We start from the raw sequence: 230686 nt of genomic DNA, 5'->3' as shown, positions 1-230686 counted from the left end.
TTACTCCTCCCCTGCCCCGAAACTACTGGCGGGGTATGTTTTCGAGACAATCCGGTTCCATTCGGGGTGGTGCTTGATGTAAGCAACCACAAATGGGCATATCGGTACAATGTACAGGTTGTTACGCTCGGCGTATTCGAGCGTGCCCAGCACCAGCCGGGAGCCAATGCCTTTTCCCTCCAGTTCGGGGTGTACTTCGGTGTGGGTGAGGGCCATCGTCTCATCGTCGACCATCTGGTATTCCACTACAGACAGGTGGCCGTCGGTGTCCAATTCGAACCGATGGCGATGGGTATTCTGCTTCACAACAGTCGATGCTTCATTCATGATGAAAGAGTTTTTTGCTTCAAAACGGCATTTTTACAAACTTTACGCAACAGAAAACAGCACAACCCAATGGCTACTATCGCGCTTACGATCAACGGCAAAAAGCATTCGCTCAACGTCGACCCTCAAATGCCCCTCCTTTGGGCAATTCGCGACGTAGTGGGCCTCAAAGGTACGAAGTTTGGTTGCGGCATGGCCCAGTGTGGTTCCTGCACGGTTCACCTCAACGGCGCACCGATTCGGTCGTGTGTGACGCCCGTGTCGGCGGTTGCCAATAAGAAAATAACCACTATTGAGGGCATTGGCACCGAAACCAATCTGCACCCGGTACAGCAAGCCTGGATCGACGAGCAGGTACCTCAGTGCGGCTACTGCCAGTCGGGCCAGATTATGACCGCCGTGGCTTTGCTCAACAGCAAACCGAAACCAACCGATGCCGACATCGACGCGGCCATGCAGGGCAACCTCTGCCGCTGCGGCACCTATGCCCGGATTCGGAAAGCCATTCACCGGGCGGCAGAGTCGTCGGACAAACCGACAGCCACCACGGGCAAATAAGGCATGCGTTTGCAGACATGGCTTTGGAGGCATAACGCGGCAGGCAACACCCCGGCCCAAACCCGGCTACGTTGCCTGTTTGTGTGGCTGTCTCTGTTGCCCCTGTCGGGTTTGGCCCAGAAAAAAGTAGAAGACCAGATTCGGCAACTCACCAAACAGCGTTTCGACGCGCAGGTCCGGCGCGACACCGTTTTTCTGGAAAAAGTACTGGCTACCGATCTGGTTTATCACCATCCCGACGGTGTTTCGGAGTCGAAACGAGACTTTATTCACAATGTCGCATTGCCACGCGTTCGGTACACCGCTATCGAGGTCGAAGACGCTACCGTACGCGTGTACCGTACCACTGCTGTAGCCACAGGCAAAGCGCGTCTGATTCAGCTTCAGAATAGCCAGCCAACGCCGGTTTATGTTCTCTACACCGATGTGTACGTGAAAGGCCGCTGGCTCTGGCAGTTGGTCAGCTCGTCGCTCATACCCGTGCCGACACCCTAACCCGCTCCGTTATTCAGCGGGCGTATCTGTATTTTTTGGGGCCTGCTCAGCCCCTTCGGCTTCGGTCGGGCTCATATAAGGCGCCTGCTCGTCGGCCCCCTCGGCGGTAGCCTGTTCGCCCTGTGCCATAAGTTGCACCACGCCCTGATTATCATCGTCGGCGGGGTTGTATAGGTTGTCCTGATTTGTTTCCATACCCACACAACACGTTTACTCAATAAGGGTTTGCCCAATATGAGCGAACGCCATTTTTGGTTATCTTGCCCAACCGTTTTGGAACCGTAACCCGCCAAACGACCGTATGAAACGAATTGCTTTACTAACCCTCCTTTGCTGTAGTACCGTCGTTTTAGGGCGTCAGCCCATGACTCCCCGTACGGCATCATGGTCGAAACTATACGATCAGCTTCGGTTATCGAAAGTGGGCCTATCCCGGGTTGCGTTTGAGTATGCGATGGTCGGTTTGCTCAATATGGAGACCCGCCCCACGGTTATTTCGATTGCCGACATGAGCCAGCCCTCGACCAATAAACGGCTGTACGTGCTTGATCTGGCTAAGCAAAAGTTATTGTTTAACACCTACGTAGCCCACGGACGCAACTCCGGCGACCGCCTGCCCCGGCAGTTTTCCAACGAGATTTCGTCGAACCAGTCGAGCCTTGGCTTTTACAAAACGATGGGGTCCTATCACGGTAAACATGGCCTGTCGCTCAAACTGAAAGGGCTGGAACCGGGCATTAACAGCAACGCCTTCGAGCGGACTATTGTATTTCACGGGGCCGACTACGTGAGCGAAGACACCATTCGGCACACCGGTCGGCTCGGCTGGAGTCAGGGTTGCCCCGCTGTACCCAACCACATGAGTACGCCCATTATCAAAGTGATTGAGGGCGGTTCGTGCCTGTTCATTTTCTCTCCCGACCCCCGCTACCTACGACAGTCCAGCTTTTTGAGGGGGTAAAAATACCTTAGACACATACGCTAAAACAGGCTTATAGAGCTTGTAAAGCGGATTCTGGTTAATAGAAAAGTACTCCAACGCACCTATACTCTTAGGATCAGTTACCCGTGAGCAAAACGAGTGGACTTTTTGTTGTACTATTGTAGAAAGCATTTCCCAGCAACGATAACAGAGCCATGAAGACCCTGACTGTCAGCGACAAAGATTTCATTCGGGCTAAACAGTTACTGGCCCAGAACGGTATTCCGACCGAACCAGAGGAGGATAAGCCCATTCCTTTTTTACGAAAGAGTAAAGCCGAACCCGGTGAATCACCAGCCGCTTTCGGAGGCATATGGGCTAACGACGAACGAACATTAGCTACTATTCGGGCAAAAGCATGGCCAAAGCGAAGCTAATTCTGTGTGATTCTAACGTTCTGTTCGACTACTTCCGGGGTATCCCAATAATGCTACAGGAACTAGATGAGTTGGGATTTGATCGCCTTTGCATTAGTGTTATTTCAGAAGCCGAAATGTATGTGGGCATGAAGCGCAGCGAGATGCGTAAAACAACCGAAACAATCAACCGATTTAATATCATTGGTCTGGATTCGGAAATTTCGCGACACCTATCAAACCTTACCTGAGAACACTACCTAAAACGCCCTGGCATTGCTGATATGATTATTGCCGCCACGGCCCTGACTTATCCAGTGGAATTATTCACCTTCAACAAAAAAGATTTTGATTTTGTAGAGGGCATCAAGTTTTATCGACCTAAGTACAAGCATTCGTACGGTTCCAATGTCGACTGACTTTGGCGTTTTCTTTCAACTTCACCTTCCTAAACCATAAGCCCAAACACAAAGCCCCGACACGCATGACGTATCGGGGCTTCGGCTTTTAAATGGTATACCAATCGGCGAACCGAGTGTTTAAACAAACAGCTATCGTCCGGTCATCCGGCGCTCATCGACCGGTTCTGGAAACTCCGTACCAGGAAATAAACCCCCAGTAACACAGCCGGAATACTCAGAATTTGTCCCATGTTCAAGAACAGGGTATCTTCAAAAGCTACCTGATTTTCTTTCACGTATTCGTACAGGAACCGGAGTGTAAACACCCAAATCAGGAAAATACCCAGCATGCTGCCGCGTGGGGTTTTCTCTTTACGCTGGTTCCAGAACCAGAGCAGGAAGAAAAACAGGACAAAACACGACAGCGACTCGTATAACTGAGCCGGATGGCGCGGTACTTTAAACGGCTCAGTAAGGCCCCGGTAGTCGGCGTTCATAAAAATAAAACCCCAGGGCAGGTCGGTTTGGCGGCCAATAATCTCGGAGTTCATCAGGTTACCCAACCGGATAAACGCTCCGCCGAGGGCCACTGTGATTACAATCCGGTCGGTAACCCACAAAAACGTTTGCCCTGTTTTGTGACTCCCCTCCCGGCGCGAATACAACCATAGCGCCAGCAGGATACCGATGGTGGCCCCGTGGCTTGCCAAACCGGCAAAGGGCGGCATAAACACCTGAAAAGGGTTTTGCATAAAGGCTTCGGGCTCGTAAAAGATAAAATGCCCCAGCCGGGCCCCCAACACAGTCGAAATCACCATGTAGATGAGCAGGGTATCGGTGTCTTCTTCCGGTTTTCCTTCTTTTTTGTAGATGTAGGTCATGATTTGCATCCCGATGAGAAAACCCAGCGCGAACAGCAAACCATACCAGCGAATGGAGAGGGGACCAATTGAAAAAATTTCGGGATCAACATCCCAGACAATGTATTTGTGCATAACGGATTGTTTTCGGGGCCGTTGTGGTTTTGAGAACGGGCAAAGATAGCCGAAATGCGTTTTTTGTTTCGGGTTTCTGGTTCCAACTTTCGGCTTACCCGTATTTTAGTGAGTTTAGGGGCTCGGTTGTTCCAAAAACCGGCTCGGAATCAAATGTATATTGTACAGTGCAGAACGAACCAGTAATAATCTGCCAGTCGACAGGCTCGATCATTACCCATTGTACAGTATTCATTGTTCATTCACGTATGAAATCTGTTGTCATCGCTTTCGTCCGACTATACCAGGGGGCTATCTCGCCTTTCCTGCCTAATGCCTGCCGGTACACACCTACCTGCTCGCAATATATGATTGAGGCTGTTCAGAAGCACGGAGCCCTGCGGGGTGGCTGGATGGGCCTCAAGCGCATCAGTCGATGCCATCCCTGGGGCGGACATGGTTACGACCCCGTTCCGTGAGTCAACTCGTTTCACGCTGACATTTTGACAACCCGGCCCCGTTGTGCCCGAAATTTGCAGCTTCCCCTCTGGCAGCGTTTAGGCTTCAGCATGGCCGATGATGCTACTTGTATCATCCAAAACCTGCCCCATCAAATTCGATTACCCTACAGAAAACCTAAAGAGAAAAACTACCGACACGTATGATTAACATAACCCCCGACAACAAACTAAAGCGCCTGCTCGTGGTAGGCGACCGCGTCCTGATTCAGCCCAAAGACCCCAGCGACCGCACCGCCAGCGGACTCTACCTCCCCCCCACCGTGACCGAAAAAGAACAGGTGCAAACCGGCTACGTAATCAAGGTAGGACCGGGTTATCCGATTCCGTCGCCGGTGGATGATGAGCCGTGGAAAGAAACCGAAGAGAAAGTGAAATATATGCCCCTACAGGCGCAGGAGGGCGATACGGCCATCTACCTGCAACGTAACGCCATCGATCTGGAGTATCAGGGGCAGAAATACGTGATTGTGCCCCAGTCGTCGATTCTGCTGCTTGAGCGGTCTGAAGATTTATAGAGAAACGTCTTCGGCAGTTCATTGGTGGTCAATGAACTGCCGAAGACGCAAAATAAGCCATACAACAATCCTCCGCCCGGTTGGTTATGACTCCAACAATCACTCAACGGATATGGAAAGTATTGGCAACCTACACAAGTCGCTCAAGGCGACGCTCGACGAAAAGAAAAACAACCGGCGCGTGTTGCTCCTCTACGGCCGCGACGACGCCCAGCATTATATCATCGATCAGCAGGAGCAACTCCACGCGGCCGATGCCCAATTGAGCCAACACGATCTGGATGTGGTGGTACTCATTGCCTCTACCACCGTTGAGCCCGACCGCTGGTATCTGATGCATACCGAAGGCTTCAACCTGATTCCGTCCGAAGATTTCATCGGCTGGCTCATCGACAAAGATGGCTCCGTGAAGCACCGGTTTACCCAGCCTCTCTCCCCCGACGAACTGACAAAACACATTTGATTGACAATGAGCCTGTTTAAAAAACCATAGGCTCAAAAGAGGCACGAAGTCCCAATAAGGCATACCAGCAACCTCAGGCAGGGGATGCTACAGTCTTATTGGGACTTCGTGCTTTAAAAACGAGCCTGTTCCGTAATGCCTTTCCACGTATCGGTACGGAATGGCACCGCCGGAAAGCCCTCCCGATTGTACAGATTCACGTCTTTGTTATCATCGGCCCAGCCATAGCGCACGGCTACGGGCGTGGCTACGTCGGGCGATGTAATCACCACACTATCGCCAGTAATGCGAGCCTGTGCATAATGGAATTTACCATCGGCCCCGGCCACTTCGAAGCCGGTGAGGTAGCCGTATTTGTCGCGGGCCACCAAGCCCGTACCCACGTACCGAAACTTCACCACGGCCTCCCGACCCGATACACTCAACTGCTCAACCATAGGCCCGCGCGACGCGTCGGAGCCGCCACCCTCGGTTGGGTACGCTACGCGCAGCGCTTCGGCAGCTAAGCGCAACCCCACGGTTTTCTTGTCTTTGGGATGAATGTCTTTCGACTCGCCCACGTCGGAGGCAACGGCCATACCCGTATTGGGGAGCCGGAGAGTCATGGTTTGGGCCTCGCGGAGTTCGGCCCAGGTGCTACCAGCCTGGCTATCGCCATTTTTCGCACTAAAACTGGCCAGCTGTACGAACAAAAACGGAAAGGCGCCCGCACTCGGCACCTGGCGGTTCCACTGCCGGCGCCAGTCTTCGATCAGGAGTGGAAACGCCGTTCGGTACTGATACGCCCGGCCCGCGTTCGACTCTCCCTGGTACCAGATTACCCCCTGCATAGCCATCGGAATAAGGGGGGGCAACATGGCGTTGTACAATAGCGTACCGTACAGGTTCGGTTTGTTCTGGATAGACCGGATGGTGTCGTTGGGGGCCGGAATCCGGGCCGCAGCTTTTTGTAATTCGGGGTCCGATTCGAGGGCTTCGCGGCTTGTCCAGGTTTCCGAATGGGTGCCACCCCACGAGGTGTGTACCAGACCAACCGGCACGTTCAGCCGCTGCATGAGGGCAACGGCAAACTGATAACCTACGGCCGTAAACCCACCCACTGTAGCCGGGCTGCATACCTGCCACGCACCTTCGACATCCGTTTGCGGAGCCAAAGCTGTTGCCCGACGCACGGCAAAATGACGAATACGCGGGTGGTTCGCCTGGGCGATTTCTTCGGTCGCGTTGGCCGAGCCACTCACTTTCATTTCCATGTTCGACTGCCCTGAGCAGATCCAGACTTCGCCCACCAGCACGTCAGACAGGGAGGTTGTGCCCGACTTGGCCTGCACATTCAGAACAAAAGGACCACCGGCTTCCATCGGGTCGAGGTCAACACGCCAACGGCCATCTTTACCGGCTTTCACCGATTTGGATTGCCCGTTGAAAAGGACCGTCAGCCGTTCACCAGCATCGGCCCAGCCCCAAACCGGAACGGGTTTCCGGCGCTGCAACACCATGTGGTCGGCAAAGAATTTGGGCAAACGAACGGCCGCCGACAGGGGCAAACCGTACAGAAGAGAGAGGAGAACAAGTAGAAGGGGGCGCATAGAGTAACGTACGTTTCTACCAGAAGGCCCAAAACGGCCGAATCTACGACGCCCCCGAACGGCAATTATTTTTTACCACCGGGCAAAGTTGGGCGCACCTCTACTTTGCTAGGCAGGGTACGCGGGTGCATTTTCAGCAGATCGTACACGATATGACCGATGTCTTCGGGCTGAATTTTCCAGGCGTCGGCATCGGTGGGCGTGTGATTGTCGAAATACGTGGCAACCGAGCCGGGCATGATCGTCGATACTTTGATGCCTTCTTTACGCAGATCGAGCATGATAGCCTGCGTGAAACCCACGAGCCCAAACTTACTGGCATTGTAGGCCGACCCTTTCTCGAAAAAGTTGGTGCCCGCCAGGCTGGCAATCGAAATAAAATACCCTTCGGTTTGCTTGAGGGCTTCGAGTGAGGCTTTGGCCGTGTTGAAAACACCCGTCAGGTTAATGTCGATGGTTTCGTGCCACTGCTCAGGTGTCAGCTCCTGAATAGGTGCAAAATGGCCCACACCCGCGTTGGCAATCACGTAATCGAGCCGGCCCCACTGCTGCACAATTGCATCAACGGCCCGCTGCTGCGATGCCAGATCGCGCACATCGGCCGCTAAACCCAGTGCGTATCCTTCTTTAATGGTGTTGAGTTGAGCCGCAGCTTTGTCGGCAGCCTCCTGCGACCGGCTCGTAATGGCCACTTTGATTCCCTGCTGAATGAGCACTTCGGCTACCCCGTAGCCAATTCCTTTTGAGCCGCCGGTGATGTAGGCGGTTTTAATCTGGTCTGCCATGGAAATGGTTTGTCGTTTTTGGTGTATCGTTTTTCGTTTTTGCCCTGCATGAAGGCAGCAGTGCCCATGCGTATGCGATTGCATAAGCCTATTGACTCTGTATGCTAACCCACAGCAGCAACTGAAAGTTTAGCTACTAAGGCTTGGCCAGATCACGCAAATCGCGGTAGATGATGTTGTTTTTCCAGAAAAGGCCGGTTACCATTGGCACGTGCTTTCTGCCGGGAATCACCCGATATTGGCTCTGTACCCCCAGTTTCTGGAGCGTCTGATGAAACTCTTCGGTGCCTTTGATGATGCTCGGGTAGGTGCGTCCACCCGTGTACAGAAGCATAGGCGGAGCCCCGGCCTGTACCTGATACTGGGGCGAAACAGCCTGCCAGCCCGCTGGCTCTTTGCCAAACGGAATAAGGAACTTCCGGTCGTCGGGGTACTCCATCTTTTGCAGGTAGTCGTACATATTGATCCCGGCCGGGTCGTTCAGAATAGCCCCTTTCACCAACCCGGTGGGTAAGCCGTTGCGCGTGAACACCGTTGGTCCAGAAGCCAGTAACGCAGCCAGGCCGCCACCGGCTGAGTGCCCCATTACGTAAATCCGCGACGGGTCGCCCCCATAGGCGCTAATCTGACTGGCTACCCAGCCTACGGCCCGGGCACAATCGTCGGCCATGGCGGGTACCTCCACCGCAGGGGCCAGCCGGTAGTTGATAATTACAGCCACAAACCCCTGTTTAGCCAGGCGTCGGCCAATAAACCAGTATATTTTTTTGCTGCCGCTATTCCAGCTACCGCCGTGAATAAACACCACTACCGGGCGCGGAGTAGCCGACTTCCGGCGGGGTTGGTACACATCGAGCAGGTGCCGCTCGGGGTCGAAACCGGCGGTATTGGGGGCCAGATACGGAATATCGCGGGTGCGTTTGCTCGGGCGGGCCCAGCCGGTTGCGGTTGTTACAATTAGAAGAACAAAAACGGTCAGTACAACGGGCAGAGTGCCCATACAGCGAGTCGGTAACATGCGATTTGAATGGCAGAAATCGGCGGGCCGGGTGGCCTTTCAGGTATATATACCACCAACCCGGCGCGAAGGTTTCAACACCCCGATTCCAATTTACACCCCATGCAGGTCGAAGTCGGCCGAGTCGACAAAGTCGACCCAGCGGCCCATCTTTTTCTGGATGACCCGGAAATGGTGCTCGTCGTCGGGCGTGATGAGCGAGATCGCCTGCCCGCGGGCATCGGCCCGGCCGGTGCGCCCAATCCGGTGCACATAGTCTTTGGGCGAGCGGGGCAACTCAAAATTGACTACGTGCGGTAGGTCTTCAATATCGATACCCCGCGAGAGCAGGTCGGTTGCTACCAGCACCTGCAAACTGCCGGTTTTGAACTGATTGAGCACCCCAGTACGCCCACCCTGACTTTTCTGGCTGTGCATGGCAGCCGCCCGAATCCCGTTTTTATTCAGCTTGACCACCAGATTATCGGCCGTTCGGACCGACGACACAAACACCAGCACCTGCTTCATACCCTCTTTTTTGATGAGGTAGCGCAACAAGGGGCCTTTACGCTCGTCGCTCACCCGGTAGGCCACCTGTTCAATCTGACTCAGGTCGCGCTCCTCTTCTTCAACCTCCACCCAAAGCGGGTCGCGCAGGAGGTGTTCGCGCAGGGTTTGCACATCGCCCCCCAGCGTTGCCGAAAACAACAGCGTTTGCCGTTTGCGGGGCAGCATCCGAAACAGGTCGGTCATCTCGTCGGCAAAACCGAGGTCGAGCATTTTATCGGCTTCATCGAGCACCAGCGTCGACACGGCCGACAAACCCACGGCGTTCTGACTGATGAGGTCGAGCAAACGGCCGGGCGTTGCCACCACCACATCGGTACCACCGAGAGCCATCATTTGGGGGTTGATAGACACGCCCCCGAACACAGCTACCGTTTTAACCCGCCGGGGCAGGTCGCGCCCAAGGGTCTGAAACACCTCGGCCACCTGCACGGCCAGCTCACGGGTGGGCACCAGCACGAGCGTTCGGACGGAGCGGCCCGTAGCGGGAGGCTGCGTTTGCAAGCGTTGCAAAATGGGAAGCACAAAGCTCGCCGTTTTGCCCGATCCGGTGCGGGCCAGACCCATAATATCGCGCCCTTTCAGAATAGCCGGAATGGCCTGCTCCTGAATGGGGTACGGTTTCTGATAGCCCTGATCAGCTACGTTTTTAAGCAGCTGTTTCGACAGCCCTAACGAGGAAAATGACATAGAAAACAAATCACAGCGCACCCGAAACGGCCCGCCGTAAGACACGTGTGTTACTTTTTACCACTGCGTTTGATGGGCCGGCCGTACTTTTTCCGTTTCTCAGCCTCATAATCCCGCCGGACGTTTACTTTTTTATTCTTGTCGATCTTCTCCTGAAACGCCGACTCCGACTCCCGAATGCGGGCCACCTTGGGCTCCAGCGTTTTCATGCGGATGTTGGGTTGCTCATGATCAGCCAGTTCGTCTACCACCACGAGGTCGTCGGGGAGGGGCAACATCGGAATAGGCTGTTTCATAAACGCTTCGATGGCGGTTTGCAGGGGCTCGTCGGCGGGCCGGATAAACGACAGGGCCGTACCCCGGCGGTCGGCGCGACCGGTGCGGCCAATCCGGTGAATGTAGTTTTCGGGTTCGTCGGGCAAATCGAAATTAACCACGTGCGACACCTCGGCCACGTCGATACCCCGCGCCACAATATCGGTGGCAATCAGCAACCGATACCGGCCATCTTTAAACCGCTCTACGGCCTCGAACCGGTGCGTTTGGGCCTTGTTGCCGTGAATAAGGCCTACCTGATCGGGCAGCGAAGGAGCCAGTTCGTCGTACAGTTCATCGGCCAGCTCTTTAGTAGCGGCAAACACCAGCACCTTGCTCATGTCGGCATGGCGGTTGAGCAGCAACCGAAGCAGGTTTACTTTGGTATAAAAATTCGGAACGGCGTAGCCCTGTTGCTCAATGGTTTCGAGCGGGGTGCCTACCGGTGCGGCCTCTACCCGTACCGGGTCGTTGAAAAACGTATCCATCAGGGCTTCGACCTCGGGCGTGAGGGTAGCCGAAAACAGCAGATTTTGCCGTTTGGGGGGCAACAGATCGAGAATAGCCGTCAGCTGCGCCCGGAATCCCAGATTGAGCATTTCATCGAACTCATCAATCACCAACCGCTTGAGGGCTTTGGTCTTGAGCACCCCACTCGCCAGCAAATCGACTAATCGGCCGGGCGTGGCCACCACCACATCGGCCCCGGCCTGCACCTGAGCGGCCTGCGGCTTGAGGTTCACCCCGCCGTATACCCCCACTGTGAGCACATTCATGTAGGCCGTCAGGGCTGTGATGGTCTCGACCACCTGCACCACCAGCTCACGCGTAGGCACCAGAATGACAATCTGGGGCGTTTTGGCCGGTGAAAACTGGTGCTGACGTAGGCAAGGCAGCAAATACGCCACTGTTTTGCCGGTACCGGTCTGAGCAATGCCGCACACATCGCGGCCCGACATAGCCACGGGCAGCACCTTCTGCTGAATCGTTGTCGGGTGCGAATAACCGAGGTCGGCCAGGGCGTTGAGCAGGGGTTTGTTCAGATTCAGTTCGTCGAACGTCATAGTTGTGTTGTTGGAGCGAGTTTGCAAAGGTACGGCATTAACGAGTGCGGCCCGCACTCGTTCGCTCTTTCACTTTAGCTACCTTTGGGGTATGACGAATGAACGACAAGGGCAAGTGCTGGCCAATTTGGGCATTGCAGCACTCAACCCCATGCAGGAAGCCGCCGGGCAGGCCATCGGGAACGATTCGGATACGGTGCTTATAGCCCCGACGGGTTCGGGCAAGACGGTCGCCTTTCTGCTACCCGTGCTGCGGCTACTCAGGCCCGACCAAACGGGCGTACAATGCCTGGTGCTGGCTCCCTCGCGTGAGCTGGCGCTCCAGATTGAGCAGGTCTGGAAAACGATGGGCACCGGCTTCAAAGTAAATACCTGCTACGGCGGGCATTCGGTCGAAACCGAAATCAAAAACCTGAGCAACCCACCCGCCCTGCTCATTGGCACACCCGGCCGCATTGCCGACCATATCGACCGGGGCTCGTTTGACGCGGGTCGTGTGCAGGTGCTGGTACTCGATGAGTTCGACAAATCGCTCGAACTGGGCTTTCACGATCAGATGGCCTTTATTGTCGGGCAGTTGAGTGGGCTCCGCAAACAGGTGCTCGTTTCGGCCACGCACGGCATTCAGATTCCGGGCTTTGTTCGCCTGAAAAACCCGCAAACAGTCATTCACAAGGCCCCCGAAACGGCCGCGCCCGCCCTGACCACCGAGGTGGTGTATGCCCCCGACAAAGACAAAATCGACACGCTCTTTCGGTTGCTTTGTACCCTCAACTCCGAACCCGCCATTATTTTCCTGAATCACCGCGAAGCCGCCGAACGCACCCGCGACCTGCTGGCCGAACGCGGTATTCTGACAACCGTTTACCACGGGGGCATGGAACAACCCGACCGCGAACGGGCCCTGATCCGGTTTCGGAACGGCAGTGTGCGCTACTTAATTACCACCGATTTGGCGGCTCGGGGTCTCGATATTCCCGAAATGAAGTACGTGATTCACTACCACCTGCCCCTCAAAGAACACGAGTTTGTGCATCGTAACGGCCGCACCGCCCGGTTGCATACGTCGGGCGCGCCCACGTCGGGCACGGTCTATGTGATTTTGCATACCGACGAGCCCCGGCCCGATTTTCTGCCCCGGTCGCTGCCCGAGTTTACCCTGCCTCAACAGGCTTCGCTGCCCAAGCCCCCCGAGTTCCAGACGGTGTACATCAGCGGAGGACGTAAAAACAAGCTCAACAAGGTGGATATCGTAGGCTTTTTCTCCCAAAAAGGCGGTCTGGAAAAAGGCGACCTGGGCCGTATCGACGTGCAGGATTTTATCTCATTTGCGGCCGTGCGGGCCGATAAAGTCCGGGGTTTGCTGGGACGAATAGGTCAGGAAAAGATGAAAGGCAAAAAATACAAAATCGAGGTAGCCCGTTGAGTATTCCACCCGTAAACAAACCAATCATGCAAAATTTAGAACCAACGCCCGTAACGGGGCCTGTTACCAACGAGCAACGGTCCTATGCACTCGATGCCCTCCGTAGCACTGCCGAAGCCCTGCACCAATCGGTTGCGGGCCTGACCGATGCTCAGCTGAACTACAAACCAGCCGACAACCGCTGGTCTATTGCCGAAAACCTCGAACACATTGCTCTGGTCGAAGCCGGACTTTTTGCCGGTATTCAGAAAGGCATGACGTACCCCGCCAACCCCGATAAACGGGCCGATGTCCGGCTAATCGACGTAGATGTGATTAAGGCCGTTCGGAGCCGGACGGTCTCGTTTCCGGCCCCCGACCCGTTTGTCCCGACCGGGCGTTTTGGGGATTCGGCCGGGTCGTTGGCGGCCTTCGATGCCGGGCGGGCCCAAACGGTCGCGTTTGTCGAGACGGTTGCCACCGACCTTCGTCAGCATTACATCCGGCACATTGCCCTCGGCTGGCTCGATTGCTACCAGGGCGTACTTACCATTGCCGCCCACGGCGAGCGGCACCGCAAACAAATTGAAGAAATCAAAGCCAGTGCGGGTTTTCCGGCTTAGCTTATGACCCAGCCACAATCAAATGAATAATGTACAGTTTCAGTACCGGACATTCGGACTTCAGACACTGGACGTTAGACTTAACGTGAATTATGGATAGTTGCTGACGCGTAGGCCTTCGACAGGCTCAACCGCACGCGGTCCGGGCTGACCACACATTTGCGAGCTGCCCGTCAGCCTGAGCCTGTCGAAGGCCTACGCGTCAGCAACTATCTGTTTAACAGCTGATTGATACGCATCTTACCCTTAACTCACCTTAGACTTACTACCTTTATACAGGGAGGTCCAACATCTAATGTCCAGTATTGAAACGTACAGTGTAGAATGAAATTAATACCCTGATAATCAACAGGATAAGCCATTCTTCTTTTACATTATTCATTGTCACTTCCCTTATGACCGAGTCATTACCCATTCTGTACCAGACCGAAACGCTCGTTGCCGTCAACAAACCGCACGGGCTGCTCGTACACCGGTCGCCCATTGCGAGCGATGTGAGTGAGTTTGCAGTGCAGATTCTACGCGATCAACTGGGGCAGCGTGTGTACCCCGTTCACCGGCTCGACCGCAAAACGGGCGGGGTACTTCTGTTTGCCCTGACCGAAGCCATGAACTCGGCTATGCAGGTGCAGTTTGCCGAGGGGCAGGTCGATAAAACGTACCTCGCCATTGTGCGCGGTTACACCCCCGACACCCAAACGATTGACTACCCCCTCCGTCGCGACGATGACAACGGTCGGCCGGGGCCGTTGCAGGAGGCCGTTACGCACCTGCGCACACTTCGGCGCACCGAGATTCCGTTGGCCCACGGTAAGCACACCACCTCGCGTTACTCACTCGTTGAGCTGACGCCCACCACGGGCCGTATGCACCAGCTGCGAAAGCACATGGCGCACATTATGCACCCGATCATCGGCGACCGGCCCCACGGCTGCAACAAGCAGAACAAGCTGTTTCTGGAGCAATTCGGCATGAATACCATGCTGTTACATGCCAGCCGGATTGAGTTTCGGCACCCCGATACGGGTGAATCTGTTGCGATTGAAGCCCCCATTCAGGCGGAGTTTGCCCGTATGCTTCAAACCCTGTTTGAGGGCACGATCTGAGCCGTTTTTGAATAAACCTCAGCCCATACAAACCCTGCTGACATAGGGCTGTCACCACCCTCCGCGACCTTTGTAAGGTAAAACAAACCCCAAAGATTATGTCGCACGTAGATGCTTTGATGAAGGAAATGCAGCAGGAAGCTCAGACCACCCGCAAGATGCTGGAGCGGATTCCGAACGATAAGCTGGATTGGCAACCCCACCCCAAAAGCATGACCATGCGGAATCTGGCCACCCACATTGCCGAGTTGCCAGCCTGGGTACAGTTGGCCGTGCATACCGACGAGCTTGACTTCGAGACGTCGCCCTACCAGCCCGCCACCGTCAATAGCACCGCCGATTTACTGGCCTTGCACGAAAAATCACTGGCCGAGGGTCTCGCCAGCCTCGAAACGGTGACCGAGGAGCAACTCCAGCCCATCTGGACGCTGCGTTCGGGCGACACCATTTTGAGTCAAACCACCAAAGGCGAGATGATTCGGATGTCGTTTTCGCAGATTGTGCACCACCGGGCGCAGTTGGGTGTTAATCTACGCCTGCTCGATATTCCGATTCCCGGCAGCTACGGCCCCAGTGCCGACGAGCCCATGTTTTAAACCCGTTTGTTGTGGCTGGAGCGGGGTGGTCTGCTACTACCGCTCCAGCTTTTTAAGCTCCTGCTGAATGTAGGATTTGGGAAGCCAATTAGTGCCCATCATAACCCCTTCGATATTGCGGGTTTGGCCAATATCGGTCAGAGGGTTGCCACTCAGCAAAACCAGGTCCGACACAAAACCAGCTTTCACCATCCCCGAATCCGCTTTTTTGAGGTATTTAGCCACGTTTACCGTACCCGTCCGCAAGGTCTGGTAAGGGGTCAGTCCCGCATCGACCAGGTATTTCATTTCGTGATGAATCGAGAAGCCGGGCACATTGAACACCTGCGGAGCATCGGAGCCGAGCAACAGCGGCACGTTGTTTTTCTGGCATTCGAGCAGGAGTTGCCGACGAATCTGAATCAGTTTTTCAGCGTTTTCTTTCCGAAAGTTGGGGTCGCTCAGGTATTTGTTTTTAGCGTTGACCCACCCCTGAATTTCCTGCGGCTTCATGTACTTCATTTCCGGGGCACTCGTGTACGCCGACACTGGCAATGGCGACTGCCACCGCTCGGCCAAAGCCTGCGTAGGTACCACATGAATCTGCCGGTCGCTCAGGGCTTTAATTAGTTTCGGAATCAGGCGCGGGTCGGCGCGGTGGGCAATCCAGGCCCCAAACAGGCCGGTTTCGGGCTCGGCGAGGGTATCGCTGCCGGGCGTAATGGCCTCAATGAAACCGTCGAGGTGGTCGATGGAAGAGTAGTCGGCTTCGATAGCCCGCCATACGCCCACATTGAACGACACATGCCCCACAAACGGAATCCCGACCTCTTTGGCGGTGCGGGCAATGGCCGGAAACGTTTCTTTGGTCAGGCCGGGGTGGAGTTTCAGAAAATCGTACCCGGCGGCTTTTTGCTCGCGTACCATTTGGGCACCACGGGCGGCCGTTTTCACCGACTGACCGTTGAACGACGGCCCTGTTGCGTAAAAATGAGGCCCCAGAATCTCGCCCGCCTTGATTTTGCTCCGTAGTTCGAGGTGCCGCGAGTGGCCCAGCATCCCGCGAATGGTAGTGATGCCGTTGGCCAGGTACAGCGTGAGCACCTCTTTCATCGGTTCGATATCATCGATGGGCGGCACATGCGCGTGCATCTCGGCCCAGCCGGGCATGAGGTATTTGCCTTTTCCGTCGATAATCAGGGCATCTTTGGCAAACCGAACGCTACCTTCGCGCCCCATCGCCGAAATGCGGCCATTGCGCACAACCACCGTCTGGTTTTCGAGTACACGTTCGGCGTCCATCGGAATCACAGCCACCGACCGAAACACCACCTCCCGGTCCCGGTTGCTCATCAGGCCCTGCGCCCGCACCGATACGGTCAGCGCCATCAGTAGTATACATACAAGGCTTCGCATACGCTGTTTGATTATTAGTTTGACGATTTTGGGTTGGTGCCTGTTGCAACCGGTTTCAACGGTGTAAGCTATCCAATCAGGCCATCTACTACACCCCTCCGCTCCAACTGGTAAAAGCCCCTTACTGGTACAGGTGCTGACGCACAGCATTAGACCCTTATCCGGCCACCGGAGCACCCTAACTTACCTTATTTAAAGTATTGGCATTTATACAATTTGTATAAACAGGAATAAACACCTTACTTTATCAAAAATGGGAATAGGTTGCTAAGTAAACCTACGCTAAAGTAAACTGTATTTACCAAAAAGATACAACTTTACCCCGAAAGGCTCCAATTTGATAATAAATGACCTCTATTGAGGCCTAATTGAGCCAAGTTGACTTATCAAACTGTTTCCGTAGTACCTTTGCGCACCCTACCCCAATAAAAGATTACCCAGTTAGAACACAAAGGCAGCAAAGAATCGGGCAGGTCATTTTTGTATGGCTCAATGCTCAACATTTGGTCTGTACTTAGGTTCTACCACTAATCGACATTTGTAAGCGTTTCAGAATAACCAATCGCAGTATGAATGAATGGGAAAGAGCAACACCATCGGTGATAACTAAACCTACCGAACAGCTTGCGCTTTATGATCGCTACGGTTCAATAGCTTACGGCGTTATTCTCCAGATATTACCCCAGGCCCCTCAGGCACAGGAGGTAATGCTCGACTTATTTACATCGACCGACCTACTGAAGGTACCGAATCCGACCGGAAACATGGCCCTTACCATTATTCGGTTGGCGCGGGCCAAAGCGCTGGAAGCCAAGTCTCGTCTGGGTGTACCACTCCCGTCAACGGTTGACCCCGATACGGCTAAAGCCAATTTACCCGATACCGTTTTCAACCTTTCGTTTCGTCAGGGGTACTCTATCGAGGCTATTGCCGAGAAGCTACAGCTTACCAAAGCTGAGGTTCTCAAGGCTATTCACGACTACTCAATCGCTTTCCGTCAGGCTTAACTGTATTCACAACATTGAAAACGAGCGAATATCAAACGAGTGGCATTCTGGAAGCTTACCTGCTAGATCTGGTCTCGGAAACCGACCGGCGGGATGTTGAGCAAATGATCAGTACCCACCCTGAGCTACAACAGTACGTGGTTCAACTGTCGGGGCAATTGGCTGCTCAGTTTGGGCAGGGACTTGTGCCGCCCCCGCCGAGCCTGCGGGAGCAGATCGCCCTCCGCACCGAGCCGCAAGCCGTAAAACCTTACGAAGGCCCCTACGAGCGACGTAGCAACCAACAAACAAACGACGCCCACAAAGACAAGTCTGATTACGTAGATGTGCAGGTGAGCAACACTCACATTCAGGTGCATAAATACTGGCGGCCGGCCTTTATCGCCGTATTTATCCTGTCGAAAATCTTTCTGGTTTTTGGTCTGTACTACTATTTCAAAGCCCAGTCGCAGGCCGACGAAATTCAGCGACTTAATCAACAGATGCAGCAGACACCTGTAACAGCACCTAGGTAAATAACTGATTAAGAGCAGCTAAGTTTTTCATTCCGGTTTATAAACATGAGTTATCCCGAATGTTAGGTTAGGGGTAGATGCCTTACTCGAACGCCCCGTCAGGGGCCCAATATTGGTAGAAAAGACGTCTCCTCAGAACACCAGAGCCCCGAAGGGGCGTAACTTGTTTAAGGTTACGCCCCTTCGGGGCTCTGGTCTTGGGTCCATGCTCGGGTTGGCTACCAATGTTAGGCCCCTACGGGGCATCAAAACGAGCGTTGAGCCAAAAACACCAAGACTTTAAAATTCGGGATGACTTATGTTTATGGCATTCACTCAGGGAACCCAACCCGCTTATGTTGCCTTTCCGGTATGTATGAACGACGACAAGGCCGCCCACGGCAACCCGGAAATTTTGCTCGAATTACTGAACTATCAGATGCCTTTTGGCAAGTACAAAGGCCTGCGTTTGCGTGAGTTACCCGTATCATACCTGGAGTGGTTTGCTCAGAAAGGGTTTCCGGCCGGTAAGCTTGGCATGCTTCTGCAAACCCTGTATGAGATTCGGCTTAACGGCCTCGATTACCTCCTCGACGAGCTACAAAAAAGACGGTAAACCCACAGGGCTTACCGTCTCGCACTCGGCTTCACTAAATAATGGGGTTGTTTATCGTGGGCCGCGCGAACCGCCCCGGTTTCCGGAGCCTTCGGCGGGTGCGGGCTGGGCTGGTTCGCCACCCCGGTTGCGTTGTTCAAAGCCACCCATCCGCTGCGGCTGCTCACCGGTAGCTGTGCGCCCACCATCGGGTTGACCGCTCTCCTGGTTGGGGCGGTTGTACTCGGGCCGGGCGGGCGCGGGTTGTCCGGCGTCGGGGCGGTTATAGCCGGGGGCCTCATACCGGGGCCGGTTTTCGGGCACTCCCCCACCCGGCTGGTTATTACGCCAGTTATCACGGTTTCGGTTATCGTCGCGCCGGGGACTCCCTTCACCGGTTTGCGGTTGCGGAGCTGGTTCTGGGCGTTGTGCCCGCTCCCAGGCCCGTTGGGGCGACTCTATCCGGTCAATTTTATCGGGCGTTGGGGGCTCGTAACGATTGCGATTTTGCCCTCCTGGCATCGTCTCACCCCGTGGGCCCGACTGCCGATTGTCGTAGTTGGGTCGGTTATATTCGGGGCGGTTAGTGCGCGGGTCAGGGGTGTATGTACCGCGTGAGTACTCGCGCCGGTCGTCGTTCCGGTTTCCATCCGAGCGCCAGTTGCGGTTACGGTCCATATCAGGGCGGTACATCCCCAGCGAGTTCTGTCGAATCACGTCACGGCCGGGTCGGCCCCCGTGTTCAAGCCGGTACACGGGTACATTCCGGCGGGTTACGTACTCAATTTCTTCGCGACGAGGGCCAAAGTTGTACGAGCGGTTATTCACCCGATACACGTTGTTGATGATGGTTGTGCTCTGGTACACATTGACCACGCGGGGCCGGGGCACGCAGTAGCTATACAGCCGCGGACTGGTAATGTACATTTGGGGAACAAACGTCCACCAGTTCGGCGGAATGTTGACATTCACGTTGATATTGAGACCAGGGCCCAGCGGAGCCCAGCCGTAATAGCCGCCCCCCGAACGCCAGCTAACCCAAGCGGGTGCCCATTCGTAGCCGGGCACCCATGCCCAGCGCTGGTACCGGTCGAGAAACCAGCGGCCGTAATGAAACGGGGCCCACCCCCAGGCGTAGTTTGATACCCAGGTGTTGCCGTACTCGGTCATAACCCAGTAGCCATTGCTGACGTAGGGCTGAAAACCCCGGTCGACATCGGGAATCCAGACAGTGCCGTACTCCGGCGTGTTGACCCACTGCCCGTAGGGGGCCAGGTCATCGTAGAAGCCATCGTTTGGGCCATACGGGTCGTCGTACGGCCGGTTGTAATACCCCGGACGGCCGTACCCCGGCTGATCGTAATCGGGACGACCGTAGCCAGGTTGACCGTAGCCAGGTTGACCGTACCCCGGTTGGCCGTACCCCGGTTGGGCAAAGGCGGTGGCGATTCCCACCAGGTTGAGCGCAACGCCAACCAACGCTATCCAGAATGTTCCTGCTCGTTTCATCACCTTGTTGTTGTGGGACATTTATTTCTTAGAGTGATGAGCGTAGTAAACGTTTAATCGGCTGATAAAAAATAAGATACTGCCGCTACGGAGCCGGAATTGATACCCAAAACAACGCCGGGCTGTAGTCTGACGACCACAGCCCGGCGTTGTTTCTAACCAGACGTATACTACACAGGGTTACCGATCTTCATCCGGACAGGGTCCCAGGTAACAATCTTCTTCTGGAAGTAGCTGATGTTGCCGCACTGCGTGGGGCCACACGCCCGAAGACCAAACGTGGCGTCTTCGATGTTGGGCTTGTTGCTGCGAACCGAATCGAAGAAGTTCACGAAGTGCTCATACCGGTCGCCTTTGTAGTCTTTGGGCACCATGTACTTAAACTCTTTCGGACCTTCCATTTCGGGGCGGTTTGGGTACATTTTGTTGTACTCCGCCACAAACAGCTCCTTCTGGTCTTTCGGGAAGTTATCGACCGACATACCCGGTGCTTTCGGGAATTTGTTCTTACGCACGGTCAGGCTGTCCCAACCGATAGAAAGGTCGCCTTCGGTACCTACTAGACGCACCAGATAGTTGCCGCCACCACCATCAACAAAGTTGGAACGCGTGGTCAGGTTGAACTCCGGGTGTTCGGCCGTCTTCGGGTAGTCGTAGATACTTAACTGAATATCAGGCACATCTCGCCCATCTTTCCAGTAGCGCGTTCCTCCGCTTGAGTACACCCGCGTGGGCCCGAGCGAGCCCGTGATGGTGTGCAGGGTGGTGAGCAGGTGTACGTACAAATCACCGGCGATACCCGTGCCGTAGTCCTGATAATTGCGCCACCGGAAAAACCGGAGCGGGTCCCACGGGCGCTTGGGCGCACTGCCGAGGTAGGTGTCCCAATCGACGGTTTGGGGCGATGCATCGGGCGGAATAGAATACTGCCAGGCACCGAGCGCGCTGTGCCGGTCGTACTGCGCTTCGACAAAAACCAACTCGCCAATGTCGCCCGCTTTCAGGAGTTCCTTTGCTTTGGAGACGATGATCGACGAGGCAAACTGGCTACCGACCTGAAAAATCTTGCCGGTTTCTTTCGCCACTTTAATCAGGGTATGGCCGTCCTCAACCTTTTGCACCATCGGCTTTTCGCAGTACACGTGCTTGCCTTTGCGCATAGCGTCGGTCGATATTTTCTCGTGCCAGTGGTCGGTAGTGGCGTTGATAACCACGTCGATATCCGAGCGGTCGATCAGCTCGCGGTAGTCGCGGGTGGTGGTCAGGCCAGTGCCCCAAAGCTCCTTGGCCCGGCGCAACCGACCATCGTACAGGTCGCAGGCAGCTACCATCTCTACCCCGTCGACCATCAAGGCCGTTTGGGTATCACCAATGCCCATGCCACCCGTTCCGATGAGAGCGAGTCGCATTTTGCTGTTGGCCGCCGTGCTGGCGTGGTTTTTCACCAGATTCAGGTACTGCGTGGTAGGTGCCGCATTGGCGCCGGTGAGCGCTGCGGGTACGGCAGCCGCGCCCACACCGAGGGTTTTCAGAAACGAACGGCGGGTAGCTTCGCCACGGGCATTCGTGGATAGGTTGTTCGGATTGGTCGACTGCTTATCGCTGTTTTCCATCAGTTGACTTGGTTTTTTCAATAAGATAAAGGCGGGGTTGCTCAGAAACTCACCACTTTTTCAAAGATAGCCGTTGCGGGCCAAATCACGCAACCCGACCTTATTTACTCATTTAGGCGTAAATCACCCTACCAGCTATACGTGTATTTTACACAGTTGAATCGCTCCGTTTCTCATTTCAGATAGGTATGGCTGGTCAGGCACTAAGGCCAAATCCAACTTTACGCTGTTCACTAACTGGTATATATCATGATTACTTTTTTGTCAACGGCACGCTCAGCCCACTATACACAACGCCCTATTCTGCTCATTGGCACCCGCCTGCTCATTGGCCTCACGGCTTTCGGCATTGCGTCGGTGGCGTGCATGGCTTTCGCCAACCCGCAGGATGTGATGAGCTTGGTTGGCGTACACTTACCCAATCCCGACGCCTACAGTTCTATCCGGGGCGTGTATGGCGGGGCCGGGCTGACCATTGCACTCTGGCTCGTATATCTGGCCGCCCGGCAACCCCGGCAAGGGCTGGTTTTTGTAGCTATTTTGTGTGGCCTATACGCCCTGTCGCGGTTGATTACCCAACTAACCGAAGGACCTTTGGGCGATTTTGGCTACCAATGGATGCTGATTGAAGGCACGCTGTGCGGATTAGCGTTGTTGCTACTGGCCCTCACCCGTCGGCATGTCTGAGAATGACTCTTAGTACGGGGCCTGCTGGCGTTGACCGTCGACCACCCCCTGCCCCCTCCTTGAACTAAGGAGGGGGTGGCTTACCAGACCAGCCATGAATGTTTAGATGCACCACTATGCTGGGCACCTAAGTGAATGTACTATGAATAATGCACAATGGCCAATAGATTACTCTGCTGATTATCAGCTTATTCGTTAGCTATTCTGTACTGTACATTTTGTCCTAGCACTTATAAGCCAAATCATTAATTATTGATCAAGGAGTTATCTCCGTTCATCTCTTTGGGCTAAGGGAAAGCAAAGAGCTTGTAGCCCCGCTACAGGACTACATTAAACAGCTACCGGCGTCAGTAACGGCAGCGTCACGCTAAAACGGTTGTCGGTTTCTTCGACGGTTACACCCTCCCGGCTCAGCATCTGGTACTTGGCAATCAGCGTCGATAAGCCATCCCGGTCCATTGCTACAGTACGGGCACGGTGCTGGCGGTTGTTGACCACCCGCACACCCCCATCGGCCCCTACCTCTACCCGAACCACGAGCGGGCTACCCGGCAACATGGCATTGTGCCGGATGGCGTTGTCGATAAGCGTTTGCAGGCTCAGGGCGGGCAACTGACTGTCGGTTTTCGAGGGACATTCGGGCACGATAATACGCAGGTTTCGACCATACCGGGTATGCAGCAGTTCGGCATACGTTCGGATAAAATCGAGTTCGGCGGAGAGTGGAACCACAGGTTGCGAGCCAGCCTGCAACATGTACCGGTACACCCGAGCGAGATGGTCGACAAACTGTTCGGCCTGCCGGGGGTCTTCGCCAATCAGGGCCGATACTGAGCTGAGGCTGTTGAACAGAAAATGCGGGTTTACCTGTCCCTTTAAGGCATCGAGTTTATGTTGAAGGGCCGCCTGCTGGAGCCGTTCGGTTTCGGTTTGGTTGAGTCGCCACTGCTCAAACGAGTAAAACAGCCCCAGCGCCGTACAGAGTAAGACGTCGAACAAAGCTCCGAGCCACCAGATAGGCCGTATCGTATCCAGATCGAACTGCACCCCGGTCATAGGCACAAGGCTGTACACCCACACATCGAAAACAGCCAAAACGGCCGTTAGAGCCCCTACGGCCAGCAACATACTGAGCAAGCGTAACCGGGTTTGGCCCAGGCACGGATAGCGGGTAATGATCCGCCGGATCACCAGTGTCAGCGTAACCACCGAAAACCAGTAGAGGATGAAAATGAGGCCCGTTCCGACGGCAAACGTACGGGCATCGTCCAGATAACGAGGACCGATCATCAACCAGTTACCGACCGGAAACAGCACCGGCATCATGGCCAGGTGATACCACCATTCATAGGTCGAAAAGAATTGGGGGCGTTTCACAACACAAAGGGCAGAGGAAGGAGATTGAATAGTCGAATATAAGCCCGCCCAGCCCACATCTACTCTACGGGCTGAATTGGTTGCTCAAAATTCGGTGCGAATTGAAACAAATAGGCCATGAATTGTACCAATGGCCTAAAGAACCTTTTGAACGGTTAATGCCCTTTTAATTCCTTCACATATTGGCCCTTAGTACACCTAACCCGGCGTAGTGGCACCCGACCGACAGTTCAGGATGGCCTTCTCTCAGTTCGGGCGCTCCGGGTCGCAATTCAGGCGCGACCCCATTCCAAATGAGGGCCCTCAACGCCCAATTTTGGGGTGTCGGCACAACCGCTGGCACGTACCTCATTCAAACCAACAGTAAACAACAACCATGCAACGTCCTTCCCTTTTCGCCACCCTGTTGGCTCTTTCGGTCGCTACGCTGAGTAGCTGTAAAAAAGAACCCGATGTAGCCCCTACCCCCACCTCGCTCACGGCCCGCGCCGGGGCCGATCAGGCCGTACTCCCCGAGCAAGCCGTATCCCTCGACGGCTCAGCCTCTACCGGCTCGGGCACACTCGCTTACCAGTGGACGGTGGTTCGTAAGCCACAGCGCAGCACCCTCACGCTCGGAGGAGCCTCCACGCCTAAAGCCACGTTTACGCCCGACATTGTGGGTGAATACGAACTCGAACTGACCGTTTCGAGCGGGGCAGCCAAGAGTCAGGATCGGGTGGTGGTCCGGGCCGAACAAACCGGGCCGATTACTCTCAGCAACGAGGTAAAAACCCAAACCCGGCTGAAAGATCGTTTGATTGACCCGGCCCAACCCGACTACATTGTGTCGCGCGATCTGGCTATTTCGGCCGAGCTGAGCATCGACCCCGGCGTAACGGTCGCCTTTGAACGCAACACGGCGATACAGCTCAAATATGAGGGAACGCTGATTGCCGAGGGCACCGCCGATAGCCAAATCCGGTTTACGGGGGTAAAACCCGAGAAAGGATTCTGGGCTGGTATTGCCAATTACTCACCCAGCACAGCCAACAAGCTGGCGTTTGTTCAGATTCAGTATGCCGGAAGCCGGGGGCTTCTCAGCTCGACCAAAGCGGGTCTTTCCCTATTTGGCCCCAACAAGGCCCTCATGACCCTGGCCGACTGCCAACTAAATGATACCGACGGGTACGGCCTGTACGTGCAGGAGGGGTCGGTACTGCGCAATTTTGCCCGCAACAGCTTCCGTAACAATGCCGAAGCGGGCGTTATTATTGATGCCTACAACGCGGCCCTGCTCGACGCGGCCTCGAGCTTTACCGGCGGTAACACCCGCAATGTGGTGGAAGTGCTGGCGTCGGCAATCCGGGGCAATGCCGACCTGACCTGGGTCGCTTTGGCCGACAAAACGCCGTACCGATTACTGGGAAATCTGGCAGTAGAAGCCGGCTGGACGCTGAAACCGGGCGTCACGGTTGAACTGTCCCGCGATGCGATCATCAACGTAAACCGCGACGGGTATATTTCGGCCAAAGGCACCGCCGACCAACGCATAACCTTTACGGGCTCGGCAACAGGCTCGGGACACTGGAAAGGCATTATGATTTACTCAGTGAGCAACCTGAACACCCTCGAACAGGTCGACATTAGCGGGGCTGGTAGTTCAGTGATGGCCTCAGGCAAGCGGGCCGCCGTGGGGGTATTTGGTGCCGGAGCCAAACTGACGATTAAAAACTGCCGCATCACCAACAGCGGAGGGTACGGCATTGCCCACACACCCAACGCCGAGATCAACAGCGATGCCGGTACGCTCAACACCTTCAGCGGCAATGCGCAGGGCAACGTGGCCCAGTTTTAACGGCTTGACTCGGGGTTCATAAGTAGTCAAGCAGAATTAAACTGAAGTATTTGGAATAGATGCTTTTGTCATCCCGACACAGGAGGGATCTTTCTAATTGACTGACTGTAAGATCCCTCCTGCGTCGGGATGACAAACCAAAGTTTAAACTAATTCTGCTTGACTACTTAAGTAGTCAGACAGAATTAAATGTAAAATGAAGAGTGTAAAACGTACAATGAGATGGCTGATTATCGGCAGGTAACACAATTATTCATTATACATTTTACATGGTTCATTCGCTTATAACCGGCGAGGTTGCCTCTACCGTTGAAATGGTAGAGGCAACCTCGCCGGTTATAAGCGAAACGTCAATTGGCCTGCTATCGGCCAAAATCGAGGGTATGATTCAGGTTGAGCCGGAAACCGTTATTGATTTCAAATACCGGGCGGTCCGAAACCGGGTCGGGGTCAGCGTGTTGAAGCACCTGATTGAGGAAGTTCAGCTCAATTTGCAGGGCATCAGAAACCTGGTAACCTAATCCGGCCGACAGCCGGTTCTGGTTGAAGATATTTTGCCCCACGTTTCGGCCAAAGCCGATAAACACCTCATCGAAAAAGTTGAGGTAAAACTCCCGATTGTCGAGCGTTGAACCCCGCAGAGGCAGATCGGCGGCTATCTGGTAGCGCATCCGGTTCTGAAACTCCCAGCCCGTAATCCGGCGCGGATTGGGGTCGGTTTGGCCCGCCAGCCAGCGTTGTTCTAACCGGAATCGGTGCGTCAGGTTTAGCCGTCCGTAGGTTTCGTCGAGCGACACATCGGCGTGAAGCCGGTGTTCTGGATAGGGTACGCCCCGGTCGGCCTGCGGATACTGCCCAAACGGAAACGTAACGAAATACGTGTACCCTCCGCCAAACGTGACCCGGTCAGAGGCCTTGTACGATGCCCCCAGCCGGGCGAGCGATTGCTGCCACGTCCGAACCAAATCGATCCGGCGGAATTGGTATTCGGTCCGCAGGCTCCATTTAGGGTTGAGTTTATAGGCACCGTTGTACACATACCAGCCAATAGATTGATGGTCGAGCAGGCGCTGACTATAGCCAGGCTGCCCAAACAGCAACCCGGCAGCCAGCAAAAACACATACCGGCAGGCGTTAAAAAAAGTCATACAGACAAACGGGTTGAAACAATACCCGCCAGTTTATAGACTCATTTTAGGGGTCAGGTGTTTGGTTATCCCACCCATCGTAGGCAACGTTTTTACAATTCATCCGCTTTTTTGAGCAGTTCATTCATTCTGTTTGTCAATTCAGAACGGGTTGGCACGGGTACCTACCTCGGGCCGGGTACCTTTGAAAAAGGGGCTGTTTGACCCCTCCGGAACGCCATGCCTCGTTTGCTCACCCGTCTGGTTCGACTGTACACCCAACTCCGGCAGGATAATCTACGGCGCTACATTTACCTGTTTCTGCTGCCGTGGTTCGTTCCGATTGTGACGTACCTTATTTTCGGGGAGGTTATTTTGTCGGGCTGGGGGGCATTTCTGAGCAGCAACGCCCTCATTCTGGTTCTGTCGGTGATGGCAAACACAGCCGATACGTACCTGCTCAAACGGGTTATTCGGGCCTACCCAGAGGCCGATCAAAGCGTTCAGCGGGTGGTGTTACTGACGCTGGCCTTCAGCCTTATCAACATCAGCCTGGCCGAATTGACTCTGCGCGGCCTCGATGCTACCCGGTTTCTGGCCTTTCGCTACGACCCCGAAACCAACATCTGGGTGTATAGCTTCGTGTTTGTATCGAGCATTGTAGCCTCGGGGCTCATTGAAAGTGCCTACGCGTTTATGCAGTGGCAAACCAATCAGCTCGACCGGCAGAATCTGGAGCAGGAACACCTGAAACTGGCCCTGAGCACGCTCAAATCGCGCATTAACCCCCATTTTCTGTTCAACAGCCTCAACTCGGTGTCGGCCCTAATTGCCGACGAGCCTCAGCAGGCCGAAGAATTTGTCGACGAACTGTCCAAAGTTTACCGGTACATGCTTCAGGCCAACAAAACGCCCCTGGTAGCTGTTGAGGCAGAACTCCGGTTTATCGGGTCGTATGTGCAGCTGCTCCATGTGCGCTATGGCAAAGCGCTTCGGGTCGATTTGCCCACCCAAACCGGCCCGGCTGATGCTGGGCTCCCTCCCCTGACGCTGCAACTCCTGATCGACGATATTATTCAGCATAATACGCTCATGGCGTCGCGGCCGTTACAGATACACATTGAGTTTGCCGATACAGACCGGCTCTGCATCCGACACAACTGCCAGCCCCGTACCGTTCGGGTCGATACGCAGTTGCCGGGCTTTGCCGATGTCCTGAAACAGTACGAATCGGTGGGTGGGGCTGTTCCGCAACGCGAGGTCGACCCGGCGGAGTGCCGAATTTACCTGCCACTCCTACCCATTTCTACAGGCTTTTATCCCAACCCAGTCACTAAAACCAGCAGTTGAGTCATGCATCCCGTGTGAGGCCCAACTGGCCTTCGTAATTTGCCATTGATCAGAGCCCAATAAACTCCGCTCCCGAAATTAGCGCGTATGCCGTCGTTTGTAACCTCGTTGACCCGTACCTGGCGGTACCGACCCACCAAGCAGCTTAAGTGGCAGTTGCTACTGGTGTTCCCGTGGTTCATTCCGCTCATTACGTACCTGCTGCTGGGCCCGCGCTACCTGCATCACCTGCCTACGTTTTTGGGGGCTACGCTACTCAACGCCCTGATTGGGCTTGGTTGCCAGATGATTCTGGACCTGATTACCCAGCGTATTGCCCGGCGCTACGCCGAACTCGGTCAAACCGGCCAACGGCTGGGATTACTCCTGCTCGCGTTTATGACAATTACCCCGGCCGTGATTCTGCTGGCCTTGTGGGCCTACGACCACTGGCACCTCTTTGGGTACTCCACGCAGCCCGGCAGCACCACCCGCATTTTGCTTTTCAACGTGGTGATCAACGTAATTTCCGTCGGGACGTTTGAGAGTATGTATTCGCTCAATAAATGGCGGGAAAACATGCTCCAGAAAGAGCAGCTCAAAAAAGTAACCTTACAGAGCCAGTACGAGAGCCTTAAAAATCAGGTGAACCCCCATTTTCTGTTTAACACCCTGAACTCACTCTCGTCACTCATCGCCGATGAACCCGAACGCGCCGAGCAATTTGTAGATGAGATGGCTAAGGTGTACCGCTACCTACTGCAAACCAACCGGCGCACCGACGACGAAACCGACGGCGACCTGACCACCCTGGCGGCCGAAATGGCGTTTATCCAGTCGTATTTCCACCTGCTCAAAACCCGTTACGGGGCTGGTATCCGGCTCGATGTAGCCCTGCCCGAAGCCGACATGGCCTGCCTGCTACCTCCGTTAACGTTACAGATGCTGGTCGAAAACGCCGTGAAGCATAACGTCATTCATCCCAACAAGCCGTTGGTGATCGAGATTCGATCGGAGGCTGGCGGCCGCTTACTGGTACGCAATAACCGCCAACCCAAAACCACCCGCGTTCTGAGCAATCAGGTCGGGCTGAGCAACATAACCGCCAAATACCGCCTACTGGCTCAGCGCCAGGGCGCTCCCGGCACTACGACACCGGGCGTTGTTGTCGACGAAACCGACGGATTCTTTACTGTCCATCTACCGCTTTTAACCCCGACACTGTCATGAACGTATTGATTGTTGAAGACGAAGATTTAGCCGTTCGCAAACTCCGCAAACTGGTGCAGGAGGTCGACCCGACACTGGCCATTCAGGGCGTTACGTCGAGCATCGAAGACTCGGTCAACTGGTTGCAGAACCACCCCGCCCCCGACCTGATTTTCATGGATATTGAACTGGCCGATGGGCAGAGCTTCGAGATTTTTGAGCAGGTTGATATTCGCAGCCGGGTCATTTTCACCACCTCGTACGATGAATACGCCCTGCAAGCGTTCAAGGTCAACAGCATCGATTACCTGCTCAAGCCGATTCAGCGCGAAGACCTCCAGCGGAGCCTGAAAAAACTCCGCGACCTGATGACCACTAATGGCCACGCCGACGCACCAGCCGATACGCCCACCTTCAACATCGAAAAGCTCCTGCGCGAGCTACAGGGGCAAGGCAACCCGGCGGGCCGGGAGTACCGCAAACGGTTTCTGGTAAAGCAGGGGCAAAAACTCCTGTCGGTGGAGGTCGGTGATATTCTGTATTTCTACACCGACGAGCGGTTCAGCTTTTTCAAGACCCGTTCGAACCAAAAGTTTCTGGTCGACTACACCCTCGACGAACTGGCCGATTCGCTCGATCCGGGCCAGTTTTTCCGGGTCAACCGGGGGCTGATTGTGACGCACAATGCCGTGGAGCAAATTCAGCCCTATTTTGGTAACCGGCTTGCCCTGACGCTCAGGCCGGTGTTTGACAAGGAGGCCATTGTGAGCCGCGAAAAGGTGAGCGATTTTAAAGTCTGGATGGGAAAATAACGAATACGCTACGTAGTTTTAACCGTGTACCGGCTCTGTACAAAGCCGTTCGGGAAGGCGCGGGTTTCAGTGTGGTGCAAGGCTATGTCGTGCCCGGTGGCCCCAAAGAGCGGAATACCCTCGCCCAGCAGCACCGGGATGCGGGTAATGGTCAGCTCGTGCACCAGCCCGGCCGCCAGAAACCCCTGAATGGTGCGGCCACCGTCGAGGTACACCTGCCGGACACCGCGTTCGGCTAACTGAGCCACCAGTTCGGCCGGGGGCAGCTGCGTTGCCTCCACCTCGTGCGCCAGTGCCGAGGGGATAGCCAGTTGTCGGCTACTCAGAATCAGCATACGCTTGCCCCGGTACGGCCACTCGCCCCCAAAACCGAGCACCGTTTCGTAGGTGTTACGTCCCATGATAATCATATCCACGGAATTCATAAACGACTGATAGCCAAAATCTTCGCCATCGATTTGATAATCAGAATGGGTAAGCCAGTCGATAGATCCATCGGGCCGGGCAATGAACCCGTCGAGACTGGTCGCGATAAATACCGAAATATTGGGCGTTGAGGTCATGGTTGTTTGGGATAGAGAAGTAACGTTGATAAGGTTTTAGTTGTACAATAACTGGCCACCCCCCCGGCTCTACGAAGCCAACAGGGCCGTACGGACCTTTTCGTAAAACAGGGGTACTTTCTGGCGCGGGTCACCTTTGCCGAGTGTTTCAATGGGCAGATACCCCCGATACCCCGACTGCCGCACAATCTGCATAATCCGGCTCAGGTCAGTTTCGGTTTCTTTCCCATTTACAAATAACTTTTCCTTGATTTGCCAGGTAGCCGCTTGGGGCGCTACCTGCACAATTTGGGCGTATGGGTCACCGGTACGAAAACTGCCAATGTCCAGATTGGCCGCGAACCAGTCGGAGTTAATCCGGTTAAGCAGTTCCAGCATGTGATCGGCCGTTTCGATAAAGTCAGCGTGGTTTTGCAGACCGAGCATCACACCCCGTTGGGCGCCATACGCTACGCACTCATCAATGGCTTCGAGCATGTATTCGGTCACCTCCTCGCGCATCAGTTCCGGCTGAACCCGCAAACCCGAAAAGATGCGCAGAATGGGCGCGTCCAGTTTAGCGGCCACGTCGATCCAGGCTTTTACGAGGGCAATCTCTTCCCGCCGATGGATCGCATCGGCCAACGAAAAATCATTGCGAACGCCCGTTCCGCTGATGTCGAGGCCCAGCCGAAACGCCTTTCGTTTAAGCGCGTAGATATAGCTGTCGGGCGGGACGGCCGGATACCCCGGAAAATAATACCCCGTTGGGTCGACGGCATCAAATCCCACATCGGAGCAAAACGTCAGCACGTCGTCGAGCGTCATCGACTTTCGGGTCAGCGGCTCGTTGAACGAATACAAGTTGCAACTGATCTTCAACGGCCCGCGACGGGCGGGTTCAACAGGGCGCGCGGGCTCAGCAACTGAACCCAGCGAGTGGGCCAGAAGTGGCATACCCAGCGTTACAGATTTGACAAAGGCCCGCCGGTCCGGTTCACACTCGTTCATAACAGGAAGGTGTTTTGTTGAAAAGCGTACAACCAGACCGGTTTACCGGGCAAAGTATCTTACAACCGCACTACCTCGCCCGTGCGAACGCTCTCGTCGCAGGCGAAGGCAATGCGCAGAGAGTTGACGGCATCGGCCAGGTGATCGGTCAGGTCGAGGTTTTCCTGAATCGACTTGAGGAAGTACCGCTGCTCACGGTTACAGAGCTCCTGGTGGTCGGGCTCGTCGGTCAGGTCGATCCACTCGTCGGGTTGGGTAAACTCGTCGTTGGCGTCGATCTCCGCACGGTGTACCCGCAGCGACTCGGTTTTGGTGTGGGCGTCCACGTTGTCGGAGTTACCAACAGCACCCGCGTTTTTAGCCACAATGGATACGCAGCCATTCGGCCCGATCACATCCTTCACAAAAAAGGCCGTTTCGCTCATCATGGGGCCCCAGCCAGCTTCGTACCAGCCCACTGAGCCATCTTCGAAACGGATTTGCAGTTGGCCGTAGTTGTAGTTGTCGGCCGGAATGTCGTTGGTCAGTCGGGCCCCGATGGCGCTCACCCAAACGGGTTTCGAGCGGGTCATCTGGCACATCACATCAATGTAATGCACGCCACAGTCAACAATCGGGCTGAGCGACTTCATCAGGTTACGGTGCACGGTCCACATGTAGCCGTGGCTCTGCTGATTCAGGTTCATGCGCATCACAAGTGGCTTACCCAGCTGCTGAGCTTCCTGCACGAACCGCTCCCACGAGGGGTGCACCCGCAAAATATACCCGACCACTACTTTACGGTCGGCTTTCACGGCGGCCTCCACCACGCGCTCGGCCCCTTCGACGGTATCGGCCAGGGGTTTTTCGATAAAGACGTGACAGCCCGCTTCGAGCGCCATAATGGCAAATTGCTCGTGGGTATCGGGGTAAGTTGAGATGCAAACCGCATCGGGGCGGGTTTCGGCGAGGGCCGCAGCGTAATCGTCGAAGAGCGGGTAGCCTCCGCCGAGTTTTTCGTTCAGAACGTGCTTGCTCTTACCGGTCGAAACGATACCGCAGATTTCGAAGCCATCGAGAAGTTGGTAAGCCTGCGCGTGCGACGCGCCCATATTGCCGCAGCCCACAACGAGGACGCGGATTGGAGAGGGTTGAGAGGTCATGTGACAAAGATAGGGAACTGGACTAAAACAGAACCAACCGGGGCCCGGTAACGCTACCCGGCCGATCAGGAGCGCACCATCGATTTCCGTAACAACCGATTGGGTACGGGGTTTTAGGGATAAAAGCAGGTGCCTGTACTTTTTTCCTTTGTTTTCCGATGAGCCGTGCCTTCCTCAAAAACGAAACTGCCGACGACCCAGTCGTGATTCCGGCCCGGGCTCCGCTGCCACCCGGCGTTACCAATTACGTGACGCCCCGGGGACTGTTACTGCTCCGTACCGAGCTGGCCGATCTGGAAACCGAGCGGGTACGTCTGCAAACGGTCGAGCCCGACGAAACCGAGCGAACCCGCCAATTGGCACTCATCAATGGCAAAATAGTCGCCCTCAACAGCCGGATAGCGAGTGCCACCGTGGTGCATCCGCACGACCACGCCGACGATCCGGTGGTTCGGTTTGGAGCGACCGTAACACTGACAGGCCGATCGGAGTCGGCCACGACGCGCCAGCTGACCATTGTGGGGGTCGATGAAGCCGACGCTACGCAGGGCCTCATTGCGTTTACGGCTCCATTGGCCCGCAGTCTGCAAGGCAAGCGCGTTGGCGACATCATCACCCTCCGCACCCCACGCGGAAACGAGGAGTTAGCAATAACGAGTCTGTCCTTTACAGCGTGAATCAGCCCCGGTTATCCATTTTCATACAGAGTTGATTGGTAAACGGATCGAACCGGATAAAACCGATACGAACGGATTCTCCCTTACCCCCTTCTCCTTTCCTCCCCTCCACCCTCTGTCAAATACTCCGCTACCAACGCCCAGCAGTGCGCTTCGCAAACCCAGCGCATATGCACAAACGGACTGGTGGCCAGCCGGTTCAGCAGTGGGTGCTCGTAGGCCGTGAGCATCCCGGCAATGAAAAAATGGAACGTTTCGAACGACTGTTCGATATGGGTCAGGTCGAGCGGGGGCGGGTTCTCACCGAGCCGGCGGAGGGTGGTCGACAAAATCACCCGGTCCATCGGGTGGGTAACCTGAGCGAGTTGAGCACGGGCATCGGCCACGAGCTGAGGCTGCACGGCAACCAGTTCGGGTGGGTGAAACATAGCCAATAACCGTCCGATGTGATACAGAATGAGGGGCGTTCGAGCGTAGTGCGGAGCACAGCGAAACGGCTGCGAGACGTACTGGCCCGAACGTACCATTTGTACCAATAGGGTCAGACTGTCGGTGTCGTGCTCATTCCGGGGCAGCTTATGCCGAAAAATCAGGTACAGCAGATTACTCAACGCGCAGACATCGAAGTCGATAGGCATTTTTTTGCCGAACCAGGTAGAGTAAGCGCGCAGGTGGCGGTACTCAGGAAAGGTGTTGCGGATGCGGTGCCGGGTGCCGTTGGCGTGTTGGGAGAGCTTTTCTTTGAGCCAAATCAGGGTCTCAGGTGCGGGTGGCTGAGTCAGAAACACCAGAGCCGTATCGTCGATGTCGTCGGGGATACGAAAATGATCGAAGCGGTGGAGTAGCCGCCCATTGGAAAAATGCCGTGAGGGGCGTGTCGGCCAGAAATTATATGTGTCGAGACCATCCTTGTTGCGGAAGTGTGGGTAAGCGCGCGCGGCTCGTTCGCCTATTTCATCAACAAGCCGGGCCGCATCGGGCGCGAGCCGGTGCCGAATCCCCTGCAAAGTAAAAAGCGTGCAGGCCGTCAGAAACACATTATTGTCGGCCCGGCGGTAGTTTAGCCATTGCGGCTGAATCCGGTACGAAGGAAACAGACCGGGCGAGAATCGCGAATCGGTATGCGATTGGAGGGCAGCAATGTGAGCGATTATTGAGTCGGGAGACATGCCTTTTTAACTTTCCAGCAATGCCAGCAAATCATCCAATTCATCACCAGAAACAGTGCTTTGCTCCGATTTATCATAAATATATGACAGTGTCACGGTCTCATTTACCACCTTCACATACGTGATCACACGAGCACCTCCTGCCTTACCTGTTTTCTTTGACGTAATTTTGAGCCTGACTTTATAGAGATTACCACCTAACGATTGACCGAGCGTGGGGTTTTCTTTAAGTTCTTCTCCTAAATGAATAAGGTCCGATTTTATAGATGGATACTTTTTGGCCAGCCGCTTGATCTGTTTATCAAAAACGGCCAAGGTCAGAATCTTATAATTCATTGAGCAGATCGGCTAAAGGCCTCGCTTGCTTTACTCCCTGTTCAACGGCCTTAAGTTCAAGAATAGCTTCTTTCAATTCCGAAATTAGCTGTTCACGACTCGGCTCTTCTATTTCGTAAGAAGATAAATCGGTGTATTTCTTTTTAAGCTGATTCCAATCGCGCATAGGTATAAAAACACCCGCCGGATTTCCTTTGCTGTCGTGAATAACCTGTACGCTCATCTTTGTTTGCTTTTAGTCAAATTTCCTTTTTTTCGGCGATACCACCAAACCTATCTGGATCGCAAAGCCGTTCACGCGAACCCTCTCCTGCCACCTTAACGATTTTTAACAGGCCCCTGTCCGGTTGTCGGAGTCAATTTTAGTAATTTTGACCAGAAAAGCAGTTGCGTTGCCTTATATAGGGTGCGAGACAAGTCTACTCAAACGCATTTTTGTCATCCCGACGGCAGGAGGGATCTTTTTCGTATCCGCTCAAATTGAATGGATTAAGCGTAGATCCCTCCTACCGTCGGGATGACAAAATAGGACGGAATGACAAAAACAGGCTTGTTTATACTCTCCGGCACACAACAGAGCTATTGACTTTTCGACTAACGACTCCTACACAATTTATGCAGTCATTCCGACGCTTGAACACCATTGCGGGCTGGGCCACCTTCGCGGTTGCGTTGCTAACCTACAGCCTCACGGTCGAACGCACCGCCAGCTTCTGGGATTGTGGTGAATTTATTGCCTGTGCCTACAAACTCCAGGTTCCGCACCCTCCGGGGGCACCGTTCTTCCTGCTCATTGGTCGTATTTTTTCCCTGCTGGCCGGGGGCGATGTTACGCAGGTAGCCTTCTGGATCAACATGGTATCGGTACTGGCTTCGGCCTTCACCATTCTGTTTCTGTGCTGGACTATCTCTATGCTCGCCCAGAAACTGATTGGCAAACCGGAATCGGAATACAACACAGCCGACTCCCTGCTCGTGGTAGGCTCGGCCGTAGTGGGGGCGCTGGTGTATACCTTCTCCGACACATTCTGGTTCTCTGCCGTTGAGGCCGAGGTGTACGGTATGTCGTCGTTTTTCACGGCCATTGTGGTGTGGGCGGCCTTCCGCTGGGAGCGCATTCAGGACGAAGCCGCGGCCAACCGCTGGCTGATCTTCATTGCCTACCTCATTGGCCTGTCTATCGGGGTTCACTTGCTCAACCTCGTGACCTTGCCCGCCCTGGCCCTTATTTACTATTTCAAGAAAACCGCCCGGCCCACGTTCAAAGGGGGTGCCATCGCCTTCATCATCGGGTTTGCGGTACTGGGTGTCATCAACGCGGGTATTATTCCGGGCCTGCCCAGCGCGGCTTTTGTACTCGAAAAATTCTTTGTCAACACACTGGGCATGCCGTTTAGCACGGGTATGACCGTGTTTGCGGTGCTGTTCTTTGCGGCTCTGATTTACGCCCTGTTCTGGTCGAACAAGAATGGACGGGTGTACATCAACACGGCCCTGCTGGGTCTGGCGTTCGTGCTGGTGGGCTACATCTCGTACATTCAGGTATTGGTGCGGTCAGACTTCAACCCGCCTATCAACGAAAACGACCCGAGCGACGCCCTCAACTTTATCTCGTACCTCAAGCGCGAGCAATACGGTAGCCGTTCGCTCACCTATGGGCCGGTGTTTACCTCGCGCCCGGTTGACCAGAAACCCGGCGACCCGCTTTTCAAGAAAGAAGGGAACAAATACGTCGAGTACGGCAACTCGCCTAAGTACGTGTATGAACCCGGCGACGAGATGCTGTTCCCGCGGGTGTATAGCTCGCAGCAAAACCACCCGCAGCTGTACCGCCAAATGCTCGGTCTGGCCGAAGGGCAAAAACCAACCTTTGGCGATAACCTGGAGTTTTTCTTCAACTACCAGTTGGGGCACATGTACTGGCGGTATCTGATGTGGAATTTCTCCGGTCGCGAATCGGATCAGGAAGGGGCCGGTTATCTGCTGCCTTGGTCGACCGATGAAGGAGCTCCCGAACTGCTCAAGACCAACAAAGCCCGCGACAATTTCTACATGCTGCCGTTCTTGCTGGGCCTATTTGGTATTGTATTCCAGTACTACCGCAACCGGCGCGATTTTCTGATTGTCGGGCTGCTATTTCTGTTCACAGGTATTGCGTTGCAGGTGTTCCTGAACTCACCGCCCTCCGAACCCCGCGAGCGCGACTACATCTACGTAGCTTCGTACTATTTCTTCGCCATCTGGGTTGGGTTGGGCGTAATGGCGCTGGCCGAGGGGCTACGACAATACCTCAAATCAGACATGACCCGCAACGGGGCTATTGTGGGCCTGAGCCTGCTGGTGCCGGTGATGATGGGCGCCAAAAGCTGGGATAATCACGACCGCTCGAACCGCTACCACTCGGTCGATTTTGCCAAAAACCTGCTTAACTCGTGCGCACCCAACGCCATTCTGTTTACCGGGGGCGATAACGATACCTTCCCGCTCTGGTACGCGCAGGAGGTTGAAGGCTTCCGGCGCGATGTGCGGGTGTGTAACCTGAGCCTGTTGGGTACCGAGTGGTACATTCAGCAGATGAAGCGCAAAACCTACGAGTCGGAGGCACTCCCGATTTCACTTGAGTTCGATCAGTTCAACAAGGGCGAAAACGACGTGATTCCGTTCTACGAGATGAGCGCCGTGAAAGACGGTATCGACCTGAAACAGTATATCAACCTCGTGAAGCAGGGTAGTCAAGCGGTTCGGGTGCCCCTCACCACGGGCGAAATGACGAGCATTCTCCCCTCGTCGGTACTGTTCCTGCCTATCGACAAGGCGGCTGTCGACAAAGCCAATTTTGTACCTTCGCTGCTGCGCCCCCTCGTAGGCGATACCCTTCAGTGGACCATTGGCAAGCGTGATCTGTACAAACCTGACCTGATTATGCTCGACATCATCGCGACGAACAACTGGCAGCGGCCGATCTATTTCTCATCGACGCTGGCATCGGACAACTACCTCAATCTGAAAGATCACATGCAGGTAGAGGGTTACGCGTACCGCCTGATGCCGGTGCGGGTCGATGGCGCGTCGGATGGTTTTGTGAATACCGACATTGCGGCTAACAACCTGATGAAGCGGTCGTTCTGGCGTGAGATGAACAACCCGAACACCTACTACGACGAAACGTATAAAGGGTCGCCGGTGCTAACGGCACGGATCGCGTTCTTCCGGTTGGCCGATCAATTGATTCGCGAGGGTAAAAAAGCCGAAGCCAAAAAGGTACTCGACTACTCGCTCAGCGTAATCCCCGACAGCACCATTCCCTTCGACCAGATTTCGTCGAACTTCGTGCAGCTATACTTCAACGTAGGCGACACCAAGAAGGCCCTCGAAATTGCCGATACGATGGTGACCCGCATTGACCAGAACCTGACTTACAACAAAACGTCGGGTCGGCAGTTTGGTGATGTTCGGTCGGATCTGTACAGCCTCAACTCAATTGTTGAAGCCTGCAAAGAAGCCAAGCAGGATGCTCTCGCCCAGAAGTACGAAGCCCTGCTCGAAAAGCACTATTCGGCTTACGGCGGTTAATCAGCACGCCAATTATATTCAAAAACACCCCTGTCGGCACCGCGTCGGCAGGGGTGTTTTGCTTACGGGCACGCCTTAAATCAGACCCCAAAAACAAGGCCAAATTGTGTACTATTTATCGCTAAAAGTAGGCTTAAATGAGCTAAAACGGCCATTTTATTGTTCTATAAGCAGACCAGAAACAACGGATACAACGCACAATGAAATCGCTAGAACTGCTGACCACCACTACATACAATGCGCCTGCGGCAGTTCCGGCCCGCCGTCATAAGGCCAACGGTACGGCTACGGCTGCCCTGCTCATTCAGATTGCGAGCGAGATGCTGACCACCTCGCCCACCCTGCGCAAGCGCCTTGGAGTGACCCTTACCGATTTGGCCGCGGCCGAAAAGGTGCGCAAAGAGTTGAGCAGAAAAGGGCTGTAGCAGAAAAGCGTGGGGCAGGGAGACATGACATCTCGTTTAGAGAAATGTCATGTCTATCCATTTTCCTTCGTATTTTCACAAAAAAAGCCGTCAGGTCTGGGACCTGACGGCTTTTTTTGATAGCCAGTGCGCTAAAAATCGCTTTCAACCATGAAAGAAGTCTTTCATCTTCTCGAAGAAGCCTTTCTCGTTTTTGTTCGGCTTAGGCTGGAAATTGGGCGATGCGCGCAGTTTTTCGAGAATAGCCCGCTCTTCTGATGAAATGGTACGGGGAGTCCACACGTTCACGTGAATCAGTTGATCGCCCCGGCCGTAGCCATTGAGCTCTTTGATACCTTTGCCTTTCAGACGCAGGATTTTGCCGCTTTGTGTGCCCGGTTCGAGCGTAATGCGGGCGCGCCCGTCGATGGTTGGCACCTCGACACTCGTACCCAAAGCCGCATCGGGGAACGTAACGTACAAGTCGTACACCACGTTGCTGCCGTCGCGCTTGAGGTCAACATCTTCTTCTTCTTCAACCACAATGAGCAGGTCGCCGGCCACGCCCCCACGGGGAGGTACGTTGCCCTTACCGCCCACCGAGAGCTGGATTCCCTCGGCTACACCCGCCGGAATCTTGATCGGGATTACGTCTTCTTCGAGCACCCGACCCTCGCCGAAGCAAGCATCACAGCGGTCGGTCACAATTTTGCCTTCGCCGTTACAGGTAGGGCATGTGCTGGTCGACACCATCTGTCCGAGCATGGTATTCACCACCTTCCGAACCTGACCCGTGCCGTTGCACGACGAACAAGTCTGGACGGCCGTACCGTTCTTAGAGCCGTTACCTCCGCAGGTGGTACACGAAACGTGGCGCTTTACCTTGATCTTTTTCTCAACGCCGTTGGCTACTTCCTGTAGGTTCAGCTTCAGCTTGATGCGCAGGTCGGAGCCGCGCCGAACGCGCTGCCGCGAACCGCCACCGCCCCGGTTGAAGAAGCTACCAAACGGAGACTCCTCACCGAAGATGTCGCCAAACTGGCTGAAAATATCCTCCATCGATGGGCCGCCCGCTCCGTAGCCGCCACCGCTTGCCGCACCACCGAGTCCGGCATGGCCAAACTGATCGTAGCGCGCCCGCTTATTGGCATCGCTCAGTACATCGTAGGCTTCGGCGGCCTCTTTGAATTTCTCTTCGGCCGACGGGTCGTCCGGGTTTTTGTCCGGGTGATATTTGATGGCCATCTTCCGATAGGCCTTCTTGATATCTTCCGCCGAAGCGCCTTTTTCAACGCCTAATATTTCGTAATAATCTCGTTTCGTCGCCATGTTTTCAATGAGCGATTGAGCGAATAAGTGATTGTGTGAGAAGTCTTTAAACTATTCACTCAATTACTCAATCACTCATTCACTCAATTAGTTTAACTTCCTACGATCACCTTTGCAAACCGGATGACTTTGTCGTTGAGATAATAACCGCGCTCGGTTTCGTCGATTACTTTTCCTTTCAGATCGTCGCTCGGAGCCGGAAACTGCGTGATCGACTCGTGCAGGTCTGCGTTGAATACTTCACCTTTAGCCACCATCGGTTTCAGGCCTTTGCTTTCGAGGGTACGGCTCAGTTTGTGATAAATCAGGCTGACGCCTTCTTTCACAGCGGCCACATCTTCGGCTTTATCGATGGCCTGCATAGCCCGCTCAAAATCGTCGACCACCGGCAACAATGCCACCAGCATGCCTTCATTCGCGTTGGCAATCAGTTCCATTTTTTCCTTAGCCGTGCGCCGACGGAAGTTCTCAAAGTCGGCGTACAGACGCAGGTATTTATCTTTCAGTTCAACCAACTCCTTGTACGTCTTGTCTTCGGCTGATTCAGTAGCGGCCTGGCCCTCCCCTCCGGCAGTTCCGCCGTTTACAGTCACGGCCTCATCGGTGGTGAGGGTTTCGTGATCGGCACTGTCAGTTTGTGGGTTGGTCTGCTGTTGTTCGTCGTCCAAAATGTCTTTATTTTCCATGCTGTAACGCACTTAGTATGTCATAATTCAGGTGTAAAAGTAGGCGCAAAAGCGTTGCCAAACCCCACAAATCTGCCAAGTTGTCCGAGTTTGTGGTGGCACCTGTGTCAATCGGATTTTTTGCCGACCGGTTGGTGTTTAGCTGGGTACGTACCAACTGTATCTCCCGTTTTTGCAGAACGGCCTCTTCATGTCTGTCATTGAGCACCATACCAACCTGATCAAAGCCGAGGCTGCCCGGCTGGGATTCGACTTCTGCGGGGTGTCGAAGGCGGGTTTTCTGGAAGCCGAAGCCCCTCGGCTCGAAACCTGGCTTAATCGGAATTACCACGGACAGATGGCCTACATGGCCAATCATTTCGACAAGCGGCTCGACCCCCGCAAACTTGTTGAGGGTGCCCGCTCGGTGGTGACTGTTTTACTCAATTACTATCCCGAACGGCGGCTTCCCGAAGGCGACGACGACCTGAAAATCTCGAAATATGCCTACGGAGAAGATTACCACTTTGTCATAAAAGATAAGCTAAAAGATTTCCTGTCGTTTATTCAGGAGGAGATCGGCGAGGTGGGGGGGCGCGTATTTGTCGATTCGGCCCCGGTTATGGACAAAGCCTGGGCGCAACGGTCGGGGGTGGGTTGGGTAGGTAAGCATTCGAACCTGATTAACCGGCAAATGGGCAGTTTCTTTTTCATCGGCGAGCTGATTCTGGACCTCGACCTGGTACCCGACGGCCCCATTGCCGACTATTGCGGCACCTGTACCCGCTGTATGGATGCCTGCCCGACCGAGGCCATCACCGAACCGTATGTAGTGGATGGGAGCAAGTGTATTTCGTATTTTACCATTGAACTGAAAGAAGCCTTACCCACCGATATGCAGGGTAAGTTCGATAACTGGATCTTTGGTTGCGATGTTTGTCAGGATGTTTGCCCCTGGAATCGGTTTGCCCGCCCACACCAAACACCGGCTTTATCACCCAAACAGGACCTTTTAGATATGAGCCGACAAGACTGGGTAGAAATTACTGAGGAAGTATTTCGGGAGTTATTCCGCAGATCGGCAGTTAAACGCACTAAGCTTGAGGGGCTTAAACGGAATATTTTATTTATGAATGATTAACCATTTAGCAACAAATGGTGACCAACCCATTGATTATTTTTTCTAATGATGGTTACTTTGTTGTAAAAAGTAAACAACACGCCACAGGAAAGAATGCCAAGGGATAGGATAAACCAGGAACAAAAGTTGATTAAGGCTGTAGGCGAAATACTTCGCGAGCAGGGCTTCGATCAGCTCAAAATAAACAAAATAGCGCAACAGGCAGAGGTAAATAAGGTACTTATATATCGCTATTTCGGTGGGCTTGAGGGGCTTCTGGCAGCCTATTACAAACAGGAACAACCCCAAATTGCCGCCCCTACCATCGACGTTGAACACCTAAAAAACCTTCCGCTTGAGAGTGTTTTTCAAGTGTGCCTGGAATACATTCTGAACGAGTTTCGCGAACTCCGAACCAATGTAGTAGCCCAGGAATTCCTGAAAGCCGATCTGTACAATACCCACGACGAACGTAACCCGGTGGTACTCGAACGCGAAGAGCGGCTAAAAAAAATTATCGACGAACTGGCTTCGATGATCGGCAACAAAGACGGGCGGGGCTTTCCGGCAGTCATTGTCAGCGGCCTTACGTTGTTGACCTTATATGCCCACCAACACAAACAGGTGATGGGCATTAACGTCGACACAGAAGAAGGCTGGGCGCGCATTGAGACCGCCCTGTCCAATATTTTCCACGGAGCGTACCTGTTTCACAAAGAGCGATTGGCGAACCTGAACCAATCAGCTTCCGGCGATACGCCCTCCAGCGGGGCGTCACCCGGCGAAGCGTCGCCCGGCGAAGAAGCTGCGTAGAGCCTCGCCCACCTGCCACACATCACTAAACGAGTTGTACAGCGGTGTAGGAGCTAGTCGAATACAGTCGGGTTCACGCCAATCACCAATAATTCCCGACTCGGTCAGGTAATTGAACAGAGCTTTACCGTCTTGCTTCACCAGTAGCGACAACTGACACCCGCGCCCGGCGGGGTCGGCGGGCGTGAGCACCTGAATGGTCTCCGCAAACGGTTCGAGCACGTAGGCCAAATACCCCGTTAGTCGTTCGCTTTTCTGCCGCAAAGCCGCCATACCGGCTTCGGCCGTGATGTCGATAGCCGCCTTGTGCAGGGCCAACGCCATAATATTGGGTGTACTGAGTTGCCAGCCGGCCGCGCCGGACATCGGCACAAACCCCTTGGTCATTTTGAACCGGCTCGCTTCGTCGTAGCCCCACCAGCCTGCCAGCCGGGGTACGTCAGCGGTATGATGCCGCTCGTGCACAAACACGCCCGAAACCGCACCGGGGCCTCCATTGAGGTATTTATACGAACACCAGGTGGCAAAATCAACGCCCCAATCGTGCAATTGCAAGGGCACATTGCCAATGGCATGGGCCAAATCGAAGCCAACCAGCAGATTGTGCGCGTGGGCTGCATGCGCAATAGCTGCCATATCGTACACTTGTCCGGTGTAATAGTTGAGGCCGCTCATGAGAACCAGCGCAAGGGAGTCAGCATGAGTTGCCACAGCCTCGCAAATCGTTTGCGTATCAATCAGGCCATCCTCACCCGGTTTTATCTCGATCAGGACACTATCGGGGTCAAGCCCCCGTGAGCGGATGTGCGTTTCAAGCGCGTACTGGTCAGACGGAAAATCACCAGCAATCGTCAGGATCTGGGTTTTGGTGCCCTGCGGCCGGTAAAATGAGGCCATTAGCAAATGTAGATTCACCGTCAGGGCGTTCATGGGGCAAACCTCCAGCGGTTGCGCTCCCACAATCTGGGCCAGCGGCTCCTGACAACGTTGGTGATAACCCAGCCACGAAGGTGTTGCCTCATCTAAACTCTCAAACCACCCCTCCACACCAAGATGCTGCCAGGTATCTAATTCCCTATCCAGAGCGCGCCGGGCGGCTTTGGGCTGCAAACCAAGTGAGTTACCGCATAGGTAAATGAGGTCCTGCCCGTCACGTTGCGGAATATGAAACCGGTCGCGGTAGGCGCGGAGCGAATCCTGCGCATCGAGCGCCTGCGCAAAGGAAAGTGTATTTTCGTAGTGCATTGTTGATGAGAGAGTTGACAACTTAAAAACAGGCCCAAATCAGGCACTCATTAGGGCTACAATAGCAAACGGATTAAGGGTGATAGCCGTCTCGGCAAACGGGGCAACAGGTGGCAGGGTTCCGGTTTTGATAGCGGCTGGGGCCGTGATTTCGTCGAGCACGCAAACCTCGGCGGGCGTTACAGGCCACTCACCCAGGTCGACGGTTTGGGGCTCCGGACTATGGTTGGCCAGCACCAGCAGGTGTCTATCGTGCCAGGTGAGCCAGAGGGCACTGCCCTGCACCGGGTCCAGAAACGCAATGGGTTTGGCTACGGCCCCTTTCCAATCGGCGAGTAGTTGCAACACCAGCCCTACCGGAAACACATCGCCCGGTTCGGCACTGAACCGGTCAGGGAACAGGGGCGCATCGAGGCCCTGAATCACACCCCGCCCGCCTTTGGTATCGAAAAATGTGACACGAGCGGCCCCGGCACTCGTCAGCGAAGCCAAACTACCCAAAAACCAGCCTGCCGCCAGCAACGACGGTTGCCGGGGGTCAATATCGGCGGGCCAATCGGTATCGAAGTTGGTAGGTACGCCCGACAATCGTTGACGCAGCGACACCGGCCCTACGTGTATCGCGGTCGACGGCAGCAGGGCCTGCATCGACCGAACCGTGTCGGCATGAGCATCTTTGTTTTCGATAACCGTCCAGTCGCCCGTGAGGTGCATCTGCGGATTAAGCGAACACACCAGATAGTCCGTTCGGTCGGTTTCAAACGTAGCACCTTGCAGGTCGACAAACGGGCCGGTAGTGCCCGCCCCCAGCAGCGCCCCCGGAAACAGCGCCCGCAGGGGTTCGGCTACGGCCGTTAGCAACCCGTCGGGGGTGGCCGGGTGGGTGAGGCTGAACACCTCGACTGCCCAGGCCTGCACACCCAGCCACGATACGGCCTGTTGCAAATAATCGAGTTCGGCCGGGTAGTTATCCGTAAACGAAATGGCCAGTAACACCTCCGCCTGCAACTTTTTGGCTTCGCTCAGGCCCACCGTAAACCACTCCGACCAATCGGGCCGACCAAAATTCAGTTCGATTCGCAGATGATGGGGGGCCATGCGCCGAAGTTGCGTTACCTCGTCGGTTTTGAGTTTGGGCGTATCGAGTGCCTGACACAAGCCAATAACCGGCAAAGGATTTTCGGGGCCGTCGGGCCGCACAAGCCGAAGTTGTTGCGCGGTGGCCATTCTCTCTTCAGCCGAGCGGTTTACCAGTTCGAGCGTTACGCGCTGGCTAATCCGGTCGCCGGGCTCAATGTGCACCGGCATGGGCAAACGTACCGGCGTGCAATACGTCTTAAACGAAGCATCGCCCCAGTTGCGTTGGTCTTCTGTTTCGAACACATCACCCGCAACCGATAACTGAACCACATCTTGGTGCGGCAACGTCCAGCGCAGGACGGCAATATCCTGAAAGGGTTGCTGTAAGGTGATACTTTCGGGAAAAATACCCTCTACGGTACGGCCATCGGGCGTTTCGACAATAGCCGGGCGGCCCACGGTTTCGGCCAGTGAGTGCAGTACGCACAAGCCAGCCCGATTCCGCCAGAACGGTACCAGCACCTCGCCCTCAAGCCCGAAGTCAATACGGCCGCTTGCATCGCCGGTAAGCTGCGCCTGCCAGCGGATAATTTCGGTAACTCCCTCGAAGCTCCCGCCCGTGTACGAAATTCGGAACGATTGCTCCCCAATTTCCACTTGCTCGTCGGTCAGTTGCCAGTCGAGGGTATTCCAGCGGGCATCGCGCAAGGCAAAATAGATCATTCTGACCACCTCGTCGTCGCCCAGTTTCACATAGCGTAAAAAGCCATTTTCGTACAGGGCCGTTAGGGGGCCAGCCTGTACCCGGCGGATCGGGTGGGATTGGGAGGTACCGGTATACAGAAGCGTAGACATTGCGGGAGCGTGTAAACAGTTTGTGGCGCAAATTAACCGCCCCGGCCCACACTTCCGCAACCCCCTAATACGTGAACAGGCTTATGACTGAGCGCGCAGGGCCCGGAAACGGTTGATCCCGATTAGTTTGGTTGGCCGCCCGGTCTCGCCCGGTTGACTTGCAGTGGCGCGTTGAATATGCTCAAGCTGCCTATTCAGCTGGGCAACTGTGCGGCTCAACTGATCGAGCTGACGCTGTAGATGCACCAACGGTTCGCCGATGACGTGCTCAGTCGGCGGGGCCATTGATTCAGATGCCGTTGCGGGGCGGCTTGTTTGGGCAGGTGCCACGTTGCCACCAAACGGCGACCCCACGCGGCTCAATGCTTCAAACACGGCCTTGTTATTGTTCACAAACGTCGACAGCCGGTGCCCGACCGCGTTTGGGGTCAGACGAGTATGCTTATATTGTTGAGTCAGTTCCATTAGTTCTTGTGTTGTTTAGGTGATACAGTTTGATCGGCCTCTGCTATAGACCTCCTGATCAACCACTTAGGCCGGTACCATAGGCGGCCCGGCACTCAGTAAAGAAACGGGAGGGGTTTGGCAAAAGTTTAATCCTTTGAACCCGAAACCCCTGTCTGACCCAAATCTATTGATTACGACCCGTATATTTATTTGAATAATTATAAAAACAGGCAAAAAATATTCTTTTTCCACGAACCGATTCCTAACGTACCAAACGTACAAGCTTCGACGAAACCAAAGCCTGCCAGTTGTTTTACGCGCCCCCTACCTACATCCGTCAACCAGTAGAGGAAATAAGTCAGGTAGCCACCAAGCTTCTGCCCGACACCATCACCACCAACCGCATCACGCAGGTGAACCTGGAGGCCAGTCCTGGACATTAGATGTTGGAAATTAGACGTTAGACCTCCATACATAAAGGTAATAAGTCTAATGTCCAGTGTCTGAAGTCCGAATGTCCAGTACTGTAAATCTGGAGGCCAGTCTGGTGATTGGGGCCTCTACTCCAGCGGTTGGTCTGTTGGTCTGACGGGAGCTTACTGCTGATTATCAGGGCCTTATCAGCCGCTTCCGCAAATCGGCAATGACCTGCCGAGTGGCTTCGATTCGGGTTTTGAGGGGCTGTTTGTAATACCACGCCCGAAACTCAGGGTTATCACGGTGGGTATCGAGTTCGGCCTCTAACTCACGCAGGTAAGCCTCGCTTTTGTCCAGATACGCCTGCGCCGTTTCGGGGTTATGAAACCCGCCCCCATCTACACTCACATACACGGGCGTGGTGTGCGCGGCCGAGCGCGGCCCTCCATAGCAACGGGCCGCAATCCAGAGCCCCTGTTGCACATCGGGCAGGTCGAGCTGTGCAACCAACCGGGCGGCCGACTGCCCCGGCTGCTGTGGCGTGACCCGCGCCAGTACCCGGCCGTGAGCCACTAGTTCGAGGGCCGTTAGTGGTACCTGCGTAGCCTCGCCCAGCGCTTCAGCCCGAATCGTGAGCGTACTCCCTTTCTTCACCGCCAACCGGTCGCCAGGTCGGGCCGGGCCGCGCTCGGCCGGGCTGTTCACCTGTAAATCCAGAATAGGGCCGCTCGTGACGAACGTATGCCCAGCGGCTACACCCGCCTGCCAGGCCGCCGGGGTGAGCGGACCGTTGATGTAGGTGTAAAAACGGGCATTCCCAATCCGGGCTGAGTGTTCGGGCGGGCCGTGGTCATGGTCGTGGCCGCACCACGGAAAATCAGAACCTGCCGTAGCCGTGAGCGGTATACCGAGGTCGAGCAGGTGGTAATAATGCTCGGTACGAAGCGGCTCGGCCGACACACAGTACTGAAGAATTTCGAGCAAATCGACTTTACCCCGCAGCCCATCGAGCGTGAGCCCCCGGTAACCATGAAACGACTCGGCCTGATGCGCGTACCCCGTGAGGCCACCGCGTCGGTGCAGCTCATCAAATACCCGGTCGTAGAGGTAATAATCCTGCCGGTAGCGCACCGATCCCGAAGCCCCAAAGCCCAGCGCGTGGCCCAGCTCGGGGGTGCGGGGGTCTTCCTGACCGGGCATCAGCAAAAACGCCCCCTGCTGGTACGTGCCTTTCTCGCCAAAAGCGTACTGCGGATAGTAGGTCTCCCAGAAATCGCCCATTTTGAGCAATACACCCACGTTCACATCTTCTGCCCGAATCCAGTCGAGCAACAGCGGATTTTCGCGGGGCGACCGCCGGATGTGGATATGGTCGTCGGCCGAGTACCAGTGGCGGGCGGCCATATGAATCCAGCGTTTGAGAGCGTAGGTTTGGCGCAGCACCTGCCCCGGCCTGATGTGTAGCCGGTGGGTTTGATGCAGGTATTCGTTCCCTTTCGAGAGACTCAGGTTGTAGGTACCGGGCGACAAGGTAAGGCTAAACGTACCCGACACATAAAACGAGCTATCGGGCTGAAAAGCGTACCCATCGGCATGGTCCCACAGGCCGTATTGCACCGCCACCACCTGGGGCGGCACCACCGGCACCGGACCACCATCCGCCCGCGTGAGCCGCACGCGCACCGGGGTAGGCTTGCCCGTAGCGGCATCGCGCACCACCACTTGTAGCTGTCCGGCCCGTTGGGCAAGAGCTTTGGACCACCCGCCGAGGGTCAGGCCAAGAGCGAGCATCCACACAATCAGTTTCATATTCGGGCGAAGGGGTTTACCTGGATAGCTTCTGAAACGTAAGGATAGTCGGTTTTTTCTTTTACTCCCCGATACCGACTTTTGTCGCCGTAGTTTTATGATACATTCACGTACAACCATGTACACACTATACGCTATTCCGAATTGCGACACCGTAAAAAAAGCCCGCACCTGGCTGGCCGAACAAGGTGTTGCGTACACATTCCACGATTATAAAAAAGCGGGTATCGACCGGGAAACGCTGGAGCGATGGCTGAGCCAGAAAAGCTGGGAAGAACTCGTAAACCGGGCGGGTACGACCTGGAAAAAACTGCCCGACACCGACAAACCGACCGATACCGAAGCCGCTATTGCTCTAATGATGGAGAAGCATTCGGTTATTCGTCGGCCGCTGATTGAGGCCAACGGTCAAATTGTGGCCCTAGGTTTCAAACCCGACGAGTACAGCAGGGTGTTTGGTGGTTAACCCGGTCCCTCCCCGTCATGGGTCTCTCCCCTCCCTAACGGGGAGGGGCCGGGGGTGGGGTACACACAAGCCTTGATTAGCCGAGCCATTGACAGGCATGTTGTATATTAACGTGAGTTATGGATAATGCGTACTGTATAACCCCTGCCCTACAAGTAGTTGCTACGCAAAGGCCTTCGACAGGCTCAGGCTGACTGGAGACTCTCAAGACGAATGTCAGCCTGAGCCTGTCGAAGGCCTTTGCGTCAGCCATTATGCATAATTCACGTTATATTATTCATCGTCCATTCTCTTCCGACATTCCCGAAACCTTTTTCCGATTTGAACATGGCCAATCGCCGACAATTTATCGCGGGCCTCTCGCAAACGCTGGGGGCCGCTTACTTGCTCAATATTCCCTTCTGCGCGGGGGCTACCCCCGTGGCATCGGCTCCGCTTACGGTGGGTCAGGTGATGGAGTTGATTCTGAAAACCATTCCGGGCGCGCCTTTTCCCAAAACCGTCGATACCCTCAAGTCGGGCCGCCCCGAGCAGCCGGTTACGGGCATCATTTCGACCATGTTTACCACCATCGAAGTGATTGAACAGGCCATTGCCGCCGGGGCTAATTTCATCATTGCCCACGAGCCGACCTTTTACAACCACGCCGACGAAACCGACTGGCTTAAAGACAGCCCCGTACTGCAACACAAGCAGGCTTTGCTCGACAAACACAAGATTGCGGTATGGCGCTTTCACGATTACTGGCACGCGCACCGCCCCGATGGTATTCGGAAAGGGATGCTCGATGTGCTCGGCTGGAGCCAGTATAGCCAAGCCGACACCGAGCCGCTACTCGTGATGCCACCGACTCCGCTTAATACGCTGATTGGCCATGTAAAACAAAAGCTCGACATCAAAACGGTTCGGCTCGTGGGCGACCGCAATCAGGTATGCAGGCGGGTATTGCTGATGCCGGGAGCATCGGGCGGGCGCAGCCACATTATGGCGGTCGAAAAATACCGGCCCGACGTGATTCTGTGCGGGGAAGCCAACGAGTGGGAAACCCCCGAATACATCCGCGACGCCCGCCGGCAGGGTCAACAGGTGTCGTTGGTGGTGCTGGGACACATTATGAGCGAAGCCGCTGGTATGGAGTGGTTTGTGAACTGGCTCAAACCGAAAGTGCCGGGTGTCTCGGTGCGCTATATCCCGTCGGGCAACCCGTTTACCTACGAGTGACCCCACCCACGCATGGGCCTACTCCGGCTTCGAAAACTCGATGATATACTCCGACATGTACTCGCTTTTTTCGGGCTTTATGTTTTTGACAAATAGCCGCGCCCGTCGGCCAAGCCGCAAACAAGTGTGTTTGTTGGCTATATCGTCGGGGGTGTTCATGGGTTGCAGCGAAGGATACCACAAAAAGAACCCCGGCTTATCGAGCAGGAGCTGGGGTTTGCTCCAGGCCTGCGACTGTAGCGCTTCGCCAAGGTCTTTGTGCGGGTTGAACGAGATGTGAATACTACTCCCCGCCCACGATGGCCCCGTCACTTTACCCATGAGCATCACCCAGCCATTGAGGTAAGTATTCCAGCTCACCGACGGCCCCCAGTGAAAGCCGCCCGTTGGCGACGAGGCAGGACCGCCCCCGGCCTCGCGCGGAATCTGCAAGGAGGCAATCGGCGCGCCCACCCCATTCCAGGGGGCATTGAACCCTTTGCCATCCCAACGTTTAGCCTTACCCACCGGATTGTCGAGGTCGCTCAGGCGGATGCGGGCCACACTGATACACTGCCCACTCCATTCTTTTTGGGGGTCGTAGGCTTTTTCGTCGTATTGGCCAGGGTAGCCATACTCGCCGTAAAACAGGTACAGATAATCACCACTCGCCACCGCCGACGGGTCGCCCACGCCCCCGGCAAAGGTGTTCGAGGTGTTGTGCGGTTTCAGAATCATGCGGGGCTGAAGGTCTTCCAGAAATAATCCCCGGTTGTCCCACGACTTACCCCCGTCCGTCGATTTCATAATACCAATGCGGCATACCGCAGCGGGCGAGGTAGGGCCGGTAAGCCCGCGCGGCCACTTTTTGTCGATGTACCCTTCGCCCGTTTTGGGGTCGTAGGGCAACGTCATGGGATAGTTTTCGTTGTGGTAAACCGCGTAGAGTGTCCGGCCCGACGTGTCGTTGGGGTCCTGATAAACGGTTTCAAACCAAACCGCCCCGTGCAATCCCGGCGTACCAATGGGCGCATTTTTGGGCATCACAGGCTCGTGAAACTCGTCGGATTTCCGAGCAAAAGCCTCTTCGGCATGGCTACCGTCGGCGTATTTCAGGTCGCGGGCGTTGCCCCATAACGGGTCTTCACCGTATTTACCCGGAAAAATTCGGAAGGTATCGCCCACCCAGGCTTCGGCCATGTTACAATCCACAAACGAATTGAACAGGACTTTGGGCGCGGGCGTCAGTTTAAACGTCGGGGTGGCTATTTCGGTTTGGGTGGTAGTTTGCCCACCCCCCGAACAGCCCAACGCAGCCAGTAAAGCAAGGGCAGGTATCCATTTTTTCATGCCTCTAAAAGACACCCAGACGGGTGGCTTTACTGAGCTGAAATCCAGCTACCTACTACTACGCAGCCCCGCCCGGCCGACCCGACCCAGGCGGCTCACTCATAAAACATCTTTCAGCGTTTTCCAGACGGTTTCGGCCACTATCCGGTGCCCTTCGGCCGTGGGGTGAATCCCATCGGGCAGGTTCAGGCGGGCCACTCCACCCACGCCTTCGAGCAGAAACGGAATAAGAGGGAGCTTGTTTTGGTCGGCCAGTTGCCCATAAATCGCCCGGAAATCGCGGGTGTACTGCGCCCCAAGGTTGGGCGGCACCTGCATACCCGCCAGCACAATTTTGCAGTCGGGGTACTTGGTCCGAACGGTGTCGATGATGGCTTGCAGATTTTGCCGGGTCGAGCGGAGGTCGATGCCGCGCAGGCCGTCGTTCCCCCCCAGTTCGAGCACAAATACATCAACCGGCTGACGCAACACCCAACTAATGCGGCTCTTACCGCCCGCCGTGGTTTCGCCACTGAGCCCGGCATTCACAACGGTGTAGCCCAGTCCCAGCGAATCGATGCGCTTGCCAATAAGGGCCGGAAACGCCTGCGCAGGGTCGAGGCCGTAGCCCGCCGTGAGGCTGTTGCCGTAGAACAGAACCGTTTTTTTCGACGCGGCCGCCCCGGCTGTTGTGGTGCTTTGGGCAGCCGTGGCCGATGCCGACATTGGCGGGTTAGTTTCTTTTTTCTGGTCGCCGTTGCCCGAGCAGCCTATAGTTAGCATGAGCAGGGTACTGGCAGTGAGTGTGGTCAGGAGCGTTCGGATGGGTGTACGCATACAAATAAGAATCAAGCCGTTTGTCATTTTATAACCCACTCAGGGAGAGAATTAGTTTAAAACAATGTTCGGTTTTTATTCCCGGCAACCGACCGGGCTCCCTATTGATTCTTATGAGCATTCTGCGCGTCGAAAATCTCACCAAGACTTATTCCAGCGGCAGCGGTCCGCTGACCGTATTGCACAACGTTTCGTTCGAGATTCAGGCGGGCGATACGTTTTCGATTGTCGGACCTTCGGGTAGCGGCAAAACTACCCTGCTCGGCCTCTGCGCCGGTCTCGACCGGGCCACGTCGGGCAGCGTATATCTGAACGGAATCCGGCTCGACAACCTGAGCGAAGATGAGCGAGCCGCCGTGCGCAACCAGCATGTAGGGTTTATTTTCCAGAATTTCCAACTGCTACCGACCCTTACGGCCCTTGAAAACGTGATGGTCCCGATGGAGCTGCAAGGCGCCCGCAACGTCGAAAAAACTGCCCTTGACCTGCTCGACCGGGTGGGCCTTGCCAAACGGAGTCACCACTACCCTACCCAGCTGTCGGGCGGGGAGCAGCAACGGGTGTCGCTTGCGCGGGCCTTTGCCAACCGACCCAAAATACTGTTTGCCGACGAGCCTACCGGCAATCTCGATACCGACACGGGCGATACCGTCGAAGCCCTTCTGTTCGACCTCAACCGCGAAGCCGGTACTACACTCGTACTCGTTACCCACGATCTTGAACTTGCCCAACGCACGGGCCGTATTCTGAAAATGCGGGGCGGAGCCGTAGTTGACCAATTGGTGAATGAGAGGATGAGTGATTGAGTGAATGGATTATAGAGAATCCTATCTAAAATCTCTCATTACTGGTTAACTCACCTTTCGCATTCGCTCAATCACTCATTCGCTCAATGAACTTTCTCTTCCGCATGGCCTGGCGCGATAGCCGCCGGAGCCGCCAACGGTTACTGTTATTTATGTCGGCCATTGTGCTAGGCATATCGGCCCTGGTGGGCCTCAATTCATTTGGCGACAACCTCGCCCGCAGCATCGACGCGCAAGCCCGCGAGCTCCTAGGGGCCGACCTCGTGCTGTCGTACGCCAAAGCGATTCCAAAACCAACCGAAGACTACCTCAAAAAAATCGGCAAAAACCGAACCTACGAGGTATCGTTTGCATCGATGACACTCTTCCCGCGCACAGGCGGGGTACGGCTGGCGCAGGTTAAGGGCCTCGATGGGCCGTTTCCGTACTATGGCGAGTGGGAGGTACAGCCCCGCTCGGCGGTCGAGCAGTTTCGGCAGGCTGCGGCCCGTAACGAACGCGTGGCCCTTGTCGACGATGCCCTGCTGATTCAGTTCGGAGCCAAACCCGGCGATTCAGTGCGGCTCGGTACCCAGTTATACTTTATTGCGGGTCGGGTGCTCAAAACGCCCGGTCAGTCGGCCGTGACCACGTCGGTAGCGCCCACGGTTTTTGTGGCGGCCAAATCGCTACCCGAAACGGGCCTGCTGCAACGGGGCAGCCGCATTCAGCACCGCTACTATTACCAGTTTGCGAAGGGGCAGGACGTGGCCGATTTTGTCAAAGCCAACGAAGCCCGGTTCGACAAAGTGGGCATTAATCAGGACACCGTCGAGAGCCGTAAACAACAAACCGGCCGCTCCTTTGCCGACCTCACCCGGTTTCTGAATCTGGTAGCTTTTGTGGCCCTGCTGCTCGGTTGCGTGGGCGTGGCAAGTGCCGTGCACCTGTACGTGAAAGAAAAAGTAGCCTCGGTGGCTGTACTCCGCACCCTGGGGGCAAGCGGGCGGCAGGCCTTTCTCATTTTCCTTATCCAAACGGCCCTTATGGGTCTTGTAGGAGCCATTGTGGGCGCGTTGGCGGGCTCGCTAGTGCAGCTTTTGTTGCCGCGTGTGTTTGCCGGTTTCCTGCCCGTCACGGTCGAAACGGCCATCTCGTGGTCGGCGGTGGCACAGGGCGTAGGCGTAGGCTTGCTGGTGGCGGTGCTGTTTGCCATGCTGCCTTTGCTGACCATACGCAACGTGTCGCCCCTGCGCACGCTGCGGGCTTCGTACGAAGATGATACGGCCGGCCGCGACCCGTTTCGCTGGGCGGTTTACGGCCTGATCGTGTTGTTTGTCATGGCCTTCTCATACTGGCAAACCCGCGACTGGAAAGTGGCAGTAGGTTTCACGGGCGGGCTGTTGGCGGCCTTCGGGATTCTGACCGGCCTGGGCTTGTTGCTCATCAACGGGGTTCGGCGGTTTTTTCCCCGGCACTGGAGTTTTGTGTGGCGGCAAAGCCTCGCCAGCCTGTACCGACCCAACAACCAAACCGTGATTCTGATTACGTCTATCGGGCTGGGTGCATTTTTGATTGCTACCCTCACGCTCACCCAAAACCTGCTGCTCGACCGGGTAGCTTTTTCGGGGGGCGAAGGGGGCTCCGGACGGCCCAACATGGTTTTGTTTGATATTCAGAACGAGCAAAAAGCGGGCGTACGGGCTTTGGTAGACCGATATAAACTGCCGGTGGTGCAGGCCGTGCCGGTAGTAACCATGCGTCTGGCGAGCATCAACGGCCGTTCGGTCGAGGCTATACAGGCTGATACCTCAGCTAAAATCCCAGAGTGGGCGCTCACCCGCGAGTACCGCGTTACGTACCGCGACTCGCTTATCGACTCCGAAAAACTGACGGCGGGCACCGTGCAGGCCAACGCGGGCAACATGCCGGCCATCACCGTCGAGAAAGACTACCTGAGCCGGATGAAACTGAAACTGGGCGACACACTCACGTTCAACGTGCAGGGAGCGCCCATGGCCACGGTCGTGAGCGGCACCCGCGAAGTTGACTGGAACCGGGTACAAACCAATTTTCTCATTGTGTTTCCGAATGGTGTACTCGAACAGGCCCCGCAGTTTCAGGTACTCATGACCCGCGTGAGCAACACTGAACAGTCGGCCGCGTTTCAGCGCGAGCTGGTGAGTGGGTTCCCCAACGTATCGGCCATCGACCTGGGGCTGATTCTGCGCACAGTCGACGAGATTCTGCAAAAGGTTTCGTTTGTGATTCAGTTCATGGCTCTGTTCAGTATCCTGACGGGCCTGCTGGTACTGGCCAGTTCGGTCATTATCAGCCGTTACCAGCGCATGCAGGAGAGCGTCTTGTTGCGCACACTCGGAGCCAGCCGACGCCAGATTCTCTGGATTCAGGCCATTGAATACCTCATGCTGGGGGTATTGGCGGCTCTGTCGGGCGTGATTCTGGCGCTGGGGGCCACCTGGGGGCTGGCGTATTTCGTGTTCGAAACCCCGTTCCGCCCCGACCTGCTGCCTTTGCTGGCGGTATTGGCCGTGGTCACGGTGCTGACGGTGCTCATTGGGCTTTTCAACAGCCGGGCCGTGCTGGTGCGCCCCCCGCTCGAAGTGCTCCGGGCCGAAGCGTAAGTCGGCAGGCTATTTTTCGGCGCCGATTTGGTAACAGAGAGGCTACGCAATTCGTTAGACGGTTTTACGAAGCTTTGTATGCAGGACATTGAACCCTACTACGGCTGGGAGAAGTACTACGTATCGGCCGACGATGAGCGGTCGCCGTTCCACGAGCGGGAGTACAATATGACCCAGTACGAGAATAACATATACGGGTACTACATTCATCCGCTTTGGGACGAAATCGGCTCCGAAACGCTCTATTGCAAGATTCTGTTTGCTGACTACGACCGGCGGTACGTTATTATCGAGCTGTTTGGCGAGTGGAACGACACGCTCCACAACGACATTATGTTTCTGAAACGGCAAGTGGTTGATCCTCTCGTGAAAGAGGGAATCAACCACTTTATTCTGATCGGCGAAAACGTACTGAACTTCCACGGCTCCGACGATTCGTACTACGAAGAATGGTTTGAAGACGTGGAAGACGGCTGGATTGTGGGCCTCAACTTCCCGGAGTTTGTGGAGCGCGAGTGGAAAAAATACCACCTCGACTACTACATCAATTTTGGCGGCACCCTACAAATCGAAAACTGGCGAACGCTCAAGCCCGTCGGTCTCTACACCCTGGTCGACAGCTTGATTATGCGCCGACTGGGTGGGTAGGTGTGGTTTATGGTTTTGGGTTTATGGTTTATAGAGCGCTGACAAGCCAAAAACCGGAGCACCGGCCGCCATAAACTAAAAACCAAAAACCAAAAACCGGAGCGCCGGCCGCTATAAACCCTCCTTAAGCCACGCTTTCATGGCTTTCTGGAACTTCTCTACTTTGGGTTTCGACACGTTTTCGACGTACGGGTTTTCGGGGTGGGCGCGGTAGTAGCCCTGATGGTACACCTCGGCCGCGTAAAACGCCTTGAACGGAACCACCTGCGTCACCACTGGATTATCAAAATGCCCCGACGCATTCACCCGCCCAATAGTAGCCTCGATCCGGGCTTTCTCGTCGGGGGTGCGGTAAAACGCCATAGACCGGTACTGCTTGCCAATATCGGGTCCCTGCCGGTCGGGTGTGGTGGGGTCATGGCCAGCAAAGAAGGCTGTCAGCAGCGTATCGTACGGAATCACTTTGGGGTCGTAGTAAATCTGCACGGCTTCGGCATGGCCCGTTTGGTCGGTGCCTACCTGTTCGTAGGTTGGGTTTTCGAGGTCGCCCCCCGCATAGCCCGAGACCACCTCCCGAACGCCTTTCAACTGCTCAAACTCTTCTTCAATACACCAAAAGCAGCCCCCGGCAAAGGTAGCAACAGCCTCGCCCGGCTTGGGTTCGGGCAGGGGTGCCGGTGAGGTATCTTTTACGGCCGATTGGGTGGTGGTAGTCGATTTCTGCCCGCAGCCGGTCAGCAAGGCCAGGCTTAGCAGGGTAAGTGCCAATTGTCTCATAGTACCGTAACAACACAATTAGGGGTTACTTCATTTGCAAAGGGCTCAGTTTTTTCTCTAATTACCCGCTCATTCACAAATCACTACGTAATCCGTACAAACCAATGAGCGAGCAAAGCAAAAGCTTAGGCGATCAGGCAAGCGAAAAAGTTGAAGAACTTAAAGCGGCCGCCGGGGAGCAAATCGATGCAGCAACGGCCAAACTGACCGAGTTGAAAGACGAAGCCACTGCGAAGATTTCCGAATTAGCGGACAGCGTCGACGTGGACGGTATCAAAACGCAGGCATCAGAGAAATTGGCCGATCTGCAAACGGCAGCATCGGGGGTAGCCGCGCAGGCATCGGAAAAGTTAGCCGAAGTGGGTGCCGAAGCGTCGGAGAAGTTCGATGAGCTGAAAGCCGAGGCCGCCGAACTCAAAGCGGAAGCGTCGGAAAAACTGGCTGAACTGAAAGACGAAGCCGGTGAGAAATTAAGCGAAATTAAAGCCGAAGCCGCCGAGCAACTCGAAGCCGCGGGCCAGAAACTCGATGAACTAAAGGCCGAAGCCACCGAGCAGGTCGAAGAAGTAAAAGAAAAGGCAAAAGGCTTCTGGAATAAACTGTTCGGCAAGTAAGTCAGGGCACATACAACGATTGAACCTCATACAAGGGTGGCTGGATTCGAACCGGCCACCCTTTCCGTTTTATAAGCCGCCAGACTGGCCCTCACCCCACAAGCTCAGTACTGGGCATTTGTTCAGTGCGAAAGAATTGGCACGCGGATGACACGGATTGGACAGATTTTCACAGATATACTCATGGGTGTACATCTGCCTAATCCGTGTCATCCGCGTTCAATTGGCTAAGTCAATCGATTGATTGTACATTTTGTCCAGTATCCAGAGCCCTAACGAGCAAGCCTCACAAAAGCCTTGATTGTGAAGTAGTAAAGGAAACAAAGCACTTGCTTTTATAAGAAAAATATAGTTTTATCGTATAAAATTACAACAGCCTTCTTGTATGAACACCGAACTAACCAACGCCCTGGCTACCGTCACGCTTGTCGATGCGTTTTATCAGTATGAGCAAACCCGCCCCGACGATATCTTTCTGCGGCAACCCGTGGGCGATACCTTTATCGATTTTAGCTGGGCCGAAACCGGTCGGCAGGCCCGGATTCTGGCCACTTACCTGCAATCGCTCGATTTGCCACCGGGAAGCCCCGTCGGTTTGATCTCCAAAAACTGCGCGCACTGGATCATCGCCGATCTGGCCATCATGATCAGTGGCCATGTTTCGGTGCCGTTTTATGCTACCCTCACCGCCGATCAGCTCCGGCAGGTGATGCAGCACAGTGGTTGCCCGGTTTTGTTTGTTGGCAAACTCGACGACTGGCCCGCCACCAAAGCGGGCGTCCCCACGGATGTAATTGGGATTCAGTTTCCCGAGTATGGCCCCATAGACCCCGATCTGGTGCAGTGGAACGATATTCTGGACCGGTACCGGCCCATGACCGGCACGTTCCGGCCCGCCCCCGACGACCTGTTTACCATTATTTACACCTCCGGCACCACAGGCAACCCCAAGGGCGTGATGATGCAGTACCGGGCCATGGCCGAGGCCATCGAGAAAACCAGACCCATGCTGCGGCACGACCTCCCCGAAACCCGGTTTTTTTCGTACCTTCCCCTATGCCACATTGCCGAGCGGAACCTCGTAGAAGCTACCTGCCTCATGACCGGGGGCACCATCTACTTCGCCGAGACGCTGGATTCGTTTGCCCGGAATCTGGCAGCCGCCCGCCCCACGCATTTTCTGGCCGTGCCGCGTATCTGGACAAAGTTTCAGCTCGGGATTCTGGCCAAAATGCCACAAAAGAAACTCGACCTGCTGCTCCGTATCCCGATTGTGTCGGGCCTGGTCAAGAAAAAAATTCGGGAAGGACTGGGCCTGAACGAAGCTAAACTGATTCTGACCGGGGCCGCGCCCATGCCTACGTCGCTGATCCGGTGGTTCCGCGCGTTAGGCATTACTATTCAGGAAGCCTACGGCATGACCGAAAATCTGGGAGCCGTGTCTATGATGCCACCCAATCAGGTAAAAGACGGCACCGTGGGCAAACTGTATCCCGGCGTCGAGGTTAAAATCGACCCCGTAACGGGCGAAATTGCCATGCGCTCGCCCTGGAATATGCTCGGCTACTACCGCGAACCCGAACTGACCGCCCAAACCCTGCGCGATGGCTGGCTCTACACCGGCGATGTGGGTGAAGTGGACGCCGACGGATTCCTGAAAATTACGGGCCGGGTGAAAGAGATGTACAAAACGGCCAAAGGCGAGTACGTAGCACCCGCCCAAATCGAGTTTGGCTTTTCGGACAATAACCTCATTGAGCAAATCTGCGTGGCTGGGCAGCATCTTCCCCAACCGGTTGCGCTGGTGGTGTTGTCGGAACTGGGCCGCTCGGTCAATCGTGAGCAGGTAACCGAAAGCCTGTCGGCCACCATGAATACCCTCAACCCCCGACTGCACGCGTATGAGCGGGTCAAAAAAGTGGTGGTAGTCCGTGATACCTGGACGGTCGATAATAACATGCTTACCCCGACCATGAAAACCAAACGCAATGTGGTCGAGGCTCACTACGGCCCGCACCTGGAGCACTGGTACGAACGCGACGAAGTTGTGGTCTGGGAATAACCGCCCACCTACCCAACTACCAGATTTACTCGCTTTGTCGGCGCTTCCCTGATAACCATTAACTTGTTGGGCATACATATCAATGCATGCCTATTTGTAAATGTTAACTTACTGATTTATAGTCATTTAAACGCAACGGTTTTGCCTATCTTGCTGTCAATCTAAATTGATCGCGTTTTAGTGCAATTCTATGCCCTGGTTATCTACTTATACTCAATCGCTGACGAGAACACAGGCGGCCCATCTGCTCCGACGGGCTACCTTTGGTCCAACGGCGGCTCAGCTCCGGCAGTTTACGGGCCTTAAGCCCGCAGCTGCCGTGGCGCTGTTGCTGGCCGATCAGCCTACGCCTACGCCCCCCATCGACACCACAACGGGAAAAACCTTTGTCGATCTGCCGTTTAACAACGACCTGCAAACGGCCCACCAAACGGCCTTAAAGAACTGGTGGCTGGGCCTGATGATCAACGAAGGGGCGTCGGTTCGCGAAAAGCTGACCCTGTTCTGGCAAAACCATTTCGTGTCGACCTACGCTACGGTGTCAGACGCCCGTTATCTCTACCGGCAGCTGCTGCTTATTCGGCAGTATGCGACAGGGAATTTCCGGCAGTTTGTGATCGACATGACCAAAGACCCGGCCATGTTGCGGTACCTCAACGGCAATGTCAACGTAGCCAACAAGCCCAATGAAAACTACGGGCGGGAGTTGCAGGAGCTGTTTACGATCGGGCTGGGGGGCCAATACACCGAAGACGACGTGAAAGCGGCCACCCGCGTGCTCACCGGCTGGGCCGATACGGGTTTCCGCAGCACCACCAGTGCCGACATCACGGTTGCGTTTCGGGCGAATCAGCACGATACCGGCAACAAACAGTTTTCGGCTGCGTATGGCAACTATGTGGTCAAAGGCCGCACCGGGGCCACCGCTGGCGACGAAGAACTGGCCGACATGGTCGACATGATTCTGCGGCAACCCGAAACAGCCCGGTTCCTGATTCGTAAGCTGTACCGCTTCTTTGTTTGTACCGAGATTACCCCGGCCGTCGAATCAAACGTTATCGAGCCCCTCGCCAAAATCTACCGGGATAACAAGTACGAACTGAAACCCGTACTCACAACCCTGTTTACGAGCGACCATTTCTACGAAGAAAGCATCCGGGGGGCCATCATCCGGTCGCCACTCGAATTACTGGTGGGGCAGTTCCGGTTTGCGGGGCTCAAAACGCCCGAACACGGCACCACCGCGTTCAATCAGCTGGGCGACTACCTGCGTGGCCGCGCCCGCGAGCAACAGATGGACGTGTACGAACAACCAACCGTATTCGGTTACCCGCCTTACTACGATACCGGCCTCGACCGAATCTGGATTAGTGCCAACACGCTGGCGCTACGCTCGCTCTTTACCGATCAGTTTATACGAGGGCAGATTCGCTACAATAATGTTACCTACGGTCTCGACTCGGTTGAAGTGGTCAGAGCCCTGAGTAACCCCGGCGACCCTGTGCAGATGATGGACGAGCTGACCGATCTGGTCTTTGCCGTACCGCTGTCTCAATCACAGAAAGATTTCCTGATTGATCAGGTGCTGGTGCCGGGCTTGCCGCGCTACGAATGGCCTGCTGAATGGAATGATTATGCGCAGAGCCCCACCAACGCCAAGCGCATGAGTGTCAAGATCAAACTCGACAATCTCTTTCTGTTCATGTACCGCATGGCCGAGTTCCAAATGTCCTAAACAATGAAACGTCGCGATTTTATACAATACGCTGCTGCCGGAGCCATGACTCCGGTTGTACTCGGTGGGTACAGCGCCCGCGCTTACGGTCAAACGGCGTTCCTCGATGCGCTCGCTTCAGTGGCCGATACCAATGACCGGGTACTGGTGCTGGTACAGCTCAACGGCGGTAACGACGGCCTCAATACCGTGATCCCGCTCGATCAGATGAGCGCCTACAACAACCTTCGGAGCAATATTGCCATCAAAGAAGACAAAGTACTGCGGCTCACCAATACCATTACAACGGGCCTGCACCCGGCCATGACCGGTATGCGCGACCTGTTTAACGAGGGGAAAATGTCGATTGTACATTCAGTTTCGTACCCCTCGCCTTCACAGTCGCACTTCCGGGCCAGCGACATCTGGTTTACGGCGGCCAACAGCAACCAAACCCTCACGACAGGCTGGTTGGGGCGGTACCTAGACTCCGAGTTTCCCGGCTATCCCGATAAGTACCCCAGCACGGCCATGCCCGACCCGCTCGCCGTACAGATTAACTATATCACGTCGACCTCGTTGCTGGGCCCCTCGCAGTCGATGGCGATTGCTATTCAGAACCCGGATACGTTTGCGACCCTTGTAGGTGACAAAGCAGCCATTGACCCCGGCACCACGGCCAACACACCCGCCGGGCGCAGCATTGCCTTTATCCGGCAGCAACAGGTGTCGTCGGTGCAGTATGCCGGGCAAATCAAGGCAGCTGCTGGCAAGGGTAAAAATATGGCCACCTACCCCACGAGCAACTCGCTGGCCGATCAGCTCAAGATTGTAGCCCGGTTGATTCACGGTGGGTTACGTACCAAGGTATATTACGTTTCGATCGGCGGGTTCGACACGCACGCGACCCAGACCGATGCCACCGACACGAGCATCGGGGCGCACGCAAACCTGCTCAAAATGGTATCCGACGGAATTCGGGCGTTTATGACCGACCTTAAGATGATGGGCATCGACAAACGGGTGGCTGGCATGACCTTTTCGGAATTTGGTCGCCGGGCCGGTTCGAACAGTGCGCGCGGCACCGACCATGGTGTAGCCGCTCCAGTGTTTGTGTTCGCGGGCGAAGGCATCAAAACCCAGTTTGTAGGCAAGAATCCGTCGCTGACCGACCTTGATGGAAACTCAATCAAGATGCAGATGGATTTCCGGCAGGTATATTCGGCCCTCCTCACCGATTGGCTTGGTGAAACCACGGCTACAGCCAATAGTGTGCTGCTCCGCAATTTTGAGCCAGCCCCGATGTTCCGTCAGATTGTGGCCGCCAATGAAGACCCACTCGTTACGTTTGGCTTGTACCCCAACCCCGCCGTCGACGAGGTTCTTATGGAGTCAGAATTATTTGGTCCGGGAGGGCTGCAATCGGTGCAGGTAGTGGATATGACCGGTCGACCGCTCTCCGTACCTGTTGAGCGGTTGCAGGCCAACACCTACCGCATGAGTGTACGCGAGCTACCAGCCGGTACGTACATTGTAGCAGTCGAAACGGGCCGCCGGAAGCTGACCAACCGGCTATTGGTAAACCGGTAACGGGCTCTATTTTTTGGTAACAGAAATCACAGGGACAACCATCAGACGGTTGTCCCTATTTTTTTTGTAACACTGAGCCATACCCTCGCCAACTCCCCTCATTTCCTCCTGTTTTGGCGGCCCCACTGGCTAAGATTAGAAAAATTTAACTTCGTGGCATTTTTCGCTTTTTATCACCTATTTCTGCCAAAATCCAGTTTTTGTAAGCCATAAACAACAACTATATAAATAGTTATAAGCTATTTTGAATATTTTTCTGCAAAACTTTGCAAATAGTTCAACCTTTTTTCTGTAAATATGCGTTAACAAAACCACAGGGAGACAGCTTTTGTAGGCAGTCTCGAAACAGACACAGAAGAAACTTCATCATAGAATCCGCTTACTACAATGCTGACGACCGACTTTCAATCGATGGATATACAGGAGCAACTGAGCCTCACGTACAAAGAAGGGACGCTTCTGACAACTGTTACCAGCAATACCGAGATGCGGAGCCTGTATTATCTGGACTCGCACTTTGTCGATATTACCTGCGTACCTACCCTCAAAGGCTGGTTTACTACCTGGCAGGTTAGTAGCATCAGGCACTATCTGGACATGCCGTCGAACACCGACTTTCTGGAGCCATTTATTGAGCGGTTCTCGGTAGACGATTTATCGAAATAACACGCTTTTCCAAACGCAAAAAGCGGGCCTATTGCCCGCTTTTTGCGTTTGGAAACTATTCCGTTGAACCCTACCCTCACTGTACCGACCGGACGCACCGGAAGCCAACGTGCATCAGGCCCGTTTCGGGGGTGCTAAACGACCGCCCCGACACCCGGTAGCCGTGGCACCAGCTTGGCTCGCACAAAAACGACCCACCCCGCATGGCTTTTTCGTCGCCAGAGGTGGGCGCGGGTTTTCCGGCCACCAAATCGCCGTAATTCATCCGCCAGTCGGTGCACCACTCCCACACATTACCGGTCATATCGGTAAGGCCTAGGGGTGTTTTGCCGAAGTAGCCCACGGGCGACGTCGTCCTGAAGCCATCGGTGTTGGCGTTTTTCTCAGGAAAAATGCCATTCCAAGTGTTGGCACGGGGCTTTCCGTTTTCCACTAAGTCGTTGCCAAAGGAGTACAGTGTTTGATCGTTGCGACCGTTGCGGGCTGCGTGTTCCCACTCCAGTTCGGAGGGGAGCCGCTTTTTGGCCCAGGTAGCGTAGGCGGTGGCATCATTCCAGGAGACCTGCGTAACGGGGTGATTGTCGGGGGCCGGGGGCGCATCAGGGCCTTGCGGGTGGTGCCAGCACGCCCCTTTCACGAGTGTCCAGCCCCGGTTTTCTTCGCTGAATACGCCCCCATCGCCAAACGTCTCAGCCTGGGTTTTGTAGCCCGTTGCCTGTACAAACTTGCGAAACTCGGCTACCGTTACAGGCGACTCATCGATGAAAAACGGGGCTATCCGGGCCCAGATCACCGGTTTTTCGGCGTCTAAACCCTCTGCCGACCCAATCTGGGTAACGCCACCGGGCACCAGCACCATGCCCGCCGGAGCCGCTACCGACACCGGCGACGGGGAGGTAGCAAAGGCATCGGGAGTAGCGGCAGTCTCGATGCCGGGTGCGTACGAGTACGTAGACGGAGCCGACTCACAAGCGGCCAGAACGCCCGCAAACAGACACAAAATAGACAATCGCATAGGACAAAAATAAAGACTTTCACGACCATTTCGTCGTACTTCCGTACCTTCGCACTCTTAACAAGACCCCTCAGAAACCGATCATATGCAACAAAAGATACGGCGCGAAGACGCCCTCGAATACCACGCAAAAGGCCGGCCCGGCAAGCTGGAGGTCATTCCATCGAAAGAATACAGCACCCAGCGCGACCTGACCCTCGCGTACTCGCCGGGTGTGGCAGAGCCCTGCCTGGCTATTGCCGCCAACCCCGAAGATGTGTACAAATACACCACCAAAGGCAACCTGGTAGCCGTGATTTCAAACGGAACCGCGGTACTCGGCTTAGGTGATATTGGCCCCGAAGCCGGCAAGCCGGTTATGGAAGGAAAGGGCCTGCTGTTTAAAATCTACGCGGATATCGACGTGTTCGACATTGAGCTGAACACCAAGAACGTCGACGAATTTGTACGGACTGTTAAGATTCTGGAACCTACCTTCGGCGGTGTTAACCTCGAAGATATTAAGGCCCCGGAATGCTTCGAAATCGAAGAACGGCTCAAGAAAGAGCTGAACATTCCGGTGATGCACGACGATCAGCACGGTACGGCTATTATCTCAGGAGCCGCCTTGCTGAACGCTCTGGAAATTGTGGGTAAAAAGATCGACGAAGTCAAAATCGTGGTCAATGGCGCGGGAGCTTCGGCCATCTCGTGTACCAAACTCTACGTAGCCCTCGGCGCCAATGTGAAAAACATTGTGATGTGCGACTCTAAAGGCCCGATCCGTGCCGACCGCACCGACCTCGACGAGCGCAAAGCCCTGTTTGCCACCTCACGCGATTTGCACTCGCTGGAAGAAGCCTTTGTAGGGGCTGATGTGTTCATCGGTCTGTCGAAAGGCAATGTGGTTAGTCAGGCGATGGTGCAGAGCATGGCTGAGAACCCGATTGTGTTTGCCATGGCCAACCCCACGCCCGAAATTAGCTACGAAGAAGCGCTGGCCGCCCGGCCCGACATCATCATGGCTACGGGCCGTTCGGATTACCCCAACCAGGTAAACAACGTGCTCGGTTTCCCGTACATTTTCCGGGGTGCCCTCGACGTGCGGGCCACCGAGATCAATGAAGCCATGAAACTGGCGGCAACGCTAGCCCTGGCCGATCTGGCTAAAAAACCGGTACCTGATCTGGTCAATATGGCCTACAGCACCGACAACCTGATGTTTGGCCGGACGTACATCATCCCCAAACCCGTAGATCCGCGTCTGCTCAGTACGGTAGCTCCGGCGGTAGCCCGCGCGGCTATGGAATCGGGCGTAGCCAAAGAGCCGATTACCGACTGGGAAGCCTACGAAAGCCAACTGGCCCGCCGACTGGGGCAAGACAACCGGATCTCGCGGGTGATCATCAACAAGGCCAAGTCGAACCCCAAGCGGGTGGTATTCGCCGATGCCGAAAACCTCAAAGTGCTCAAGGCGGCTCAGCAAGTGCGCGACGAGGGCATTGCCTACCCCATTTTGTTGGGCGAAACGGCCATGATCCGGCAGATGATCGAGCAGAATAACATCGATCTGGGCGATACGCCCATTCTGGACCCACGCGCCCCTGAACAGGATGCCCTCATCCAGAAGTTTGCTGATTTGTATTTCCAGCGCCGGCAGCGCAAAGGGGTTAACGCCCGCGAAGCCCGTAAGCTGATGTACTACCGCAACTACTTCGGGGCCATGATGGTGGAGTCGGGTGAAGCCGACGCCCTCATTTCGGGTCTGACCCGCAACTACCCCGACACTATCCGGCCGGCCCTTCAGGTAATTGGGCGCGAGCCGGGTGTGAAAAAGGTGGCCGGTATGTACATTCTGCTCACCAAGCGCGGCCCGCTGTTCTTCTCCGACACGACGGTGAACTTCAACCCAACGGCTGAAGAGATTGTCGAAATTACGGAGCTGACCGCCAAAGCCGTAGAGCAGTTTAACATTAAGCCCCGCATTGCGCTGGTTACGTACTCCAACTTTGGCAGTGCCAAAGGCGAAGACGCCGAGAAAATGAACCGGGCGGTTGAAATGCTGCATCAGCGCAACCCCGACATGATTGTGGACGGTGAAATTCAGGCGCACCTGGCCTTCAACACGGAACTGCTGAAGCAAAACCACCCGTTCAGCAAGCTGATCGAGGAAGGCGCCAACACGCTTATCTTCCCGAACCTGTCGGCCAGCAATATTGCCTACAACCTGATGTCGGAAGTAGGTGGTGCCGACGCCATTGGGCCCATTCTGCTGGGTATCCGCAAGCCGGTACACGTATTGCAGCTGGGCTCGTCGGAGCGCGAAATCGTCAACATGGTGGCTATCGCCGTTGTGGGGGCACAAGGAAAGTAATGCTTAATGAGTAATGTGTAATGTGTAATGCATAATGATGGGGTGTTCGTAGATACGGCAGTTCGTCATTACGCATTATGCATTGTGCATTATGCATTCCTACTATGAGAATCCTAACAGGTATCCAATCCAGCGGCCGGCCGCATCTGGGTAACATTCTGGGGGCTATTGTCCCCGCCATCAAACTATCGCAGGAGCCGGGCAATGAGTCGTTTCTGTTCATTGCCGACCTGCACTCGCTCACCACCCTGAAAGAAGGCGAAACCCGCCGGGAATACGTGCGGGCCATTGCGGCTACATGGCTCGCTTTCGGGTACGACACCCAGCATAACACCCTCTGGCGGCAGTCGCGGGTGCCCGAGCATACCGAACTGGCGTGGTATCTGAACTGCTTCACGCCCATGCCGATGCTCCAGAATGCGACCTCGTTTAAAGACAAGGCCGATAAACTGGGGACTTCGGTGGTGAACGCGGGTCTGTTTACGTATCCGGTGTTGCAGGCCGCCGACATTCTGCTCTACGACGCCAATCTGGTGCCCGTTGGAAAAGATCAGCGGCAACATCTCGAAATGACCCGCGACATTGCCTCGGCCGTGAACCGGGCCTACAACAACGGCGACCCCGCCCGCGATGTGTTTGTGTTGCCCGAAGCCCGCATCGACGAGCGAATCATGACGATTCCGGGCATCGACGGGGCCAAAATGAGCAAGTCGTACGGGAACTACATCGACATTTTCCAGCCGGCCAACGATCTGTACAAGGTCATTAAGAAAATCAAGTCGGACTCGACACCACTGGAGGAGCCCAAAAAACCCGATACCGACATCACGTTTCAGTTGTACAGCCTCATTGCGTCCGACGAGCAAACGGCCCAAATGCGCCAGAACTACGAGGCTGGCGGTTATGGGTACGGGCACGCTAAAAAGGAGCTGTACGAGCTGATTATGAACACCTACGCCACCGAGCGCGAGCGGTTCAGCTTTTACATGGAAAACCCCGATGAATTGGAGAAAGAATTGCGTGCTGGCGAAGAAAAAGCCCGTGCGGTAGCCCGCCAAACCATCGAGCGCGTGCGGCAGGCTATGGGGTTTAATTGAGGTTGGCTTTTCCCGACTTTTGTCCTAACTTAACGTGAGTTATGGAAAATGGCTGACGCTTGGGCCTTCGACAGGCTCAGGCTGACAGGCAGTTCTCAAGTCTACAGTCAGCCTGAGCCTGTCGAAGGCCCAAGCGTCAGCAACTAATTGTAAATCAAGCAGTCGTGACCTGCGTTATCCATAATTCACGTTAACTTGATAAAAAAATAGCGTCAGTATGGTTAATGCAACGCTCAGTCTGTCTGGACAAATCGTGGAACGGCTTCAAACCGAAGAGGAGGTTTTAGTGCCTGTCTCTCTGGATGAGTATTGGGAGGTGGCGTCCGAAATTGGCGAAGAGCATTCGCCAATGGAATACGATATTGAATATCTAGACGGCCACCTCCGCGCTCGTATAAAAATGGCAACTGACTTTCACGAACTCATCGTCGCCAATCTGGCAGGCACACTACGATCAATTTATTACGACTATCCAGATGTTCGGGTTATGGGTAGCAACCGAACGGTGTACGTAGAACCTTGTCAAATGGCCGTGAAGCCCGATTTGGTAGTTATGAACGCCCCCAGCGACCTGTATCCCCGAAAAGGGCAGGAAGCGGGCATCAAAAACCCGTACATGCTGGTAGAGGTCTTTTCCGACTCGACCCAGAAACAGGACCGTAACCTGAAACTCCGTTGCTACAAGCAACTCCCATCCGTTCAGTACATTATTTACGTAGAGCAGTATTTGCCCTACGTTTCGGTTTACACCAAAAACGGTGATGTTCACCACTGGCTCAACGATGATTACGACACACTCGATGCCGTAATCAAGCTGGGCGATGCAGAACTGTCCCTCCGGGACATCTACCACAAAGTCAGCTTCTGATTTACGTCCACGCTTCGCGCAAAAACCGCAGCCAGTTGCCGTACATAACCCCGTCGATGTCGTCGGGCGAATAGCCCCGCTTGGCCAGTAACTCAGGCAGCCGGGCGAGGTCGGCAATGGTATCCAGATCAACAGGCGACTGTTCGGTGCCAAACGTGCCGTCGAGGTCGGAGCCGATGGCAATGTGCCGGGCATTGCCCGCCAACTGGCAAATGTGGTCGTAATGATCGATTAGCGTGTCGAGCGTCACACCAAAATCGGCAGGGTTACTTTGCCGCTGCGTCAGGCCGGGCTTCATCATCCAGGCATCCAGACACCCACCAATCACGGCGTCGCGCTCAATGAGCCGCCGAATCTGCTCGTCGGTAAGCTGACGCTGATGCGGTACCAGCGCCCGGCAGTTATGATGGCTCGCCCACACCCGGCCTTTGTACAACGTCAGAGCCTCGTCGAAGCCCTCGTCGGTCAGGTGGGTTACGTCGAGCACCATATTTAGGTTGTCCATTTCGCGCAGGAGGTCGCGGCCGAGGGCGGTCAGTGGGCCATTCATACCCGTACCCGGTGCGTAGCGGCCTGGCCCGTAATGCGCCGGCCCCAGCGCCCGCAATCCGTAGCCATAGGCCCGCTCCAGATACGACAGCCGCACCAGCGAATCGGCCCCTTCGAGGCTCAGAATATACCCCACCGGCTTTTGCTCGTTCGGAACCGACGTATCCTGCCAAAGCGCCAGATGAGCCTCCAGCCCGGCCCGATCGCGGATTTGGCGCATTTGCGGAAACCCCGCCGAATCGTCGTCTTCCATCGCTTCGTACCAGGCCCGCTGCGCCTGCGTCATGGCCCAGGCCTGCTCCGGCGAACTCCAGCCCGCCCCCGGCCGCATAGCCCCCGTGAGGGTCGATGAGGCTGCGGTGTAATCGGTACCGTTGAAACGGGCAATCTGAGTGGCGACCACGAGTCCAATGCCGCCCCGGCGTAATTCGGGCAACGACACCACCCCACGGCCCCGGTCAATTTTATCGTCCATTCCCTGCTCCGACGCCCGTATGGCGGCTACCGGGTAGCGATAATCACGGTTCCATTCCATAGCATTGAGCGAGATGTCGAGGTGGGCGTCAATAATCATCGGTTTTGGGTTTATTGTTTTTGGTTTTTCGTGCCGCTAATCCGGTTTTCTGCTAAATTCATAGTATTCAGTGCCCCCGGGCCGTTACGGGCCATTGATCAACTACCTGCCTGTCAGCTACCACCTGCACGGCATCGTACAGGTTCACAGTCGGGCAAATATGGATCGGAATCCCGTACCATACGTCGCCCGGTTGGTGCGCACGGGCATTGGGCACCCGCACCACCAGATGCTCTTCGCTTTGGCCAATCGGCTCGGCATCGGGGTGGTCGGGGAAGAGCACCCTCGGAAACGGGTTTTCGGCCGCTACCGATTTATGACCGAGGTCGATGCACAGGGTTTGGTCGTCGATAACCGAGATCACCCGCGTGAGCAGCACAGCGGCTATCTGGTAGGGCAAATCGGGCAGGGCCTGCCCATACCCGGCATCCCAGAACACAAACGTACCGGGGCTCAGCTGCATGGTGGGGTCGGTGCGTCGGGCGTGGGCCGGAAAACTGGGCGTACCGCCTACCACGATGGGTAGCTCAACGCCATGCGTTGCTAAAATCTGTTGCTGCACCGCTTTGGCCAGCGCAAACGACGCATCGGCGCGGTCACAACGTACGGCAAAGTCCGTATCGCGAATGTGGCCATCGTAGGCGTGCAAACCGGCCACCTGCACGCCGGGAAGCTGACGGATTTGCGTAACAAAAGCCGGGGCTTCCGCCGGGTCGATACCGGTACGGCCCATACCTACGTTCAGGTCAATCCAAACGTCGATCGGGTGCGGGGCATCGGCAAACACAGCCGAGAGGTGCCGTGCCCCCGCTTCTGAATCGGTCAGGCACGCCCACCGGACCGCCGGAAACGCATCGGCCAGTTGACGAAGCCCCTCCGCTTTGGGCCCCACCACGGGGTAAGCTAGCAGAATATCGAGGGCACCCGCTTCGGCCAGCATCCGGGCTTCTTTGAGCGTCGCGCATTTAAACTGACGAATACCAGCGGCCAGTAACTGATCGGTCACGGCGCGCATTTTGTGCGTTTTTACATGCGGGCGCAACCGGGCGGCTCCAGCTCCGGGCGTTGCTTCGGGCCCACCCGCAGCGGCTATGTGGATCGTTTTCTGAATATTGTCGGCCACATTCCCGGCATGTACGAGCAGGGCGGGCGAATCAATCAGGTCAGGGTTAGTGAGGTGATACCACATGTGGGGTGCATGATTTCGGTTCTGGCGATGCCTGAAGGGGCAATAAGTGGCCAAAGCCGGACGAAAATCAACGGGAATTAGATAAGGTATTAGACGTAGCCCGGTCGCGCGACATGAGTTGCCGGGCTGTTTCGAGATCACGGTCGCGGCCCTGCCGCAGGTCGTCAAGCGAGTAGGCCACGGGGTAATCAGGCATGACACCCCGGCCCTGATCGCGGCCGGGCAAGGGGAGCCGAATCCGGTAGGCCGGTATTTTGACCACCATTCGGGTGTTGGGCAACTGCACAAAAATGCTTTGGCCGGCATTACACCCATAGGCCCCGCCCCCCGTTTCGCGCCCGACAATCCGAACATTGGGGTTGTACTGCCGAGCCAAAGCCGGGAAAATAGAGCCCGCCGAAAAGGAGAGCCCATCCGTTAGAATGTACACCGGCCCCGTAAACCGCCGGTTCTCGTAGGGCCGAACGGTTTTGCGATACGTGGGTAACTGGAGGTTCCCGTGATCGTCGCGCCGGAGCCGGAACCGCAGATCAATGTACGCAAACGGGCTGCTGAGCCAGGTTTTGACGCCCGGAATTCGGGCTGTTCGGGCGTTGGCCACCGTCGAGTCCCAGAACACAAACGGCTGCGTAGCCACATAGCGTACCAGATCGCGGCAGGTTTGGGCACTACCTCCGAGGTTGCCCCGGACATCGACAATCAGTTGCCGAATTTCCCGGCGTTTTATTTCCTTGAAAGCAGCCGCAAAAGCCCGGCGCATGGGCCCATCGGCAAATCGGTCAATTTTGAGCACAGCAATGGCCGAATCTTCGCGTACTACCGACAGCCGAATGCCCCGGCGGTTGAGTACCGTGCGGGTAGGCAGAGCCGACCGCTGCCGCCGAACGGTGTCGGCTTTGGCATGGCGAGCCAACCGACGGGCCGAGACACCCCGCGTGGGCAGGGCCACTTTACGCAGGCGGCCGGTCGAGTCGGTGAGGTGTACAGTGAGGGTATCCTGATACCCATAGGCGGCCCGGTACAAGGCCGGCATCAGCATCGACAGCATCCCGTCGGTTGCGGTCTGCGAGTAGCCATCCCCCCAAACCATCGGCCGAAACTGACGAATCAGATCGGTGGCCGGGCGGCCGTCGAGCGAGGCAATTTCTTCAAAAGCCGCTATACCAGTGGCCTGCATGGGTTGCGTAGCCACAAACAGCTTGTCGCCCCGCACCAACAGCGATAGGGGCAGCGGGGGTTGCCGGAGCTGACGCAGATACCGTTGGCGTTCTTTGGAGATAGACAGTCCCGTGTGGGCGCACCGCACCCGCCCGATGTAGGGCCGTAACAACAACCCAAACTCGACGTCGTGCATCGACCGATCAATCTGCGCTACGGCCTGCCGATACGCCAGATTGAGACTATCGGGCGAGGTGTACCGGTACAGGCCCGGATGCAGTTGCACAAACGCCCGTTGCAATACAGCCAGGTCTTCCTGCAACTGAGTCGGCGTGTACAGACGATACGGGTCATACTCGTCTGACTGGGCGCTGACCCAGTACGGCAAGCCGATGAGAAGGAGTGTTAGCAGGCGTTTCATACGAATCAAAACCCAAGATACTACGAAAAAGCCTTTCTGGGCACCATTTGCTTCAGAAGGGTATAGGACAAGTTTCTTTTTTTGGCAGCCCGGCAGCCCGGAGGATTACAGGATAAGCAGGATTTATAAAGGCCCACGAAAATCTTGTTTATCCTGTAATCCTGTCAAAAAACTTTTTTTAGGAAACCTGTCACAATGAACTCAGCCCAAACCCGGTACACAAAAAAGCCGCTCTTCAAGTTGAGGGCGGCTTTCTACTTGTATTCTTAACCTAAAGTCAATCCTGTTCAATGAATCGGTTGTGTGGTGAGCCAGCCGAAAGACCGGCCCACGCACATCGGGTATCTTAGTTGTTGCTCTGTACGCGGTTTTGTTCTGCCGAGGTGGCCGACTGCCGCTGACGAGCCGCTTTTACATTCTGATTACCAAACCGGTAGGTAAACGTGGCCCGTACCTGACGGCTCTCCCACCGCGACCCAACCCGGAGGTTGATGTCCTGATACTGCGCCGAGCCCCGGAATTTGTTGATCCAGAAGGGGTCGTTTACGTTGACCCGGAGCGTACCTTTTCCGTCGAGTACCCGCTTCTGCACCCCGAGGCTGAACGCGCCCATCGGCTGGGTTTTCATGATTCCGTACACCCCTGCTGAGTTGAACCAGCCTGCCAGTTCGGCGCTAAAGCCCTTGCCCAGCGTAAAGTTGTTCGCGGAATAGAGGTTGTAAGTGAACGCCTTCACGTTCAGGTTAGCCCCCCGGTACTCAGCGTCGATGTTGTTGTACAGCGCCGTGATGTTGTTCTGCATGTTCCACCACTTGCGTACCGGAATCGGGAAGCTCAGGGTCAGGGTCACGTTCTGCTGCAAGCGCATGTTCTGGGTCATCACAAACGTGGTCGAGTCGGCAGGGTTTTGGCCGGGCACCTCGCGGAAAATCACGTCGTTGGTGCGGCTGTAGCCAAGCGTAGTCGAGAACGCGCTCTTGTATACGTGGGTCATCTCAACCGAGTGCGTCAGTTGCGGACGCAGGTACGGGTTACCCTCCTGATATGTGTACTTATCGAGGTAGAACTTGAACGGGTTCAGGTCCTGGTAGCTCGGCCGGTCGATTCGGCGGCTGTACGATACGTTCAGTACGTGGTTAGTGTCGAGCTGCCGCGAAACGTGTACCGTTGGGAACAGGTTGACATAATCGCGGGTAACGATCTGGTTCAGCGTCACCGACTTGCCTTCTGAGTGCGTGTGCTCCATCCGAAGGCCTGCCTGCAAGTTCGTTTTCTTGTTCAGCTTGGTAGCAAAGTTGGTGTAAGCTGCGTTGATGTTTTCGTTGTACTGGAACCGGTTGGTTTGCCGAACGTTGACCACCTCGCGGTTGTCGATAATGTCGAAGAAGCGCATGTCGTTGTCGGTACTCACGAGGCTGCTTTTCACCCCGGCTTCGATTTTACCCTTCTTGGTCGGGTGTACGTAATCGGCTTTGGCGGCCCAGATATTGATTTCGGCCATCATCGGGTTACGGAACCGCTGCGCGCCCTGCACCTCTGCCCCGGCGGCATTGTAGAACCGGGTGGTCATGTCGTTGAGGTTGTCGGCGTTGAAGCGTGAATAGTCGGCGTCGGCGGTCAGTTCGCGACCTTTTCCGTCGAAATCATACTTGTAGTTAACGTTACCCGTAATGTTGTTCCAGCGATTATCCGACCGGATATTGGTAGTTGGCACCAGCGTTACCTCGCGGTTCGCATTGCTGATATAGCTCGTATTGATGCCGTTGGGTTGCGCCCAGAGGTTCGAGAAACCGGTCAGAACGGCCCCAACCGTGCTTTTACGCGTCAGATTGTAGTCGAAGCCCGCCCGGAAATTGACGTTACGCGAGAAATTGACCCGGTACGAATTCTGGTCGAAGTACGACGTTTGGCCCTGCAAGGGAATCACACGGCTGATGTCATTCGTCTGGAACGAGCGGCCGTACCGGGCGTTCACGCTACCAAACGATGTCATTTTGCCCTGGCGGTGGTTGAGGTTGATACTGGCGTTGGTTTTCTCGAACCGACCCATACCCGCGCCCAGAATCGCCGTGCCGTTTGTACCGAAATTTTTGTCGCGCTTCATCTTGATATTGATGATGCCCGAGTTGCCCGACGCATCGTATTTAGAACCGGGATTCGTAATAATCTCAATCTTCTCGATGTTGTCGCTCGGTGTGTTTTTCAGCAGGTTCGATACTTCCTGAACCGAGAGGTAGGTCTGCTTGCCGTCGATCATCACAATGACACCCGCTTTCCCTTTCAACTGAATCTGGTCGTTCTGGCGGTCGATGGTAACGCCGGGGGCTTTTTCGAGCACCTCCAGGGCCGTGTTGCCGCTCGATACGATGCTGTTTTCCACGTTGACCACCGTCCGGTCGACCTGTTGCTCAATAAACGGCTTCTTGGCAACCACCTTTACTTCGCTCAGGTTTTTCGACTCTTCGGCGAGGGTCAGTGCGGGGCCAGCCACTGTCGGCTGCGTAGCATCGACTGCGAACGGTTTACTATACGTTTTGGCAAAACCCACCTGTTGCGCCCCGATCCGGTACTGACCCGGCGTCACGTTTTCGAAGGCGTACCCCCCGTTGGCATCGCTAATGGCCCCTTTTACGAGCTTGGTCGAGTCAGAGGCCTGTACCAGCAGCATGGTTACGAACTCAAGAGGTTGGCCAGCCGCTGTTTTTACCTGACCGTTGATGGTGTGTTTGGTTGGCGATTGTCCGAAGGCGACTATACAGGCGCTGAGGAGCAAAAGCAGAAGGGAAAGTGTAACGGATTTCATGACGATTATTGCTGTTGTTGTCCTGTTCAAGCAAGAAGTACATTGCAAAGGTAGGTAGCTGGCATTACAAAGTACCTTTTCTTACACAAGCGGTCGGATCGGGTAGATAAGCGGATTTGAGGTGATTTTGTGGCTGAGATTACGCCAGAAGAGCGGCTGATGGGCGTAAAGGTCACTACAGAGATGCGCGCCCGAAACAGAAAGTTGCACGAACTGATAAAAATTCGTGCTGAACGGTAGAATATGACTTCGAAATATCTATAGAACTACTCTAATTACTGGATAACGGCCGTTGAGTTGCCACGTTTTCCTCCCCAATCGAAGCCGGTTTCGCTTCGATTGGGGAGGCTCCACCGGCTTACAACCGGATACCTACTGACCAAACATTTACTTTGGGGCCCTGGCCATCGCGGAAAAGCATCGTGGATGGTTCGTAGCGGACAAACAGGCCGGTGTCTTCGCCCCAGGCGGCTTCGGCCGTGAGCCCCCACCGCAGCGAGGTCGTATTATAACCGCCGTGCTGACGGGTAGCCTCACCGCCATCGGGTTTTACTTTCGTGTAGCTGTCGAGCCGGATACCGGCGTAGGCCCCTACCCCAAAGGTTACTCTATCAGACGGGCCAAACATGAGCAGTACCGGAATATTACCCTGAAACGTGGTCAGCTTAGTCCGTTTCAGGTCGCGGTTATCGCCCACCAGCACCGACTCCTGCCGACCCGTGGCCGGGTTTACGGTTGATACCAGCCGCTGATCCCGCTCAAACATAAAGTTGTTCCAGGCAATTTCGGGACCGACACCAATCCGAGGGCCATCGGGTCGGTTGCTCAGGGGCAGTTGCCGACGCCATGACAGAGCCACAAACCGTGACCCGAGCGGACGTAGCTGAAATCCATCGGCTCCGGCACCACTCACCCCGTTTATACCGATATAAAAGCCAAAATCTTTGATGATGCGGGGCTTGTAAGGAGTTTCGTCGGGCGACGTATGGGCGGTTTGGGCAGTAGCTGTCGTGAGCGAAGTAAGGGCGGCAGCGCAGAGAAGAAGGAATGGTTTCATGGTTTTTCAGGCGATTGTTTAGGGGTTTAGAAAAAGCGCTAAACCCGTTTTACAGTCCAGATGCACAAGGGATGCGGGGAGGTTGCACGCCCAGCAAAAAATCTGGGTGCTCTATTTCTGGGTGGTCTAGTGAATAGGTAAGCGGGCAAATTATCGGATAAACGGTGCACATACATTTCCCGATTGGTGTTCTTTGTTTGTACTTTGTGCCCGAAGTTACCCGGCCGGTTGCCGCTCGTCTTATCGGGCGCGGAACCCCAGCCGATAACCGAACCAGACACCCCGAACATCCGAACGAATGCCTGCCCCCGTCAACGAAAAACTCCTGCTTGCCACTGATTTTGTGCTTCATACCCGCCATAACGTGTTCCTGACGGGCAAAGCCGGCACGGGTAAGACCACGTTTCTGCACCAGATTAAGGGGGCGGCTGTAAAGCGGTTGGCAGTAGTAGCCCCAACCGGGGTGGCCGCCATCAACGCGGGGGGCGTTACTATTCACTCGCTGTTTCAGCTACCGTTTGGGCCGCTCACGCCCGGGGCAACCACCCGCGAGGGCCGCAAGTTTAACCGCGACAAAATCAGGCTGTTGCGCACCCTCGATCTCCTGATTATCGACGAAATCAGTATGGTACGGGCCGATGTGCTCGACGGTATTGATGAGGTGCTGCGCCGGTACCGTAACCCCAACGTACCCTTTGGTGGGGTGCAACTGCTCATGATTGGCGACATGCAGCAACTACCGCCCGTAATCCGCGACGACGACTGGGCCTTGCTCCGCCCCTACTACGACACCGGCTACTTTTTTGGAAGCCGGGCCCTGCGCGAAATTCCGTATGTGAGTATCGAACTGACCCATATCTATCGGCAGGCCGACGAGCGGTTTATTACCCTGCTCAACGCTATTCGGGAAAAAACCATCAGTTCTGCCCAGTTGGCCGACCTCAACCAGCGGTACATTGCCGATTTCCGACCGGCCGACGACGCGGGCTACATCACCCTCTCGACCCACAACAACACCGCCCAACAGATCAACAGCACCCGGCTCGCCGAATTACCGGGCCAGGAGTACTCATTCGAAGCCACCACCACGGGCGATTTTCCGGCTTCGGCTTACCCGACCGAGTCGGAACTGACGCTCAAAGTGGGCGCGCAGGTGATGTTTATCAAAAACGACATCTCCCGCGAGAAACTCTACTACAACGGCAAAATCGGGCGGGTGCTTCGCATTGATGAGGAAGACGGGGTGATTTACGTAGAAGGGCAGGCCGACGGCGACACGATCATCGTGACGCCCGCCGAGTGGCAAAACATTCGCTACACGCTCGACCCGGCAACCAAGGAAATTACGGCCGAGGTCATTGGTACCTTTACGCAGTACCCACTCCGGCTGGCGTGGGCCATCACGATTCACAAAAGTCAGGGACTTACGTTTGAGCGGGCCATTATCGACGCATCGGCGGCTTTTGCGCACGGGCAGGTGTACGTGGCCCTGAGTCGCTGCAAAACCCTCGACGGGCTGGTACTCCGCACCCCGATTCCGTCGAGCAGTATCAAAACCGAACAAACGCTGGAGGTTTTTCACGAACAGGTGCAGCAGCAAACACCCACTGAGCAACACCTGCACGAAGCCAAACGGCTCAATCAGGAAACCCTGCTGGACGAGCTGTTTTCGTTTGAACACGCTAGTACGCTCTTGTACCGGTGTCGGCGCGAGGTGAATACGCACGGAGCCAGTTTCTCCGACGAACTCGCGCCCGCCCTCGAAGCCCTCGAAAACGAACTGCGGCCCAAAGCCCGCGACATTGGCCGCCGGTTTGCGCAGCAACTCCCCCACTATTTCGCGCAGGAGCCTTTGCCCGAAGCCAACGAATCTCTTCAGGAACGAGTACGCAAGGCAGCCGCTTACTTTGGTCCGCTACTCGCCAACGACCTGCTCCCGGCCCTCGAACAGGCCCCGACCGACTCCGACAACAAAGCCGTGCGGGAGGCTCTGCTCGACGTGATGGACGAGCTGGAACGCGAACTGTTTGTGAAACTCAAATGCTTTGAACGGTGCGCCGAGGGGTTCGATGCGCTCGGGTACCTGCAAGCCCGCAACCATGCCGAACTGGACTTCAAACCCAGCCGCAAACGGCTCGAAAAAGCCGCAGAAGCGGGCGGCAGTAACCGCGACGACCTGTACAAAGCCCTGGTGCGGTGGCGCGATGAAATGGCCGCCGAACACAACACCACCGGCTACATGGTGCTACCTACCAAAACCATTGTCGAGCTGGTCAAAACCCGCCCTAACTCAACAGCCGAGCTGCTGGCGATCAAAGGATTTGGCAAAACCAAGGTAAAGCAAATCGGCCCCGATATTATGCGGATTCTGGATGCGTACCGGAGTGGCACGGGTACAACCCGATCAGGTACCAAACCGGCCAAAGCCGATAAAGAGCCCACGCACGAAACCACCATCCGCCTGTTGCTCACCGGGTTATCACCCCAGGCCATTGCCGACAAACGGGGGCTGTCGCTCTCGACCATCGAAACCCACCTCACCCAGGCGATCAAGGCCGGTCAGGTGCCGGTGGAGTCGCTGGTTGCAGCCGATACCATCGACCGGATTCGGGCGTTTGTGCGGGCCAACCAGGGGCTGAAAACGAGCGAAATCAGAGCCGGGCTAAACAATTCGGTCTCGTTTGGCGAAATTCGAATGGTGGTAGCGGCTGGTGTTTAGGTCTCGTTTTCGGAGGTGAGCTTAGCCCCGAGGTACTCGCGATTCAGGCGGGTAATCACGTTGAGCGGAATCGAAGCCGGGCACTCTACCGAGCAGGCACCCGTAAACGAACACGCCCCGAAACCCTCGGTATCCATCTGCGCCACCATGCGCTCGGCCCGTTTTTTTCGCTCGGGCTGCCCTTGCGGTAACAAGGCAAACTTGGTCACCTGTGCCCCTACAAACAGCATAGCCGACGCGTTTTTGCAAGCCGCTACGCAGGCCCCACAGGCAATACAGGCAGCGGCATCCATCGATGCCTCCTGCGTTTCGCGCGGGATAGCGATCTCGTTCGCATCGGGGGCCGAGCCCGTACCCACGGAAATGTACCCACCCGCCTGCACAATCCGGTCGAACGCCGTGCGGTCGGTTGATAAGTCTTTGATAATCGGGAAGGCCCGCGCCCGCCAGGGTTCGACAATAATGGTGCTATCGTCGATAAACGAACGCATATGCAGCATGCACACCGCCCCGCCCGTTTGGGGGCCGTGCGGCCGCCCGTTGACGTAGAGCGAGCAGGAACCACAGATCCCCTCGCGGCAGTCGTGATCGAAAGCAATAATGTCTTCACCCCGCCGGATGAGTGCCCCGTTGAGCACATCGAGGGTTTCCAGAAACGACATATCCGCCGAAACGTCGCTCACGGCGTACGACACAAATTTGCCGGGGGTATTGGCGTTTTTCTGTCGCCAGATTCTGAGCGTAAAGTTCATCGTGTTGAGTAGCAATTGAGGGTCGGGGTTCATGCCTTCCCCTTATAATCCCAATGGTCTTTGAGCACGGTACCGGTCTCGTCTTTGAGTAATTTACGGGTAAACTGATCGCCTTTGATATGGCCCTGTTCATCGGCTTTGCCCACAAAGGCCAGCACCGGGTTTCCTTCGTTGTCAGTTTTGGCTGCCACATCGTACCGCCCAAACCGAAACGTAACGAGCGTGGAGGGCGCATATCGTTTGCTCAGCTGCTTCAGAAGTTTCTCGCCAATTTTCATCCTGTTCAAAGCTATTTCTACCCAACTCATTAAGTCTTTCTGACGACTGGCCAATAGATTAGAGGATGAGGCAACGGCCCTACTGCACCGCTGGCTGCCAGTGCCGGTCGCCACAGTTGGCACAGGAGAGATCGGGTTGGGTCGGGGCTGATTCGGGTTGGCCGCACTGCTGACACACAACCCGGTTACTGGCCCTGTTTTGTTTGTCGGTATAATCCCGGTCCCAGCCGGGTAATACCGACAGGCCGGGCTGGGGCTCAGGTTCCTGTACAAGAGTAAACTTGCCATCTGACTCCATAAAGAGGTATTTAACCTGCCCCAGGTGGTAGAGGCCATTCGACCGGAGCTGAGCAAAGAGCCGCTCACGGGTGATTCGGGCCGTTTCCATAGCGTCTAACTGCAACACCGAGTTGCTCACCAACACGCTCATATCTCCCTGCACCAGGGTTTCGAAGCCTACATTTTGGGCCGTTCGGATGGCCAACAACCGCTGGATAGCTACAATCACAAAAGCTGAGATAACAGCAGGGAACAAGCCCCGGTCGGGTGCCAGGGCCGGTACACCAATCGAGGCCGCCAAGGACACCATAGCAATCATTTCGGTCCGGCTCAGTTGCGAGGCCATACGCTTGCCCATGAGCCGCATCGACACGAGCAGAATCAAGTACACCACCGCCACCCGGATAAGCAGTTCAACGTAAAAGCTACCCGGCACCTCACCCAACAGGATACGCTGCCAGTCGCTGAGGTGAATCTCCTCTTTCTTCATCCCTGTTGGGTTTATAATATAGCTCGGCTATCGAATGGCCCCGGTCCAGTCAGTATCTCCGCATACTGGGCAGGCGTGGGTTGCCTGTTGTTGGGGCACAGTGTTTCCGCAATGATTACAGGCTGACACACCGGCTACAGGCTCCTGAATGCCGGTCAGGATGGCCTCTTTCAACGCATCGCTATGCAGCGGCAAGGTGGATAAACCGGGGAGGGGCTGGTCGGTTGGGTAGATACTAAACAGACCACAGGCCTCCATATACACCCGCTCTACCCCGCTCAGATTGTACACATTAGCCGCCCGCAATACTGCAAACAGCTGCTGCCGCGAAATTCGGCACTCGGCCATCTGATCCAGCTGCAGAATGCCGTTTTTCACCAGCACCGTTTCAACGCCCTGCGACACCTCTTCGAAGCTGCTATTTTTGAATCCTAGCCACGTAATCCCACGCTGAAACGCCAAAACAGCCGTCAAAGCGAGTACACCCATCAATACCCCCCGGTCAGGGAGCTGCATAGCCGGGGCAATCACGGCCCCGAGTGATAGCATCACGGCCAGTTCGGTTGGCGACACCTGCCCATTCATACGCTTGCCCAACAGCCGGGCAATCACCGAGAAAAACAGGACAATCAGCACCGACCGCAGCAAGACTTCGAGCATAAACTCCGCAGGAGCCTCGCCCAGCAAGATCCGTTGCCAGTCGGCAAGGTGAATCTCTTCCTTTTTCATGTCGGCATAAATAATGGGGATGGTATAGCCGGAGGCATCACCACGTGCAACCGCTCATGTCCCCGGCCGTACAGGACCAATGACTCGGGCCGCACGGGTATAGCCTCGCCCGACAGTACGCTCTCGGGCGAGGGGCTTGGGCCGGTTCGGGCCAGGCCCTGCCACTCCTCGGCTGAGGAATCGAACAGTTTTTGCCAGCGGTGCTCGCCATCGGGCAACGGGATCAAGCGGGTCTCCTTCGAGAAATTCATCAGGCAGAGCACGTGCGCATCCGTATGCCAGCGGTGCAACACCAGGGTCTGATTAGCCTCGTCGGGCAGGGCACGTAAATGCCGCCGACTCAAGTGATGCAAGGCCGGCAGTTGCTTCCGAATAGCAATGAGGCATTGATAATACCGGAGCAGGGTCTGGTGCGGCTCCTGCGTGGGCAGGCTCCACTGCAAGTTGCTCTGCCGAAATGTGCTCCGGCTTTGCGGGTCGGGCATCTGCCCCCCATCGTAAAAAGCCTCAAACTCTTTCTGCCGCCCTTCCCGCACGGCCCGGATGAGCGCCGGGTCAGAATGGTGCACGAAGTAGAAGAACGGATTAGTTTCGCCCCACTCCTCCCCCATAAACAGCATCGGAATAAACGGGCTCACCAGTACGGCCCCGGCCATGAGTTTGAGCATGTCGAAGCTAAATAACTGACTCGACCGCTCTCCGCCTTTGCGGTTGCCAACCTGATCGTGATTTTGCGAAAACACGATGAACTGATGCCCCGGGTTACGTTCGGCCCGGAGACCAAACCGCTTTTGCCGCACGGCCGAAAACTGCCCGTCGTAGGCGTAGGCGTCGATATACGATTTGGAGAGGTGGTAAATCTTCTGAAAGTCGGCGTAATAACCCGTTCGCTCCCCGCCCCCGGTCACGCGCAGGGCATGATGAAACTCATCGACCCATTGCGCATCCATTCCGTAGCCCTGTTCGGCCAACGGGCTAATCACGCGGGGATCATTGAGATCACTCTCCACAATCAGGTAATGCGTGCGGCCCGTGCTGGCCGTAAGCGCATCGACATGCTGCCGGAGTTCGCGCAGAATATGCACCGGGCCAAAGTCTTTGATCGCGTGCACGGCGTCGAGCCGCAGGGCATCGATATGAAAATCGCGCAGCCACATAAGCGCGTTTTCGATCACATACCGCCGGACGCCGTCGCTCCAGGCATCGTCGAAGTTGACGGCCTTACCCCAGGGCGTCTGGTACTGATCGGTGAGGTACGGACCAAAGTCATCAAGGTAGTTGCCCTCCGGCCCGAAATGGTTGTACACCACGTCGAGCACCACGGCCATACCCCGGTAATGGCAGGCATTGACCAAATGATGCAGGGCTTTGGCTCCCCCGTACGCATGGTGAGCCGCAAACCCCAGCACGCCATCGTAGCCCCAGTTACGTCTACCCGGAAACTCGGCAATCGGCATAATCTCAACCGCATTGACACCCAACGCTTTGAGGTAGTCGAGTTTTTGTTCGATACCCGCAAACGTGCCTTCGGGCGTAAACGTACCGGTATGAATTTCGTAGATCAGGTACGACGACAGGGGGGGATTGATCCAACAGGCGTCTTCCCAGTAAAACAAACCGGTATCCACCGCCTGCGAGGGGCCGTGCACGCCCTCGGGCTGCGCCAGCGAGGCTGGGTCGGGTCGGTACAGGGGCGGAGCGTCTTCGGGGCCATGTAGTACAAACCGGTACCGGTCGCCGGGTCGGAGCTGATCGGTTGTAAGGCACCAATACCCAAATTTTTCTTTATCGAGGGGCAGAGAGTCGGGGTTTCCCTCAATAGCCAAAGCGACCCAACTGGCACGAGGTGCCCACACCATAACCTGCGCCCGGCCGTCGGCTAAAAAGCTTACGCCAATCTGACGCCGGTCGGTTGTTTGACCGAATAGCCATTCGTCAGCGCGTTCTTCTTCCCACCGACCACCGCCCTCGGCAACAACCTCAAGTTGCTCGTTCATACGTGAATGCACACTGAATAATGCACAATGAACAATGGCTCATTCTGCTGATTATGGACTTGTTTATAACCCATTTGGCGCCGTACATTATCCATTCGATTTTGTCCTGGTACTTAGATCAGGTTCGGTTTCAAATCAGACTCTCAATTTCTTCGACCTGCCACCAGCCCAAACCGGCCGGGGTCAGTTGTTCGACCGGTGTCCCGTGGGCCAGCTGCTGCACCATACGGCTCAGGTCGGTGGGTTGCAGTTGGCCATCGGCCACATGAAAAACGCCCGGTTCATAACGGTTTTCGCAGCGGGTAAGCAGGCAATGCCAGTCGTAGAGGCCAAACAAGGCCCAGGCAGTTACGGCCCGCACATCGGCCCCCTGCCGGCGCGCCCACTCGGCCTGTTGCCAGCTTTCGGCCAGCCATCGCATCTGCTCATCGACGGTGCAGCCCAGGTGAGCCTCCGTTACGGCAATAGGGCATTGGTACCGCTCCCATGCCTGCATCAACAGATTGCCAAGGCCCAGACGTTGCTCAGGAGCACCCCGCACCACCTCGGTATCGCCGTAGCCGGTAGGCGAATTGCGGTCGGGAAACAGGTATCGTTCACTCGTAACGTAATGATTGACCCCAATGACCGAGGGCGGACAGGGGTTTTCGACGTGGAACCAGAGGTGACCTTCCGTTGCCCCCGATCGGCGGAGGTAATTCCACAAGGCATGATCGGGGGTGACGCGGCCGCACAGCAAGTCCCACGCCAGCCAGCGCCGTTCGTTCTCGAAATCAGCCTGATACCCAAACGCCGGAGACGCGTGCGTGTAGCCCAGATCGTCGGTTTGTACCAGTTGCGCATCGGGCCGTACCTGCCGAATTTCGCGCATGGCCCGCACCGTTGCCCGACACTGCCGCAGCAACAGATCGACAAACAGCCGATCCGACGTTCCGTGCGGGTACCAAAAGCCGTAAAGCCCCGAAAACCGGGCCGTTGTCAGCGGCTCATTGATCGGCGTGTACGCATCAATCCACGGATACCGCTCGGCCACCTGCCGGGCATACCGGGGCAGGTGTCGTTCAAACGCTGTTTGCTCAAAGGTAGCGTACCGGGGGCCGCAGCCATGATGCACCAGCCCTACAATGGGCCGAATACCGAGCTTACGCAAGTGGTGCAACCGTTGGTCGGCCCAGCGCCAGTCTGGTCCGTCGGGATGGTGAGGGGCGGTGCGTTCCCACAAAATGGGGTAGCGCAGCGTACGGAGACCCAGATCGGCCAGTTGCCCCAGATCGTCGAGTCGGTCGTGATGCCCGGTCCGGACAATCTGATCTCCATACTGGTCGCCTACTCGATTGACGGTGCATTCGAGGCCACCCCACAACGCCAGTGGCTGAGCGTCGGTAGCGAAGGTCGGTACGTGTGTGTGCATAGATGTGGTCTAAAAGAGACCGGTTTGTTTAGCGGGTGGCAGCAGTTGAGCTAGTCACCCGCTAAACAAACCGGATACTTATTTCTGGGCGGCCTTTTGGTTCACCCCACCCGTGGCAATCACGGTCAGTTTCTCATCAGTGGCTTTCTCTTCGTTGAGCGTCTGCTCCAGTAGTTCGGCCACCTGTTGTTGTCCGGCTTGCTGCGCCAACGTACGGGCCGTGCCGTAGCTGGCTATTTCGTAATGTTCCATTTTCTGAGCCGCCCCAATAATGGCAGCATCGGCCAGCTCACCCTCTTCGAGCTGATCGATCAGGTCTTGTGCTTCTTCGATCAGCCCCTGCATGGCCAGGCACACTTCGCCCTCGGGCTCAATACCCAATTGCTGGGCAATTTGCTCCAGCCGCTTCACCTGCTGCTCCGTTTCGCGCATGTGGGTGATAAACGCCTGCCGTAGCTTGGTGTTTTTTACCCGCTCGGCCAATTGGGGCATAGCTTCCAGTGCCTGCTGTTCGGCGGAGTACAGATCCTGAATGGTGTGCTCCATGAGTTCGTCCATTGTTGTCATAACGTTTTTCAATTTACGTAAGGTGAAAAAGTAAGTGCATCGAACGGTTGTTAAGCCGGCTCTGAAGCCCGCCCGTTCATACCAAACAACCGCCCGCCGATGTCCAATCACACACAACCCCAATGACCGAATGAGGAAACGGTCCGGCCTCTGCGCCGTTGAACCAGACCACCATCCCGACTACCACCAACCGGCCCCGGAATGCCCCATACTGACAACTAACTGACTAACAAATGGTTAAACATTGTTATATCTTTCCTATTACGTGGGACCGTTGGCTCAGCTAATATCTTTTTTAGTACCTATTCACTCTATAGATCAGTTAAATAAATAACCGCCGATTGCTACACAGCTTCGAGCGGCTTCTCTTTCCAAAACGACGCTCAGTTTCCATACAGCCCATGGCAACGATTCCCCGTGAAAAGAGCTTTGATAGTTCAATAGCTCTGCTCCGCGACGGCTTTCGGTTTATCCAAAAGCGCTGCCAACATCATCATTCCGATGTGTTCAGCACCCGTTTCGTGTTTCAACCCACCATTTGCCTGACGGGCGAAGATGGCGCACGCCTGTTTTACGACACCTCCCGGTTTATTCGGAAGGGCGCTGTTCCCGAACCGATTCAGCATACCCTACTGGGCGAACAGAGTGTAATGACACTCGACGACGAGCTGCACCGACAGCGTAAACAGTTGTTCATGGCGATTCTGGCCCCCGACAACTTCCGAGTGCTTCTGAAACACATGGCCGACGGCTGGCAAACGGCCACCAAACGCTGGGCCCGTACCAACGAGCCGGTGATTCTGATGGAGCAAACACAACAGTTGCTTTGTCGGGCCGTTTGCGACTGGGTTGGCATGCCGCTTCCCGACCGGGAGGTAGCTCACCGAAGCCGCGATATGGCCCGGATGGTCGATGCGTTTGGGGGCATAGGGCTCCGGCACCTGCGTGGGCGGTGGGCACGCTACCGCACCGAACGCTGGGCCCGGCATTTTATCGAGCAGGTCCGAAAAGGAAACCAACTGGTAGCTACTGGCTCGCCCGCGCACCGGATTGCCACCCATCGAGAACCGAATGAGCAGGGTAAAATGCGGCATCTGAGCGCCCAACTCGCCGGGGTTGAACTAATCAACCTGATTCGGCCAACGGTCGCTATCTCGTGGTACATCACGTTTGCCGCGCTGGCCCTGCACGAGCACCCGGCCTGGCGGCACCGGCTACAAACCGCTACGGATACAGAGTTGGGGTGGTTTGCCAACGAGGTACGCCGGTATTACCCGTTTGCGCCCATGACCGGAGCACGGGTACGGCAGGCGTTTGTCTGGCGCGGGTTCCGGTTCCCGAAAGAGACGCTGGTTTTGCTCGATCTATACGGCACTAACCACGACACCCGCCTTTGGGAAAACCCCGACCGGTTTTGGCCCGAGCGGTTTGCCGAGCACACCGCTAACTCGTTTAATTTCATTCCGCAGGGCGGGGGCGATTATCTGGGCGGGCATCGGTGCGCGGGTGAGGCCCTTACGCAGGAGGCCATCAAGCTGGCCCTGCGTTTTCTAACTCGTCAGATCACCTACGAGGTACCCGCGCAGAACCTCGGGTTCAGCCTTTCGCGGATGCCCACCCACCCCCGCAGTGGCTTCGTGATGACCAACATCCGACTTACATCAGCGGCACGGGAGGAGAGGTAAAACGGGTTAGTGGATAGTAAGTCCTAAACGACTGGCCCTATCCTGAATCAAGTCTTTGTAGGCTGTCTTCATCTGAGTACTTAAAAAGCTTTTGTCGACCCACTCAAGCCCTTCGGGTAGCTGTCGGTTGAATCGTGTAAACACGTTAACTCGTTGTCGTTCGGTAAGGCCAAGATAGTTGGCAAAGGTGTGCCAGTCGTTTAGTTGAAGGCGGCTTTTCCGCCCATTCATCGATAAGGCTAATTCTTCAGGGTCTGATGGCAAGAGCAGTTTTGTAGCTAATAGATCGTAGGCTGGAGTCAGTGCGATGAAGCCGTTTTTTTCCCAAAGTGAAAAATTCTTTAGGTGCATATCAGCATTCCCTGTCAGGAAACAAAACAAGGTCACTTCAAACAACGTCAATGCATCCAAACCTGCCTGTGTGCTATACTTTTTCACCAATCGCCCAACGAGTTCCATAGAGCCTTTGTATTTATCGGCAGTAACTTTTTCAGCCAGCTGACAACAATCCTCCATAGCGAACTTACGGCCTTTCTCATCGCGGTCGATACGCCGGGTCAGGTAAGCCAATTCTCCGGTCTGTAGCCGAATCAGCACATGCGGAACTATACCGATGCCAAAGTGAGTCGCTAAGTGCATGGTCAAGTCTTCGATTTCCGGCATTGCTGGATAAAGAGCATATGGAGGCTTGAGAATATACCGCCCCCAGAGCCCCACTAATGTCAGACGGTTGGCACCGTTCTGTCGTTGCAAATCAAGTGACAACTTGGGCTGCACACCCGTTACAGTTACATGCTGGCGTACAATTTCCTCCGCCAGTTCATGCATTTTATCCAGTGAATAAGGCAGAATAGGCGCCTGTACTGTACCGAAAAATTTCCGACTACACCTTTGGTGGAAATCGGTTTCATGGTCGCCTAGCAACTCATAGCAAGCTAAACAGCGTCTCATGCTTTACTATGAACAGGGACAATACTGACCGCTCCAATACAGTCCCGACAACAAGCCAACAGCAACCCAAAGCGGTCATTGGACCGTAACTTCCAGCTTTGTTCAGCAATATCAAGCAACCATCCTTCCGGAATTAGACCGTCGAAGAATGGAAATAACATCGTACCCTGATATGGGGTATTGCAAAGCGGCAATGTCAGGCTTACAGGCGTGGCATCGGGTCGAACCAGATAGTCAGGTTCATACATAAACTCGTAACCTTCATCGGTTTCTGTCAGGATCCCCGCCAATATGGGCGGATGAAATAGGTACACGTTAGCCTGTCTCATCACATTTTCTTCTCTGATTCAGGCAGAAACCGAGTTGGCACGGGGCCTACCTCATAATTAAATAAACTGAGTACCTGATTGACTTTATCGAGTCGTAAGCTGGTTTTGCCCTGCTCAAGATCACGAATGAAACGTAATCCAACGCCTGCTTTCTGAGACAAACCCTCTTGTGTTAGCTTAAAAACTTTTCGACGTTCCTTTACGAAATGGCTCAATGAAGTCTTCATAATATACCTTTTAGGGTATAGAAAAGCATAAACAACACTATAGTATACCCGTAAAGGTATAAATATTGTTATTTTACAGTTGTTATACCATTTATAGGCTAAATATAGAACTATAGACTCGCCCAAAACTGCCAACCCCAAACTGTTATTTGCCAATACAGAACCGGCCAAAAATAGAGTCGAGCAGGTCGTCGGTGGTGATTTCGCCGGTAAGCTCGCCGAGGTGGCGCAGGGCTACGCGCAGGTCCATAGCCAGCCAATCGGCGGTCACGCCCGCATCGAGGCCATTGATGGCGCGGGCAAGGGCTTCGTCGGTGGCAGTGAGGTGTTCGAGGTGCCGCGCATTGGTAATCAGGGCACCGTCGGTTTGCACGGCCGAATCGGTACGAACGCGCAGCGAAAGAGCCGCTTTTAGCTCGTCGATCCGCTGGTCGCGGGCCGAAATCCAGATGATTTTGCCCTTCCCGGCAATATCGTCGAGGGTTTGCCGGCCCGAATCGAGCGTCAGGTCGGCCTTGTTGCCTACCAGCAGGTAGGGTTTTCCGGCTTCCTCCAGTTCAGCGATAGTCCGGCGCAATTCACCGGGGGTAGTTTCGGCCCCGTCGAAAAGATACACCACCACCGAAGCCTTCTCCATCTGCTGCCGGGTACGCTCCACCCCAATAGCCTCAATGGTATCGGTAGTGTGGCGCAGACCCGCCGTATCAATCAGCCGGAACCGGATGCCATCGATAAACAGTTCGTCTTCGATCACATCGCGGGTAGTTCCCGGAATATCCGACACAATCGCTTTTTCTTCGTCCAGCAAGGCGTTGAGCAGGGTCGACTTGCCCGCGTTGGGCTTACCCACAATCACGGTAGGCACACCATTTTTCACGGCATTCCCCACCGAAAACGACTCGATCAAGGGGTGCAGTACCCGCCGGACATCAACCATCAGACTCCGTAGCTGATCGCGCCGGGCAAACTCAACATCCTCCTCGCCAAAATCCAGCTCCAGCTCCACCAGAGCCACAAAATCAATCAGTTGCTGACGTAAATCTTTTAGTTTTCGGGAAAAACCACCCCGCAACTGACTCAGGGCCGAGCGGTGACTCGCTTCCGAGTCGGCCGCAATCAGGTCGGCTACAGCTTCGGCCTGCACCAGATCAAATTGACCGTTCAGGAAAGCCCGCTGCGTAAATTCGCCGGGCCGCGCCAACCGCACGCCCTCGCGGGTGAGCCGGGTCAGAATCTGCCGGATAATGTAATCGGAACCATGACACGATATTTCGACTACGTCTTCTTTGGTAAACGATGTGGGCGCCCGAAACACCGTCACCAGCACCTCGTCGATAAGGGTCCCGTCGGGCTGCCGGAGCGTACCAAAATGCGCCGTGTGGCTCGGTTGTGTGCTCAGGTCTTTACCCTTAAAAATGCGATTGGTGATATCGATAGCCCCTTCGCCCGACACTCGGACCACGGCAATAGCACCAATACCGGGGGCCGTAGCCAGAGCCGCAATGGGTTCAAATTGTTGCATACACGTCTTCAGTCTTCAGTTTACCATTTACAGTTCTCAGAACCCTCTCCGGGCCTCGGGGTCCGTTGCAGGGACTCTATATGGCCCCCTCACGAGCGCCAACGAAAACTTGTAAACCGAAAACAGAAAACTACTTTGTTATCAGTTTTGGAAAAATGGGCAACCGATTCACCACGTTGATGAGTCCCTGCTCAAGCGGCACTGCCGGTAGGCCCAGCGCATCGGCGTGAGCATCGCCCAGGAAGAAACGCATCTGAGCGGTCGCCAGGTTCCGGGCTGCCGGGTTGCCACTAATGGTAACAATGGCTTCGAGCAGCGATTTGGTAAGACCCCGGCCCGCTTCGGACGAGGCAAACTGCCGACGAGCTATTTGCCCATCGAGGTGGAAAGCCTCGCGCATGTTCTGGGGTAACAGCTCATGCACTACCCCGTTGAAATGCCCTACTACGTTGATATGGTGCAGGTAATCTTCTTCTTCACGCTCGGTCATGGAGACGCCCATCTTGCGCAGTCCGCGCAGTACGATATACCCAAACGCCCCGATTGTACCCACCATATCTTCCTGACAGATAGGCGTTCCCCAGGCTTCGTTCCAACGGCCGGTATGTTTGGCAAACCAGCGCGAAGCCGCGTGAATCAGCCGTATTTTGAGGGTGTACAAAATAGCCGACGCCGTGCCCGCCGACGGTACCCAGTTTTTGGGGTTGTTCACGGCAAATACCCACTCGCCCGTTTCCTGCAGCCGACGGGCCGTATCGGTTTTGATCCGTTCGGTGAGCCAGAGCACCTGCACGCCATTGGCCCCCAGGTAGGTGTACGGCAACGACAGGGTGCCCAACGCCAACCCAATAGCCCCCTCATGTTTTTTGAAAAAGGCCATTCCCCGCTGCATACGAGCCGAATCGGCCCAGACGGGCATCGTGCTGTGATCGGCAAAAAACTGCTGTACTACGGGTAGTTGATCGGTAGGGGCCAGTTGGCCGGTATTGCCTAACCAACGCATCAGTTGGCTCACCCCTTCGCGACCGCCCTGCGCTACCACTTCAGCCACAACAGCATCGGCCGGGGGATCACCCATTTGTCGGTACTGTTCGAGCCATTCGGACGTAAAAGCGCGGGTAGGTTTTATGCGGGCGGTTGTCATACCCGGTAAACAGGCTGTGTAATGAAAGGGTTTGGAAGGCCCCAACTACATCTTTATCTGCAACCCATCATACCCCAGCCGGATGTAGGGCGGCAGCTCTTTCTCCACCTCGCGGTGCAGGCCCATTTGGTGGCTGATGTGTGTCAGATAGGTTCGCTCGGGGCGCACACGCTCAACAAGGTCAATGGCTTGCTGAAGCGTAAAATGCGACAGATGCGGCTCTCGCCGGAGAGCGTCGAGTACCAGCACACGGGTGCCGCGCACTTTGTCGAGCTCATCGTCGGTAATGCCGTTCAGGTCGGTCAGATACGTGAAATCCCCGATTCTGAACCCATACACCGGTAGCTTATGGTGCCATACCTCAATCGGAATAATCCGAATACCGGCCGCTTCGAAAGGTTCGTTGGTGATTTCGTGGGTTTGTACGCGCGGCACGCCGGGATACTTGAAGTCGGCAAAAACGTAGGCAAACTCGCGCCGAAGCTGATCGAGCACCTGTTCGCGGGCATACACCGGAATTTCTTCGCCCTGCCGAAAGTTAAACGCCCGCACCTCATCCATACCGGCCGTATGATCTTTGTGTTCGTGGGTAAACAGGACGGCATCAAGTTGGGTCAGGCCCAGCCGGAGAACCTGCTGCCGGAGATCGGGGCCGGTGTCAATCAACAGGCTTTTCCCCTCCACCGCAATATGGGCCGACGTGCGCAGGCGCTTGTCGCGGAAATCAAGCGACCGACATACGGCACACGTACAACCAATCATCGGCACACCCGACGATGTGCCCGTTCCGAGGAGAGTGACGAGCATAATGAGTGATTGAGTGATTGAGTGAATGAGTGATTGGTTTCTACAGTAGCGAACATCGCTCAATCACTCATTCACTCAATCACTCAATTATTTATCCGTTAGCTGATTCACTACCTCAACCAGCCGATCAAAGTTGAGGGGCTTCACGAGTACATCGTTGAAACCAGCCGTTTTGAATTCTTCTTCGGTGTAGTTTTTGGCGTTGCCGGTAATGGCTACAATGGGCACCTCGGCTTTGGTTTTGTCGGACAATGCCCGCACCTGACGCACGCACTCCATCCCATCCATCACGGGCATGTTGATGTCGAGCAGCAGGATGTTAAAGTCTTCTTTGGCCAGAATCTGTAGCACCTGCTCGCCATTTTTGACCGAGGTGATGTCGTAATTCTGGAACTCTAAAATTTTACGAGCTAAGTTTTGAATGACAGAACTGTCTTCGGCAATCAGAACGCGCTTGGCTGACATGGGGAAACCGGAGTTGGCAATTGATTCGGTGTGAAATTACGGATAAATCGCTTAACCTAAAAAATTACGGGCGTTTAGCGGTATCCGTTACACGCGCTGCAAGCGGGCAAAATTTAATGTGACAACTACAGAAAATCAGGAAGTTATTCCGTATATTTACTATTCCAGTCAACAGATTTTAATCTGCACTATCTTCTGAAGCGCGGTGGGGCTCCGAGCAGGCGGCCCTTATCTTATCGTATTGCCCTGCTCACTCATCTTGTAACCTACCTCTCTTTCCGTATGAAACCTATGACACTCACCGGCCCCACGGGCTCATTTGAACTGGCTGTATTAGACTACGAATACAGCGATTCGCCCCGGTTTCTGGAGCGCAACGGCTTGCTGGTACACATCCGAACCCGGCACCAGAACCACGAATGGTCGCAGGCGGTACCTGTGCTCTCGACCTGGGAGCTCGAACTCCTCCGCGACTGGATGTCGTCGGTAGCGGCCCATCAGCACCAATCCCGCCGGATTACGTTTGTGGAGCCCGAAATCAGTTTCAGCGACTTTTCGGGCGGTACCGATGGATACGACTTACGGCTCAAGCTCTCGCACGAGGCCCAGCCCGGCTGGCAGCCCACCGATCAGCAAGCGTTTTATCTGACGCTTTCGCCCGACTCTACGCAACTTCAGGAAGCCATTGTTACGCTCGATGAGCAGTTGCAACAGTTTCCGGTACGCGATTAATCACTGACTAGTTCGTGGCCTGGTGCCGCACGGATAAGAACCCGTGCGGCACCAGGCTATTTTTGTACACCCGGCACATACCGCTCCTGAACCACCCGGGCGTGGTGTATTGGGTGGCCAACCAGCACAAACCCCAACGCCAGAACCGAGATAGTCTGGTTGAAACAGATGCCCGTACGCTGTAACATCTCGGCATCGAAACTCCGAAATAATGCCCGTGTCGACTGCCGTTGCAGCGCGTATTCGTCGTACAGATCGGTCAGCGACCGGCGCGACGCCTGGGCGTACTGCGCAAAATCGTCTTCTTCAAAGCCCGGCAACCGGGTTTGATCGTTGCGGGCAAACCGCAAGGCTCGGTACGCCATAATCCTCTCGGTATCAATCAGGTGCTGAACAATATCTTTGACCGTCCATTTGCCGGGTGCGTACCGGTAATCGCCCAGGCTTTCGAGCGTTTGGGCAGGCAATAGCGTTTCGAGCCGGGCACCAGCCGCCAACGCATCGATCAGCTCCCCATCAGGTGCCAGATTAATGTACCGGTCGAAGAACCCCGGCATCGGATTAATGTGGGTTTTGGTCATAACCTTACTGAATTAAAGTCAAATAGATAATGAATAGTGTTCAATACTGGACATTAGACGTTAGACTTACTACCATTCTGTAGAGAGGTCTAACGTCCAACTGTATTGAGTGATTAGATTGTTCTCCTTTTGGCTGTCCTGTACAACCACTGCCAGCAACATCCGTTGTGGGGTCTTCGACCACTGGCAGGGAGTGAGCAACCCAAACCCTGCCAGTAGTCGAAGACCCCACAACGGATGTTGCTGGCAGTGGTTCCTTGCGAGAACAACCTTATCACCCAATACATCTAATGTCTAATGTCCAGTACAAAGGAGTAATGCAATGCCGTGTACAGCGTCTGGTTTTTTACGCATTATACATTACACATTGTGCATTATGTTTCACCCCTTACGCGTCAGCAAAAACTCCTCAAATGCTCTGGTCAGCGCCTGAAGTTCTTCGGCTAAGTGGCTGGTGTCGCTTAGTTTGAGCTTACCCTCGGCCTCGCGGGCAATGTGAGCCACCCGCGACACGCCAATGGTACCCGCGCTGCCTTTGAGCGTGTGCAGGTGACTCTTCACCGTGGGAATATCGCCGAGTGCAAAGGCATCGTTGGCCCCGTTGACCAGCTCAGTAGCCTCGGTCACAAACTCGCCCATAATCTCATCCACCAGTTCCTGACCACCCAGATCGCGCAACTGCGACACAATCTCCTCATTCATCACGGGCGGCAGCGGGGCCTGTATCTGGGCAGACGATCCATATGACAATGCTTACGCTGAGTCACTATGGGGCCGTCTAAAAGCTGAATTGCTCAAAGACGGAGTATTTTTGAGTGCTGAAGATGTCCGAACCGAAGTGTTAGCCTACATTGAAGGTTACTACAATTAGGTACGTAGGCAGCCCGGTCGTCGCTGGACTACAAAAGCCCTGAACACTATGAGCAACAGTATTATACAAATAAAAAGGAGCCGTTTAATAGATTGGCAATCAAAGTATACATATTTTTTAACAAAACTATAAAAATGTTTTACATTTAAGAAGATCTAACCTCCTTGAACTCTGGAGAGAGAGCGTTAGATGCCATTCTTCACACAAATATTCTATCCACTAACGCAAATCATTTACACAAAAATTGCGAGAGCCTTCTTAGTAGGGCTAGCTTTAGTTATGGGTATAACTACAAGTTTTGGGAAAGCAAACGAATGTACAGGAACAGGACATTTTGATGATGGTACGCTTGCGGGTGTAGCAATAATCAAGTGGGTCGTCGAAGATACAGACTGCTGCGCACGGACATCAGGATTAGCATTAGTAACCTACGCTTACTATATAAACGGGGTGTATTCATCTACAGTATCGTACTACGTTACTATTGCTGAAGTCCAGTATGCTGCTGGCTGTAATTCATCCATTAATCCAAGCTAAACTGACTTATCATGAAAAAGTACATAATAATTAGCTGTGTTGCCCTCACATTATCAAGCTGTGGGATTACTGAGCAAGAAAACGTTTCAAGTGATAGGTTTTCTTCAGGGATAACATCGAACAAACCACTCGTAGCTGATGCGATTCCTTTAAATCTTCCGGGAGTCAACCCTTCTAATTCTAAGCTCTCTGCTGCTCAAATGAAGGTTGCTGCTTTGGAGAATGAAGCGTTACAAGAGCACTTGTCAGAAATTGCAACAATACCCATTCCTCTTGAGAATAGTCAGCCAGCTATATCTGTAGAGGAAGCCCATAAGCGGTACACTGCCTTTTTGGATCAACATAAAGGTGATAAGGTCATTCCTTTGTTTCAACAGCGCTATGCACGGGTAATGCTAAATCAGTATAACCTGTTGAATCAAACAGATTATGATTTAATCTATTACTATGTTGACCAGCTACGAATGTCTAAAACATTAGATTTCAGTACCCTTGCTAAAGGGTTATCTAAACTCAATGGTCACATTGACCAGACGCGCCTTGAACAAGAAACGCGCCTTGTACTACATGATGCAGAACAACGACTTGTATCAAATCAAAAAGCAATAGCAGCGATTAAAAATAGTCTTCAAAATAAGAAAGAAATAAGTGTGAATGGGGACTTTAAAAAGGACTTTATAGTGGGAATTATGGAGCATGAAATTTCTCGCCTGGAAAATTCAACATTACCGGAGGACATTTCTAAGCTGAAACAGATACTGACTAAGCTGTAAGTTTCCATAAACTGATTATGCCAAGGCGGGCTAGTTTCGTAAGAGCTAGCCCGCCTTGAATTTATGATGAAAAGAAGGGGCTAGCCCTTTGCTTAACTCTCGCCTTTTAGAAGAAGCCCGCAGGGGTTTCGGTATGTAGACTTGGGTCGCCAAACGAAAACCTGACTAATCAAAACTTTTTGCTTAACCATCTAAAGGAAAAAGTTGACTTTGACATCAATTATGAAAGTTAGTGGAATAATCTAGCTACCAAAACCATGCAACGAACGCTACCTTCCATTCTCCTGCTCCTCTTTACCTTCACCACCCAGCAGCCCACCGCGCCACCGGCTACCCTCGCAGCCGACTCGGTAGCCCTGTTCACCATCGAATGTGATAGTTGGTCATGACCTTACAAAAGAGTAACGCACAATATGCCGTGTACAGCGTCTGGTTTTTTACGCATTATACATTACACATTGTGCATTATGTTTCACCCCTTACGCGTCAGCAAAAACTCCTCAAATGCTCTGGTCAGCGCCTGAAGTTCTTCGGCCAGGTGGCTGGTGTCGCTTAGTTTGAGTTTACCCTCGGCCTCGCGGGCAATGTGAGCCACTCGCGACACGCCAATAGTGCCCGCACTGCCTTTGAGCGTGTGCAGGTGACTCTTCACCGTCGGAATATCGCCGAGCGCAAAGGCATCGTTGGCCCCGTTGACCAACTCGGTAGCCTCGGTCACAAACTCACCCATAATCTCATCCACCAGTTCCTGACCACCCAGATCGCGCAGCTGCGACACAATCTCCTCATCAATCACGGGCGGCAGCGGGGCCTGTATCTGGGCCGTTTGCTGGGCAATCTGCTGTTGCCGGAGTTGCAGCTGCTGAGTCTCGCGCTTGGTACTGGCGGCATCCACCAGCTCTTTCACCTTCGCAATCAGGCTCTGCGCCCGAATCGGTTTGGCAATGTAGTCGTCGAGCCCCTGACTGAGGAACCGCTCCCGGTCTTCGCGCATGGAGTAGGCCGTCATGGCCACAATAGGCGGCAGGTCGTTGCCAAACAGCTCGTGCAGGTGGCGAGTCGTTTCTACGCCGTCCATATCGGGCATCTGGATGTCCATAAAAATGACATCGAAAGGCGGTAACGGCAACGCAGCGGTATCTGACAACCCGTCGGCTCCTTCTCCCGGTTGCGTTCGCCTTCCCTTCACAATGTCAATGGCCTCGGGCCCGCTGGCAGCCGTCGTAACCAGGCACCCCGCCTTCCGCAAAATCTCACTGGCCACCTTCCGGTTGGTGGTGTTATCATCGACAAGCAACACCTGCGGATGCGTGGTTTTAAAGAAATCGATAAGCGTAACCTCCGTATTTTCGGTAGTCTGCTGGGTGGGGCTGATGGCCGTCTCTTTCAGTTCGATCACGAACCAGAACGTACTCCCCTTCCCTACCGTCGACTCTACGCCCACTTCACCTTTCATCAGCAGGGCCAACTCTTTAGAAATGGCAAGCCCTAAACCCGTGCCGCCAAACGACTTGCGCGACGACTCGTCGACCTGACTGAAGGAGTTGAACAGCAACTTGATGTTTTCGGGCGAAATCCCGATACCCGAGTCGCGCACATCCACCCGAATCCGGTTGAACTTCCCTTTTTTGCCCACCAGCGAAGCCGTTACGGTCACTTCGCCGTTTTCGGTAAACTTGATGGCGTTGGAGGTCAGGTTCGACAGAATCTGCAACAGACGCGTCTGATCGGCAATCACGAACGTCGGCAGGTCGTCGGCCAGGCGGTAGGTGAGCTGGTTATTTTTCGAGGCCGCCTGCTGCCCAAACAAGGCAATCAGTTTATCGAACACCTCCCGCAGGGCAATAGGCGCTTCGTGCAGCACCATTTTACCGGCTTCAATCTTCGAGAGGTCCAGAATATCGTTCAGAATATTCAGCAACGTTTCGCTCGACCGCTTGATGGTCCGCACGTAGTCGCGCTGTTCCACGTCGAGGGGCGTATCGTTGAGTAGGTCAATCATCCCGATTACCCCGTTCATGGGCGTTCGGATTTCGTGGCTCATGTTGGCCAGAAAACGCTCTTTCACCTTCAGCGATCGTTCGGCTTCTTCTTTGGCCTTCACCAGTTCGGCGGCCTGCCGTTTCAGTTCGGTAATATCGCGGGCCAGTACGGCCACTACTGAATGATGCCCGGCATCGTCTTTCAGCAGAAGCATGTTGAACATAAACTGCCGCTCGGTGCCGTCTTTCCGCCGGAGGGTCACCTCAAAGTTGCGGAGGCTCCGGTTACGCACCAGCCGCAACATGGCCTTGTGGATAATACTCTTATCGACAAAGTACTGGGTTACGTCCTGCCCGAGTACCTCTTCGGGTGTGTAGCCCATGCGCTTGTACACCGACGGGCTGATCATGGTAATGTGTCCGTTCCGGTCCACGCGGCAGTAAATATCCTGGAGGTTTTCGAAAATCCCCCGGAACTTCTCTTCGCTCTGCTGGGTCGCAATTTCGGCCCGCTTACGGTTGGTAATGTCGCGCGCAATGCCCGACACCTCCTCAATTACTCCACCCGACAACAGAATTGGGTTGAGCTGGAAATCGAGCCAGGTTTCGGCCGTGCCGGTTCCCTCCCCGCCAATCCGCATTTCAAACGTTTGGGGTACCCCCCGAAACGCCTGCCGGTACTTCTCTTCCAGGGCCCGGCGGTTTTCGGTTCCAATCATCCGCCAGCCCAAATTGGGCGCACTGCCCAGCATGGTTGGGCGCTCACCCACGTTGCGTTCGATGAGGCTGGTATAATTCTTGTTAAAGGAGGTCAGCTGCAAACTTTTGTTGACCGACCAGATCAGGTACGTACTGCTTTCAACAATTGCGTTGAGCCGGGCCGTCTGTTTGTTCAGAGCGGCTTCGTCCTGTTTACGGGCAATGGCCAACGCCACCTGCCCCGAAATAAACTCCAGCAATTCCAGATCGCGGGGGCCGTAGGTCCGCTCGTCGGTGTACGATTTCACTCCGATAATACCCGTCACCTGCTCACCCACCCGCAGCGGAGCCGTGAGCATCACCTTCGGCTGAAGCTGCCCGTACAGGTCAAGCTGGTGCTGGTCAGCCATTTGCCGAATATCCTTCTCGTACAAAAACAGGGCCTTATTGGCCCGAATAGCGTACTCGGTGAGGCCGTTGCCCAACCGGCGCTTGGTAAACCGGAGGTGCCCGCCAAAGTACTCATCCACATAGTACGGGAAGTAGAGGTAACGTTTCGAGCCATCGTAGAGGGCAATAAAGAAGTTACGGGCATCGATAATATTGCCCAGTTCCTCGTGAATCTTGCCGTACAGGTCGTCGAGGTCGCGGGTATTGATGGTCCAGTTGGCAATGCTGTAGTACAGCTTCTGGGCTTTTTCGGCCCGAATTTTGCTCGTTGTATCGTGCAGGATACAACGGAAGGCCGTCGGCCGGCCGTTGTCGTAGCGACAGTTGACGCTGCCCGACACAAAGATGGTTTTGCCGGCCTTGCTGCGGAAAACCGTTTCGAAGTAAGGCAGTTTCTCTCCGTCCTGTATCCGCCCAAGCCGTTGCATCGTCACATCGGCGTAATCGGGATGCAGTACATCGTGAAGGGTGAGCGAGGCCACCTCGTCGGAGCCGAATCCCAGCACCTCACGCCAGGCGCGGTTCACAAACATGAACTTGCCGTCCAGCGTGACGAGCTGAATCAGATCGGAGGTGTTATCGACCAGATCCTGTAGCTGCGCGTTTGAAAACGACAGTGCCGACGCGACGCGTTTTTTTGTGGTGATGTCTTCGCCAATAATGGTAAATGAAGCCAGTTCACCGGCCCTGTGATTGACGATAAACGAGTTTAAGAGTACGTTCCTGACGGCCCCACTACGGGCCAGCAGGTCGATTTCTCGCTGTTCTACGAAGCCCCCGCGCCGGAGGGCCTCCTCGAATTCTCCTTCGAGTTTGGCGCGGTCGGCGGGTGGCACAAACACATCAAAAAAATTACGACCGATGATGTCGTCGGGTTGCCATGCCGTTACGCGATAGGTGTACGGATTGGCGTAGCTAAGCGTCCCGTCTTTGTCGACGGTCAGTCCAATCAAATTGAGCTGATCGACCGTCTGACGAACGTCGAACGTAGCGGGCTGCGTGGCAAGGGCGGTTTGAGTTGGCAATGTTGATGAGGGCGTGTTCACAACGAATGCTGTTGGCTGTTTGATACCTGACTGTATGGCGGCTGTGTAGCACACACCAGTATACCGTTTGGTATCCATGAATCATCTAAACTACAAAAAAAGACGGCTTATGCGATACTTCCCCCCCGGCTTAACGTCTTATTATCTGACTGCACGACAGTTAGGGCCTCCTGCGAGTAGCTCTGGTGTATGTTTGCAGACTCTACCCATATGAATGATGATCAAACGAATTGGCCCTCTATGCTTCATATTGTGCCTTTTTGCGGCCTGTGAACCGTACGATTTACGGCGGTTCGACTTTCCGAAGTGTCAGGCACCCGAAGCAGGCATTCGCTTCAAACAGGATCTTTTGGAAGTTGAATTCTCATTGACCAACCCGCGGGGCGACATTGGCTCCGTGGGTTGGGATTTGGGCGATGGGCGTACGCGCGTTGGTAATCCGGTGTACCACCGATACGCAAAACCCGGCACGTACACCATATCCATCGTTATTGCTAATAGCTGCAACGACGTTTTTCGGACGAGCCGAACCATCACCATTCAGTAGCAGGCAACGGGTAGCAAACAGGTATGGTTTCTATGGTTGTTGCGCATGAAACACATTTTTCTCTTTCTATGGTTATTTCCGGGTTTTTGTATGGCGCAGCGGGTGACCGATGTTCGGCTCCGCATGCCCGACCCCACCCGGCTCGAAATCTGGTATAACCTCCTCGAACCCGCCGATTCGGTCTGGATCGAAGTAGAAGCCCGTTTTGGTGGGCAACTCAAACCCACAGCGGCTTATCTGTACGGCGATTATGGCCGTAATGTGCCCGTAGGCCCCAACCGCCGTATTGTTTGGTACCTCTACGACGAGGGCCACCGCATCAAATCCGACGTACAGGTGCGGGTACTGGCCCGCCCCCTCGCGCTGCCGGGCCCTATTGTGCAGGAAGCCCCCGAAGCCATTGCCCTTTATCCGCTCCTGAACGATAAGAGCCGGTGGCCTATCGGACCCGGCTGGGCCGCCTTGTCGGCTGTGCTGCCCGGTGTGGGCAATATGTTTGTGCACCGGGGCATAACAGGTAAACCCAAACTTCGGGTGGGTGCCCGGCCGCTGGTGACCGCCGGCTTTTACGGTGCGCTGCTATACGGTCTCAACCAACGCCGACTCTCACGGGCCTGGTACGACGAGTACACCCGCCAGAAAAACCTAACCGAGGGCGAGCCCTTTTACCAAACCGCCAACACCTACCACCAACGGTATTATATAGCCACACGGGCGGCCGCCCTGATCTGGGCTACCGATGTGACGCTCACGCTTATACGCGGCCTGCGCGACCAACATGCGGTCCGAAAAGCCTCAACCGTAACCTGGGCACCGGGCTGGCAAAGCGGGGTGCTCACCGCCCAGATACGCGCCCGGTTCTGAGGGAACCGGCAGTGCCTGTAGGCTACTAAACCAACTACGACCCGTGATCCGACTTTTATTCATTCTGCTTATTTGGCTACCGGAGTTGACCCTCGCCCAGTCGAAAACCGTTGAATCGGCCAGTAGTGCGTGGGTAGCGGTAGAAACCAGCCCCATGCCCACCTGGAGATCCCCCGAGGGGCTTGTATTTCGGGAAACCTTCGCCGAGGCTAACGCCAACCGATGGCCCGTTGGCCTGCGCGCGGGGTTTACCTACACGCCCGGTCCGGTAGGCTACCAGTTGGAACGCCGGGGGGCCGACAGCAGTCAACTGGCCCGCGCCTGGATTCAGCTCGCCAACCGGTTCGATTTGCCCCGTATTGATACGTTTATGGTCCAACTTGACGTGCTGCCCCGCGCCGATATGTACCCCGACGGTGGCCTCCTGTTTGGCGTAGCCGACTCGCTCAATTACAGCCGGGTGTGGCTCAACGGCAGAGACCGGGTGATTGTGCAACAGATTGTCGATGGCAAACCCGACCTGACCTCAACCAACGACCGGCTTGCCAGTGTCCGGTTTCCGACGCAGAAAGGCCGCAACCGAATCACGGTATGGCGTCGGGGCGCTCGACTGCATGTGTTCGTCAACGACAAAGAGCTACCCGGCAGCCCGTTCCTGAACCGGGCGGTGCGGGGCAATGGCGTCGGGGTGTTTGCCAAAGGGAATTGGCTCGCCTTCCGTAACCTCACGGTCCGCACGCCCTAACCCCCACTCAACCGGGTTTACTCAACCGGATTGCCTTTATCATCAATATCGTAGGTGCGGCCATTCCGCACAACGGTAGCCCGACCGTCGCGGAAAACGGTAATATCGTCGTAGATCGGAAAAATCATCCAGTTGTTGTCGCGCCAAAGGCCCCACTTACGCCCCAAACGGGCCGGGCGTTCGCCAAAATCACCGGTTGTTGCCAGCACCTGATCGTATTTCTTATCGGGCTTGCTCTCCTCGACCACAACCGGTTTCTCGGTCGGAGCCGGTTCAGGGGCCGTCTTTGGCTCACGCATGGGTTCGTCGGTAGCCTCACTTTCGTTGGAAGTTACCGCTTCGGATGTCCGTTTGGCTTTCTCGCGTTTACGTTTTGAGGGGCGCGTCTCTTCAACCTGCTCCGAACGGGCCGGGCGGTCTTCGTCGGTCCCGGTGTTCCTGTTCTTTGCATTGGGCTTAATCAGCAGGTACAAAATGATTACTACCGAAACAGCAAACACAGTACCCCAAACCCCCGCATCGGACCAGAGCGAACTCCGACGCGGGGCCGGGGGTGGCGTTGGTGCCGGACGCTGCGGAGGTGGTGTCGGGGGCACGTACGCCCGAACAGGCTCAACCACGGGGGCCGGAGCAGGCTCGGGTTCTTTATCCCACCAGCTTAGGTGCCGCCAATCGGTCGACAGGAGCTTTTCGGACAGGGTATTCCCAGCGGGCTCCGTCACCGACGCGTAAAAATTAGCCGACAGGTACGCCAGCACCTCTTCTGCCAGTACTTTTTCGTCGGTCGGCATCGCCCGGAACAACAAACGCAGCTCCCGGGCCGTAATATGCCCCTCGTACTCATCCAGAATGGTTTTGACCCGCGCGCGCACCGCTGCCGCATCATCGGGTCGGGCCGCATTCGGTCGGGCCACGTCTGGTTGGGCCACCGGATCGCGGTCAGATGCCTCAACGGGCGGAGTTGTCGTTGGAGCTACCGGCGTTTCGGGCACAGGGGGTGCCACCAGGGGCGGGGATACCACCTCGGTTGTTGCGGAGGCTACTTGTTTGAGATCGGTAATCAGTTGCGGAATCCAGCGGTCACGCACAAAGACACTACCCAAGCCCATCCGTTCGGCCTCGGCTACAAAATCGTCGGTCTGGGTCTGATGGAGTTGGTAGAGCGGTGGAGCTGCCAGGGCATCTTCGAGCCGACGGCGCAGGTCGGCCAGCTTTTCAAAGTTAATTTGCCGACTCACCTCGTTGACCAATCGGCGAAACTCCTCGGCCGAAATGCCTTCACGGGCGGCCTCCTCGGGCAAGCCAGTTTGCCGCCAATGGCGCTCTTTCACCTGTCCTCGCCGGAGAACAATTTCTTCCTTAATACGCTCCTGTAATGTTGCCATGTTCTTCTGGCTACAAAAGTAACGAAGCCCCGGCATTGTTTACTCACGTTTGACACGCTCACCCCGAAAGCCCCGCTGCCTCAACCCCGCCTATTTTTACACAATTATGCGGAATGCTTACAACTTTACTCCCGAAATGTGACGACGCCCGTTGCTGAGGGTCAATACATCAGAATCGCTATTCTCATTGACTCATGCGTTTGGCTACCCTGTTGCTGCTGACGCTGCTGAGTAGCTGGCTACTTCCCGGCTGTACCAGCAGCCAATCCAATCCATCCAACTCCGACCCGTCGACCCGGCCTACCTCGATCAGCTACGACGGAAAAAGCTACCAGTTGCTGCGGTACGGCAAGCCGTATTTTATCGAAGGAGCCGGCGGCATTATGTACTATGACCGGCTCAAGGCGGCAGGCGGCAACTCCATCCGAATCTGGGACGACATCGACGCGGGCCAACTGCTCGACGAAGCCCACCGGTTAGGGCTCACGGTCATGTTTGGTCTGTGGGTTGAGCGCGAAATCGAGGGTTTTGATTACGATGATCAGGCCGCTGTAGACCGGCAGTACGAACGTATCCGCAAAACCGTGCTCAAATACCGCAATCACCCGGCCCTGCTGCTCTGGTGTGTGGGTAACGAGTGGGCACAGAACGCCGATAATTTTAAGGTCTATGATGAGGTGAACCGGCTGGCCAAACTGGTGCATGACCTCGACCCCGACCATCCGGTGAGCACGGCTATCTCACCCGACAGCAAACGGGCTATCTGGCTGGTGGCCCAGCGGTGCCCGGCGGTAGACGTGCTGTCGGTCAATGCTTATGCCCTCACGAGCCAGCTGAGCGAGTTTTTCAGAGACGGCGACTGGAAAGGCCCTTACATCATTTCGGAATACGGGGCTCAGGCGTATTGGGAAACCACGACTACGCCCTGGTCGGCCCCAATTGAACCCAGCAGCGATCAGAAAGCCGACTTTGTGCGTCGGTTCTACCCAACGTACATTGGGTCAAGACCGGCCAACTGCCTGGGAGCCTATCTCTTTTACTGGGGCACCAAGCAGGAAGAATCGCACACATGGTTCAGCGTGTTTGATGACAAAGGACGCGAAACACCCCTCGTCGGGCTGATGCAGACGCTTTGGAGTGGTCGTGAACCGGCCAACAAAGCCCCGTCGGTCCGAGCCTTGCTGATTGATGGTCAATCGGCTACTCACCGATCATTTGCCGCCCGGAGCGGCCTGCACCAGGGGCAGGTGATAGCTACCGATGCCGACGGCGATAGCCTAACGTATTTGTGGGAAATAAAGCCCCGCGCCCTCCGCACGGCCGACTACATTGGCACCCCGCGCCCGGCTCTGGAGGGGCTGTTCGTAACCACCGACCAACGGGCGGTTTCGTTCCGGTTGCCCACACAGCCGGGGGCCTACCGGCTCTTCGTCAACGTGTACGACACCCACAACCACGTGGCTACCGGCAATTTTTCGTTCGAGATCACCGGGAAACCGGCCTCAGTCGATCAGTAGCCAGGTCATGCTTTCGGGAGCCATTTCGAGCGTAACGGTAGCTTCGTGCTGCCCGTTGAGCGGGTACACGCGGGGCTTGCCCTCCCCCACCCGAATCCGGGCTTTTCCCGTCAGGCCGGTGTAGTACAAAGGCAGCTGAATGGTGCGGGTGATGGGCTCTTTGAGCGGATTAAACAGGATAGCCAGCCCTTTTTGCTTACCCGTCGGGTCTACGTGTAGCATACCATCCCAATCGCGACCGTCGGGTCGGCGGAGGTGGATCAGGTCGGCGTTCAGTACGGTTCGGTAGGTTTTGTACCACTGCACCACCTCGCTCACCACGGCTTTGGTTACGTCGGTGTCGTACAGGCGGGGCCCTCGGTAGCAGGCCTGCGCGCCAGAGCCGTAATTCTGCAACATCAGGGCTTTGTAGTCGGGCAGGTGTTCCGAAAGAGGCTCAATAGTGGCCGCACTGCCCCCGCCCTGATACTCGGTCAGGGGTACAAACATCCAGCCCATTGAGGGCGTTTTCTCCCAAGTCCCGTCGAAAATATGCTGACGCCCGTGCACAATCTGTTCGGCACGGGGGAGCGAAAAATTCACCTCGCGGTAGCCCATAGCTATCTTGTGGGTGCCGTCCAGAAAATACCAGTCAGGCGCGTTGATGTACACCCCGCGCTCGTTGAGCCAGCGGTAGAATCCTTTCTGCATCTCCATCTGCGCCCATTGGCTATCGGCCAGCCCTTTATGGCCGGGATGCGTGGTCGACGCGCACACATCGCCGGGGTAAGGGCCGTCGTGTTCGAGAATATCGAAGCCCGTTTCGGTGATGAATTTTTTCAGCTTTTTGAGATACGCCAGCCCCCATACGCTACCGAGGCAGGGAGCCGCGCCAAACTGCGCGCCCTTGTCGGGCAGGCCTGTTTTAGGGTCGATCACATCGTCGGCATCGCTGATCCGGCGGCTACTAAACAGCGAGTAACCACCCAATAAAATCCCTTTGCTATGCGCATAATCGGCCAGGGCTTTGAACTTCTGGATATTGGCCGCCGACGTATCTTCCATGTTCAGACCACTACCAAAGCTCAGGATAATCATCTCGTAGCCCGTAGCTGCACACTGATCTACCATATCGCGCACCTTGACCGGATCGGTGCTGATCAGGTGCATGAAAATTGGGTTTTGGGTGGTCCAGGGGGCAATAGTCCGGTACATCCGACGCTTGGCCAGCCCGTTGCGCTCCCGATCGTAGGAGTCGAGGAGTAGCTCGTGTGTTCTGATCGACGTAAACGACGCCCCGCCCGACAGGGTTACGCCCGGCCCAATAGACGGATGCACCTCCAGCAAACAGGGGGTCTGATACTCGTAATTGACCTGTGACCGGTACAAACTATCGGTTTTCCAGTGGGTTGTCTGGTCCGACAGGTTCGCTTTCATGGCGTTGTTGAAGGCGTAGTTGCTTTCAATGTACAACCGGGCCGGTTTCTGCATCTGATCGGGCCGCCCCACCACGGCCGACTCCTCTTCGGGCACCGCCAGAATCTCATTTGTGACCGCATCGAGCGTAACCTCGGCCGTACCACCGTTCTGCACCGTCAGCCATTTTACCAACAGCGGCAGGCCGTCGTACAGACCGTAATGCACCGTCACGGTCAGGTCTTTCAGCTCAGGAGCCCGGTGAGTATACGTAAACGAGAGCGTTTGGCCGGTAGGCTGATTGGGGTTGGTGGCCCACAGCTTCGGTTTCCAGTTCACATAAGGTTTCAGGGTTTCTACCTGCACCCGTTGCAACTGAAAATCAGCCGCCGACGCGGTCAGTTTGTCGAGCCATTCCTCGCGCAGGTATGCGTGCAGGGGTTGGCCCATGAGGCCCCCAATGTTGTACGACCGGCCATTGAGGGTAAGCCGGGCCTCGGGCCGCACCGAGCGCACAAACTGCTCACCCGTACCGAGGTGTTTGAGCGAAACAGTAGCGGCATTGGGCGTCAGCCGGAACCGGCGGAGCAGGAGGCCGTTGGTCAGGTATAGTTCGCGGTTGTCGGCCGAGCGGTACACCCGCGCCGGAGCCGATACCGGGGTCACGAGCCAATCGGCCGCAACGGTTTTTTCGCCGGGCCAAAGAGGCAGTTCGGGCAGAGCCTGAGCCTGTAGCCCGAAGGGGAAAAATCCAATCAGAAAGGAAAGCAGTACGGTGCGCATGGTCAACAGTTAGGCGGTTTGCCTATTGGCCAAAGCGCCAATTCGCGCCCGGTTACTGCTAAGTAAGTGGCACAGGTAGCTGTTTTAGATTCGGCGACTGTCAGCGTCAGGGGCTCACTCAAAAAGTATCCCCCGAATCTGTGGGTATCGCTCGTGCAGCAGATTTTGCGCTTCAGTGAGCCACTTCGCACCGGCGGGACCTCGTTCGGTAGAATATAAATGGGTGAGCAAAATCGGTTTTTGCCGGATGCTGTAGGCGGCATGGGTCCTGATGGTGGTATGCAGGGGTTGGTACAAGGCCGCAAACGAATGACTACGGCCGTCGGGGGCGCGGTCGGGGTTATTCACCACGCTCAGACCAATCCAGTGTACGTAATCGGAGCCCGGATAGTGCGCACTGATGCTCGACGGACGCGAGGGGCACCAGACCCAGGCCAGATTATGCACACGCTGTTGCCGGGCCAGATGAACGATGTGCTGCCAGGCCATGCGGTACAGAATCAACGTGGTATCCCGACGCGAGCCCCACGGCCGGTCGGGGTTATCAAACTGGGGTAGAAAACTAACCAGTACCGGGCGGCCGTAGGCTTTAGAAACCCGTAGAAATTCGAGTAGGGTGGTATCGTGCCGACGGTTCACAATGCCACTCAGAAACCCGGCAACCTGTTGCTCTGTGGGCTTTAAGCGAACATCCGGCTCTATTGACAAAAACGGAATCTGCCCCGCCACACGCGGCCAGTTGGGCTGGTCGATACGGCTACCCGGCCCGGTCAGCCACCGTACCGACTGCGGTATGATAAAGGCAGTCGAATCGGCCAGTTGCACTGAGGTTCGCTTTGTGATGCCGTTCATGCCCACGTAAAACGGCTGGGTGTTGGCATACCGAATATCAATTGTCGGCCGGATAATCTCGGTTCGGTAGCTGTACATGGTCATGCCGAGGGTGAGCAGCAGCACAACTCCCGCCAACGGAATGGCCGACAGCCGCAGCCAGTAGTACAACCCGTAACGTACTTTCCAGGCGGCAATACGCATGCGCCAAACGGCCATGTTTCCGCTCGACAGGGCCTGTAGTCGGTGGCCCAGCCGGGCCCAGAACAGCTCCTGCCCAATCAGAACATTGGCACTCAGCATCAGCACATTGATCACCCCGAACCCAATCATGAGCTGTGCGTACGTGTTATTGAGTGCAAAGCGGCCGTAGTAGTAGATACTGTAGGCAATGGCCCCCAGCGTAGCCAATACCATGAGCAGGTTAGGCAAAACCAAGACCCGGTTATTGCGCGGGCGGTCGTCTTTAGGCGTTGGAATATAGGGCACCCGAACCCGAAACAGGGTGTACACAAACCCGAGCACGTACACCCACCAGGTTCCGCCCGCCAGAATACCGCCGAGCAGGTGGAAACCCGCTTCGTGCCGCTCAATGAGCCACCGCTGCGCAAATTGCCGAATCAGAAACCCCGTCAGTAGCAGGGGGGTATAGACCATCGCAAATAAGAGCAGGTCGAGCTTGATGGGCAACCGCATCATCACCAGCGAACAGATCGGAATCAGCAGGTCGATGAGCTGCACCACCCCAAGCAGGTAGTACAGGGGCAAGGTCAGGTAATGAATTTTTTGTCGCCACGACAACCCACCAAACACCCGTGGCAATGTGGTCACGAGCAGTTCAAACGTTCCGCGCGACCATTTCAGTTGCTGTTTGTAATACGCCGACAGCGTAGCCGGCACCAGACCATACGAAAGCGGCAGGGGTACATACACCGACTGCCAGCCTTTGGCATGGAGCCGCATAGCCGTGTGCATATCTTCGGAAAGGCCGTTGGCATGCCCCCCGACAGAGTCGAGGGCGGCCCGCCGGAACGTACAATTGGCCCCGATTGCCTGCGCGGTACCGTACTGCCCCATGCAGGTCATCATGGGGCCATAAAAGCTGTAAGTCTGCTCGGTAGCGCCAAAGGCCACCACGCTTTCTTTGCGGTTATAATACGCCTGCGTGCATTGCACAAACCCGATGTTGGGGTCTTCAAAATACGGCAATACGTGATCGAGAAAATCAGGCACCGGCACATGGTCGGGGTCGATCACGAGACATATATCGCCGGTAGCCTCGCGCAGGGCGTTGTTAATGTTTCCCGCTTTGGCGTCGGTTTTGTCGGTACGCGTCACGTGCCGCACGCCCATTTGGGCACACACTTGTTTCAGGTACGGGTCGTCGGCTTCGTCGCAGAGGTAGGTAGTGTGCGGGTAGGTAAGGGCTTCAATAGCCTGCAAGGTGTTGATGACCATCTCGTGCGGCTCGCCGGGGCAATACGTGGTCAGCACATCGACGGTCCAGGTGCGGGTTACGGGCGGCCGAACGGGCGGTACCACCTTCCAGTAATGGTACCATTCGTGCAGGAGCCGAAGCAGTTTGAACACAACCGAGATAGTCAGGAGCACAAATAGCCACGAATACCCCCGGTTGGCCCGCTGAAAGTACACATACACAAACGCCCCAACCCAAAACAAACCAATCACAATCAGCGCTCTAACAGAACGCGTATCGCTCGGTTTAGCCGAAAAGTTATACAGATCATTGGGCGACGTAACGTTGAACCGAGGCCATTTTTTCATAAAGCAGGCACCTTGTGTGTACCTGTTTAGACTCATTTCGCGGAATCGGTCAGTAGCCAGGCCCGGCTGAACCTGTACATAATTTTTGGAAAATGACCGGGTAATCGCAATTGACCAACATTCAATAGTCTACCGGGTTAAGGCGGTAAACAAACCGTTATACGCTATGATTGCTCAACACGTTCAGGATTGTATAGACGCCTGTCAGGCCTGCGCCCTCGCCTGCGACCAATGTGCCGATGCCTGCTTAGGCGAAGAACACGTACACCACATGGTTGCGTGTATTCGGCTCGACCGTGATTGTGCCAAAGTGTGTCAGATGGCCGTTTCGTTTATGGCGTCGAACAGTGCGCATGCCGCTGACGTGTGCAAATTGTGCGCCCATATCTGCGAGGCTTGTGCGGCCGAGTGTGGCCAACACGATGAAGACCATTGCCGGGCCTGCGCCGAAGCCTGCCGCCGTTGTGCCGAAGCTTGCCGCCAAATGGCTCTGTCAGCGCATAACCTGAATTAATTGGTTGAGCCCCGGACTACTAAGCATGAGTCATCCCGAATTTTAGGGTAGCAGAGGCCTCTACGCTACGCCCCGTTTGGGGCCCAATGTTGGTAGCTAACCCGGAACATAGACCGAATACCAGAGCCCCGAAGGAGCGTAACCCTAAACAAGTTACGCCCCTTCGGGGCTCTTCATGAGGAGGCAGATGGCGTCTTTTCTACCTATGTTTGACCCCTAACGGGGTATTCTATCGGGTTAATCCACTCGCTTTTCTCTCTCAGCTAAACGCAATCTGCGCTTTTTCCTGAATGAGCCATTTATTTCCCTGCAAAACGAGCCGCCCCGGCTGGATAGTCTGAATCCGGCTGTTGGGTGCAGGTTGCGAGGTGTACTCACAGGCATCGTTGAGGTACGAGTACGGGTCACTCAGAGCGAGCCGCTGCGCGTACGGGTCGTCGGCAACGCGGAAAGTAGCCTGCCCGGGAGCCTGTATCTGCAACTGGTAAATCATAGGGCGCTCGCTTGTTTTCTCCGACAGCGAGTCGGCACTGAACCCGTCGCCCAGGTCTACCGTACGCGCGTACAGGAGCGTAGGGGCAGGCGGAGCCGGGGCTGGTTGCGGGGGCACGGCTGCGGGGGCCGAGGTCACCGGTGGCTGCGCCGGGGCGGGGGCCGCCGAACGGGGCCGGTTCTGCGGAGATGGCGGGTTCACCGGACGATTGTCGGCTGCGGGCGCAGGTGCCGGGGCCGACGTTGTTGTGGCCTGCTGCATTTGAGCACGGGGGGCCGGGGCAGGCACAGGCTCTTTGGTGGCCGGGGCCGCTACCACCGGTATGCCCGTTGGCAGGCCCACCGCTTTTTGCAGCACCGCAATCTGACTTTCCAGTTGAGCTACTCGTTCTTCGAGCCGCCGGTTGGCATCCTGCACCCGATTCCGCTCGCCTTTCAGGTGAAACAGATCATCGCTTAGCTGCGCCAGTTGCTTGTCGGTAGCCGCATCCAGAGGCTTAGGAGCTGCCCCCGACCCGCCCGACCGGCGGTGAATAAAAAATACCCAACCCGCCAACGCCAGACCCAGCAACGACAAAACCAGGGCCAATCCGCTTTTGGAGAGCCAACCGTTGTCAGCCTGTTGCGTAGCACTCACGGGGGTAATGTCATCGGCGTCGGCATACGCCGTGTCGATTTCTGTGACACCACCCTGGGCGGGGTCTCCACCCTGAGCAGGGGCGTTCATAGCCAGCGTTGCCGGTGCCGACTGCCCGCCCGACAGCTCGGTCATCTGCGCTTCGTACGAAGCAAAAGACGGCAAGCTCCGCCGGTGTTGCCGCTCGGTTCCACTGGTGACGCGGTTGAGCAGATCGGTACGTAGCTCAGCGAGGGCCGTAGCCGGGTCTTTGGCTGCTGTAGCCGGATTGGCAACCCAGCGCTCTACCCCACCCACAAGCTCATCAGCTTTGGTGAGTTTCTGTTCCCGAATAAACGTTTTCAGGCTCGGGTAACTTACACAATCGGGGCACGATTTTTTGGCCGGATACCCGTACGTTTTGGAGTCGGTAGCCAAAAACTCGACCGTTGCTTTGGCCATTTTGAAGGCCCGGTCGCCCACCTGATCGGCGGTCAGGGTTTGGGCGAGTGTAGTCAGCGGGAAAAGAAAGAGAGTTAGAAAGGTTTTCATGTGGGTTCGCGGTGGTTAGCCCTGCTGAATATGTTTCGACAACTCGTACAACGCGTGTTTGAGCGGCAGGAAGAAGAACGTCTCCGACAAACGGGCGTCGGGGTCGCGCTCAATCGCCAACCTGCCCAGCAGATAGCTATCCCACAGCACATTATGGCGCGACGCCGGGTCGTTACCCACCAGAAAATCGTAATACTGGTCGGGCCGCTGAATATCGAAATCGGCCAGGAACGACGCGATGGTGCGGTTTTTCAGGGTCTTTTCCAGAAACACCCGCACGTTTTCGATCACCGCTTCGTGGAAATCGGTCCGCAAGCGGGCTTCCTCAGCGCTGGTGATATTGTACACAAAATCGACCGGTGCCTCGTCGGTTTTCCGGGCCTCACCCCAGTACGTAACCGGCTCAGGGCGTACGCTTTGCCCAACGTTGGTATCCTGTTGCTGCTGATACAGCACGGCGCCATTGGCCGTGGTTTCCTTCGGCTTGTCGGTAAACACAATTCGGAAACCGCCCGGTGCCGGCTGGTTCGAGTACGCCTGAAACAGCAGTTGGGTAAACTCCGTCAGGTCGGCCGTAGAACCGAGCAGGTTCAGGTACTGCGAGCCCCGGCCGGTAAAGGTCAGGAAGCGCGGCAACTGAAGGCCGTTGGCTTCGAGCAACTGCGTGAGGTGGTAGATAATCGACGCGTAGTGCAGGTAAAGCACCATCCGAAGCGCCGGCCGGAAATCTTTCATCGACTGCGTAAACCGGAAGTGCGCATCCTGCTTGAACAGCAGGCTTACCACGTCTTCGGCGGTCATTTCGTCTTTCTGCAAAAACGACTCCAGCGTACCATCCTCAGCCCGGTACGGCATGGGGTTCCGCTGTTTGTACAGCAGGTAGTTCTGGATAAAACCGTTGTCTTTGCGGTACGACGGATAGCCCTGTTCGTTGAGGCCGCCCCCCCAAATATCGTTGGCTGCAAACCGGAACGACGTATTCAGATACCGCCGTTGCTGCTGCACAAACAACATAATATCGGAGGTACCGCCCCCGATGTCGATGTTGACGGCATCGGACGTGGGCAGCACGCCTTTTTTCATGAGGTAGAAATACGGCGCTACCGACTCCGAAATGGGTTCGTACACAAACTGACCGCTGCCTCTGAACGCCTGCTCAAAGGCCTTCTGCCACTCTTCAACAAGCCCGTTGCGGGTGCCCCGGCGCATACTCGACGGTGCCAGCCAAACCACTTTAGTCTTAGTAATGTCGCCCTCGTTCAGAATAATCTTGTTGCGGATCAGCAGGAGTAACGTCTCGAAAAACGCCCGTACCCGCGGCCGGTTGAGGGCATCTTTAGGCTGGTTCTCAAACAACCATTTCAGGTTGGTCACGTAGCGGTTCACATCGCCACTTGCCGATTGCTCCAGGTCGATATTGAAGCCCAGATTGAGCTTGCTGAACAGATAATCGCCCCCGTCCTGAATGCCTTTTTTCTCGTACACCGTGGTGCGCAATGGAAACGCAAACGGCGAGCCCGCCCGGCCATCGCCACTAATAACGGGCGGCACAAACTCCCGCCGAATCAGCGGCTCCATCTCATCGAAGGTACCAAATCCGCTCTTCAGGGCGTACCGCTGATAGGTGGTCTGGGCTTCGGGCCCGTTGTAGGGCTTGTTGAGCAGAACTACCTGTAGCTCAGCATCGTCGGCTACGGTCAGGGGTTGCGGTTCGGCATTACCCGCTACGCCATCGTTTTCCAGATAGGCAACGTGCGTGTTCGACGTACCAAAGTCGATGGCAAACGTAAAGGCCCGGTAACTTTGGTTGATAACCCGGAACGAGGGCAGAATAAGCCCCCGGTACGTGTCGCCCCCGTAGTTGAGCTGCACCTCCATCAGGTCGAAGGCCTGCGGTACCTTGTAGTAGTACGAAGCCGGGGCCAACGGCGATTTAAGGCTCCGTGCTTCGGGCGTGTTCACCTGTACGGGCGCTTTCCGAATCAGGTTCGGAAACTGGTAAAAATGCACGCCCGTGGGCCGGAAACCGTACTCTACCCCGCTGCCATCGGCCAGCATGACCGTGTAATTGTTCAGGTCCTGCAAATCGGGGCGGGTAACCCGGTAGAACGGGAAAAACGCCAGATCGGCCCGAAACTCGATGACGGTATTGGGGTCGCGCAGATCGTAGGCTTTGCGGAACGTAACCCGACGGTTGTTCTTCACGGGTACTTCGAGCGTGGCCGTTACCATGTTAGCGTCAATCTGAATAGTCAGATACCGGTCGAGGTCATCGGGCGTGAAAAAGTTGAAATACTCTTTCCGTACGGGCAACAGGAAATGGCAATCAGCCCCATCGCGCATGCCGGTCTGGAAACGCTCGTTGTTGATCTTGTACGGCATTCGGACGAGAAAATCCTCCAGAAAGTCGTCGGTCGATACAAACGGGTACCGTACATTATCCACGCCGGGCAGGTACCGGTCGGCCAGGAGGCCATCGCGGCTGAGGTCGTTCAGGTGAACGGGCAAGACCTCGGTACGCGGATTCCAGTCGGTATTTTTTACGTATTTCCCGGCCACCTCCATGCGCGAGGCCAACGCCAGTGGCTTGCGTACTTTGGTCGGGGCCCCGTTGGCGTAGGTTTCGGCCGCGTAATAATCAACCGTGGGCTGCATCACAAAATCACTTTCGCGCTCAATATCTTCGAGCACGTCGGCTTCGCGAACGCCGTAGAGAACCAGCCCCGGCACCACCTGAAGGGTCGCGTTGGTTTCGCCCCCCACCGTGATCGGGTCGAAGCTGCCCAGTGTTTTGTCGGCTTCGGTACGGAGGGGCGAGGTGTTATCGTCGAATATCCGATACAAGAACTCCCGGAAACCACCCGTCAGCAGTCCATTCTGCTCCCGATAAATGCGTGCCAGATAGGTCACAAAGGCAATATCGCGGTCAGCCAGCGGTACGTATTCATTGCGGAACAGGGTGCGACCATTGGTGCTTTTGGGCGGTTCAATAAACCGATTCTGTCGCTCCTGCTCCCAGTTGGGTGAGGTAAATACAAGCGACAGGGGCGACGTTCCGCCGAGCAATGCCCCCTTGTAGTAGATCATGGTAATCTGCTGGAGCGTACCCAGGTCGCCCTGCATATCCAGTTCGAGGGCTTTGGCCAGAATCGCGTGCGCGTGCCGCTGTCCCGAGCCCGGCGCACCGGCCCGCTGCCGGAGGGCTTCGAGCCGTTCGCCTTTGTTCCAGACCCGGTACGTGATGTCGGTATTGCGCGGGCCACCCTGAAACAACAGTTCGAGCAGGTCGAGGCAGTGCGACACCAGCACGTGATACAGCGAGTGCTCGCGGGGGTTGAGGTCATTTTTAACCATCCGAAACGCCGTATCGAACAGATACAGCCGGGCAAACGGCGACGGAATCGACGTGCCTGCTTTCGAGGCCGAGCCACTACCACCCGTGAGCGTGTCGGGAATGTGTTCAATGCGGTTGCCGGTCAGGCCGCCCCGGCTCTGGGTCCAGTCCTGATGGTCCTGCTGACCCACATTCGGGTCTTTATCAATGCGAAGGATATGTGGCATAACTTCTTAATGGATAATGGATAATGACTAATGTATAATGGGGTGAATGGTGAACAGGCGCTCAGCCAGAGCACTATTCATTATACATTCTGCATTATTCATTAACTGTCAGCTAATTGTCGGTTTACTGTTTCTAATTTTTCGCGGCAACGGTCGGCTACCTCAATGAGCATCTGCATGAAACGGGCTTCGTTCTGGGGGAAGCTTTTTTGCAACTTGTTTTCGACCTCGCCGGCCTGATCGCGCAGAAAACCCTCACTGATGCCTTTCTTGAAGAACCCCGTTTCAATCTGCTTCGAGCGGACCATCGAGTTAAAATCAGCGTTCAGATCGAACGGCGCGAAGGCCCGGTCATTCTGTGCCATTTCGGCCAGCCAGCCCCGAAAATGCACACCCATAAAGTTTTGCAGGGCCGTGTAAAACGAGTTGGTGGTGATGTCCTGCCGCAGGTTCAGGTTGCGGGCAAAAGCTTCGGTCAGATGACCGGGCAGGAAATCGGTGTAAAATTTGGTGGCGTACGCAAACCGGATGAGCGGTTCGAGCAAGTCGTTGTAGGTACGGTCGTAGAAGTGGGGCAAGTCGAGGGTGCGGTCGTTCCGCTTCACCCCAAATTCGTAATGCTGCTTGCCCCCCCCAAACTCATCGGCGGGCCGCCGGGCAAAATCGAGCACGGCCGCAGCCGCGAGCATCTCCACCACGTGAGCGTTGTTGACCTGCTGCGCACCGCCCTCTACGTTCGGGTACAGCTTACCACCGGCCTGATCGCCAATGTAATACAGGGCGTCGAGGTGCACTTGCGTCTGGTAGTAACTCAGGGCCGCTTTGGTTTTCGACAGAAACCGGTTCTGGTCAATCGAGCTATTGGTATTGTCTTCGAGCGCGAAGTAGGGCATCACGGTCACGGCTCCTTTGCGGGCGTTCCGAATGGGTAGCTTCTGATTGGGTTGCTGCAACAGTTTCACCAACTGCGGGAACCCCGACGAGCCGGTGCCGCCAAAGATCGAGCTGATGATAAAAATCCGGTCGGTGGCATCGTTAAAGGCCCCGGTGAAGTATTTGTACACCGCCGAGTCTTCGAGGGCATTGAACACCACGCTCCCGATGTTGGGATTCCCTTTGAAACCCACCGACAGGTTCAGCTTCAGCTCAGCCGTGGTTGGCTTGGCCGAGTTATCGTACAGCAGTTTAAGCAGTTCTCGGTCGGTATCGTCCATGCTGCTCACCTGCAAAAATTCCTCGAACGTACCCTCGTGATCGGTCAGCTTGGGCATCACCGAATCGCCTAGCCGTTCCTGCGCGTTTTCGGCCTGTAGGGTGCCGAGAGGCTGCAAGGGCGTGGCAAAAAAGGTTTTTTGGCCCTGCGAACCGGTAGGCCCTTCGTACGCGCCCCGGCGGATCGTGCGGTACAGGTCGACCACCCGCAGGCTGCGTTCGGTATCGCCATTCTGCATATCCATATCGAGCAGAATCGGTACAATGGTCAGGTCAGCGGGGGTTTTGGCCCCGGCCGCCAACATCATGGTCAGCGAGCGTAATACGCGGGCACCGGTTCCGCCGATGCCGAAAAGGAATAGTTTCATACTTTGAAGGAGTGAGGAGCTAGGAGTGAGGAGCTAGGAGCCGTCCGGCGAAAGCAACGTTGCGTCAGCCCTACTCGCTCCTACCTCCTCACTCCTATCTACTTTTAAACCGGTGTCCGCCGGGCGTAAATCGAGAAACGCTTCAGTAAAAACGAAAAGAGGACGAAGTACAGTACGGCGTACAGGGCATTTACCCCACCAAACCCCTGCATATACGCGTCCGATTCGTCGGCACCGGTTTGGTCGAGGGCATAGCTCAGGGCATATGCATAGCCAAACAAAGCCGCCACAATCAGCGTGACCACCCACGGCCCCACTTTGTAGAAAACGGCTTTCCAGCGGCCCAGACCCAGGTAAAAAATGGCCGCCAGTACAAACGCTACTACCAGCGTGAGCAGGCCGACCGGGTTGAAAATGGTTTCTGCGTAAATCGGGTCGTCGTTCTGACCCAGCCAGAGTTCGTATAGGGAAGTAAACATGGTTTTTATGAATGTGTAATGAATAATGCGTAATGCATAATGGGCTGGCGCAAGCAATTACGCGTTACGCATTCATCATTACGCGTTGGCTATTTTTCGAGTTTAAATGTAAAGTTGACAAAATCGTTAGTGCCGGTCTGATAGGCTTCGCGGACGCCGTTCATGAGATGAACGAGCGCAAACGTCTTCTTCCGCCGACCGGCCTCGGTGCGGTCATCCATCGTCGACCAGTCGGTTTGGTACCACGTATCGAACCGAACAGGCATCCGCACGTTCACCGTGGCTTCATCGTCGAACAGATCATCGATTTTAAAGGTCAGCACGTGCGAGTTCCGGGCCAGTAGCTGTTGCTCGCGGTCGGTCATGCGTTTGGTGGTGTTCACGTTTTCGCGCCGTTGCACGTTCACGAGCTTGAGCGTGGCATTGTCGGCCTTAATCACCAGATTCTCTTTCAGATAATCCGGAGCCTGCGCGTAGGCGGGCAGCCCGGCCAGATCGAGGCCGATGGCAAACTCCGCCGGCTCGGCTTTGCGGCCAAATTTGATTTCGGTCACGTTGCCCCGCTCAGCGCGCCAGTCGCCTTTTTTGTTCAGGCCGAAAAACAGTTCGTACTTTTTCAGCCCATCGCCCGAGCCAAAACTAAGCTGCTGAGCCGGGCGTTCGCTCAGGCGCTCCAGCAGCTGCCGATCGAAATCGGCCACGAGCGATTGCTTGCCGATCACCCAGATATAAAACGGCCGCTGCTCGCCATTAAGCTGCGATTTCTTGTTTTGGTAATCGTAATACGTACCATTGAAGGCCGAATTGTAGGCATATACCGTAGCCGATATTCCCTTGCGGCTCAGGCTCGCAAACTGATCGTTGATCTGGTTTTTCAGGACACTCGACGCGTTGTTGCGGTTAATTTCGGGGTCACGCTTGATGTCGGCGTCGGGAAACGACAGGATACAGTCTGACACCAGCACGGCTACATCATTGCCGGTGGCTTTGGCCCCTACCTGCCCAAAAATGGTGTGCAGTTTCGAGCTTTTGCCATTGGCTAAGGGCGTGGTAGCCAGTCCCTCCACAAACGGCCCTACCCCACCCTGATACGGCTGCGGCTTATCGGTGATGGTGTACACCGAAACGGGAGCAATCTGATTGCTTTTATTGACTACTTCCGACACCACATCTTTAAACGTGGTGGCTCCCTTAAGGTAGCCTCCCATACTGGCTGAGGTTTCCAGAAAGAAATGAATACGGCCAATGCCTGCCGCTTTCTGGGCAGGTTTGGTAGCCTCATCTTTGGGCTTGCGCTTCCCCCCCCCTCCACAGGAAGAAAAGAGGATCGAGAAAGCAAGTAAAGCAATCGGTATTATTCGCAAAGTAGGCATAGTGTTCTTAATGTACAGTGGAGTGGTACTCCGCTGGGCCGCCAGGCCAATTACATGACTATTTTTTTGGCCTAACGGCCCAGCGGAGTACCACTCCACTGTACTCAAAATCGTACTCGATACGGCAATATATAGACAATCAGAAATAACACAATGAGGGCGTAAATGTACCACTGAGCCGCGCCATCGGCCACAAATCCGCTGCAACCCTGCAACAGATACGCCATTATTGAGCAAATGGCCACGCCCCACACGGCCGAGCGTACCCGCCCCCGCGACATACCCACGGCCTGCCAGTAGGTGGTCATCACGAGCAGCGCAGCCGCCACCATGCCCCAGATCGAGTTGATCAGCGGCACGTTCTTCTCGACCCGGCTCTCGGGTTTGTAGCCCTGCCCTGCCGCCAGCAGCAACCCAAAGGCGGCCGCTGCCACCAGCGTACCCGGCCAGTTGTACAACCCACCCGATGCAGGCGCAACCGGCCCTGAACCGGTGGTGTAAGCGGTCTGGTCATAAACAGGTTGTGCGCGTGGAATGACGGGTTTGGCATCCAGATACGTTACCGGTTCGGCATCCAGCAACTCCTCGTACTGGTCAGGGATGGCATCCGATGGTCGGGTCTCGCCGGACCGGGTCTCGCCGGACCGGGTCACAATGGTTAGTCCTGCTCCTGAGCCACTCACCGAGATACGCTGCCCCGCTTTCACAGAGCGGGCGTCGATCAACTGGTTCTGCCGAAACAAAATAGGGTGGTCGTCGCGCCGATGGGCATCAACGCGAAGGAGGCCACAGCCCGTGAGAGAATCGTAATGAAGAATGGTGCCCTGCATCAAAAACCGTTAACGTCTTTTAACCTAACGAAAGTATGGCACCGATTGGTTAAGGTTGTTTATTTTAGGACAAACGGTTAAACAAAACGTGTTCACCAACGCCTGTGGCTGACCAACCGCTACGGGCTTTCTGGTCGACCAAAAACGTCGATGAACACGACTAAGTACGGTTTACAACTCGTTTGGCGGGGCTGCCGGGCTACTCCGTCAGCGTTCCCCAGATCAACATGCCGCCCTGCACACTACCACCCACGGGTGTAAACGTGGCTCCGTTGGCCCAGTGCACGGCCGTGACCGCATTACTTACAAAGGGCTGTAAGGTGGGGAGTTTGTCGTAATCTTTCTCGGCCGCCCAGAGTGCAATGTCCGACACCTTACCTACCGGAATCGTCACCATTTTTTGCACCACTTTCGACAGAATCTTCCAACGGTTGGCGATAACGGCGTTTTTGAACCGCTGCACGTAGCCCGCCTTGCCTTCGTTGGCGAGTGCGTCGCCCGCCTGAGTAGCTGCGTCTTCTTCGGTCTGTTCTACATTCGGGTTCACGCTGTTGCCCAGCTCTTCCATCTCAATCAGGTCGAATTCGGCATTGTACGTACCTTCGGCTCCCTCCTGCATGGCCGCTCCGGCGGCTTCGCCCACGCTCTCGATAGCTCCCCCAACAAACGCCATCAGAACCTGGGTCACCGCATTGAGCGCAATCTGAAATTCCAGTACGGTCTGATCCGGTATAATCGTGATGTTGCTGCTACTGCCAAACGTTTGCGTATCGGGCACCATGACCAATCCACCATCAGCACGCTGAATAAACTGGAAACCAATAAACTGCTCGGCATTAAACGCGACCGTGATTTCGCCCGGCCCAGCCCAACCCGGATACGGGAAGTTGATATTCGACATGGACAAGTGCACCAGCGAGCCATTGAGCGACAGCTGAATGTTTCCTTTCGGAATCCGGGGTGTAACGGTTACGGTGGTTCCATCTGACTCATCGTACGAAAAGGCCCCCCAGGTCATATCCGAATTATTGTACACCGTAGTTCCCGTACCATCAACGCTGAAATTGGCCGCCTGCGAGCCCTGCACCAGTCCCTGAATGGCCGGAGCCAGCAATTGACTTGTCATAAGCGTGGGGCCCAGAAACCAGGCCGCCGACGCGCCGTCGGGCGCACCGTCGAGTACACGGGCATCAATCACCACCTGTTTTCCGGCCGCCGACCGCCCTTCGGTCATGGCCAATAGCCCGATGATGCCCCCCCGTGCGTCGCCCGGCGGCAACGACTCGCACGCAAACTCGGCCGACGTTGGTACCAGCCAGGGTTGGTCGGATGCCGAAGTTGTATCGCCGGTAGTAATGGCAATGCCCGACAGGTCGAGTGCCAGCACCTGCGGCACAATAGCCTCGGCCATAAGTTGCTCCAGCACGTACAAATCGCTGCCCGACACCTGCACATTCGCGTGGCCGGTTAGTATGGGGGCTTCGGGGCCAGTTGCCGAAGTAGCCAGTTGCCAGCGTGTACCTCCGCCGGGCGTAGTGCCTCCTTTGGCCAGGGTGAGCCCCAACTGCACCGTCCAGACCGAGCCGCTGATGTCGCTTTGCCTGGCCGCGGTGGTCAATTGCCCGTGGGCTACCACACAGCTCAGATACAGCCGGTTGCTGGGTCCTCCACTCACCACCGTCCACGACGCCCACGCCCCCGATACGGCAGCAGCGTTGGCACTGGTACCCGCAAAGGTTTGGGGGAGTGTTCCCGATGCCGCCATCACCCGATTGAGTTGGGCAAAGGTGGTGGCGTAGGTCATATCCCAGCCCAACGACGTAATGGCCGGGCTAGCTGTAGTAGCGTCAGAAAGTTCGGTTAACATGCTTGTAGCGCGTTTAGGGGTTGTTGGTTCGCCAGTATCTGCCGCAAGGCACTGAACCCGAGGGCACCACCCAGCCGCAGCGACCCGTTCAGGTCGACGCTACTGACGGCAAACGCCTGACTATCGGTCCATACAATGGGCGCGTAGATATTTTCCTGCAACAGGTCGATGGCGGGAGCGTCGTTGTTCTGAATCATCCCATCAATCGTGGGCGACAGGGCAACCGCTCCCACAATCAGGGCACCAATCACGGCAATAATGGGTACAGCCGCCCCACCGGTCACAACGGCCAAAGCCGCCAAAGCCACGCCGAGCACAACGGCCAGAATCGCATCGGTGATCTGGACCCACTCGGCAATGTAGTGGCCATTGCTTGTTTGAGGCTCACCCAGTTGCTTATACGCGAGGGTTGTCTGGCCGCTTTTGTTCGTACTTTTCACCAGGGTGTACTGGGCTACATTGCGGCACCAGGCCGTAACGCCATCCTGCACATCGGTTTCGGTGTAGGCGTCGATAGTCACCTGTTGTCCTTCAATAGACAGCGTAAACTGCTTAAGCTGGGGCGTGTAGGTATTGCCCTGATACTCGGTCTGCGGCAAATCGACCGACTGGTTGGGGTTGAGCTTGATGCAGTCGTCGAGCACCGAAATCTGGCTCGCCTGTAGGTTGGGCCACAGAGCCATCAGATTGGGCAAAATGAGCTTACTCAGCAACAGCCCCCGCGAAATACAGAAAGCTCCCTCTTCAGATGCCTGTACAATGCGGGTATCGAGTACCTGCTGTAGCCCGCCCGACGGACTGCCGGTGGTCATGGCCAGAACCCCCAGAAACGCGTCGGCGTCGGTTTCACCATCCACGTAGGCGTACGACACAGCCGTTGGTTTCAGAAACGACCAAGCGCCGGTATCGGCTTCATCGTTGATGTCGATCACCGAAAAGACGTGCTCAAAATCGGCCAGATTTTCGGCGCACCAGTTCATTACAGCCGCCTGAATGGCGTACAAAGCATAACTTGGCTGCACCGGGTGTTGCGAAAAATCGGCCGAGTAGAGTTCTACTACCGGCACGTCGGGGGTATCGCTGGTTGGTTTTACCTTCAGATTTTGCTCATTGGGCTGTCCCGTATCAAAATACGTCAGCCGAACCGTCACGATGATAGAAGCTCCCGCGCAGGTGTACGGCACATACCCATCGTTGTCTTTCATTTGCCCGCTGATGTTCAGGAGCGGCAGTTGCACATTCACCCCGCTGCCATCGCCCCCACGTACCACCTGCCAGTCTCCAAACGTACCCGAGCAGTGTACCTGTGCGTCGGCCGGGTCCGTAAAGCTGAAGCCCGCCGGAGACGACTTCTGGCTCACAATAGCGGCATTCACGTTTTCAATACGCACAGCAAAAGCTGTATCCCACCCGAAAGTCGAGATTTCGCCCGTTGTTGTTGAATTACACATGGCCTGGGTCGGTTATTCGGTGGCTGATGTTCCGGCCGATGCACTTCCCGCGAGCAAAAACGCACCCTGAAACGTGCCGCCCGTTACCTGCCAGCTCGATACCTGCGGCCACTGCACAGTACCCGTGAAGTTAGCGGCAAAATCGTCGATGGTAGGTACGTTGCCCTGCGTAATCTTATTGTTGTAAATGGCGGTCATGATCTGCGGCAGCAACCCGACCGGAATTCCGAACATGCCGCCCAGTACCCCGCCCCATACTTTAAACTTGTTGGCAAAAATGCCGGTCTTCCCGCCCGTATTTTCACCTTCCGACGAAATCGAATCGGTGGCGTCGGTGAGTGAGTCCTGCGTGGCCTGCTGTATCTCTTCCTCGCTCATTTCGCTGATGCTGTTTTCGATATCCTCGGCAGTTCCTTCCACAGCCCCTTCCGTAGCCGACGATGTTCCCGACGACAGGGCATCGCCCAAAGCTTCCCCCAACGACGATCCAATGAACCCGAAGGCCACCCCAATCACTACACTTTCGATAATCATGGCGATCTCGAACCCTTTGTTGGCGGTTACATCGGCCCGGATACTGTTGGTGCCCAAACCGGGGTCGGGCGTGAAATAATACTTGCCGTCGGAGAGCTTAGTAGCCCCGAAATTAAAGTACTGGTCGGCCGTGATTTTTACGTCACAACTTCCGTCGGGCGTGGTAAAGGCCGCCTGGCTAATGGAGAGGTGAAACTGCGACCCGTCGAGCGTGAGCTGAAAATTACCCGGCGCAATAGACGGAGTCACGATACTGGTCGGGTCGTTTTTATCGAACTGAAAATCGCCCCAGTTCAATGTATTCACGTTGGTGACGGTGATGCCGTTGTTGGTAATCTTGAAATCACTTACCGACGACTGTTTTACGCACAACGAAGCCGACTGCATAATCATGTTTTGCATAGCCAACGGGCCCGAAATGGCAAAAACCGAGTTGGTAGGCGGAGTCGTTTTGGCAAAAGGTGCAAACATTTGCAGATCGAAGTTCTGCTGTGGTAGCTTACCCGGTGCGGGCGACGTGAGGCTCAGAATCCCGAAGTACGCCCCCTGCTGAATCTGATCGCAGGGGGTACCACCACTGCCGTCAGCCGCTACCGACGAGCCCGGCGAGGCCATCGCGTACAGCGAAACCTGCGGTTTAAGCCACTGTTTACCTGCTTCAATGGCTTCTTCTTCGAGCCGAACGGCCGAAAAAACCGCGTCGAATGCCGACAGGTTATTGTTGAAGTAGTTGCCAAAAGCCGCTTCGCAGGCATACACGATGTAGCCCGTTACGGTGGTGAAGCTCACCCCGATTACTTTTGGCTGCTGAAACGGATCTTCTGAGGTGCTGTTGGCCTGAAAATGATACGTAGTGCCCGTGCCCGGCTTAGCCGAACTGTCGTCGATTTGCTGCGGAGCCTTATTTTGCTGCAACGTGATTTCGACGCATACCGAGCCCCCATCCAGCGTAAACGGATTGCCCGAGCCCGGCACGGTCAGCTGCCCCGTTTTGACCGGGCATTTAATGTAAATACCGGTGCCTTCGCCCCCGGTTACGCTCCACGGCCCCCACGAGCCACTCACCGAGGCCCCACCCTGCGGGTCGGTGCCCGAAAACGAGGGCGGGGTAGTGTTTTGCGCCACTATCGAATCGTTGAGGGCTTCGAGCGAGAGGGCAAAAACGGTATCCCAGCCCATAAGGTCGACGCCACCGCTGGCGGTAGCCGTCGGATTTTCCTGCATTACCATGATTGTTTTGTTTTTGGTTAACGAGATAAAGAGGTACTAAAAAGTCGGTGCGATGGATGGCTTTGGGGGATAGACGAGCAACCCAAAACCAGAAACTACGTGTCAGGAAGCACTTTCGCCCCGAATGACGAGGGCGCTTTCGAGGTCGGCCTGGTTGATCTGGAATGACCCGGCACCCGCCCACGAGGCCGTGCTGGTAGGCAGCCCCACCACCGACAGATTACCGGCTCCGGTCAGGGCGCTTTGTACGGCGTTTTCGATCACCGTCACCACAATGTTTATAATGGCGATCACGATCAACCCAATCAGTCCACCCAGTGCCAGAAACCAGTATTCCCACGGAATATGCCGCGTGGTGGAGGGCGACGTTTGGCTTACCAACTGGAACTGAATAGACTTGGTGGCCGGGTTGTATGAGATTGAGTTGACAACCTGTAAGTTATCAAACGACACCCATGCTCCCGCCAACCCGGTGATATTGAACTGCCCCGATGCCGTTGTGATAATCTGATTATCACTTATTTTCATCGTGAAGCTATCAATTTGCGGATAGTAGGTCGTGCCCGCGTTTTCGACGGATTTCGTATTGAACGAACGCGTATTGGTAATCGAACAGGCGTTTTGCTGATTGGGCTGTGTGGGCCCGTTGAACTGGAATACATCGGCCGCCACATTTCCCATCGCCGACGGCAAAGCGGGCAGCAACAGGTTCTTCATGAATACACCCTGCGAGAGCGCGTAAAACAGATTCTGATTCGCGTTGAGCAAACTCGGATCTACCGAAGTCGACAGCCCCTCGGGGCCCCAGGGCGACTGTGTGAGCGTACGAATGGCAATAGCCTGAATCGAGTTGTCGCTCGACCCGAAATACACGATGCTACTGGCTTTTGGCGTTAACCACGGCACATTTTGCGGATTGGTGAACAAAGCCGCAAATACAAACGAGATAGCCGCCCGGTTGGTAATGAAACACTGGGGCAAGTCAGTTTCCAGCATACTTTTTACCGTGCCCGACGGGTCGCGCTGGTTCAGGGTTCCGCTGACGTCGGGGTTGGCCACGTAAATCTGCCCATCCGTGGCCGATGTAGCCGAAGCAGCCACCGACTGAATATCGAACACAACGTTTTGGGTACCGGCGCTGTTGGCATCTTCCACAAACGTGAGTGCCATATTCATCACCGGCTGGATACCGGTCAGCGAAAAGTTGGAGAAGCCCGGTGCATTGAGCGTTCCCTGCGTAACGGGCACCTGCACATTGATCCGGTTGGCACTCCCACCCGGCGTAATGGCCCACGGGCCAAACGTGCCGTTGAACGACACCTGCGTCGACGAATCGTTGAACGAAAACGTCGGCATAAACTGCTGCGATGACTCGCCCAACACCACGTTGAGCCGGGCTACATCGCTGGCGTAGATAACATCCCAGCCGCCTGCATCCATTTGATTGTAAAGTAGTTAAGGTTTATAGAGGTTTACCAAAACTATATAGTCCTTTTATATTAATAAATATTAATCTGTTATCTGGTCAGTAAAATGTAAACACGCTGATAATTTGTTGTTTTTATATACAAAATAGCTTCTCACACCCGCTCGAACGTAGACATATACAGCAAGTAATCAACCACTTACAAGTGTACAGCCCTATGTTTACCAACCAATATACTCCGACCGGGCACCCATGCCGAGCGTTTTTACGTTACATCACCCCGGCTACTTAACTAATTTTAAGGGGTCGGGCATCGGCAGCAGCCCGGCTGGGCCGTATGTTTGTTCTGAAATACTGATGGCCCGTTTATTTCGGGGCTCTCAACCGTTCCAACACTTGAATGTCCTTACGCATAAGTTTCTTTCTGGTTCTGCTTTCGCTGCCCTTTCTGCTGCAAAACTGCGCGCAGGTAGCTAACCCGCCGGGTGGTAAAAAAGACACGCTGGCTCCCAAACTGGTGAGCAGCATCCCCAAAAACCGACAATTGAATGTACAGGGTAAAACAATCGAACTCCTGTTCGACGAGTACGTGTCGGCCGAGAATCTGCAACAGAAAATTCTCATCACTCCGCAGGATACCAACCCCTTTGTGGTACGGCAACTTCCGCAGGGGTTCCGGCTGGTGTTCAACCAGAATTTTAAGCCCAACACAACCTATACCATCAGCTTTGCCGACGCCATCCGCGACGTAACCGAGCGCAACGTGGCCGAAAACCCTAAGCTGGTGTTCAGCACCGGCCCCGCTATCGACTCGCTCCGCCTTGGCGGTACCATACTCGACGCCGACACCAAACAACCGATTCTGGGCATGGTGGTTGGGCTCTTTGCGCCCGACGATACCCTGCCGGTACAACGCAAACGCCCGCAGTACTTTGCCCGGACAGACAGCAACGGGGTGTACCTGATCGAGAACATCAAGACCGCAGCCTACAAACCGTTTGCGTTTGAAGACAAAGACCTGAACCTGGTGAACAATCAGCCCGGTGAGCGGGTGGCCTTCCGCGATTCGCTCGTGAACCTCAACCGCAACTACGACGACGTGAATCTGGTGGCCTTTCGGGGCTATGTGAAACCACGCATCACCCGGCGCGAACGCACCGACGAAACCATGGGCCTCGAACTGAGCAGCGGTATCGCGAGCTACCGGCTGCAACCACAAATCCCGAGTAGCTCAACCCTCACCCCCGTCGACTCGGTGATATCGTTTCTGGAACGGCCCACCCTCATTCGAATCTACAAACCCGAAGGCCGGGCGGCTGGCGACACCATTCCGGTGCTCATCACAACCATCGACTCGGTGGGCAATGCCAACGAACTCCGCGAGCGGCTGTACTTCTCCCCGCTCAAGTCGCGCGCCCGCGACCGGGTGGTGCTGGGCCAGGATGTAGACCCCAAATCGGGCGAAGCTATCGATAACAATCAGGTGTTTACGGTCACGTTTAACAAGCCTATTAAAACCCTCACCCCCGACCTGATTCGGATTTACCGCTCCGACAGTACCAAGGCCCTGCCGGCTTCGGCTACGTCGTTTTCATTCAGCAACGGCAACACCCGCCTGACCATTACGGCCCGCACCAACATAGCCGATACGCTTAACCTGTTGTTTCGGCGGGGGGCGTTTATGAGCATTCAGAACGATACCTCAGCGCGGGCACGGCTTCAGTACCGGGTGCTTAATACAGAAGACTTTGGGCTTATTTCGGGGCAGGTGAACCGGCCCACGGGCGAAAAATTCATTGTGGAGCTGACCGACGAAAACTACAAGGTGATTCGGTCGGTGGCCAATACGCCTAATTACGTATTTGCCCGGCTCAAACCGGGGCGATACCGGGTGCGGCTTATTCTGGACCGCAACGGCAATGGCCGACGCGATACGGGTAATATCCAGAAACTCATTCAACCCGAGGAGATTATCTACCATCCCGGTTTCCAGAAAGGCATCATTCCGCTCAAGGCCGATTTTGAACTGGGGGATATTAACTTCTAGGCACCCGGTCCGAACCGTCGGATAAAGAATACGGCGGTTCGGGCTGGTTTTTGTTATCGTCTTTACGAAGGCCTACAGTCATGGAGAACCACAAACCGAGTCGACTCAACACCCAATTCGATCATTTTGCCACGTACATTACCAAGGTTACGGGTAGTTCGAAAGCCTTTCTGACGGCCTTCGGGGTGGTACTGGTCTGGGCCGTTACCGGCCCAATTTTCAACTATTCGGAAGATTGGCAACTGGTCATCAACACCGGAACAACCATTGTGACCTTCCTGATGGTGTTTATTATCCAGAAAGCCCAAAACAAAGATTCGCTGGCGATTCAGTTAAAACTTAACGAACTGATTGCCGCCACCAAAGGGGCCAGTAACCGGCTCGTTGCGGTAGAAGAAATGGGCGATGATGAACTGGAGGTCTTATGCCAGCACTACCACACCATGGCCGAACTGACCCGTAAGCACATTGACCTCCGCAAATCGCACTCCGTAGAGGAAGCGATCAAAGACGCCGAGAGTAAGCTCCAGGAAGAGGGCATCCAGGCCGACGAGTAATGGAAAACCAGCCAAAAGTCGGGCGTAGTTTCCAGCTACGTGGCCGAACGACTCAGCATTCTACACGCAGGTCTTAAAACTGGAAATAGATAAACTGGTTGCTCGTAAACACCCCAAATAGGTAGGTGGTAAAGGCGAGCAAGGCAAACACCACCACAAACCGGGCGGTACTCCGCGTGGGAATGATAAAATAGTACCACTCTTTCCAGAACATAAACGCAATCAGCCCGAAGCTGAACCAAAGCTCGACTGGGTTCAGGGCCGATTGGAGCGGGTCGGTAGGCGAAAGCGTGAAGATACGGCCCAGAATCAGCAGGGCATCTGACACCGATACAGCCCGAAAAAACACCCACGTCAGCATTACCAGTACGAAGGTAAACAAGACACCAAACACCCGGCGGGACAGGCTCAACCCGCCCAACTGTGCTGCCGTTTTTTGGGTTTTCCCTTCTCCTTTCCGCGCATTGCGCTTATCCAGCGCAATATCGAGCACAATGTACAAGCCGTGCAGCGCCCCCCAGATCACATACGTCCAGTTGGCCCCGTGCCAGAGTCCGCTCGTCATGAACACAATAAACCGGTTGAGGTACGTCCGGAACTGCCCTTTTCGGTTGCCGCCCAGCGGGATGTACAGATAATCGCGAAACCAGGTCGAAAGTGAGATGTGCCAGCGTCGCCAGAACTCCGAAATCGAATGGGCAAAGTAAGGCGTATGGAAGTTTTCCATCAGTTTGAAGCCCATTACGCGGGCGGCCCCAATGGCAATATCCGAGTAAGCCGAAAAGTCGCAGTAAATCTGGATAGTAAAGAAAAACGTGGCCATCAGCAACGACAGGCCGTTGTACCCCTCCGGATGGCTGAAGGCCGGGTCGAGAAACAAGACGAGCCGGTCGGCAATGACGCACTTCTTAAAAAACCCGAAGGCCATCTGCATAAGGCCAGCTTTTACCTCCTCAAAGTCGTAGGCATGTGGCTTATGAAACTGATGCAGTACGTTCTGCGGTCGTTCGATAGGACCGGCCACCAACTGCGGGTAAAACATCACGTACAGCGCGTAGATACCGAAATGCCGCTCAGCTTTTTGGTTGCCCCGGTACACCTCAATGGTGTAGCTCATGGCCTGAAACGTGTGAAACGACAGGCCAATGGGCAGAATACTCATGTTGTCTTTAAACGAATCAATACCGCTCTCGCCGAAGAGCTTCAGCACGCCCACAAAAATGCGGTTAGTACCGTTTGTGATGCGGTCGGCGAAATCGGGCATACTGAGCGTATCAAACAGAAGCGCAATATTTTCGGTGAAGAACCCGAGGTATTTAAAAAACGCCAGAATGCCGATGTTTGAAATAAGCGAAAGAATAAGCAGCCATTTTCGGGTTTTGCCTTCCGAACGCTCAATCCACAGGCCAGCTATGTAGTCGATGACAATCGTGAGAAACAGAATCAGGATATACGCCGGCTGAAACACCATGTAGAAATAACAACTGGCAGCCAGCAGCAACGCCCACCTCAGCTGAAACCTCAGGCTGAAGTACAGGATCGTCACGACGACGAAAAAAAGCAGGAATTGGAGAGAGTTGAATAACATAAACAGGCAAAATCGTAAGCAGCTACTTCAGCCCTCAACTGGTTAAATTGGCTAATTTTAAATAGGTTGCAGTCATGCTTACTTTCAATAATCGCGGTTTGCTGGTCCCCAATTATAATCTTCCCTCAACGGTTGACGAAATGGAGGAAATGTTTGTAAGGGACATTGATTCACACGCTCGAAGAGACTTGTTTGAAAACTACAAAACTTATCTGAACATACTGTCTGAGGTTGTAGGCCACACCCCATTTGTACAGTGGGTCGACGGAAGCTTTACCACCCGAAAACCCGAACCATCGGACATTGACATTGTTAGCTTTATTCCATTTGATGTTGTTGAGAACGTAGAGTCTGCTTTACAACCCCTGAAATATCCGCAATCACTTTCATTCGGAATAGATGCTTATATTGTAAAAGTTTATCCTTCTGACCATCGGTTAGCCGCTTTATACTACGGCGACCGCGCCTACTGGATGGATAAATTTGATAAAACACCTCGTAACCGTAGAGGGGTAATTTATCCGAAAGGCTTTCTTGAACTAACCATCAACAAGTAATCATGAAGAATCCAAGACTATTAAAGATCTACGACCTTGTCAAAGATGTTCAGCAACTGGACGAACTGATTACGTTGCACAAAACACACTCGGCCGATTCGTTCATGCTTTCACAATATCAGGCCCGTAAGGATAAGCTTTTCGCCCAGATTATCCAGCTTTTCGCGGGGCCCGTTTTAGCTTCCTCCTCCAGCTATCTTGTTATACAGCAACTTATTGCCCGTTTTTACAAGGACCCGCTACCTACGCAAACCTCTATCAACGACGAAGACCTGCGCGAGTTGGAGCAGCTTATTACCCCCTAAACTCACTTGTACGTAATCATACTTTCTGGCGCACCTGCCGCTCCATCTTTTATTTCTTCCCGCACCACAAACAAGGGACGGCCTTTTACCTGGAAAAATACGCGCAGTACGTACTCACCAATGATACCAAGCGCCATAAGCTGAATACCGCTGAAAAGGATAATCACGAACAAAAGCGCCGTGAATCCCTGCGGCACCGTGCCAAATACATATTTCTTCACCAGCGTCTGAATCAGGTAAATCAATGCGATACCGATGGCAAAAGCCCCGGTACGGATGATAAACTTGACCGGAAACTCACTAAAGTTGAAGATCCCGTTGTAGGCCAGCCGACGCAGCATCTTGAACGAATACTTGGGTACCCCCGCCACACGCTCGCTCCGTTCGTACTCTACACCAATCTGCTTGAAGCCGATCCAGCTCCGCATACCGCGTAAAAACCGACTTTCTTCGGGCATCTTGTTCATAATGTCGACCACCCGACGGCTCACCATCGAGAAATCGCCACTGTCGAGCGGAATATCAACGTACGAGATATTCTTCAGGATTCGATAGAAGGTCGAGTAGGCAAACCGCTTCAACACCCCCTCCTTGCGTTTCCGCCGAACGGCGTACACCACATCGTAGCCATTCTGAATGTGCGCGTAAAACTCTTCGAGCAATTCGGGCGGGTCCTGCAGATCGCCGTCGATAATGAGCACGGCTTCGGTGCCGCGCGCGGCCGCCATGCCCGCCGTTACGGCTGTCTGATGGCCGAAGTTACGCGCCAGCAACACCCCATGATAGCGGGGGTCCGACAGGGCCGTGAGCCGGATCAGGTCGGCCGTATTGTCGCGGCTTCCATCGTCGACCAGCACCACCTCTACCGGGTAGGGCAGTTTATCCATGAGCGCATTGAGTCGCTCAATCAGCGGCCCAAACGATTCGCGCTCATTGTAGAGAGGAGCCACGATGGAAATTAAAGGGGTCATTCGGTAATAAGTAGGTGTTTATGCATCGATGCGGCCGGGGCAGGTTGCTCGGTTGAGCGTAGCCACAGACAGCCCGGTTTGTACAAAAGTAATCCATTGCGGGCGAACCTTGATTGGTCAACGCCCCTCCTGCGCTATTTCAGGCCAAACAACCGCCCCCGAAACGAGCGGTTCCGCACGGCCCCTTCGGCCGAGAGCGGCACGTCATCAATAGCTCTGTACCCCAGCCAGGCATAATACAGAAAGCCCGCGACCAGGGCCAGTTCGATGCCATACTCCAGGGCGTAGTCGGGACGGCTAAACATATCGAAGCCCTTGTAAAATGGCTGGCCAATACGCCACCACAACGAAGGGTGAATAGCTGCCAGTGCGTTGAAACCAATCAGCAAAAAGGTTGTCAGACGGCTTTTGAAATCGGTCATGGTAAACACCACGGGCAGTACAAACAGATACGCGTAGTTGCTTACGGCGTTTTGTTGCAAGACCGTCATACTCCCAAAAGCCACCAGAAAGATAAGAGGTAACGTATCCACCAGTCGTTTGCCATACGCCCGGATACCGGTCAGCGAAATGATGACGAGTGTGATCAGCATCATCACCCATTTCCAAACGCCCCCATTTTCGGGAATAAGCCCCCCAATAATCGGGTTGAGTACCGACCGCCAGTTGGGCGCTTTCAGGTATTCGCCCTCATCGAGGGGTTGCTCAATGAACAACAAGCCGGTTTTCCAGTACAGAAATGCCAGCACCGGCAGGCCCAGAGCGGCCAGCCCCGCCACCAACGGGGCTTTCTGGTGGTTGGGGGCCATCAGAAACAACGGAATAATCAGAAACACAAACACTGCCTTGGTAGAGAGCAAGCCCAAAGCCAGCAACACGCCCCCCCAGAAAGGACTTTTTTTCTCCTGCCAGACCCACACCGCCACCAGAGCCAGCAGCCAGAGAGCTACGTCCTCCTGCCCGCTGAACACGCACATCACAAACGGTACCGGCAGGCTGAAATAAAATAAGGCTCGGAACAGCCGTTGCCCGTTACTCTCAACACCCCGATAGATACGGAACGTGACGTACACCGCCAGCCACTCAATGAGGGTCATAGCCACGACAATGGTTCGCATGTCGTTCCAGATGTGCAGCGGGATAGAAAGCCAGTACCCGAAAAACGGGCTGTAGGGGCAGTACACATCACGATACACAATCCCAAACTGACGGGCCGTGTTGGCAATGGGATAGTAGTAATATTGAACGTCCGATTGGGGCTGATACCCCAGCACGAAGAACGTCAGCACGATTGGCAATAACCGAAAAACGGTATAAAACAGGGCGATCCAGGGCGTTCGGTGATGCTGTTGCAGATACTCAGTGATCCACAGCCGTTTCCAGAGCAACACCGCCAGCCACAAACACAATCCGACGGAAACAGCTGTTTTTACAAGGACGATAAACATGGAATGGAAGGAGGAAGGAGAAAAGGGAGAACGGAGAAAGGGAACTATACAACCCCCTTTTCTGCGCTTACTCCCTTTCCTACTTCCTCCACTTTTAGTTTGTTATAACTCAGAACGACCAGCCAGATAAGCCCGGCCAGCTCGATTACCTGAATGCCATAATCGAGCAGGTACACCGGATTGCTCAGCATCGATAAACTGGTGTACAGCGCATTATCGGCGTACACAATCATCAGGATTGGCTGTACCACCAGTAAAAAATTAAGTACGGCAAACCGAAGCCAGTGAGTGCGGGTATTGGCCAGCAACACAAACACCAGCGCCATCTCCTGCGTGAAGAGGTAATAACCCGGCGCACTTGGTAGCATCACCATAAACAACCCGAACACGAAACAGAACACGAGCGGAAACGCCCGCCGGTACCCCAACTGCCGGAACTGCCAGGCCACCCAGGAGCCTCCGCCAATGGTACCCAGCAAACCCACCCAGTTGAGGCTCGTGAGCGATACCTGCCCAAACAAACTTCCCAGAATTGGCCGGAGTACGCTGACCAGGTTCGGGGCCATCGGGTACGATGAGTGCTGAATGGGCATCAGAAAAGCCGTTCCCATGAGCGCGTACAGAATCAGAATCGACGGAATACCAACGACGGCCAGCCCCAGCAGATAGTACAACCGATCTTTGATCAGAAAAAACAACGGAATCAGCAGCACAACCAGCATGAACTTGATGGTCAGCATGGCTACACCCCAAATCAGGCCCGTCAGGAAAGCAAATCGGCGATCGCTCAGGCTCGCCGGGAGGGCAAGCGTCAGCAGCCCAAAACCCCACATCCAGACGTCCTCTTCGCTACTGAGCACCATGGCCACAAAGGGCAACGGCAACAGGTAATACAACACGTACCGGAGCAGCGCATCGGGGGTACGGGGCCGTACGTAACGATAGGTGGCATTGGCAATCACAAATTCGAGCAAAGCCATCATGAGCACCAGCACCCGGGCATTGTTCCAGATAAACAGGGGCAAAACCGTGAGGTAGGTAAACAAGGGCGCATGAAACGACAGAAAGTCGCGGTACACCAGCTTGCCTTCCATGGCGGGGACGGCGCGCTCGTAGAAGAATATAACGTCGGAGCGCGGTTCCTGATTGAGAACCAGATAAACAGCCGCGAACGGAACGAGCCGCAACGCCACAAACGCCAGCCAGCGGGTAGTGCGCTCGTGCGCGTCCAACACGGGCATCAGGCGTCGTTGCCCATACCAAACCAGCATAACCACCGCCGAAAGCCCCAGGGCAATGATGGTTTTAACAAGCGAAGTTGTATCTAATGAAATCATAAGTAGAGAACGTTAGCTACTGGACGTTAGACAATAGACTTTCGGTTTTAGTCCAGCGTCTAACGTCCAGTATCCAACGTCAGTATATTACCTCTCGCCGTTCTACAAAGCTTTGGTACTCAATAGCCGGAATGAACTGCGGTTGGGTACGGTAGGTCAACACAATAAAAACCAGAAGTAGCGAGATCAGGAAGGCCTGCATAATCACCACCAGAAACGAAAACACCAGAAAACTGCCCCAGCTGGGTACCCCCGGCTTAGGGCCAAAATCAGTAAAGAACCGCACCACCACCACCAAACCAATGCCCACTACCGAGGCCGCTGCAGCCAGCACACAAAATAAGGCAATACGCACGGCCGTGGTATCCATCAGGACCGACACGGTGCTGAGGCCGTGCAGAATGAGCGATACAAAATTCATTTTCGACTCGCCCGCCAGCCGCTTGCCACGTTCGAGCGGAATGGCCGTGTAGGGTAACCGCGACCGGATAACTCCGCCGGGATAATTATTCCAGATCTCCGACACGTGCGCCAGTTTACGCAGCAGCGGGGCCGGTACCAGGCTGAAATTACCAAACGTAATTACCTTGCCCGTCAGCAGCCGGAACATGCCTTTGTAGAGGGAATAAAACACCCGAAACAGGAGTCGCTCCCGGCGTTTGGCACGGTGCGCAAACACCACATGGCCGGGTTGCTGCTCCGAAGCTGCCACCAGCCGGGCAATGTCTTCGGGTTGGTCTTCACCGTCGGAATCCATCACAATCACCGGGCAGGACACTTTCTCGTCGGCCAGGTACGACAACCCCAGGGCAATGGCCTTCTGATGGCCCACGTTGCGATACAAACGCAGAATAGACAACGACCGCCCAATGCCCGTTGGCAACGTGCGGTAATCCTGCGCCGAACAGTCATCGACCACCAGAAACGAGAGCCGGTCCAGTAAGGGAGCGGGCACCACCGCGCGCATCCGTTCGAGCAACAGGCTTAGTGCCTCCCAATCATTGAAAAGAGGAATAACAACGTAAATGGTATCAGAGGGAGTTACCGTCGAACTGTCCAAAGCAGGTGGTGATTGTACGCAACAAAAATAGGGCTTTATCGGAATAGTCCTAAATGACGCTCAATATGCTTACTCAACGGCGTTCACTCTAACCTATTTATCAGTCAAAGAAACCACCTATTTACCCGAGCAGGCTCACGAAAAATTTAATTCGGATAACGAAATTTTTCAAAACAACCCGCACCCCCACCTGTTCACCTACTAAACCCATAGGCAATAAATAAATGGATAATCAACCGGAAAAGCAGCCCAACACAGAACAGGAGCCAGGGCCATTTGAGCAGACCAACTCAGTGGTGATTCCGGTTCGGGCGGAAGAACTACGGGTGGATAGCCAGCTTGTCGAAACGGGTCGCCTTCGGGTAAGCAAATCGGTCGAGGAAACGGTGCAGTCGGTTGAGTTGCCCGAAATGCATGAAGAAACGGAGGTCTATCGGGTGGCCGTCAATCAGGTTATCGATACAGCTCCCCCGGTACGGCACGAGGGCGATACGCTCATCATACCCGTGCTGCGCGAAGAGGTAACAATTCTTAAACGACTGATTTTGGTCGAAGAAGTTCACATTACCCGCAAGCCCGTGCACACCTATCGGCAGGAGACCGTGTCGCTACGGCAGGAGACGGTCAGCGTCGAACGGGTACCCAGTGCATCACCCCCAACGGACTCATCTGCTGAGTTATAAATGAAGTATCAACGTTAAAAAAACAAAACCATGGCACAGACCGTGATCGGCGTCTTCGATGATGCCTCAGAAGCCCAACAGGCAATGCAGGAATTGATGGAAGCGGGTTTCTCGCGCAACAACATCGACCTTTCAGCGCAAACCAGCTCAGACATGACTGGCAGCAGCTCGTACCAAACTGATAGCTCATACACCCACGAACACCGCGAGGAAAAAGGCGGCATTAGCGGGTTCTTTGCGTCGCTCTTTGGCACCGACGATGACGACGATCGGCGGATGCGCGACAATTACACCACCGTGGGCGACCGTCACTCTATTCTGACCGTACACGCCATGGATGCCGATGAAGCCCAGCGGGCAGCCGATATTATGGACGATGCCGGTGCGATTGATGTCGACGAGCGGGCCGAACAATACCGGAGCGGCACCTATGCTGGTAACCGGGGCTCGTACACAACCGACGAGGGCTACCCGGGTTCAACGCTGGGCACCGGTGTATCGGCCGACCCACTTGCCCCGGCCTACGGTGTCACCTCAGGCATTACCACTTCAGGTACGACCAATTATGCCGATACCAACCTGAATGAGCACGATAATTTGGATCGGGGCCGGATGGATCGGGACGAGTTCAGAAACACCACAAACGACGAGAGCCTCAACATTCCGATTATCGACGAACAGCTGAACGTAGGCAAGCGGACCGTAGAACGGGGCGGTATGCGGCTGCGGAGCCGGATCGTAGAACGGCCCGTAGAAGAGAGCGTCCGCCTGCGCGAAGAGCGGGTCCGGGTTGAGCGCAACCCCGTGAACCGCCCGGCCACCGACGCCGATTTTACGGCTTTCCGCGAGGGCGACGTCGAAATGGTGGAACATGCTGAGGTACCCGTGGTGGGCAAAGAGGCCCGGGTTGTGGAAGAGGTTCGCCTGAATAAAGACGTGACCGAACGCGACGAGACCATCCGCGATACGGTGCGCCATACCGATGTCGACGTGCAAAACCTGTCGGGTACCAACGCCGATATGCACCGCACCGACTCCGACCGCACCATCGACCCCGAACGTGACGTAACGAATCGGGGGTTGTAGGAAAAAGGAGAAAGGGAGGAAAGGAGGAAAGGAGGAAAGGAGGAAAGGGACGCAAGCGTAGTTTCATCTTCTCCTTTCCTCCCTTTCTTCCTTTCCTTCTTCTCTCCTTTTCTCCCTATTTCACAAACTGATTGGCGTAATCGAAGTTGGTGATACGCATCGCTTCGCCGTCCCAAAGCAGTTTTTTGCGACCCGGAAACTGCTTGCCCTCGCGGTACATAAAACTACGGGTAGCCAGATTGCCCATCAGTACGGTTTCGGTGAGCGGCCCGGCCTCCTCGAATGACGACGAGGTGTAAGCGCCGTACCCCTGCTTGCAGGCTTTGACCCATTGCTGCTGATGCCCTTCTACGTTGCCCTCCACCAGCGGCTTTTCGGGGTCAGGGAGCTTTTTGCCGTTAAATTTTTCTTCGGGAAACAGGCGCGGATTATTGCCAAACAGGCCCGCCGTGAGCATCCCTTTGGAGCCGTAGAAAATCATGCCCCCGTCCTGACTGGCAAACATTACTTCGTAGGGTATGCCGTCGGGCAAGGCCGGCCGGATGCCTCCATCATACCACGAAAACTTAATCTCCTTCACCTTGGGGTCGGCCGATGGAAATGTGAGGTGAATAGCCGCCGAAGGTGGGCACACATCGTCGAAAAAGGCCTCCTGAAAAAAATCGGCGTACACCGAACCCACGCTACACTCGACCGAAGTGGGGTATTTGAGTTTCAGAGCGCGGAAGGGTACATCCATAAAATGGCAACCCATATCGCCGAGCGCCCCGGTTCCAAAATCCCAGTAGCCCCGCCACCGGAACGGCATGTAAGCCTCGTGATACTCGCGGAACGGAGCCACCCCCAGCCACAGTTTCCAGTCGACCTCAGGCGGTACGGGCTGGCTTTCGCCCCGGTCTTTGGGCGACTTCACCCCCTGCGGCCAAACGGGGCGGTTGGTCCAGCACTCCACTTTGTGTACGCGCCCGATGAGACCTTTCTGAATGTACGTCTCAATGTGCCGGGTGGCATCGCCACTGCTACCCTGATTGCCCATTTGGGTCACCACTTTGTATTTGCGGGCGGCTTCGGTGAGCATCCGGGCCTCGTGAATGTTGTGCGTGAGGGGTTTTTCTACGTACACGTGCTTACCCAATTGCATAGCCGCCATAGCGATGGGTGCGTGCATGTGGTCGGGCGTGCTGATAATGACCGCGTCGAAGGTTTTCCCGGCCTGATCGAACAGGTGCCGGTAATCCTTAAAGTATGGTGCCTGCGGAAACTTGGCCCGGTACTTTTTAGACTGCCGGTCGTCCACATCGCAAAGGGCCACCACATTGTCGGTGCCCCCATTGTAGGCCTGCTGAATATTGTAGTCAGCTTTGCCGCCACAGCCCACAGCGGCAATATTCAGTTTATCGGAGGGGGCCACAAAGCCCCGCCCCAGCACGTGCCGGGGTACAATATAAAAACCAGCGGCCGCCACGGCGCTGGTTTTGAGAAAGTTGCGACGCTTCATACAATGAGTGATTGAGCGAATGAGTGATTGGGTGAATGAAACCCGAAAACGGCGTTTCCTCGATATGCTTACATAAAAGAGGGCAGAGTCTCCTTTCTCCCTTCACTCAATCACTCATTCGCCCAATCGCTCATTCACCTTATCCCATAATCTGCCCCATTTTCATGGCCAGACCCATATCGCCTTTTACTTTCAGCTTACCGGTCATGAAGGCCATCATGGGGTTCATATCGCCGGAACCCATCTTTACGAGGTCAGACACACTGACCGAGATAGTCGTATCGGCGGGCTGATCGTCGTTAGTTACGACGGCGGGCGACTGACGGGCGTCGATAAAAATAGGGCCCTGATCGGTATCAATTTTCACGGTAGCGTCGAGGCCGTCGGCATGGGCGGCTTTCAGTCGGATCTGCTCAGTAAGTTCCTGTAAAGTCATTGGTAATTGGTTTTTCGTTTGTTTTGCTCTTTGAAACGTAATGGCTACCCTGCCGGGGAGGCCGCCTGTTGGCGTACTACGTTTTGTCAAAACTATACCGGATTTATACGAATTCAAAAAACGATGACTTCATCTGATTCTGCGACCCCGTCGGCCCGCCCCAAACGCTCCGACTTTCTGACCCTGCTGTGCATCCTGACGTTTATGAGCTGCGGAATCGGCCTTATCGATAGTGCCACATCATACACCCGAACAGCCGACGTGGCCCGCACCCAGCGCATCGACCGCCCGCGCGAGGTGGACCCCACCAAACCCCCTGAGTATTTCGAAGACCGCTCTAATAGCGATGATCCCATCCCCGGCGACCCCGAAGAAATTCGGCCGTTGGCCGCTTCGAGCTTTGTCTACAACCTCATCACGCTGGTGGGTGCCTTGCTAATGTTCTTCGGGCGTCGGCTGGGTTTTTTCGTGTATGTAACGGGCGTATTGGTGGGTATCATTGCGCCCATTGCCTTACTTGGTTTCAGCGCATTGCACACTTCATTTGGCGTGTTTTTCAGCCTCATTTTTGTGGGCTTGTACGCGTATAGCTGGAAGGAGTTGCGATAGAATAGCACGCGAATGACGCCAATTAGCCCGATTTTCGCCGATTTACATACTTTTCACTGCCTGACTGGAGTTTTTCCAGAGCAGTGATTTCGCGGATCGAATACGGTTGCGTGCGGTTACAGCGGCTTGTCCAGAAGGTATCCAATGTAAAAGGCCGAGACAGACGCGCCTGAATCTGGCTACTTCCATCGAAATTATCTCTGATCGCATAGATGATATAATTCGCACTTACACTGGCAAAGTTGTAGCCGCAGGCAGCTATCCTAACAGGCGTAAACACCGTGATAACATCTCCCTTGTGAGCACCTTTAAAACCATGTAGTACTTCGATGATTACTGCGCGGGTTGAGCCCCAAATATGAGGGTGAGCAGGCAAACGGGCAACGGTCTTGAGTAGCCAAGCCCCCTCCAGTAGATTGACTGTTTGCGTGTCAGCCCAGGGCAGAAACCTCATTATCTTTATTCGTCCGTAAACCACTAAATCAGCTGCCTGGTACTCTGCCTGAACGCTACGCAATGGATCGCAGCTACAGCCGTAACCTGAGTATGGTTTACAGAGCCAGAGTCCCAGTAAAAGGCCAAAGAAAATAGGAGGTTGCCGGAAGCAAATCATAGCTGTTTACTTCCGGGATGCCACCAGCCGCACAATTCCATACAACAGTAAGCCCGTGGGACCAAGCATGAAACAGAATAGCAGACAGGGAACCAGCAAACCGTGGTGAATCTGGCGTTGCTGCCCGTCGCGGAGTACCCAGCTACCGGCTACCAGATCGAAGGCGAGGTAATGAACCCAACCCGCCAGGGCCGGGCCTTTGTCGCCCGAACCCAACAGCGACATAACACCCTGCAACGTGCTGAAAGCCATAAAGTCAAGCGGTTTCGAGCCGGTGAAGAGGTAGGCCAGGTACATCACGGCCAGAACCATCGGGATTACGAGCGTTGTCACAAGCCATTGGGTCACCCGCCAGCGCGGGGCTACGGCCATCAGCAACCATTGCGGAAACACCAGCGCGTTGGCCAGCGTGAAAGCGGTTTCGGGAGTCATATCAGGTTTGGTTGTGCAGGATTGAATCCGAAGGTACAAGATTAGGCGGATTATAATGTAACACGTTGGCCGTGCAATGGCAAGCGAGGTCAGGTCTCTAACCGGCCCAAAACAAAAAGGGTCAACAATGGCTTCATTGAAGGGTTTGCCGAGTTATTCGGCCCTGCCCGACCCTGTGGAGACACGCCCGACGATAAACATCCTGTGGTTCAAACGCGACCTGCGCCTGCGCGACCATGCCCCCTTGCAGGCCGCTATCGACGCCTGCGCGGCCGGTGTCCCGCTGTTGTTGCTCTATTGTTTTGAACCCTCGGTAGTGGCTGATCCGAATTACGACGGACGCCATTGGCGTTTTGTGCACGAGTGCCTTACCGACCTCAACCGCCAACTCGCCGACCTGCAACTGGCGTCCCCGGCGGCATTGACCATCCAGCCGCCGAAGCCTGTAGAATGGTTGCCGTTTGTGTTTGACGAGGAAGCACCCCTACCGCCAACAGCGGCCGAACGCCCGGCACCCGGCCCGCAACAGCTCTGGGTGTTTCACCGGGAAGTGCTCGACGTACTTACCGAGTTAAATAGCCAATACACCATTCAGAACTTGTTTTCACACGAAGAAACGGGCCTGCGCATCACCTTTGAGCGCGACAAAGCCGTGGCCCGTTTCTGCCACGAGCAGGGCATACAATGGCAGGAGTTTCAGAGCAATGGCGTGATTCGGCGACTCACCAACCGTACCGACTGGACGGCCCGCTGGTATCAGACTGTTCGGGCTCCGCAACAACACCCCGACCTACCTCACTGGCTACCCGCCCACCTCGACCCCACCTGGTACGAGCAGCAAAAAGGGGGCCCCTTACCCGATGCGTGGCAACAGCCCAATGGACGTTTTCAGCCGGGCGGGGAGTACAATGCCCACCGGTATCTCCACTCCTTTCTCACCGACCGGATAGCCCTCTACGCGCAGAGCATCTCAAAACCGCTCGAAAGTCGGCGGGGATGCAGCCGCCTGTCGCCCTACCTCGCATGGGGTTGCCTGAGCATTCGGCAGGTATTTGGGGCGCAACAGGCCGCCAAAGGAACCAGCAGGCATAAGCGGCAATTAGCCGCCTTTGCGTCGCGGTTGCGGTGGCATTGTCACTTCATCCAGAAGTTTGAGAGCGAAGACCGAATTGAGTTCGAAAATGTGAATCGGGCGTTCGACGGCCTCGCCAAACACACCAATCCTGAGCAGTACCAGGCCTGGGCCGAGGGGTGCACCGGGTACCCGTTGGTAGACGCCTGTATGCGCTGCCTGAACCAAACCGGGTACATTAACTTTCGGATGCGGGCCATGCTCACGTCATTTCTGACCCACCATCTGTTTCAACACTGGAAAGAGGGGGCCCTGCATCTGGCACGGCTCTACACCGATTTTGAGCCCGGTATTCACTACGCGCAGATTCAGATGCAGGCCGGCATGACCGGTACCAACACCGTGCGCGTGTACAACCCCGTGAAGCAATCGCAGGAGCATGACCCCGAGGGTGTTTTTATCCGACAGTGGGTGCCCGAGCTCACCCATTGCCCCAACGCCTACATCCATCAACCCTGGACCATGCCCCCACTTGAGCAGGCACTTTATCGGTTTCAGGTTGGGGTCGATTACCCGGCTCCGGTTGTCGACATTGCTGTCACCGGGCGCGCGGCCCAAACCGAGCTCCACCGGCCTCGCAAAACAGCCATTGGTCAAGCCGAAAAACAGCGCATCCTGACTCGACACGCTATTCCGAAAGAATCGCCCAGCCGATAAAACAGACAAAGAACCCCAATTATTTACTCAGGTTCTTCGTACACAATTACACCGAAAAGCATACTCAAAACTTACTTAAACACAAGCTCAAATACAGCAAGTACAATATTTCATACAAGGCGGCCAGAGACCCGGTAAAAGCTCAGTTATAAACCGATTAATCCGCCCAAATACATATGAAGGTTTAGAAATAAATAGACACCTTTACGCATAATAAAAACATAGTACGTTTGCTTTCATCGGCGTCCAATTGCCAGTAATTAGATGCTGATAGTACACCCGGCCCGCCGGGTACCACCCACCATGAGCCGTTACAGTATGCCGTCATTTTACCGGTTTCTATTTCTTCTATTCAGTACCCTGACCATTCAGGCACAATCCATTACCCTGAGCACCCCACAAGCGCGGGTTGTTTATCAGCGTGCCCTGAACAATGAAGCCCGCGTACCCGTAACGGGCATCGCTCCCACCGGCACCACCCGCATTGAGGCCCGTCTTTTGCCGTTGACTGAGGGGCTGGGAACATCCACCAACTGGCAATCTCTCTCGTTCATTAATGGTACAACCGCGTTTCGGGGGCATGTGCGGGCACAGGGAGGGTGGTATCAGCTTCAGGTACGTGCCAAAGCCGGTTTTGCGGTGCTGGCCCAAACCACGCTGAACCGGGTTGGTGTGGGCGAAGTCTTCGTGGTAGCGGGCCAATCCAACGCATTGGGTGTGTTTGAAGAATCCGTTGATGCCACCGACGACCGGGTTTCCTGCATCGACTCTCGGCAAGACGACCCCGCCGAGCAATGCCTTCTGCTACCGTTTAGCCGGGCCGGTGCCAAAACGAACGTTGGCCCGGCCAACCCTCCGTACATCTGGACTATTCTGGGCGATAGCCTGACCCGACGGCTCAACGTGCCGGTCTTGTTTCTGGGTGCGGCTCAGGGGGGCACCTCCAGCTCCGAGTGGGCCCAAACCGCAAGTGGCGTGGGCCCGGCGTACCTGTCGCCCTACCGCCGGTTGGGAGTTGCGTTACGGCACTACGCAGCCCGGACGGGGTTACGAGCCGTTCTCTGGCATCAGGGCGAAAGCGACAATCTGGGCGGCACCTCGGTACAAACGTATGTAAACAACCTGCTCACGGTGATTCAGAAAACCCGTCAGCAAACCGGCTTTGCGCAACTGCCCTGGCTCATGTCGCGCGCCAGCTACATCAGCGGCACCACCAGCAATGCCATTATCCAGGCACAAAACAACCTCATTACCAGCACACAAAACATCTGGCCCGGCCCCGAAACCGACCTCTACACGAGTGACTCTCTGCGACTCGACGGCCTGCATTTTGGGGGAAACAAGGGGTTAAGCCTACTGGCCACCCTTTGGAACGAACGGCTCTCCGGTCAATTTTTCAACTCGGCAACACCGTTCATGCCCGACTCGGTGGCCATGCTTACCACCGGCTATATTTTGCCACTCAGCCGCCGTCCGGGCGATACCCTTTCGGTGCCCTTCGTACAAACAGCTCCGTTATTGCCCGGCAACTTGTTCCGGCTTCAACTGGCCCGCGCAACCGACGAGGTAATTGTGGCTCAATCAGAGCTCGTTACTGACCAAGATCCGATTCGTTGGATTATACCCAATCGAATTGGGCCGGGCGTGTATCGGGTGCGGGTGCAAACCACCTCGCCTGTTCTGAATAGCAGCTGGAGCGAACCTTTTCAGATCGACCCGGTAGCGGCACCAGCCATAAACCCGGCCCCTTCGACCCCGTTCGTGACTGGCGGGCAGCCCGACCCCGCCATCGTGCGGATCGGGTATCGGTACGATGCGCCAACGCACGGATTCGAAGCGTTGGTGTGGGCGTCGGAGCCGGTCGAGATACGGATGCAACGGCTCGATGGCGGCTTGTTTACCGATACGAACTGGACCCTAGCGAGCCCAACAGCCAACTTCCCCAGCTTTAACCAGTTCCGAAACTACCCGCCGGTGGCCTTGGGTGTGGGCGGTATTGAGTGGGGCCGGTACCGGCTGTCGGTACGGCGGCAGGGCGACACCGGCACGGGGGTGTGGGTTGAAGGGACTTTTCTGGACAAACGGCATACGGTGTACATCGCCAACGAAACGGCACCAACGCCCAAATCCCTCCCCGACCAGGCCGATCTGGCTTTGCAGATGCACGTCGATAAGCGGGTTGTGCCCGTGGGTGGGTACCTCACCTACACGATTCAGGTCACCAACAACGGCCCCGACGATGCCACCCATATTGGCCTGACCGACCGACTGCCCGATGCCCTCCAATTCGGTACCAGTACTGGGGTGAGCGCGTTGAGTGGTGTACTATCCACCACATTGGCCGGACTGGAACCGGGGGCTACCCAATCGCTCACGTTCAGCGCGGTTGTTAGGGCACCGGGCGTATTCGACAATCGGGCCGAAATTACGGCCCTCGACCAAACCGACCCGAACAGTTTGCCCGGCTCCGGCACCGACGATGGCGAGAACGACATGGCCGGTACCGACGTCCGCACCCTTGATGGGGTGCTTACCCGCCGGGTGTCGCCCAACCCCAACGGGCGTGTGCTACCGCCCGTACTTTCGAACCAACCCCTCCCCGACTCGACCCACACCGACCTCAGTCTCACCACCGAGCTAAGCCGACGTGTTGCCCAACCCGGCGACACGCTTCAGCTACAGATTCGGGTGACCAACGCGGGCGGGCTTTCGGCATCAGCGGTTTCGGTGCAAACTACCCTCCCGGCAGGCTGGCAACTGCTGCCAACCGCCGGTCAGAGCCAAACGGGCGGGGTGGTTATGGTGCCAATCGGCTTAATCGATGCGGACCAAACTGGCACACAGGTGCTTATCTTACGCGTTGGAGCGGTCAGAGGACCGTTTCAGCTCCGATGCGAAATAAGTACGGCCACCGGCACCGACCTCGACTCTACGCCCGGCAATGGTAACCTGAACCGGGGCGAAGACGACGAGGCCGTGGCAGATGGCCGTATTCGGTAAGGACTTTACCGTTCGAGCTTAAAATTGGGATCAACGGCGGGGCGTTTGGGATTGTTGGCCACGGCCCAGCCCGTTCGGTACATCCAGCGGGTTACGTTGGTTAGCTTCCGAATATCGATTCGGTCGGGCTCGTCGTTGGCCGTGTGGTAATCCGGGTGCAACAGAGTAGTAAAGCAAATGGCCGGAATTCCCGCCCGCGCATACGGCAGGTGGTCACTGCGGAAATACCAGCCTTCGGGGTGGTCGGGCCGGTCCCAGAGCGTATCGAGCTTGAAATTGGCCGTAGCCCGGTTGGCCGCCAAAGCAATATTGACCAAATCGGGTGAGTTGCGGTGGGGCACCTGAGAGCCCAGCAGCGCGGCACTGTCGGGGGCATTCCGGCCAATCATCTCACCGTTCAGGCAAGCTATAATACTGTTTTTAGGCACCGTTGGGTTATCTACAAAATACCGCGAGCCCAGCAGACCCCGCTCCTCGGCCCCGTGAAACACAATCAGCGCCGACCGCTTACCGGGCTTCTTCACAAACGCCCGGCCAATAGCCATGGCAGCCGCGCAGCCCGTCGCGTTGTCGTCGGCCCCGTTGTAAATGGAGTCGCCCTCGATAAACGGACGCCGGAGCCCGTCGTGGTCCTGATGGGTACTGAACAGCACGTACTCGTTTTTGAGCACGGGATCGGTGCCCGGCACTTTGGCCACAATATTGACCGACGGATAGCTGAAGCTCTCGACGTTGACGATGTTGGTAAACTGCGCGTCGGGTTGCTGCACCCAGGGCAGGGCCTTAGCCGGTAGCCAGATGGTGGGTGCCTGGCTGAACACCCGGGTGTTTGGGCCACCGGGCAGGTCGTACCGGCCGGCATCGTAGGCTCCACTCCACCGCTCAAAAATGGCTTGCGCGGGCGCATCCGACACAAATAAAACAGCCACCGCCCCGGCCTTTACCAGAGCCGCCGACCGCTGCTGCATGCTCGAAAACAAGAACCGCCGGTAGCTCATATCGCCCGGCGGATTGCCCGAAAACAGAATCGCAACGGCCTTGCCCTTCACGTCGACCTTTGCCAGATCGTCGGGTGTGCCGGTACCTACGTACACCAGCGGAGCCACCACTGAGGCAATGGCCGGTGCCAGCGCAATGGCATCCTCGCCGTATTCGAGGGTACGGTTGCCGATGGTCAGGCGGCTGGTTTCAGAAATACGGGTGCGCTGAAGGTGAAAAAACTGAAAGTACGTACCGTCGTCGCCGGCCGGTTGCAGGCCCATAGCCCGGAGCTGTTCGGCAATCCACATAGACGCCCGCAGCTCGTCGAGGGTACCGGCCCGGCGTCCCCGGAAATGATCACCCGAGAGGGCAAACAGGTCGCGCTTAATATCGGCCTCTTTAATGGCGCCCACATTGTCGGGGCTGTTGGGCAAGGGCTGGGCCGTACCGGTGAGCATACAGCCCAGCCACAAAGCCACCAAAATGTTAGAAATGCGTTGTGCTATCATCCGTTGTCCAACCGCATCTATTGGACTCATTAACTCAGGCGGTTGGTTCGCCTAAATTAGCATCTGCCCTTATCCGTTGGTCTGCGGATTGGCGATTTTCCCCGTAAATAGCACCGTACCCGACGTTTTTTCGTGGATGACAAACACAAACGGCCGGTCGCAATGGTACGAGGCCGGCATCGACGTGACCACAATTCCGATGGAGGTGACGGCGGCTGCTTCGGTGCCTTTTTCATCGACGGCGATAAAGGTATTCTGCTTCACGAAATCGGTTTTGAGTCCGCCCTCGCGCCGGATGCCGGAGAGGTCAGCCGCGTTGGAGAATGCGGTTGGCATACCCATTTTAGACAGAATGTTGTTCAACTGAATTTCGTAGTTCAGCGTAAACCGGGGCATCCCGATGTCGATAGTCCCCTCCGTCATGTCTTTCTGGAGAGCAGTCCACGCGGCACCGTTCAGGCTATTGATGAGCGCATCGGCCGATGAGTTTTCGGCGGGCAGCAGCACCGTCATGGCAAAGTTGCCGTTGGCGTAGGGCAGCTCAAACGCGGTGTACGTAGGCCGGAACACCCGACGCAGGCCGGTGTTGAGCCGCATCATGTTCACATTTTTGGTCGCCCCCGACGCCAGCCGGAACGGCATTTCCACGGTTTGCTCGGTTTTGAACTCGGTTTTCCAGTCGCCCTTGAAATACAGGGCATTGAGCAGAAACATAACGTGGTCGGGCTTCACCTCCTCAATCACCTTCTGAATTTTACCGTTCGTTTGGTTGCTCGCCCAGGTGTTGATGCGGTCTTTGGCCGTAGGGCTGGCAAAATCGAGAGCCGTTACTTCGGCCTTAAAGCTTTTCCGCAGCACATCCTCAAACGACGTTTCGACGGCAAACCCCTGCCGGTACCAGACCGAGTTGGCCAGCGTTAGTTTCACCTTGGGATCAACGCCGGGCAGGTTTTCGAGCAGATTGGTGTAGGTCTGATTCGCTTCGGCCAGCGTTTGGGCATCGAGCTTGAGCGTTTTCTGGATTTCGGTCGCGGTTTGGCCCTTGGCTCCGTTGAGCAACATACCCAGCGCCATGTGCAGGCTCAGGGGCGACACAAACGAGTTGGTCTCTCTACCATCCTGCGCACTAACCTGCTTGAGCAGATCAAAGGCAAAATCGGTGGTTTGGGCGGCAAACGGAGCCGACACCCGCAACGAGCCGGCCGTGCTGCCGGGGTCGGGCGTTTGGGGCGACGAGGTGCAGCCCACTACCAGAGCGAGCGTAGTAGCCACGGTAGTGAGCAAATGCGTACCTATGCGTGCTTTTTTCATTGTTTTGCTGTTTAGGTAAACCGGGAATCGTGGACCACCGACCTCCTCTTTTCACCTCGAAAGCGAAAGATTCGTATCGGCATGGATAGCCTTAAGACCCTTTTTGCTTTAAAAGGGTTGGGACACACTTCGGTTTTTTCTGAGAACGGCCAAGCCCACCGATTTGGCAAAACGAGTTTGTCCTTTTTATTTCACGAACTTCATAAACCACAGGATTGATGAAATTATCATTATTGGCCCTCTTAAACGGCTTTTTGCTGTTTTCGATGTCGCTTGCTGCCCAACAGCTGCCGATCTCGATTATTCCGCAGCCCGTATCGGTACAGGCCGGGGCAGGTACGTTTCGGCTCACCAATACCACCAGCATTCATTTCGGGCAGTTACCGGCGCAGTACGCGGCCGATATGCTCGCCCAAAAACTGAACACGCCCACGGGGTTCAAACTCCGGGCTGTACCCGGCGACCGGGGCGGCATTCAGCTGAAAATTAACGCCACGCCCGACCAAAAGCTCGGCCCGGAAGGTTACACCCTACAGGTAACGCCTAAGCAGGTGGTGATTGCGGCCAACCAGCCCGCCGGTCTTTTTTACGGGGTTCAGTCGTTTTTGCAACTGCTTCCGAAAGAAATCAACGGCAGCAAAGTGGCCAACGTAGCCTGGACTGCCCCGGCCGTGAACATCACCGACTATCCGCGCTTTCCGTGGCGGGGCATCATGCTCGATGTGAGCCGCCATTTCTTCACCAAAGAGGAGGTAAAACGCTACATCGACCAGCTGGCGGCTCTGAAATACAACACGTTTCACTGGCACCTAACCGACGATAACGGCTGGCGAATCGAGATCAAGTCGTTGCCCAAACTCACCGAGGTGGGTGCGTGGCGGGTAGCCCGGTCGGGTAAATTTGGGCAGCGCGAAGCCCCCAAACCCAACGAACCAACCACGTACGGCGGTTTTTACACCCACGACGATATCCGGGAGGTAGTGCGCTATGCCGCCGACCGCCATGTGACCATCGTACCCGAAGTTGACGTGCCCGGCCACAGCATGGCCGCGTTGGCCGCCTACCCCGAACTGAGCTGCACCAAAGCGGCCGTTAGCGTAAACCCCGGCACGGCTTTCTCGGAGTGGTACGGCAACGGTACGTTTAAGATGCTCGTAGAAAATACCCTCAACCCGTCAGACGAGAAGGTGTATGAGTTTCTGGACAAGGTATTTACCGAGGTAGCTACGCTGTTTCCGAACCCGTACATCCACGTCGGGGGCGATGAGTGCTACAAGGGTTTCTGGGCGGCTGACCCCGGCTGTCAGGCGTTGATGAAGAAGCTTAATATCCGGCACGTCGAAGATTTGCAGGGCTACTTTATGGAGCGGGTGGCCAAAATTGTGCAGTCGAAAGGCAAGAAGATGATTGGCTGGGATGAGATTCTGGAAGGGGGCGTTCCGTCTGATGCGGCCGTCATGAGCTGGCGGGGCATCAAAGGCGGTATCGAAGCGGCTCAGGCCGGGCACAACGTAGTAATGACCCCGACTACCTTCGCCTACCTCGACTACACCCAGGGCGACCCCACCATCGACCCGCCCATTTATGCATCGTTGCGGGCACAGAAAAGCTACAGCTACGACCCCGTGCCGCCGGGCGTTGATCCCAAGCGGATTCTGGGCGGGCAGGGCAACCTCTGGACCGAGCAAATCCCGACGGTTCGGCACATGGAATACATGACCTTCCCGCGGGCGTGGGCCTTGTCGGAGGTGTTCTGGTCGCCGGTAGAAGCCAAAAACTGGCCGAATTTTGTACAACGGATGGAAACCCATTTCGGGCGCGCCGATGCCGCTAACATCAACTACGCCAAAGCGATTTATGACCCCATCATTCGCGCGGTTCAGAAAGACGGTAAACTGATGCTCGAACTGGAAGGCGAAATTCCGGGCCTCGATATTCACTATACCTTCGACGATACGATGCCCGATGCTCAGTCGGCTAAGTACACACAACCCGTTGCCGTACCCGATGGCCCCATCACGTTGCGCGTAATTACCTACCGCAACGGACAACCAGTGGGCCACCTCATCACACTCACCCGCGACGCCCTGCTGCGCCGTCGGTAAGAATAGGGTTCATCGTTTTTGGTTTATGGTTATTCATACGCAACCAGGAACCATAGACCAGAAACGATAAACTATAAACCATAAACTGTAAACTCCCCCCTATGTCTCCCGAACAGAATTTTCAGGCCCTCAACCTTCAGTTACCCCCAGCCCCGGCCCCCAAAGGCGTTTACAAGCCCTCGCTGATTGTGGGCAACATGATTTACGTATCGGGCCACGGCCCGTACAAACCCGACGATACGCTGATGGTGGGCCGTGTCGGCTCCGAAGTGGATATGGAAGCTGGCATTGCGGCCGCTCAGCAAACCGGTCTGGCGATTCTGGCTACGCTCAAGGCGGCTTTGGGCAGCCTCGACCGCGTGAAGCGCGTAGTGAAAGTGCTGGGCATGGTCAACGCCGTTGAAACGTTTGGTGAGCACCCCAAGGTAATCAATGGTTGCAGCGAGCTGTTTGCCAAGATTTGGGGCGAAGAAAACGGCGTGGGCGTGCGTAGTGCCGTCGGAATGGGCTCGTTGCCGGGCAACATCTCCGTCGAAATCGAAGCCATGTTTGAGCTGGCCGACTGATAGCCGTTTTGGGTTTAGCGTTTTTGGTAGGATCAACCAGCAACGCTAAACTCTTTTTGCGCGCTCCCGCGTTGTAGCCAATACATACGTTTTAGACCCCATTTGAATGACTCAACTCCGCGAACTTTCTTTTATCCTCGAAAAAATGGCCCCACCGGCCTATCAGGAATCATACGACAACTCGGGCCTGATTGTGGGCGATCCCAACACCGAAGTAACCGGGGTGCTGGTTTCGCTCGACGCTACCGAAGCCGTTATCGACGAGGCCATTGCCAAAGGCTGCAATGTGGTGGTAGCCCACCACCCTATTGTATTCAAGGGCCTCAAAAAACTCACCGGCCGCACCTACGTGGAGCGCACTGTGATTAAGGCCATCAAAAACGATGTAGCCCTCTACGCCATTCATACCAACCTCGACAATGTGGTGGGCGGGGTCAACTTCATGATTGCCGAAAAACTGGGCCTTCAGAACGTCCGGATTCTGGCCCCCAAGAGTGGGGTACTGACCAAATTGGTCGTTTTTGTCCCGGTCGACCATTCGCAAACCCTGCTCAATGCTCTGCACGATGCCGGAGCCGGGCAAATTGGTCTCTACGACCGCTGCTCGTTCCGAACCGAAGGCACCGGTACCTTCCGACCACTCGACGGAGCTAACCCCGCCATCGGGGCCGTGGGCGACGATGAAGCCGTGGCCGAACATCGGGTGGAAGTGGTGTTTCCGAGCTACCTCGAATCGGCCGTGGTGGCGGCCATGAAACAAGCCCATCCGTACGAAGAAGTCGCCTACGATTTGTACGCGCTGAACAACCAGAATCAGACCGTGGGTTCGGGGGCCGTGGGCGACCTGCCCGCACCCATGTACGGCCGCGAATGGCTGCATTACCTGAAACATCAGATGGGCCTATCGGTAATCCGACACACGGCCCTGCTCGACCGACCGGTGCGCCGGGTAGCCGTTTGCGGAGGGGCCGGTGGCTTCCTGCTCAACGATGCCCTACGAGCCGGGGCCGAGGTCTTTGTAACAGCTGATTATAAGTACCACGAGTTTTTCGATGCCGACAACCGGGTTACCATCTGCGATATAGGCCATTACGAGAGCGAAGTGTTCACGAAAGACCTGATTGGACAGCATTTGGAAAAAAATTTCTCTACCTTTGCGGTAATTTTATCGGAAACAGTCACCAATCCGGTCAACTACTTTTTTCAATGAGTGATTTAGCGAATGAGTGAATGAGCGAATGACCCTGCGGGGATACTATTCGCTCATTCACTCATTCACTCATTCGCTAATTAATATAGCAACATGGAACTAACGATTGCGCAAAAGCTCGATGCTCTCCTCAAATTGCAATCTATTGACTCTCAACTCGATGAATTGGTAAAGATTCGGGGTAGCCTCCCCGAAGAAGTACGCGACCTGGAAGACGAGATCATCGGTTTTGAAACCCGCATCAGTAAGTTTCAGGACGAAGTCAAAACGCAGGACGACGAAATCGACCGCAACAAAACCGCTAAGAAAGACGCGGAGAAGCTGATTACCCGGTACAAGGAGCAGCAGATGAATGTGCGGAACAACCGCGAATACGACGCTATTTCGAAGGAAATTGAGCTCCAATCGCTCGAAATTGAACTGGCTGACAAACGCATCAACGAAGCTTCATTCCGCATTCGGACGAAGGAAGAGGAAATCAAGGCTACGCAGGCTGCCCTGAATGAGCGGAAAGAAGACCTGAAAGTAAAGAAGCAGGAACTGGATCAGATTCTGGCCGAAAGTCAGGAGGAAGAAAAGACCCTCAAAGTTGAGCGCGACGAGCAGGCTCTGACCATTGAAGAGCGTTTGCTGAAATCGTACGACCGGATTCGGGGTAACGCCCTCAACGGACTGGCGGTAGTGCCCGTTCGGCGGGGTGCTTGCGGGGGTTGCTACAACGTAGTGCCACCCCAGCGTCAGGCCGACATCAAAGACCGGAAGAAAATCATCGTGTGCGAACACTGCGGCCGTATTCTGGCCGATGTTGAAGGTGCCCCTGAGCCGGTAACACCCGGCCGTCGGTAGACTACAACGAACAGTGAGCAACGAGCAGTTGACAGGCAATTGGTTGAGAAGAACGTTTCTTCGGGCCATCGGCTGTCAGCTGCTCATTTTTTTTGCAGCATTTGCCTTGTTTTCTGGCCAGAGTGCGGCCGTTCCACCCGTTGCGGTTTACGCAAAAAACACCGGCCCAACGGTGTATGCTACCTGGACACCCGGCCTCCAGCGAGCCTATTCCGACCTGATTAAACTGCGTGTTACCGATGCCCGCGCCCAAATTGCCCGCGAAAACCCTAACAATGGCCTGACGATCTGGCTGGCTAACTACGCGGAGATGATTACCCTGCTCGTGTCGGACGATGAGTCGGGGTATGACCGCAAAAGCGATCTGCTGCAAACCCGGCTCGAACGGCTGGAGGCTCTCCCGGCCGAATCGCCCTGGGCGCGTATGTTACAGGCCGAAGTGCGACTACACGACGCGTTTGTGAAGCTGAAGTTTGGCCGCGAGGTGAGCGCCTGCTGGGATATTATCAAGGCGTACAAGCTGCTGGATGAGAACGCCCGGCTCCACCCCACGTTTTTACCCCAACTGAAAGCCCTTGGGGTGCTACACATCCTGATCGGGTCGGTGCCCGAAAACTACACCTGGGTAACCCGCCTGATTGGTCTGCGGGGTAATGTGCAACAAGGGTTGGCCGAACTGGAACGGGCCCGGCAAGACCCGGTGTTCCGAACCGAGGTCGAGATGGTGACGCTCCTGATCCGGTCGTACATTCTGCGCTTTACCGATGCCGACACCAAACAACTGACTATCCTTGTCGGGCAAAACCCCGACAACCTGCTGCTGCACTTTTTTGGGGCCACCATACAGATGAAAAACGGGCAAAGCGACAAGGCACTGCTGTTTCTGGAGAGTCGCCCAACGGGTAGCGCGTACCTGCCCATGCCCATCATCGAGAATATTCTGGGGGATATTTATCTGCAAAAAGGCGACGAAAGCGCGTCAATCCGGCATTACGAACAGTTTTTGCGCCAGTACCGGGGCCAGAATTTCCTGAAAGACACGTACTACAAACTGTTTCTGAGTCATTGGCTAAGCGGCAACCCGGCCGTGGCCCTCCCCTACCTCCAGAAAGTCAGAACGGTGGGCCGTACAGTGACCGAATCGGACAAGGCCGCTCAGAAGTTTGCTGAAACGCAGGGCAACCGGGGACTCACCCCCGCGCAAACCGTACTGATGCAGGCCCGGCTCGCTACCGATGGCGGCTTCACCGACCGCGCCCTTGCGGTATTGGCTCCGTACACCGAAATCCGCTTTTCGACCCTCGCCGACCGGGCCGAATACCAGTACCGGCTGGGCCGTATTTACCAGCGCCGAAACACGCCGGAACTGTCGTTGGCTCCGTTTCGGCGGGCCATTACCCTCACCGACAGCGCTGGGGCGGGGCTATCATTTGGGGCCACAGCCGCTCTGCAACTAGGCTATATCCACCAACAAAAAGGCCAGCGAACACTGGCCCGACAATTCTTCGAAAAAGCACTGAGCTACAAAAAACACGAATACAAAAACAGCATCGACAACAAAGCAAAGGCCGCTTTGAACCAGATGTAGCCGTAAATACAATATATATTGGTCGATTACTTTTTAAGGCTTTATTTACGGTTTGCAACAAATTAGATACTCACCATACACGCCGATGTTTTACCGTTTACCGCAAATTCTACGCCTTATTATTCTCCTTTTTTCTGTAATAATCTCCTTTTCAGCACAGAGTCAGACAACTCGCTTTGTTAGTACAACCGGTCTGAATACGAATCCGGCATCCGCTACCAGTTGGGCAACCAGCACGACGAATTTACAAGGTTGCCTAAACGCCAGTCAGGCCGGGGATCAGGTATGGATAGCGAATGGTTTATACAAACCTGGAGGAGCCAGTAACACCAATCGTGGCCTTTCCTTTTTTATTCCATCAGGGGTTAAGGTTTACGGTAGTTTCGTTGGCAACGAAGCCTCACTTGACCAACGGCCAGCCTTGCAGATGCCCGCAACGACTTCGGCTATTTCGACAACCTTAAGTGGAGAGATCGGTTTACCCGGATCGGTCACCGACAATAGCTATCGAGTTGTTGAAAGCTACGGGAATGCCAGCACTCAATTAGATGGCTTTGTTATCACGGGCGGGTACGCCTACACGCAAAATACGAACGGTGGAGGTATCTATTTACTCTTTTCTTCCATCCATGTAAAGAACTGTAGCATCGAATATAACGCTGCTTCGGGTGGTGGTGCTGCCGTGGCCTGTTACGAAGGCTCTCCAACCTTTACAGATTGTTCATTCCGTTACAATGTAACAGATGGCCAGGGCGGTGCGATGTTACTGGGGGCCGGATCAGCTCCCAAAATGGTTAACTGTATTCTTGGCGATAATAGGGCCCTTCAGGGGGCTGGGTCTTACCTTCAATCAGGAGCCACACTGCAGGCCACCAATGTCCTTTTCAAAAACAATGTATCCCAAAGCCCCGGAGGGGGAATCTACTTAAATGGATCGTCGGCAAGTTTGACAAATTGCACGTTAGAAAGCAATTCCGCAACGCTTGGAGGTGGCGTATTCAGTACGAATGGAACGAGTTTTAGTCTGGTTACCAGTACTATAAAAAACAATGTGGCTAATTCGGGAGGGGGAGTTTATGTACTCTCTAACGCAAGCGTAGCCACCACCCGGCCCACGCTTATCACCAGTTGCACCTTGACTGGGAATACTGCTACAAACTATGGCGGAGGAGTTCAGCTGGATGCGGCCGTTGGTACGATAACAACCACTCATTTCGAGAGCAATTCGGCCGTGTACGGAGCTTCCGTTAGTGTTCTGAGCTCAACAGCCACGGTTTCTGGTGGTACTTTTCAGAAAAACAAATCGGCGTATGGAGGTGGGCTGTATACGTTTCGGGCTAACTCCATACTGGACAACTGCACTTTCACCGAAAATACCGTTACACAACGGGGAGGTGCTTTATGCAACAATGGAGAGAGCACCATTAAATTCAATCGATGCCGGCTCAACGATAATACCTCAACTGATGCGGGTGGGGCTATTTATAATGTTGGACCTAACTCGTTTATCACACTGACAAACTCAATAGCCCAACGAAACTCGGCTTTTAATGGAGGAGTGGCCCGAACAAACAGCGGTACACTCAAGGCGATTAACTGCACGTTTGAAGGCAACCGATCACCTTTTGGCGGAGCTTTTTACGATGATTTTGCCACTCTTCAGCTGGATAATTGTATTCTTTGGAACAATGGGGCACGATCTATCAACACGCACGACCGGGTTTGTGAAGCCAATCATAGCTTGTTTGAAGAGTTTCCGACCAGCCTTACTGGCACAAATAATTTTACAGCCACTTCGTCGCCGTTTATTAGCGCAATCTCGCTACAATTAGCGCCTTGCTCACCCGCCATCAATGCGGGTAACCCAGCAATTCAGGAACCGCAAGTCGGCATCTTCGATTTTGCCGGGGCCCCTCGTTTTTACGGCAATGGACGTATAGATATTGGAGCGCTGGAATTACAGACAGATGCGTCAGCCTTATTTACACTGCGAAACGGCGATTGGACAGACCCATCCGTTTGGTCGTGCGGGCGTGTACCTACGTTTGCTGATTCAGTAGAAATTCAGCATTCCGTTACGATTCCACCGAATGTATCGGTGGCGGCTTTTCGCGTTCAGTACAAAATGGGTGGGCTAAATGTATTCGGTACAGGCGGCCGGTTGAAGTTGGGCCTGTAATTGAGTGAATAAGCGATAAATTAACTAGAGCCAGAATGTCATCTCCCTAAATGAGATAACATCCTGGCTCTAGTCACTAATCAGCTAATCGCCTTGGCTACTTCCAGTTCCTGCGGCTTCTTGGGCTGCACCTTTTTCCGGGTGAACCGGGCAATGAGCCGGTCGACAACGAGGTAGATGGCCGGCACCACGAGCAAGGTCAGCAAAAGCGACGAGGTAAGGCCACCGATGATAACCCACGCCATACCGTTTTTGGTTTCGGCACCGGCACCACTCGCCAACGCAATGGGCAACATACCCAAAATCATGGCTAAGGTGGTCATCAGAATCGGGCGCAGACGCTCTTTACCCGCTTCGATCAGGGCATGAATCACATCGTGCCCCTCAGCTTTTAACTGGTTCGCAAAGTCGACGATCAGGATGGCGTTTTTAGCCACCAGACCCAGCAACATAATCATCCCCACAATCGAGAACACCGTCAGGCTCTCCATGGTCAGGGCCAGTGCGAGCAACGCCCCAACGAGTGCCACCGGAATCGAGAACAAGACCACAAACGGGTACACAACGCTCTCGTACAGGGCCACCATGATGAAATAGACCAGCAAAATGGCTATACCGAGGGCCAGGCCGAGGCTACCAAAGGCGTCGGACTGTTGCTGCAACTGACCGAGATACTGAATCGACACGCCTTCGGGTAGTTGCTCTTTAGCCATCAGATTCTGAATATCGGTACCCACCGTACCCACCGGACGACCCACAACCTGCGCGTTGATGGTCACTGACGAAAGCCGGTCGATCCGCTCAAGCACGCTCTCACCTACCTGTTCTTCCACGCGGGCAAACTGCGACAACTCGAACATCTGCCCTTTGTTGTTCATAAACGCCAGGCGACTGATGTCCTGCGGGTTGCTCCGGTCGAATCGGTCGAGGCTAACCAGAATATCATACTCGTTACCGTTTTGCTTGAACTTGGACTGATCGTTACCCCGGAACGCATTTTGCAGGGCCATACCCACTTCGGCCGCATTGATGCCCAACTGCGCCATTTTCTCGCGGTCGAGGTTTACGGTCACTTCGGGTTTGGGGTCTTTCACCGAGTACTTCACATCCTGCGTACCCGGCACGGCCTGCGTTGCCTTTTTCACAATGGCGGCTGCCTTCCGAATGTCGGCAAGGTTGGTACCCTTCACGGCGATCTGAATAGGAGCCTGTTGCGCCCCCACAATACCCACAGGGCTTACCGTTACTTTCACGCCCGGAATACGCCCCACTTCGTCTTTCAGGATCTGCCCAAACCCTTCGGTCGATACAGTCCGCTGTTTTTTATCCACCAGCTTCACGTTCAGGTCGGCCAGGTTACTGTTCGATGCCGTTGCCAGACCGTTGCTGCTGTAACCCACGTTGGTAAACACATTGGTCACCTCGGGATGCTTCATAATAATCTGCTCGGCCCGCTGCGCTACGGCATTGGTCTGATAAATAGACGCCGTTGGAGCCAGCTCAATCTGAACGTTCATCTCGCCCTGATCGCTTTGCGGCATAAATGCCCCCCCGATAAATCCGGCCGGCACCAGCGCAATAGAACCCACCATCAGCGCAATAACGCCCAGAAAAATCCAACGCTTATGCCCCAGCGACCATTGCAACACCCGGCCATATGCCTCGGTCAGGCGGGTAATCATGTTCTCAAAACCAAGGTTCAACCGACCCCACAACGACTTCGGGTTCAGCACCTCAATTTTACCGAACCGAGACGCCAGCAAGGGGGTCAGGGTAAACGACACGAGCAAGCTCATGAGCGTAGAGAACACCACCACCAGCGCAAACTCGCGCAGAATGTTACCAATCAGACCACCCGTCATGGCGAGCGGAACAAACACCACCACGTCGACAAGGGTAATAGCAAGGGCGGTAAAGCCAATTTCGCTCCGGCCATCCAAGGCCGCCTGCCGCTTGTCTTTACCCATTTCGAGGTGCCGGTTGATGTTTTCCAGGACCACAATCGAGTCGTCAACCAGAATACCCACCACGAGCGAAAGGGCCATGAGAGTCATCAGGTTAAGCGAGAAGCCCATAATGTACATGAGCGCAAACGTCGGAATCATGGACGAAGGCAACGCCACCAGTACGAACATGGCCGACCGGAAACTGTGCAGGAAAAGCAGCATCACCACCGACACAATCAGGATAGCCAGCCCCATATCGAACACCACGGCATCGGCCGAAGCCAGCGTGTACACCGACTGATCGGACGCGATATTGAACTTCAGCTTCACGTTATCGTACTGCTTTTCGAGCTGCTTGATACGCGCCTGCGTCAGTTGACTCACCGACACGGCGTTGGCGTCCGACTGCTTCTGAATCTGCAAACCAATCGACGGGCGGGCGTTGATGTGGTTAATGGCCGTAGGCTTGGTGGTGGCATCCACTACTTCGGCTACGTCTTTCAGCAACACCTCACTTCCATTGGCCCGCCGGGCCACAATCAGGTTTCGTAGCCGGTTGGTGGTTTCGACCGAGGCATCGAACCGAATGGAGTACTGCGACTCGCGGGTTTCGATCTGACCAGCCGGGTAGCTGGCGTTGGCCGAGGCAATGGCCTGCGACACCTGCCCGATGGACATCCCGTAACCGCGCAGTTTCTCGCTGTTTACGTTGATCTGAATTTCACGCTCGTTCCCACCGATGATGTTTACCTGCCCCACCCCCGACACGTTAGAGAGCTGCGGCTTAATATTCTTGTCGATGAGGTCGTAAAGCGCCGTGGGGGGCATATCGGCCGTCACGCCCATCCGCAACACCGGAATCTCATCGGTCGAAAACTTATTCAGAATAGGCCGGTCGGCACCGTCGGGCAGGAGGTTCAGAATCTGCTCCACCTTGCGTTGGGCATCCTGTTGGGCAAGCGTAGTGCTCACCCCGTTTTTCAACTGCACCACCACAATAGAAGCCCCCTCCTGCGAGGTTGAGGTCATCCGGTCGAGCCCTTCGAGCGACGACAAGGCGTCTTCGATGCGTTTGGTTACGTTGGTTTCGACCTCATCGGCCGAGGCCCCCCGGTACACCGTGGCCACGCTAATCACGTTGGCCTCAAACTTGGGTAACAAATTATACGACAACTGCTGGTAGGCCAGCGCACCGAACAAAATCAGTACGATAAAGACCGTGGTGACCAACAGCGGCCGTTTGACAGCTATTTCGGATACAGACATGATTTCTCGTTATTTCGTGATTTGCACGGTCTTACCGTCGCTCAGGTTCAATTGACCGGTTGTGACTACCTGATCACCCACCGACAATCCACCGATTACCTCGATTGCATCGCCAAACTCGCGACCCACCTTAATTTTCCGTTGCCGGGCTACTCCGCCCTCAATCACGTACACGTACGGATTCTTGATGCTCTCCACCAGGGCGATGCGCGGAATTTGCAGGGCTTTCTGGTTCGACTGCTGCGAGAAGTCAACATTGACAAACGTGCCTGCTTTCAAACCACCTGCACTGCTGAGGGTAATCTCAACGGGGTAATTGTGCTCTTCGGTACCCTGCGGAGCGATGTACGAGATTTGCCCGCTGAACGTCCGACCCGGAAACACATCGGCCGAAATCCGTACCGACTGCCCTTTGCGGAGCCCGTACACATCGCTTTCATTAACCAGCACGTTTACTTTCAGCCGCGACACATCGAGTACCGTACCCAGCACCGTACCCGGCGAAATGTACTCGCCCGGCTCAATGTCTTTTTTCACCACCTGCCCGCTGATAGGGGCCTTCACGTTGGCGTCCTGAATCTGCTTCCGAATCTGCTCGGCCTGATTCAGGGCGTTCTGGTAGTTATACCGGGTTTCGTTTACCTGAATTTCGGTGGTAGCATTACCCGCCAACAAGGTATTATACCGGTCAACGTCTTTCTTCAGTTTGTCGATGGTCAGCTGCGTCGACTGGAGCGACAATTCTTTCAGCTTATTGTCGAGCTGTACGAGCATCTGCCCCTGCCGAATCTGGCTACCCAGATTGAAGTTGACCGCTTCGACCTTACCGGCAGTTGTAGCCGTAATGTTGGCCTCCCGAAACGGAATCAGATTACCCGTTTTGATCAGCTGCTGGCTCACCGTGCCCTCTTCCACCGAGGCTACCGTAACCGGAATAGCCACGTTGGTAGCTACGACGGGCGCTTTCTGCTCGTCGATTTTCTTTTTGTTGGAGGCCAGCCGGAAGCCGATCAAAGCGACAATGGCTAAGGCACTCATGATGACGATTAAAGGTGTCTTTTTCATGACATTCGGTTGTATTCCGGTTGATTAAAGCCCGTTGTAGAAAGTCAGGAGCGTACCCTGCGACTGTTCGAGGTCGAGCCGCGCCTGATAAAAATTAATGAGTGAATTGATGTAGTTCGACTGCGCTTGCCGGTAGCTGTTGTCGGCATTGAGCAGGTCGGTTAGCGATTTGGTGCCCTGCCGGTATTGGAGGGTGGTTACGTTGTACACCTGCTGGGCCAGCTGCACGTTGCGATCGTCGTTTTGCGCGCTCACCTGCGCCCGCTGCAACTGCGACTGGGCGTTGTTGAACTGCAACTGAAACGAGGCCGTGTTGAGCCGCTGCCGCTCTTCCTGCGTCAGTACGGTTAGTTTGGCCTGCTGCACCTGCGCGTCGCGTTGCAACCCGTCAAAAATCGGCACGTTCAGCCGGAGGCCAATGCTCCCGAAGCCGGTCATGTTTTTAAACGCTCCGCCGAAGTCGTTGGCAAATGCCAATGTACCATAACTGGCCGTTGCGCTTAAGGTAGGCAGATACCCCGCCCGGTTGCGTTCGAGCTGAATCCGCTGGAGGGCCAGATTGGCCTCACCCTGCTGGTAACTGGCCAGATTACGGGGGTCAAATACGGCGGGCTGTACGGTTGGCAGCTGACTCGCCACGAGCGAATCGGCCAGCGAAATGGTTTGCTCCTGCGTCATACCCATCTGAAACTTGAGCCGGTTCAGGGCCAGGTTCAAGTCGTTCTCGGCCAGGGCCAACTGCGACCGGGTATTGTTGTAATTCACCTCGGTGTTGGTGTAGTCAATGGGCTGAATCACGCCATTGTCGCGTTGCAGCTTCAGAATATTCAACACCTGTTGCGTCCGTTCGAGGTTGTCTTTCAGCAGTTTAATTTGCTGCTGTACCACAAACACCTGATAGTAATTGCTGGCGATGTTGTAGATAATCTCCTCCCGGGTTTGCCGCGAATTGATGTCGGCCAGTTGTTGGTTGGGCTTGGCCGCTTTCAGGCCCAGCAACAGCGACTTATCATAAATTGGCTGCGATGCCTGTGCCGCCAGGTTAGTCTGGTATTTCTGACCAAAGGCCACTCGAACCGGCTCCGGCCCGAATACCCCCGCCGGAATGATGGAGGTTTGCAACTTGATGTTGTTCGTAAACGTACCAACCCCACTCACTTGCGGCAGGTAGAGACCCAGAGCCTGCCGGGCCTGCTGATTGGCCGTTTCGACCTGATACTGCGCAATGCGGGTTGTTCCGAAATTCTTCAGTCCGTAGTCAATACAATCTTTCAGCCGGAAAGAGGTACCCGTTGAGGCTCGTTGAGCTGCGTCGGGCCCGGCCATACCGGATTGAGCCCATCCACTGAACGGTAGCAGTGCTAATAAGCTCAGTGCAATTTTTTGTTTCATAAGTCAAAAAACGTTGAGGTGTCTACAGTAGACATATCAACTATTTAGTGAAAAAAATTTATTGGTCGAATAATGAAATGATTTTGCGAAGGGTAACCTGAAATGCGTCCAGCTCCTCAGTCGTAAGCTGATCGGTCAGGCGCTTGTTAATCTCACCGGCCGTTTCGATTGCCTTGTCGACTACCAGCTTACCGGCGGGCGTCAGTTGAATCAAGTTTTTCCGGCGGTCGGCACTATCGGCTACAATTCGGAGGTAGCCATCCCGTTCCAGCGTGCGCAGAGAGCGTTGAACACCCGATTTATCTTTTTGGAGTGCGTTGGCAATCTCCTGTTGCGAAAGCAAATCGGTATCGGCAAAGTAGGTAATAAACAAAATGGGGAGCTGCTCCATTTGCAAGGCAAAGCCCAGACGGCTCAACTCGCGGTTGGCCTGACGAACCATCAAATGCCCCGCCTGACTAATCATGAAGATGGACAGGTGGCCCATTTTGCTCGCGAAATTTGCCTTCAATTCTTTATCTCGATCTAAAACCATGGCGCAAAGATAATATCAGTTGATATATCAACTAATTGAATAACTAAAAAATTCACAATTTGTCTAAATTCAGATGCCTCCGCCACACCAATGGCTAATGGGCCGGATGAGCGGTCGGGCAAGGCCGGTACTTCAATACTGCCAACAATGCATTTACTTTGCCGTTAAAGAGCAAGGGGCGTGACCTTTTTAAACGGAGTAGCGTCTTTTTTACCAACATTCAATTTTTACCGATGCTGTATCCGCTTACGTTCGAGACGATTTTCAAGGACAAAATCTGGGGTGGTCAAAAAATCAAAACGATCCTCGGCAAAGACTTCACCGCCGAGTCGGCGGGTGCCCTGCCCAACTGTGGCGAAACCTGGGAGGTATCGGGGGTTGAGGGCAACGTGTCGGTGGTGAGCGATGGGCCATTGGCGGGTAAAAACCTGGCCGAACTGATTGGCGAATATAAAGCCGACCTTGTAGGGCAGCATGTGTACGAGCAGTTTGGCGATACATTTCCGCTGCTGGTGAAATTTATCGACGCCAACGACGACCTCTCTATTCAGGTGCACCCGAACGATCAGTTGGCCAAGGAGCGGCACAATTCGTTTGGTAAAACCGAGATGTGGTATATTCTTCAGGCCGACGAAGGCGCTACGCTGAACTCGGGTTTCAACCGCACCGTAAGCCGCGACGAATACCTCAAGGCCGTGGAAGAAAACACCCTGATGGATATTCTGAACATCGAACCTGCTAAACCGGGCGATGTGTTTTTTCTGCCAGCGGGCCGGGTGCACTATATTGGCAAAGGACTGCTGCTCGCCGAGATTCAGCAGACGTCCGACATTACGTACCGCATTTATGACTTCGACCGCACCGACGACAAGGGCCAAAAGCGCGAACTACATACCGAGCAGGCCGTCGACGCGATTGACTACCAATTTCACGACACCTACAAAACGGAATACGAAAAGGCGCTGAACCACAGCGTTAATGCGGTTACCTGCCCGTACTTCGTAACCAACGTGCTGCATTTTGATCGAGAAGTGCTACATGATTTCAGCCATCTGGATTCATTCGTGATTCTGGTTTGCGTGGGTGGTGGCGTCACTATTCAGTCGGGCAATACTCACGAAGTAACCCTCAAAATGGGCCAATGCGCACTGATTCCGGCATCGGTTAAGTCGGTAACGCTCATTCCCGACGGCGAAATGACCCTGCTCGAATCGTACGTGCCGGGCGTATAATAAGCTAAACAGGAGAAGAGCAGGTGGCCGTGCTTTAGACAGCATGAACCGTACACTTGCTCTCTCTCTCTGTATCACGGCCTTAGCCCTCACGCAATCGGTGCGGGCGCAACGCCTGACCAGCCAACTCGAAACCTACGACCTCGCTACCGGACAACGGAGTGTCATACACCGGGACACCGTGCGGTTTGAGGCCCCCAACTGGACCAACGATGGACGGTTTCTGATTATCAACCAGGGAGGCAAACTGTACCGGGTCACGCTGAAAACGGGTCGAAAAGAGGTAATCAATACCGACTTTGCTACGGCCTGCAACAACGACCACGGCCTTACGCCCGACGGTAAAACCATCATTATCAGCCACAACGACAAACGAGTCACCTCAGGAGCCAATTCACGGGTGTTTACACTGCCGGTAGCGGGCGGGGTACCCCGGCTCATTACCGAGCAGGCTCCCTCCTACTGGCACGGAGTGTCGCCCGATGGCAAAACCCTCGCCTACGTGGGTGAGCGTACCGGCACCGACGGTAAACGCGACTACGACATTTACACCATGCCCATTACAGGCGGCACCACCGAAACCCGCCTGACCACCGAGCCCGGCCTCGACGACGGCCCCGATTACTCGCCCGATGGCCGATACATCTACTTCAACTCGATCCGGTCGGGGCGGATGCAAATCTGGCGCATGAATGCCGACGGCAGCGCCCCCACCCAACTCACCAACGATGCCTACGCCAACTGGTTTCCGCACCCGTCGCCCAACGGCCGGTATATCGTATTTATCAGCTATGTAGAGGATCAGGGCTCGGCCCACCCGGCCGACAAGGATGTGATGCTCCGGCTCATGGACCTGCAATCAGGAGCCCTGCGCGAATTGGCCCGGTTCCGTGGGGGGCAAGGCACCATCAACGTGCCAAGCTGGTCGCCCGACAGCAAAAAGTTCGCCTTTGTGAGTTATTAGAAAAGGAGGAGAAGGAAAAAAAGAGAAGGGAAAAGGGAGAAAGGGAAACGCTTTAAACACGCACCCTTCCTCCCTTTTTTCTTCTCCTTTACCCCCGCTTTTACTGCACCGTCCTGAAGAACTCGAACGTACCCAGGGCATAGTTAGTAAGGGCCATTACGTCAGTATGGTCGGCGCCCTGAATCGGGTTGATTAATACGGTAGCCCCACGTTTTTTCATGGCATCGAAAGCATTCTGGGTATTGAAAAAGGGCACAAGCTGATCATTAGTACCGTGGTAGAGTTGCACCGGTGCCGAGGGCTTCCAATCATACACATCGTTATCGGCCACGGCCCGCACGAAAGCGGCATCGGAACCGCTATTAACCGACTGCTTGAAGGTATCGGTAAATATCTGGCTCAGGCTGGCGTTCAGACTCACGTTTTGCCCCTGACTCGCAATTTGACTCGCATACGGCTCCTTGAAGTAATACGACATTGGTCGGTTTAGGCCGTAAATGCGGTCGTAAGTGAGCAGTACCCATACATACAACGAGGTGTAGTCGTTACGGCTGGTGGTAGCCGTATTCACCACGTACTTCATAAACGAGGTTTTGTCGTAGGCACCGGCCCCTACGCTCGACGCTTTCAGGTTAAACTCACCCTTCGCTTCTTCGTCGAGGTACTTGTGCAGCGACATAGTTGCGTAGCCCCCTTCCGAATAGCCGGTTATGAAGAGCCGCTTGTCCCAGTTGGTTTTATTTTGGGCCAGAAACTCCCGGCTCGCGCGCAGCATATCGGCCGACGCCCGCGCCAGTCCCGCCCGGTGCTCATAGGTATGTGGTACCGAACGCGACGCCCCGTAGCCGATGTAATCGGGCAGGGCCACAATGTAGCCCGACGAGCCAAACAACGAGCCGTACAGATAAGTATCGCTATTGGGGCCGTTGTACGAGGGCGCGTCGCTATCTGACCGGATCGTGCCGTGTTGCATACTCACCATAGCCAACGGCCCGCTTACCTTCGGAATAACCAGGGCTCCTGACGCCTGAATTTCGGAGCCGTCGGTATTGCGGGTCTTGTAGGTGAGCTTGTACACCGTAATCGTGTTTTTCAGGTACTGACCCACCAACAGCGGGGCCAAATTCCCGAACAGAGCCGTGTAGCGGGTGCCCAGCTGGGCTGTTGTGTACTCCCCAACCGCTGTGGCACTCACCAGCACCGACGACTGGGGTTCGGGCGTTACCGTCTCCTCGGCCGGGGCCGTGCGGCAACCGCTGGGACCCAGCAAAACCAATCCTGACAACAACGTCATCATCAGGACGCTCAAAAACGTCTTTGTTGTAAACAGCATGAAGGAAAATTGAGGGGGAAGAAAAAGCCGTAATTGGCCATAAACATAACACTTCGAGCGGATAAATCGTTTCGGGCGGAGAGCAACCCTTTGCCCATAAGCCACGTAGAAGGCATTCCACAATTATGAGGAAAGCCTATTCCTTTTCCAGCAGACTTTCAGGCACAACCTTTTAGTCTTTAAAATAAATAGACAAAGTATATTCAACTGAAAAACAACTACTTATATACAATAAATAGGTGTAAGTTATTTACTGGGCGTTCTACTGGTATAACTTTTGGCCTCTGTTTGCCTAAACATCCCACAGGATTATGAACTGGAACAGAGGAGTATCCAAGAAACAGATGGCCACTGTAGCCATCGCATTCACTTTGCTATCAGGCGATGTCCTGACAGGCTGTAAATCGGCCAAACGAAATACGAACAAAACCCAGCGGGGTGCTGCCATTGGCGCAGCGGGTGGTGCCGCCGTCGGCGGAATCATCGGACGCCGGTCGGGCAATACCGTGATGGGGGCTATTCTGGGTGCTACCGTGGGTGGTGCCGCCGGGGCCGTGATTGGCCGTCGCATGGACAAAGCCGCCGAAGAGATGCAACGCGACCTGCCCAACGCTAAAGTTGAGCGCGTCGGTGAGGGCATCAAGATTACGTTCGGGTCCGATATTCTGTTTGATGTGGGCAAATATGACCTGAAGCCCCAGACACAGAAGGACCTGGCCGATTTTGCGCAAACCCTGCAGAAGTATCAGGACACCGACATTCTGGTTGAAGGCCACGCTGACGCCACCGGTTCCGATGAGTTGAACCTGCGGCTGTCGCGCCAACGGGCCGATGCCGTTGCCGACTACCTGAAGGCGCAGGGCGTAAAAGCCGGTCGTATGGATGAGAAAGGTTACGGTGAATCGCAGCCGGTAGCCGATAACGACAGTGAAGCCGGTCGGCAGAAAAACCGCCGGGTCGACATCGCCGTTTTTGCGAACGACAAGATGAAGCGGGATGCCAAAAACGGCAACCTCGATTAACCAGGTCACGCGCACACACGGGGCATCAGTTGCTGTCAAAGTCAGCTGATGCCCCGGCAAACTGAACTAAATGCAAAATGTATGATGGACGGAATGGATAGTGAATGAGCTAATTGTTGATTCGTAAAACTCATTATTCATCCTGCATTGTACATTCTTCTTTCATCTATCATGGCAACGGTAAAAAAAGGCGACCGCGTAGCGTGGAAGTACGGTAAAGGAACGGGCGAAGGCACCATTACCGAAGTGCACACGTCAGACGTGAGCAAAACCGTACAGGGAAAGACAATCAAACGCAAAGGATCGACCGAAGAACCTGCGCTGGTGATTACACAGGACAAAAAGACTAAAGTCGTTAAGTCGGCAAGTGAAGTCACGAAGAAGTAAACCGTTTGATAAGAAGACATGGCTACAGCAACCGATACGCAGGATCAGAAAGCCGTACGAAACGAATTCAACGAACTCGTAAACATGACGGCTACCCAACTGAAAAAATGGCTCGACACCGACGAGTCAAAATCGGTTGGCCAGAAACAAAACGGTGATTCTGAATCAACTGGCCATAAATCGGGCGAGCGAATCGTGGACCTTCTGGGTAAGAAAAACGCCGAATACACCGACGACGACTATGCCCACATGCGGAAGGTGATCAGCTATATCAAACGGCACTCGGCGCAGGAGCCTAAAGAGAGCCGGGGAAGTAACTGGGAATATTCGCTAAAAAACTGGGGGCATGACCCAAACAAAAGTTGACTTTTTCTGATTTAAGTAGATACAAAGCCAAATCGCCTTTGTCGATTTGCAAAGTAGATTACCAACAACTCAACATTATGAACGTTAAACAGACCCGGGGAGAAATTCTCGACGCACTAAACACGTTGCTGACCCGCAGCCACGACGCTGAAGAAGGGTATCAGGAGGCTGCCGAAAATACGAAGGATTCTGAGCTGAAAAGTCTTTTTCTGGCTCAATCACGGCAGCGGGCCGAGTACGCTATGGAACTCGACCGGGAGATCCGCACACTGGGTGGCGAGCCCGACAAGAACACGAGTATTCTGTCGGATTTACACCGTGCCTGGATCAACATCAAATCAGCTTTTGCAAGTGATAATGATAAAGCAACCGTACAGGAATGTCAGCGGGGCGACAAAGAAGCGCTCGATGACTACAACAACGTGTTGCAGCAAACCGACTTGGCCGCCAGCACCCGCGAGTTGCTGTTGCGGCAAAAACAGAGCATCGAATCGGCCCACGCGTCGATGGCTCGACTGGCCTTGGTAGTGTAGTGAATGGTGGGATTGGAAAGCCTGCTTCCTCTGGAGGCAGGTTTTCTTGTTTATAGGGGTCAGGCGAATGCCTGGGTAGCCTTGGTTGTGTACCCTGCCTGCTTACGAACCACAAAGGCGAAGCTATTGCCTGGCGTTGTAGTGGTTGTGAAGCCGAATACGTCCCGAATTTTGGGGCGACGGAAGCACGGAGGGGTTGAATACAATTTAGTCATTTTGATACGAAGGTTGGAACGGAAACGTGCTGTATAGACGATTTGTTTGGATGAGGTAACAAACCGAGTGGTTAATTCTGAGCGAAATACGCCATGACCAGCAGGGTCAGCAGGGCAATCAGACGGAACCAGGACTCGGTAGCAAAGTTAGACGTGCGCATGGGGGTAAAAGCCTGTAGACTATTGACAGTACAAAGTTGTAACATGTCTGTTAAAGCGCACTTAAACACCAGTTAAATCATAGTTAAAAGGGACAAAAAAAGAGCCTCCCCACCCGGAATCCGGATGGGGAGGCTTTGTTCATAATGTTGAGTAAATCAGAAAGCGGAGGTTAGCCCTGCTTAATCAATTTTGAGCGACTCACGAGTCGAGTTGATACCTGACTCTGTGTTGTCGGCCAATTGGTCGACGGTATCGTTATATTGGCTTTTAGCACGCTGCTTGTCGTACTCATTCTGAGCCTGCGACTTGTACTCGTTAAGTTGCTGCTTGGCCTTATCGGTGTATTCAGAAACCTGCGTTTTAGCCTGCTCGTAGCCCTGTTTCACCTGCTCAACGCCTTTGTTCCATTGATCTTTCAGATCGCCCGAACGTTTGTTGGCTTCTTCTTTGAGTTTGTCACGGGTTTCTTTACCGCTACGTGGGGCTGTCAGCAAGCCGATAGCTACTCCAGTCAATACACCTGTCAGAAAATCGCGTGTGCTACGCATGATCGTTGTTTGTTTTTAGGTTGATAATCGGTTAACGTTTTGCCCGGCGCTCAGCCCGGCCGAGGGCGTCTTTTGTGCGCGACGCTGAGGTCTCTACAAAATCATTGTATTGCCCCTTAATGGTCTCGATGCCCTCCTGCAGTTGATCCTGCAAGTCTTTAAAGAATGAATCTGCGTCGTTCGAAATACGCTTACGTGTTGCATTGCCCTTATCGGGGGCCATCAGCACGCCAAGCACTACGCCAGCCGCAAGTCCAATCAGAATTCCTGGTAATGCTTTCATGGTTCGTCGAGTCGGTTGTGTATCGTCTTCCGACATCCTACCTTTTAGAAAAAAGCGTACCAGACAAGTACCCCAGACATAATATACTCTTTATCAGAAAATTATAACTATACCGACAGATTGATGGGGACCAAACGTGGGAATGATTTTCTACACTTCTTCGACTTTATTCCTCATAATTTCCCGGCCGACTATTGCCCTTCAAATTACCGCTGAGTAGGTACACCATGCGTTCAGGCGACTTTTGAGGGGCAACCCCAACAGACGAACACATCTGTTAGTTATCTGGCCATGAACTTCGCCGAATCACTATTCCTGGGCTACGGCCTTTTTGTCGGTATTGCCTCGTTCCTCAACCTTATCCGGCTCGATTACTGGTGGATTCGGATGTGGGATTTCCCCCATTTTCAGCTCATGGTGCTGGCCGCCGTTGGGCTGGTAGCCTGGCTCATTTTTCAGAACGACTGGACATGGCCACAGTTGCTCGTACCGACCCTGCTGACGGCCGCACTGGCGTATCAGGGGTGGCTCATTTACCCATACACGTTCCTACACCGGGTGCAGGTGCCGCGTCAGAAACGAAAATCGCCCGAAGTTGAAGCCAACGGTATTCAGCTTTTGATCGCCAATGTGTTCATGGACAACACGCAATGTCCTGATGTGTGCCGGCTCATTGGCAAACACCAACCCGACATTGTGCTTATTCTGGAGGGCAACGAGACCTGGCGGCAGGCGCTGAGTGGTATTGAGCCCGACTACCCCTACCGGCAGCTTATACCGCTGGAGAATACCTACGGCATGCTGTTTTATTCGCGGTTACCCATGCGGGCCACACAGGTACGGTTTCAGATTCAGGACGACATCCCGTCCATTTATACGCAGCTGCAACTACCTTCGGGCAAATGGATTCACTTTTACGGCGTACACCCGATGCCGCCCAGCCCGACCGAGCATTACCGCTCTACCGAGCGCGATGCCGAGTTACTGCTGGTGGGCCGGGAAGCGCGCGGCCTGAAAGGGCCAATTATTGTAGCCGGCGACCTTAACGACGTAGCCTGGTCGCACACAACCCGGCTCTTTGGGCGGGTAAGTGGCCTGCTCGACCCGCGCATTGGGCGGGGCCTATTCAGTACCTTTCACGCGAAGTACTTCTTTTTGCGGTGGCCCCTCGACCACGTCTTTGTATCGCACCATTTTACGGTTAATAGCCTTCGCCGGTTGCCTAATTGCGGCTCCGACCACTTCCCGATTCTGGTTGCGCTCACCTACGCCCCCGATCCCGAACGCATAGACGACATCCCCGAGCCTGAGGGCAACGATCTGGAAGAGGCAAAAGAAAAAATAACCGAGGCTTTATCGGCCAACCAATCCGATACGGACGATGTCAAACCGGCTTAAACAAAAAATTCCTGCGCTCAAATTGGCGCAGGAATTCCGTACCCACCGTAACTTGTACTTAACCTAAATTGGCTCGCTGCTGTGTCGAGACAGCGAAAATGTCTTTGTTATTTTTTCATTGTTTGCCCACCAAAAGAGTGCGACGGGCAGGCAAACATTCGTTGAGGCAATAGTTGAGTAAATCAGAGCAGCATGGAGGCCGAAGCCCATTGCTGTGTCTCGCTTCGGTTAAGTTTATAGAAAAAGTTATGCCAGAAAATGATAACCTTTGTGGTTAGTAGAGTAAGAGCCGCTTATTAGTTGAAAATGAGCGGTAAAAAACAAATAAGCCGCTTTTGTAGACAAAAGTGGGTAGTATAAAAATCGTAGAATAATCTCTACAGTTGTAGAATATACTGTAGAGATTTCACGCACTCGGTCAGGTTAAGTTATTTAGCGAAATAGACAAAAAAACTTCGCATAAACTTATTAAATAGCTCATACTGTGGTTTTTGAACCTTAAAAGATCACCCCAGTTGCTGGCCCGGTTGAGTTAGGCATCAATTTAGAATAGTTCATTACCGAACTTTGAATTGTTTGCATCGTGATACGAGCAATAGGAACCAACACGGGTCAGCAAGTACGCCCCACCGTGAAATATGATATGACAACTATAAAACGAGTCTTGATCGTTGACGATGAAGCTGATATATGCTTATTGCTATCAGGTTTGTTACGACGGTTAGGATATCAGCCCACCTGTGCCCATTTTCTGGAGGAAGGTCGTCGGTGTTTGCGTTCGCAACAGTTCGACGCCGTATTTCTCGATTTGAACCTGCCCGATGGGTTAGGTTTTGATCTGCTCCCAACCATCAAAACCACCCACAATGAGACCAAGGTGATCATGATTAGTGCCTTCGATGGTAACGCCGAGCGATCAAGAGCCACTGAACAAGGAGCCGACTATTTTATCGGCAAACCATTCACCCGGAAATCGGTTGAACAGGCCCTGCAAGCTATTTCGGAATAAGTTATCTTTGTATAGGCTGCATCTGCATCACCCGATTTCATAAAACGCGTGTTCGTGGGTAGTCGTGTCGATACACGACGCTCTTTTGCTTTGCCCTGCCAACACCTTTTGCTTTCATTGACACTACCGCCCATGGAACGTATTCTCATAGTTGACGATAATAACGATATCTGCCTGTTGCTCGAACGGTTTCTGTCGAAGCAGGGCTACAAAACGGCTTCGTCCCAGCGGGGTGAAGACGGCCTGGCCCAGATCCGCAAAGATGCCTTCGAACTGGTTATCTGCGATTTCAAACTTCCGGATATCGACGGCCTCGAAATGCTGCGCCGGATCAAAGTCATCAGCCCATCAACGGCGGTTATCATCATAACCGGGTACTCCGACGTTCGGATTGCGGTACAGGCCCTCAAATACGGTGCCTTTGATTACGTAACCAAGCCACTGTACCCCGACGAAATTCTGTACACCATTAAAAGTGCGCTCGACCGGCGTCAGCAAACCCTGACCAACCCCGCCGGAGCCGCCACCGAAACCGAAACGGCACCAGCCTCAGCCCCCGCTAAAGGAACATCGGGCCGGGGTGCCAAGGCCGCCACGATGGCACCCGACGGCAAGCGCTTCATTTTTGGCAAGAGCCGGGCCGCCGAACAGCTTCAGAAACACATTGAACTAATTGCCCCGACCAACATGTCGGTGATTATCACGGGCGAAACCGGAACGGGGAAAGAATTTGTAGCCAACGCCATTCACCTGCGCAGCAAACGGGCCGAAAAACCGTTTGTAGCCATCGACTGCGGGGCGCTCTCAAAAGACCTGGCCGGTAGCGAACTATTCGGCCACGTAAAAGGGGCTTTTACGGGGGCCCTGTCCGACAAAGCGGGTAGTTTCGAGTACGCCAACGGCGGCACGCTGTTTCTCGACGAAATTGGCAACCTGTCGTACGACAACCAGATTAAACTGCTGCGGGTGCTTCAGGAGCGCAAGATTCGGCGTATCGGTAGCAACCAGGATATTCCGGTCGATGTGCGCATTGTATGTGCCACCAACGAAGACCTGCGCGACGCCGTGCGTCAGGGTCGTTTCCGCGAGGACATTTACCACCGGATCGATGAGTTTCGGATTGAGCTGGCCCCCCTCCGCGAACGCCGTACCGACATCATGATTTTTGCCGAGCACTTTCTCCAACTGGCCAACCAACAGTTAGAAAAAGAGGTGCAGGGTTTTGAGGACGAAGCAAAAGAAAAGCTCCGCGACTACTATTGGCACGGCAACCTGCGCGAATTGCAGAACGTGGTGAAGCGGGCAGTGCTACTCACCCAGGGCGATTACGTACAGGTTGAGGCCCTCCCCCACGAGATAGTTCACCCGACGTACTTCCATCCCGAAGAGCAGAGTGTAGCGGCTGGGGTTCAGGTGTATCCCGACATGATTCGGGCCGGGGCAACGGTTATCGCGCAACCAGCCAGCAACCTGAAGTCGGTATCGGAAAATGCCGAGCGAGCCGCTATCCTGAAAGTCCTCGAAAAAACGGGCTACAACAAAACCAAAGCCGCCGAGGTGCTTAACATTGACCGCAAAACGCTTTACAACAAACTCAAAGCGTACGACATACACTTATAAGAGTTTAGAGTTTACGGTTTAGAGTTTACAGTTTAAGTAGGTCACCCAAAGTAGTTTAGGTTATATATTGGCGTGCATTTTGTCATGCTTCCTTCGTCAGCATGACAAAATGCATACTTTAAAGTATTTTAGATAAGGCACTTAAGTAGTTAAGCAGAATTAAACTGAATTACTTAAATAGACGTTTTTGTCATCCCGACGCAGGAGGGATCTTACAGTCAGTCAATTAGAAAGATCCCTCCTGCGTCGGGATGACAAACCAAAGCCCAACTTAATTCTGCCTGATTACTTACGGTTTACGGTTATTAAGACGCGAGGTATCACGTTTCACTCTTTGGCACCAATACAAATCGGGGTCGGCAGCATTTAGCTACCGACCCCGATTTATTATGAGTGAATCTAAGCCGATTAGTTAACACTGAAACCAACCGAGATCATCCCGACGCCGTTTTTGGCATTACCCAATACCGTGCGGGCGGCTGCCGAGTTGGCAATATTTTGCAGACCCTGACCATAGCGCAGGCCAATCAGAGCTTTACCCAGAAATACGTTCAGACCACCGGCTACACCGTAATCAAACTTATTGAAAGCATCGCGGTTAAGAGCCAGTGTGCTGCTTCCGAGATCACCCGTAGAACTTACGTTGGAGTTGACAAGATAAGCGGCATATGGGCCAGCCTGTAACTCAACGGTGTTGCCCAACTTAAACGTTGCCAGTACGGGCAATTCAGCGTAATTGAGCCGGAATGTGTTTCGGCCCTGCAAATTAAAGCCCCCCGCACTCAGATTATAGTTGGCCGAAGCCCCCTTGGCCGAGTACAATAACTCAGGCTGAATGGCAAAAAACTCGCCCGCCGGAATCTGAGCATATACCCCCCCGTGAAAGCCGTACCGTTCTTTACGGTCGTTGGCATTGGCGTTTTCGAACGAGATGGAACTGGCGTTGAAACCGCCTTTGATACCCGCCCGAACCCGGTTCTGTGCATTGGCGTCGGTAGGTTGAAACAAGAAGGCTCCGAGACCCATAAGACCTAAAGCCAACCATGATTTGCGTGTAGTTTTCATAACGTGTAATGGTTAGTTGACAATGCCGACTAAAGCATTATTGCTCAGGTATAGGGTCAATTTCGTGCCAGAGTTAATCGCCGAACGTCATAAATACGTTTGGAAACTGATTATGACCCTGTTTACTTGCATATTAACTGGTTGATTGACGTACCCAAGTAAGTGGTTTACCCCCATGAACTGCGTATTCGTCTCCCCAAATCGGGGAATTAATCAACCAACCCACCGTTCTTAACTATTACCAGAATGAACCCTGCCAATCAGATGAATGCCTTGTTTGGACTGGACGAAACCAAGAATCAGCCCCAGGCCGAACTGCTGCATAATCTGCTTACTAATTCGCCCAACGGGATTGAGATTTACAAACCCCTGCGCGACACGGCCGGGGTCGTGTACGATTTTCTGGGAGTAAGCATGAACCCGGCTGCCCGGCAACTGGCGGGCTATCCGGCCGACGGCCTCGCCGGGCATACCCTGCTCCAGCGGTATCCACAGGCAAAACAAACCGGGTTGTTTGACCGATGCGTGCGACTAATCAGTACGGGTGAGCCGTTCGAGTACGAGCATTACGAGACCGAACGCCGATCGTGGTACGCTTACTCGGCGAGTGTATGGCAGGATGGCCTGGTTCTGAACTTCAGCGACATTACCTCCCGCAAAGAAACCGAAATTCGGCACCGCGAACTGGTTGATACGCTCAACAGTGTGCTCGATGGCTCCATCAATAGCATCATGACCTTCCGGGCCATGCGCAATGCCGAGGGCCAGATTGAGGATTTTGAGATTCTGACCGCCAATCAGGCCGCCGAGGTGTACCTGAACATGCCCGAATCGACCATGATCGGGCAGCAGCTGCTTCAGCTATTCCCCGAGAACCTGTCGATGGGGCTATTCGACATGTACGTGAAGGCCATGGAAACCGGGCAGCCTCAGCGAATGCAGGCCCTGTATAACGGCGACGAGCAACCCCTCTGGCTCGAAGAGTCGGCCCGCCGACTGGGCGAAGACACGTTGCTGGTGACCTTCATGGACATCACCGAATCGCGGCTGGCGCTCGAAACCGTACAGCAGCAGGCCGACTGGCTCCGGGTGGTGCTCAACGGGTCGATCAGTTGTCTGGTTTCGCTCGAAGCGGTGTATGATGCCGGGCACCAACTGATCGACTTCCGGTTTGTGGTGGTCAACCGGGCCGCCGAACGGTTCCTGGAAACCACCGAAGCCGAGCTACTTGGCAAAAGTCTGCTCACGTGCTGCCCCTGGCATATTGACACGGGCCTCTTCGACCTCTACACAACGAGTTTGCGCGAACAGAAAGAGCACCGGCAGGAGGTGTACATGAATCAGGATGGTTTTGAGCGCTGGCTCGACGTGTCAGTTTCGCCATCGGGCAGCAACCGGCTGGTGGTTGCCTTTATGAACATTACCGACGTTCGGAAGGCGCAACACGCACTCATGGGCGAGTCGATTCTGTTCAAGGCCCTTTCCAACAATGTGCCCGAAACGGGTGTGCTCGTTTGCGACCATACGCTCCGAATTCTGTACGCCAACGGCGACCTGCCGCCCGCTTTTCGGGTCAGTAGTAATCAGGCGCTCACCAACCAGCCTTTTGTCCAAATGGTGGTACCCGAGTTCAGGGAGAAAGGTCTGGCCAACTTTACCGAAGCCCTATCGGGCCGTAGTCAACGGATGGAAGAGCAGGTAGGCGACCAGATTTATGAGGTGTTTTTTGCCCCGGTTCACAACGATGCCGACCAAACGGTGATGGCTATGCTTACGTTTCGGAATGTGACCCAGAACCGGCTGTTTCAGCGGCAGCTGGAAGAATCGGTCAACGAGCTGAAACGGTCGAACGCCAATCTGGAACAGTTTGCCTACGTGGCCTCGCACGATTTGCAGGAGCCCCTGCGCAAAGTGCAATCATTTGGCGACGTACTGGCCGATCAGTACCGCGAGGCCCTGGGCGAAACCGGCTACGATCTGGTGCAGCGGATGCAACTGGCAGCCCGGCGCATGTCGGCCCTGATTCACGATTTGCTGACGTACTCCCGGCTTTCGGCCCAAACGAACCCGTTTAAACCCGCTAACCTGAACCAGATTGTGGCCGAGGTAATCGACGATCTGGAAGCCAATATCCGCGAAAAAAGCGCCCACATCCACGTAGGGTCACTCCCCGTGGTGCAGGGCGATGCCAGTCAGTTTCGGCAACTGTTTCAGAATCTGCTATCCAACGCCCTCAAGTTCACGCGGGCGGGCGTGCAACCCATGATCAACATCTCGGCCAACCTGCACATGGACCCTACCGACGAGCGTCGGCTGGTGGTTGAGGTGGTTGTTACCGACAATGGAATCGGGTTTGAACAGCAGCACGCCCAGCGCATTTTTCAGGTTTTTGGGCGTTTGCACGGCCGCAGCGAGTATAGTGGCACCGGAATCGGCCTTGCCATCGTACAAAAGATTGCTCAGAATCACGGGGGTGAGATTGTGGCCGAGGGTTATCCAAATAAAGGCGCCACTTTTAAGCTCTTATTACCTATCAATTAAGTAGTTTTACATTACTATTGGATTAGTTGCTACTAACTTTCCGGTCATGACCAATACCCAGCGTACTTCCATGCTAATACTGATTGCTGATGATGATGCCGACGACCGCATGTTTCTGGAGCAGGCTTTACGACAAAATGGTTACACACACGAAGTTAGATCTGTTGAGAATGGGGAAGAACTACTCGATTATTTGAATGGACGGGGCGCTTACACGGCTCAGTCGGCTCCGCGCCCTACCCTGCTGATTCTGGATCTGAACATGCCCCGCATGAACGGCTTTCAGGCCCTGGGCCTCATTAAGGAAAACCCCAATCTGCGCCGGTTGCCGGTGGTGGTCATGTCCACCTCCTCGGCCGATGAAGATGTGGTGCGCTCGTACAATCTGGGCGTCAATTCCTTTGTAATCAAGCCCTTTAATTACAACCGGCTGGTTGAGGTTATCGCTGCATTGAAGGCATACTGGCTCGAAACGGTTCGGCTGCCTCAGTAAACCAAAGGCCTCCTTTGCTATCCATATTAACCATGATTTCTCAGGAAAAAATTACGTTTGACGTAGCCCCGGCTAAACAAGACAAAATCAGGGTTCTGCTGGTGGAAGACGATGAAGACGATTACGTGCTGACGCGTACACTGGTTTCGTCGCGGGAAAACGCCAACATCCGACTCGAGTGGATCGACAACTACGATTCGGCGCTGAAAGCTATTCAGCGCAACGAATTTGACGTGTATCTGATCGACTACCGGCTCGGCGAGAATACCGGTATCGACCTGATTCAGGAAGCATTCCGGCTGGGTAGCCAGGCCCCCATGATTCTGCTGACGGGACAGGATGATCTGTCGGTCGATAACTCGGCCCTCGAACTGGGGGCGGCCGATTATCTGGTCAAAGGGCGCATCGACGCGCAGGTACTGGGCCGGAGTATCCGGTACGCCCTGCGGCAGGCCGAAACCCTGGCCGAACTGGCTAAAAACGAGAACAAGTACCGGGCGCTGTTCGAACGGTCGATGGACGCCATTTTTGTGATGGACAGCAACCTGATTTTTCAGGACGCCAACCCCTCTGTCGAACAACTGCTGGGCTACACCCGCGACGACCTGAAGTACATGAATGTGGCCCGGCTTTTTACCAACATCGACGCCCTGCGCGAAATTCGGTTCAACGTCCGGGAGCACAATCAGCTGAAGGATTACGAAACCACTCTCATCAGCAAAGCGGGCCGCAAGCGCACCTGTCTGGTGTCGATCTGGGCCGTCGACGATAATCAGGGGCAACCCAACTGGTATCAGGGCATTATTCGCGACGTAACCGAGCAGAAGCGGGCACAGCAAGACCTGATTGTGGCCGAGAAGCTGTCGATGACCGGCAAAATTGCCCGGAGCATTGCCCACGAGGTTCGGAACCCGCTCACCAACCTCAGCCTTGCCCTCGAACAGCTCAAGGAGGAACTCCCCGCCGACGACGACAGCACGCAGGTGTTCACCGACATTATTCAGCGCAACGTGGAGCGCATCGGGCAGTTGATTACCGAGATGCTCAATTCCTCAAAGCCGCGCGAGCTCGACCGCAAGCCGCAAAACCTGACAAACATTGTGCGCGATACGCTGCACCTGGTTTCGGACCGGCTTAAGCTTAAATCCATGCAGTTGCAGACCAACTACTGCACCAGCCCCTGCACGGCCCTGCTCGACAGTGAGCAGATCAAAACGGCCTTGCTCAACATCTTTATCAACGCCGTAGAGGCCATGGAACCCGGTAAGGGAATTCTGACCGTGAGCACGTCCTGCTCCGACGACGACCGTGTGATTGTGGAAGTAAAAGACAACGGTAGTGGTATTTCGGAGGAAAACCGCAAGCGGCTGTTCGACCCCTTCTTTACGGGTAAGAGCAGCGGTATGGGCCTCGGCCTGACCACCACGCAAAACATTGTGAACAGCCACAAAGGCAGCATTGAAGTCGACTCGAAAGAAGGCTTCGGTACCACGTTCCGAATCAACTTCCCGCTTTCGGCTTAACAATCTGTTTTCAAACGCAGTACAGACCCGGCCCGGTGCCGGGTCTTTTTGTTGGGGAATCCGGGAAACCGGTGGGCAATAAACTCCACACTCACCCCACTATTTTTCTACAGCTCAGCGCACCGGCCCAACTGCCCCGCTACCAATTAACGTAGCCAATAACGCCCGAAATACTGCCTTATAATTGATTTTGAGCCGCTTACGAAACCCGTGTTACTTTAACCCAGATACTCCGTCCATATTGGCACCAAAATTTCTATACCCATAGCGTAAATGAATACGAAGATGATGTGGAGCGATACTCATTTCCCGGCAGCGATGCGCTCGCTTAACCCCAGCACTCGGGCGAAAGCAATTGAGATTGCCAACCGTTTGGTAGCTCAGGGCGACATGACAAAGCAACAGGCGATTACTGTGAGCATCAGCGAAGCACGCCGGATGGCTCGGTTGAGCTATTCGGGCACCGACGCTGCGGGCCTGTATTCATCCCATTCTCGTTGATTTTAAACCTTTTACGCTCTACCGTTATGAACTGGAAGAAAAACATTTACGATTCCCTGACCGGATGTGCAGCCCTTTGCGACGAAACCGCCACGAACGCGTCGCGCCAGGCCGATATTGAAAACTGGTATCGTTACATCTTCCTCAATCTGGACTGTGCCGACCTCTGCCGTCAGGTAGCCATGTTGTACGTTCGGGGTTCGGAAAACACCCGCTTACTGGCCAAAACCTGTATTGAGGTGTGTGAAAAATGCGCCGAAGAAGCCGCCAATTTCAACACGCCCGAAACCCAGCAGGTATATGCCATGTGCCAGCAGACGATTCGGAGCTGCGTAAATATTCTGGATATGTCGCACCAGCAGACGCTCGACTCAACCAACCCCAGCACGACACCTTCGTCGCTGTTCTACGGAATCGACCTGCGCGAAACCCTGTACAACTAAGCATAAACAACAACGACTAATACCTCACCATAAAGCCGTTCCGATTTACTCCGGGGCGGCTTTTTCGTTGGTATATGGCCTACCGCAATCAGGCCATACCTACCCAATCGGGCGTTAACTCGTTTTTTCAAACCCCGACCCTACATTGGCCGTTTCAGGCATACAAACCAAAACGTTATGGAAACACAGCACCAGCACAACAAAGACCTGGAAAAGGTTAAAGATCTGATTGAAGATATTCGAATTGCCATGATGACGACCGTCGACGAAGCGGGGCATCTGGTAAGCCGCCCGATGGCCGTAATGCAGATGGATGCTAACGGGACCCTCTGGTTTTTCACCAAAAAAAGCTCACCCAAGGTAGATCAGGTCGAAAATCATGAGCAGCAGGTGAACCTGAGCTTTGCCGATGTATCAGATGCCTCATACGTATCGATCAGTGGTACGGCTCAGGAACTGGACGACCGGGCGAAAATTGACGAACTGTGGTCGCCAGCGGCCAAGCCCTGGTTCCCCGACGGGAAAGACGACCCGCAACTGACTATTCTCAAAGTCGACACGCACATGGCCGAATACTGGGACTCCACGTCGAGCCGGATGGTGCGCTTCCTCGAAATGGCCCGCGCTGCCGTCACCGGCGACACATACAAGGAAGGCGAGAATCGGAAGGTATACAATTGATAAAGTAGGTAGGAGAGAGAAGTGAGGAGTGAGGAGTTGCTGACGCACGAGTATTGCTTACGCGTAAGCAACTCCTACCTGCTCTCTCCTACCTCCTCACTCCTGCCTCCTACCTTCTCACTCCTACCACCATGATCGTAACAAATACCAACACCGGCTGGCGGGTGATTCATCAGCAGGCGCATGGGCTGCTGGCTATGCAGCTTGCTCTGCACTGGAAACCCCAAAACCGCCCGGCCCGCTGGCACGAAACCCTGGCCGCCCTGCTCGAACACGACGATGGGCAGGACGCCTGGGAGGGCCGAAATCACCTGACCGACGCCGGGGCTCCCCTCGATTTTCACGAGCTGGAATACTCCGTGGAGCAGATGAAAAACATGATTCGGATTGGGCTGGAAAAGAGCCGCTGGAATGCGCTCATGCTCTCCATGCACACGACGTTTCTGTATACCGAAAAACGGGGCGAAGACCGGGCCTTAGACGAATTTCTGGACCAGCAGAAGACCAATCAGACCAAGTGGCGCAAAACCTACGGGGCCACCGTAGCCGAAGCCCGGTATGCCTACGATTTCCTACAATGGTGCGACGCGCTCTCGCTCGTGCTGTGTCAGGACCTGCTTCAGATTGAAGAACGGCGACTCGAAGTAAGCAAAGGCCCCGACCAGATCCCCTATTTCATTTACCAGCGCACCGACGGCTCGGTAGGGCTCGAGCCGTGGCCATTTGCCACGCGTGAGTTCACGGTCCATGTTGAATCGTACCTGCTCACGCAACTTGCCTTCACCGACGATACCGAGCTGTATAATGCCCTCAACGACGCCGAAGTTGAAGAATTGAGCTGGACATTCAGACAGTGAAGAGAGCACAAAATGACCACCCCCTGCCCCCTCCTTGAACTAAGGAGGGGGTTGTAAAAACGTCAACCTTGACTAAAAAAGGGGATGTAAAAAGCGCTCTGCTTGCCAAGTAAGCCTCCCCCTCCTTTAACTAACAGGGCTTTTTCATAAAAAATTATGGCTAACGCATAGCCCTTCGACAGGCTCAGGGTGACGATCAAACAGCGACAATTCGAGAATCATGTTTCAAATTCTGGGTCACCCTGAGCCTATCGAAGGGCTATGCGTCAGCAATTTTCGCTCAAAAAGTTAGTGGCTAATTGTATTGAGTGATAAGGTTATTCTCCTTTTGGCTGTCGTGTACAACCACTGCCAGGGTCTTCGACCCCTGGCAGGGTTTGGGTTGCCAAAAACCAGCCCCTGGGGGGAGACCCAGGGAGTGGTTCCTTGCGAGAACAACCTAATCACCCAATACAGCTAATTTTTATGAAAAAGCCCTCCTTAGTTCAAGGAGGGGTGGTAAAAACGTCAACCTTGACTAAAAAAGGGGATGTAAAAAGCGCTCTGCTTGCCAGATAAGCCTCCCCCTCCTTAGTTCAAGGAGGGGGCCGGGGGGGGTCGAAGTGACTCGAAAAGACGAGCACCATTACACCACTTTCAGCAGGACCGACGAACGGCCCGGAATCATAAAAGGTATTTTCACACTCACTTTATGACCTTCGGGATTAGCTGTCTGATCGGCCGAGTTGACCACAACAGCCCACTGATGCCCACGGCCGGGCTTGGGGAGGTGAAACGGCAGCTCTTCCCAGTACGCATTGAGCACCCACAGCAGATGGTCAGGCTCCACGGCGGTGCCATCTTCCTCCTGATCGGTAACGGCATCGCCGTTGATGTAGAGGCCCACGCAGCGCGTGTCGCCATTGGCCCAGTCTTCGTCGGTAAACGGATGACCGTCCGGGCGCACCCACGTTATCTGCTCGCCATCGTAGAACTTGCGCCGACGCAATAAGGGCATCTGTGCGCGCAGAGCCGTCAGGCGGCTCGTGAAATCGAACAGGGCCTGTTGGTCTTCGGTCCAGTTCCAGTTCATCCAGCTCAGTTCGTTGTCCTGATTATAGACGTTGTTGTTACCGTTCTGGGTGCGGCCGCACTCGTCGCCCATCACCAGCATAGGCGTACCCTGACTGAGCAGCAACGTAGCCAGGAAGTTGCGTTTCTGCCGTTCACGAAGCTGGTTGATCTCAGGGGCGTCGGTAGGCCCTTCGGCACCGTGATTCCAGCTTTCGTTATCGTTGGCCCCGTCGCGGTTGTCTTCGCCGTTGGCTTCGTTATGCTTCTCGTTGTAGCTCACCAGATCGTTGAGCGTAAAGCCATCGTGCGCCGTAATGAGGTTTACGCTATTGACGGGCGAGCGGCCATCGTTGGCGTACAGATCGGGGCTACCCAACAGCCGCGAAGCCAGTTCGGGCACCTGATGCGCGTCGCCTTTCCAGAATTTGCGGACACAATCGCGGTATTTACCGTTCCACTCCGCCCAGCTTACCGGAAACTGCCCCACGTGGTACGAGCCAATGTCCCAGGGCTCAGCAATGAGTTTCACCTGTGCCAGAACGGGGTCCTGGGCTACGGTATCCAGAAACGACGACACCCGGCCCGCTTCGGCTTCGTCGCGGATCAGGGCCGAGGCCAAGTCGAATCGAAATCCGTCTACGTGCATCTCGGTCACCCAGTAGCGGAGGCTATCCATCACCAGTTGCAGCGTCCGGGGGTGCGTCAGGTCGACGGTGTTGCCGGTGCCGGTGAAGTCGTTGAAATAGATTGGATTTTCTTCCACCTGCCGGTAATAGGCCCGGTTGTCGATGCCCTTCATAGAGAGCGTCGGCCCCATTTGGTTGCCCTCGGCCGTGTGGTTATACACCACATCCAGAATCACCTCAATACCGGCTTTGTGCAGCGCTTTGACCATTTCCTTAAACTCAGTCACCTGCCCGCCCATCATGCCCGATGCCGAGTAAGTGTTCTGCGGAGCAAAAAAGCCGATGGAGTTATAGCCCCAGTAGCTTTCGTTGGTAAACTGATGCACGGGCAACAGCTCAACGGCGGTCACACCCAGTTTTTTAAGGTAATCGATGCTTTCGGGAGCGGCCATACCCGCGTAAGTGCCACGAATTTCTTCGGGAATGGTCGGGTGCTGATGGGTAAACCCTTTCACATGGACCTCGTAAATAACCGACCGGGCCATCGGCACATCGGGGGCGGTATCGTCGTCCCAATCAAAGGCCGAGTCGACCACAATGCTTTTGGGCATGGTAGGGCCGCTGTCTTCGGTGTCCATCACGAGCACCCGCTCTTCGCCTTCTTCTTTGTAGTCGTACCCCAGAAACGAATCGTCGTGCACCACGGGCGCATGAATCGCCTTGGCGTACGGGTCGAGCAGGAGTTTGTAGGGGTTGAAATAATGACCGGCTTCGGGGTCATACGGCCCATCGACGCGGTAGCCATACAACTGACCGGGCTGAATATCGTTGATGTAAATGTGCCAGATTAACTCGGTACGCTCCGTGACGGGGATGCTCACCAGCTCGCGGCTGGGGTCTTGTGGGTCGTACAGGCACAGGTAAACCGCCGTGGCATTGCCGCTAAAGAGAGCAAAGTTGGTGCCTTCGGCATCGGGGGTAGCGCCCAGCGGATAGGGTTTGCCGGGGCGGGTAGTGTAGTCGTTGGGGGAAACGGGTGCCGACGGTTGGGCCGCCGACGAGCCGTCGGTTGGTAATTCTGTATTTTTCATAACGTGTAGTGTAAAAATCGCTTTACACTGATTATAAACCGGGTGCTGAGGAAAAGGTTTATTAGGTAACCAGTAGCTACAAAACACACCGCGAAGCACTGCGCCCCCACGCCTGTTGCCAGCGTCATGGAATGCAGTACTTCGCGGTTGGGTGTCGAGTTGCGGATAATCAATTACGAGTTCACCACCTCGCCCCCATTCACATGAATGGTTTGGCCGGTGATGTAGCTGGCATCCTCCGAAGCCAGAAATACATAAGCCGGGGCCAGTTCGGCGGGCTGCCCCACCCGACCGAGCGGCACATCCTGCCCAAACTTAGCCACCTCTTCGGGCGTTTTGGTCGAGACAATAAGCGGGGTCCAGATGGGGCCGGGCGCTACCTGATTCACACGGATGCTGCGGTCGGCCAGATTCTGCGACAACGACCGCGTAAACGAGGTAACAGCGCCCTTGGTCGATGAATAATCAATGAGTGATTCGCTACCCCGATACGACACAACCGACGAGGTGTTGATGATGCAGTCGTGGGCCGCCATGTGGGGTAGTACGTTTTTGGTGAGCCGGAACATCGCCAGAATGTTGATCTCGAAGGTGTCTTTCAGCTGCTCGTCGGAGATGTTCGTAAACTCCTGCTGCTCTACGTGATTAGCCGCGTTGTTTACCAGAATATTCACCCGCTTGTAGGTACTCACCACCTTGCCCACGGCCTCCCGGATAAACGAGATACTCCGCAAATCGCCGGGCAGTAACAGACACCGACGGCCTTCCGCTTCGATCAACCGCTTGGTTTCCTGGGCATCCTGCTCCTCGCGAGGATGGTAAATAATGGCTAAATCGGCCCCTTCGCGGGCGTAATGCACCGATACCGCCCGCCCAATGCCCGAGTCGCCCCCGGTGATGAGCGCGATTTTGTTTTCTAACTTACCCGACCCTTCGTAGCCTTCCCGAATGTAAATCGGGCGCGGGTCCATTTGGTGTTCCAAACCCGGCTGCGCATCCTGATGCTGGGGCTTGGTTTCTAGTTTCATGTCTTCCATAACGTCTTGTATCAAACAGATTGGTTAGCCATTAATGATGGTGCCGCCGTTGGGATGAATCACTTCGCCCGTCACGTACGACGAATCGTCGGAGGCCAGGTACACATAGGCCGGGGCCACCTCGCAGGGCTGACCGGGGCGTTTCATGGGCACATCTTTACCAAACATGGCCACTTTCTGCTTATCGAACGACGACGGGATGAGCGGGGTCCAGATGGGGCCGGGCGCCACGCCGTTGACCCGTATCTTTTTCGACGCCAGATTGCCCGCCAACGCCCGTGTGAAAGCCATAATCGCTCCTTTGGTCGATGAATAATCGATCAGGTCGGCGCGACCCTGATACGCCGTAATCGACGTGGTGTTGATGATAGCGTCGCCCTCGTTCAGGTGGGGCAAAGCGGCCCGTGTAACCCGGAAAAACGAGTAAATGTTGGTTTCGTAAGTTTTGAGCAGGTCTTCGTCGCGGATTTGCTCGAAGTGATCGTGGGGATACTGAATCCCGGCATTGTTGACCAGAATATTCAGCTGCCCGTATTCGCGGACAGTATCTTCAACCACCTGCCGACAAAAATTGGGGTCGGTCAGGTCGCCCGACAGGAGCAAACAGTCTCGTCCTTCGGCTTCCACCAGGTCTTTGGTGTGTTGGGCATCCTGCTGCTCGCGGGGCGTGTATACAATGGCCACATCAGCCCCTTCGCGGGCAAAGTGGATGGCCACGGCCCGGCCAATACCTGAGTCGCCCCCGGTGATAAGGGCCACTTTATTTTTAAGCTTGTTGGCCCCCCGGTAATTATACCGAATGTACTTGGGTTCGGGGGTCATTTGCCCCTCAATGCCCGGCTGCGGGTCCTGATGCTGGGGCGGAATCTGATTCTCCATAACGTTGAAAGCTTGAAACGAACGATCTCAAGCTTTCAACGCCACCCTTTAGGGGTTGTTCAGATAAATCTACTAAATGAATAGGGAGGAAGGAAGACGGGAGGAAAGGAAAATCCTCCTTTCCTCCTAAAATTCTACCATAAACCCAATCGTCGGGGTTACAAATGGGTTGTTGTTAGATAGTACTTCCGGGATACCGTTGCTGCCGTTGGCGCGCAGGGGTGCTCCGTCGGTGGTCAGGTAGCCCGAGCCATCGAGGGCGCGGCTCAGGACAAAATCGGGCAGGCCGGGCGTGGGTAGTACAAAAGCATTCTGAACGTCGAGGAACAGGTCGAGCGTTGTCCGGCGGAAGTTCCATTTCTTATCCAGCCGGAAATCAAACTGATTCAAAGGAGCGAGCCGCTGCGTGTTCAGCTTCGAATAGTCGGGAATGCCCTGCCCCAACGCCAGGAAGTTGGCCTGCGAAGCCGGAATATCGAACGGCGTAAACGGTGCTCCACCCGCAAAGCGGTATTTCAGGCCCATCTCCCAACCGCGCTTGAACTTACGCCCGAGCAAGCCCGAGAACAGGTGCCGGTTGTCCCAAGCCGAGGGCACCAGCACACCATTTGATCCTGAGAATAAACTCCGCACGTAGGTGTACGAGGCCACTACAAACAGGTTTTTGACCAGTTTCTGCTGAAAAAATACCTCTACCCCGTAGGCTTGCCCTTTGCCGGTACTCGTAACGGCTTCATTACCAATAGCGTTGAAATCAGCGCCCAGGTTAGCCAGCGATATACCATTCCGCACCGACACCGGGTAGTTGCTGTATTGCTTGAAGAACCCCTCGACCGTAAACCGGCGCGTGGGATTCGGCAAAAACTCGATACCCGCCACGTAATGGTTCGAGGCAATGTAGCGGTTGTCGCGGTTGACAAACTGCCCCTGCGCATCACGGTAGCCCAACACGGTGTAAATCGGCATTTTGAAATAGCGCCCCACCGACGCGTTCAGGTTCCATTGCTCGTTGAGGGCGTAACTCAACGCCAGCCGGGGCGACAACGTCTGCAGCGGATTCATACCCGTGGTGGTAAACGTGTTCATGTCGGTACGCAAGCCGGCCGAAACCCCCAGCCGGTTGTTCAGCACGTTGCGGTTTACCTGTACAAACGCCCCGAAACGGCCCAGATCAAGGCTTGTATTCGACCGGATACGGACTTCGGGCGATACCAATTGCCCTGATGGGTCGAACACGGCATTCCGAATCTTGCCCGCAATGTCGTTGTTGAACTGTGCATACTGGGCCGATACCCCGTATGAGTACCGCCAGCCTGCCACCGACTTGTTCACGTCGATACGGAGCTTGTTTTCAATCTCCCGCGACCGCAACCGAAACGCCCGCGCCGACTCGTCATTCTGCCGGGCATCCTCAAACCGGTCGAGCGCATTGTCGAAGGCATTCCGGCTCAGGGCGATGTTGAGGTAGCCGTTTTCGATCAGGTGCCGCAGGGCCAGCCCGCCCGTGTAGTTCCACTGATTAATGAGCGGAGCCCGCCGAATGGTGTATTCTTTGTCGGGTGTAACCTCGCGGGGTACGGCAAAGCTGAACTCATCGAGCGCGCCCACGCCCACGGCCGTCAGGGTTGTTTTTTTACTGAACCGATGGGTGATTTTGGCCTGAAAATCCCAGTAATTAGGCCGGATAGGCAGGTCGATAAGCCGGAAGAAGTATTGCAGATACGACCGGCGGGCCGAGGCCAGAAAGGTTGTTTTTTCGGACAACGGCCCCTCGGTAGTCAGGGCCAGCTCGGTGCCGCTCACCCGGAAATTGCCCTGTAGCCGCTCGCGGTTGCCCTCGCGTTGCTTGAACTGAAACACCGACGCCAGCGCGTTGTCGTACCGGGCATCGAAACTGCTCGACGACAGGGTCACGTCTTCAATAAACGACACGTTCAGGATTCCCTGCGGGCCACCCGTGCCGCCCTGCGTCTGAAAATGGTTGATGACCGGAATCTCGATGCCGTCGAGGTAGAACACGTTTTCGTTGGGTGCGCCCCCCCGGATAATGATGTCGTTGCGGAGACCACCCGGCGAGCCACCCACGCCCGGCAGGGTCTGAATCACTTTCGAAATATCGAAGTTACCGCCGGGGTTGGTCTTGATTTCTTCGGTGGTGAGCCGCTGAATAGAGTTGGGGCTTGAGATGGTCGATGCGGCCGCCGTTGCCCGGTTGGCCTTGACCGTCACCTCCGATAGCCGCTGATTTTCTTCAGTCAGCTCGAAATTGGCCTGATTGTCGTTGCCCGACGTCACCACGAGGTTAAACTTCTCCAGCGATTGGTAGCCCACATACGAAGCCTGTAGGTTGTAAGTACCCACGGGCAGGGTCAGTTTGTACCGGCCTTCGGTGTCGGTCACGACACCCTGCGTACCGTTGGCCACTTTGATGGTCACGCCGATGAGCAACTCCTGCGTTGCCGCATCGCGAACGGTTCCGATGATATTCCCCACCCGTTGGTCGGGGGTTTGGGCCTGCAACGTGCCAATGAGCAGCAGACAGACCATACTGTATAAAAAGCGCATAAGTTAAGTACCGAATGGGATTCGGAACATTAACACGCTACCTCGAAAAATGTTGGACGTTTTTGTACTATTTTTTTTGTAGCTCCCGCACAAGTTCTTCTGTCGACTCCGACCGGTCGCTCAGAAAAATAGGATTATGGAATTGGTGTAGCCGCTCCATCAGGCCCACCAACTGCAACTTTTCGGTATTGGACAGTGGCCCGCCAATCAGAATGGACGTTTGTACCATACGCGGCCAGATTTGGTGCAACATAGCCACACCCGCATCGGTCAGTTTCAGCCGTTTACTACGTTTGTCGGTTTCGTCATTTTGTTGTTCCACCAAGCCATTGGCAATCAGTCGGCGGATAATTTCCATGCCCGTTGTTTTCTCATGAATGTTGTACTGAATCAGTTCCACTTTTGTCTGCAACGGTTTGTACATCAGCGAAATCATGTACGCAAAATCGTCAGAACTAACCAGAGGGGTATCTGTCAAAGCGCGTTTGGTGAGTGAGCGGGCATAGCGATAGAGGTAGGTCACGAGCTTACCGATGAGCGTATCGGGAGCCGCGCCCGAAACCGACTGCACGGGGCCCTCGGCCGCCTGGTCGGCTCGCTTTTCGGCCGCAACGCGTTCGTTCAGCCAGGCCAGAAAATACACCATTTCCGAATTAGTAGCTTCAGCGGCCCCACCCGTATGAGCCGTTTCGCGCTCGTAAGCCTCGGCGTAATCGATCAGCTGGCGGATTAGTCCGTATTTCATTCGATAACAAAAAGCATTTACCTACCCTCGGCAATATAGTACGATTTTGTACTATTCTACTCGCTGTATAAACGAAATTCGGGGGGTATAGGTTTGGGCGGGGTGTAGGAATCATACGAAGACAAAAAACGTATTGTGAACGATACATAGAACATTATACCTTCACCCCTACCCACTTCCCTCGTGACCACTTTCCTCAAAGCCAAACTATACGACCATTGCCTGGCCTACGTGCAGGAGCGCATCGACAATGCCGCCGAGGCTATGCAGGCCGCGCAGGAATCGGCCAATTCAGAAACCAAAAGCTCGGCGGGCGATAAGTACGAAACCGGCCGGGCCATGGCGCAACTCGAACGCGACCGCCACGCCCAACTCCTCGCCGAAGCCCAGCGGATGAAAGCCGATCTGGAAAAACTCGACCCCGCGGCCGAGTCGGCAGTGGCTATCCCCGGCAGTTTGGTGAAAACGTCGCGGGGCACATTTTACATCAGTATCAGTGCGGGCAAAATCTCCCTCGACGGCACCGACTATTTCGCCGTATCGCCAGCCTCGCCTATCGGGGCCCTGCTCCTGGGCAAGCGCATGGGTGACTCCGCTACGTTCAACAGAATGGAGTACCGCATAGAGGCCATTTCCTGAACCGACTTCATTAAACAGGACGGCTTTTTCGCTTTTGGAGGTATATACCCAACCTATGCTATCTACCTCACTTCCCAAGGCTCCGGCCACCTCTACGCTTCCGGCGGCTTTACGCGTCGGCTCTATCGATGTCCTGCGGGCTATCACGATGGTGTTCATGATTTTCGTCAACGATTTATGGTCGCTTACAGGCGTGCCGGTATGGCTCGAACACGTAGCACCCGGCGTCGACGGGATCGGCTTTTCCGATGTCATTTTTCCGGCCTTCCTGTTCATTGTTGGCCTATCTTCCCCGTTCGCCATTGCCCATCGCAGCAACCGGGGCGACTCCGACCGGGCCATTCTGCTGCATATTCTGGGCCGCACGGTAGCTCTGCTGGTTATGGGGCTCTGGCTCGTCAATGGCGAGTCGATCAACGAAGCCGCCACCGGGATGCACCGGCTGGTCTGGAACACGCTGTCCTGCATTTCGTTTATCCTGATCTGGAATACTTACCCGAAAACAGCTCCCCAATGGCTGATAACTGGCGCCCGATTACTGGGAGCCGGTACGCTGCTGACCCTGGCCATTCTGTACCGGGGTGGCGACGGCACGGCCCGGTTTGAACCCCACTGGTGGGGTATTCTGGGGCTGATTGGCTGGTCGTATCTAGTGGGTGCTGTGACTACGTTGCTGGCCCGGGGCCGCATTGCCATACTGGCTCTGGTATGGGTTACTTTTTGCGGGTTGAGCATGGCGTTTGGGGCAGGCCTCGTCCCGAAAGCCCTGCTGTTTATTCCTGAACCAATCATCGGCGGAACCCTGGCCGGTCTGACTCTGGGCGGGGTACTTACAGCTACTGTTTTCCGCTACTGCCTTGAGCGTGGCCTAACCCGGCCCATGACGGTCGGCTTTCTGGTCATGAGCGGAGTACTGATTGGGTTGTCGGTGTACACACGTCCATTCTGGGGCCTCTCCAAACTGGCGGCTACCCCGGCCTGGCTCTTTCTGTGCAGTGCGTTTACCTTGCTGGCTTTCACGGCCCTGTACTGGCTCGTCGACGCAGCGGGCAAAGGCCACTGGTTCCGGTTTATCAAACCTGCCGGTACTGATACCCTACTTTGCTACCTGATGCCCCATTTTGCCTACGCGCTGATGGTGGGGCTGGGGCTACACCTGCCCGCATTTTTGCTGGCGGGCGGTGTGGGGCTGGCCAAATCGTTTGCGTTTGCCCTCCTGTGTGTATGGGTGGCCGGGCGGCTCAACCGGCTCGGCATCAAACTAAAACTTTGATGTTCAGGGAACACGCCTGACCATTAGGTGTAGGACAAGTTCATTACGGCAGATTTCCCAAAAACATTTTTGGGACCGCCCTGCGGCCCGGAGGATTACAGGATAACCGCGATTATCCTGGGCCTACATAAATCCTGTTTATCCTGTAATCCTGTCAGTTGCATCTTACTGTCAACCGGCCCATTACGGCCCTTTCTGAAACATCACTTTATATCCTACGTTTTGCATGGACTAATCAATGTCTTTATCCATGCAAACGGCAACTCTCCCAACGCCGGTCACCCAACCGCGCTCGGCCCCGCCCGAGCCCGTCGGTACCGGCGTTCGTTCGTTCTCGCTCACCATCAACGGAGCCGAATATGAGCTCAACGTAGCCCCGTGGACTACGCTCCTCGACGCCCTGCGCGAATACCTCGACCTGACAGGCACAAAAAAAGGCTGCGATCATGGTCAGTGCGGAGCTTGCACGGTGCTGGTCGATGGCAAACGAATTAACTCCTGTCTGACCCTGGCGGTGATGCACGAAGACCATCAGATTACCACCATCGAAGGGCTGGCCGACGCCCAAACCGGCGATCTTCACCCGGTGCAGCAGGCATTTATTGACCACGACGCGTTTCAGTGTGGCTACTGCACACCGGGGCAGATCTGCTCGGCAGTTGGGATGATCAACGAGGGACGGGTGAAAACCGATGCCGACATCCGGGAGCTCATGAGTGGCAACATCTGCCGTTGCGGGGCCTACCCCCATATTGTCGATGCCATTCGGGATGTGATGCAACTAAACCCAACCGCCCAATGAAGCCATTCCAGTACCTACGCCCGACCGGCGTCGACGCAGCCGTGCGCGACCTCACCGCCCAACCCGATGCCGCCAAATTTATTGCGGGTGGCACCAACCTGATCGACCTGATGAAAGAGCACGTGGAACAACCCACTACGCTCGTCGACATCAACCGCCTGCCGCTGGCAACCGTTGAAGAACTCGAAGATGGTGGCCTCCGGCTCGGGGCGCTTGTCACCAATGCCGACACGGCCTACCATCCGCTGGTGGAGCAACGCTACCCGCTTTTATCGAAGGCGATTCTGGCCGGGGCTTCGGCCCAGTTGCGCAACATGGCCACCAACGGCGGCAACCTATTTCAGCGCACGCGGTGCTACTATTTTTACGATACCTCCATGCCCTGCAACAAACGGCACAGTGGCCCCAGCCAGGGCCCGGCGGGTTGCGGAGCCCTGCACGGCTACAACCGGATTCACGCGATTCTGGGGACTGAGTCGGCCGATGGCAATGTGCATTGCATTGCCACTCACCCCTCCGATATGTGCGTGGCCTTAGCCGCCCTCGAAGCCGTCGTCCGGGTGTCGGGGCCGCAGGGCGAGCGCACAATCCCGATTGCCGATTTTCACCGGCTACCGGGCGATACTCCCCAGCACGACAACACCCTCCGACCCGGCGAGCTGGTTACGGCCATTGATCTGCCCGCCAACGGCTTCTCTCACTATAACAGCTACCTCAAGCTCCGCGACCGGGCCTCGTATGCCTTTGCGCTGGTATCGGTAGCGGCCGCGCTCGAACTGGAACGGTCCGACGCTTCGGGCGATCAGATTAGTGCTGCCCGGCTTGCCATGGGGGGCGTGGCCCACAAACCCTGGCGCAAAACCGAAGCCGAGGCTCTGCTGGTTGGCCAACGACCCACGCCCGATGTTTTCGGACGGGCCGCCGACGCCCTGCTCGATGGGGCTCAGGGGTACGGACACAACACCTTCAAAATTGAACTGGCCAAACGCGCCATTGTACGCGCCTTGAGTCAGGCGGCCAAACTCGAACCAACTGAATAACCCCGTTATGCACAATCAGGTAATTGGAAAACCCATCAGCCGCGTCGATGGTCGGGCCAAAGTAACGGGCAAGGCCAAGTATGCCGCCGAATTTACAGCGCCCGACCTGCTCCACGGTGTGGTTGTGTCGAGCACGATCACCAAAGGACGCATCACTCACATCGACACGGGCGATGCCCTCGCCCTCGACGGCGTTGTGAAGGTATTCACGCATCAGAACCGGCCTAAACTGGCCTGGTTCGATATGAGCTATAAGGACCTGGATGCCCCGCCGGGTTCGCCCTTCAGGCCGTTGCACAACGACCGTATCAAGTACAACGGGCAGCCCGTAGCGCTTGTGGTGGCCGAGACGTTCGAACAGGCCCGGTACGCGGCCTCCCTCGTCAAGATCGAGTACGCCCAGGAACCGCACGAAACCGATTTACAGCACCATCTCGACACAGCCCGTAAACCTGCAAGCGGGCTGGCCTCGCTTCTGAAACCACCCCCACCCAAAGCACGCGGTAATTTCGACAAGGCGTTTACCGAAGCTCCGGTACAGCTTTCGACCGGCTACGTTCACGGTTTTGAGCACCACAACCCGATGGAGCTATTCAGCTCGACGGTGGTGTACGGGAAAGACGGTAAACTGACCATTTATGATAAAACGCAGGGGGCGCCCAACAGTCAGTTTTATGTGTCGCAGGTATTCAATATTCCGTTTCGCGATGTGCGGGTGGTCTCGCCCTACGTGGGTGGCGGCTTTGGATCGGGGCTACGCCCTCAGTACCAGCTTTTTCTGGCGGTGATGGCCGCCCGCGAACTGAAACAGTCGGTGCGGGTGTCGCTCACCCGTCAGCAGATGTTTACGTTTGGGCATCGCCCGGCCACTGTGCAGCACATCGACCTGGGGGCGCAACCCGACGGCACCCTCGATGCGCTACGGCACGCGGCTACGGCCGAAACCTCGCGCTTTGAAGACTACATCGAGGTAGTGGTCAACTGGTCGGGGGCGCTGTACAAGGCGCCCAACGCTCAATTCGATTACAACGTGGTGCCACTCGATCAGTACACACCACTCGATATGCGGGCACCGGGGGGCGTCACGGGGATGTCGGCCATTGAATGCGCCATGGACGAGCTGTCGTACAAACTTGGCATGGACCCGCTCGAACTCCGACTCAAGAACTACACCGAAGAAGACCCGAACGAAAAGCGGCCGTTTTCGAGTAAGCAACTACGAGCCTGCTACCAACAGGCAGCCGAACGGTTTGGCTGGACCAAACGCTCGCCCGAGCCCCGGTCCATGCGCGAGGGCCATACCCTCATTGGCTGGGGGATGGCTACGGGCGTTTGGGATGCCAATCAGCTACCGGCCCGCGCCGAAGCCGTGCTGACTGTAAACGGCAAGCTGCGCGTGAGCAGTGCCACCGCCGATATTGGCACCGGCACGTACACAATTATGACGCAGATTGCGGCCGATACGCTGGGCCTGCCTCTGGAGGATGTGCTGTTCCGGCTGGGCGATACCGACATGCCCCTGGCCCCGTTTCAGGGTGGGTCGCTGACGGCCGGCACGGTAGGTTCAGCGGTCAAAATTGTGTGCGAAGATCTCGGCAAAGAGCTGCTTAAACTCGCCCGCAAGATGCCGAACTCACCCTTTGCCAAAGCGAAGTTCGACGATGTCTTTTTCGTGGAAAAACAGATGCGCCTGAAAGCCGACCCCTCGGTCCGTATCGACCTGCAAACCCTGGTTGACCAGAACGGTGGCCGGGCTATTCGGACTACAGCGACCTCGATGACCAACTCGCTCAAGCAAGGCAAGTACACACGCTACGCCCACTCGGCGGTGTTTGTGGAAGTGCAGGTAGACGAGGACCTGGGCACCGTGAAGGTGACACGGGCCGTAACAGCCGTTGCCGCCGGGCGGATTCTGAACCCCAAAACGGCCCGGAGTCAGATTATCGGCGGCATGGTGTGGGGCATCAGCAAGGCACTGGAAGAAGAAACCGTGATGGACCACCGCTATGGCCGGTTCATGAACCACAACCTGGCCGAGTACCACGTTCCGGTTTGCGCCGACATTCACGAGCTGGACGTTCTTTTCGTGGAAGAACACGATGATGTGGTGAATCCGCTGGGCGTGAAAGGCGTGGGCGAAATCGGGATTGTAGGTATGCCAGCCGCCATTGCCAACGCCATTTTTCACGCAACAGGCAAGCGCGTACATGAACTGCCCATCACACTCGACAAGCTGATGTAATGTACGCTGGGGGCTTGCCCCCAGCCAATAACTTTTTCAAACACGCCACGCAGCCCGGCGTTTGTGACAGTAGTACAAAAGCCCCATGCGGGCTTTTTTTTATAGACTCAACGGTATTTATCCATCATGTACAACCCCCTCAGTACCTACCGGTTACAACTCAACGATTCGTTTCCGCTGGCGGCCGTCGAAAAACTCTGGCCTTACCTGCGCGACCTGGGTATCAAAACGATTTATGCGGCTCCCATTTTTGAAGCTACTCCCGGCAGCACGCACGGCTACGACGGCGTAGACCCAGCCCGGATTGCCCCCGAAATTGGCACAACCGAACAGCTCGAAGCCCTCGCCTGGCAACTGAAAAACGCCGAGATGGGTTGGCTTCAGGACATTGTGCCCAACCACATGGCCTACCATCAGCACAACACCTGGCTGGTCGACCTGCTTGAACAAGGGCCTCTGTCGCGCTACAAAGACTTTTTTGACCTGACCTATACGAGCGATATGTACCACGGGCGGCTCATGGCCCCTTTTTTAGGCGAATCGCTCGAAAAAACACTCGAACAGGGGACCTTGCGCGTGGTCTACGACCGCGACCGGCTCATGCTTCAATGTTTCGATAATCAGTTTCCGCTCAAACCCGGCTCCTACGCTACTGTGCTAGGCTCTGAGGCCCAAACCGACGCCCAACACCAATGGCTTGCCCTCCTGGCCCCGCTACACGCCCTTGACCAACCCGAAACCTTAGCCATTGCCTGGGACGAATGCCTGACTCAGTTAACGGCCCTTGCCCAAACCGACAGCGGCCGGAGCTGGATAGATACCCGGTTGGAAGCGGTCAATAAGCAGCCCGAAACCCTGGGCGCGCTGGTGCGGGAACAGCATTACGAACTCTGCGCCTGGACCGAAGCCATGCACCGGATCAACTACCGCCGTTTTTTTACCGTCAACGGGCTGATCTGCCTCAATATGCAGAACAAAGACGTGTTCGATCAGTACCATGACCTGATTGCCAAACTGGTGGAGAAGGGCATGTTTCAGGGTGTCCGGGTCGATCATGTTGATGGGCTATACGACCCCGACACCTACCTCAACCGGCTCCGCGAGCTGGTAGGCCCTGAGGCTTACGTGGTAGTCGAAAAAATTCAGCAGGCCAACGAGCCTATGCCCGCGCAATGGCCCATTCAGGGCAGTAGTGGCTACGATTTTCTGGCGCAGGTGAATAACCTCCTCACCGACCCTACCGGTGAGGCTCCGCTGACCGAGTTTTTTGAGTCGCTCGTGGGTACGCACACGCCCATGAACAAACGTATCCGCGACCGCAAAGCCTACATCCTGTACGCACACATGGGCGGAGAGTTGAACAACCTACTCGACCATTTTCACGACCTAAACCTAGCCGAACCCGACGCCAACGTAAGCGATGCCGCACTTCGGCTGGCCATTGGCGAACTGCTTATTCACTGCCCGGTGTACCGCTACTACGGCAACCAACTGCCCCTCGAACCGGCCGAAGCAACGGCTCTGCACCAGTTGTTTACAGCGATCCGCACCGAAAAACCAGACCTCGAATCAGCCGTCGATGTATTGGAAGAGGTTCTGCTGACTAAGCCGCCCGTAGCCGATGCCGACTACCGCGACCGGGCCCGGCGATTCTACCAACGGGTGATGCAGTTTACCGGCCCGCTCATGGCCAAAGGTGTGGAAGATACGCTCATGTACACCTACAACCGGTTTATTGGGCATAACGAAGTAGGCGACTCGCCGGGGCGATTTGGGCTGTCGGTGGCCGATTTTCACCAGATTATGCAGGAGCGGCAACAGCAGTTGCCGCTGAGTATGAACGGCCTATCGACCCACGACACCAAACGGGGCGAAGATGCCCGCGCCCGGCTCAACGTGCTCACCGCCCTGCCACACGAGTGGCTCGCCGAAGTACGGGAATGGCAAGCCCTCAACGCCGACCTGAAAACAAACAACGCCCCCGATCCCAACGACGAGTACTTGCTGTACCAGTCGCTGCTGGCGAGTTACCCCATGCCCACCCGCGTGGACGGAGCCGTAAACGTAGCTCGTGTCGCGGCCGATGGCGAGGACCCGGACGACGTGGCGAAGCGGTTCGATAGTTTTCTGCAAAAGGCCCTGCACGAAGCCAAGCGGCATGTTTCGGAGCAACACAAGCCGGGCGATGACGCCTATATTGAAGCTACACGGGCGTTTGCACGCGGGCTGCTCGACCCCACCCGGCCGTTCTGGAGCCGGTTTACGTCGTTCCTAATTCGCGTTGCCGATGCGGGCATCACCAACTCACTCGTACAGGTAACGCTCAAAAACACCTGCCCCGGCATCCCCGACCTGTATCAGGGTGCCGAGGGGTGGGACCTGAGCTTTGTGGACCCCGACAACCGGCGGCCGGTCGATTTTGATTTGCGTCGGTCGTGGCTCGCGCAGGCAACGGAAGGCGAGGCCAATCCGTCGGCACTGTGGCACGAGCGGTGGAGCGGTGAGATTAAATTCTCCCTGACGTACAAACTGTTGCAGGCCCGGCGGCAAAACCCCGACCTGTTCGGGTACGGGGCCTACGTTCCCCTCACCATTGATGGACCTCTGAGTGAGTACGCCCTGGCGTTTGCCCGGCAACACGAAGCCCGTTGGCTGGTGGTAGTTGTGCCTTTGTACACAGCCCGCCTATGCCGCGAACAGGGCGTACCGGACCCCACCCAACTCGACTGGCAGCATACGCGGGTTTTGTTGCCCGACGGAGCCCCTGCCACCTGGACCAGTATTCTCACCCACAAGTCCGTTACCGAACTGGACCTGAGTAACCTCCTGAACGAGTGGCCCGTGGCTATACTCCAGTAGCAGCTACCAAACCTGTAAGCCGGGCGGCCGGCTTACAGGTTTTTCTTCACCCAACCGAAGCACTACCACCTGCGCAAAATCTGGGTATCTTTACCCCATGAATTTCCCTGTCTGGTATCGTTTATTTCTCCTGATTCCCCTATTCTGGGGGTACGCCCTGGGTGCCTGGGCACAAGGCCCTGTCGATATGATGCGCGGCCGGGCGGCTTCGGCCAAGACCGACACACTCGTGGACCCGACCATCCAGAAACCGCAGTTTCCGGGCGGGCACGATGCCCTGATGATGTACATTGCCGACCACGTCAAATACCCGAAAGCATTACGGCGTAAGAAATTCAATGCCGGGCAACTCACGGTAAAGTTTCTGGTGCTGGCCAACGGCCGGGTGCGGAACGTGGAGGTTACCTCGCGGCCCACGCCCCCCGACGTAGCTGAAGAAATGAGCGAATACGTCACGAGTGTGATGAAGGCGTTCAACCGAATGCCACGCTGGGAACCCGCCCGCGTCAACGGTACACCCATTAATTACCAGTACGCCCTGCCTTTTCAGGTTGAAATCGATTAAACCAACGCCACTATGTATATCAACGGACCCGGTAAAGAGCATAATAACCAATCACAACACCGTTACGACGCCATTGTGATTGGCTCCGGCATCAGCGGGGGCTGGGCGGCCAAAGAACTGTGCGAAAAAGGACTGCGCACTCTGGTACTTGAGCGCGGGCGCGACGTTCGGCACATTACCGACTACCCCACCGCCACCAGCAACCCTTGGGATTTTCCGCACCGTAACCGGATGCCGCTCGCTTTCGACGAGGCCAACCCCATTGCTACCAAGTGCTACGCCCTCGACGAGGCTACCCAGCAGTTTTTTGTCAAAGACGCCGAACACCCCTACGTACAGGAAAAACCGTTTGACTGGATTCGGGGCTATCAGGTGGGAGGCAAATCGCTCATTTGGGCGCGGCAGACCCAGCGGTGGAGCCGGTTCGATTTTGAAGCCAACGCCCGCGACGGGGCCGCCGTTGACTGGCCCATTCGGTACAACGACCTGGCCCCCTGGTACAGCCATGTGGAGAAGTTTGTGGGCATCAGCGGCAATAAAGACGGTCTCGAAACCCTGCCCGACGGCGAGTTTCTGAAGCCCTGGGAACTGAACTGCCTCGAAAAACATATCCAGAAATCAGTAGCTGCTAACTACAAAAACCGTCACGTAATTATCGGGCGGTGCGCCCACCTCACCGACCCGCAGCCGATTCACTACGCGCAGGGCCGGGCCGGGTGTCAGGCTCGGCACCTATGCTACCGGGGCTGCCCGTATGGGGGCTATTTCAGCAGTAACTCCAGCACCCTACCCTGGGCGGCCAAAACCGGCAAGCTGACCTTACGGCCCAACTCGGTGGTGCACTCTATTATCTACGATGAAAAGGCGGGGAAGGCATCGGGGGTACGCGTCATCGACACCGTTACCCAAAAAGCTACCGAGTATTTTGCCAAAGTGATTTTTGTCAATGCCGCCTGCCTCAACTCCAACCTGCTTCTGCTCAACTCCACCTCGCGCCGGTTCCCCAACGGGCTCGGTAACGACAACGGCCTGCTGGGCCGTTACGTGGCGTTTCATAACTACCGGGGTAGCCTTAATGCCAGTTATGAGGGATTTGAAGACGGCTACTACTACGGCCGACGCCCCACCACGGCTTTTATGCCCAACTTCCGCAACGTCGACAAGCAGGAGATGAGCAATTTTCAGCGGGGCTACATGGTGGCGTTTAGCGCGGGCCGGGGAACGGGGCAACCCACAACGGAAACGTTCGGCGCCCATTTCAAAGAGAGCCTCACCCAGCCCGGCCCGTGGCACGTGTACATGATGATGCAGGGCGAAACCGTGCCGCGCTACGAAAACCACGTTCGGCTCAGCACCGACCAGAAAGACCCCTGGGGCATTCCGCAGCTGGTAACGTCGGTGGGATACACCGACAACGACGTAAACATGATGGAGGATTTTCTGACGCAGGGAGCCGAGATGCTCGACAAGGCGGGTTGCAAAAACATCCGGCCGTCGGACGATAAGCGCAACCCCGGTCTAGATATTCACGAGATGGGTGGGGTTCGGATGGGCCGCGACCCAAAAACGTCGCTGCTGAACGCCCACAATCAATTGCACCTGTGCAAAAACGTGTTTGTGACCGACGGAGCCAGCATGACCTCCACGGGCTCGCAAAACCCCTCGATTACGTTTATGGCCCTGGCAGCCCGCGCGGCCAACTTTGCCGTTGACGAACTGAAGCGTAAGAATTTATAAGAGGTAGACAAACATGAGACAGGGGGTTAGACTTCGCTAAAAAGAAGAAAGTCTAACCCCCTGTCTCATGTTTCTTAACGTAAATCATGGAAAATAGCTGACGCTCAGGCCTTCGACAGGCTCAACCGCACGCGGTCCGGGCTGACGGGCAGCTCAGCCCATAGCTCACATCAGCTTAACGTTGCTCAGAAACCACTGACAGACAATTGTTTGCCACCAGTCACTCGCTCACTTTTGGTTTTTTTCTGGGTGGCCTCATACAACTTGGTGTATTTCAGAACCGGGTAAACAGCCGAGAAGAAAGCCCATACAAAGCCGGGCAGGCCATCGCGAAAGCTCCCTTTGAACAGGTACACTTTCAGAAACTTAAACCCAAACCGTACCGAAACCTCCAAAGCGCCCTGCTTGCGCTGATGTACACCCGCCTGCCGGGCGTTGAGCGAGGTGTACTGATTCATTTTGGTGATATACTCGTGCAGGGAGCCGTAGCTATCGTGCCAGAGCGTCCCTTCCAGCACGGTCACGGAGCCGGTGGTCACTACTGATTCGTGGACAAGGGCAGGCGAGATATGGGCGTGCTGCCGGTTGAACAGCCGCAACACCGGGCGGTTTTGCTCCCCGCCATGCCGTAACATCTGCCCCATAAATACCAAGCTCCGGGGCAAACAAAACCCCTGCTGCGGGTCGGGCCGCTGCCGGAGGGCATCCATAATTGACCGTTTCAGGATTTCGTCGGGCGTTTCGTCGGCATCGAGCAGAAGCACCCAGTCATGGGTTGCCTGATCAACGGCAAACTGTTTCTGCGCACCGAAGCCATCAAACGAGCGGTGTAACACCCGACACCCGTACGAGTGGGCAATGTCGAGCGTGGCATCGGTACTCCCCGAGTCAACCAACACGATTTCATCGGCCCAATTCGCTACCGAAGCCAACGTCCGGGGTAAAGTCCGTTCGGCATTAAGCGTAATCAGAACAACCGATAAGTAAGACTGCTGCATTTTACTCCTGATTTCATGGTGGATAGAAGCAGACTCCGGTGTGTACAAACCGGACGCTAACTAATGATTAGTACACCATTAATACGACAGACGTTGCGTCCAGCGACCATTAAACCGAGGGAATGGGAATAAACACCGACGAACTGACCCTTTTTGCCGATGATTTCATCCTATTTGTATCGACTTAGTTTACGTCAGTCTACACCATATACCGTGGCTCCAAAACAGAAAAAGCCCAACCGGGCATACCGCTTCCGATCGGGCTAAAAAACCATAAAAACCTACTTATTCGCGTTTAAAGCCTATTTTTCGGGCATTCTCCAGATCAACGGAACTGATAGTAACCCGAATCGTTCGGCCCGATGGGCACGTACAGTCTTGGCAGTTGAAACCGACCGGGGGCGGTGCCTGAAACCGAACATCACGCGCTGAGGGTACGCCGTTCGTTTTGAGATAACCCAGAATAGCCGTAGCCCGCGTATCGTCGGCCACGTACCCAATGGCGCTGGTGTTAGTTGGGCGCAGCCACGGATCGGCGCACTGGGTTTCGGCATAGGCCACCTCCACATCCGCCGGGTTAGCGGCAATCTCATTGCCAGCGCAACCCGCCAGCCCAAGCAGTAATCCTACAAACCATACCTTTTTCATGATTACCTGACAAGTTTATCAACCACGGCACCTCATAATAGAATGTACAATGAATACTGGACACTCAGTACTGGACTTCAGACACTGGACACTAGACGTTAGACCTTCCTATATAAAGGTAGTAAGTCTAACGTCTAATGTCTGAAGTCCGAATGTCCAGCACTGAACATGATGCATTTGAACTGCCGTTGCTGTATAGATTCTGCCAGACCCGAAATGGTTGGAACGCTGGGGCTTTATTCCGTCACCACACCCGATTTGCTACCATGTTGATGACCGCGTTGACCACCAACGCCAGCCCAAACGAAACCGCCACCGAAAAATGGGGCAGCAGAAACGCCTGCAAAAACAGGAAGGTGCTGAACCCAAACAGGCCAATCACCAGCCCGCGTAGCGTATTAATGGCCGCGTTGCTTCCCTGTAGCGTGTGCGAAAAAATGGCCAGAATCGACGTCATAATCGGGAAGGGCGTCAGAATACCGCTCCAGGTAGGGCCCAGCACGTCGGCCAGATGCGTGATCAGAACCACAAACACGGTAGCCACCCCCATCCGAATAGGGATCTCGAACGGCAAACGCCGGGGTTTGACCGGCTCCGTGGTGGGTTTGGGAAAATACCGCAACGTGACAAACACCCCGCCCAGGATGAGCAAATAGCAAGGCCAAAGACCCGGCCGGAGGTAACTAAAAAGCAAGACCGTAGCTGCGTAAGGCACGTACGCACCGAGCAACGTAGGAAACCACGGGAGTCGTTTCGACAGGGCAGTGTAGGTATAACAAAACCCAAGCAGCGACAAAACCCCGATCAACACGCCCTCGATGGATTGCACACCGAATACTTTGCCCTGTTCGAGGATAAAGAAGAAAAGAATAGGCCCGGCTATCCAGGGCATACTGCCAATAAGCCCGCCGATTCGGTTGCCCCAGCGCCGGGCAACCAGCGTAACCAGGGCAATAATCGACGGCATCAGGGTTATTTTGAGGAGAAAAACATTCATGCGAAACCCTTACCAACTAAAAAGCAAACGTTTTTTTGGCCGGGTCTCGACCGGCCACTGCGGAAATTGCCGGGTAAACTGAGCGGCCATATCGGGCTCGTACCGCCGGAAAAATTCGGGATCGAAGTTGGCATCGACCAAATGCCCAATTATCCAACCAATCGGCTTTTCGGTCTCGATCCATTCGGTCCAGACTGCTTGCCGTTGCCGGATTCCGAGCGTATTCATACCCACCACCGCGCCCGTATCGGCCCGGAAGTAAATTCGCAGGGCCAGCTTTCGGGTCTCGTGCTGCCAGTAGAAACTTTGCAGGTCGGGGTGCTCGTCGGGGCGGGCCGGGGCGTTGCCGTAGGTTTGGTACTCGATATCGAAAAACTTGGCTGAGTTAAAAAATACGCCCGGCCGGTAGGCCGTTTGGGTGCCCGTAAGCGTTTGGGCGAGTGTTTCGCCCATGATCCGACCCGTGTACCAGATTTGTTCGAGCGGTTTCCGGCCCGGCGGAGGGATTCGGTGCTGTACACAATCGCCAATGGCGTATACGTCGGGCAGGTTGGTTTCCAGAAAGTTATTCACCAGAATACCCCGGTCGGTTTCGAGGGCCGTGTGGCGCAGAAAATGGATATTAGGCCGCACACCCACCGATATACCCACAAACTGAGCCGGTAGGGTTTCGCCCGTCGAGGTAGTCACCTGCCCTACCCGGCCGGAGCCATCGTCGATCAGCCCGGTGAGTTCGGTGTTCAGGCGCAGGTCAACGTGGTGCTCACGGATATGGTTCGTCACGAGCGCCGACTCCTCGTCGGGCAGTACGCTGTTCCAGTAGCTTTTTTCGCGCACCACAAACGTCGGCCGGATGCCTTTCGACAGGAGCATTTCGCAGAGTTCAATACCGATCAGCCCGCCCCCAACCACCACGGCCTCGCGCACCCCAACGGTATCAGCCTGCATCCGGGCCAGGTCGGGCAGGCCGTACAGGCCCTGCACCCCGGCCAACTGCTCGCCGGGCAGCCCCAGCGGATTGGGCGTTGAGCCGAGGGCGAGGATCAGCACGTCGTAAGACAACTCCTCCCCCGCCGACGACCCGGAGAGGAAGAGTGTTTTCTGGTCAAAATTGATTTTCTCTACGTGAGCCCGTAGCAGATTGATCCGATTTTTGGGCCAGAACCAATCCTCGTAGGGCTTCAGATGATGCGGCTCCAGCTGCCCCATGTACACATACATCAGGGCAGTGCGGGAAAAGAAATGGTCGGTTTCCGACGAGATCACGGTAAGCGAATCGTCGGAGCGTTTACGGATCTCGCGGGCGGCCGTAATACCCGCAATTCCGTTACCAATAATGACAATGGAGCGCATAAGTAGGAAAAAGACAGTGCCCAAATATACGCTCGGGCAGGGCATACCGATGACCGGGCTCCCCCGTTTTGAACGGTTTGCGGTGAAAATGAAGGACAAACCTCATTTAGGGCTGTGTTTAGGGGCCGTTCCCTCACCATAAAAACCAATTTATCCTTGCCTGAAGCCAATAACACGGGCAATTTCTTGTCGATTCGAACGGCAAACCGCTATATTTGGGCGCTAACAATCGAAGCCTATTAACTTTTATTCAACTTTTTTCGCATGAATTCGAGTCTTTACCTTGTTCCCATTCTGGGCGTGATTGGTCTGGTCGTGATGGCCGCCAAGTTTATGTGGGTCTCGCGGCAGGATGCCGGAGACGCCCGGATGCAGGAGATTTCCGGCTACATCGCCGATGGAGCCATTGCCTTTCTGAAAGCTGAGTGGCGCGTTCTGATCGTTTTCGGGCTTATTGTTGCCGTGTTGTTGTCGTGGTCAGGTTCATTGGTCGAAAACTCACACTGGAGCATTGGTATCGCTTTTGCGTTTGGCGCGTTCACCTCGGCCCTCGCCGGTTATATCGGTATGAAGATCGCCACCAAGGCCAACGTCCGGACGGCTCAGGCGGCCCGCACGAGCCTCACCCGCGCCCTCGACGTATCGTTTACGGGCGGTTCGGTCATGGGTATCGGTGTGGCAGGTCTGGCAGTGCTGGGTCTGAGCGTGCTGTTTATTATTGTCTATAACTACTTCGTTAGCGGTTCGGGCAACGTGAATGGTATCGAGATGGAACGCGCCCTCGAAGTGGTGGCCGGTTTCTCGCTCGGTGCAGAGTCTATTGCCCTGTTTGCCCGCGTGGCGGGTGGTATCTACACCAAAGCAGCCGACGTAGGCGCTGACCTGGTGGGTAAGGTAGAGGCCGGGATTCCCGAAGATGATCCGCGTAACCCGGCTACTATTGCCGATAACGTAGGCGACAACGTAGGTGACGTGGCTGGTATGGGTGCCGACTTGTTTGGCTCGTACGTGGCTACGATTCTGGCCACGATGGTACTGGGTCGCGAAATCATTATCCCCAACGACCCAATTCTTGGTCATGCTCCCATTGTACTGCCCATCGTGATTGCTGGCCTGGGCCTGATTTTCTCGATTCTGGCTTGTTACCTCGTGCGCGTGAAAGACGATAATGGCAACGTACAAGGTGCCCTAAACATGGGTAACTGGGGTTCGATTATCCTTACCGTGATTGCGTCGTATTTCCTCGTAACCACCATGCTGCCCGACACCACCATGCAGATTCGGGGGGTTGAGTTTACCCGGATGGATGTGTTCTACGCGATTGTTACGGGTCTGGTTGTGGGCGCGCTTATGTCGATCATCACGGAATATTACACCGCTATGGGTCGGCGGCCGGTACTGTCCATCATTCGTCAGTCGGCTACGGGTGCGGCTACCAACATCATCGGCGGTTTGTCGGTAGGTATGGAGTCAACGGTACTGCCGATTCTGGTACTGGCGGCTGGTATCTATACCTCGTACCACTTTGCGGGTCTGTACGGCGTGGCTATTTCGGCCGCAGGTATGATGGCCACTACGGCGATGCAGCTGGCGATTGATGCCTTCGGGCCGATTGCCGACAATGCCGGTGGTATTGCCGAAATGAGCTACCTCCCCGAAGAAGTTCGCGGCCGCACGGATATTCTCGACGCCGTGGGTAACACCACAGCCGCTACGGGTAAAGGGTTCGCCATTGCCTCGGCTGCCCTGACGGCCCTGGCCCTGTTTGCTGCATTCGTAGGTATTTCGGGTATTTCGGCTATCGACATTTACAAGGCCGACGTATTGTCGGGCTTGTTTGTGGGGGCCATGATTCCGTTTATTTTCTCGTCGCTGGCGATTGCCGCCGTAGGTCGGGCCGCCATGAGCATGGTAGAAGAAGTACGTCGGCAGTTCCGTGAGATTCCAGGCATTATGGAAGGTACGGGTAAGCCTGAATACGAAAAATGCGTAGCTATCTCAACGCAGGCTTCTATTCGGGAGATGGTTCTTCCGGGCGCTATTGCCCTGACCGTGCCGGTGATCGTGGGCTTCATTTTTGGCCCCGAAGTACTGGGTGGTTTGCTGGCCGGGGTGACGGTATCGGGCGTATTGATGGGTATTTTCCAGAACAATGCCGGTGGTGCCTGGGACAACGCCAAGAAGTCGTTCGAAAAAGGCGTTGAAATCAACGGACAGACGTACTACAAAAAGTCGGAGCCGCACAAAGCGTCGGTTACAGGTGATACCGTTGGTGATCCGTTCAAAGATACGTCGGGCCCCTCTATGAACATCCTCATCAAGCTGATGTCCATTGTATCGCTCGTGATTGCGCCGTACATCGCTATCAAATCAAGTGACCACGCCGGTCATGCTACCGAAGGCATCGAAGCCGTTGGCGGTGTACAGGGTGTAGACCTCGAAAAATCGACCGCGGCCGACAATGCCGACGTATCAACGCCCAACCAACTGACCGACCTGACCCTCGACGGGGGCGTGTCGCTCAAGGGGGTGAACGCCGAAGGTATCGAAGCCAACCTGCTCGATTTTATTAAGTCGGACAAGGCTGTGGACAAAGACACCTGGTTTGATTTTGACCGGCTGACGTTCGAGACGGGCAGCGCCACGCTGAAACCCGAATCGCAGGAGCAGTTGAAAAACATTGCCGAGATTCTGAAGGCGTTCCCCAACGTGAACATCAAGCTGGGTGGCTATACCGATAACACCGGCAATGCCAACAGCAACCTGAAACTCTCGGGCGACCGGGCGGCTTCAGTGAAAGGCGAACTGGTAAAACTGGGTATCGACGGTGGCCGACTGGAGTCGGAAGGATACGGTCAGGAGCATCCTGTAGCCAGCAACGACACCGAAGAGGGCCGTGCACAAAACCGCCGAATCTCCGTTCGGGTGACCAAAAAATAAAAGCACTGTACATACGCGCTTTTGAGAAGCCGGGTTCTGACGAACCCGGCTTTTTATTTGTCCTACCAGCTAGATAGCCTACTGTTTTTGTGGATTAATCGACCCCAAAAGATTCCACAAAACAATGAGTGAAAAATGGGCTTTTTGTTCACAAAAAATTGAACAAACGGCGTTAAAACGAATTATCCTCACTATCAGGATCTTGTAGAGGTCATCTTCAACAAAATACGCCGTTTAATCAAAACTACGCTTTGCCTCTACAACCCTTTGGAACAAAACAGAATCCGAGTAATTAATGCAAGTGAATGCACCCTGTTTCAACTACCATTTGATTTAAAACTACAAGATACGTCCATGAACGTGCGCAACTACCTCTTAGTAAGCCTGTTGAGTTTATTAGGATTTCAACTCATGGGTCAAACATTAACGCTCGATTCACCGGTGAGCCGGATGGTTTTCCAGCGTTCCTCTTCCAACACAGCCATTGTCCCGGTCCGGGGGCAGGCACCCGGCTCAGCCACCCGCATACAGGGTCGGCTGATTGCGCGGCAGGGCGGGCAAACAACCGACTGGCGCGAAGGCTCCCTCAGCAACGGCACGTTTCAGATCAACATTTCCGCAACGGGCGGTTTCTACGACCTCGAGGTAGTTGCCCTCGCGGGTAACACCGAAGTAGCCCGGCAACGACGCGAGCGTATCGGCGTTGGCGAAGTATTTATTGTTTCGGGCCAGTCGAACAACTACGGTGAAGAAGGCAAAGGGCTACCAGCCGCCGACGACCGGGTGTCGGTTGTCAACTACTGGCCGGGTCTCGAAGGGCACGTGAGCGAAAGTACTCTGCCAATGGTATTCTCACAGGCTGGCCCCGGTACCAACTGTGCCCCCCGCAACCCGCTGTATATCTGGGGTGGTCTGGGCGACCGGCTGGTGGCTAAACTGGGTGTTCCGGTCCTATTTCTGGGCGCGGCCGGGCCGGGGGCATCGACCAACAACTGGCGCGAAGCGGCCCAGGGCGTTGAGAACGTGAGCGGCCGCGACTGGACCGGCAATATCCCGTACAAGCCGCTCCGGCTGGCCTTGCAGGTTTACGGCAAAAAAACCGGTATCCGGGGTATTCTGTGGCATCAGGGCGAGTCGGACAACTCATTCCAGACCACCGAGGGCTACGTGAACAACATGCGCGTGGTTATAGGCCAAACCCGTAACGACAGCGGTTTCGGAAACCTCTCCTGGATGATAGCACGGGCGTCGTACTACCCATTTTACCCCGGCAAAGAGGTAGACCCCAACATCATTACGGCGCAGAATATCCTCATCGGTAGCACGAGCAATACCTTTGCCGGGCCCTATACGGACCCGTACTACGGTCCCAACTACCGCGCCGACAAGCTGCACTTTACCGAAAACGCGTACGGGTTCTTAGCCGACCTCTGGAGCAGCTCGCTCACCACCGACTATTTCCGGCAGTCGCAGCCTTCACTGCCCAACTACGGCCCGGCCTCACCCGCAGCATCGAACCAAACCGACCCGGTGGCTCAAACGCCCACCACGCCCGACCCATCGAAAGAAAATGTGGGCAACGCCCTCCGGCTCACCACACCGACCTACAACTGCCAAACCGGAGCTATTGTGCTCAATACAAGCGGGGGCGACGGCACCCGCATCGAGTTTGCCATTCCGGGCATTACCGGCTGGACCACCAACCCGGCCCATACCGTGGGCGAAGGTATCCGGCGCGATGCCCAGACCCTGACTATCTACGCCCGGCAGTCGGGTGGGCAGATTTCATTGATCTGGGGAATTCGGGCGGCCTGCGATGGCTCAGCACCGACAACATCGCCCGGCACAACCCCCAGCACGGGCCAACCGGCCTCCAACACCGCCCCCCAAACGCCCGCGCCACCGATTACGGGCGGAGCCTTAGCCCTGCAAACACCACTCTACAACTGCCAGACCGGCGCGGCTGTGTTCCGAACCACGGGCGGCAACGGCAGTGCCGTAGAATTTATGGCACCGGGCATTACCGGCTGGACCACGAATGCGTCACACCTGATTGGTGAAGGCATCCGGCGCGACGCTCAAACCATCACGATTTACGCCCGGCAATCGGGGGTGCAGATCTCGCTCAACTGGAATATCCGGGCCGCCTGCGATGGCTCGGCACCGGCCACGCCCCCATCCACAACTACCCCACCCACGAGCGATTCGGCCCCGAAGCCGAGTACTCCACCGGCCAGTATTGATCTGATTTTGCTCGTACCGATCTACAACTGTGGGTCGGGGCAGGTTACCTTCTCGACCATCGGTGGTACAGGAAGCGTTGTTGAATACATGGCACCGGGCATTACCGGCTGGACCACCACGCCTACACACGTCATCGGCGAGGGTATCCGGCGCGACGCGCAGACCATCACGATTTACGCCCGGCAAAACGGCAAACAGGTATCGCTCGTCTGGAACATCCGGAGCGCCTGCACGGGGGGTTCTATGTCGGGCACATCGGCCCGGATGGCCCCGGCAGCCGAGCCCACTATGGAGTGGGTAGTAGGCCCCAACCCCACCACCGACGAGGTGCAGCTTCTCTGGCCCGGCGCGGCCAACGCCACCTGGAGCAGCCGGGTACTGTCGGCGTCGGGTTACGAGCTGAAGGTAGCAGCCCCCGAAACCACGCCGACCGGGCTACGGCTCAACCTGCGGCAGCTCCCCACGGGAATCTATCTCTGGCAGGTAACTCCGCAGGGTAGCCCCACACAAACGTTTAAAATTATGAAGCTCGACTAACGCTCAGTGACAATTCATTTCAATAGTAATTGGACGCGGATTAAACGGATATACGCTGATCCCCTGCATCAATCCGCGTACATCGGCCCGATCCGCGTTATCCGCGTTCAATTTCTTACCAGTGGCCATTTTGTCCAGTAATAATCGGCAAGGGGTCAGACCGGAACGAACCGGTTTGGCCCTTTTCTGTTTGCCTCCCTCACGCCCGAAAAATCGTATCTTTACGCCCATCATAACCCACAAGCTGCTACGACCGTGCTTCAAACACTTCGCTCGCTGTCAATTGCCTGCCTTTTATTCGTATCTATTTTACAGACCTCCGCTCAGGTGCCTTATGGCCCGGCCCGGCCCGCTCCTCCCGGTGAGATTCTGCTTAACCTCAAAAAACTAAACGTAGTGGGTTCGGTGCTGTATGTAGCGGCCCACCCCGACGACGAGAACACCCTCATGCTCTCGTACCTGGCCAAAGAACGGCTGTCCCGCACGGCTTACCTCTCCCTTACGCGGGGCGACGGTGGCCAAAACCTCATTGGGGTCGAACAGGGCGAATACATTGGCCTGATTCGGACGCAGGAACTCTTGGCAGCCCGGCGTGTCGATGGCCCTGAGCAGTTTTTCAGCCGGGCCTACGATTTCGGGTTCTCCAAATCGACCGACGAAGCCGTGCGTACCTGGGGCCGCGATCAGGTGCTGGCCGATGTGGTCTGGCGTATCCGCACATTCCGCCCCGACATCATCATCACCCGGTTCCCGCCCGACCCCCGCGCGGGCCACGGGCACCACAGTGCATCGGGGTATCTGGCCGAAGAGGCCTTCAAAATTGCGGGTGATCCCACCAAGTTCCCGGAGCAACTGGCGTATGCCAAGCCCTGGCAACCCAAGCGGATTATGTGGAACGTGTTTATTCCGAGCGCGTTTATGAGCAACAAAAAGCCCGACGAAGCTGGCAACCTGATTGGCGTCGAAACGGGTCTGTTCAATCCGTTGCTGGGTAAATCGTACGGCGAAATTGCCGCCGAAAGCCGCAGTCAGCACAAAAGTCAGGGATTCGGGGTAGCTGCCAACCGGGGTGCCCGCATCGACTACCTGCTCACCAAAGCCGGCGACCCTATGCAGCAGGACCCCTTCGACGGAGTCGATATGACCTGGAAGCGCATCAAAGGGAGCGAGTCGGTACAAACGCTGGTCAATCAGCTGATCGGGCAGTTTCGGCCCGACCGCCCGGCCGCTTCGGTGCCCTTGCTGGTACAACTCCACAAGGCGCTGGGTAAACTCGACACAACCGACATTAACGTACGCACCAAACTGGCCGACGTCGAACTGCTTATTCAGCAGTGTCTGGGCCTTTGGTTCGAAACCAACCCTGTCGACTACGCAGCTACGCCCGGCGAACGTATTCGGGTGAATAGTACCGTAGTAGGGCGTACGACCGAGGTCCCCGTTCGGCTGTTGCGCGTGCGCGACCCACAAGCCGGCCGCGATACCACGCTGAACCTGACGCTGAAACCCAACGAGGTGGTGCCCCTGACAGCTCAACTCTCCATACCGGCCAAACAGGCGATTTCGCTGCCGTACTGGCTCGAAAAACCCATGCAGAAAGGCTTGTTTCAGGTCGACGATCAGCGGTTGATTGGATTGCCCGAAAACCCGCCCGCACTGACCACTGAGTTTACGTTTGATATTGCCGGTGAACAATTTACCTTCTCACGACCTTGGATTTACAAGTTTACCGACCCCGTCGATGGCGAAATTTACCGGCCGTTTGTGGTACAGCCCGACGTCATGATCAACGTGGCTGAAAAAGTGTATGCGTTTGCCGACAATAGCCCCAAAACCATTGAAACAGTGGTAAAAGCGGGCCGGGCTGGTGTATCGGGTACGCTGTCGCTGTCGGTACCAGCCGGTTGGAACATCACACCTGCCAATGCTCCATTCGATCTGAAAGACAAAGGACAGGAAGCTCGGCTGACCTTCACGGTATCGCCAGGCAAAGCCCCCGGAGCGACGACCGCCGGAGCCACCGACCGCATTGACCGGATTCAGGCCGTAGCTACTACCGCCAACGGACAGTTTACGCGCGGTATCCGCCTGGTCGATTATAAGCACATTCCGACCCAAACTAACTTCCCCCTCAGCGAGGCAAAACTGGTTCGGCTCGACGTGAAAACTACCGCCAAGCAGATTGGCTACATCATGGGCGCAGGCGACGAAGTACCCACGGCCCTCCGGCAGATGGGTTGCACTGTAACCCTGCTCGACCCCATCGAACTGAACAAAGACCTGAGCCGGTTCGATGCCATTGTGGTGGGCGTACGGGCCTACAATACCGAAGATTACCTGAAGTTCTACCAGGCCAAACTGTTGCAATACGTGCAGAACGGCGGCACCATGATTGTGCAGTACGTGACGCCGGGTGGCTCGGCGGTGCTATCCAATGGCCTCAAAGTGAATCAGCTGGGACCCTATCCATTTACGGTAGGCCGCGACCGGGTGACCGAAGAAGACGCCAAAATGACGTTTATCAACCCGCAGCATCCGTTGCTCAACACGCCCAACAAACTCACTGAGCGCGATTTCGACGGGTGGGTGCAGGAGCGTGGCCTGTATTTCGCGGTTGATTTCGATAAGGCGTACGAACCCATTTTCAGTGCTGCCGACACGGGCGAAGCGCCCAAAAACGGTAGCCTGATTTACGCCAAGCACGGCAAAGGTCATTTTATTTACACGGGCCTGGCGTTTTTCCGGCAACTACCCGCCGGGGTGCCGGGCGCGTACCGGCTGTTTGCCAACCTGATTTCGGTCGGTAAATAACGTATTTCCAAGGCCGTTGCGGCTTCCCCGTTTCTGTGTTCCGGGCCTCAGGTGGGCAAGGAGTATGGAAACGGGGCTTTTTTTGCCCTCTTACAACTCACCTTCCTTCACCAAACTAAGCGCAAAACCCGTATTGCGGCTGTACAGACCACCCCGATCTACGGCAACGGCCGTGTTGAGCCATACCCCTGCCGGCCGGAGCCGGACACTCACCGTGGCAATCCCCGACCGCTGCGTGGGTTCATCCAGAAAAGGCACCTGATACGTACCGGCATTTTGACTGTACGACGCTTTGAGCGAAAACCGAACGGCATCGGCCACCTGCCCCGACAGCCCAGCATGGTACACCCGCACCCGATTGTTGTTGGTAAACAGGTACGACGGCAACTCGGGGTCGAGGTCGGTAGCAGGAGCAATAAACGGAGTGCCAAGCGAGCGGCCCCGATACGACCAGCCATCGCGGTACTGCCCGTGGTTGAAATAATCGTCGCGGCCCCGGCGTTTCGGGTCGCCATCCACAAAGGCATTACCGCCCTGACTGTAGGTGTTCAGAAACTCCAGCACCAGGGTATTCAGCCGAAAGCCGCCGGTTGTGGGTTTCCGGTTTTGTAGCCGCAGCCCGTGCAACCCATCGTTGATGTTAATCAGATAAAACAGCGAGCCATCTTCGTAAATACTCTGTCGATAGAGCATCACCGACACCTGCCCGAGTCGAACCTCGGCCCCCAAATCAATCGTGCCGAGGTGATTACCCACCCGGTTGCCCCGGTCGAAGGTGCTGTAGCGCGTGGTATCGATGCCGCGCACGGTATTGAGGCTTGTACCGGCTATGGTGTACCAGTAATCCTGCCACGACGACGGAAACTGGTTTCCTTTGATAAACTCGTTGGTCAGCCATTTGGTACGCCCGGCCCACTGCACCTGATGGTTGAAACCACCGTACAGTTTCAGGGCCGCACCCGGACGACCCAGCCGGATGTACAATGATTTCTGATGCAGCAGTGAATTTTCGACAAAGCCGTTGTCGAACCAGCCCTGCGCAAAGGTACCCCGAATAGCCAACCGGCCATTGGCGGGCCAAAACTGCGGAATGGCCACCTGCACCTTAATCATGGGCAGCGCATTGCCCGACCAACTGTACGAGCCCGAACTCAAGGCCGAATCGGGACCCAGGCCATACACCTCCCGGCGTCGGCCGGCATAGGCTTCAAAGGCCCGGTAGCGGGCTTTCACGTACGCTTCCGGCAAAATCACCTGCCGGGTGGTGGGGCCGTAGTTGGCTACGGCTTCGAGACCCCAGCCCCAGTCTATTTTTTGCAGCTCGGCCCACAAGCTATCTCCACGGGTTTTGGGTGGCTTCCGATAATCGATCTGCCAGGCCGAGCGCAGGCTGTACAGCATTTCGGACCGGGGCACCACGCCATACTGATTGGCTCGAAACCAGAACGGCAGCTCGCCCGCGGTCGACGCCAGCCCTTTCAACTCCTGCCGGTACAGCAACGGTTTAGGAGCCTGCGCAAACACCGACGGGCCCAGCAGGCAAATAATGGCGAGTAAACGTAATTGCATGGGACTGACCCTCAAATGATAACCGAATGGATAGGCACCCAATTAGGCACCTGCTCAAGCCCATCACAATTGTCATACCAAACCCCAAAAACGGTGATATACGCTTTATTTCGGTACACATGAAGCAGGCTTAGGCCAGCCCTACCGGGACAGCGGTGGTGTTTTTCACCTCGTCCATCACAAAAAAACTGCTGATATGCTGCACCCCGGCAATAACCGAAAACTCCTCCTGATAAAACCGGTTATAGTGGTCCATGTCGCGCACAATCACCTTCACCAGATAATCAAACGATCCCGACACCAGATTACACTCCAGCACTTCGGGAAGGGTACGCACGATCTTGTTGAAGTGGGCAAAGGTGTCGCGGTTCTGCTTGTCGAGCGACACCTGACAGTACACCGTCAGCAGATTACCGAGTTTGCGTCGGCTCACAATGGCCACGTACCGGTCAATGTACCCTTCGCGCTCGAGCCGCTTGATGCGCTCGTGGACGGGTGTTTTGGAGAGGTTGATTTGCTGGCCAATTTCGGCATTGGTCAGGTGGGCATTTTGTTGGAGCAGGGTGATAATCTGCCGGTCTATTTTGTCGAGCATACAGAGTAGGCGTACAGGCGTTGATTCCCCAACCGAACGACGTTCTGGTAAGTAAAACCAAACAAAGACTGTTTCAGGAAAAATTCCCACTGAAACACGTTTGATAAAACCAAAATACCATTTTTTTAGACGGATTCAGAAATAAAGTAGGCGATTGTACTTTTGTTCTTTATAGACTTCATTGCAAAAACAGACGATCATGATTATTGGTGTTCCCAAGGAGATCAAAAATAATGAGAACCGTGTGGCGCTGACGCCCGCTGGCGTTTCGGAACTACGGAAGCATGGGCATACTGTGTATGTACAGGCTACAGCCGGCGAAGGCAGCGGTTTCCCCGACGAAGAGTACGTTGCGGCTGGTGCCACGATGCTTCCGACCATTGAGGAGGTGTACGGAATTGCCGAAATGATCATGAAAGTAAAGGAGCCGATTGCGGTTGAGTACGACCTGATCCGTGAAAATCAGCTTCTGTTTACCTACTTCCACTTCGCGTCGTCGGAAGAACTAACCCGCGCCATGATTGCCAAAGGGGCGGTGTGTCTGGCCTACGAAACGGTTGAGAAAAGCGATCGGAGTCTGCCGTTGCTCGTACCCATGTCGGAAGTGGCCGGTCGGATGGCCGTGCAGGAAGGAGCCAAATATCTGGAGAAGCCCCTGAAAGGCCGTGGGATTCTGCTCGGTGGTGTACCGGGCGTGAAACCAGCCCGTGTGCTTGTTCTGGGTGGTGGTATTGTTGGTACGCAGGCCGCCAAAATGGCCGCCGGTCTGGGCGCTCATGTAATCCTGATGGACATTAGCCTCGCCCGGTTGCGGTACCTGTCGGATATTATGCCCGAAAACGTCGACACCATCATGTCGAACGAGTACAACATCCGGGAAGAGATCAAACACGCCGACCTCATCATTGGGGCCGTGCTGATTCCGGGTGCCAAAGCGCCCCACCTCATCACGCGCGATATGCTTAAGCTGATGCGGCCGGGTACCGTGCTCGTCGACGTAGCCGTCGATCAGGGTGGTTGTATCGAAACGTGCTCGCCCACGACGCACGAGAACCCAACCTTCATTATAGACGATGTGGTGCACTACTGCGTAGCTAATATGCCCGGTGCCGTACCCTACACCTCGACACTGGCTCTGACCAACGCAACCCTGCCCTATGCGCTGCAATTGGCTAACAAAGGATGGCAGCAGGCCTGCCGCGACAATGCCGAGCTGAAAGCCGGTCTGAACGTGGTAGAAGGCAAAGTGGTGTACAAAGGAGTAGCCGATGCATTCAGTTTGCCACTGGTGCCCGTAGCTGAGCTGCTCGAACAAGAAGAAACCGTGTAATTCATCAATAGACGGGATGCCGGGGTAACTACCGTATGGGTCAACAGGCCCGTATAGTAGTTACCCCGCTCCTTTTTTGGGGCATTGAGAGCTTCAGGGAGAGAGGTTTTCTGAAAACTTACCTCCGTATACCCAAATGGATTGGATTGTCGAATCCAACCAGCAACTTCCACTGCCAGGGTCTGCGACCGCTCCGCTACCAATAATTTCCACTGCCAGGGTCTGCGGCCGCTCCGCTACCAATAATTTCCACTGCCAGGGTCTACGACCACTGGCAGGGAAAATACAGGCACAACGCTTAGCGCTCCGCCAGCGTCAGCTTTACCAGTTCTTCCCATTCGGCGTCGAGCGACCCTCTGAATACCTCCGCTTTGGCCCGGCGGTACCAGTAGCCCGCGTTCCAGTCATCGCCTTCTTTACGATGCAGATACGCGTGCAGACGGTCGTACTCGCGGGTGCCCTCGCGGCTCTGCGCAATATTATGCGCCTGCTCCCAGTTGCCGTTGGCATCGTACCAAAGCGCCTTCAGCACAGGCGGCCAATCCGAAGCCGGGGCCGACTGACTCAGTGAATGCATAAAATCAGTTTGTGTCATGATGGTATAACGAGTCTGTTTCAGGAACATACAAAGTAGCCGGAACCGGGCCATACACCGAGCCGAACGCTTCGCCAGCCCCCACCCGGCGGGCCAATTCGCGCGGGCCGGTATCCCCTACCCGTGCCAGCCAACGCGACACCTCGGCCGCACCCGTGTAGTAAGCCAGCATCACGTGGTGATAGTCGCCCCCGAAAAAATCGCGCATCGATTCGAGGTCGTTGAGCGACAGGCCCATTTGCCGGCCATAGGCCCGGTATTCCCACTCGGCCCGGAAGTCGCGGGCCCGCTGCCGACGGTCGGTATGCGGATCGGTAAACCGGTAATCAACCATGAGCGCCAATCCCTCATTGAACCACTGCGGAATTTGCCGCCGGGTGCGCCACCAGCCCACACGCGCCAGCAATTCGTCGTGGCACCGCTCATGCGCAATGACATCGGCACTGTTGCCTTCGGGGCCAAGTACAATGTACGAGCTACCCCAGGGCGTACCCAGACTACACCCCGCCGACGATTCGGCCGAACCGTTGCCACAATACAGGGCATATTGTTCAACAGAATGGCAGTAAATAAGGGTTGCCTGCCCGGTTTTATCGCCCCAAAACTGCCGAATCCGGCCGGTGGCCTGCTGGTTGTTTTGCAACAGCCGCTGTCGTTGGCGCGCGGGCGTTTGCTGACTGATATACACCTGATTACCAGCCGACTGAACCGCCAAAAAATCGTCGTCGTATCCGACCGCGAGGCAACGCAATACCGCCGGAAACAGCCAAAGCACTGCTACAGGTAGCACAATCAGAAACGACACAAAGAGCGAGAAAGGCGTAATTCGGCGCATTATGGGTATAACAAAGCGGCCCTACACGTGGTTATTTTCGGTGATTACCCCCGTCTTATGCCTTCAATTTTATCGATTGGCGCGGGCATAGCTGGCCTGACCGCTGCCCGCAAACTTATGCAAAAAGGCCATACCGTCACGGTTCTCGACAAAGGTCGGGGCGTAGGCGGCCGAATGGCTACCCGCCGTATAGAACAAAGTCGGGCCGACCACGGTGCCCAGTACTTCACGGCCCATAATCCCGAATTTTCGGCCTTTGTCGAAGAGCTTCTCCTGAACAGTATAGCGGGCATATGGCCCGTGTCGGGACCCGACGATGACCGGTTGCCGTACATCGGTCGGGACGGAATGAGTACGATTCCGAAGTATCTGGCCCAGGGACTTAACGTGGTCACCGGCGAACGGGTTGTCCAGCTCGAAAAAATAGACCGGGCGGGTACACCCGGCTGGCGCGCCATTGCCGATACCGGCCACACCTTTGAGGCCGATCAGGTCTTGTTGACCATGCCCGCTCCGCAGGCGCTTACCCTGCTTCAGGACAGCAACCTCGACCCCACCGACATCGACCTAAACGCCCTGCAAGCCATTACCTACACGCCCTGCATTGCGGTCATGGCCGTACTTTCAGGGCCAACTAATATCCAGAAACCAGGTGCCTATTGGCCCGAACAAGGCCCGGTAGCCTGGGTAGCCGACAATTATCAGAAAGGTATCTCGCCCAACCAGCCGTCAGTCACGATTCAGGCCGGAGGTGCGTTTAGCCTCGCTCATTTCGACGACGACCTGACCACAGTAGGTCAAACGTTGCTTCAGGCAGTCGCTTCGGTAGTCCCCCCCGACCGGGTGGTCAGTTTTCAGGTGCACCGGTGGCGGTATAGCCTCACCGAAACCCGCCACCCTGAGCCATTTCTGCGCGCCCATACCGACGCCCCCCTGTTGGTAGGGGGCGACGGCTTCGGACCGGGAAATGTGGAAGGGGCTTACCTATCGGGCCTGGCTATGGCCGAGGCTCTGGGGTAAGCCTCAGCCAATAATTACCCAGCTATGATTCGTTCGGCTACTTCGCGGCCGGTTTGCATGGCCGCGTTTAGCGACGGGTAAGCCGTTTGGTCGCCACACTGAAACAGGCCATCCGCCAATTGTAAGGGCTGATGGACCTTACCGGGACCATAGGCGGGCAGGGCTTGTGGAAGGTGGTAGGTACGCAGGTGCCGCCACCGGCTCACCGACTCGCCAAACCATTCGGTTAGCTCCTGCCGAATACGCCCGGTTAGGGTCTGCTCATCAACCTGGTCCAGTCCCTGCGTACTGACCGACACCAGCGCCTGTCCGGCCGGGGCATACTCGGCCGAGACATCGGTCATCACGGCTATGTTGTGCACCGCCCCCGACCGCTTAGTGTTCAGCATCAGGAGTTTATCACCCTGACTAACGGCAGGCTTATCGGCCTCAGACATGGCAAAATACGTACAGGTGGTGTGCGTGAAAGCATCGGATTGCAGTTCAGGACGCCCCAGCAACCGGGCCGCCGGAGCCGCATCAACGGCCAGAACTACAGCGGGGGCAGTGAGCACCTCGCCCGACGCCAGTTGCACTTCACCCGCGCCTACGCGCACGACCGGACTGTTGAGCCGAACACTGCCGGGTCGCAACCGGGCAGCCACCTGAGCTGGAATTTCGCCCATGCCGAGCGCGGGCACGGCCGCGTCGCCGGTGTAAAACATACGGAAGCAGAAATCGAAGAAATTGCTCGACGTGCGGAGGTCATCCTCCAGGAATACGCCCCCGAAGAACGGCCGGAAAAACCGCTCGATCATCTGGTCTGAAAAGCCCTGTTCGCGCAGATGGTCGAGGGTGGTAGTAGCCTCCTGCCGAAACAGCTCCTCCAGCGGCAATGCCTGTGTATGGCGTAGCAAGGGCAGAATATTCACTTTATCACCCAGCGTACCCACGGCCGACGCGAGCGTTTGAAACACGGTAGTCGGTTCGCGGAGTGGATTGAGGAGTTTCATCCAGCCGTTGGGCCCGTCATGAATCAACGCACCCGACCGGAATGCCCGTAGTTGCAGGGCCGAATAGTTCAGTAATCGTTCCGCTTCAGGATACGCCGTCAGGAGAATCTGAAAGCCCCGGTCGAGCCGAAATCCATCGACAACGTCGGTGCGAACGCGCCCGCCTACCCCGTCCGAGGCTTCGAGAACGAGGGTATCGTATCCGGCCTGCTGAAGGTAAACGGCACAGCTAAGACCGGCCATTCCGGCCCCGACAATAAGGATGGGTTGCTTGGACATAGATCGTCAGATTTGGTCGCCAAAATTAGTGCGTGCACGCCAATATGAGCGAGGAAACGGACAGGTTTAGTAATTTTTCAAGAAGAATAGAATTTTTCAGAGCAGTTAAAAATAAAACTCATTGATAATCAGCAATCAAAAAAAAGTATTTCATTCTTATTCTTAGACTGCTTTATTTTGTTGTTAGGTTTACGACACAGAAGGCCTACGCCGGGAGCCATTTGAGTAAATTGCCTCAGCCGCAGTGCGCGTCTTTGGCCTCCCTACTCTGGTTTACGATGTAGGCAGATAGTTAACTTTCTGGGTACAATTTCCTTTTGGGTCCGTTAGCAATCCAGACACCGTACAGAATCAGCATTACTTATGAGTTCATCAGCAACCTACGTGGTTCGGGAAGAAGAAGGGTTCCGTTATATCGACGAGGGGCAGGGCGATGTCCTGTTGTTATTACATGGTCTCTTTGGGGCCCTCAGTAACTGGGATGGTGTTATCCGGACGTTCTCGACGCAGTACCGGGTGGTGATTCCGGTTATGCCTATTTACGATATGCCCATGCGAGAAGCCAGCCTGGAGGGGTTGGTGGCCTTTATCGAAAAGTTTGTGGCTTATCGGAACCTCACTGACCTTACTCTGCTTGGCAACTCACTCGGCGGGCATGTGGGCCTGCTCTACACGTTCAAGCACCCCGATATGGTAAAGCGCCTGCTGCTGACGGGTAGCTCAGGTCTGTTTGAAAACTCGATGGGTGGCTCGTTTCCCAAGCGCGGTAGCTATGACTACATTGCCGAGCGCGTAGCCTATACATTCTACGACCCAAAGGTGGCTACCAAAGAGCTGATCGATGAGGTGTTTGAGATTACGAGCAGCATTCCTAAATGCATGAACATTGTGCAGATTGCCAAATCGGCCCAACGCAACAACGTAGCCAAGGACCTGCACAAAATCGACGTACCCACGTTGCTCATTTGGGGCCTCAACGATACCATTACCCCCCCCGAAGTAGCGCACGAGTTCAACCGGCTTATCAAAAACTCGGAACTGCATTTTATCGATAAGTGCTGCCACGCACCCATGATGGAGCACCCCGAGCGTTTCAATGAGCTTCTGCTCGATTGGCTCGCCCGGCACCCGATTCAGACCGAAGAAAACGCACTGGCGTAGCCTTTATATATTTGGAAACCAACCGGGCCGCCGGGTGGTAATTGAATGTTGACCAATTCAATTACCACCCGGCGGCTCACCTATTTACTTCTCTACTTGACGACTCAATTCGATGCGCCAACCTGCAAGCGGGAACCCGAAGTAAACTGTAGTTTACCCCCTGCCCCCTGCCTGATTTGCTTCGTGATGAGTGGGCCGCCTACCGGCACCGTGACGGCATGATTGATGGTGACCACATCGGTAGACGAGGGTATACAACCGCACGACCAAGTAGACGTTTGATTCCACGAGCCGGCCTGCACCGAATAATGATTCATGACATTGCTCCCGGTAAGTTTAACAATAAACGCATCCTGAAAACCAGCTGACGACAGGTTAAACACGCCTGAATTTGGGTCAGCATCCATTGTTTGCTCGAAGTTACCTGTCAGATGCATATCGCCAACAGCATCAATGTTCATTGCCCGCGCATTGTCATAGCCGGGACTACCTATACTTCGTGCCCACAAAAGCTGCCCATCCGGACTGAGCTTAATTGCGAAGGCATCTTCTACACCCACTGCATTTAAGTTGGTTGTACCCGGCCCGGGGTCGAAATCCACCGTTTCCCGAAAGGTCCCGGCCACATAAATATTTCCCGTTTTATCCACACCCACCGCATTCCCTGCATCAAAGTTGCTACTACCCATCGTTTTTGCCCAGATCAAAGTACCGTTCAAATCGTATCGGCAAACGAAAATATCTGTGTAAATACTACCCGTACCGAGCGTGACTCCAGGGCCGAATGTAGCAGTTCCGGTGAAGGACCCCGTCACACATACACCCTGATCGGGCATAACCGCGCCCGAAGACGCGTTATCGCCACTGGTGCCCCCCATTTGCCTTACCCACATCAAATTACCCTCCGTATTAAGCTTACACACAAATCCATCGCTTTGGCCTGCCGTTAGGGTGTATACCCCCGGACCGGGGTCAAAATCGGCTGTTGACCCAAATCGTCCGGTGACATAAATCCGTTCCGACGCATCCAGCGAAATAGAGGATGGATAGTCGAATTCAGTACCGCCTATGATTCGTACCCAGACAAAATTTCCATCCCGATCCAGCTGCCATACAAAAATATCGGGGGCGTAATCACTCCGTGACACAAACTGGGTTACGCCGGGGCCGGGATCAAAATCAGCCGTATTCGTAAACGCCCCTGTTATATAGATCGAGCCCAACGAATTGATCGTCAGCGCGTACCCCCGATCTTCGCCTACGCCCCCCACGCGCCGAACCCAAACCAGACCGCCGGACCCATCCAGCTTGCAAACAAACGCATCAAAATCGCCCGCAGAAGTAATATTAAAGACATTTGCACTCGGGTCGAAGTCGGCGGTAGCTTTGAAAAATCCGGTAAAACAGACGTTTCCAAGGGCATCAACCGCTATAGAGTAAGCAAAATCGTCGCCCGGTCCACCAAAGCTCTTCGCCCAAACGAAATTACCAGCGGCATCAAATTTGGTCACGAAAAGATCGTTTAGCCCCGTTGACGTCAGGTTGGCCGTACCCGGTCCCGGATCAAAATCGACCGTTCCGCCATAGCGCCCGGCGGTGTACACGTTACCACCAAAATCGGTAGTGATGGCGAAACCGGCATCACTTAAGTTCGATGAAGAGCCCCCCACACGCTTTGCCCAGACAAAACTTTGCGCCTGCGCATTAGCCATCACAAACAGGCTAACCATTAACCCTACCCAAAAACACCTGACCGGCTGTAAACAGACATTCATAGATGTAAAATGCATCTGGAAAGAAGAAGAAGATTATACAATCAATTAGCAGTTGTCGTGCTCAGATCTGCCATAGCTCGTATTCGTTACCGTATACTGTTATGCTTACAAATACACTTTAAGTCTATAAACATAACTGGCTAATAGTTAGACAGATACGACATCAGTTCTGCAAGTATAGTCTATTTATTTTTGTATAAAAAAATAGGGTATTATATACAAACAAGTAAGAATTGGCCACAACAAAGCACCCGAACAGAGTAATTCGGGTGGCCTGACTGAACGAATAAGAAAGGTTATCAAGCCTGGCTTTCGCTTCGTGTAAACCGGTACAGATACGGGGCCTTGTGCGGGGTGCCGGCCCGGCGCTCCGTCAGCCGTTCGAGCGTACCCGACGCCATCATCTTCTTGTAAAAATTGCGGGCATCGAGCGGGTGGCCCAGAATCGTTTCGTGCAGCCGTTGCAGCTCAGGAATGGTGAATGACTCGGGCAGGAGGTGGCTGATGGGCTGATCGTTGAGCTGACGGCGCAACGCCCGAGTCGCTACCTCGATTATGTGATTGTGGTCGAAAAGTAGGCCGGGCACTTCGTCGAGGGGCCACCAACGGCACTCCTCGGTCAGGAAATCGGGCGTAGGCACCACTTTTGAGTGCTCCACCAAGGCATAGTAACCAATCGAAATGGTGCGCTCCGACCAGCTATCAGCGTCGACGTTCAGGTTGATTTTGCGCCAAACGGCGTCCTGATCGTACCGAACCACCGCGCCGAATACGTGAAATTGTTGCAGAAATAGCTCGTTTAGGCCTGTCCGTTCCTGCATCACACGCTCAGCCGCTTCATCGACCGACTCCGTTTTCCGGATAAAACCACCGGGCAGGCACCACTCATTAGTACCTTTCCAGCGCAGGAGCAGCACGTTAAGCTGGTTCTGATGGAAACCAAAAATCACCCCGTCGATAGACAGGTAACGGATACACTGTTCGGCGACCTCTTTCTGGAAATTTTTAGTCGGTTGATTATAATCCATCATAAAATTTTACAATTAAGGGAGGGATAAGGCAGGAGGAATAGCACCTTTACGTACTTTTGACGTAAAGATAAACAATCGGTCTACTTACCCGTAAGCAACGGACCCAGGATGGTTTATCAGCCCAATCCAATGCCTTTTTGATGAAACGTCGACAATTTCTTAAAAAAACCTCAACGGCGGGCCTTGTCGCGCTCATTACCCCGCGCGGTCTGGTGCAATTTGGGCAGCAGGTGGCCGAGAGCGGCACGCTCGTTGATCGGTTTCAGAACCCTCCGCATACGGCCCAGCCACAAACCTGGTGGCACTGGATGAACGGCAACGTAACCCGTGAAGGAATCACGCTCGATCTGGAAGCCATGCAGCAAATCGGGCTGGGTGGGTTTCAGAATTTCGACGCTGGCACGGGTATTCCCAAAGGCCCGGTTCAGTACCTGAGCCCCGAGTGGCTGGCCCTCAAAGAACACACCATTCGCGAAGCCGAACGGCTGGGGCTTGAGTTCACTATGCACAACTGCCCCGGCTGGTCGTCGAGTGGAGGGCCGTGGATTACGCCCGAACTGGCCATGCAACAGCTCACCTGGAGCGAAACGGGCATTACCGGGGGCGGGTCTATACAAGTACCGCTTCCTAACCCAGCGGCCAAATTGGATTTCTATCAGGATGTAGCCGTGGTGGCGTTTCCGGCCCTGCCGGGCGAAGGCGCTCTGGATAAACTGGCCCAATCGCTAACACTCGGTACCCAGCCCATTTCAGCCGCTCAGCTAACTACCGGCATCGCTCTCGATACGCCCACCACCTACCTGCAAATAGCCCTCAAATCGGCGGCCACCATCCGTTCGGTAAGTTTTGCGGGGAGCCGCATGGGCACGGGGGGCGGGGGCTTTGGCGGAGGGCCGGCCGTGACGGTTGAGGCTTCGGACGACGGTACGCTGTTTCGGAAGCTGACCACCGGAAGCCTGACGGATGGGGTTACGGTGCTGGAATTCGGGGCAACATCGACCCGGCACATCCGGCTGTCGGCGGCCGCGCCTGTCCGGCTGGCACAGCTGAGTGTTTCGGGAGCTACCCGCCTGACCGACTGGCGCAAGAAAGCTAATTATACCTTTGCCGGGGTAGCCGGTATGCAACCCCAAACGGCCACCGTTCCGGCCGAGTCGATTATTGCGCCCGACTCGATTATTGACCTAACTAGCCGGGTCGATAAAAACGGCCTGCTCACGTGGGACGCCCCCGCCGGACGCTGGACGATCCTGCGCCTGGGCTACACCCCTACCGGTAGTCTCAACCGATCGGCACCCGACACGGGCGTGGGTCTCGAATGCGATAAATTCAGCGCCACGGCCATCACGTTCCATTTCAACAAGATGATGGAGCAGCTCTTGCCTACCCTCAAACCGCTGGCTAAGGCTGGCAAGGTGGGCTTGCTGATCGACAGTTACGAGGTGGGTATGCAAAACTGGACACCCCGGTTCGAGCTGACCTTTGGGCAACGCAACGGCTACCCGCTGTTCCGCTATTTTCCGGCGCTGACAGGTCGCGTGGTTGGCTCTGCCGACGATACCGAGCGGTTTTTGTGGGATTTTCGCCGGACACAGGCCGACCTGATCGCCGACAATTATTACGGCCAATTCACTTCACTCTGCCATCAGCACAACCTTATTTCGTACACCGAGCCCTACGACCGGGGGCCCATGGAAGAGATGCAGATTGGGGCGCGGGTTGATGTGAACATGGGTGAGTTCTGGAACGGGCTATCGAGCATTTTTCAGAACAACTGGACCATGCGCCGAACCACCAAACTGGCCGCGTCGATTGCCCATATCAACGGGCAGCGCATTGGCGACTTTCAGGTGGTGGGTGCCGAAGCCTTCACGGCCGAGCCCGAGTCGGCCCGGTGGCAGGAGTACCCGTTTGCCATGAAGGCCCTGGGCGATAAGCTCTTTACCGAAGGACTTAACCGGGTTATTTTTCACCGGTACGCGCACCAGCCCCACCCCACCGCCGAGCCCGGCATGACTATGGGCCCCTGGGGCATTCACTTCGACCGGACCAATACCTGGTGGAAACCCGCCAAAGCCTGGATCAGCTACCTGTCGCGGTGCCAGAGTTTGCTCCAACAAGGCCTTTTTGTGGCCGACATTGCGTATTTCACGGGTGAAGATGGCAATGGGTACGCCCTTATCAACCCAGAAAACCTCGTGCCGCCCCCGCCCATCGGCTACGATTATGACCTGATCAACGGCGAAACACTGCTGACCCGTGCCAGCGTTCGGAACAACCGCCTGACCCTACCCGACGGACTGAGTTACGGGGTACTGGTATTACAAAATACGAAGGCGATGAGCCTGGCGCTACTCCGCAAACTACAGGAGTTGGTGCGGCAGGGGCTGACCGTAGTTGGCAACCGCCCCGAGCGGTGGCTGGGCCTCCGCGGGGGACCTAATGCCGCTATTGAATTTGGGCAACTGGTAGCCGAAATCTGGGGGTCGGCAAGTGCCGCTACCCCAAATCGGCTGGGGCAAGGGCAGGTGTTTAGCCCGCAACCCCTCGCCGACTTACTCTCGAAACTAGGCATTACACCCGACGTCATGGTTTGGTCGTCGACAGGTGCCGCCCCGGTTACCGCTATTCACCGGAAAATCGACAACGCGGAGGTCTATTTTCTGGCCAATCAGCGCCGAACCACCGAGAGCCTGCTGGTCAGTTTCCGGGTTACCAACCAACAGCCCGAACTATGGGACCCCGACACGGGTACCATTACCCCTGTGGGCGTGTACGACCTCGCCGACGGACGGGTACAGGTACCGCTTACGCTGGGGCCGTCGGGCTCGGTCTTTGTGGTATTTCGGTCGGCGGCCCCGGCCCGACGCATTCAGTCGGTGCTGGCGGGCAAAACGCCCATTTTGAGTGTACAACCCCCAATTACTCAACCGGCCCGGCCGTACGAGTCGGTGACGAATACGTTTACCCTTAGTTTGTGGGCCAAGCCTGAGCTGAATATCATGCTCACGACCCGCAACTTCATGGAAGGCATTGCCGATCCCTGGACCGACAATTACGCCATTTACCCGGCTTCGGGGCAGGCCCTATACGGTGCGGGTCATGCTACCTGCGGCCTCACGGTCGGGCGCAACGGGGTGGCCGTTTGGGAACGGGGCGCGGGCAAACCCGTGCTCGTACTGGCAGCACCCACCCCTATTTCGGGCTGGAGCCACGTGGCCGTCGTGTATCAGGACGGTGCCCCCGCGGTGTACGTGAATGGCAAGCTGATTGAACAAGGCAAAAAAGGCACGGCCATTGTCCACCCGGCTCTCGGTCAGGCTCAACTAAGCGATGGGGCTTCGTTTTACAACGGCGACATGACCGAGCCCCAACTCACAC

Annotated in this window: 195 protein-coding genes (1 of these 195 running past the window's edge); 94 read left to right on the top strand and 101 right to left on the bottom strand. The window is 55.3% G+C overall.

Annotated elements, in window-relative coordinates:
* Positions 1–327, bottom strand: a complete 327-nt coding sequence (locus F5984_RS01225) for a GNAT family N-acetyltransferase (protein ID WP_152122063.1) — start codon at positions 325–327, stop codon at positions 1–3.
* A gap of 69 nt (positions 328–396) precedes the next feature.
* On the opposite strand from F5984_RS01225, the gene F5984_RS01220 reads away from it, so the two are divergent.
* Entirely contained in the window at positions 397–885 is a 489-nt protein-coding gene (locus F5984_RS01220) for a (2Fe-2S)-binding protein (RefSeq protein WP_152122061.1), read from the top strand.
* A gap of 3 nt (positions 886–888) precedes the next feature.
* Positions 889–1380 carry a nuclear transport factor 2 family protein gene (locus F5984_RS01215; RefSeq protein ID WP_152122059.1) on the top strand — a complete coding sequence of 164 codons (492 nt, stop codon included), beginning with the start codon at positions 889–891 and terminating at the stop codon, positions 1378–1380.
* 9 nt (positions 1381–1389) lie between these two features.
* On the opposite strand, the gene F5984_RS01210 is transcribed toward F5984_RS01215, so the two are convergent.
* Positions 1390–1575 carry a hypothetical protein gene (locus F5984_RS01210; RefSeq protein ID WP_152122057.1) on the bottom strand — a complete coding sequence of 62 codons (186 nt, stop codon included), beginning with the start codon at positions 1573–1575 and terminating at the stop codon, positions 1390–1392.
* Positions 1576–1681: 106 nt separating this feature from the next.
* Here F5984_RS01210 and F5984_RS01205 point away from each other — a divergent pair, with 106 nt between their 5' ends.
* Both F5984_RS01205 and F5984_RS01200 read left to right on the top strand, forming a co-directional pair.
* Complete coding sequence (locus F5984_RS01205; RefSeq protein ID WP_152122055.1) at positions 1682–2341, top strand: murein L,D-transpeptidase catalytic domain family protein; 660 nt, start codon at positions 1682–1684, stop codon at positions 2339–2341.
* 176 nt (positions 2342–2517) lie between these two features.
* Positions 2518–2739 (top strand): hypothetical protein, encoded by a 222-nt coding sequence (locus tag F5984_RS01200; RefSeq protein ID WP_152122053.1) that lies wholly within the window; start codon positions 2518–2520, stop codon positions 2737–2739.
* A 541-nt stretch (positions 2740–3280) separates the two neighbouring features.
* On the opposite strand, the gene lgt is transcribed toward F5984_RS01200, so the two are convergent.
* Positions 3281–4114, bottom strand: coding sequence for a prolipoprotein diacylglyceryl transferase (lgt, locus tag F5984_RS01195; protein ID WP_152122051.1), 834 nt, complete (start codon positions 4112–4114; stop codon positions 3281–3283).
* A 248-nt stretch (positions 4115–4362) separates the two neighbouring features.
* Here lgt and yidD point away from each other — a divergent pair, with 248 nt between their 5' ends.
* The 3 genes from yidD (at position 4363) to F5984_RS01180 (ending at position 5592) form a co-directional block, all read left to right on the top strand.
* On the top strand, positions 4363–4572 hold the full coding sequence (gene yidD / locus F5984_RS01190; protein WP_152122049.1) for a membrane protein insertion efficiency factor YidD: 210 nt from the start codon (positions 4363–4365) through the stop codon (positions 4570–4572).
* A gap of 182 nt (positions 4573–4754) precedes the next feature.
* Complete coding sequence (locus tag F5984_RS01185; protein ID WP_019987937.1) at positions 4755–5129, top strand: co-chaperone GroES; 375 nt, start codon at positions 4755–4757, stop codon at positions 5127–5129.
* A 112-nt stretch (positions 5130–5241) separates the two neighbouring features.
* Positions 5242–5592: a DUF4174 domain-containing protein gene (locus F5984_RS01180; protein ID WP_152122047.1), complete on the top strand. Its 351-nt coding sequence runs from the start codon at positions 5242–5244 to the stop codon at positions 5590–5592.
* 113 nt (positions 5593–5705) lie between these two features.
* On the opposite strand, the gene F5984_RS01175 is transcribed toward F5984_RS01180, so the two are convergent.
* The 5 genes from F5984_RS01175 to F5984_RS01155 all read right to left on the bottom strand — a co-directional run bounded on the left by F5984_RS01175 (position 5706) and on the right by F5984_RS01155 (position 11599).
* The gene (locus F5984_RS01175) at positions 5706–7181 is read right to left on the bottom strand and encodes a sialate O-acetylesterase (RefSeq protein ID WP_152122045.1); all 1476 of its coding nucleotides are present in this window, start codon (positions 7179–7181) and stop codon (positions 5706–5708) included.
* 65 nt (positions 7182–7246) lie between these two features.
* The gene (locus F5984_RS01170; RefSeq protein ID WP_152122043.1) at positions 7247–7966 is read right to left on the bottom strand and encodes an SDR family oxidoreductase; all 720 of its coding nucleotides are present in this window, start codon (positions 7964–7966) and stop codon (positions 7247–7249) included.
* Between the two features lie 136 nt (positions 7967–8102).
* Positions 8103–8984: an alpha/beta hydrolase gene (locus F5984_RS01165; RefSeq protein WP_246168755.1), complete on the bottom strand. Its 882-nt coding sequence runs from the start codon at positions 8982–8984 to the stop codon at positions 8103–8105.
* A gap of 93 nt (positions 8985–9077) precedes the next feature.
* Positions 9078–10220 carry a DEAD/DEAH box helicase gene (locus F5984_RS01160; protein WP_152122039.1) on the bottom strand — a complete coding sequence of 381 codons (1143 nt, stop codon included), beginning with the start codon at positions 10218–10220 and terminating at the stop codon, positions 9078–9080.
* 50 nt (positions 10221–10270) lie between these two features.
* On the bottom strand, positions 10271–11599 hold the full coding sequence (locus F5984_RS01155; RefSeq protein WP_152122037.1) for a DEAD/DEAH box helicase: 1329 nt from the start codon (positions 11597–11599) through the stop codon (positions 10271–10273).
* A 91-nt stretch (positions 11600–11690) separates the two neighbouring features.
* Here F5984_RS01155 and F5984_RS01150 point away from each other — a divergent pair, with 91 nt between their 5' ends.
* The 4 genes from F5984_RS01150 to F5984_RS01135 all read left to right on the top strand — a co-directional run bounded on the left by F5984_RS01150 (position 11691) and on the right by F5984_RS01135 (position 15329).
* Positions 11691–13025 (top strand): DEAD/DEAH box helicase, encoded by a 1335-nt coding sequence (locus F5984_RS01150; protein WP_152122035.1) that lies wholly within the window; start codon positions 11691–11693, stop codon positions 13023–13025.
* A gap of 26 nt (positions 13026–13051) precedes the next feature.
* Positions 13052–13627: a DinB family protein gene (locus F5984_RS01145; RefSeq protein WP_152122033.1), complete on the top strand. Its 576-nt coding sequence runs from the start codon at positions 13052–13054 to the stop codon at positions 13625–13627.
* A 395-nt stretch (positions 13628–14022) separates the two neighbouring features.
* Positions 14023–14733 carry a pseudouridine synthase gene (locus tag F5984_RS01140; protein WP_152122031.1) on the top strand — a complete coding sequence of 237 codons (711 nt, stop codon included), beginning with the start codon at positions 14023–14025 and terminating at the stop codon, positions 14731–14733.
* A 98-nt stretch (positions 14734–14831) separates the two neighbouring features.
* A complete protein-coding gene (locus F5984_RS01135) occupies positions 14832–15329 on the top strand; it encodes a DinB family protein (protein WP_152122029.1) in 498 nt (165 codons plus the stop codon).
* Between the two features lie 36 nt (positions 15330–15365).
* Here F5984_RS01135 and F5984_RS01130 read toward each other — a convergent pair whose 3' ends face one another.
* Positions 15366–16724: an amidohydrolase family protein gene (locus F5984_RS01130; RefSeq protein WP_152122027.1), complete on the bottom strand. Its 1359-nt coding sequence runs from the start codon at positions 16722–16724 to the stop codon at positions 15366–15368.
* Positions 16725–17293: 569 nt separating this feature from the next.
* On the opposite strand from F5984_RS01130, the gene F5984_RS01125 reads away from it, so the two are divergent.
* The 3 genes from F5984_RS01125 to F5984_RS01115 all read left to right on the top strand — a co-directional run bounded on the left by F5984_RS01125 (position 17294) and on the right by F5984_RS01115 (position 18841).
* Positions 17294–17731, top strand: coding sequence for an RNA polymerase sigma factor (locus F5984_RS01125; protein ID WP_152122025.1), 438 nt, complete (start codon positions 17294–17296; stop codon positions 17729–17731).
* Between the two features lie 14 nt (positions 17732–17745).
* The gene (locus F5984_RS01120; RefSeq protein ID WP_152122023.1) at positions 17746–18246 is read left to right on the top strand and encodes a hypothetical protein; all 501 of its coding nucleotides are present in this window, start codon (positions 17746–17748) and stop codon (positions 18244–18246) included.
* 355 nt (positions 18247–18601) lie between these two features.
* Positions 18602–18841, top strand: a complete 240-nt coding sequence (locus tag F5984_RS01115; RefSeq protein ID WP_152123112.1) for a DUF3820 family protein — start codon at positions 18602–18604, stop codon at positions 18839–18841.
* Between the two features lie 51 nt (positions 18842–18892).
* On the opposite strand, the gene F5984_RS01110 is transcribed toward F5984_RS01115, so the two are convergent.
* Positions 18893–20329: a DUF6600 domain-containing protein gene (locus tag F5984_RS01110; RefSeq protein ID WP_246168754.1), complete on the bottom strand. Its 1437-nt coding sequence runs from the start codon at positions 20327–20329 to the stop codon at positions 18893–18895.
* Between the two features lie 170 nt (positions 20330–20499).
* Positions 20500–21942 (bottom strand): Gfo/Idh/MocA family protein, encoded by a 1443-nt coding sequence (locus F5984_RS01105; RefSeq protein ID WP_152122019.1) that lies wholly within the window; start codon positions 21940–21942, stop codon positions 20500–20502.
* Positions 21943–22191: 249 nt separating this feature from the next.
* Here F5984_RS01105 and F5984_RS01100 point away from each other — a divergent pair, with 249 nt between their 5' ends.
* Complete coding sequence (locus F5984_RS01100; protein ID WP_152122017.1) at positions 22192–22629, top strand: DUF4345 domain-containing protein; 438 nt, start codon at positions 22192–22194, stop codon at positions 22627–22629.
* 330 nt (positions 22630–22959) lie between these two features.
* Here the strand turns inward: F5984_RS01100 and F5984_RS01095 are convergent, their stop codons facing one another.
* Positions 22960–24006 carry a sensor histidine kinase gene (locus F5984_RS01095; RefSeq protein WP_246168753.1) on the bottom strand — a complete coding sequence of 349 codons (1047 nt, stop codon included), beginning with the start codon at positions 24004–24006 and terminating at the stop codon, positions 22960–22962.
* A 376-nt stretch (positions 24007–24382) separates the two neighbouring features.
* Here F5984_RS01095 and F5984_RS01090 point away from each other — a divergent pair, with 376 nt between their 5' ends.
* Positions 24383–25843 carry a right-handed parallel beta-helix repeat-containing protein gene (locus F5984_RS01090; protein ID WP_152122015.1) on the top strand — a complete coding sequence of 487 codons (1461 nt, stop codon included), beginning with the start codon at positions 24383–24385 and terminating at the stop codon, positions 25841–25843.
* Positions 25844–26205: 362 nt separating this feature from the next.
* Here F5984_RS01090 and F5984_RS01085 read toward each other — a convergent pair whose 3' ends face one another.
* Positions 26206–26991: a DUF2490 domain-containing protein gene (locus F5984_RS01085; protein WP_152122013.1), complete on the bottom strand. Its 786-nt coding sequence runs from the start codon at positions 26989–26991 to the stop codon at positions 26206–26208.
* Positions 26992–27210: 219 nt separating this feature from the next.
* Here F5984_RS01085 and F5984_RS01080 point away from each other — a divergent pair, with 219 nt between their 5' ends.
* The 3 genes from F5984_RS01080 to F5984_RS01070 all read left to right on the top strand — a co-directional run bounded on the left by F5984_RS01080 (position 27211) and on the right by F5984_RS01070 (position 30320).
* Positions 27211–28320, top strand: coding sequence for a sensor histidine kinase (locus tag F5984_RS01080; protein WP_152122011.1), 1110 nt, complete (start codon positions 27211–27213; stop codon positions 28318–28320).
* 87 nt (positions 28321–28407) lie between these two features.
* Positions 28408–29529: a sensor histidine kinase gene (locus F5984_RS01075; RefSeq protein WP_152122009.1), complete on the top strand. Its 1122-nt coding sequence runs from the start codon at positions 28408–28410 to the stop codon at positions 29527–29529.
* Entirely contained in the window at positions 29526–30320 is a 795-nt protein-coding gene (locus tag F5984_RS01070; RefSeq protein WP_152122008.1) for a LytR/AlgR family response regulator transcription factor, read from the top strand. Before F5984_RS01075 ends, F5984_RS01070 begins: the two co-directional genes overlap by 4 nt.
* A gap of 8 nt (positions 30321–30328) precedes the next feature.
* On the opposite strand, the gene F5984_RS01065 is transcribed toward F5984_RS01070, so the two are convergent.
* The 3 genes from F5984_RS01065 to F5984_RS01055 all read right to left on the bottom strand — a co-directional run bounded on the left by F5984_RS01065 (position 30329) and on the right by F5984_RS01055 (position 33015).
* On the bottom strand, positions 30329–30883 hold the full coding sequence (locus F5984_RS01065; RefSeq protein WP_152122006.1) for a dihydrofolate reductase family protein: 555 nt from the start codon (positions 30881–30883) through the stop codon (positions 30329–30331).
* A 69-nt stretch (positions 30884–30952) separates the two neighbouring features.
* A complete protein-coding gene (locus F5984_RS01060; protein ID WP_152122005.1) occupies positions 30953–31873 on the bottom strand; it encodes a sugar phosphate isomerase/epimerase family protein in 921 nt (306 codons plus the stop codon).
* 59 nt (positions 31874–31932) lie between these two features.
* A complete protein-coding gene (locus F5984_RS01055; RefSeq protein ID WP_152122003.1) occupies positions 31933–33015 on the bottom strand; it encodes a Gfo/Idh/MocA family protein in 1083 nt (360 codons plus the stop codon).
* Between the two features lie 158 nt (positions 33016–33173).
* Between F5984_RS01055 and F5984_RS01050 the strand changes: the two genes are divergently transcribed.
* Entirely contained in the window at positions 33174–33692 is a 519-nt protein-coding gene (locus tag F5984_RS01050; RefSeq protein WP_152122001.1) for a GreA/GreB family elongation factor, read from the top strand.
* 83 nt (positions 33693–33775) lie between these two features.
* Here the strand turns inward: F5984_RS01050 and F5984_RS01045 are convergent, their stop codons facing one another.
* The 3 genes from F5984_RS01045 to F5984_RS01035 are packed head-to-tail and all read right to left on the bottom strand — an operon-like array spanning position 33776 to position 35420.
* Positions 33776–34861, bottom strand: a complete 1086-nt coding sequence (locus tag F5984_RS01045) for a hypothetical protein (protein ID WP_152121999.1) — start codon at positions 34859–34861, stop codon at positions 33776–33778.
* A 6-nt stretch (positions 34862–34867) separates the two neighbouring features.
* Entirely contained in the window at positions 34868–35197 is a 330-nt protein-coding gene (locus tag F5984_RS01040; RefSeq protein ID WP_152121997.1) for a type II toxin-antitoxin system RelE/ParE family toxin, read from the bottom strand.
* On the bottom strand, positions 35187–35420 hold the full coding sequence (locus tag F5984_RS01035; RefSeq protein WP_152121995.1) for a hypothetical protein: 234 nt from the start codon (positions 35418–35420) through the stop codon (positions 35187–35189). The genes F5984_RS01040 and F5984_RS01035 overlap by 11 nt, the downstream gene beginning before the upstream one ends.
* 392 nt (positions 35421–35812) lie before the next feature.
* Here F5984_RS01035 and F5984_RS01030 point away from each other — a divergent pair, with 392 nt between their 5' ends.
* Positions 35813–38770, top strand: coding sequence for a glycosyltransferase family 117 protein (locus F5984_RS01030; RefSeq protein ID WP_152121993.1), 2958 nt, complete (start codon positions 35813–35815; stop codon positions 38768–38770).
* Between the two features lie 200 nt (positions 38771–38970).
* The gene (locus F5984_RS01025; RefSeq protein ID WP_152121991.1) at positions 38971–39195 is read left to right on the top strand and encodes a hypothetical protein; all 225 of its coding nucleotides are present in this window, start codon (positions 38971–38973) and stop codon (positions 39193–39195) included.
* Positions 39196–39339: 144 nt separating this feature from the next.
* On the opposite strand, the gene dnaJ is transcribed toward F5984_RS01025, so the two are convergent.
* Positions 39340–40503 carry a molecular chaperone DnaJ gene (gene dnaJ / locus F5984_RS01020; protein ID WP_152121989.1) on the bottom strand — a complete coding sequence of 388 codons (1164 nt, stop codon included), beginning with the start codon at positions 40501–40503 and terminating at the stop codon, positions 39340–39342.
* A gap of 92 nt (positions 40504–40595) precedes the next feature.
* Positions 40596–41189, bottom strand: a complete 594-nt coding sequence (locus F5984_RS01015; RefSeq protein ID WP_152121986.1) for a nucleotide exchange factor GrpE — start codon at positions 41187–41189, stop codon at positions 40596–40598.
* A gap of 190 nt (positions 41190–41379) precedes the next feature.
* Here F5984_RS01015 and queG point away from each other — a divergent pair, with 190 nt between their 5' ends.
* Together queG and F5984_RS01005 are read left to right on the top strand one after the other, a co-directional pair.
* Positions 41380–42309: a tRNA epoxyqueuosine(34) reductase QueG gene (gene queG / locus F5984_RS01010; RefSeq protein ID WP_152121984.1), complete on the top strand. Its 930-nt coding sequence runs from the start codon at positions 41380–41382 to the stop codon at positions 42307–42309.
* 126 nt (positions 42310–42435) lie between these two features.
* Positions 42436–43101, top strand: a complete 666-nt coding sequence (locus F5984_RS01005) for a TetR/AcrR family transcriptional regulator (RefSeq protein WP_185155384.1) — start codon at positions 42436–42438, stop codon at positions 43099–43101.
* Here F5984_RS01005 and kynU read toward each other — a convergent pair.
* From kynU to F5984_RS00985, 5 genes are all read right to left on the bottom strand, one after another.
* Positions 43063–44346: a kynureninase gene (kynU, locus tag F5984_RS01000; RefSeq protein ID WP_152121980.1), complete on the bottom strand. Its 1284-nt coding sequence runs from the start codon at positions 44344–44346 to the stop codon at positions 43063–43065. The genes F5984_RS01005 and kynU overlap by 39 nt on opposite strands.
* 39 nt (positions 44347–44385) lie before the next feature.
* The gene (locus F5984_RS00995; RefSeq protein WP_152121978.1) at positions 44386–46281 is read right to left on the bottom strand and encodes a hypothetical protein; all 1896 of its coding nucleotides are present in this window, start codon (positions 46279–46281) and stop codon (positions 44386–44388) included.
* A gap of 81 nt (positions 46282–46362) precedes the next feature.
* Complete coding sequence (locus F5984_RS00990; RefSeq protein WP_152121977.1) at positions 46363–46746, bottom strand: hypothetical protein; 384 nt, start codon at positions 46744–46746, stop codon at positions 46363–46365.
* Positions 46747–46946: 200 nt separating this feature from the next.
* Positions 46947–47168 (bottom strand): hypothetical protein, encoded by a 222-nt coding sequence (locus tag F5984_RS26480; RefSeq protein ID WP_185155383.1) that lies wholly within the window; start codon positions 47166–47168, stop codon positions 46947–46949.
* Between the two features lie 169 nt (positions 47169–47337).
* A complete protein-coding gene (locus tag F5984_RS00985; protein ID WP_246168752.1) occupies positions 47338–48954 on the bottom strand; it encodes a CehA/McbA family metallohydrolase in 1617 nt (538 codons plus the stop codon).
* A gap of 118 nt (positions 48955–49072) precedes the next feature.
* On the opposite strand from F5984_RS00985, the gene F5984_RS00980 reads away from it, so the two are divergent.
* Complete coding sequence (locus F5984_RS00980; protein ID WP_152121975.1) at positions 49073–49420, top strand: ArsC family reductase; 348 nt, start codon at positions 49073–49075, stop codon at positions 49418–49420.
* A gap of 327 nt (positions 49421–49747) precedes the next feature.
* Positions 49748–50641 (top strand): Nif3-like dinuclear metal center hexameric protein, encoded by an 894-nt coding sequence (locus tag F5984_RS00975; protein ID WP_152121973.1) that lies wholly within the window; start codon positions 49748–49750, stop codon positions 50639–50641.
* An 18-nt stretch (positions 50642–50659) separates the two neighbouring features.
* On the opposite strand, the gene F5984_RS00970 is transcribed toward F5984_RS00975, so the two are convergent.
* A complete protein-coding gene (locus F5984_RS00970) occupies positions 50660–51970 on the bottom strand; it encodes a hypothetical protein (RefSeq protein WP_152121971.1) in 1311 nt (436 codons plus the stop codon).
* Positions 51971–52069: 99 nt separating this feature from the next.
* The gene (locus F5984_RS00965; RefSeq protein WP_152121969.1) at positions 52070–52786 is read right to left on the bottom strand and encodes an arylesterase; all 717 of its coding nucleotides are present in this window, start codon (positions 52784–52786) and stop codon (positions 52070–52072) included.
* 113 nt (positions 52787–52899) lie between these two features.
* Between F5984_RS00965 and F5984_RS00960 the strand changes: the two genes are divergently transcribed.
* The 3 genes from F5984_RS00960 (at position 52900) to F5984_RS00950 (ending at position 56864) form a co-directional block, all read left to right on the top strand.
* Entirely contained in the window at positions 52900–53592 is a 693-nt protein-coding gene (locus tag F5984_RS00960) for an ABC transporter ATP-binding protein (protein ID WP_152121967.1), read from the top strand.
* A gap of 86 nt (positions 53593–53678) precedes the next feature.
* Positions 53679–56216 (top strand): ABC transporter permease, encoded by a 2538-nt coding sequence (locus tag F5984_RS00955; protein ID WP_152121966.1) that lies wholly within the window; start codon positions 53679–53681, stop codon positions 56214–56216.
* Positions 56217–56294: 78 nt separating this feature from the next.
* The gene (locus F5984_RS00950; RefSeq protein ID WP_152121965.1) at positions 56295–56864 is read left to right on the top strand and encodes a hypothetical protein; all 570 of its coding nucleotides are present in this window, start codon (positions 56295–56297) and stop codon (positions 56862–56864) included.
* A gap of 111 nt (positions 56865–56975) precedes the next feature.
* On the opposite strand, the gene msrA is transcribed toward F5984_RS00950, so the two are convergent.
* Positions 56976–57641, bottom strand: a complete 666-nt coding sequence (gene msrA / locus F5984_RS00945) for a peptide-methionine (S)-S-oxide reductase MsrA (RefSeq protein ID WP_152121964.1) — start codon at positions 57639–57641, stop codon at positions 56976–56978.
* A 104-nt stretch (positions 57642–57745) separates the two neighbouring features.
* Here msrA and F5984_RS00940 point away from each other — a divergent pair, with 104 nt between their 5' ends.
* From F5984_RS00940 to F5984_RS00920, 5 genes are all read left to right on the top strand, one after another.
* Complete coding sequence (locus F5984_RS00940) at positions 57746–58255, top strand: hypothetical protein (RefSeq protein ID WP_152121962.1); 510 nt, start codon at positions 57746–57748, stop codon at positions 58253–58255.
* A gap of 385 nt (positions 58256–58640) precedes the next feature.
* Positions 58641–60317, top strand: a complete 1677-nt coding sequence (locus F5984_RS00935) for an AMP-binding protein (RefSeq protein WP_152121960.1) — start codon at positions 58641–58643, stop codon at positions 60315–60317.
* 190 nt (positions 60318–60507) lie between these two features.
* Entirely contained in the window at positions 60508–62052 is a 1545-nt protein-coding gene (locus tag F5984_RS00930; RefSeq protein ID WP_152121958.1) for a DUF1800 domain-containing protein, read from the top strand.
* Positions 62053–62055: 3 nt separating this feature from the next.
* Entirely contained in the window at positions 62056–63621 is a 1566-nt protein-coding gene (locus F5984_RS00925) for a DUF1501 domain-containing protein (protein WP_185155382.1), read from the top strand.
* 387 nt (positions 63622–64008) lie between these two features.
* Positions 64009–64287: a hypothetical protein gene (locus F5984_RS00920; protein WP_152121956.1), complete on the top strand. Its 279-nt coding sequence runs from the start codon at positions 64009–64011 to the stop codon at positions 64285–64287.
* 76 nt (positions 64288–64363) lie between these two features.
* Here the strand turns inward: F5984_RS00920 and F5984_RS00915 are convergent, their stop codons facing one another.
* On the bottom strand, positions 64364–65302 hold the full coding sequence (locus F5984_RS00915) for a formylglycine-generating enzyme family protein (RefSeq protein ID WP_152121955.1): 939 nt from the start codon (positions 65300–65302) through the stop codon (positions 64364–64366).
* Positions 65303–65387: 85 nt separating this feature from the next.
* Between F5984_RS00915 and F5984_RS00910 the strand changes: the two genes are divergently transcribed.
* The 3 genes from F5984_RS00910 (at position 65388) to F5984_RS00900 (ending at position 69620) form a co-directional block, all read left to right on the top strand.
* A complete protein-coding gene (locus tag F5984_RS00910; RefSeq protein WP_152121953.1) occupies positions 65388–67655 on the top strand; it encodes an NADP-dependent malic enzyme in 2268 nt (755 codons plus the stop codon).
* A gap of 104 nt (positions 67656–67759) precedes the next feature.
* A complete protein-coding gene (trpS, locus tag F5984_RS00905) occupies positions 67760–68752 on the top strand; it encodes a tryptophan--tRNA ligase (protein ID WP_152121951.1) in 993 nt (330 codons plus the stop codon).
* A 253-nt stretch (positions 68753–69005) separates the two neighbouring features.
* Entirely contained in the window at positions 69006–69620 is a 615-nt protein-coding gene (locus F5984_RS00900) for a Uma2 family endonuclease (RefSeq protein WP_246168751.1), read from the top strand.
* Between the two features lies 1 nt (position 69621).
* Here the strand turns inward: F5984_RS00900 and F5984_RS00895 are convergent, their stop codons facing one another.
* From F5984_RS00895 to F5984_RS00875, 5 genes are all read right to left on the bottom strand, one after another.
* Positions 69622–70743 carry a dipeptidase gene (locus tag F5984_RS00895; protein WP_152121947.1) on the bottom strand — a complete coding sequence of 374 codons (1122 nt, stop codon included), beginning with the start codon at positions 70741–70743 and terminating at the stop codon, positions 69622–69624.
* A 67-nt stretch (positions 70744–70810) separates the two neighbouring features.
* Entirely contained in the window at positions 70811–71932 is a 1122-nt protein-coding gene (locus F5984_RS00890) for a D-TA family PLP-dependent enzyme (RefSeq protein WP_152121945.1), read from the bottom strand.
* A 67-nt stretch (positions 71933–71999) separates the two neighbouring features.
* Positions 72000–73511 (bottom strand): S41 family peptidase, encoded by a 1512-nt coding sequence (locus F5984_RS00885; protein WP_152121943.1) that lies wholly within the window; start codon positions 73509–73511, stop codon positions 72000–72002.
* 346 nt (positions 73512–73857) lie between these two features.
* Positions 73858–76314, bottom strand: coding sequence for an outer membrane beta-barrel family protein (locus tag F5984_RS00880; RefSeq protein WP_152121941.1), 2457 nt, complete (start codon positions 76312–76314; stop codon positions 73858–73860).
* 358 nt (positions 76315–76672) lie between these two features.
* Positions 76673–77371, bottom strand: coding sequence for a porin family protein (locus F5984_RS00875; RefSeq protein ID WP_152121939.1), 699 nt, complete (start codon positions 77369–77371; stop codon positions 76673–76675).
* Between the two features lie 298 nt (positions 77372–77669).
* Here F5984_RS00875 and F5984_RS00870 point away from each other — a divergent pair, with 298 nt between their 5' ends.
* Positions 77670–80090 carry a helix-turn-helix domain-containing protein gene (locus F5984_RS00870; RefSeq protein WP_152121937.1) on the top strand — a complete coding sequence of 807 codons (2421 nt, stop codon included), beginning with the start codon at positions 77670–77672 and terminating at the stop codon, positions 80088–80090.
* Here the strand turns inward: F5984_RS00870 and F5984_RS00865 are convergent.
* The 7 genes from F5984_RS00865 to F5984_RS00835 form a co-directional block, all read right to left on the bottom strand.
* The gene (locus tag F5984_RS00865) at positions 80087–80842 is read right to left on the bottom strand and encodes a succinate dehydrogenase/fumarate reductase iron-sulfur subunit (protein WP_152123108.1); all 756 of its coding nucleotides are present in this window, start codon (positions 80840–80842) and stop codon (positions 80087–80089) included. The genes F5984_RS00870 and F5984_RS00865 overlap by 4 nt on opposite strands.
* A gap of 29 nt (positions 80843–80871) precedes the next feature.
* Positions 80872–81120, bottom strand: coding sequence for a hypothetical protein (locus tag F5984_RS00860; RefSeq protein WP_152121935.1), 249 nt, complete (start codon positions 81118–81120; stop codon positions 80872–80874).
* A gap of 79 nt (positions 81121–81199) precedes the next feature.
* Positions 81200–81889 carry a DUF421 domain-containing protein gene (locus F5984_RS00855; protein ID WP_152121933.1) on the bottom strand — a complete coding sequence of 230 codons (690 nt, stop codon included), beginning with the start codon at positions 81887–81889 and terminating at the stop codon, positions 81200–81202.
* A 27-nt stretch (positions 81890–81916) separates the two neighbouring features.
* Positions 81917–82618, bottom strand: a complete 702-nt coding sequence (locus F5984_RS00850) for a YetF domain-containing protein (RefSeq protein ID WP_152121932.1) — start codon at positions 82616–82618, stop codon at positions 81917–81919.
* Positions 82615–84615 (bottom strand): malto-oligosyltrehalose trehalohydrolase, encoded by a 2001-nt coding sequence (treZ, locus tag F5984_RS00845; protein WP_152121930.1) that lies wholly within the window; start codon positions 84613–84615, stop codon positions 82615–82617. Before treZ ends, F5984_RS00850 begins: the two co-directional genes overlap by 4 nt.
* Positions 84616–84745: 130 nt before the next feature.
* A complete protein-coding gene (locus F5984_RS00840; protein ID WP_152121928.1) occupies positions 84746–86026 on the bottom strand; it encodes a family 1 glycosylhydrolase in 1281 nt (426 codons plus the stop codon).
* A gap of 78 nt (positions 86027–86104) precedes the next feature.
* Positions 86105–86584, bottom strand: a complete 480-nt coding sequence (locus F5984_RS00835) for a ferritin-like domain-containing protein (RefSeq protein ID WP_152123107.1) — start codon at positions 86582–86584, stop codon at positions 86105–86107.
* A gap of 410 nt (positions 86585–86994) precedes the next feature.
* On the opposite strand from F5984_RS00835, the gene F5984_RS00830 reads away from it, so the two are divergent.
* Complete coding sequence (locus tag F5984_RS00830; RefSeq protein ID WP_152121926.1) at positions 86995–88278, top strand: cytochrome P450; 1284 nt, start codon at positions 86995–86997, stop codon at positions 88276–88278.
* A gap of 6 nt (positions 88279–88284) precedes the next feature.
* On the opposite strand, the gene F5984_RS00825 is transcribed toward F5984_RS00830, so the two are convergent.
* The 7 genes from F5984_RS00825 to F5984_RS00795 form a co-directional block, all read right to left on the bottom strand.
* Positions 88285–89229 (bottom strand): HipA domain-containing protein, encoded by a 945-nt coding sequence (locus F5984_RS00825; RefSeq protein WP_185155381.1) that lies wholly within the window; start codon positions 89227–89229, stop codon positions 88285–88287.
* A complete protein-coding gene (locus F5984_RS00820) occupies positions 89226–89558 on the bottom strand; it encodes a HipA N-terminal domain-containing protein (RefSeq protein ID WP_152121924.1) in 333 nt (110 codons plus the stop codon). Before F5984_RS00820 ends, F5984_RS00825 begins: the two co-directional genes overlap by 4 nt.
* On the bottom strand, positions 89558–89785 hold the full coding sequence (locus tag F5984_RS00815; RefSeq protein ID WP_152121922.1) for a helix-turn-helix transcriptional regulator: 228 nt from the start codon (positions 89783–89785) through the stop codon (positions 89558–89560). The genes F5984_RS00820 and F5984_RS00815 overlap by 1 nt, the downstream gene beginning before the upstream one ends.
* A 145-nt stretch (positions 89786–89930) precedes the next feature.
* On the bottom strand, positions 89931–91307 hold the full coding sequence (gene mnmE, locus F5984_RS00810; protein ID WP_152121920.1) for a tRNA uridine-5-carboxymethylaminomethyl(34) synthesis GTPase MnmE: 1377 nt from the start codon (positions 91305–91307) through the stop codon (positions 89931–89933).
* A gap of 130 nt (positions 91308–91437) precedes the next feature.
* Positions 91438–92451 (bottom strand): oxygenase MpaB family protein, encoded by a 1014-nt coding sequence (locus F5984_RS00805; RefSeq protein WP_152121918.1) that lies wholly within the window; start codon positions 92449–92451, stop codon positions 91438–91440.
* A gap of 45 nt (positions 92452–92496) precedes the next feature.
* The gene (locus tag F5984_RS00800) at positions 92497–93258 is read right to left on the bottom strand and encodes an MBL fold metallo-hydrolase (protein ID WP_152121916.1); all 762 of its coding nucleotides are present in this window, start codon (positions 93256–93258) and stop codon (positions 92497–92499) included.
* Between the two features lie 87 nt (positions 93259–93345).
* Positions 93346–93723: a response regulator gene (locus F5984_RS00795; RefSeq protein WP_152121914.1), complete on the bottom strand. Its 378-nt coding sequence runs from the start codon at positions 93721–93723 to the stop codon at positions 93346–93348.
* A gap of 282 nt (positions 93724–94005) precedes the next feature.
* On the opposite strand from F5984_RS00795, the gene F5984_RS00790 reads away from it, so the two are divergent.
* Positions 94006–94455 (top strand): WapI family immunity protein, encoded by a 450-nt coding sequence (locus tag F5984_RS00790; protein ID WP_019988018.1) that lies wholly within the window; start codon positions 94006–94008, stop codon positions 94453–94455.
* 56 nt (positions 94456–94511) lie between these two features.
* Here the strand turns inward: F5984_RS00790 and F5984_RS00785 are convergent, their stop codons facing one another.
* Together F5984_RS00785 and F5984_RS00780 are read right to left on the bottom strand one after the other, a co-directional pair.
* On the bottom strand, positions 94512–95036 hold the full coding sequence (locus F5984_RS00785) for a DinB family protein (protein WP_152121912.1): 525 nt from the start codon (positions 95034–95036) through the stop codon (positions 94512–94514).
* A 381-nt stretch (positions 95037–95417) separates the two neighbouring features.
* Entirely contained in the window at positions 95418–95738 is a 321-nt protein-coding gene (locus F5984_RS00780) for an Hpt domain-containing protein (protein ID WP_152121910.1), read from the bottom strand.
* Positions 95739–95826: 88 nt separating this feature from the next.
* Between F5984_RS00780 and F5984_RS26990 the strand changes: the two genes are divergently transcribed.
* The 3 genes from F5984_RS26990 to F5984_RS26885 all read left to right on the top strand — a co-directional run bounded on the left by F5984_RS26990 (position 95827) and on the right by F5984_RS26885 (position 97606).
* Complete coding sequence (locus F5984_RS26990; protein ID WP_394367382.1) at positions 95827–95907, top strand: hypothetical protein; 81 nt, start codon at positions 95827–95829, stop codon at positions 95905–95907.
* Between the two features lie 548 nt (positions 95908–96455).
* Complete coding sequence (locus F5984_RS00770; RefSeq protein ID WP_152121908.1) at positions 96456–97217, top strand: hypothetical protein; 762 nt, start codon at positions 96456–96458, stop codon at positions 97215–97217.
* Positions 97218–97474: 257 nt separating this feature from the next.
* Positions 97475–97606 (top strand): hypothetical protein, encoded by a 132-nt coding sequence (locus F5984_RS26885; RefSeq protein WP_262884503.1) that lies wholly within the window; start codon positions 97475–97477, stop codon positions 97604–97606.
* 83 nt (positions 97607–97689) lie between these two features.
* Here the strand turns inward: F5984_RS26885 and F5984_RS00765 are convergent, their stop codons facing one another.
* On the bottom strand, positions 97690–101373 hold the full coding sequence (locus F5984_RS00765; protein ID WP_246168749.1) for a PAS domain S-box protein: 3684 nt from the start codon (positions 101371–101373) through the stop codon (positions 97690–97692).
* Positions 101374–101608: 235 nt separating this feature from the next.
* Between F5984_RS00765 and F5984_RS00760 the strand changes: the two genes are divergently transcribed.
* The 3 genes from F5984_RS00760 to F5984_RS00750 are packed head-to-tail and all read left to right on the top strand — an operon-like array spanning position 101609 to position 103550.
* Positions 101609–101941 (top strand): PKD domain-containing protein, encoded by a 333-nt coding sequence (locus tag F5984_RS00760; RefSeq protein ID WP_246168748.1) that lies wholly within the window; start codon positions 101609–101611, stop codon positions 101939–101941.
* A gap of 45 nt (positions 101942–101986) precedes the next feature.
* The gene (locus F5984_RS00755) at positions 101987–102805 is read left to right on the top strand and encodes a hypothetical protein (RefSeq protein WP_152121904.1); all 819 of its coding nucleotides are present in this window, start codon (positions 101987–101989) and stop codon (positions 102803–102805) included.
* Positions 102806–102848: 43 nt separating this feature from the next.
* The gene (locus tag F5984_RS00750) at positions 102849–103550 is read left to right on the top strand and encodes a hypothetical protein (protein ID WP_152121902.1); all 702 of its coding nucleotides are present in this window, start codon (positions 102849–102851) and stop codon (positions 103548–103550) included.
* Between the two features lie 17 nt (positions 103551–103567).
* On the opposite strand, the gene F5984_RS00745 is transcribed toward F5984_RS00750, so the two are convergent.
* Positions 103568–104935 carry a WG repeat-containing protein gene (locus F5984_RS00745; protein WP_152121900.1) on the bottom strand — a complete coding sequence of 456 codons (1368 nt, stop codon included), beginning with the start codon at positions 104933–104935 and terminating at the stop codon, positions 103568–103570.
* Between the two features lie 194 nt (positions 104936–105129).
* Here F5984_RS00745 and F5984_RS00740 point away from each other — a divergent pair, with 194 nt between their 5' ends.
* A complete protein-coding gene (locus F5984_RS00740; RefSeq protein WP_152121898.1) occupies positions 105130–106452 on the top strand; it encodes a glycoside hydrolase family 2 TIM barrel-domain containing protein in 1323 nt (440 codons plus the stop codon).
* Here F5984_RS00740 and F5984_RS00735 read toward each other — a convergent pair.
* Both F5984_RS00735 and F5984_RS00730 read right to left on the bottom strand, forming a co-directional pair.
* The gene (locus tag F5984_RS00735) at positions 106438–108630 is read right to left on the bottom strand and encodes an alpha-galactosidase (protein WP_152121896.1); all 2193 of its coding nucleotides are present in this window, start codon (positions 108628–108630) and stop codon (positions 106438–106440) included. The two genes, F5984_RS00740 and F5984_RS00735, sit on opposite strands and share 15 nt — an antisense overlap.
* Before the next feature lie 114 nt (positions 108631–108744).
* Complete coding sequence (locus F5984_RS00730) at positions 108745–111246, bottom strand: glycosyltransferase family 2 protein (RefSeq protein WP_152121894.1); 2502 nt, start codon at positions 111244–111246, stop codon at positions 108745–108747.
* Between the two features lie 166 nt (positions 111247–111412).
* Here F5984_RS00730 and F5984_RS00725 point away from each other — a divergent pair, with 166 nt between their 5' ends.
* A complete protein-coding gene (locus F5984_RS00725) occupies positions 111413–111760 on the top strand; it encodes a four-helix bundle copper-binding protein (protein ID WP_152121892.1) in 348 nt (115 codons plus the stop codon).
* Positions 111761–112019: 259 nt separating this feature from the next.
* On the opposite strand, the gene F5984_RS00720 is transcribed toward F5984_RS00725, so the two are convergent.
* From F5984_RS00720 to F5984_RS00675, 10 genes are all read right to left on the bottom strand, one after another.
* Positions 112020–113420, bottom strand: a complete 1401-nt coding sequence (locus tag F5984_RS00720) for a hypothetical protein (RefSeq protein ID WP_152121890.1) — start codon at positions 113418–113420, stop codon at positions 112020–112022.
* A gap of 15 nt (positions 113421–113435) precedes the next feature.
* Positions 113436–116981, bottom strand: a complete 3546-nt coding sequence (locus tag F5984_RS00715; RefSeq protein WP_152121888.1) for a hypothetical protein — start codon at positions 116979–116981, stop codon at positions 113436–113438.
* A 101-nt stretch (positions 116982–117082) separates the two neighbouring features.
* Positions 117083–118561 carry a tubulin-like doman-containing protein gene (locus F5984_RS00710; protein WP_152121886.1) on the bottom strand — a complete coding sequence of 493 codons (1479 nt, stop codon included), beginning with the start codon at positions 118559–118561 and terminating at the stop codon, positions 117083–117085.
* 104 nt (positions 118562–118665) lie between these two features.
* Complete coding sequence (locus F5984_RS00705; protein WP_152121884.1) at positions 118666–119040, bottom strand: hypothetical protein; 375 nt, start codon at positions 119038–119040, stop codon at positions 118666–118668.
* An 89-nt stretch (positions 119041–119129) separates the two neighbouring features.
* Positions 119130–120413 carry a hypothetical protein gene (locus F5984_RS00700; protein WP_152121882.1) on the bottom strand — a complete coding sequence of 428 codons (1284 nt, stop codon included), beginning with the start codon at positions 120411–120413 and terminating at the stop codon, positions 119130–119132.
* Positions 120414–120517: 104 nt separating this feature from the next.
* The gene (locus F5984_RS00695; protein ID WP_152121880.1) at positions 120518–121243 is read right to left on the bottom strand and encodes a hypothetical protein; all 726 of its coding nucleotides are present in this window, start codon (positions 121241–121243) and stop codon (positions 120518–120520) included.
* A 199-nt stretch (positions 121244–121442) separates the two neighbouring features.
* Positions 121443–123110 carry a TULIP family P47-like protein gene (locus F5984_RS00690; RefSeq protein WP_152121878.1) on the bottom strand — a complete coding sequence of 556 codons (1668 nt, stop codon included), beginning with the start codon at positions 123108–123110 and terminating at the stop codon, positions 121443–121445.
* Positions 123104–124561: a TULIP family P47-like protein gene (locus F5984_RS00685; protein ID WP_152121876.1), complete on the bottom strand. Its 1458-nt coding sequence runs from the start codon at positions 124559–124561 to the stop codon at positions 123104–123106. Before F5984_RS00685 ends, F5984_RS00690 begins: the two co-directional genes overlap by 7 nt.
* A gap of 12 nt (positions 124562–124573) precedes the next feature.
* Positions 124574–126325 (bottom strand): TULIP family P47-like protein, encoded by a 1752-nt coding sequence (locus F5984_RS00680; protein ID WP_152121874.1) that lies wholly within the window; start codon positions 126323–126325, stop codon positions 124574–124576.
* Positions 126326–126427: 102 nt separating this feature from the next.
* Positions 126428–127765, bottom strand: a complete 1338-nt coding sequence (locus tag F5984_RS00675; RefSeq protein WP_152121872.1) for a TULIP family P47-like protein — start codon at positions 127763–127765, stop codon at positions 126428–126430.
* A gap of 386 nt (positions 127766–128151) precedes the next feature.
* Here F5984_RS00675 and F5984_RS00670 point away from each other — a divergent pair, with 386 nt between their 5' ends.
* Together F5984_RS00670 and F5984_RS00665 are read left to right on the top strand one after the other, a co-directional pair.
* Positions 128152–129798, top strand: coding sequence for an Ig-like domain-containing protein (locus tag F5984_RS00670; protein WP_152121870.1), 1647 nt, complete (start codon positions 128152–128154; stop codon positions 129796–129798).
* A gap of 80 nt (positions 129799–129878) precedes the next feature.
* Complete coding sequence (locus F5984_RS00665) at positions 129879–130355, top strand: low affinity iron permease family protein (protein WP_152121868.1); 477 nt, start codon at positions 129879–129881, stop codon at positions 130353–130355.
* A 73-nt stretch (positions 130356–130428) separates the two neighbouring features.
* Here F5984_RS00665 and F5984_RS00660 read toward each other — a convergent pair whose 3' ends face one another.
* Entirely contained in the window at positions 130429–131943 is a 1515-nt protein-coding gene (locus tag F5984_RS00660; RefSeq protein ID WP_152121866.1) for an MBOAT family O-acyltransferase, read from the bottom strand.
* A gap of 74 nt (positions 131944–132017) precedes the next feature.
* Between F5984_RS00660 and F5984_RS00655 the strand changes: the two genes are divergently transcribed.
* Both F5984_RS00655 and F5984_RS00650 read left to right on the top strand, forming a co-directional pair.
* Positions 132018–132500, top strand: coding sequence for a DUF6932 family protein (locus tag F5984_RS00655; RefSeq protein ID WP_152121864.1), 483 nt, complete (start codon positions 132018–132020; stop codon positions 132498–132500).
* Between the two features lie 2 nt (positions 132501–132502).
* Entirely contained in the window at positions 132503–132805 is a 303-nt protein-coding gene (locus tag F5984_RS00650; protein ID WP_152121862.1) for a hypothetical protein, read from the top strand.
* Positions 132806–132807: 2 nt separating this feature from the next.
* Here F5984_RS00650 and F5984_RS00645 read toward each other — a convergent pair whose 3' ends face one another.
* The 4 genes from F5984_RS00645 to F5984_RS00630 all read right to left on the bottom strand — a co-directional run bounded on the left by F5984_RS00645 (position 132808) and on the right by F5984_RS00630 (position 137621).
* Positions 132808–133776 (bottom strand): glycosyltransferase family 2 protein, encoded by a 969-nt coding sequence (locus F5984_RS00645; protein WP_152121860.1) that lies wholly within the window; start codon positions 133774–133776, stop codon positions 132808–132810.
* 134 nt (positions 133777–133910) lie between these two features.
* Positions 133911–135224: a hypothetical protein gene (locus tag F5984_RS00640; protein ID WP_152121859.1), complete on the bottom strand. Its 1314-nt coding sequence runs from the start codon at positions 135222–135224 to the stop codon at positions 133911–133913.
* Positions 135225–135268: 44 nt separating this feature from the next.
* The gene (locus F5984_RS00635; protein WP_152121857.1) at positions 135269–136561 is read right to left on the bottom strand and encodes a hypothetical protein; all 1293 of its coding nucleotides are present in this window, start codon (positions 136559–136561) and stop codon (positions 135269–135271) included.
* A gap of 79 nt (positions 136562–136640) precedes the next feature.
* On the bottom strand, positions 136641–137621 hold the full coding sequence (locus tag F5984_RS00630; RefSeq protein WP_152121855.1) for a glycosyltransferase: 981 nt from the start codon (positions 137619–137621) through the stop codon (positions 136641–136643).
* Between the two features lie 224 nt (positions 137622–137845).
* On the opposite strand from F5984_RS00630, the gene F5984_RS00625 reads away from it, so the two are divergent.
* Complete coding sequence (locus tag F5984_RS00625; protein ID WP_152121853.1) at positions 137846–138304, top strand: YsnF/AvaK domain-containing protein; 459 nt, start codon at positions 137846–137848, stop codon at positions 138302–138304.
* Between the two features lie 30 nt (positions 138305–138334).
* The gene (locus tag F5984_RS00620) at positions 138335–139390 is read left to right on the top strand and encodes a YsnF/AvaK domain-containing protein (RefSeq protein ID WP_152121851.1); all 1056 of its coding nucleotides are present in this window, start codon (positions 138335–138337) and stop codon (positions 139388–139390) included.
* A gap of 115 nt (positions 139391–139505) precedes the next feature.
* Here F5984_RS00620 and F5984_RS00615 read toward each other — a convergent pair whose 3' ends face one another.
* On the bottom strand, positions 139506–140888 hold the full coding sequence (locus tag F5984_RS00615; protein ID WP_152121849.1) for a Gfo/Idh/MocA family oxidoreductase: 1383 nt from the start codon (positions 140886–140888) through the stop codon (positions 139506–139508).
* Positions 140889–141027: 139 nt separating this feature from the next.
* Positions 141028–141324, bottom strand: coding sequence for an SCP2 sterol-binding domain-containing protein (locus F5984_RS00610; RefSeq protein ID WP_019988052.1), 297 nt, complete (start codon positions 141322–141324; stop codon positions 141028–141030).
* A gap of 123 nt (positions 141325–141447) precedes the next feature.
* On the opposite strand from F5984_RS00610, the gene F5984_RS00605 reads away from it, so the two are divergent.
* Positions 141448–141933, top strand: coding sequence for a hypothetical protein (locus tag F5984_RS00605; protein WP_152121847.1), 486 nt, complete (start codon positions 141448–141450; stop codon positions 141931–141933).
* 22 nt (positions 141934–141955) lie between these two features.
* Here F5984_RS00605 and F5984_RS00600 read toward each other — a convergent pair whose 3' ends face one another.
* Complete coding sequence (locus F5984_RS00600; protein ID WP_152121845.1) at positions 141956–142546, bottom strand: hypothetical protein; 591 nt, start codon at positions 142544–142546, stop codon at positions 141956–141958.
* A 6-nt stretch (positions 142547–142552) separates the two neighbouring features.
* A complete protein-coding gene (locus F5984_RS00595; protein WP_152121843.1) occupies positions 142553–142978 on the bottom strand; it encodes an ABA4-like family protein in 426 nt (141 codons plus the stop codon).
* Between the two features lie 127 nt (positions 142979–143105).
* Between F5984_RS00595 and F5984_RS00590 the strand changes: the two genes are divergently transcribed.
* On the top strand, positions 143106–144767 hold the full coding sequence (locus F5984_RS00590; RefSeq protein ID WP_152121841.1) for an FAD-binding domain-containing protein: 1662 nt from the start codon (positions 143106–143108) through the stop codon (positions 144765–144767).
* Positions 144768–145070: 303 nt separating this feature from the next.
* Positions 145071–147767 carry a sialate O-acetylesterase gene (locus F5984_RS00585; protein WP_185155380.1) on the top strand — a complete coding sequence of 899 codons (2697 nt, stop codon included), beginning with the start codon at positions 145071–145073 and terminating at the stop codon, positions 147765–147767.
* A gap of 5 nt (positions 147768–147772) precedes the next feature.
* Here the strand turns inward: F5984_RS00585 and F5984_RS00580 are convergent, their stop codons facing one another.
* Entirely contained in the window at positions 147773–149287 is a 1515-nt protein-coding gene (locus tag F5984_RS00580; RefSeq protein ID WP_152121837.1) for a M28 family peptidase, read from the bottom strand.
* Between the two features lie 39 nt (positions 149288–149326).
* A complete protein-coding gene (locus tag F5984_RS00575; protein ID WP_152121835.1) occupies positions 149327–150568 on the bottom strand; it encodes a serpin family protein in 1242 nt (413 codons plus the stop codon).
* 218 nt (positions 150569–150786) lie between these two features.
* Between F5984_RS00575 and F5984_RS00570 the strand changes: the two genes are divergently transcribed.
* The 6 genes from F5984_RS00570 (at position 150787) to F5984_RS00545 (ending at position 159062) form a co-directional block, all read left to right on the top strand.
* Positions 150787–152673: a beta-N-acetylhexosaminidase gene (locus tag F5984_RS00570; RefSeq protein WP_152121833.1), complete on the top strand. Its 1887-nt coding sequence runs from the start codon at positions 150787–150789 to the stop codon at positions 152671–152673.
* A gap of 101 nt (positions 152674–152774) precedes the next feature.
* Positions 152775–153239 (top strand): RidA family protein, encoded by a 465-nt coding sequence (locus tag F5984_RS00565; RefSeq protein WP_152121831.1) that lies wholly within the window; start codon positions 152775–152777, stop codon positions 153237–153239.
* Positions 153240–153345: 106 nt separating this feature from the next.
* Positions 153346–154449, top strand: coding sequence for a Nif3-like dinuclear metal center hexameric protein (locus tag F5984_RS00560; RefSeq protein WP_152121829.1), 1104 nt, complete (start codon positions 153346–153348; stop codon positions 154447–154449).
* Positions 154450–154542: 93 nt separating this feature from the next.
* A complete protein-coding gene (locus F5984_RS00555) occupies positions 154543–155295 on the top strand; it encodes a zinc ribbon domain-containing protein (RefSeq protein WP_152121827.1) in 753 nt (250 codons plus the stop codon).
* 106 nt (positions 155296–155401) lie between these two features.
* Positions 155402–156883 carry a tetratricopeptide repeat protein gene (locus tag F5984_RS00550; RefSeq protein ID WP_246168747.1) on the top strand — a complete coding sequence of 494 codons (1482 nt, stop codon included), beginning with the start codon at positions 155402–155404 and terminating at the stop codon, positions 156881–156883.
* A gap of 85 nt (positions 156884–156968) precedes the next feature.
* On the top strand, positions 156969–159062 hold the full coding sequence (locus tag F5984_RS00545; protein ID WP_152121825.1) for a choice-of-anchor Q domain-containing protein: 2094 nt from the start codon (positions 156969–156971) through the stop codon (positions 159060–159062).
* Positions 159063–159142: 80 nt separating this feature from the next.
* Here the strand turns inward: F5984_RS00545 and F5984_RS00540 are convergent, their stop codons facing one another.
* The 4 genes from F5984_RS00540 to F5984_RS00525 are packed head-to-tail and all read right to left on the bottom strand — an operon-like array spanning position 159143 to position 165266.
* Entirely contained in the window at positions 159143–162274 is a 3132-nt protein-coding gene (locus tag F5984_RS00540; protein WP_152121823.1) for an efflux RND transporter permease subunit, read from the bottom strand.
* Positions 162275–162283: 9 nt separating this feature from the next.
* The gene (locus F5984_RS00535; RefSeq protein ID WP_152121821.1) at positions 162284–163339 is read right to left on the bottom strand and encodes an efflux RND transporter periplasmic adaptor subunit; all 1056 of its coding nucleotides are present in this window, start codon (positions 163337–163339) and stop codon (positions 162284–162286) included.
* A 24-nt stretch (positions 163340–163363) separates the two neighbouring features.
* Complete coding sequence (locus tag F5984_RS00530) at positions 163364–164731, bottom strand: TolC family protein (protein ID WP_152121819.1); 1368 nt, start codon at positions 164729–164731, stop codon at positions 163364–163366.
* Between the two features lie 58 nt (positions 164732–164789).
* On the bottom strand, positions 164790–165266 hold the full coding sequence (locus F5984_RS00525; protein ID WP_185155379.1) for a MarR family winged helix-turn-helix transcriptional regulator: 477 nt from the start codon (positions 165264–165266) through the stop codon (positions 164790–164792).
* Between the two features lie 233 nt (positions 165267–165499).
* Here F5984_RS00525 and F5984_RS00520 point away from each other — a divergent pair, with 233 nt between their 5' ends.
* A complete protein-coding gene (locus F5984_RS00520) occupies positions 165500–166498 on the top strand; it encodes a type I phosphomannose isomerase catalytic subunit (RefSeq protein ID WP_152121816.1) in 999 nt (332 codons plus the stop codon).
* A gap of 43 nt (positions 166499–166541) precedes the next feature.
* Entirely contained in the window at positions 166542–167462 is a 921-nt protein-coding gene (locus F5984_RS00515; protein WP_152121814.1) for a TolB family protein, read from the top strand.
* A gap of 100 nt (positions 167463–167562) precedes the next feature.
* On the opposite strand, the gene F5984_RS00510 is transcribed toward F5984_RS00515, so the two are convergent.
* Positions 167563–168795, bottom strand: coding sequence for an alpha/beta hydrolase family protein (locus tag F5984_RS00510; protein WP_152121812.1), 1233 nt, complete (start codon positions 168793–168795; stop codon positions 167563–167565).
* Between the two features lie 311 nt (positions 168796–169106).
* Here F5984_RS00510 and F5984_RS00505 point away from each other — a divergent pair, with 311 nt between their 5' ends.
* The 4 genes from F5984_RS00505 to F5984_RS00490 all read left to right on the top strand — a co-directional run bounded on the left by F5984_RS00505 (position 169107) and on the right by F5984_RS00490 (position 171103).
* The gene (locus tag F5984_RS00505) at positions 169107–169817 is read left to right on the top strand and encodes an OmpA family protein (RefSeq protein WP_152121810.1); all 711 of its coding nucleotides are present in this window, start codon (positions 169107–169109) and stop codon (positions 169815–169817) included.
* Between the two features lie 171 nt (positions 169818–169988).
* Entirely contained in the window at positions 169989–170204 is a 216-nt protein-coding gene (locus F5984_RS00500; protein WP_152121807.1) for a hypervirulence associated TUDOR domain-containing protein, read from the top strand.
* A gap of 18 nt (positions 170205–170222) precedes the next feature.
* Positions 170223–170570, top strand: coding sequence for a DUF3140 domain-containing protein (locus F5984_RS00495; protein WP_152121805.1), 348 nt, complete (start codon positions 170223–170225; stop codon positions 170568–170570).
* Between the two features lie 77 nt (positions 170571–170647).
* Positions 170648–171103, top strand: coding sequence for a ferritin-like domain-containing protein (locus F5984_RS00490; protein WP_027302900.1), 456 nt, complete (start codon positions 170648–170650; stop codon positions 171101–171103).
* A gap of 59 nt (positions 171104–171162) precedes the next feature.
* Here F5984_RS00490 and F5984_RS26475 read toward each other — a convergent pair whose 3' ends face one another.
* The 3 genes from F5984_RS26475 to F5984_RS00480 form a co-directional block, all read right to left on the bottom strand.
* Positions 171163–171318 carry a hypothetical protein gene (locus tag F5984_RS26475; RefSeq protein ID WP_185155378.1) on the bottom strand — a complete coding sequence of 52 codons (156 nt, stop codon included), beginning with the start codon at positions 171316–171318 and terminating at the stop codon, positions 171163–171165.
* Positions 171319–171659: 341 nt separating this feature from the next.
* Positions 171660–172028: a YtxH domain-containing protein gene (locus F5984_RS00485; RefSeq protein WP_152121802.1), complete on the bottom strand. Its 369-nt coding sequence runs from the start codon at positions 172026–172028 to the stop codon at positions 171660–171662.
* Positions 172029–172059: 31 nt separating this feature from the next.
* The gene (locus tag F5984_RS00480) at positions 172060–172311 is read right to left on the bottom strand and encodes a YtxH domain-containing protein (RefSeq protein WP_019988085.1); all 252 of its coding nucleotides are present in this window, start codon (positions 172309–172311) and stop codon (positions 172060–172062) included.
* A 291-nt stretch (positions 172312–172602) separates the two neighbouring features.
* Between F5984_RS00480 and F5984_RS00475 the strand changes: the two genes are divergently transcribed.
* The 3 genes from F5984_RS00475 (at position 172603) to F5984_RS00465 (ending at position 176338) form a co-directional block, all read left to right on the top strand.
* Positions 172603–173709, top strand: a complete 1107-nt coding sequence (locus F5984_RS00475) for an endonuclease/exonuclease/phosphatase family protein (RefSeq protein WP_152121801.1) — start codon at positions 172603–172605, stop codon at positions 173707–173709.
* Between the two features lie 643 nt (positions 173710–174352).
* Positions 174353–174718 (top strand): response regulator, encoded by a 366-nt coding sequence (locus F5984_RS00470; RefSeq protein WP_027302901.1) that lies wholly within the window; start codon positions 174353–174355, stop codon positions 174716–174718.
* 132 nt (positions 174719–174850) lie between these two features.
* Positions 174851–176338, top strand: coding sequence for a sigma-54-dependent transcriptional regulator (locus F5984_RS00465; protein ID WP_152121799.1), 1488 nt, complete (start codon positions 174851–174853; stop codon positions 176336–176338).
* 408 nt (positions 176339–176746) lie between these two features.
* On the opposite strand, the gene F5984_RS00460 is transcribed toward F5984_RS00465, so the two are convergent.
* The gene (locus F5984_RS00460) at positions 176747–177403 is read right to left on the bottom strand and encodes a porin family protein (protein ID WP_152121797.1); all 657 of its coding nucleotides are present in this window, start codon (positions 177401–177403) and stop codon (positions 176747–176749) included.
* A 246-nt stretch (positions 177404–177649) separates the two neighbouring features.
* Between F5984_RS00460 and F5984_RS00455 the strand changes: the two genes are divergently transcribed.
* The 7 genes from F5984_RS00455 to F5984_RS00425 all read left to right on the top strand — a co-directional run bounded on the left by F5984_RS00455 (position 177650) and on the right by F5984_RS00425 (position 184442).
* A complete protein-coding gene (locus F5984_RS00455) occupies positions 177650–179944 on the top strand; it encodes a PAS domain-containing protein (RefSeq protein WP_152121795.1) in 2295 nt (764 codons plus the stop codon).
* Between the two features lie 46 nt (positions 179945–179990).
* Positions 179991–180437: a response regulator gene (locus F5984_RS00450; protein WP_246168745.1), complete on the top strand. Its 447-nt coding sequence runs from the start codon at positions 179991–179993 to the stop codon at positions 180435–180437.
* A 32-nt stretch (positions 180438–180469) separates the two neighbouring features.
* Entirely contained in the window at positions 180470–181960 is a 1491-nt protein-coding gene (locus F5984_RS00445) for a hybrid sensor histidine kinase/response regulator (protein WP_152121793.1), read from the top strand.
* Positions 181961–182245: 285 nt separating this feature from the next.
* On the top strand, positions 182246–182461 hold the full coding sequence (locus F5984_RS00440) for a DUF2188 domain-containing protein (protein WP_246168744.1): 216 nt from the start codon (positions 182246–182248) through the stop codon (positions 182459–182461).
* Positions 182462–182487: 26 nt separating this feature from the next.
* Complete coding sequence (locus F5984_RS00435; protein WP_152121788.1) at positions 182488–182904, top strand: four-helix bundle copper-binding protein; 417 nt, start codon at positions 182488–182490, stop codon at positions 182902–182904.
* Positions 182905–183081: 177 nt separating this feature from the next.
* On the top strand, positions 183082–183585 hold the full coding sequence (locus F5984_RS00430) for a pyridoxamine 5'-phosphate oxidase family protein (RefSeq protein ID WP_152121787.1): 504 nt from the start codon (positions 183082–183084) through the stop codon (positions 183583–183585).
* A gap of 131 nt (positions 183586–183716) precedes the next feature.
* Entirely contained in the window at positions 183717–184442 is a 726-nt protein-coding gene (locus F5984_RS00425; RefSeq protein WP_152121782.1) for a DUF3891 family protein, read from the top strand.
* 625 nt (positions 184443–185067) lie between these two features.
* Here the strand turns inward: F5984_RS00425 and glgX are convergent.
* The 5 genes from glgX to F5984_RS00400 form a co-directional block, all read right to left on the bottom strand.
* Positions 185068–187212 (bottom strand): glycogen debranching protein GlgX, encoded by a 2145-nt coding sequence (glgX, locus tag F5984_RS00420; protein WP_152121781.1) that lies wholly within the window; start codon positions 187210–187212, stop codon positions 185068–185070.
* Between the two features lie 173 nt (positions 187213–187385).
* On the bottom strand, positions 187386–188249 hold the full coding sequence (locus F5984_RS00415) for an SDR family oxidoreductase (protein WP_152123099.1): 864 nt from the start codon (positions 188247–188249) through the stop codon (positions 187386–187388).
* 24 nt (positions 188250–188273) lie between these two features.
* Complete coding sequence (locus F5984_RS00410) at positions 188274–189128, bottom strand: SDR family oxidoreductase (protein WP_152121779.1); 855 nt, start codon at positions 189126–189128, stop codon at positions 188274–188276.
* Positions 189129–189254: 126 nt separating this feature from the next.
* Positions 189255–191693, bottom strand: a complete 2439-nt coding sequence (locus F5984_RS00405) for a TonB-dependent receptor (protein WP_152121777.1) — start codon at positions 191691–191693, stop codon at positions 189255–189257.
* Positions 191694–191760: 67 nt separating this feature from the next.
* Positions 191761–192438, bottom strand: a complete 678-nt coding sequence (locus F5984_RS00400) for a MarR family winged helix-turn-helix transcriptional regulator (RefSeq protein WP_152121775.1) — start codon at positions 192436–192438, stop codon at positions 191761–191763.
* A 183-nt stretch (positions 192439–192621) separates the two neighbouring features.
* Here F5984_RS00400 and F5984_RS00395 point away from each other — a divergent pair, with 183 nt between their 5' ends.
* The 8 genes from F5984_RS00395 (at position 192622) to F5984_RS00360 (ending at position 203595) form a co-directional block, all read left to right on the top strand.
* Positions 192622–193077 (top strand): 3-oxoacyl-ACP synthase, encoded by a 456-nt coding sequence (locus F5984_RS00395; protein ID WP_152121773.1) that lies wholly within the window; start codon positions 192622–192624, stop codon positions 193075–193077.
* Positions 193078–193132: 55 nt separating this feature from the next.
* On the top strand, positions 193133–194350 hold the full coding sequence (locus F5984_RS00390) for a DUF5009 domain-containing protein (protein ID WP_152121771.1): 1218 nt from the start codon (positions 193133–193135) through the stop codon (positions 194348–194350).
* A 250-nt stretch (positions 194351–194600) separates the two neighbouring features.
* Positions 194601–195152 (top strand): (2Fe-2S)-binding protein, encoded by a 552-nt coding sequence (locus F5984_RS00385; RefSeq protein ID WP_152121769.1) that lies wholly within the window; start codon positions 194601–194603, stop codon positions 195150–195152.
* Positions 195149–196192 (top strand): FAD binding domain-containing protein, encoded by a 1044-nt coding sequence (locus F5984_RS00380; RefSeq protein WP_152121767.1) that lies wholly within the window; start codon positions 195149–195151, stop codon positions 196190–196192. Before F5984_RS00385 ends, F5984_RS00380 begins: the two co-directional genes overlap by 4 nt.
* Before the next feature lie 7 nt (positions 196193–196199).
* Positions 196200–198434 carry a xanthine dehydrogenase family protein molybdopterin-binding subunit gene (locus tag F5984_RS00375; protein ID WP_152121765.1) on the top strand — a complete coding sequence of 745 codons (2235 nt, stop codon included), beginning with the start codon at positions 196200–196202 and terminating at the stop codon, positions 198432–198434.
* 126 nt (positions 198435–198560) lie between these two features.
* Complete coding sequence (gene treY, locus F5984_RS00370) at positions 198561–201293, top strand: malto-oligosyltrehalose synthase (protein WP_152121763.1); 2733 nt, start codon at positions 198561–198563, stop codon at positions 201291–201293.
* 97 nt (positions 201294–201390) lie between these two features.
* The gene (locus F5984_RS00365; protein WP_152121762.1) at positions 201391–201858 is read left to right on the top strand and encodes an energy transducer TonB; all 468 of its coding nucleotides are present in this window, start codon (positions 201391–201393) and stop codon (positions 201856–201858) included.
* A 12-nt stretch (positions 201859–201870) separates the two neighbouring features.
* On the top strand, positions 201871–203595 hold the full coding sequence (locus F5984_RS00360; protein WP_152121759.1) for a GMC oxidoreductase: 1725 nt from the start codon (positions 201871–201873) through the stop codon (positions 203593–203595).
* A 185-nt stretch (positions 203596–203780) separates the two neighbouring features.
* Here F5984_RS00360 and F5984_RS00355 read toward each other — a convergent pair whose 3' ends face one another.
* From F5984_RS00355 to F5984_RS00340, 4 genes are all read right to left on the bottom strand, one after another.
* A complete protein-coding gene (locus F5984_RS00355; protein WP_152121757.1) occupies positions 203781–204593 on the bottom strand; it encodes a glycosyltransferase family 2 protein in 813 nt (270 codons plus the stop codon).
* Between the two features lie 285 nt (positions 204594–204878).
* The gene (locus F5984_RS00350; RefSeq protein ID WP_152121755.1) at positions 204879–205241 is read right to left on the bottom strand and encodes a hypothetical protein; all 363 of its coding nucleotides are present in this window, start codon (positions 205239–205241) and stop codon (positions 204879–204881) included.
* A gap of 244 nt (positions 205242–205485) precedes the next feature.
* Complete coding sequence (locus F5984_RS00345; protein WP_152121753.1) at positions 205486–206238, bottom strand: hypothetical protein; 753 nt, start codon at positions 206236–206238, stop codon at positions 205486–205488.
* A 9-nt stretch (positions 206239–206247) separates the two neighbouring features.
* Complete coding sequence (locus tag F5984_RS00340; RefSeq protein WP_246168742.1) at positions 206248–207591, bottom strand: NAD(P)/FAD-dependent oxidoreductase; 1344 nt, start codon at positions 207589–207591, stop codon at positions 206248–206250.
* Positions 207592–207855: 264 nt separating this feature from the next.
* On the opposite strand from F5984_RS00340, the gene F5984_RS00335 reads away from it, so the two are divergent.
* From F5984_RS00335 to F5984_RS00325, 3 genes are all read left to right on the top strand, one after another.
* Positions 207856–210531 (top strand): sodium-translocating pyrophosphatase, encoded by a 2676-nt coding sequence (locus F5984_RS00335; RefSeq protein ID WP_152121749.1) that lies wholly within the window; start codon positions 207856–207858, stop codon positions 210529–210531.
* Between the two features lie 411 nt (positions 210532–210942).
* Complete coding sequence (locus F5984_RS00330) at positions 210943–213312, top strand: sialate O-acetylesterase (protein WP_185155377.1); 2370 nt, start codon at positions 210943–210945, stop codon at positions 213310–213312.
* Positions 213313–213567: 255 nt separating this feature from the next.
* Positions 213568–216123 (top strand): PIG-L family deacetylase, encoded by a 2556-nt coding sequence (locus F5984_RS00325; protein WP_246168740.1) that lies wholly within the window; start codon positions 213568–213570, stop codon positions 216121–216123.
* A 90-nt stretch (positions 216124–216213) separates the two neighbouring features.
* Here the strand turns inward: F5984_RS00325 and F5984_RS00320 are convergent, their stop codons facing one another.
* Together F5984_RS00320 and F5984_RS00315 are read right to left on the bottom strand one after the other, a co-directional pair.
* Positions 216214–217692, bottom strand: coding sequence for a capsule assembly Wzi family protein (locus F5984_RS00320; RefSeq protein ID WP_152121742.1), 1479 nt, complete (start codon positions 217690–217692; stop codon positions 216214–216216).
* Between the two features lie 130 nt (positions 217693–217822).
* Complete coding sequence (locus tag F5984_RS00315; RefSeq protein ID WP_152121740.1) at positions 217823–218287, bottom strand: Lrp/AsnC family transcriptional regulator; 465 nt, start codon at positions 218285–218287, stop codon at positions 217823–217825.
* Positions 218288–218486: 199 nt separating this feature from the next.
* On the opposite strand from F5984_RS00315, the gene ald reads away from it, so the two are divergent.
* Positions 218487–219617: an alanine dehydrogenase gene (gene ald / locus F5984_RS00310; protein ID WP_152121738.1), complete on the top strand. Its 1131-nt coding sequence runs from the start codon at positions 218487–218489 to the stop codon at positions 219615–219617.
* Positions 219618–219915: 298 nt separating this feature from the next.
* On the opposite strand, the gene F5984_RS00305 is transcribed toward ald, so the two are convergent.
* The gene (locus tag F5984_RS00305; RefSeq protein WP_185155376.1) at positions 219916–220212 is read right to left on the bottom strand and encodes a hypothetical protein; all 297 of its coding nucleotides are present in this window, start codon (positions 220210–220212) and stop codon (positions 219916–219918) included.
* Positions 220199–221047, bottom strand: a complete 849-nt coding sequence (locus F5984_RS00300) for a hypothetical protein (protein WP_152121736.1) — start codon at positions 221045–221047, stop codon at positions 220199–220201. The genes F5984_RS00305 and F5984_RS00300 overlap by 14 nt, the downstream gene beginning before the upstream one ends.
* Positions 221048–221104: 57 nt before the next feature.
* On the opposite strand from F5984_RS00300, the gene F5984_RS00295 reads away from it, so the two are divergent.
* Entirely contained in the window at positions 221105–222067 is a 963-nt protein-coding gene (locus F5984_RS00295) for an NAD(P)/FAD-dependent oxidoreductase (protein WP_152121734.1), read from the top strand.
* Positions 222068–222081: 14 nt separating this feature from the next.
* Here the strand turns inward: F5984_RS00295 and F5984_RS00290 are convergent, their stop codons facing one another.
* Positions 222082–223338, bottom strand: coding sequence for an NAD(P)/FAD-dependent oxidoreductase (locus tag F5984_RS00290; RefSeq protein WP_152121732.1), 1257 nt, complete (start codon positions 223336–223338; stop codon positions 222082–222084).
* Between the two features lie 363 nt (positions 223339–223701).
* Here F5984_RS00290 and F5984_RS00285 point away from each other — a divergent pair, with 363 nt between their 5' ends.
* The gene (locus F5984_RS00285) at positions 223702–224499 is read left to right on the top strand and encodes an alpha/beta fold hydrolase (protein ID WP_152121731.1); all 798 of its coding nucleotides are present in this window, start codon (positions 223702–223704) and stop codon (positions 224497–224499) included.
* A gap of 104 nt (positions 224500–224603) precedes the next feature.
* Here the strand turns inward: F5984_RS00285 and F5984_RS00280 are convergent, their stop codons facing one another.
* Positions 224604–226274, bottom strand: coding sequence for an NHL repeat-containing protein (locus F5984_RS00280; protein ID WP_152121729.1), 1671 nt, complete (start codon positions 226272–226274; stop codon positions 224604–224606).
* A gap of 299 nt (positions 226275–226573) precedes the next feature.
* Entirely contained in the window at positions 226574–227305 is a 732-nt protein-coding gene (locus tag F5984_RS00275; RefSeq protein WP_185155375.1) for an NUDIX hydrolase, read from the bottom strand.
* Positions 227306–227445: 140 nt separating this feature from the next.
* Between F5984_RS00275 and F5984_RS00270 the strand changes: the two genes are divergently transcribed.
* On the top strand, positions 227446–230686 hold the 5' portion of the coding sequence (locus tag F5984_RS00270; RefSeq protein WP_152121727.1) for a glycosyl hydrolase. The gene runs 791 nt beyond the window's last position; the window shows 3241 of its 4032 coding nt (coding positions 1–3241); it begins with the start codon at positions 227446–227448; its stop codon lies beyond the right edge, outside the window.

The organism is Rudanella paleaurantiibacter, assembly GCF_009184635.1.
GTDB classification, from domain to species: Bacteria; Bacteroidota; Bacteroidia; order Cytophagales; family Spirosomataceae; genus Rudanella; species Rudanella paleaurantiibacter.
Note: the sequence above shows the minus strand (reverse complement) of the source record. Positions and strands in the feature narration are given on the sequence as shown.

Excerpts from the sequence above, each read along its gene's own strand:
- F5984_RS01225 (WP_152122063.1), bottom strand. The coding sequence starts at position 327 with ATGAATGAAGCATCGACTGTTGTGAAGCAGAATACCCATCGCCATCGG.
- F5984_RS01220 (WP_152122061.1), top strand. The coding sequence starts at position 397 with ATGGCTACTATCGCGCTTACGATCAACGGCAAAAAGCATTCGCTCAAC.
- F5984_RS01215 (WP_152122059.1), top strand. The coding sequence starts at position 889 with ATGCGTTTGCAGACATGGCTTTGGAGGCATAACGCGGCAGGCAACACC.
- F5984_RS01210 (WP_152122057.1), bottom strand. The coding sequence starts at position 1,575 with ATGGAAACAAATCAGGACAACCTATACAACCCCGCCGACGATGATAAT.
- F5984_RS01205 (WP_152122055.1), top strand. The coding sequence starts at position 1,682 with ATGAAACGAATTGCTTTACTAACCCTCCTTTGCTGTAGTACCGTCGTT.
- F5984_RS01200 (WP_152122053.1), top strand. The coding sequence starts at position 2,518 with ATGAAGACCCTGACTGTCAGCGACAAAGATTTCATTCGGGCTAAACAG.
- lgt (WP_152122051.1), bottom strand. The coding sequence starts at position 4,114 with ATGCACAAATACATTGTCTGGGATGTTGATCCCGAAATTTTTTCAATT.
- yidD (WP_152122049.1), top strand. The coding sequence starts at position 4,363 with ATGAAATCTGTTGTCATCGCTTTCGTCCGACTATACCAGGGGGCTATC.
- F5984_RS01185 (WP_019987937.1), top strand. The coding sequence starts at position 4,755 with ATGATTAACATAACCCCCGACAACAAACTAAAGCGCCTGCTCGTGGTA.
- F5984_RS01180 (WP_152122047.1), top strand. The coding sequence starts at position 5,242 with ATGGAAAGTATTGGCAACCTACACAAGTCGCTCAAGGCGACGCTCGAC.
- F5984_RS01175 (WP_152122045.1), bottom strand. The coding sequence starts at position 7,181 with ATGCGCCCCCTTCTACTTGTTCTCCTCTCTCTTCTGTACGGTTTGCCC.
- F5984_RS01170 (WP_152122043.1), bottom strand. The coding sequence starts at position 7,966 with ATGGCAGACCAGATTAAAACCGCCTACATCACCGGCGGCTCAAAAGGA.
- F5984_RS01165 (WP_246168755.1), bottom strand. The coding sequence starts at position 8,984 with ATGTTACCGACTCGCTGTATGGGCACTCTGCCCGTTGTACTGACCGTT.
- F5984_RS01160 (WP_152122039.1), bottom strand. The coding sequence starts at position 10,220 with ATGTCATTTTCCTCGTTAGGGCTGTCGAAACAGCTGCTTAAAAACGTA.
- F5984_RS01155 (WP_152122037.1), bottom strand. The coding sequence starts at position 11,599 with ATGACGTTCGACGAACTGAATCTGAACAAACCCCTGCTCAACGCCCTG.
- F5984_RS01150 (WP_152122035.1), top strand. The coding sequence starts at position 11,691 with ATGACGAATGAACGACAAGGGCAAGTGCTGGCCAATTTGGGCATTGCA.
- F5984_RS01145 (WP_152122033.1), top strand. The coding sequence starts at position 13,052 with ATGCAAAATTTAGAACCAACGCCCGTAACGGGGCCTGTTACCAACGAG.
- F5984_RS01140 (WP_152122031.1), top strand. The coding sequence starts at position 14,023 with ATGACCGAGTCATTACCCATTCTGTACCAGACCGAAACGCTCGTTGCC.
- F5984_RS01135 (WP_152122029.1), top strand. The coding sequence starts at position 14,832 with ATGTCGCACGTAGATGCTTTGATGAAGGAAATGCAGCAGGAAGCTCAG.
- F5984_RS01130 (WP_152122027.1), bottom strand. The coding sequence starts at position 16,724 with ATGCGAAGCCTTGTATGTATACTACTGATGGCGCTGACCGTATCGGTG.
- F5984_RS01125 (WP_152122025.1), top strand. The coding sequence starts at position 17,294 with ATGAATGAATGGGAAAGAGCAACACCATCGGTGATAACTAAACCTACC.
- F5984_RS01115 (WP_152123112.1), top strand. The coding sequence starts at position 18,602 with ATGAACGACGACAAGGCCGCCCACGGCAACCCGGAAATTTTGCTCGAA.
- F5984_RS01110 (WP_246168754.1), bottom strand. The coding sequence starts at position 20,329 with ATGAAACGAGCAGGAACATTCTGGATAGCGTTGGTTGGCGTTGCGCTC.
- F5984_RS01105 (WP_152122019.1), bottom strand. The coding sequence starts at position 21,942 with ATGGAAAACAGCGATAAGCAGTCGACCAATCCGAACAACCTATCCACG.
- F5984_RS01100 (WP_152122017.1), top strand. The coding sequence starts at position 22,192 with ATGATTACTTTTTTGTCAACGGCACGCTCAGCCCACTATACACAACGC.
- F5984_RS01090 (WP_152122015.1), top strand. The coding sequence starts at position 24,383 with ATGCAACGTCCTTCCCTTTTCGCCACCCTGTTGGCTCTTTCGGTCGCT.
- F5984_RS01085 (WP_152122013.1), bottom strand. The coding sequence starts at position 26,991 with ATGACTTTTTTTAACGCCTGCCGGTATGTGTTTTTGCTGGCTGCCGGG.
- F5984_RS01080 (WP_152122011.1), top strand. The coding sequence starts at position 27,211 with ATGCCTCGTTTGCTCACCCGTCTGGTTCGACTGTACACCCAACTCCGG.
- F5984_RS01075 (WP_152122009.1), top strand. The coding sequence starts at position 28,408 with ATGCCGTCGTTTGTAACCTCGTTGACCCGTACCTGGCGGTACCGACCC.
- F5984_RS01070 (WP_152122008.1), top strand. The coding sequence starts at position 29,526 with ATGAACGTATTGATTGTTGAAGACGAAGATTTAGCCGTTCGCAAACTC.
- F5984_RS01065 (WP_152122006.1), bottom strand. The coding sequence starts at position 30,883 with ATGACCTCAACGCCCAATATTTCGGTATTTATCGCGACCAGTCTCGAC.
- F5984_RS01060 (WP_152122005.1), bottom strand. The coding sequence starts at position 31,873 with ATGAACGAGTGTGAACCGGACCGGCGGGCCTTTGTCAAATCTGTAACG.
- F5984_RS01055 (WP_152122003.1), bottom strand. The coding sequence starts at position 33,015 with ATGACCTCTCAACCCTCTCCAATCCGCGTCCTCGTTGTGGGCTGCGGC.
- F5984_RS01050 (WP_152122001.1), top strand. The coding sequence starts at position 33,174 with ATGAGCCGTGCCTTCCTCAAAAACGAAACTGCCGACGACCCAGTCGTG.
- F5984_RS01045 (WP_152121999.1), bottom strand. The coding sequence starts at position 34,861 with ATGTCTCCCGACTCAATAATCGCTCACATTGCTGCCCTCCAATCGCAT.
- F5984_RS01040 (WP_152121997.1), bottom strand. The coding sequence starts at position 35,197 with ATGAATTATAAGATTCTGACCTTGGCCGTTTTTGATAAACAGATCAAG.
- F5984_RS01035 (WP_152121995.1), bottom strand. The coding sequence starts at position 35,420 with ATGAGCGTACAGGTTATTCACGACAGCAAAGGAAATCCGGCGGGTGTT.
- F5984_RS01030 (WP_152121993.1), top strand. The coding sequence starts at position 35,813 with ATGCAGTCATTCCGACGCTTGAACACCATTGCGGGCTGGGCCACCTTC.
- F5984_RS01025 (WP_152121991.1), top strand. The coding sequence starts at position 38,971 with ATGAAATCGCTAGAACTGCTGACCACCACTACATACAATGCGCCTGCG.
- dnaJ (WP_152121989.1), bottom strand. The coding sequence starts at position 40,503 with ATGGCGACGAAACGAGATTATTACGAAATATTAGGCGTTGAAAAAGGC.
- F5984_RS01015 (WP_152121986.1), bottom strand. The coding sequence starts at position 41,189 with ATGGAAAATAAAGACATTTTGGACGACGAACAACAGCAGACCAACCCA.
- queG (WP_152121984.1), top strand. The coding sequence starts at position 41,380 with ATGTCTGTCATTGAGCACCATACCAACCTGATCAAAGCCGAGGCTGCC.
- kynU (WP_152121980.1), bottom strand. The coding sequence starts at position 44,346 with ATGCACTACGAAAATACACTTTCCTTTGCGCAGGCGCTCGATGCGCAG.
- F5984_RS00995 (WP_152121978.1), bottom strand. The coding sequence starts at position 46,281 with ATGTCTACGCTTCTGTATACCGGTACCTCCCAATCCCACCCGATCCGC.
- F5984_RS00990 (WP_152121977.1), bottom strand. The coding sequence starts at position 46,746 with ATGGAACTGACTCAACAATATAAGCATACTCGTCTGACCCCAAACGCG.
- F5984_RS26480 (WP_185155383.1), bottom strand. The coding sequence starts at position 47,168 with ATGTCCAGGACTGGCCTCCAGGTTCACCTGCGTGATGCGGTTGGTGGT.
- F5984_RS00985 (WP_246168752.1), bottom strand. The coding sequence starts at position 48,954 with ATGAAACTGATTGTGTGGATGCTCGCTCTTGGCCTGACCCTCGGCGGG.
- F5984_RS00980 (WP_152121975.1), top strand. The coding sequence starts at position 49,073 with ATGTACACACTATACGCTATTCCGAATTGCGACACCGTAAAAAAAGCC.
- F5984_RS00975 (WP_152121973.1), top strand. The coding sequence starts at position 49,748 with ATGGCCAATCGCCGACAATTTATCGCGGGCCTCTCGCAAACGCTGGGG.
- F5984_RS00970 (WP_152121971.1), bottom strand. The coding sequence starts at position 51,970 with ATGAAAAAATGGATACCTGCCCTTGCTTTACTGGCTGCGTTGGGCTGT.
- F5984_RS00965 (WP_152121969.1), bottom strand. The coding sequence starts at position 52,786 with ATGCGTACACCCATCCGAACGCTCCTGACCACACTCACTGCCAGTACC.
- F5984_RS00960 (WP_152121967.1), top strand. The coding sequence starts at position 52,900 with ATGAGCATTCTGCGCGTCGAAAATCTCACCAAGACTTATTCCAGCGGC.
- F5984_RS00955 (WP_152121966.1), top strand. The coding sequence starts at position 53,679 with ATGAACTTTCTCTTCCGCATGGCCTGGCGCGATAGCCGCCGGAGCCGC.
- F5984_RS00950 (WP_152121965.1), top strand. The coding sequence starts at position 56,295 with ATGCAGGACATTGAACCCTACTACGGCTGGGAGAAGTACTACGTATCG.
- msrA (WP_152121964.1), bottom strand. The coding sequence starts at position 57,641 with ATGAGACAATTGGCACTTACCCTGCTAAGCCTGGCCTTGCTGACCGGC.
- F5984_RS00940 (WP_152121962.1), top strand. The coding sequence starts at position 57,746 with ATGAGCGAGCAAAGCAAAAGCTTAGGCGATCAGGCAAGCGAAAAAGTT.
- F5984_RS00935 (WP_152121960.1), top strand. The coding sequence starts at position 58,641 with ATGAACACCGAACTAACCAACGCCCTGGCTACCGTCACGCTTGTCGAT.
- F5984_RS00930 (WP_152121958.1), top strand. The coding sequence starts at position 60,508 with ATGCCCTGGTTATCTACTTATACTCAATCGCTGACGAGAACACAGGCG.
- F5984_RS00925 (WP_185155382.1), top strand. The coding sequence starts at position 62,056 with ATGAAACGTCGCGATTTTATACAATACGCTGCTGCCGGAGCCATGACT.
- F5984_RS00920 (WP_152121956.1), top strand. The coding sequence starts at position 64,009 with ATGCTGACGACCGACTTTCAATCGATGGATATACAGGAGCAACTGAGC.
- F5984_RS00915 (WP_152121955.1), bottom strand. The coding sequence starts at position 65,302 with ATGCGATTGTCTATTTTGTGTCTGTTTGCGGGCGTTCTGGCCGCTTGT.
- F5984_RS00910 (WP_152121953.1), top strand. The coding sequence starts at position 65,388 with ATGCAACAAAAGATACGGCGCGAAGACGCCCTCGAATACCACGCAAAA.
- trpS (WP_152121951.1), top strand. The coding sequence starts at position 67,760 with ATGAGAATCCTAACAGGTATCCAATCCAGCGGCCGGCCGCATCTGGGT.
- F5984_RS00895 (WP_152121947.1), bottom strand. The coding sequence starts at position 70,743 with ATGATTATTGACGCCCACCTCGACATCTCGCTCAATGCTATGGAATGG.
- F5984_RS00890 (WP_152121945.1), bottom strand. The coding sequence starts at position 71,932 with ATGTGGTATCACCTCACTAACCCTGACCTGATTGATTCGCCCGCCCTG.
- F5984_RS00885 (WP_152121943.1), bottom strand. The coding sequence starts at position 73,511 with ATGAAACGCCTGCTAACACTCCTTCTCATCGGCTTGCCGTACTGGGTC.
- F5984_RS00880 (WP_152121941.1), bottom strand. The coding sequence starts at position 76,314 with ATGAAATCCGTTACACTTTCCCTTCTGCTTTTGCTCCTCAGCGCCTGT.
- F5984_RS00875 (WP_152121939.1), bottom strand. The coding sequence starts at position 77,371 with ATGAAACCATTCCTTCTTCTCTGCGCTGCCGCCCTTACTTCGCTCACG.
- F5984_RS00870 (WP_152121937.1), top strand. The coding sequence starts at position 77,670 with ATGCCTGCCCCCGTCAACGAAAAACTCCTGCTTGCCACTGATTTTGTG.
- F5984_RS00865 (WP_152123108.1), bottom strand. The coding sequence starts at position 80,842 with ATGAACTTTACGCTCAGAATCTGGCGACAGAAAAACGCCAATACCCCC.
- F5984_RS00860 (WP_152121935.1), bottom strand. The coding sequence starts at position 81,120 with ATGAAAATTGGCGAGAAACTTCTGAAGCAGCTGAGCAAACGATATGCG.
- F5984_RS00855 (WP_152121933.1), bottom strand. The coding sequence starts at position 81,889 with ATGAAGAAAGAGGAGATTCACCTCAGCGACTGGCAGCGTATCCTGTTG.
- F5984_RS00850 (WP_152121932.1), bottom strand. The coding sequence starts at position 82,618 with ATGAAAAAGGAAGAGATTCACCTTGCCGACTGGCAACGGATCTTGCTG.
- treZ (WP_152121930.1), bottom strand. The coding sequence starts at position 84,615 with ATGAACGAGCAACTTGAGGTTGTTGCCGAGGGCGGTGGTCGGTGGGAA.
- F5984_RS00840 (WP_152121928.1), bottom strand. The coding sequence starts at position 86,026 with ATGCACACACACGTACCGACCTTCGCTACCGACGCTCAGCCACTGGCG.
- F5984_RS00835 (WP_152123107.1), bottom strand. The coding sequence starts at position 86,584 with ATGGACGAACTCATGGAGCACACCATTCAGGATCTGTACTCCGCCGAA.
- F5984_RS00830 (WP_152121926.1), top strand. The coding sequence starts at position 86,995 with ATGGCAACGATTCCCCGTGAAAAGAGCTTTGATAGTTCAATAGCTCTG.
- F5984_RS00825 (WP_185155381.1), bottom strand. The coding sequence starts at position 89,229 with ATGAGACGCTGTTTAGCTTGCTATGAGTTGCTAGGCGACCATGAAACC.
- F5984_RS00820 (WP_152121924.1), bottom strand. The coding sequence starts at position 89,558 with ATGAGACAGGCTAACGTGTACCTATTTCATCCGCCCATATTGGCGGGG.
- F5984_RS00815 (WP_152121922.1), bottom strand. The coding sequence starts at position 89,785 with ATGAAGACTTCATTGAGCCATTTCGTAAAGGAACGTCGAAAAGTTTTT.
- mnmE (WP_152121920.1), bottom strand. The coding sequence starts at position 91,307 with ATGCAACAATTTGAACCCATTGCGGCTCTGGCTACGGCCCCCGGTATT.
- F5984_RS00805 (WP_152121918.1), bottom strand. The coding sequence starts at position 92,451 with ATGACAACCGCCCGCATAAAACCTACCCGCGCTTTTACGTCCGAATGG.
- F5984_RS00800 (WP_152121916.1), bottom strand. The coding sequence starts at position 93,258 with ATGCTCGTCACTCTCCTCGGAACGGGCACATCGTCGGGTGTGCCGATG.
- F5984_RS00795 (WP_152121914.1), bottom strand. The coding sequence starts at position 93,723 with ATGTCAGCCAAGCGCGTTCTGATTGCCGAAGACAGTTCTGTCATTCAA.
- F5984_RS00790 (WP_019988018.1), top strand. The coding sequence starts at position 94,006 with ATGAAACCTATGACACTCACCGGCCCCACGGGCTCATTTGAACTGGCT.
- F5984_RS00785 (WP_152121912.1), bottom strand. The coding sequence starts at position 95,036 with ATGACCAAAACCCACATTAATCCGATGCCGGGGTTCTTCGACCGGTAC.
- F5984_RS00780 (WP_152121910.1), bottom strand. The coding sequence starts at position 95,738 with ATGAATGAGGAGATTGTGTCGCAGTTGCGCGATCTGGGTGGTCAGGAA.
- F5984_RS00770 (WP_152121908.1), top strand. The coding sequence starts at position 96,456 with ATGAAAAAGTACATAATAATTAGCTGTGTTGCCCTCACATTATCAAGC.
- F5984_RS26885 (WP_262884503.1), top strand. The coding sequence starts at position 97,475 with ATGCAACGAACGCTACCTTCCATTCTCCTGCTCCTCTTTACCTTCACC.
- F5984_RS00760 (WP_246168748.1), top strand. The coding sequence starts at position 101,609 with ATGATGATCAAACGAATTGGCCCTCTATGCTTCATATTGTGCCTTTTT.
- F5984_RS00755 (WP_152121904.1), top strand. The coding sequence starts at position 101,987 with ATGAAACACATTTTTCTCTTTCTATGGTTATTTCCGGGTTTTTGTATG.
- F5984_RS00745 (WP_152121900.1), bottom strand. The coding sequence starts at position 104,935 with ATGGCAACATTACAGGAGCGTATTAAGGAAGAAATTGTTCTCCGGCGA.
- F5984_RS00740 (WP_152121898.1), top strand. The coding sequence starts at position 105,130 with ATGCGTTTGGCTACCCTGTTGCTGCTGACGCTGCTGAGTAGCTGGCTA.
- F5984_RS00735 (WP_152121896.1), bottom strand. The coding sequence starts at position 108,630 with ATGCGCACCGTACTGCTTTCCTTTCTGATTGGATTTTTCCCCTTCGGG.
- F5984_RS00730 (WP_152121894.1), bottom strand. The coding sequence starts at position 111,246 with ATGAAAAAATGGCCTCGGTTCAACGTTACGTCGCCCAATGATCTGTAT.
- F5984_RS00725 (WP_152121892.1), top strand. The coding sequence starts at position 111,413 with ATGATTGCTCAACACGTTCAGGATTGTATAGACGCCTGTCAGGCCTGC.
- F5984_RS00720 (WP_152121890.1), bottom strand. The coding sequence starts at position 113,420 with ATGAAAACCTTTCTAACTCTCTTTCTTTTCCCGCTGACTACACTCGCC.
- F5984_RS00715 (WP_152121888.1), bottom strand. The coding sequence starts at position 116,981 with ATGCCACATATCCTTCGCATTGATAAAGACCCGAATGTGGGTCAGCAG.
- F5984_RS00710 (WP_152121886.1), bottom strand. The coding sequence starts at position 118,561 with ATGAAACTATTCCTTTTCGGCATCGGCGGAACCGGTGCCCGCGTATTA.
- F5984_RS00705 (WP_152121884.1), bottom strand. The coding sequence starts at position 119,040 with ATGTTTACTTCCCTATACGAACTCTGGCTGGGTCAGAACGACGACCCG.
- F5984_RS00700 (WP_152121882.1), bottom strand. The coding sequence starts at position 120,413 with ATGCCTACTTTGCGAATAATACCGATTGCTTTACTTGCTTTCTCGATC.
- F5984_RS00695 (WP_152121880.1), bottom strand. The coding sequence starts at position 121,243 with ATGCAGGGCACCATTCTTCATTACGATTCTCTCACGGGCTGTGGCCTC.
- F5984_RS00690 (WP_152121878.1), bottom strand. The coding sequence starts at position 123,110 with ATGTTAACCGAACTTTCTGACGCTACTACAGCTAGCCCGGCCATTACG.
- F5984_RS00685 (WP_152121876.1), bottom strand. The coding sequence starts at position 124,561 with ATGTGTAATTCAACAACAACGGGCGAAATCTCGACTTTCGGGTGGGAT.
- F5984_RS00680 (WP_152121874.1), bottom strand. The coding sequence starts at position 126,325 with ATGGTAATGCAGGAAAATCCGACGGCTACCGCCAGCGGTGGCGTCGAC.
- F5984_RS00675 (WP_152121872.1), bottom strand. The coding sequence starts at position 127,765 with ATGGATGCAGGCGGCTGGGATGTTATCTACGCCAGCGATGTAGCCCGG.
- F5984_RS00670 (WP_152121870.1), top strand. The coding sequence starts at position 128,152 with ATGTCCTTACGCATAAGTTTCTTTCTGGTTCTGCTTTCGCTGCCCTTT.
- F5984_RS00665 (WP_152121868.1), top strand. The coding sequence starts at position 129,879 with ATGGAGAACCACAAACCGAGTCGACTCAACACCCAATTCGATCATTTT.
- F5984_RS00660 (WP_152121866.1), bottom strand. The coding sequence starts at position 131,943 with ATGTTATTCAACTCTCTCCAATTCCTGCTTTTTTTCGTCGTCGTGACG.
- F5984_RS00655 (WP_152121864.1), top strand. The coding sequence starts at position 132,018 with ATGCTTACTTTCAATAATCGCGGTTTGCTGGTCCCCAATTATAATCTT.
- F5984_RS00650 (WP_152121862.1), top strand. The coding sequence starts at position 132,503 with ATGAAGAATCCAAGACTATTAAAGATCTACGACCTTGTCAAAGATGTT.
- F5984_RS00645 (WP_152121860.1), bottom strand. The coding sequence starts at position 133,776 with ATGACCCCTTTAATTTCCATCGTGGCTCCTCTCTACAATGAGCGCGAA.
- F5984_RS00640 (WP_152121859.1), bottom strand. The coding sequence starts at position 135,224 with ATGTTTATCGTCCTTGTAAAAACAGCTGTTTCCGTCGGATTGTGTTTG.
- F5984_RS00635 (WP_152121857.1), bottom strand. The coding sequence starts at position 136,561 with ATGATTTCATTAGATACAACTTCGCTTGTTAAAACCATCATTGCCCTG.
- F5984_RS00625 (WP_152121853.1), top strand. The coding sequence starts at position 137,846 with ATGGATAATCAACCGGAAAAGCAGCCCAACACAGAACAGGAGCCAGGG.
- F5984_RS00620 (WP_152121851.1), top strand. The coding sequence starts at position 138,335 with ATGGCACAGACCGTGATCGGCGTCTTCGATGATGCCTCAGAAGCCCAA.
- F5984_RS00615 (WP_152121849.1), bottom strand. The coding sequence starts at position 140,888 with ATGAAGCGTCGCAACTTTCTCAAAACCAGCGCCGTGGCGGCCGCTGGT.
- F5984_RS00610 (WP_019988052.1), bottom strand. The coding sequence starts at position 141,324 with ATGACTTTACAGGAACTTACTGAGCAGATCCGACTGAAAGCCGCCCAT.
- F5984_RS00605 (WP_152121847.1), top strand. The coding sequence starts at position 141,448 with ATGACTTCATCTGATTCTGCGACCCCGTCGGCCCGCCCCAAACGCTCC.
- F5984_RS00600 (WP_152121845.1), bottom strand. The coding sequence starts at position 142,546 with ATGATTTGCTTCCGGCAACCTCCTATTTTCTTTGGCCTTTTACTGGGA.
- F5984_RS00595 (WP_152121843.1), bottom strand. The coding sequence starts at position 142,978 with ATGACTCCCGAAACCGCTTTCACGCTGGCCAACGCGCTGGTGTTTCCG.
- F5984_RS00590 (WP_152121841.1), top strand. The coding sequence starts at position 143,106 with ATGGCTTCATTGAAGGGTTTGCCGAGTTATTCGGCCCTGCCCGACCCT.
- F5984_RS00585 (WP_185155380.1), top strand. The coding sequence starts at position 145,071 with ATGAGCCGTTACAGTATGCCGTCATTTTACCGGTTTCTATTTCTTCTA.
- F5984_RS00580 (WP_152121837.1), bottom strand. The coding sequence starts at position 149,287 with ATGAGTCCAATAGATGCGGTTGGACAACGGATGATAGCACAACGCATT.
- F5984_RS00575 (WP_152121835.1), bottom strand. The coding sequence starts at position 150,568 with ATGAAAAAAGCACGCATAGGTACGCATTTGCTCACTACCGTGGCTACT.
- F5984_RS00570 (WP_152121833.1), top strand. The coding sequence starts at position 150,787 with ATGAAATTATCATTATTGGCCCTCTTAAACGGCTTTTTGCTGTTTTCG.
- F5984_RS00565 (WP_152121831.1), top strand. The coding sequence starts at position 152,775 with ATGTCTCCCGAACAGAATTTTCAGGCCCTCAACCTTCAGTTACCCCCA.
- F5984_RS00560 (WP_152121829.1), top strand. The coding sequence starts at position 153,346 with ATGACTCAACTCCGCGAACTTTCTTTTATCCTCGAAAAAATGGCCCCA.
- F5984_RS00555 (WP_152121827.1), top strand. The coding sequence starts at position 154,543 with ATGGAACTAACGATTGCGCAAAAGCTCGATGCTCTCCTCAAATTGCAA.
- F5984_RS00545 (WP_152121825.1), top strand. The coding sequence starts at position 156,969 with ATGTTTTACCGTTTACCGCAAATTCTACGCCTTATTATTCTCCTTTTT.
- F5984_RS00540 (WP_152121823.1), bottom strand. The coding sequence starts at position 162,274 with ATGTCTGTATCCGAAATAGCTGTCAAACGGCCGCTGTTGGTCACCACG.
- F5984_RS00535 (WP_152121821.1), bottom strand. The coding sequence starts at position 163,339 with ATGAAAAAGACACCTTTAATCGTCATCATGAGTGCCTTAGCCATTGTC.
- F5984_RS00530 (WP_152121819.1), bottom strand. The coding sequence starts at position 164,731 with ATGAAACAAAAAATTGCACTGAGCTTATTAGCACTGCTACCGTTCAGT.
- F5984_RS00525 (WP_185155379.1), bottom strand. The coding sequence starts at position 165,266 with ATGGTTTTAGATCGAGATAAAGAATTGAAGGCAAATTTCGCGAGCAAA.
- F5984_RS00520 (WP_152121816.1), top strand. The coding sequence starts at position 165,500 with ATGCTGTATCCGCTTACGTTCGAGACGATTTTCAAGGACAAAATCTGG.
- F5984_RS00515 (WP_152121814.1), top strand. The coding sequence starts at position 166,542 with ATGAACCGTACACTTGCTCTCTCTCTCTGTATCACGGCCTTAGCCCTC.
- F5984_RS00510 (WP_152121812.1), bottom strand. The coding sequence starts at position 168,795 with ATGCTGTTTACAACAAAGACGTTTTTGAGCGTCCTGATGATGACGTTG.
- F5984_RS00505 (WP_152121810.1), top strand. The coding sequence starts at position 169,107 with ATGAACTGGAACAGAGGAGTATCCAAGAAACAGATGGCCACTGTAGCC.
- F5984_RS00500 (WP_152121807.1), top strand. The coding sequence starts at position 169,989 with ATGGCAACGGTAAAAAAAGGCGACCGCGTAGCGTGGAAGTACGGTAAA.
- F5984_RS00495 (WP_152121805.1), top strand. The coding sequence starts at position 170,223 with ATGGCTACAGCAACCGATACGCAGGATCAGAAAGCCGTACGAAACGAA.
- F5984_RS00490 (WP_027302900.1), top strand. The coding sequence starts at position 170,648 with ATGAACGTTAAACAGACCCGGGGAGAAATTCTCGACGCACTAAACACG.
- F5984_RS26475 (WP_185155378.1), bottom strand. The coding sequence starts at position 171,318 with ATGACTAAATTGTATTCAACCCCTCCGTGCTTCCGTCGCCCCAAAATT.
- F5984_RS00485 (WP_152121802.1), bottom strand. The coding sequence starts at position 172,028 with ATGCGTAGCACACGCGATTTTCTGACAGGTGTATTGACTGGAGTAGCT.
- F5984_RS00480 (WP_019988085.1), bottom strand. The coding sequence starts at position 172,311 with ATGAAAGCATTACCAGGAATTCTGATTGGACTTGCGGCTGGCGTAGTG.
- F5984_RS00475 (WP_152121801.1), top strand. The coding sequence starts at position 172,603 with ATGAACTTCGCCGAATCACTATTCCTGGGCTACGGCCTTTTTGTCGGT.
- F5984_RS00470 (WP_027302901.1), top strand. The coding sequence starts at position 174,353 with ATGACAACTATAAAACGAGTCTTGATCGTTGACGATGAAGCTGATATA.
- F5984_RS00465 (WP_152121799.1), top strand. The coding sequence starts at position 174,851 with ATGGAACGTATTCTCATAGTTGACGATAATAACGATATCTGCCTGTTG.
- F5984_RS00460 (WP_152121797.1), bottom strand. The coding sequence starts at position 177,403 with ATGAAAACTACACGCAAATCATGGTTGGCTTTAGGTCTTATGGGTCTC.
- F5984_RS00455 (WP_152121795.1), top strand. The coding sequence starts at position 177,650 with ATGAACCCTGCCAATCAGATGAATGCCTTGTTTGGACTGGACGAAACC.
- F5984_RS00450 (WP_246168745.1), top strand. The coding sequence starts at position 179,991 with ATGACCAATACCCAGCGTACTTCCATGCTAATACTGATTGCTGATGAT.
- F5984_RS00445 (WP_152121793.1), top strand. The coding sequence starts at position 180,470 with ATGATTTCTCAGGAAAAAATTACGTTTGACGTAGCCCCGGCTAAACAA.
- F5984_RS00440 (WP_246168744.1), top strand. The coding sequence starts at position 182,246 with ATGATGTGGAGCGATACTCATTTCCCGGCAGCGATGCGCTCGCTTAAC.
- F5984_RS00435 (WP_152121788.1), top strand. The coding sequence starts at position 182,488 with ATGAACTGGAAGAAAAACATTTACGATTCCCTGACCGGATGTGCAGCC.
- F5984_RS00430 (WP_152121787.1), top strand. The coding sequence starts at position 183,082 with ATGGAAACACAGCACCAGCACAACAAAGACCTGGAAAAGGTTAAAGAT.
- F5984_RS00425 (WP_152121782.1), top strand. The coding sequence starts at position 183,717 with ATGATCGTAACAAATACCAACACCGGCTGGCGGGTGATTCATCAGCAG.
- glgX (WP_152121781.1), bottom strand. The coding sequence starts at position 187,212 with ATGAAAAATACAGAATTACCAACCGACGGCTCGTCGGCGGCCCAACCG.
- F5984_RS00415 (WP_152123099.1), bottom strand. The coding sequence starts at position 188,249 with ATGGAAGACATGAAACTAGAAACCAAGCCCCAGCATCAGGATGCGCAG.
- F5984_RS00410 (WP_152121779.1), bottom strand. The coding sequence starts at position 189,128 with ATGGAGAATCAGATTCCGCCCCAGCATCAGGACCCGCAGCCGGGCATT.
- F5984_RS00405 (WP_152121777.1), bottom strand. The coding sequence starts at position 191,693 with ATGCGCTTTTTATACAGTATGGTCTGTCTGCTGCTCATTGGCACGTTG.
- F5984_RS00400 (WP_152121775.1), bottom strand. The coding sequence starts at position 192,438 with ATGAAATACGGACTAATCCGCCAGCTGATCGATTACGCCGAGGCTTAC.
- F5984_RS00390 (WP_152121771.1), top strand. The coding sequence starts at position 193,133 with ATGCTATCTACCTCACTTCCCAAGGCTCCGGCCACCTCTACGCTTCCG.
- F5984_RS00385 (WP_152121769.1), top strand. The coding sequence starts at position 194,601 with ATGCAAACGGCAACTCTCCCAACGCCGGTCACCCAACCGCGCTCGGCC.
- F5984_RS00380 (WP_152121767.1), top strand. The coding sequence starts at position 195,149 with ATGAAGCCATTCCAGTACCTACGCCCGACCGGCGTCGACGCAGCCGTG.
- F5984_RS00375 (WP_152121765.1), top strand. The coding sequence starts at position 196,200 with ATGCACAATCAGGTAATTGGAAAACCCATCAGCCGCGTCGATGGTCGG.
- treY (WP_152121763.1), top strand. The coding sequence starts at position 198,561 with ATGTACAACCCCCTCAGTACCTACCGGTTACAACTCAACGATTCGTTT.
- F5984_RS00365 (WP_152121762.1), top strand. The coding sequence starts at position 201,391 with ATGAATTTCCCTGTCTGGTATCGTTTATTTCTCCTGATTCCCCTATTC.
- F5984_RS00360 (WP_152121759.1), top strand. The coding sequence starts at position 201,871 with ATGTATATCAACGGACCCGGTAAAGAGCATAATAACCAATCACAACAC.
- F5984_RS00355 (WP_152121757.1), bottom strand. The coding sequence starts at position 204,593 with ATGCAGCAGTCTTACTTATCGGTTGTTCTGATTACGCTTAATGCCGAA.
- F5984_RS00350 (WP_152121755.1), bottom strand. The coding sequence starts at position 205,241 with ATGAAAAAGGTATGGTTTGTAGGATTACTGCTTGGGCTGGCGGGTTGC.
- F5984_RS00345 (WP_152121753.1), bottom strand. The coding sequence starts at position 206,238 with ATGAATGTTTTTCTCCTCAAAATAACCCTGATGCCGTCGATTATTGCC.
- F5984_RS00340 (WP_246168742.1), bottom strand. The coding sequence starts at position 207,591 with ATGCGCTCCATTGTCATTATTGGTAACGGAATTGCGGGTATTACGGCC.
- F5984_RS00335 (WP_152121749.1), top strand. The coding sequence starts at position 207,856 with ATGAATTCGAGTCTTTACCTTGTTCCCATTCTGGGCGTGATTGGTCTG.
- F5984_RS00330 (WP_185155377.1), top strand. The coding sequence starts at position 210,943 with ATGGGTCAAACATTAACGCTCGATTCACCGGTGAGCCGGATGGTTTTC.
- F5984_RS00320 (WP_152121742.1), bottom strand. The coding sequence starts at position 217,692 with ATGCAATTACGTTTACTCGCCATTATTTGCCTGCTGGGCCCGTCGGTG.
- F5984_RS00315 (WP_152121740.1), bottom strand. The coding sequence starts at position 218,287 with ATGCTCGACAAAATAGACCGGCAGATTATCACCCTGCTCCAACAAAAT.
- ald (WP_152121738.1), top strand. The coding sequence starts at position 218,487 with ATGATTATTGGTGTTCCCAAGGAGATCAAAAATAATGAGAACCGTGTG.
- F5984_RS00305 (WP_185155376.1), bottom strand. The coding sequence starts at position 220,212 with ATGACACAAACTGATTTTATGCATTCACTGAGTCAGTCGGCCCCGGCT.
- F5984_RS00300 (WP_152121736.1), bottom strand. The coding sequence starts at position 221,047 with ATGCGCCGAATTACGCCTTTCTCGCTCTTTGTGTCGTTTCTGATTGTG.
- F5984_RS00295 (WP_152121734.1), top strand. The coding sequence starts at position 221,105 with ATGCCTTCAATTTTATCGATTGGCGCGGGCATAGCTGGCCTGACCGCT.
- F5984_RS00290 (WP_152121732.1), bottom strand. The coding sequence starts at position 223,338 with ATGTCCAAGCAACCCATCCTTATTGTCGGGGCCGGAATGGCCGGTCTT.
- F5984_RS00285 (WP_152121731.1), top strand. The coding sequence starts at position 223,702 with ATGAGTTCATCAGCAACCTACGTGGTTCGGGAAGAAGAAGGGTTCCGT.
- F5984_RS00280 (WP_152121729.1), bottom strand. The coding sequence starts at position 226,274 with ATGAATGTCTGTTTACAGCCGGTCAGGTGTTTTTGGGTAGGGTTAATG.
- F5984_RS00275 (WP_185155375.1), bottom strand. The coding sequence starts at position 227,305 with ATGATGGATTATAATCAACCGACTAAAAATTTCCAGAAAGAGGTCGCC.